Below are 230,686 nucleotides of genomic sequence, written 5' to 3' on the forward strand. Positions count from 1 at the left end.
TCTTTAAGAAAATAAGCGGCCTGTAATCCCCGCTCGTTATTTAACTGCAGATCGGATTTGAGCAGCTTAATCTGGTCCAATTGCGAAGACATTTTATACAGTGCTCCCTGATAGGTGATCATATATAGGTTTGAATTGGCTACTGTAAGTGCTAATGGTTGGCCTAAATCCGGCGACCAGGCTTTTTCCTGAGCCACTTTGCCGCTTCTATCTAGAATCAGAATTCTATCTTTTGCTAATACAACATACTTGTTCCTTTCTAACAGATCCAAGGACTTGATATCCCCCAGATCTTTCATGGCCCATTGGATATCGCCCGTTTTGGGATCTAGAGCAGATAGACCATCAAAGGGGAGTAAAATGATATTGTCGGTAATAAACAATTCAGACTGTACATACACCTCATCGGATGTGGGTTTATATTCCCACTGTATGGCCAGCTCCTGATTCAAACAATACACCCTGCCTTTTTCAGTCAGTATATACAATAGTCCACCGTGGAGCTTTGGTGCGAAAGAAGATCCTTCTTCCAAATTAAACTTTGCCAGTTGTTTTCCTGTTTCTGCAGCTAATTTTACCAACTGATATCCGGTGGTCTGGTACACTGCATCGCCTTCTACCAGGGGTTCAGACATCAATACAGTACCACTTTGGTAATTCCATTTTTCTGTTCTATCTTCTATTGAGATAGACTTAATCTCGCCATGACTATTGGCAAATAGCATATGGTCACCATACACTATAGGACGTTGATAAAAATGGGCAAAACGTACATCATCGAAATGGTAGCCGTAAAAAGCCTGATCTTTGGATACACTATCTCTGAATATCCAGTTTTGCCGACCTGAATTCTTAGCATAGGAAACAATGGTTCCATTTAAGTAGTCTTTGATAAGCTGTTCCTTATAAACTGTCATATAACTGAGCTCATCTATATCGGGATCTGTCTGCAATTGCTGCCAACACAACGAGTCTGTCGATAAATCGAAACAATAAAGGCTTCCACTATTTGTCGTAACAAACATACTGGTCGACGCAGGGGCTTCGGACTTATCCATCTGGCAGGCTCCAAGAGATACGAACAGCGCTAAGGCGATAAGCAGGTTTCTACGAAAACCTTTATTTAAAAAGGTTATAATCATAAGGAATAGTTTGTGAAAAATCGGTTATATACCAGGTGTCGGGATCGGATTGAAACCGAACGAAATCATAAACGATATACAATGGCTCCTGAATATTGCCCAAATTATTGCCTTTGCTATCAAAAGCACAGACCATAGCTGTGATACGCGCTATCTCGGGATTATTATCATCGACTGGTTGCAGCTTGGCCTCAAAAGCGGTACCGATACGGATATGGGCATCATTATTCCTCAATAAAGCGACCATATCCTGCTTATACTGGTGTACGATGGCCTGCTGAGCCTCCAAATCGGTAGGTTTATTATCTGTCTTGTGCAGCGCATCAAAATCCATCCCCTTAACATGAGTATACGCTTCCTTTACCCCATCCGGAATAAACTCGCCTTTGCGAATCTGCTCTCCCCAATATAGGGTATCAAAAGGCTCACGTATAGCCATGGTAGCTGATAGGGTATCTGGACCATATCCTCCGATAGGCTCTTCGACGATTGCTGCTTCTCCTGATTCCGTATGAAATAAACTAGATGTCAGACTCTGAAAATGATGTGGGATATGATGCCATCCCACTACAAAATGGAGAATAGCAACGACAAATACAAGGATAAGACCAACAACTACCAACAAAGGTTTTCTGTTCATATACGGCATCTTTTATGTAGGCCAAAAGTAAGGCATAACTACAACTTTCTTTTAAAATTATTAAAAAAACTTACGTACTGCCTATAAATAATCGAATCCTGCACATGGGGTATCAGGAAGATTGTGTAGATTTATCGCCAAAGTAAGCAGATCAATATGGACCCTTGTAAATTATAGTCCCCTACAGTCTTATAATGAATAATAACGATATACAATCGTATATCGGATTGCTGTCAATTCACCAGTCGTTTACTTTTAGAACAAAACAACTATGTCAACTAAAAACACCAAAATAGCTGTTCCTGCTGCACTTCTATCCATGGCTTGCGTACAGGGAGGCGCCTCTATTGCAAAACAATTATTCCCCGCAATAGGTGCAGTAGGCACCAGTACACTGCGTATTGGCTTATCAGCTGTGCTATTGACGTTGATCAATCGCCCCAAATTTTCTAGATTTACCAAGCAACAATGGCTGTACGCAGCACTATATGGAATCGGTATCGCAGCGATGAACCTTATTTTCTATATGGCAATACAACGTATCCCATTGGGGCTGGCTGTAACCGTGGAATTTGTCGGACCGCTATTCTTGGCACTGGTCCTATCACGAAAACTACTGGATGTAGTATGGGCTTTACTGGCCTGTGCAGGTATATTGCTGATCGTTCCTTGGACCAATAATGATATTGATCTTGTAGGCTTAGGTCTGGCTTTACTAGCAGGCACTTTCTGGGCGATGTACATCGTCATGGGAGGCAAGGTCTCTAAAGTCATGGAAGGTAAGGATGCTGTAACAACGGGAATGTTGTTTGCGACATTGCTTATCATTCCTTTTTCTATTTGGGACGGGGCCATCTTTCAGGTCACACCACTTTTATTACTGAAAGGATTGGGGGTCGCCATCTTCTCCAGCGCACTTCCATTCTCTTTGGACTTTATTGCCTTAAAGCGATTGCCAGCAAAGACTTTCAGTATCCTGACGAGTCTCCAACCTGCCTTTGCTGCATTCTCAGGCTTACTTTTCCTACAGGAAACGCTTACATTTATGCAGTGGATGTCGATATGCTGTGTCGTAGCGGCAAGCATGGGAACAACGATTTTTAGCAATTCGAAATAAAAATACGTATATTGGGTTTGGCCGTTTATTCGCTCCGAATAGGCCAAACCTTAATAGTACTCTTTTCCTCCCCCTTTATCTTTTTTGATTCCCGGCCCCAAAGGGACAACTATTTAATTCACTTAATTTATTAGCATGATATATACAGCACAGCAAACACAAAACATGGTGATTACTGGAGGACCAGGCATGGGTAAAACCTCTATCATCACACACCTGACGTCACAGGGCTATCATTGTATTCCTGAAGTGGGACGTATGATTATTATTGAACAGATGCGTACCCAAGGAAACAAGCTGCCTTGGGTTGATCCATTGGCTTTTGCCATGGAAATGCTAGGACAGGCTACAGCTGACTACCATAAGCTGGGACATGATCAGACCCGTGGCTTTACATTCTTTGACCGGGGGATTCCCGACATCATGGGATATCTATCGATCTGCGGCATAGCTACCCCTCCAGTACTGGAAGAAGCATGCCACAGTCTCCCCTATTTCAATAAAGTATTCATCACACCTCCCTGGAAAGAAATATACGTTAATGATACTGAACGTAAACAGTCTTTCTCGGAAGCCATAGACACTTATGAAGCCATGAAGCAGGTCTACAGCAATCTGGGCTACACGCTGATCGAGATTCCTAAGTTAAGCATAGTTGAACGTGTACAGTTTATAATATCAGCACTCCAATAAGCAAAAACTCCTTTAATCAAACTTGGACCGCTGAATCCGAACCGCATTCAGAATAGCAATTAAAGCGACCCCGACATCGGCAAATACAGCCTCCCACATCGTAGCCAAACCTCCGGCACCTAAAATGAGAACAATTCCCTTAACGACAAAAGCAAGGGTAATATTCTGCCATACTATTCTTTTGGTCTTCTTCCCTATCCGTATCGCAACAGGGATTTTACTGGGCTTGTCATCCTGTATCACAACATCTGCAGTCTCTATCGTCGCATCACTTCCCAATCCCCCCATTGCTATCCCTACATCACTGAGTGCGACCACAGGAGCATCATTGACACCATCGCCTACGAATGCAACGGATTCACCTTTACCTTTAATCTCCTCCACACGTTTCACTTTGTCTTCGGGCAACAGATCTCCAAAAGCATTGTCAATCCCCAGCTCCTTAGCGACGTATTGTACGACTGAACTCTTATCGCCACTCAGCATGGTCGCTTTTACACCGCTATTATGCAACTGTTGGATAGTCTCTAAAGCATCTTCTTTGATACGATCGGCAATAGTGATGTAACCGACAAACTGGCCACCATAAGCGATAGCGATGACGGTAAAGACAATACTGGCCGGATCGATATCATATTGGATAGCAAATTTATCCATCAACCTGAAATTACCGACCAAAAGCTCTTTCCCTCTTACCGTGGCCTTCAATCCATGGCCAGCTATCTCCTCGACATCTTCGAGTACAAGGCTATGGTCCAGGTCTCCTACATATTTATGAATTGCTGTCGCTACTGGATGTGAACTTTTACTTTCCAATATATTGACCATGGCCAACATATCCTGACGGTCAAATTCATTCGCTATAACAACGTCTTGCACTTCAAATACGCCCTCGGTCATGGTACCGGTTTTATCCATCACTACGTTCTGAATATCAGCTAAGATATCGAGGAAGTTAGAACCTTTGATCAGGATACCATTGCGACTGGCGGCCCCTATTCCTCCGAAGTAGCCCAAAGGAATAGATATCACCAACGCACAGGGACAGGAAATAACCAAAAAGATCAATGCTCTGTATAACCAGGTTACAAATTGATAATCTGACACAAATAAAGCGGGCAGCAATGCAATCCCTAGGGCTAAGAAGACAACAATAGGGGTATATATCTTAGCGAATTTAGAGATAAACAACTCGGTCGGCGCTTTTTTACTGCTGGCCTGTTGTACCATTTCGAGAATCTTACTCAGTTTACTATCCGCATAAGCTGTAGTAATCCGAACATCCGCCAATGTATTCAGATTGATCATACCGGCCAGTACGACCTCGCCCGCATATTTCGTATCAGGCTTGCTCTCGCCGGTCAGGGCCGCTGTATTAAACACGGCCTGATCGCTCAGAAGAACACCGTCTAGACCTAGCTTCTCTCCTGGCTTGAGCTGTACGACATCATCAATACGTACATCCTTCGCTTTGATCAATGAAGCTACATTATCTCGGATTACCGTCGCTTCATCGGGGCGTTGATCCAACAACGCCTTGATATTGGACTTGGCTCTAGATACTGCTAGAGTTTGAAAACTCTCTCCTACGGCGTAAAACAGCATCACTGCCACGCCTTCTGGATACTCGCCAATAGCAAAAGCTCCCAGCGTAGCAATCCCCATCAAGAAGAACTCGGAAAAGAAATTGCCCCGGCGGATACTGGATACAGCATCCTTAAGAACGGGCAGCCCTACTGGTAAATACGCAACCACATACCATAGTAAGCGAATCCATCCGTTAAACCAATCCTGTGGAAAATAATTGTCAATACCTAAAGCTACAAGCAACAATACCAAACTGATAATAGCTGGCATAAATAGCTTTAAATAACTACCATCTGTAAAATCGTGACTGTGGTCATGTCCATCATGATCATCGTGGGCTACATCTGCAGCGTCATGTGTGCAACAGCTTCCTGTATCCTTGCCTTTTTTTGAACCGACAAGTTCAGAAGCCCCCGCTTTGTCATATATTTTTTGGGTTTGTGTACAGCAAAGCTGCCTCCCCTTCTCGTCATAACGATGTTTATGTTCCATATCAACAATATACTATTTTTATAATTAATGGGAGTGTCCACCCGTGTTACTTAATTTCGCATTAATAAAAAACGCTCCTTTTACAACAACCTGCGTATCTTTCGCAAATTCTTGTACAGGAATAATCGCGGTATAACCGAGTTCACTCGCTCCTTTCGCAATCTCTATTTTCTCAAAATTGATCTGTCCTTCTTTCATCGCTCCCTCTGCATGAGCATGCCCATGTTCCTCCCCTTCTTTGTGATCATGTCCCTCCTCATCGTGGTGAGCTTCCCCTTCCTTATCAGTGATAACGAAAACGTAATACTTCCCATCCGCTTCGACGATAGCATCATTTGGCACAGCTAAACTCTTACTTTCATTAAGGTCCAATAATCCAATCGTGTTCATACCATCTATCAGCCCTTGCTTGTTACCGAACACATCACAGTGTACCGTTATAGACTTACTGTCGTTTTCAAATGAAGAACCGATCCGAAAGACTTTTGCTTTATAAGTCACACCGGGATTATTGGTAAGCATAAAATCGATAACCTGTCCAATTTTCACTTGAGGTAGATCCTTTTCAAAAACCTGTAAATCCAGATGGAGCGAACTATTATCCACAATCTCTACTACAGGCGAAGATACGTCCACATAGCTGCCAATTTTTGCAAAAACATTACTCACAGTGCCATTTATTGGACTTTTCACCAACAATACGGATTTCAAGCTTTCATCAGTAAGGTTATTTATATCTATTCCCATCAGCTCGATTTGCTGCTGCAGCGATGCACGCCGTGTCCGTAAGGTATTCATTGTGGTACGAGCAGCCTGCAGATTCTTTCCTGCACCAGCATTGGACGCATTCAACTCCTGTTGACGTTGCAACTCCTGTTCAGCCAACACGATCTGGCTCGATACCGTAAGGTATTCTTCCTGTAGCTGAATATATTGCGGATTAGTAATGGACGCTATCGTCTGTCCTTTACGAACATAATCTCCCAATTGAACCAAGAGTGTCTTGATAACTCCTCCATACAGAGACGTTGCATTTGCCTTGTTATTATTGGGCACACTCAGTTGTCCATTGACTTTAACGGTACTGGACAGGCTTTTATACTCCAGACTTCCCCAGGTGATCCCCACTGAAGCAATCTGTTCTTTATTTAAGGTCGCAATAGTCGTCACCTCTTCGACATGACCTTCTTCAGCAGTCTCCGATCCAGCAGTGCCGCCACCGTCACCTTGAGTTCCCTTCCCCTTACAGCCCCAGGACAATATACAAATCAGTAGTACCGGTATTATTGTCTTTATATATAGTTTCATCTTATTCATTATTGCACACTATTTATTATTTAAGTAATTGATCTCTATAGCCGACTTATTGTACAGATTGAGGACATCGAGATGATTCTGTCTAATGGTTATAGCCTGCCCCAAAAACTGGCTCAGCTCAGCAAATCCAATTTCTCCTGTATTATAACTCAGGGTGGCAGCCTTAATGATCTCATCGGCCTGTCGAAGTCCCGATTTCTCATAAAACTGAAGTAACGCATTGTTCTTTTCCATATCAGCCAGTGCTGTCGCCCTATCAGTCTGCAGCAGCTGCTTATTATAAGCCAACAAACCTTCCTGTGTCTTCACCTCCGCCTGTGCTGCCCTTATTTTATTTTTTGCAGCAGCAAGGCCAAACAACGGGAAAGAGGCGCCTATAGAGAATCCGGTAACAGGATCCTTCTTTCCCAAGAAGCGCTGCGAAGAAAAAGAACCAGAGAAATCAGGCATATTACTATTACGCTGTACACTCACATTAGATTCGGCAATGGCTACATTTTGTTGCTGTAAAGCCACTATCGGATGCATCACATTATCCCCCAACAACTCCATTTTTACTTTCTGCATAGGATCTACAACAGGCAACATCCATTCATTACGATTGGTCAACAACATCAGCTGCTGTTGCTGGACGATCATTTCTTTCTTATTCTGTTCAATCTGCGCCCGCAGCTCATTGAGTTTTGCTTCTGCCGCAATACGGTCCAACATAGCCACATCACCTGTACGAACCCGTAGATCCGTCGCCTTGAATAGATTGTCATAGATACTGTCCAATTGATTGAACAAGGTCTGTTTGTCCTGTAAATACCATAATTGAAAATAAGCGAGGCGGATATCCCTTTTTATTGTCGCCGTTAAAAGCTCCTTATTCAACTCCGCATATTTTAATTGTTCCGTAAAGTATTTCTTACGTGCAGAGTAGAGCCCTGGCCAAGCAATATCCTGTGACAAACCTATTTGGGGCCTTCCTGTTGTGTTAGAAGGTTGCATTTCATCGTTCAATACAGATACCCCAAACTTTGCAATATCTACCGCTGTCTTAACCGTATAACCGGCAGCATCCACTTCACTTTGATTAATCTTATACTGCAGATTATTCTTCATGGCACTGTCAATCAGATTATCGACAGACACCCTACTTTGAGCCTGGGCAAAAAATAATCCGGTTCCACATAGGAATACGGTCAACATTGTTTTTATCATAGTATCCTTCTTCCACTTTAGTTTTGAATTAAAAATAATATAGAGCAGTGGCAGCACAAATAAAGTCAGGAAAGTCGCTGTTACCAGACCTCCGATAACCACCGTAGCCAATGGCTTCTGAACCTCTGCTCCAGCACTGCTACTGATAGCCATTGGTAGAAAACCCAAAGAAGCTACTGTAGCTGTCATTAACACGGGTCGTAATCTGATCAAGGTACCTTCCCGTACACGTTGCAGCACATCCTTTATACCTTCTTTTTCGAGTTGATTGAAGGTACCAATCAGCACAATTCCATTCAATACAGCCACACCGAACAAAGCAATAAAACCTATCCCCGCACTGATACTAAAAGGCATGCCACGGAGTAAAAGGGCCAATACTCCACCAATAGCACTCATTGGAATAGCCGTAAAGATCAGAATAGCCTGTTTGAACGAATGGAAAGTAAAATACAGCAACATAAAGATCAGCAACAAAGCGATAGGCACAGCGATCATCAAGCGAGCAGAGGCTTTCTGCAGATTCTCGAATTGTCCCCCATAGGTAAAGTAATAGCCGGAAGGAAGTGCTACATTTTCCAATTTCTGTTGAATCTCCTCCACAACAGATTGAACATCACGATCGGCAACATTAAACCCGATTACAATCCTTCGCTTGCCCGACTCCCTACTGATCTGTGCGGGACCTAGTTTGAAATCAACATCTGCCAGCTGAAACAATGGAACCTGTATCCCATTAGCCGTGGGTATCAATAAATTCCGAACGTCATCAATACTACTTCTATGCGTGCTATCCAGTCTGACGACAAGATCAAAACGTCTTTCATTCTCATATACACTTCCCGTGCGCTTACCTGCAAAGGCGGTACTTACGATATCGTTTACGTCCTGAATGGTCATCCCGTAATTTGCAATACGCGTATGGTCGTATACAATATTGATTTGCGGAAGGCCGCTCACACGCTCTATCTGTGGCGCTGTCACCCCAGGCACTCCTTGGATCACTGCTGCTACCTTATTGGCATAATTTGCCAATGTATCCATGTTCTCCCCAAATATCTTGACCGCTACATCCTGACGTATACCGGTCATCAATTCGTTAAACCGCATCTGTATGGGCTGATTTTTCTCAAAGAAAACTCCAGGGATGACTTCCAGCTTCTCCAGTATGGCGTCCCCCAACTCATCATAACTTCTACCAGAGGTCCATTCCGATTGAGGCTTCAATATCACCATCATATCCGTGGCTTCTGGAGGCATAGGATCCGTCGGAACTTCAGCAGCGCCGGTTTTTCCAACCACCATACGTACCTCATCAAACTCCTTGATGATACGCGAAGCTTTCATGGATGTTTCGATACTCTGACTTAAGGAACTTCCTTGAGGCAAGATACAATGGAAAGCAAAATCACCTTCCTGCAGTTGGGGGATAAACTCTCCCCCCATTCTACTAAATAAGAAGACGGCTATCCCGAATACCAGTATCGTAAGTGATACAATTACATACTTGACCTTAATCATCTTTTCCAATATCGGTCTATACCCTCTTTGTAAACGTGCAATCATTTTATCACTGAACGTCTCTTTTCCACTATTTCTTTTTGGAAGGAACAGCGCACACATCATAGGGATATAGGTCAGGGAAAGAATCAATGCACCTAGAATGGCAAATCCAACCGTTTTGGCCATTGGGGTAAACATTTTCCCCTCTACTCCGACCAATGTAAGAATAGGGATGTATACGATTAAGATAATGATTTCGCCAAATGCTGCACTTGTTCTTATCTTGGAAGCCGACTCAAATACCTCCTCATCCATCTGTGTCTGTGTAAGCCGTTCGGTAGATTTACGTAGCCCTAAATGGTGTAAAGTGGCTTCAACGATGATTACTGCTCCATCTACGATCAGACCAAAATCGATTGCACCCAAACTCATTAAATTGGCACTTACGCCAAATACATTCATCATCCCCAACGCAAATAACAGCGACAACGGAATAGCTGAGGCAACAATAAGTCCAGCTCTTAGATTTCCTAAGAATAATACCAGCACAAAAATTACAATAAGAGCACCTTCAATCAGGTTTTTCTCCACAGTCTGTATCGCTCGCCCTACAAGGTCTGTCCGATCCAGATAAGGTTCAATAACGACATCTTCTGGCAAAGACTTCTGTATCGTAGGTAGTTTATCCTTAATGCGGTTTACAACCTCATTGCTATTTTCGCCTTTCAGCATCATAACGACTCCACCAACAGCATCGACCTCTCCATTGTACGTCAGTGCACCATAGCGTACCGCACTGCCAAAACGCACATCAGCGATGTCTTTGACATAGACTGGTACCGCTCCCGTCATTTTTACGGCAATATTCCCCACATCTTCCAACGAGTTGACCAGCCCTACCCCTCGAATAAAATAGGCGTTAGGCTTCTTGTCTATATACGCTCCACCTGTATTCTGGTTGTTTTTCTCCAAGGCCGTAAACAGCGCGGGTATACTGACATTCATCGCCCGCAATCGGTCCGGATTGACTGCGACTTCATACTGCTTGAGCTGTCCTCCAAAACTATTAATCTCAGCAATACCCGGTGTACCATAGAGTTGTCGGGCGACAATCCAATCCTGCATCTCGCGGAGATCCTTTGCATTGTATTTATCTTCGCTGCCTTTTTTAGGGTGGATGATATACTGATACACCTCTCCTAGTCCTGTACTCACAGGAGCCATTTCAGGACTTCCTATTCCCGCAGGGATATCTTCCACTGCTTCCTTAAGCTTCTCATTAATAAGCTGTCTGGCAAAATAGATATCTACCTCTTCCTTAAAGACAACTGTAATGACCGACAAACCAAAACGAGAAATACTTCTTATTTCCTCGATATCGGGCACATTGGCTATACTTTGCTCAATCGGAAAGGTGACTAACTGTTCGACCTCCTGTCCCGCCAGCGTGGGTACCGAGGTAAATATCTGAACCTGATTATTAGTGATATCAGGAACGGCATCAATGGGTAGTTTCGTGGCACTCCAGCCACCCCAGATGATCAACAAAAGGGTCATTAACCCAATGATGATTTTATTCTTAATGCTAAATCTTATAATACTATCTAACACAACACCTTAAATTAAATTTTACAGTTTGTTCTAACACACGAATATCCGATCCTGCTATAGTTGAGCTCTAAAATAAAGCCATGCTCTAACAACAAATAGTATCAAGAATTGTTGTCGCAAAACAGTATTAAAAATCAATAAATAAATCCCTATATACGGTTGTATACAGTGTACAAGATCAGGATAGAATTAGGCGATAACCCGGGGTGGTTGCCAAATACTTCCTTTGAAGTCTGAAACTAGGGGATACTTTCCAAAGAAGCTGTTAGTCAGCTGATATACCAGAGGCTGTTCAGGGCTTTCATACCAAAAAAAAGCAACTTCGCTGATATGTGCTCCACAACATGCACAGCCACATAAAGGGGTACAGGTGTCATCCTCAGCATGATCATGATTGGATAAATCTTGCTCTAACTGTGTGAAATTATTAGGTATCGGGACAGTAAGCTGATCAGTACAAGGCATTACTGCCAGTACCAGCATATAAAGGGGTAATATGTACTTCCACCATCCCATTGCTAACAATATTACGCTTTTTCGGGAATAAAAACAAAGAACAAAAGCATCATACAGCCTCTTTTTTAAGCACTTTCCCTTCTCAAACCTACAATTTAGCTTCTACAGCGAAGAAAAACAGCAGATGTAACAAAATAATAACCTGAACAATCAGGAGAGATTACTTACTTTTATAAAAAATAAACCTTAGAAATGAGAACACTGTTAGTTGGGCTGATATTAGCCCTAAGTATGCAAGTCACGGTAGCCCAAAACACGCCCGCACCTGCCGAAGAAGTCCTAAATGCAGCAATTGCCAAAGCGGCCAAAGAAAACAAAAGTGTCTTGGCTATCTTTCATGCCTCCTGGTGCGGCTGGTGCCATAAAATGACGGCCAGCTTGAGTGACCCTGCGATCAAATCCTATTTCGACAAAAATTATGTCATTGCTGACTTTACAGTTTATGAAAGCAAGGGGAAGGAGAATCTAGAGAATCCGGGAGCCGCTGATTTATTAAAAAAATATAACAACGCAGACCAAGGCCTTCCAACCTGGTTGGTGTTTGACAGTAAAAAGAATCTGATCGCTGACTCACAGATACGGCCCAAAGGAGCTTCCTTAAACACAAAAGGTGAAAACGCAGGATGTCCGGCAGCAGAACAGGAAGTTGCTCATTTTATAGACTGTCTGCAAAAAAGTTCAACATTAAATACAGCTCAACTCACAGAAATAGCCGCTGTCTTCCGAAAAAACGAAATAAAACGCTAAGCATTCCATAGGAGCAAATAATCCAATACCATAAATATTACAGACCATTTTAAACCAAAGTGGTCTGTTTTTTGTCATAGTATATATATGAAAACATTCGTAAGATTTCTTGTTCCCATTATACTTATAGGCGTCATAGTATGGCTGGTAAAAGATAAATTTTCGCCAAAGATCACAACAGAAACCAAACATCAGATTCTTGTTGAACGGATTGAGTCTATGGGCAAGCTTGAACTGGTAAAATACCGATTCAGTGATGTTATCGAACATAAGGATATCAGCAACTACCTTCCCGACGCCAGCGTACTGCTGATTGTCAAAGCTGATGCCGTAGGCTGTATCGATCTGAGTAAACTCAAACCCGAAGATGTGACCATATCCGGTGATTCGGCCACGATAACACTTCCTAAAGCGGAGCTCTGTTATGTCAAGATAGACCATAAAGCATCAAAGGTTTACGACACCAAGATGGCCTTCTTTAGAGAAGCAACTCTGGTTGATGAAGCTTTTAAACGTGCCGAAGCAGAAATCACCAAACAGGTGCAGAAATCTGATATATTGGCGCAGACACAGTCCAACGCCATCCATGTCTTTCAACCCTTATTGGAAGGTCTGGGCTTCAAGAAGGTAAAACTCACTTTTGAATAACAGGACTGTTATCTACCCATTCAACAGGTCTAGCACCAAGTGTACCATAGCGGGCATGGAGGTCTTAAGTGCCTCTTCGTCCAAGTTGAACTGTGCATTGTGCAGACCATATTGGGTATCCATACGACCATTGTCCGTTCCAATCAATACAAAAAGCGAAGGGTATTGATGGGAATAGTATGCAAAATCTTCGGCCGCCATCCACACGCCTACATCCATCACTCGCTCTTTTCCGAAAAGGTCTTTCCAAAGCTCCTTCGCTCTGTCGGCCAAATCAGGATTGTTGTACAATGTTGGATACCCCCTAAGTATCTCCAGCTGTACAGAGGCACCTAGAGACGCAGGCAAGGTATTCATCACCCCTTCTATCTGCTGCAGGGCTTCTGCTCTCCACTTTTCGTCCAAGGTCCTAAAAGTTCCAGCCAGGGTAACCTCTTCAGGAATCACATTAGCTGCACCTTTTCCCTCGAAATGGCCAAAGGTCAGGACCGACGGAGTATTAGGATCAGCCTTTCTGCTTACAATCTGTTGTAAGGTACTCAGAAGCTGCACCGCAATCATGATGGGATCCACTGCGCGGTGAGGCTCTGCAGCATGCCCACCACTTCCCTTAATCGTCAAATAAAATTCATCACTGGAAGCCATAAAACGTCCAGCACATACCCCCACATGTCCTATAGGTACCCTTGGACTGACATGCAGTCCCAATACCGCTTTTATACGCCCTCCAAATGACTCCAAAATTCCTGATTCCAGGACCTGTATAGCACCTCCTGGTATTTTTTCCTCGGCAGGTTGAAAAAGTAAAAGAATCTTGCCCGAATAAGATGATTGCAGTCCTTGTAGTATGCTGGCGATACCCAGAAGATTGGCAGTGTGATAGTCATGTCCACAAGCATGCATGACACCTTTATGTTCGGACCGATAGTCGATCGAATTTTTCTCATCAATGGGGAGCGCATCAATATCAGCTCGCAACACAACGATATCTTCACTGCTTTCCATCTTTCCTTCCAATATACCTACCACGCCTGTTTTGGCTACGACCTGATAGGGGATATTCATCGCTTCTAACCGTGATCGTATATAGGCACTCGTTTCAAACTCATGGAATGAAAGTTCAGGATGTTGATGGAGATATCTACGGTCATAAACCGCTTGCGAAAACACCTCTTTAACTTTATGGCCTATTTGATCTGTTAATTGGTTCATGGTCAGTTATTGTTATTATGATGGAACAAATTAACTAAAAGCATCGAAACTAAAAAAACAAAATAGACTTTATTTATGACAACAGATACCTGCTTCATGACGATCCGTTGATTTCTACCAGCAATCTTCTTGTCGATCGACCTTATAAAGTAAATCCGCTTGCCAGCATACTCCATCAAAATATCGCAAAAAACAAATTCTCTTTTTGACTTTCATTCAAAATCTCTTAAATTCCATAAAAATTAAAAAATATGCTGGACTACGAAAGATTAGATGAACGACAATTGCTGCAACTGATGCAACAAAAGGACGATCATTTGGCCTTTTCAGAAGTATACAACAGATTTTCGAATTTTCTCTTAGCATACGCTTATAAAATCACACAAGACTCTTCCGATACACAAGATATTGTCCAAAATATTTTTATTTCCCTATGGACAAATCGTACAAAACTGACCATTGAAGGCCCCCTGTTTAACTACCTGATCAAGAGTGTCCGATTTGGCTTTTATAAGTCCATACGCCGCAAAGATACCTTTAGTAAATACGAAGCGGATTTACAACATTACCTCTTGCACGAATACAACGCCATAGAAGAATATCTCGTTGAAAAAGAGCTTATGGATCGACTGGAGAAACTTGCAGAGGGCTTCCCGGAGAATATGGGCAAAGTATTCGTCATGACCTATTTCCAGGGACTAAGTCCTCAGAATATCGCTCAAACACTACGGATTTCCGAGCGTACTGTACACAATCTGATCAGCCAATCGAGCAAACGTGCCCGATTAGGATTAGGATTGAGTATCGCACTAGCTTTGATAGCAAATTATAACACTGACAATCAACCCATTACTTGTTTTTACAAAAATAATTCAATAACTGACGTGAAAATATAGCTTTACAGGGTTCATATTATTGATTGGACATCAATCAAAACTTAAAATTATGAACAACAAGAAAGCAGCAGAACTCATCGATAAGTATCTTGCAGGACAATGTACCGCGGAAGAACAAACCGTTCTTTTTGCCTATTTCAATACTTTCTTGGATAAAAATCATAAGCTATTATCGACTGATGAAACCGATCAACTCCATAGAGACACCTGGGAGCGTATCAGCAATCAAATAGGCAAAGGCAGAGAAAAAACGCCTATTAGATCATTGAACCGAAGCAGGCTTATATCTATCACTGCCGCTGCTGCCATCCTCATAATAGCCGGTTTTTTTATCAAAAAAACAAGGCTATACGACAGCAGCAATACCATTACGGAAGACATACTCCCTGTGGGAGAAGGCGCCCTCCTAACCTTAGAAAACGGTCGTACCATCGAGCTGAGCGCAACCCATACGGGAATCGATTTCACGAAGGAATATATTGCTTACCAAGATGGTTCTGCGCTCTACCCGGAAAATACATCGAGAAATTCCATGTATCGTCTGTCAACACCTAAAGGCTCTACCTATCAACTGACTTTATCCGATGGTACTACAGTCTTCCTAAATGGTGGCTCAGAGATTAAGTACCCAAGAAAATTTGAAGGAGAGAAACGAAAAGTTGAGTTTGAGGGAGAAGCCTACTTTTCCGTCAAGAAACACGCAAAGCAGCCATTCATTGTAGTAACAAAAGGACAAGAGATAAAAGTTCTAGGAACAGTATTCAATATCTCAACCTATACCCCTATGTCTACCAAGACAACATTAGTAGAAGGCAGTGTCTTGATAACCGCGGATATCAAGACTACTTCCCCTTTTCTTTTATCTCCTGGAGAACAGTCGATCGTACGAGCGGATGGCTCTTATGACAAAAAGAAAGTGGATCTAAAAAAAGAACTCGCTTGGCGTTCAGGACTTTTTTACTTTGATCAAACACCATTTTCAGAAATCTTGCAACAAGTATCTCAATGGTATGATGTCGATATAACGTACAGTTCTGGGATTCCTCAGGGCACATTCAGCGGCATTATCAATCGCAACCTAAGCCTACAAACTTTAATAGAATATTTTGAGGACTCCTCTCCACACCAATTCAAAATAGAAAACAGGACTTTACGAGTTAAAGCTCAAAAATAACCAATAACTAATCATTTATAAACTTAAAACGACATCATTATGAGAGCACGATAGATCAAGAAACATACGAAGATAACCAAAAAAGGGAAGTGTCGGAAGCACTCCCCTTGGCGTCTGGATAACCTACGCTAAACCCGAATTCAGAATTTATTATTTGATTATCACTGGACGTACAAATCTAAGAAAAACTTCTTACGATTGTACATCTGGTATGATTTGGAAATTTCTATATGGTAAAACCAACTGTAGTCCACTCGTACCCGTCACCACATGGACTTATAAACCGAATGCTATTGATTATGAAATTCACTATCGCATTATTATTGATCGGGGCAATACATCTCAGTGCTAAGACACACTCACAAACTATTACATTGAAAGTGAATAATGTCACGATGAAAGAGATTTTTGATGAAATACATCAGCAAACTAAATATGGTGTGATCTACAATGATCAATTTGTCGATGCACATAAAAAAGCAACTGTTGGTGTCAATAAGATGCCCTTGGAGCTCTTTCTTCAAAAAGTACTGTCCGCTCATCATATGACTTATAAAATCAAGGAGCAAACTATATTTATACAAAATCATTCCAGCGCTATCGTTTCTGGCAACCAATCCGACAGAAACCTACCGTCTGGTTCATCTCTTTCATCCCAACAGATTAGCATTACTGGCCAAGTTACCAATGAAAACGGAGACCCCTTGAACGGTTGCTCCGTTAACGTTAAAGGTACAGCTATACGCATCAAAACAGAGAGCAATGGAAAATATAGCATCACTGTTCCGAGTCATGAATCCATACTTATCTTCAGTTATGTAGGTTATGGGAGCAGGGAAATAAAAGTCGACAAACGGACAACAATAGATATCAGGCTAGCTCAGTCTAACCAGGATCTGGAACAGGTAATCGTCATGGGGTATGGTACTACATTACGGAAGGATCTCACCGGATCTGTAGCGACTGTCAATATGGAAGACCTACTGGAAGCGCCTGTAGGTTCGTTTGACGAAGCCTTAGCAGGGCGCATTGCAGGAGTACAGGTCAGTGCCAACGAAGGTCAGCCGGGCTCAGCCATGAATATCATCATCCGGGGACAAAACTCCATTACCCAGAGCAACCAACCTCTATTTGTTGTTGACGGCTTTCCCATGGAGGACTTCGAAGCATCCGGTATTTCGTCGGCAGATATCGAATCCTTTACGGTTTTAAAAGATGCTTCGGCAACAGCGATATATGGAGCTCGTGGAGCCAATGGCGTTATTGTCATTGAAACAAAAAAAGGAATGGTATCAAGTCCCAAGATCACCTATGGGGGGCAATTGGGAGTACAGAACATACTCAAAACCATGGACGTCATGAGTCCCTACGAATTTGTCAAGTATCAAATAGAACGTAATCCGGCCCAGGCTGGAATCTCCTATCTGAACAATGGCAAGACATTAGAGTCCTACCGCGATATGCCTGGTTATAATTGGCAAGACCGCTTGTTCAGAAGAGGTTCGACGATGAATCATTCCTTATCCGTAAGAGGCGGAAACAAAGACACCAAATATTCCTTTTCAGGCTCTTTGTACAATCAAGACGGTATTATCATTAGCTCAGCATTTGATCGCATCCAGGGAAGAGTTGTTATTGATCAAAATCTGAGCAAAAAAATGAAGGCCTCCCTCAACCTAAGTTATAGTGACGGCGTTGTAAACGGTCCCTCTCCTGCAGTAAATGCATCCCAATCTTCCAATTACCTCATGTTCAGCGCATGGGGATATCGTCCCATATCAGGTTCCAATATATTCTTAGAAGATGAATTGTTCGACGAGGACGTGTACGCACCCGATGATGACGAGAAGACATTTGACTATAGAATCAATCCGATTCTTTCCACCGAACACGAAGTAGTCAAGAGAAAGACCCGGCTCTTCTCTCCAAACCTGAACCTGGAATACAAGCTTCATAAAAAACTAACCTTTCAAGTCCGAGGGGGAGTAACTCTGCACAATTATGTCGATGAGAATTTCTACGACTCTTTTACGCGAAGAGGGGCTCCTAGAGCGACCAATGTAAATGGTGTAAACGGTTCCGTAATCCATAGAGAACGTTCCAGCTGGGTTAATGAAAACACCTTAACTTACAAAAACACCTTCAAACGCGATCACAAGATGACGTTATTGGGAGGCTTTACGATGCAAGCCTACAATTACAAGCGGTACGGCTATTCTTCCAAACTGATTCCCAATGAAAGTCTAGGTCTGAGTGGCTTAGATGAAGGCAGTCCTAACGCGATGTACGCCGAGGAAAGCAAATCATCATTAGCTTCTGTACTAGGTCGTGCAGAATATGACTACAAGTCAACCTACTTGTTCACAGCGAGCATACGAGCAGATGGATCTTCTAAATTCGCTGCAGGCAACAGGTGGAGTTATTTCCCTTCGGGTGCCTTTGCCTGGAGAATGAGTAAAGAGAAATTCATGAAAAACATCGATTTCATCCATGATGCAAAACTGCGGGTATCATACGGCATTACAGGAAACAATCGAGTCAGTGACTTCAGCTACCGTTCCTCTTTAAATATGCCTATCGCCGCAGCCTATTCCTTTGGCGGCCTTACTCCCACCAGAAGCATGGTCCCCAATCTACTGGGCAATCCGTTGCTGCAATGGGAGAACACCTCTCAGTTCAATGCAGGATATGATCTATCCCTATTCAAAGGAAAAGTTGAGCTCAATTTAGATGCCTACCGAAAGACCACCTATGACCTCTTACTAAACGCCAATATCCCCTATACGACAGGTTTTCCCACGGCGTACAAAAACATTGGAAAAGTCCAGAACCAGGGGCTTGAGTTTACGGTCAATACCACCAATATAAACAATAAAAAGTTTCAATGGACCAGTAGCTTCAATATCAGCTTTAACAACAACAAAGTCCTCGAGCTCGCTGAGTCCGAAGACAATATCCTGACACCAATGGTATGGGATGGCGGCTATAACGGTGTGCCCCTGTACATCACCGAAATCGGACGTCCGATTGCCATGTTTTACGGTTACGTATGGGATGGTGTATACAACCTCGACGACTTCGATCTTATTGGCAGCAGCTACATACTCAAAACCGGAATCCCTTCCAATGGCGCTGCGAGAACAAGTATCAAACCTGGCAATATCAAGTTCAAAGATCTCAATGGCGATGGGGTTATTGACTCCAAAGACGCGACCATCCTGGGCGATGGCGTTCCAAAACATATCGGTGGTTTTGCCAATAACTTCCACTATAAGCGCTTCAAGCTCCATATATTCTTTCAATGGTCTTATGGCAATGATGTCTTCAATGCCAACAGGTTAATGTTGGAAGAAAACGTAGGTAACCGGTCACACTTGAACCAGTTTGCCAGCTATGCCAATCGTTGGAGTTTTGACAACCAGGAAAGTCTTATCCCTATCAATAATGGGCAGTCCCACTATGGTGTATACTCTTCTCGCGTACTCGAAGATGCATCTTACCTTCGCTTGAAGACTTTAAGTCTATCCTATGCGATACCGCCCTCCTACGCCCGAAAGGTAAAGCTATCCACACTCAGCTTATCAGCCAATCTCCAAAATATATGGACCTGGTCCAATTATTCGGGTATGGATCCTGAAGTCGGCATTCGAAGCACGGCATTGACTCCGGGATTTGATTACTCGGCTTATCCGCATGCGAGAACTGTTACATTCAGGCTTACTGCCGGGTTTTAATTGTCAAACGATTATCTAAGGAAATATGAAAACACTACATCATAAAATAGCTATCAGCACGTGTACGGCCATCTTTTGTCTGTTCTTTGTGGGGTGTAAAAACTTTTTAGACACTAAACCTTCAGATTTTTACAGTCCCGAAGAATACTACAATACCGAAGCGCAACTCAATACAGCCTTAGTGGGCGTATACGATCCACTCGGCTCGTCCGAACTATATTCTTACAACATCAGCAGCATGTTTGGTACTGAAGCTGATGAAGGCTACTACAACAGGAGTTCGGCCGAAGGACCACAAATATATGATTTCACCTCCGCTCATACCCGAATTCGAACAACCTGGCAAAAACTCTACCAAGGCATACATCGCGCCAATCTCGTGTTGGCCAATGTCAATAAACCGGAGATGAGTACAAGCGCCCGCAATATCATTATTGGGGAGGCCAAGTTCCTGCGTGCCTTTTACTACTTTTTACTCGTAACTAATTGGGGCGGCGTCCCATTGGTCACGCAACCTACAGAAAGCCCCATCGACAATGGTGTTGCCAGAAATACCGACAAGGAAGTTTACGAATTCATCTTAGCAGAAATGAAAGAAGCCGAAGCTAAGGTTCGCGATATCGAAGCCGTCGGCAACGCGGGTCGGGTCAATAAATCGGCCGTGCGCGGAATACTTGCCCGGGTCTGTCTACATATGGCCGGTTACCCGCTCAACGATCATTCCAAATATGCTGAAGCCAGAGATTGGGTAAAAAAAGTAATGGACTCAGGACATGCCCTTAATCCCGATTACAAACAGATATTCATTAATTACGCCCAAGACAAGTACGACCTCAAGGAGAGTATCTGGGAGGTTGAATTCTGGGGAAATGGATCCGATACCTACTCCGAAGCCGGCTGGATAGGCGTCAGATTGGGGGTAGCAACGAGCGATGTAACCTTGGGCTTTCGGTACGGTATCATCCGGACGACCGAAAAATACTACCATCTTTTTGAGGACAGTGATGTACGCCGAGAGTGGACTATTGCGCCGTATAAATACAGTGGCAAGACACCAGTCAACCACGGCCCTTCTGATATCTATGATCGTGATATCGCCAAATGGCGTCGCGAATATGAACTCGACAAAAGCACGAGCTTGACCGCACAGAACTTTCCCCTGCTCCGCTATTCAGATGTCTTATTGATGTACGCTGAGGCAGAGACCATGGCCAGTAATACAGCACCATCTCCCCAGGCCTTTGAGGCTATCAATCAGGTACGAAGAAGAGCTTTTGCCTTACCCATCCATACCCCCGATCCCATGGTAGACTTATCAGGCCTAGATCACGAACAGTTCATGAAAGTAATAAAAGACGAACGCTCCAGAGAGCTCGGATTCGAGGGTCTTAGAAAACATGACCTGATCCGATGGGGGGATTTTCTCACCGTCATGAAAGACATGGAAGTAGAGTTATCCATCGGCGGGGCCCCTTCTTTTGCCGTCTGGGCATTTACAAATGTACAACCCAAACATGTACTATTCCCCATACCCGTTCGAGAGATGGCATTGAATAAGCAACTGACCCAAAATCCGGGATGGTAATCTCATTACATCATTAAAAAGACAAGACATGAAAGCAATTCATATATACGCAGCTGTAGCCCTCTTCTCCTTGTTGGCCTGTACAAAAGAAAACGAGCAGATCTCACCTGGCAATTTTACGATTGTACCATTTGCGGCCATGCCCAAAACGGCTACCGTCAAAGCCGGTGAATCCTTAAGTTTTCAGTTCGAAGGCAATGCCGACACCATCTATTTCTATTCGGGAGAATTTGGGAAAGATTACAACTTCAGAAATGGAAGAGTCGTCAATATTGAACAGCCCTCTCTCTCCATCCGTACACGATCAAGCTATGGGGAGCAAAAGTCCCTTTCCATCCTACTATCTCAGGATTTCAATGGTGATTACAGCTACAATGGAGTAACTGCTGCTACATGGAAGGATATGACCTCCAAATTCAATATCCCTACTCCTACCGGTACAAATGCGCTGAGTTTTACATCGACACCTACCGATATTTCTGAATTTATTGACCTCGACAAACCCTACTATATAGCAGTCAGAAACGACCTCAAACCTACAACTTCAGGTAACAGACCTACACAATGGGATTTTTACGGCACCAATGGCTTTGCTTTTACAGGTATTGCCAATGGTACATCGATCGACATCTTACCCACATTTGGTGCAGCCAACTGGAAGGTGGTAGCTACAGGTTATGCTGGTGGTGAGCTAGACGGCACACGTGGTCCACGCATGTCGCCCAACAACTCTGCGGCACCGACCAGTATATTTCTTGCGAGAAACACGGATTCCAACATTGCGATGGATGCATGGGCTGTCACCAAGGTGTTTTCACCCACACAAAACATCAGCGGAGATAAAGGCACTCTCATTAAGCGGATTACGGACCTTCCGTTACAAGAGTACACGCACATCTACACCACTCCAGGCGAATACGAAGTTGTCTTCGACACCATCAACCAAGATCGGACATCCAAACTGATAAAGTTCAAAATAACAGTCACAAATGATTAAACGAATAGCTATGAACAGGATTATATATATTGGCATTTTGCTCTTGACACTTCATTCCTGCAGCAAGACCATGGAACTGGGTTCCTTGGATTTCGAAGCTTCTCTACATACCGAAAAGGTCAAAGCCGGACAAGAAATGATCTTCGATCTGACCGGACGAGCCAATATCATCACTTTTTATTCTGGTGAGCTGGGGCAAGACTATCAATATCGAGACGGCAGACCATTGTCCCTTTCCAACCCTATGGTTTCTTTTTCGTCGGATGCTTGGTATGGAACACAACAAGGGCAGATATCCATATTAGTTTCCACCAAATTCAACGGAGACTACACCGCAGAAAATGTCAGCACAAGCTTTGACGCTGGGGAATGGATAGATATCACCAATGAGTTTACCCTTCCCGAAAATACCGGTACACGACAGACAGTTTCCAATGGCCCTTTTAATCTATCCGATATCATGACCGAAGAGAAAAAGGGTATCTATTTTGCCTATCGCAATTTAACCAGTACGGTAGGCAACCCTACCCAATGGACCTTCAGTCGCTTTTTGGTAACCGCCAATACCTTACTGGGCCAGCAAACCATTATGGATCAAAAAACTGCAGATTGGCAACTCGCTGTTTTAGCCACGCCAGGTCAGGCGAGCACCGGAACTACCCCAGGCACCAGCGTATGGTTTCCTCGAAATACAGACAGAAATGCCATTGTCCACAACTGGATCATTACCAAGAAAATCGATTTTTCTGATAAGGACCTTGGTCCCGACATGGGGACGCCGATCAAGAGCTATGCGGATCCACAACTAACCGAATTCAAGCATACCTATCATACACCAGGCACTTATATAGCCACGTTTTTAGCATCAAATGTCAATGCTAAAGACGAGATCAATGTGGTCAAACAAGTAAAAGTCATCGTTGAACCATAACATTATCAACACCTAAAACAGAAGCAAAGCACATGAAAAAGAATCTATTATTATTCGCCATCTTATTTATCGTGTCCTGTGTAAAAAGCGCTGTCAAACCGCACGATACCCTTGTCGAATTAGGAACAGCCAATACATTGGCCGTGGTATATCACTATGTCTCCCCGACAAAACAGGGAGACGGCAGTGGCCGCAACCCTCAAAATGCAGCCGACTTTCTAAGCACTACGATATGGAATACCATAAACCAACAGCTTGCTAACCAACCTGTATGCGTAAAATTTGCCGAAGGCTCTTATACCAGAGCATTTACCGAAAAGCCCCTGATATTAAATGGTATAGGTAATGTACAACATCAGTTGACATTAGAAGGCCTCCCTAATAAGACTGTTTTTGATGCACCAGACAACCTCTCCCTCAAAAAAGGAGTATTGATCGATATCAAAAACTCACAGAACATACACATCAAGAACATCTCGTTTACGGGTAATGGCTCCTTAGGATACGCACTCCGTATCACTTCTGACAAAGACAAAAAAACCACCAATATTCGAGTTGAAAACTGCCAATGGCATGATATGCGGGGTATCATCTACGGAGCAGCTGGGGCACATCAAAAAGGCACCAATCATGTTACCTTTTTGGATTGCATATTCAAGCGAGTAGGTGTAGATAGCCATTCTCACCATATCTACAACGCCTATGGCCCCTCCCACATTTTTGTGATCAATTCTCATTTTGAAGACTGCACAGGTGACTACGTCCGTTTTAGAGACAGTATGGATTATTGCTTGGTCAAGGGGTCTACATTTATTCGTAATGAAGGATTCGATGGAAAAGTGTTCATATCCATGCCCATATTCAACAGTAGACCTCCTGTAGGAGATGAGTACTTTTGCTCCAACTATGCCTTTGTAAACAACAGTTTTGTCAACAACTCCTCCGCCAAGACAGCCAATGCCATTACATTCTACCATAGTGGCTTTACCCCTCCATCTTGGAATTACCTGCTGACGCCCGAAGAGGGCGCAACCTTACAAGGTGGATCGTTGTCAGAAAAAAAGGAACTTTTACGCGCTAATTTTGGGATTGACACTGATAAAGTTCGTATCAGCAACAATACGTACTCGAACAAAATAGTCACTCAAGTAGCTTTGGGTACCTATCCTAATTACGGTGCCGTCACGCGCGGCTTTAAGGGCTGGGCATCCCTTACAGAGGTGATAAATTCCAGCAATACGCCCTTTATCTGGGAAAGTTCAGAATAACGTCATTAACCATTGTACACAACAGCCATGATTAAAACAAAAGCCCTACTATTCTTTCTCTTGATTCATACTATGATCAGTATTGCTACGGCTCAGAAGGAGAGAAAATTCACTTTTGAAGAGCTCGGCAAACCCATCCGTATGAACCTCCCCATCGAATTGGTTACGAAAGCTACAGAGACTGGTCCCATTGCATGGGCCGGATTGACAGATGCGGAGCGAAGTGCACTCATCGGCGTTCATATGGAGAGCGGACAGTTGACACAAGTCGATCTTACCCCTTATGGTAAGGCGAACAGTGTTCTGATCTTCAAACACAATGAACAGACTTTGTATCTTTTTGCCGGAAATAAGGGGCGTTTTCTAAAGTACGATATTCCGAGCGGCACGCTCTCTACCGTAGGCCCTCCCAGTGCAGCGACCTATTGGGTCAGCGGCAGTTACACCGTTGCTCCCGATGGAAAAATATATGTAGGGACTTTCCCACAGGGCGGTTTATCAATTCTAGACCCTGATACAGAGCAGGTTGAGCACAAAACCCATATATCGACCAACGCTGGTATGGAGTACATCATCAAACCAGTCAGCGATGCCGACGGCATAATATACCTGCCACACGGTATGCATCATGGCGAGCTATGGTCCTTTAATCCGACTACCAAAGAACAACAACAACTATTGCCTGAAGACCTACAAACTTATGGAGCACCGGTTCTTTGGAAAGCATCCGATGGAAAAGTATATGGCAAGAAAGGGAATACTACTTTTTCATGTATGGCAACGGGAATTACACCAGGACCAACCCAACCTGCGCAGATCGAAACAGATTGCCTATGGAATGGCAAAACAGCTGTATTGATCAATGAGAATGGACACTTAGAAGTCAAAGACAACAACAGCAAGCAAACCTCAATTATCAAAAGCACATTTGTACCTTCTGCCAAACTGGTGTTCAGCATTAGTGATGTTCACAACGGAAAGCTCTATGGGAGCAGTATGAAGCCAGGTCATATGTTTTCATACGATATGCAAACTGGAGAACTCCGCAATATGGGACGCATCACAAGAGGGTCTACACAGATATACGATTTGCTGTCCTATGGAAAGGGACTTTTTACAAGCAGCTACACAGGTGGTTATATCGAATATTTCGATCCCAGCCTGCCTAAATCTACGGACAATCCTCGTTTATTAGCCTATCTGCACAAAAGCGACAAACAAGAGCGCCCTGTCCAGTTGACACTGGCATCCTATGGTAACATATACAGTCCTACAGCACCTATCAAAGGACACCTTGGAGGTACACTGGTACAAATAGATCCTAAGAACATGAAAACAAAAACGTTTAAAGATCTTATTCCCAATCAGAGCTACACCTCAGTAACCGATATCCCAGAGACCGACGAAATATTTGTCACCTCCTCTATCGGTGGGGGCAGCAGTGCCAAACCAACGGAAAAAGAAGCTTGGGTATTCTTATGGAATACCAAGACCAATAGCATTTCTTATAAAACGCAGCCAATTACTGCAGCTACAAGTTATACCAAAGCTGTACGGGCTACGAACGGAAATATCTACGGATTTACTTCCGATCAATTTTACGTTTTCGATCCGATCAAGAGAGAGATTCAGCATCGAGGCGAGATCAAGGTCAGTAATTCCAAGACCAAGGCAAGAATAGTTCCCAGTGAAAAAACAGGGACAGATGGGCTGCTATACCTGATCGACAGCCAAGGGGGGCACCTCCTATCCATCGACCCGAGCACCAACAGCGTACAGGTGTTAGCTAGCCATCCCTCCCTCCAGGGAGCCCGTTTTGCGAAAATACAAGAGGATGGTTACCTCTATTACCCATCAGGATCATCCCTGATGCGGGTACGTATTACCAATAATCAAAAATCAATTTAAAAAATAAAGATATGCTTTGTCACAAAACACACCGTCTCTTGTTCCTTCTTTTGGTGTTCGCATTTGGCCAACATGTCCAGGCAATGATACCACAACTACAGGACACTATCCCACAGGTCGGAAGAGACGAACTCAAGTCGACTATAGAAAGGATATACATGCAGAAGGGGCCGAAAAAAAACATAACCTCCAGACCAGAGTTACAAATCATCAGCAAGACAAAAGAAGCCGACCACGAACGATGGCATGTCAAATACCTTGTAGACACCGAAGATTATGCTTTTGCCTATCTCCTGGTTCCAAATACGTTAAAAAAAGGACATAAACTACCTTTAATCTTATGTCCACATCCGACAGCAGAGACCGGAAAAGATCGAGTGGTGGGCATATATTCCGCACCGGCAAAAGACGAACAGGAGCAGATTGGTCGAGACAACAGGCAGTATGCCTTGGACTTGGTAAAAAGAGGATTTATTGCATTTGCCCCCGATCGAGCAGCTTATGGACAGCGTAGACGTCCCAATGGTACAGCCAACAACAAAGCTGAAATGGTACTGGAGGAGCAAAAACTTCAATTGAAATATCCAGGCTGGGGGCTTACCGGAAAAAGTATCTATGACCTTCAAAAGGCCTTAGACATGCTCACTGCACTCGACTTTGTGGACAGTACCCAGATCGGGATTGTAGGGCATTCACTCGGTGCTTGGGACGCCATCCTTTTGGCCGCACTCGATGAGCGCATAAAAGCGACCGTAGTCAATGCTGGCGGCATGGTAAATTATCGCCCAGATCTCTGGAAAAACCCGACAGCATTGCGCCGGTACTTAGCGGATACCACGCGTGTAAACAGTCTTAACACCAATGCCAACATCTTCTTAATGCTCGCTGCACCACGGGCCGTCCTCTATCAATACTCACTCTTTGATTCACGGAATAGAGGCAACAGCCAACTATTGGAATGCTTTCGGGATGTAACCAATTATTACACCATACTCAACCAGTCCAAGTCTGCAGACTTCAATTATTTCCTGCATGGATACGGTCATGATTTCCCTTTAGAATCGCGCCAGCTGGCATACGCCTGGTTCGAGAAAAGACTGTTTCAAAACAATAAACAGAAACAGTAGGTACACGAAGATTCACAACAAAAAACAGATTTATAAACCCTTAAATAATTAAAAATGAAAAAAGCACTTATTACAACAGCATTTACATTACTCTTGTCCCTTTCCCTATTTGCACAGACCAAGCCAAAAGGGATTTTTCTTCACCATACCAAAGTCATGGACGCATTGAACATGACCCCAGAACAACGGACCAAGATCATAGAAATCAGAAAAGCAACCGATGTCAAAGTGATCACTGAAGATGCTTCTCTTTCCGAAGCCGAAAAGAAAAAAGCGATGACCGCTATGTACCGTAAGCGCACCAAAGAACAGCATGAAGTACTTACCGAAGAACAGCTGAAAAAACTAAAGCAGATGCAGGCTGATGCCAAGAAAGAGAACTAGTTCCTTGCTTATTGTCACATGCTATTATAACCATAATCCAGACACAAGATGAAATACCTTTTAACCAGCCTATTGATATCCTTCTTTACCTGCAGTATACTTGCCAAGGAATACCACATCCACTCTGCCGAAGAGTTAACGGCCCTTTCCTTGCACGCAGGCGATCGCGTTGTAATGATCGGAAAAAAATGGACTGATCAAAAGATCATATTTAAGGGAGAGGGCACTGAGTCCTCTCCTATTCTACTGACTGCAGCACATCCGGGGCAGTTATCACTTGGCGGCAGCTCCAACTTGATTATTGATGGTAAATGGCTAATTGTCGATGGCCTTTCTTTCCATGGTGGCTATACCTTAAAGGAACATGTCATATCATTTACCGAAAGATCTGAAAACTGCCGTTTGACCAACACTGCTATTGTCGACTACGATAATCCCGACAAGTCCATGCGCAACAGCTGGATTGTACTCTATGGTTTTCAAAACCGAGTAGACCATTGCTTTATAGCTGGAAAAACCCATCTGGGGACCACCATCGGAATCTATGTTTCAGATAAACCAAACTATCACCGGATTGACCACAACTATTTTGCAGGCAGGCCACCCCTCGGCAGAAATGGAGGCGAAATAATCCGGATGGGTACAGACCAATGGTCCATGCACGACTCTTTTACCACTGTAGAAGACAATGTTTTTGTCCACTGTGACGGTGAGATCGAAATTATTTCGAACAAATCCACCAATAATACCATCCGCAACAATCTGTTTTATGAAAGCAAGGGTATGCTCACTCTTCGCCACGGCAACAAAGCAAATGTATATGGCAACTACTTTATCGGAAACCAAAAACCAGGCACTGGTGGCATCCGTATTATAGGCGAAGAGCACAGAATACACAACAATTACTTCCAAGGCCTGACCGGTACCGGGCTCAATGCAACGATTACCTTTATGAATGCTTGGGAAAATCCTCCGCTTCATGGATACTGGCAAGTCAAGAACACCGAAGTCAGACACAATACTATCATAGACTGTACCGAACCCATCGTTGTCGGGTCCGGTAAAAATGAACAGACATTTTTACCCCCTATACACAATATCATAGCAAATAACATGATCATTGCCAAGACTGCTCAAGTGATTACTTGGCTAGAAACCAGAGCAAAAAATCCGGATAATATCAGATTCGAGAAGAATATAGTCTCCCTTCCACCTCACATTGCCGCCGACTCTTATCCTCCTGGTGTCCATGTACAGGATCCTTTATTACGACTCAATAACTGGGGGCTATTACAGCATAGCAAAAAAACACCCAAGGATATTGGAAACACGCCACTGAGCAGTACACAAGAAGCCTTATTCAAGACAGATGGTATCGGCCCTTCTTGGAAGCGCCCTGGTATTAAACTGACTGTTCAATAAGAGTTTTTGACAACACCTTAATTCACCGAGTATAAAAATATAGAAATGAAGACAAACAGCATCATATTTGCCCTATTCTTGATCTGTGCTAACCATACACTTTCTGCAGGTTTTCCTCCTCAAGGGACAACCACAGGTATAGATGAGGTAATCAAGGACAGTGTACAGCACAAAAACAGTCTAAACATACGCTACGGAGACAAACCCGAGGCCCCCTATACATCAGATACCTCAAGCGATCGACTGTTAGATCTCTATCTCCCCACACAGCGCGTCCATAAAAAAAATCCCGTTTTCTTATTTGTCCATGGCGGAGGCTTTTCAGGAGGTGATAAATCGGCCACCACAGGGCTGTTTCAAACATTAGCCCGTAAAGGTTATGCGGTATTGTCTATCAACTATAGGCTTTATCTTAAGCACCACAAAATACCGGGTGCAAGCGCACGTGCCAACATGAGCAAAGGCTTACGTCCCGACGGACAATTTCACCCTGCCATGCAGCAAGCCATCCAAATTGCCACAGAAGATCTGAACCTGGCATTCACTTGGGTCAAACAGCAGCATGCCACCTACAACTTTGATCTCGACAGGGTGTTTGTCGCCGGTGGCTCAGCAGGGGCCATGGCCATTCTAAATCTGGCCTATGCCTCAGGACAGCAAATACTTCCCATCCGGGCTACCGTCAATCTATGGGGAGGCTTACAGGACGCATCCGTTATCCAAAAAAACGCACCTCCCATGCTCACTTTCCATGGAGACAAAGACGACCTCATTCATGTCGATTATGCTTATGCGCTGGATCGTCGAATGAAAGACCTCGGTTTGGTTTCAGAAACACATATTCTAAAAGACCAAGGACATGCGCTTTACAACCTTATCCATAAGGAATACACCGATACCATTGTTCATTTTTTAGAAGCTCAAAAGTAACATCTATTATTTAACATTTATAAATTCAAATCATCATGAAAAGAACGATCATCCTGACAGTACTACTGTTTACCCTAAGCCTAGTAGGCTATGCCCAAGAGAAAAAAAACGTTGTCTTCTTGCACAAAACAGAAACCATGAACGAGCTGGGGCTTGATACCGAGCAGCAAACTAAGATTACAGCGCTGACCAAAGCGTCTTTTGCCGAGATAACAAAAATCAAAAAAAACACGGAATTGACCGAATCCCAAAGAAAAACCCAGATATCATCCGTGTACAGACAAAGGCAAAAAGACTACGAAGCAGCATTGACGCCACAACAGTTAAAAAAATACAATGAGATGAAAGAAGCTGCAAAAAACAATAAATAATTAGAAGTTAAGACATTAAAATATTAATTTCGTTAAGAGCATCAACAACACGTTGCTCTATGCGAATCCGCAGGTTTGCGGATTCGCATTTTATTATCAGCCGTAACACCAATATAAATCTAAATAATATGAGAAAAGCGTATACCCTGATTATCTTGCTATGCTGTATCTGCACCTATTCTAAGTCGCAGACACAGGCAACCCTCGAAGGATCGGTTTTCTATAAAGAAAGCCAACTTTCCAATGCAACTATCACACTTTTGAACACCAACTATCGTACCTATTCCGACGCTAAGGGCAACTTTAAAATCCAAGAGATACGTCCTGGGAAATACTATCTTCATGTACAGGCAGATGGTTTTTCCGACTTTCTCGAAGAGATTCAACTGGCTGTAGGTCTACAAAAGCAAGCTATCCTGCTTTCCAAAACCGAACAGCGGCTTCCAGAAGTTGTCGTCACTGCCGACAAAAAAGAAGCCGGTATGCAGAAGACGCCCCTCAGCCTCACTGTTCTTAATGCCAAGGACATACAAGCCATGAGACTGCGGGACGCCAAAGACCTGACAGCTATCGTTCCTAATCTATACGCGGCCAATCCTGGCGATCTGCGAAATGTCATCAGCATCCGTGGTATCACGACCACCTCTTACGATCCCGCTGTCACAACATATATCGACGAAGTCAATCAATTCAGTTTGGACACCTATATCTCACAACTTCATGATATCGAACGCATCGAGGTACTTCGAGGTCCGCAAAGCAGCCTGTACGGCAGAAACGCCAGCGGTGGAGTCATCAACATCATCACCAAACAACCTGGTAACAATACCTCTGGGTTTGCAGAAATAAGCCTTGGCAACTACCATGCACAACGCTATGCATTGGGTTTTCGTACACCATTAGTCCACGACAAACTGTATTTCGGTGCATCCGCTATGTATACCAAGAGAAACGGTTACTACACGAATAAATCGACACAATCGTCGTATGATGACATGCAGCTGCACCAAGGCAACTACTTCTTAACGTACAACGTGCACAGCAAACTCACTTTTCAGTTAAATGTAAAGCATCAAGGGCATTCCAATGAAGGTCCCTTTCCCTTGGTTATGGGGATAGATCAAGCGTTCGAACATCCCTTTGAGCTTGATCAAAACCGCAACACAACCATGAAAGACCAGACCGTCAACGTTTCTTTAAGCGCCCGATATCAAGGAAAAAACTATCTTCTAAACGCACAATCATCCTATCAACAAAACTACCGCTATTACCAAAATCCGATCGATGGGGATTTCTCGAGTAATGATATCATTGCTATCGTAAACAACTATGGCAGACCTTGGAACACCAATAGTGTATACATGCAAGAAGTCAGACTATCCTCCACCTTACCGTCAGCCTCCAAATTTCGTTGGAATATGGGACTTTATAGCTTCCAACAACACAGTCCTACCAAACAGGGAACCTATTACGGTAACGATGCCGGCATGTATGGACTTCCTTTAACCAACTTCACCGATATTACCATCAATAAACTCGATACCTGGGGAGGCGCCGCTTTTGGACAAGTTGACTACCAGCTTAGCCCAGACCTCTATATAACAGCTGGACTCCGTTACGATTATGAGCACAGAAAGCAACAGATCGAAGGCACTTTTCTACCAGATAACGGAGAAGTCACGGTGACTACACCAGATACCTCGGCCACTGCCCACTACAGTAACTTGAGTCCAAAACTCTCTTTTAATTACCAAATAGCAAAAGACAACCTGTTATATGCCTCTTATAGCCGTGGTTTTAGGGCTGGAGGAATGAGTCAACTGTCTGGAGATCCCACACAACCGCCATTAGCATCCTACAACGCCGAACACAGTAATAATTTAGAAATAGGCAGCAAGAATATGTTTATGAACCAGCGATTAAAACTCAATGCAACACTATTCTATAGCCAGATAAAAAACGGACAGATTCCTGTATTGATCATGCCACAGGCACTCACATTCATCCAAAATGCGGCCATGATGACCAGCAAAGGACTGGAACTCGAACTTGCCGCCATTCCTCTCCAAGGGCTTGAGGCCAGTTATAATTTTGGATATACCCATGCCCGTTACAATGATCTTACCGTCATCACAGAGGGAAGCAATCAGGACCTGAGTCACAATAAGCAAATTTTTACTCCTCGCACGACCTCCTTTTTGTCCCTACAGTACACACGCGATATCCCGGCATTGGGCAATTCCAAATTATTTGGACGCATTGAACATAAAAATATTGGCAAGCAATACTTCGATCTGACCAATACCCTATCGCAGGACTCCTATTCCCTATGGAATGCACGCATCGGGTTGCAGTATAAAAGAATCGAGCTCGCCCTATGGGGAGCTAATCTGAGCGACGAGAAATATATAGCTTATGCTTACGATTTTGGAGCGATAAATTTAGGCAGCCCACGCACTTATGGCCTAACTATCAAAAGTATTTTTTAAATTGCGGTAACGTACACAGTTTCCATAAAAAACCAGAGAATTATGAAGGAGATAGAAATAACAGGAATAGATTCCAATTTTCAACGCGAAGAACTAAAGCATTTTTTTGGCTTCAAAGGTGGCTATCTGACCGAACTATGGCAAAATATAGTGCGAATAGAAAGCCTCAACGGCTTCGAAAGCATAGGTATCGGCACACAAAGTGTCCTTTATGGAGATGCCAACGTCTTTGCTTCTACATCCGAATCCAATGGCAATGCATTGATGTATGTGGTCACCAACAAAGCCCTGCAGCGGATCCAAGGCCTCCAATTCGAAAGTCCTATAGCGCTTTTAGATCACCTTATTCCCGAACTATATCAAGAGGCAAAACAAATAACAGGTATCGAGGAACTCAACATCAATTTTCTTTACAATGCCTTGCTGAGCGTAGACAATGCACTATGGCTGCTCTACGCCGCTGAAAACAATCTCCGTACCTTTCATGATATGATCCCGGCACCCTATAAAAACGCATTATCCGCTCAAAACAAAAAGATAGCAATCATGTTCCAGGTCTCGTACGACATGCCCATAGCCGATATCGTACAGGCAGCCGATGATGGTTATTTTGTATTCAAGATCAAGACCGGTTTTCCAGGTACTCCCGAGGAGATGCTTCACAAAGACATCGTCAGGCTCACCGAAATACACCAGGCTTTAAAAAACAAAAGCTCGAAACAAACACCTACAGGTCAGGTGTACTATACTATGGATGCCAATGGTCGTTATCCCAACAAGCAGTTGCTGCAACGATACCTAGACCATGCACGCAGCATTGGTGCCTTTGATCAGATTCTATTATATGAAGAGCCGTTTATAGAAGAGAACAACGAGAATGTATCTGATATGGGACTCCTCATTGCTGCTGATGAAAGCATCCATAATGAGGGAGATGCCTACGAGAAGCTCGCTTTGGGATATGGTGCATTTGTACTCAAAGGAATTGCCAAAACCCTCAGTATGACACTGAAAATAGCCAAGATTGCTTACGAGCACAGCATCCCTTGTATATGTTCAGATCTCACCGTCAACCCCACACTCATCGACTGGAACAAGAACATCGCTGCAGCAGTAGCTCCGTTTCCAAGTCTAGGTATGGGGCTCATGGAAACAAATGGAGATATGAACTACAAAAACTGGACTGAAATGAAGTCTCGTCACCCCTACCCCAATGCCCCATGGGCCAACCCCATTCAGGGAGCCTTTGAACTCGATTCTCATTTTTACCAAACAGGGGGCGGCATATTTGAAGTACATGACTACTACAAGAACCTTTTTAAACACAAATAACAAATTATGCGAACCAATAAAAAAATATGGAATGCAAGCCTGATCCTCCTTCTACTGTTGGGTGTGCAACTTATTGCTTCATCGGCATTTCAAAAAGAAAGTCCGACCAAGATCGAGCTTCACGTTCTCCCTGGATTACAGTTTAATCTACCAAGATTTCATGTAAAGCCAGGGGCTCCAGTTGAGTTGGTATTTACCAACACCGATGATATGGATCACAATCTCCTTATACTCAACCCAGGACAACGCGAAAAAGTAGTACAGAAGGCGATGGATCTAGGGGTAGATGCCTTACGAAAGAACTACGTCCCCAATGATCCTGACATATTATGGCACACCCCTATTCTCCACGATGGGCAATCCAAGACATTGCATTTCAAAGCGCCGGACAAAGAAGGTGTATATCCCTATGTCTGTACACTCCCTGGTCATGGCTTCGTCATGTATGGTGCCATGTACGTCAGTAAAGAGGATAATATGCCTCCCATAGAAAAAGACAGTAACGTACCGCCCACCCGTATGAAAGCTGATGAGCATCACCTGCACCATAAGGCTTCACATCCTTATAAACTCGAGCCGCCGTACCTCTATCGGCTCTATATAGAAGGTAGCGGACCTGCTGCGATAGCCGTCCATCTCCCAGAGAAACTCTCCTACTGTTGGGATGCTGGAGCCTGTAGGTTACGGTTTGCATGGCAAGGCGATTTTGTCGACAATACCCTTCTTTGGAAAGGTCATAAAGACGCGCGTGCGGCCGTACTCGGTACTATATTTTATACCGAGAACCAAAAAACCGCCCTCAGCATAGGCAACAGTACACTTCCCCAGGAACATAGATTCAAGGGATATCGCATAACCAAAGCAGGGTATCCCGAATTTCGTTACCTCGTACATGGCGTAGAAGTTTTTGAACTCATCCAAGAGCTAAAAGGCGGTGCAGGTATCGTACGTACTTTCCGAATTCCTACATTAAACGAAACCGTGAGCCTGCATCTTACCACAGCCCCCAATGTACAACATACAGTCAACGGAAAGCCGATAACAGGCACAGTTTTACAATTGTCCGCTGCCGAAGGCAAACAATTCAGCATAGAAACCAAAAATATAACACACGCACACTAAACAGCCTACGTGATGCATCACCTATAAACGACAGACAGATGAAAACAAACATCCTTTTACTGGTCCTTATATACACCTTATTCTCTTGCCATCATACAGCGAAAGAAGCCGATCAGTCCTATCTAATAGAGACCATCACTATGCCCGAAGGACTGACTGCCGAAGTCGCTGCCCTAGACTTTTTACCGGATGGCCGACTCGTCGCCGCTTTCATGCGCGGCGAGGTCATGATCTATGATCCCAAGAAGTCTTCCTGGAGCCTATTCGCGACAGGCCTGCACGAGCCGCTCGGAATGTTGGTCGTCGACGATAAGGAAATACTGATCATGCAACTTCCTGAGCTGACACGCATCCGAGATACTGATGGAGATGGCATTGCCGACGATTATGAAACCGTATACGATGATTTCGGCATGACCGCCAATTACCATGAATTTGCTTACGGTCCTGTTAAAGATTCCAAGGGCAACCTTTATATAGCGCTCAATTCTGCATCGTCAGGTGGCGATATATCTCCCGAGGTTAGAGGCACCTACAATGCCGATGGTAAAGGAGAACAGCGAGCCATGTTTGCTGTAGTGCCCTACAGAGGTTGGATTATGAAGATAACACCTGAAGGAAAAGCAATCCCCTTTGCTTCTGGCTTTCGCTCGCCCAACGGCCTCGTCCTCGACGAAAACGACAATCTGTATGTAACCGACAACCAAGGCGATTGGGTCGCTTCGAGCCCGCTCTACCACGTCCGCGAAGGGCAGTTTTACGGCCATCCCGCATCACTGGTATGGGACGACAGATGGAACAAAGGTAATCCCTTTGAATGGTCTACAGACTCTTTGGATCAATTACGAGACAAACCTGCCGTTATATTTCCACACGATGTCATCGCCAATTCGCCCACCCAACCTATCGTCGTAAGAAAAGGTATGAATATGGATCACTTTCTAGGGCAATTGCTCATCGGCGAGATGAATACCGAACGTATCGTACGGGTTATGCTCGAAGACATTGATGGCATGACTCAGGGAGCTACGACCATACTCCTCCAAGGACAAGGATTACGAAAAGGGAACAATCGATTGGCAATTGCACCTGACGGCAGCCTATGGACTGGACAAACCGATCATGGTTGGTTGGGCGATCGAGGTATACAAAAGATCATTGCAACCAACAGAGTACCCTTTGACATCAAGAACATCAGGCTCGAAAAAGACGGGTTCGAACTCGAATTTACCAAACCATTTTCAGACGCTCCTGCAAGCGACATCACTCCGCTGCTAGCCGTCAAAAAATACAACTACCATTATCATGCAAAATATGGTTCACCGCGGATCAATGAGACCGAAGTACGTATCCTTCAAGCCACAGAAGATCATAAAACGAACAAATTAAAGCTCAACCTCGGAAAGATGGAAAAAGGCTTTGTCTACGAAATAAAAATTGACTCTCTATACAGTAAAGACCGAAGAGATACCCTGACCAACAAGATTGTTGCATATACCGTAAAAAAAACGAAATAGGCATTGCCCTCTTCTAGCCCCTATAGACTCTATTCCGCAAACATGGAATAGAGTCTATAATCCGATCACATGTCCACAGATGTATCTCGCAAAAGCTGCCCCCTGAGCATTGTATAGAGCGTATCAATATCTGCGTAACATGTATCAAGTTATGCATACCTCATCCCAGCAAAAGCTCCTATTTTTGGGTGTACTAACCTACAGACCACGAAATATCTATGTGCACATGCTATGCCAGCACGATTTAAAAGACAAATTATATTCCTATGAAACCAATGCAATCCAATCTTAGAAATTCTTTCGTAAATATTCCTCACTCACTGCTATATAATTGGCGATATCCTTTCGAACCATATAAGGAAAAGCTTCTTTGTGCAGTTGCTTAAACAAGGCTATACGTGCCGACTTTTGAGTCATTTCCAATAACAGGAGACGTTCATCGCTCTGCTCATGCCATACGTCCAACAGGCTGTCATAAACACGCACAGCTCTGGGAAATACTTCAATAATATGGTACAGTGCCTCCCGGGATAATATAAGCAACTGACACGGGACCAATGCCCGAAAATAAATCGCTTTGGGCTGCAAAGGAACAAAGATCAGTTGATCAGACTGAATAACACGCACTACCGACGTCAGGTGCACTTTGAGCATGGTTCCCTCCACTAAAAAACAGATATCACCAGGGTTGCATACAAGACGTTGATCCACGGCACAATGTACCGGGGTTAAAGCCGAATACAGCGCATTCCATTCCTCTTGGAGATCATCCTGCGTATGGGACAGCAGCAATCGGCGCAATTGTAAAACAGAAGCATCCATATACGTAATTGTTGGTTATATCGAGTATATATACCAAAAGACAGCATAATGACCAATTATTTTTCTCAATAGCCTATCAGAGCCTATGATCACAATTTATTCAAACCTAAACATTTCTATTTCTACCTCAGGTCTCCCAAACCTTGTCACGACCGCGATCAATCTAATCTCTCCTGATTTACCACAATATCTGGAAATCAGCTATTAACAGAATGACTTATTTACTAAACAGCACATGAAACAAACACAAACAAAAGGATCTCGCTTGAGCCGTGAGACCAACCAGTCCAAAAAAACTGCAGACAACAGCAACAGAGGCATGACACCATCTCCGATCGAAACAGAGCAGACTTCCCGGTTATTTCTCGTTCGACAGTATCCTAATCCACAACGGATAAAAATAGACTTTGACCAGATTGTACGATTGGAAGCCGACGGTATGGATTGCATCATCTGGCTTTCTGGCAACCTCCGTTATACGGCGACCAAGCCCATGTCCACTGTACTGGACCGGCTACCTGCCGAACATTTCAAAAGATGCCACAGATCACACGTCATCAATATCAATTACGTCATCTCCGTGCAGCACAACAGTATACAACTCGAACACACTCCCGTCTCTATTCCTATAGGTGATCGAAAAATTCACACTGCATTCGATCTATGGGACAGAACAAATAGCTTATAAACCAAAAATGAACTAAATTATGGAAGATCACTTAATCCGTCTATATCTCACCGTCAAGCGCATGTTGGACTTATTGGAAAACATAAGTGGAAACACCGATCGACTGGCCGGTAAAAGTCAGTCTAAAGTGTATTTCAAAAATGACGTTATGAACGTGTTAGGCATCAGCGAAAGCACCTATAAGCGTTATGTCAAGCAAGGCAAATTAAAACCCGCACGCATAGGCAGCATGGATATCTATCAAGAAGAGCACCTGCAACCAATTATCGCCGAACTGCGCAGGCGCGGTCGGATGTAGCACATTGTAACATACAATCAGACATCCTGCCCCGATGCACCAAGACGCCAGCCTGGTGCATCGGGATTGCTATATGCATCATCAATTTCCCTACTATACAAACCATCAATCAATTACCTGTCATCGTCCCCCACACTTCCTCCCATTAATTCCACCAAGGCTATAGCATCAAACTACCTTAGCCTATAACTATTCGGGCGGAATTCATCTTTATCCTTCCTTCATACCTTCCGCCCCAAACTTGATACCCCAAGTTTCAGACTTATAAAAGTCTTTGCCAAACTTCCTCCAACCGTCGACCTCCTTGCTCTATACTCCAGCTGATACCATATAGCCAAAAGTCCATTTATCCATTATGAGTATCTCCTTTGGCCTCCAAACAGGTCAATACGGTTCATCTTCAGGTCAATTCAGTTCATCAGTCCAGCTCCTGCCCCAACAGCGACTACGTTTGCCATAGATCAACGGGAAGCGCGCCTCCGAGATCGATATGGTTTAACACAATAAATGATAAGACTATGGTCGTAACACACCGAGCCCTAAATGGCTTTAAAAGCATGAAAGATGACGAATTGGTCATCACCGTACAGACTATCCTACGAGCAATGGATAGCAATACCCACTTTACCACTCCGAGTCCTGCATTGGCAGATGTACAGACCGAGCTGGATGATTTTCTAACGAAGCTGGCGGCAGTACGCAAACGTGGCGCTCCTGAAGATACTGCACTGAAAAATGAGAGTCGCATTATTCTCGTCGACACCATGGCCAAGCTCTCCTATTACGTCAATCTGACCGCCAATGGGATACTGTCCGTACTGCTGAGTTCAGGATTCCCGACCAATCCATCGCCGACCACGACACAGCCACCGGTGAAGATACAAGGCGTCAAATTACTGGATACCAACCAGTCGGGACAAGTCAGGCTACAATTTCAGATGCAAAAGAAAATCAGGATTTATGAGTACCGCTATGCCAAGAGTACTGACCCTGAAAATTGGTCCGACCGCAACAGCACCACCGATTCGCGGATCACTGTCATCGCCCCCCTGGAACCGGGCATACGTTACCTCTTTCAGGTACGCGCCGTCAACCAACATGGTGCCGGCGACTGGAGCGATAGTGCAACAATCATTGTAAGGTAAAAAGTGAGGGAGTTATCCTGTGATCTTGGTAACCAGATAACTCCCTTTGCATAACCCTATAACTTCATAACTACATAACTCGTTCACTTGCGTAGTGAAACGGAGTCCCGACATAGTCGGGAATAACATAACATACAAACTATGATAACAACACATCCTTCATGGCTAGCCCAGGGCTGGCAGGAAGAACTCAGCTTAACAGAAAAAATGACCATAGGCACTATCGTACTATGCAGCATCTGGCTCCTTACCGCTTCGATACTCTCCTTGCTGGATCCTACTGCAGGGCTGCTCGACAGCGGTATACTCACCGTATTGATCTTCGGATTGATCGTCGGTTGGCTTGCTGTATACATCAGTTTTTGGCTGCAGGAACTGCTGTGGCATCCTTTCAAAACATTCAGACAACAATTCAATAACCATTTTAATGAACTCACATCATGGCAACAATGTATTATCTATTTTTCAGTATTCTTTTTACTGCTATATGCAGTGATAATGGTGATGGTAGTGGTGTTTTAAGCGCCTCTATGCCGGCGCATGGCATCTTCATTTTGCTTGATCAAAACGAAGCAAAAAATCAAGGCTTGGCTGCTAAACTTCCCGCTCAAGCCGCGGGTGGCTCATACTTTTTTTCCGCTAAAAAGTATGCAAAAAACTCATCGCTTAAAACTTTTGACACAGAGGAGGTGCATCCCAGGGCAATTGTCAAAAATTTTTTAGGCGATAAAGGAAGCGAATGTAAAGGATTAGCTTATTATACCACTTCATTACAATTGGGATTAATCTCGCCTTTGAAGCAGTTCCCCATTAAGGATGACCTTTTAACATATGGAGTCAAAGGCCGTAAAGCTATAATTTACAAAAACTTACATTTTGCAGCACATAAGGATTTACCTTCGGTGAGCTCGCAAGCTCGGTTCCAGTCTAAGGGGAGGAAAAAAGGAGTGGGGACCTTGGAAACCGCCTTGATAGCTTTACGAAGCCGTGATGAACATAGGTTAAACAGTCTTGATCTTTGCGGCACTTTCTATCAAGGGAAAGTGCCTAGGTGGTCCGCCGATGAAGACAATAAAAGAATAGGAATATTAAACATTGCTACAGCAGAACTGGGCGTAAAAGAATCAACTGGCAACAATGATGGCCTTCGGGTCGACAATTCTTTACGCCTTGCGCAACCTAGGCCGTTTTTTAAAGCTAGTGCTATTCGCTCTATCTGTACAATATCGGAAAATGTCGCCTTCGATATTTTTAAAAATTTGAAGGAGGAGGCACGATCCATTGTTTTAAAAATATCCAGCGACGAGTTTTTGCGTACTTTTTGCGGAAAAAAGTACGAGCCCCGCCACGGCTCGAGTGGCATAAAAGCTAAACATTCCGCCGATGAGGACAAAAGAAACTTAATAATAACTATAGCTTCTGCAGAACTGGGCGTAAAAGAATCAACAGGCAACAACGATGGCCTTCGTATCGAACAATACCTGGCTTACACCGGACTAACCAAAGGCTATGAATGGTGTGCTGCTTTTGTCTCCTGGTGCTATGGGCGGGCGGGGTTAGCTGCCCCTCGTAATCCCTGGAGTCCAGCATTATTTCCCAAGGCACGAACGTACTGGAAAGAAGGAAAAAGCCTAAAAGGGCGAAAAGGCGGGATCGAAGCAGCAGATATCTTCGGCATCTATGGGACGAAAGCGCAGCGAATCGTTCATGTCGGTCTTGTCAAAGAACAACAGAGACAATACCTCATCAGTATCGAAGGCAACAGTAATAACCGCGTCGAATCCAGACGTCGACATCTGCGAACAGTACATGCTGTATCAGATTGGATTGACGAAAAGAGCAGTACTCTCTAACATTCCAAGTCCATAACCTCATAACTCCATAACATGGCCACTATACCCCACACCTTAACTTTACCTATCTTCGTTTGTATCATCCTCAGCAGCTGCAGCCTTCAGCGAGACCGACAGAAGACTATACAGTCTGAATTAACACAAATTCGATCAAGCCAGCATAACCGCGACAGCAGTTACCTTCACCTAACGGACAGCAGCCAACGTTATTGGTCCTTTTGGACAGATGGTTGGTTATATTATCATCCTGATTCTGGGCTGCTCGCACAAGGTGGACAATTGTATCTCAACGAATCCTTACGCGCCGAAAAAATGATGACACATATACAGACACAAGAGAATGACAGTTTGCATATTTACAACAGGCAGCAAAAAACAGAGAATATGATCCACAAAAACAAAACCGGAACTTATTTCTGGCTCTTTCTATTGCTAGCTGCCATACTCATCTACCCCATTTATAGATGGTTTCATAAGGTAAAAAACTGACAGACACGATTGCCGCCAAAAAGCCATTTGGTTTCTCTTCCAAATGGCTTTTTTACTCTTTATCCTGCCTATTGGAGGAATACTTCGCTCTAAAAGCAATCTTCTCCCTCTCTCTTTCCAGCAATAAACAAGCGATAACATATCCTGGGGTATGCTTCCCCTGAGACTCCGCCAGCCGTTCTCTCGCCTTATCCTCATTCACGTCAATACGGTACAATATGGCCACCAGCCTATTGAAATCATGCTGTACAAGCCAGTCCAAGTAGCTTACCAAATCTTCAAATTTTAACTCCTGCGCAGTACGGGATACCTCTTCGTTAATTCCGAGTTTATCTGCCAATAGCGCCAGTACATCTGTAGCTTCCATAATCCTTAAAAATCACAGCATATCCTATAGAACTAACCCAACATACGCTGCTGTTGCTTTTCCAATATTCTATCTGCAATTATATGGCCAACATACGCATCATCTGCTCTTCGTGACAATAAGGCACGTACTTCGTAACTGGGTATCCCCATGTTTTTCAGCAGAGAGAACAAGGTCCTACGGTTATGCCTCGCCAAATCAGCCAGGTATGTCGCAAGTAACGATTTAAGCTCCAGAAAAGACGGAGTTCCCCGTGCCGGCAAAAAGCGCTCAAACCTCAGAAAGCCCAGCAGCAGCTCCACTTCCTCTGCATTGACACAGACGCTAACCATGCGTCACTGTCTTTAAAAGAGATTTAGGCAACAACGCTTGTCTTTTCTTGAAATACGCATCTTTCATCTCATAACACAATGGCAGCCCAGTGGCCATTTCCCGTTTCATGATTTCAGACGAAGAGATATGTTCCAAAAACATAATCAGTGCCCGCAAGCTATTACCATGAGCTACCACCAGTACGTTTTTATCACTGGCCAATTCAGGTTCAATGTAATCTTTAAAATAAGGAATTACCCGGTCATAGGTCTCTTTCAGGCTCTCTCCTCCTGGCGGAACCACATCAAACGAACGCCGCCATTCCTGTACCTGCGCTTCGCCATATTTCAGCACCGTCTCCGCCTTATTAAGCCCTTCGAGCATGCCATAGGAACGTTCGTTCAGACAGGCCGTGATCATTATCGGGATCGTCACCTGATCCATTTCCTCCAGCATGATTGCCAGTGTCCTTCTAGCCCTCAACAGTTTAGAACTAAAGGCCATATCTATTTTTTGATCCAACAACTGCCGGCCTGCATTTCGTGCTTCCTCCTTACCCAGTTCGGTAAGATCTATATCCTGGCCACCCGTAAAACGGCTTTCCAGATTCCATTGGGATTGTCCATGTCGGACTAAAATTAATTTTGACATAACATTACTTTTTTAGTGTGCGAACTAACTTCCACAAGCCATACAATCCTCTGCACTGTCCAGCGAACAGGCGACATCCATTCTTGCCTGCCCAGAGGCATCTACCGGTTCGACCGTAAATTTGATGGCATCTACGGCTGCCTTTGTCCGCAGGTAATACATTCCGGTCTTCAATCCACGCTTCCAGGCATGAAAATGCATCGAGGTCAGTTTGGCCATATTGGGCTGCTCCATAAAAATATTGAGCGACTGCGACTGACAAATAAAGGCACCCCGATCCGCGGCCATATCGATAATGCTTTTTTGTTTTATCTCCCAAGCGGTCTTATACAGCTCCTTTAATGATTCTGGAATCTGCGGAATATCCTGTACAGATCCATTATGGGCAATCAGCCTATTCTTCATCTCAGGAGTCCACAGTCCCAGCTCGATAAGATCCTGCAACAGGTGCTTATTGACCACAGCAAATTCGCCCGACAGCACACGTCTGTTGTACACATTGCTGGTATACGGCTCAAAGCATTCGTTATTGCCCAATATCTGCGAGGTAGATGCCGTGGGCATAGGCGCCAATAACAAGGAGTTTCGCACACCATGTGCCATGACCTGCTGCCGTAGCCCCTCCCAATCCCAACGATCAGAGGGTGCCACCCCCCAAAGGTCAAACTGAAACCGCCCCTCCGACAATGGTGAGCCATTAAAAGTCGAATAGGCTCCTTGCTCTTTTGCCAATTCCATGGATGCCTCCATGGCAGCATAATAAATCGTTTCAAAAATTGCTGTATTCAGCTCTCGGGCTTCCACACTTTCAAAAGGCATCCGCAATACCATAAAAACATCTGCCAGTCCCTGCACCCCTATACCGATCGGCCGGTGGCGGAGGTTAGAACTTTCCGTCTCTGGAATCGGGTAGTAATTACTATCGATAATCTTGTTGAGGTTACGGGTCACAATTTTCGTGACCTCATACAGCCTATCGAAATCAAATTGCCCATTGTTCACGTAGCGTGGCAGCGACAGCGATGCGAGATTACATACGGCGACCTCCTCTTTGCTTGTATACTCCATGATTTCGGTACAGAGATTCGAGCTGCGGATCACACCGATATTCTTTTGGTTGGACTTTTCATTGGCTGCATCCTTATAGCACATATACGGTGTACCCGTCTCGATCTGTGCTTCTAGAATCGCCGTCCATAGCTCCCTTGCACTGACCTGCCGCCGGTACTTATGCTCCTTTTCGTAATGCAAGTATAAAGCTTCGAAAGCTTCGCCATATACACCATAGAGCCCGGCCGCTTCATTGGGATCAAATAGTGACCATTGCGCATTCGCCTCGACACGCTCCATGAAAAGATCAGGAATCCACAGTGCTGGAAATAAATCACGGGCACGCATCTCCTCTTTACCGTGATTCTTACGGATATCGAGAAAATCAAATATATCGGCATGCCAAGGCTCCAGGTACACCGCAATAGCCCCTTTACGCTTGCCTCCTCCCTGGTCGACATAGCGGGCTGTATCATTAAATACACGCAACATCGGAATGATTCCATTCGATATGCCACCAGTCCCCTTGATATAACTTCCGGTAGCCCGCACATTATGGATACTTAGGCCGATTCCTCCTGCCGATTGTGATATCAATGCACAGCGTTTCAGCGTATCAAAAATACCGTCTATACTGTCCTCGGTCATGCTCAGCAAAAAACAGGAAGACAGCTGAGGTCTGGCAGTACCTGCATTAAACAATGTAGGCGTAGCATGGATAAACCATTTGTCACTCATCAGATTATACGTCTCTATAGCTGCAGGAATATCATTACGATGTATACCGATGGCTACACGCATAAAAAGATGCTGCGGCCGTTCTATCACATTTCCATTGGCACGGATTAGATAAGAGCGTTCCAGCGTCTTAAAACCAAAATAATCAAAACTATAGTCCCTATCATAGAGCATGCTGCTATCGATCTGATCGGCATGTGCACAGATGATATCATATATTTCCTTCGCGATCAAAGGAGCAGGCGTCCCCGTGATGGGATCCTGATAGTCGTACATCAGCTTTGCCGTTTGGGAAAATGATTTCAATGTATTTTTATGGAGGTTACTGACCGCAATCCTAGCGGCGAGAATTGCAAAATCAGGATGCATTGTCGTATACGCCGCTACAGTCTCTGCCGCCAGATTATCCAACTCTGTCGTACTGACATTCTCATAGATACCCTGTATCACTTTTTTGGCAATATCGATCACGTCCTTCTCCGTGACCGACAATCCGTAGATCAATTTGTGTAGCCGTGCGGTGATCTTATCAAAATGCACGACTTCTTTCTTACCATTTCTCTTTACAACGAACATACACTTGGCTTATATTATTCTCTTTTTCTAAAACTCTTCGTCCAGTGAAAACAGTCGACCATCCCCATTTCCTTTGGACACTCCCGGCTTTTGATATTCCCCTACGCGGCGTTCAAAAAAATTGGTCTTGCCCTGCAAGGAAATCAGTTCCATAAAATCAAATGGATTGACCGCATTCCATATTTTTTGTTCGCCCAAAGCGACCAAGAGACGATCAGCCACAAATTCGATGTACTGGCACATCAGTTCCGCATTCATCCCGATCAGGCGGACTGGCAGCGCCTCCGTTACAAATTCCTTCTCGATAGCCACGGCATTTTGAATAATGTTCCGTAAGGTTTCTGTCGGGAGCCGATTTTCTACATGGCTATTATAGAGATGACATGCAAAATCACAGTGCAGTCCCTCATCACGGCTGATCAGCTCATTGGAAAAGGTGAGCCCTGGCATCAATCCCCTTTTTTTCAACCAGAAAATAGCGCAGAAGCTTCCCGAGAAAAATATGCCTTCTACTGCCGCGAATGCAACCAGACGTTCGCTGAAGCTCCCACTCTCTATCCAGCGTAAGGCCCAGTCTGCTTTTCTCTGCACACAGGGTATAGTCTCCATAGCTCGTAAAAGGTAATCTTTCTCCTTAGGATCCTTCACATAGGTATCGATCAATAACGAATACATCTCCGAGTGTATATTTTCGATCATAATCTGGAAGCCATAGAAAAAACGAGCCTCTGGATACTGTACCTCATTAATAAAATTGATAGCCAGATTCTCGTTGACAATCCCATCACTAGCGGCAAAGAAGGCCAATACATGCGTGATAAAATACCGTTCATCTTCCGTCAGTTTATGGTGCCAGTCATTGATGTCCGGCGACAGATCGACCTCTTCGGCCGTCCAAAAACTAGCTTCTGCCATCTTGTAAAACTGCCAGATATCGTCGTGCTCTATCGGAAATATCACAAAGCGATCCTTGTTTTCCTGTAATATGGGTTCCATCATCTTCTCTTGATCCTACTTTTCACAAATTCATATAATAGCCTTACCGGCACCGCGGTAGCTCCTTTCTGGCGGTATCCTTTAGCCTCTTTGACAAATGCCGCACCTGCGATATCCAGATGTATCCACGGATAATCCGTAAAATGCTCCAGAAATACAGCAGATGTACTCACCCCTCCTATCGGGCCCCCGAGATTGCTCCTATCGGCGACACTCGACTTCAGCAACTCTCGGAACTCCTTCCATAGCGGCAATTGCAACAGCCGCTCGTACACCTCCTCTCCTATACCTTTCAATGCATCGATCTGTATCTGGTCATTGCCCAATACAGCTATCCCGTATGGTCCCGTGATAGCCGCCGATGCTCCTGTGAGCGTCGCCATATCGATGACCAAATCCGGGTCGAAGCGTTTGGCATAGGTGAGTGCATCAGCCAGTATCAAGCGTCCTTCTGCATCCGTATTCTGTACCTCTACGGTAATTCCATCCATCATGCGTATGACATCGTCTACGACCAAGGCATCGGGAGCAATCTTGTTATCGGTTGCAGGCACCAGCCCTACCACATAGTAAGGCAGCCTGTTGCCAGCTATCGCTGTCATGGTACCCAATACAGCAGCTCCACCGGCCATATCACTTTTCATGGAAATCATATTTCCGCCCACCTTTACCGAATACCCACCCGTATCGAACATCACCCCCTTACCAACGAGTACGATCGGTTTTTCATTGATCGCACCAGCAGGTCTGTACTGCATCACGCTAAACGTAGGCGACACGGTTGATCCTCGATTTACGGCCAGCAGTCCGCCCATTCCCAGCACTTCGATCTCACTTTTCTTCAAAATTTCGGTATCAAATCCAAATCGCTTTCCTGCGGCCTGCACCTCTCGGGCAAATTGTTCGGCATTCATCGCATTTGGAGGTTCGTTGACCAAAGTCTTGGTCAACGAAATAGCCTCTGTCAGTATTTTTAGCTCCTGGAGATCCGCCTGAGAAAACAATCGGGCCGGCAGGTGAGCTATTACGGTATCCTTATCCTTTTCGGTTTTGTACTTGTCAAAAGAATAACTGCTCAATATCATTCCCTCCAGTATCGCGTAGCGTTCCTTCTTTTCCAGTACATGGAGTCCCTTGATACGCAGTGCATGCATACGGTGCTTGCGAATCAAACGATAAGCCGAAGCTCCTGCCAGCCGCAAGGTTTCGAGCTCTTTATCCGGGGCGACCACCATCGCTGTACAGCGATGGCCAGAGACACTAAAGGTCTGTGGACTGTCCCCAAAAAATGCCTTTTCCATACGAGCAAGTAGAGCAGGCGATGCCCCCAAGCGCTGTGCTTGCCCGCGTTCCGTCAAAAATATAAGACTGTCCATTTCGGGGGGCACCGTCTCCTTGCCTGCATGGCCTACCACATCCAGGTGTAGATAATTATCCGCCATATTTCCCTTTCATTTGAGCCGTCAGGGTCGACTGACTGGGCGTCCAGCCACAGGCAGTAAGTTCTTCCGTCTGCAATGCGTCCAATACCCGTATTACCTCGTCCACATTGCGTCCTACGTTCATCGGATACACCGCCACCCATTGGATAATACCTTTCGGATCGATGATAAATGTCGCTCGATAAGCCACCCGTTCCTGTTCATCCAAGATCCCCATCTCCCCGGCCAGGGATTTGGACGTATCTGCCAGCATCGGGATCCGCAGATCCGCAAGCCCAGGATGCTGTTGCCTCCAAGCCAGATGGACATATTCGGTATCCGTAGATGCTCCGATAACGACCGCATTACGGTTTTCAAATTCAGGAGACTTATGGTCAAATTCAATGATTTCGGTCGGGCATACAAACGTGAAGTCTTTAGGCCACCAGAACAATATGGTCCACTTGGCACTGTCCGATCCATAGCACTGGTTTATATCTGTAATCTGGATTCCCTCAGGAGTCGTCAATACCGCCTTTTTAACAAAATCAGGCAATTTATCCCCTATCGACAATATGCCTTTTTGGATCAACTGTCCTTGTTGACCATTTATTAGTTTTTTGACTGAATTACACATTTTATTATTGGTCTGTTGTTATTAAATCATTTTCGAGAAGCTGTTCGTTCACCATTTCGACGAGATGTCGTCGCTTGGCATCGCCCTCGTCCGATTGCTGTACAAAGCTCGCATAGTTGGCTATTGCCGCTCTGAGATCCGATTGGATCTCCACAAAATCAATCTGCTTTCTCCGGATCAGATGAAAGAGATAATGGATGCTGCGCTTCAGCATATTCTCCCCTTCGTCATCCTTGCCCAGCTGTTGGTACATACTTGCCAGATTATTACAAGAAATAAGAAATACCTGTATGAAGGGAATTTTCAGTCGTACACAATCCCCGATATGGTCATTAAGTACCTCAGCTCTGTACAGCGCATCATTATACAGCGACATGGCCTGTTGCCAATCTCCCTTCTCAAAAGCGCCATTGGCCGATAAGGTCAATGTCTGCCAATGTTCTTCCACATGTCTCATACAGCTGTCCCCCATTTTATTTTAAGTTTTCATTTGCAAAATCCCAGTTGACCACCTCCCAAAAATTCTCCACAAATTTGGGACGGGCATTGCGGTAATCGATGTAGTAAGCATGCTCCCATACATCCAGTGTGAGTATCGGCTTTTTCCCTTCGGTGAGCGGCGTATGCGCATCCTTCATCGCCAGTATCTCGAGCACTCCATTTTCATCTTGCGCCAACCAGGCCCAGCCCGCTCCAAACAACTTGACTGCCGTCTGCGAAAACTGGTCCTTGAAAGCCTCAAAACTCCCGAAATCCCTATCGATCAGTGTACCTACTTCTCCGACAGGGGCCGCGCCTCCATCAGGAGACAGACAGTTCCAAAAGAAACTGTGATTCCAATGCTGGGCCGCATTGTTGAACAATGGCGTATTGCCTTCTGAAAAACTCTTTGAAATTATAGCTTCGACCGTAGCTCCTTCCAATGCCGTGTCTTTAATCAACCCATTGAGGTTGTTGACATAGGCCGCATGGTGCTTGCCATAGTGATAGTCGAATGTTTCGGCTGTGATCACCGGATCCAGCGCGCCGCTGTCATAAGGGAGTTCCGGCAGTGTTAATGTAATCTTCATTAGTGTCTATTTTTCTGTTTTAATACTTTAATTGCTCTCTTCAGTTGGTTGATCTGCTGCATACACGAGGTAGCCATTTTTAGATTCCTTTTCATGAGTTCTCCTGTCCTCAATTGCCGCTCGAGATAGTTCTGATTTTCTTCCAACAAGGCTATTACAAAATCCATATCGTCTTTATTTTATAAATTAGCTCAACAAACTTACAAAGTTAGATTCATCTAACAAAATAGTTTAAACAAAAAAATACCCTAAAGAATACAGACGGCATCTTCAGGGTATACCCGAAATTGAGATCATATGTCAAAATAAGCGTCTCAACAGCGCATTTAAGGGTTAGATCTTCTTATGACAACACAAGGCGGTGCCTATTATTTGGCCAAGTGCAGTTGAACAAAGCCGTTATGGACTTCACAACCTGCCAAGTTAAACTTTGAATGGAGGGCTGGATTGCTCACCAGGTGCCCGCCGTCTCCAATAATAAGAGGGCTGATGTTGAAATATATATCCGTTACAAGGTCACGGTCCAGAAAAGCGTTGAATGTCCCGACACCACCGCCGACAGCGATTTGCGTCACACCTTTAGTGGAGAAATAGGCAATCGCTTCTTCAGGTGTACGGACTATAGTATATTCAGTTGAGGCAACCGTTTCTGCGGACAGGACGACCATATCGACAGTCGCAAACAACGCTTTTATATGCTCGGGAAACTGCTGAAAGTTTTCAAAAGTTTTCGCGCCAATAACCATGCTGCCTACTCGTTTTGCCATCTCTACATAAAAACCCATTGCTTCCTGCGGAAGCGAGTGGTGGGGATTGTCCGATACCAATGCTTTTCCATTGGCTGAAATATTTGCGACAAGTATTACCTTCATTATATTCATCTTTTAAAAATTCAACAGCAAAACTATGAGGTATTAACTTTATATTCACTATGGATTACCTTTAGGAAAGTTACTATATATGAGATGTACAGCGGAAAAACCTTCGAAAGAAAACATATTAGCATTGGAAGATGCGATTGAATTACTTCGCGGAAAATGGAAAATCAGCATTCTGCGAAACTTATCGTACGGAGAAATGCGGTTCAAAGATTTACAGGAAGCTGTAACAGGTATTTCGCCCAAAGTTCTTTCCAAAGAATTACAGGATCTGGAACAGCACTTATTGATTACGAGAACGGTTAACAATACGAAGCCTGTCACCGTTTCTTATGCCATTACGGAACATGCCAGCAAAACAGTCCCTCCCATTATCAACGCCTTACTTGAATTTGGATTGAACCACCGGAAAAAAATAAAAGAAGGGTAAAGATGATTTTAAGGTTTGGGTCCATAGAACCCAAACCTTAAAATACTACTCAATAATAATCACCAGATCATTGGCGTCCACCATGGTGCCTGCAGGGAGAACGATTCTTTTCACTTTTCCAGCAGTGACCGCGCATACTGTAGATTCCATCTTCATGGCCTCTATGACAAACAACGGTTCATCTTCTCCCACGACATCACCCTCCTGAACATGAATCTTAGACAACAGTCCACGTAGAGGCGACCCTACCTGATTAGCATCACCGGAATCACATTTGGTATGGACTTTCTTTTCCACATGTACCGATCGGTCGACTACTTCGATGTTGCGGGTCTGCCCATTCAGTTTAAAAAACACGGTGCGGCGGCCCTCGTCATCTGCCGGACTGATAGAGAGCAATCTCACCAGCAGTGTCTTGCCCTTGGCAATATCCACGGTAGTCTCCTGCCCGATCTCCATTCCATATAAAAATATAGGTGTCGATACCAATGAGACATCTCCATATTTACGATAGGCATCCAAGTAATCCAGGAACACCTTTGGATAGAATTTATAGCTCAGGTAGTCTGTCATCGACAGGTCGTCCCCGTAGCTGGCGCAGAATGCCGCATAATCGGTCTCTATATCCAACTCAGGCAGGTGTTTGTTGGGCCGATCCGTACTAGCCGGATGCCCTTTCAAGATGATCTGCTGCATCTCTGACGGGAAGCCTCCCGCCGGCTGGCCGATATCTCCCTTGAAAAAAGAGATCACCGAATCGGGAAAGGAAAGCGTATCGCCCCGCGCGATCACATCCTGAGCCTGCAGGTTGTTGGACACCATAAACTGCGCCATATCGCCTACCACCTTAGAGCTGGGCGTCACCTTGACGATATCGCCAAATAGAATATTGGCATCCGCATAGGCTTTTTTGATCTCCGGTATCCGATCCCCCAGTCCCAATGCATTGGCCTGCTGTCTCAAGTTTGAATACTGACCACCCGGAATCTCATGTTGGTACACCTCCGCCGATCCCGCATTCATTCCCGATTCGAACGGCATATAGTACCTACGCACCGACTCCCAGTAGTCACTGTAGTCCTGCAGTCCCTGCGCATCGTAGGCCAGCTCCCGATCCTGAAAGCGCATCATCTCTACCACGGCATTGAAATTGGGCTGTGAGGTGAGTCCAGATAAAGCTCCCAACGCACAGTCGACCACATCGACCCCAGCTTCGATCGCCTTGAGATAAGTTGCCGCCTGTACGGAGGACGTATCATGGGTATGTAAGTGTATCGGGATAGCAATCGTATCCTTCAGCGCAGTTATCAGTTCTTGTGCCGCATACGGTTTCAACAGCCCCGACATATCCTTTATAGCCAGCATGTGGGCCCCGGCATTTTCGAGGTCCTTGGCGAGCCGCAAGTAATAGTCCAGGTTATATTTGCTTCTTTTGGGATCCAGTATATCGCCAGTATAACATAGCGCACCTTCTGCAATACCTCCAGTATACTTGCGTACCATCTCGATACAGGGTGCTATATTTTCCATCCAATTCAACGAATCAAAGATGCGGAACACATTCACCCCAGTCTCCCAGCTTTTCTCGACAAAGGAAGCTATTAAATTGTCGGGATACGCCGAATAGCCCACGCCATTGCATCCGCGTATCAACATCTGCAACAGAATATTGGGTATTGCCTCACGGAGCTTAGCCAACCGCTGCCAAGGATCCTCCAACTGAAATCGCAGCGCGACATCAAATGTCGCTCCGCCCCATACCTCCATGCTGAATGTCTGCGGATGTGCTTTAGCAAAGCCCTCCGCTACCTTCAACATATCATAAGTACGTACCCGTGTAGCGAGCAGCGACTGGTGGGCATCCCTAAATGTAGTATCGGTGTACTGGATTGCTTTTTCCTCTTTCAACCAGCGGCACAGCCCCTCGGCACCGAGTTCGTCCAATCTGTTTTTCGAACCATACGGAAAGGCCGATACCGGATCATATATCGGTGCGACAGGTTTTTCCAGATCTGCAGGCTTCCCTGTGTGCACATCGGCATTTCCATTGACCGAGACATCTGCCAGAAAAGAAAGCAGCTTGGTACCGCGATCCAACCGCTTAGAGGGTTTGAACAATTGCGGGTTGGACGCCAAAAAGCCCACGTGAACCTGCCCTGCCAAAAAAACAGGATGGGTCACCAGATTCTCCAAAAAAGCAATATTATTTTTTACCCCTCTGATGCGGAACTCGCGCAGTGCCCGATCCATGCGATAGGCTGCTTCCTCCAAGGTCTTGCCATGCGTACTCACTTTGACCAACATCGAATCAAAGAATGGGCTAACCTTCATTCCCGGATAGGCACTTCCTTCGTCCAAACGAACCCCAAATCCAGCTGCATTACGATAAGTAACTATCGTACCGTAGTCAGGGCGGAAATCATCTGCTGGATCTTCTGTCGTGATGCGGCACTGTATAGCATACCCATTGGTTTTTATGTTTTTCTGTTCCGCCAGTGCTAAGGCCGTATCCGAAAGCGCATAGCCTGCAGCGATATAGAGCTGTGTACGGATAAGATCCACCCCCGTTATCATTTCCGTAATCGTGTGTTCGACCTGTATTCGCGGATTGACTTCGATAAAATAGACCTGCTCTTCACTGTCCAGCAAAAACTCGACCGTACCCACATTGTCATAATTGGCCAACCGTGCTATCGCAGTAGCGTACTTGTAGAGCAGCTCTTTTGTCGGTAAAGAAAGGTTGCTTGCCGGTGCTACCTCTACCACCTTCTGGAAACGGCGCTGTACAGAACAGTCTCTCTCGTAGAGATGGACGACATGACCAAAACGATCAGCTACCACCTGAACTTCGATATGTCTCGGATTCTCAATGTACTTTTCCAGGAAGACCGTGCCGTCCCCAAAAGCGTTGAGTGCCTCCTGCTGCGCGCTGACAAAAGCCGTCTCCAGCTCCTCCGAATTGCGGACGATGCGCATACCGCGTCCTCCCCCTCCGGCAGACGCCTTCAGGATGACGGGATAGCCGATACGGGCAGCCTCGGACAGTGTACGGGCACTATCGGACAAGGTGCCCTTGCTGCTCTCGATAATCGGCACCTGAGCCGCTACAGCGACCTCCTTCGAACGTACCTTGTCGCCCAGCATTTCCATCACATGAGGAGATGGCCCCACAAAAAGGATACCTTCGGCCGCACAGCGTCGAGCAAACTCCGGATTTTCGGAGAGAAAGCCATAACCCGGATGGATGGCATCGGCGCCACATTGTTTGGCGGTACGTACGATAGCCTCTATATCCAGATAAGGCTTCAATGGTTGATCATCTCCTCCGATCTGATAAGCTTCATCGGCCTTGTACCGATGTAAGGAATAGCGATCTTCGTAGGTAAAGATAGCAACCGTGGCGATTCCCAGCTCATTGCACGCTCTGCTGATACGGATAGCGATCTCTCCGCGATTAGCAATAAGCACTTTTTTGATGTTCATGATATGTATTAAGTTTAAAAAAGGTGTTTCTCTCATAATCCCCTCCAAATCGAACATTTATCCGGAGCGGTATCTATTGCGGGATCTGGTGGGCCAAACAATAAATATTATTGTAAAATTGCACACTATTGGCAGAATTACCAAAGTAAAATCTAAATTTCAATAAAAAAGAAAAGAATATTGACTTGTCACCGAATAAAAAACAGACATAAAGAGCTATTCCGTATTAAATTCAAAAAAAACAACTATTAACATCACTATCAGCGGATTATAGTGAAATACTTGTTTTTTAGAGATCGTGCAAAAGATGCCCTCGTCAGTGGGCGCTTTTTTGTCTGCCGTTTTGTTCTGATAACAGGGCTCGAACCTGTGTCCATCCGGTCCAGAGCCGGACGCTCTACCACTGAGCTATATCAGAAATCCGAGATAGGTGTAGGGCTCGAACCTACGTCCATTCGGGTAAAGAGCCGAACGTTCTACCACTGAACTAACCTATCTAATTTTTTTCAGGATATAATGGCTTCGCATTTTTACCTGAATAATATTTATGTCTTTTTAGCACTGTTGCCAAAAACGGATTGGCAACCGCAACGCCGTGAACAAGTTCTGGCGTAGGTCTAAACTCTGCCACACCGTGCACTCTTGGGGCTATCCATCCTGACTTTTCCGGATCGATTCCCGCTTGTTCACAATATTGAACTACCAATTCTTTGTTACACTGCGCTTTATTCTGGAATACTTCCCAAGGCAATGGTATTTTATTCCATACTTCCGTATTGGGATCGAGTTTTCCGCCTGTTGAAAAATGCCAAGCAACCACATCCGCTGCCATTAGTCTCAATACCTTACCAAAGCAAATCTCTTCGAGGATATAATCCAAACCTAAGGAATAAATCAAATTCATCCAATTATCTCTGGCTTTATTCCAAGCTCCTGCCGTATTGTTCCAAGTTGTAGAGTCGTTGCCCCTTCTCACAACCATTGTTTCTCTGTTAATATTACTGCCCCTCCAAACCTCGTCCAACAGTTCAGCGATATCCTGCAAAACAGTTGTCCATAGCCCCAGCAAGGTTCCTTTTTGCTCATCGGTCAAGTTGGATAACACCAGCTGACTGGTATAAATATGTGATATCGCCCACCAATTGGCAGTATTGGGTTTTACTGCTTTGTCTTTTCTGAAAACATCCAAAAAATTGCTTTCTTGTCCTGTACATCTTTTCAGAAGCATATCACTTATTTCGTCAAATGGCCTGGCTTGACTCTGATTGGTAAAAACACTTCTAAGATTGCAGCGTGCATTGTAATAAGCAATAAAGCAGGCCGTATTAAGGTCGGACGAAAAATCTTCAAAACCAATCCTATGTGCCAAAGCATGTTTTGCAATTTTCTGAAACTCATTTTTCTTACGCTCCCGGATAAACTTCAACAGTTTTTTCTCTATTCGGGTGAGCAGTCGCCACTTCTTGTTATAGTTACGTTTTGACAGGTCCAGTCCGCTTTCTTTTCGCTGCGATTTATTCAGTCGGTCGTTTATAAAGTCATTTTCCCCTACTGTTTTATGAATGAGCGGTGAAACAAAATTGATAAAATCCGCTATATCTTTTTGATTATTGTAATCCGACTTACCATTGTCGTCCAGTTTGAAGATTTCTATGGCTTTGGTGATCTGCTTACCTGCTCCTTTCGCTTCTGCAAATTCCTGCAACATGGACGTATAGCCAGACACATTTTTTGCCAATGAACCTTTGGCTGCTTTTTCCAAAAGAAGTCTTTCTTTAGTTGTCAGACTGTCTGCTGTCAATGCAAGAATCATTTGCGCAACGTCCTCTGGTCTTCTCCGTTCGCTTAACGTTTGATATAACTGTTCAATTGTCGCCATTTCGATTTGTCACGCTGTTGCAGCCGAAGCTTTTTCTATTAAACGAATTTAGTAAAAAAATCTGCCTTTGCCCCTGCTCAGCAATAAACCTGCCATCCCTGCAGCTGAAAGCTATTACACAACGTATTTCGCAGAATCTGAAAAGAGAAAGGACGTTTTTTCAAATAGAGGATTGTGACAATGAGAAAAATACTGACTCTTCTAGAATCTCTTCCTCCAGAAGCAGTAGACCCCTATCGCTATGGGTGCGACAGCTAACAAGTAAAACCAATTACTCAAAAGATATAGTGTCTGACTAGCGCGTGTACTATTTGTTTCTTCACTGTATGCTGCTCTTGTACTATCATAAGAGGACAACCACTGTCCCGCCATTATTTGAGTCGTATTTCGCTCAAGATACTCCAGCCTGCCCGAATGTCCCCATAACCCTATCCAGGGATGAAAAACAAAGCTACTATCACTTGTAAAACTCCAATAACGCGAAATGCTATCCCTACTTAACAACTCTACCCCCGACGTATTACCCTCTACCTGCGTTTCTGTCTGTCGCTGTCCCCATACAGCTGTACTCGTATTTTTCCTACTCTTACAGCCAACTAGTGTTATAATGAATATAAACCATTTTATATAATTTAAGCCTCTCATAATATCTAAATTCTGTTGTAAATAATTAATAGTAATTTCCGGCCACCCAATCGGCCATTGCATACACTGTCTTTAAATGTCGCCTTCGTGATTCGACTCGATTGTTGCTATTACCTTCTATTGTCACGAGATACTGGCCTTGTTTTTCTTTAACCAGTCCCACATGGTTAATTCGTTTGACGGCCGAACCGTAAATTCCGAATACATCTGCTGATCGACATTGGTCTTTACTAATCTGTCTTGCTTTGGGAAATAATGCGGGAGACCATGGGTTACGCGGAACACTGAACCCGGCCTGGCCATAGCTCCAAGATACGAAGGCAGCGCACCAGTCATAGCCTTTACCGAGATTGGTGTAGCGAAGATATTCCTCGACACGAGGGCCATCGTTGTTATCAGTAGCTTCGCGGGTGCCTAGTTCTTTTGAAGCAATTGATATTATTAAGTTTCTCTTGTCCTCATTGGCGGACCGCCTAGACACTTTCCCTTGATAGAAAGTGCCACAAAGATCAAGACTGTTTAGCCTATGTTCATCACGGCTTCGCAAAGCTACAGGGGCGGTTCCCAAGGTCCCCAGACCTCCTGTTCCCTCCTTCGACTGGGAATCCTGACCTAGTGCAAAATGTACAGAACTGCGATCTGTAGTTTTACGGCCTTTGACTCCACATGCTAAAAGGTCGTCCTTAAAAGCTAAATACTTCAAAGGCGACATTGATCCGAATTGTAAGGAACTGCTAGCACTAACCGAATAAGATGACCTAGGACAATAAAAAAGAGAAGCAAAGCCTCTACATTCGCTCTTGGTATCGCCTAATAAATTTTTGACGATTGTACTGGGATGCACCTCCTTTGTGTCAAAAGTTTTGCTGCGGAGAGCACTTCGTGGTTTCAGCGATGAGTTTAGCTTCGCTGAGCTCCACTCCGTTACGGTTTTGCGTACTTTTTGCGGAAAAAAGTACGAGCCACTCGCGGCTTGAGCGAGAAGATTAATACCTGTAAAGCTTTTAGATCTCTCTATTCCGCTATGCTCCAATCGAGATGACGGGTGGGAATGTCCGGAAAAAACTAAAACACTACTACCATCGCCATTAACACTGCATACAGCAGTAAAAAGAAGACCGAGAAGTAAAGAATAGATTGTTGCCATGATGTTAATTGGTTAAAATGTTGACCAAACTGTTTACGAAAAGATTTAAAGGGATGCCATAGTAGCTCCTGTAGCCATATACTGATATAGATGGCCAGCCAACCTACGAGCATTCCGAAGACCGCAACGGTAAGTGTCCCGAAATCGAGTATGCCTATAGCGGGATCGATCAGCTGCAATACGGTAGAGACCATAATCCAAGCGATGACCAGAAATAAAAAGCCGAAGAATAGCTTTTGCTTAAGTGTTAGTTCCTCTGACCAGCCCTGGGCCAGCCATGAGGGATTGATTGTTGTTTGCATGATATGTTGTTTAGAGGGTTAATAGAGTTGATAAGGTAGGCGGATCCGCAAATCCGCCCAATCCTTAATCCTTGTCACTCGTCACTGTGTCACTTCGTTACTCGTTACTACGTCACTGATCACTAGTCACTCCGTCACTACTTTCCTATCGTGCTATCAAGGATACTGCTTCCGACCAGTCTCCCATGCCTTTACTGTTGCGTGCCCGCACGCGTACGAAGTATTTGATACCTGGCACTCTATCGGTCAGGACATTCCCCCGTGATGAAGTCGTATTGAAGGTTTCAAACCATTCCACCGTATTTGTAGCATCCTCACGGCCCACTTCTACTTCATACTCCCAAACTCTTTTGAGCGGAGTAAAGTCTAAGCGCATCTGACCGGAGATCCGTCCGTCACGCAGCTGTATACGAGAGGTTACCAATGGCAGCTCGGAGCTACTCGGTTTGCTTACCAATACCAGTCCGGTACTCAATAGCAAAGACAACTGTCCATTGGCCACTTCGTTGACATGGTGTGCTAGGTTTTTCAGCGCGAAGAGTAGTGCATCACGACTTTCGTTCTTCAAGCTGATTTCTAGTGCCGAACCTCGCCTGCTAGCGATTTCATGTTTGGTAATATAATCGTTGACGATAGTTTCCAGATCTGTAAGACCGGGATTAGGATTCGGAAAGCTTGCCTGTGTGCTTGTTTCCTGCATAGCCTTTAACACACGTCCTGCCAACGTAGACAGCTCATAATCGGAGAGTGCCTTATAATTGCTAATTACTTTTTCTTTTCTCATAGTTTTTAGTTTTATGCTGTAAGCCGTATGCTATACGCTTTAGGCCAGAAGCTTTTTCTATTATTTATTAACTAGTGTCTAGTGGTCATTAACCATTCACAATTAATCTATTAATCCTTAAAAGGAGGCCCACGCGGCGAAAACATTTTTTTGCTGTTCATGATCCAAATATGGCCTGGAAGCCCGAAAAATGAAATTTTTGACGCAACGTGGAGCAACAAGATGAATAGATGGTCGATTCTGACGCAACTTGACGAAAGCTATTCGCTAAAAAGTTTGTCGTATTCGAATTGAAAATGATCGTTTCGCAAATGAGTTTGCCGCTAATCCATATGCGTTTTCCGTGGAACAGCACAGATTAGTCGCCACAGCAAACAGATCCACCATGTAACCATTGAACAGCGTCATCGATCAAAAGCAGTGTACGAAAGAAAGAAATCCATCATCCATAACCAAAAAGAGAAACACGGCACCCCTCTACGGCAATACCGCTCAATGAAAGAGATAAATAATGGATACGTACCGAAAAATAGTTTCAGGCGCTTCATCCACAGGATCACTATTTAGATAAACCACACAACCAAAAGGATTCGCCGATTAGTCGAAAGCGTTTACAGTTAGACCAAAATAAGTAACCGCGCAATAAAAAGGACTTACCACTATCTTATCACCATTTATCGAGGAACCAAATCCCTAAGTCGCTAATCATAAGTCAGCGACCGCTACAACAGATTCGTATGCCACCAACCTGTTTCAACAGCAGCTCACTTTAAATTGATGAGCCACCTACCCTTAGCCGTGAAGATAGAACCTAAACCGAACTGTGTCCGCCCAAATTGCATAAGCCACTATATAGGAGCGTGGACAGATCCTCTTAAAACGATCCACGACATAGCTAAAGGGGACAACCACATATCCTTTACAATAAGCGGATAATTCAATAAAAAACGCCGCTGATCGGTATTGATCAACGGCGTATCTAAATTAAACTGTGGCTTCGCTATCTGAGACCCAAGCCAACATAAAACGGTTACAGCTTCCCTTTTCTTTTAGAATACCAAATTTTTGCCGCTTCAACTTCCGCCTTCACCAGGCGTACACGTCCATTTTTGTTCTCGAGCTTAGTAAACTCTTCACGGTTACGCATTCTATCGATATGCGAACGTGACACGTTCATCGCGAGACAGGCCTCACCAACCGTGCACAACTCTTCTTCGGTGTAAGCATCTATATCCGGTTTTTCAGGCGGAGGTGCCTTATCAGTTTTAGCAGGAGCATCTATCTTTCCAACGGAATCCGGTAGTCCAGACGCTTGTAGTAATTGCACGATATGATTCAGGCAGGACAGGATATCCCCGGCCAGTCTGACAAGAATGGATAATAATCGAATCATGATCTTAGTGTGTTAAGACCACCGATTGCACAAGTACAGACAAAACCAAAAAATGCCGATACGTCCCTTCCTATTTACAGACAGACTAGTGGGTAGATATACAGAATCCTGGTATGTCGTCAAGAGATGGTAAGTTTATAAAACAAACAAGTATATGGAAAATAAGATTAAGGTCTAGGAGATCTCGTGTGGTGCTTCGGCAAAAACAGCTATATTAAGGGTGATGACCACCTCAAAACACTGTCCTGTCTGCTCCACGGAAACCGTATTCATCGAGTCAATCGCGACTACATAATCACGTAAGAGTTTTAACCCCTTCCCGGTGGCTATCGGATTATGCTTCTTAGTTGCAGGAATCCAGTTCATCGCGCGTATCGTAAGGCTTTCGGGGGTAATACAGTACAAATCGATCAGGACGGGCTTATGCTCGTCTGTAGATATTCCATATTCGCAGGCATTTTCGACTAGTGTCAATAGCAACATATAGGGGATACACAGCTCGTCAGTGACGCCCTGCCCCCTGCGTATCTCCAGCATAATATCCTCATCCTCGCGGCGCAGGCTATAAATTTCAAGCAACAGGTCCACCTGTTCCAGTTCCTGTTTCAGTAACACAAAGCGTGTATCTTGGTGCTTTACGCTATAAACAAAGAGTGCCATCAGTAGATCGATACAACGTATGCTACGGCTTCTATCCCGTCGGGTCAACGCCCGCAGGGCACTCATGGTATTTTTCATGAAATGCGGAAAGAAATGCTGCCGAGCCAGCTGCTGCCGTAATAGCTTCTTACCTCTACGTACCTGCAAAAGCTCAAAATTCTGCTGCTGGAACTCCCCCCAGTTAGAAATCCCATGACGCACCATATAGTAGAGAAAACTAAATGAGTTGGTCGCTATATAAGCAGTCCACACGTGTTGATAGTTGCTGATATCCCAGTTACCATCCCATACAAACCCTCCTAACATCATGCTTATTGCTATCGACAAGCTAAATACCAATAGGTCAATCCCTATAAAGCCGAACATAATCCAAGCAAGAGCATACTTTCTACCTCCGGTAGCCCTCGGTAAAATGAACCAAATGGCCAACAAAAAAAGAAGGAGCAATGTCATCAGCATAAAAAATAAATCTATCCAACCTGAAAAGGCATACGCCGCTATTATGATAACGTAAGCGTATACCAGAAAGACAGCTACCCCCGCCACTATACGTAGCTCCGTATTTCCGACCGAACGATAAGGCATACTTATACCCTATTCCTTTCCAGATATGCTCTGACTTTGCGCCGATAGCCATCGGTCACCAATACCTTCCTATCGTGATAATAAACAATGGCATGAATGCTCATCTTCGTCGCATACGCCACATTGATCAATACTGAGGAATTTGGAGGTATGAAGACATCCAGTTTTTTAAACTGCTCATAAAAGTCCCTAAGCGCCATCCGCAACTGCCCCAGCAAAACGAGCGTCCCCTGAGGACCTGCGCCATAGAGATGGAGGTATTTTTCTTCACGCTCCACTTTGATGACATCCTTCAACAGTATCGGCACCCGCGCTCGTATCCTACGACTCGTTTTTCGGGGCCGTCCAGAGATTTCTACCTCTTCCTGTGGTGGTTGCAAAGCATAGATTCTTCGCTCTGCCTGCTCCAATGATTGGCGCAAGCCTAGACGTGCCATCAACTGCTGGACATCTTCCAGCTGCACCGGTTTGGATAGATAGTCATCAGGCTTCAATAAAGCATTTTCACGCAAGTAATCGTCGAAATGATCGGTAAAGAAAATAAAAAACCTGCAATGCTGGCGCAGTTCTTCTGCCCCCTCTATGCCCGACATCCCCTTACCAAACTGTATATCGCAAAAGATAAAATCCAGGACTTTGTCGTCTGTCCTCAGATATTCCAGCGCCGTCTCCACAGATCCATATGCATCGACTATAGTAAACAGCTCGGAGATATCCAATGCATCTGCAACATCTAGTCGCACGTTCTTCTCATCGTCAATAATTAGGGCGGTGTATAGATTCATTTTTAGCTTAAAATTCACTCCGGTTAATAGGTGAAGTTACAAAATAAACCACTAAATACCCTAAAAAAGCCCTTCGCGACATAAAAGTTACCGATAGATAAGATTTTTAAGACAATAAAAATTTAAATAATATGAACAATAAAACTAAACAAAAACTCATTTTATGCACCTGCCTAGTTATGGCCCTAGCGCTTTACAGTAATCTCCCGAATGCTCTTGATGCCCCCGTGCACCCTGTTGTCGAATCAGATCCAATAGACTACGACCGCCTAGGCACTAAGATTTTCGCACCCAAAAAGCCCACCAAGCTGAGTAATGACGAGGCTTTGAAGCGTTATCTTATACAGCACAACTAACCGAGAGTAAGATGCTACAACGAATCGGATCTATAGGCCTGGTACTACATCTTGGATTGGTATTCCTGCACAATATCTGCAATATCCAGCTACCGTCTACCAAGTTAAAATCGGCCTTAGATCCGATTACCCATGCTATGCAGAAACTCTGTAGCACACCGGGATTTCGTCATTATGGACAACTGGCCGGTATCCATGGATGCTACGGATTTTACAGTCCACAGGTGGGGAGTGTTTATTCAAGCCGGATAGAAGTACACTGTGCACGAACAGCGAGCGTACTACGACTCTCGTACCCGGGCCTACGGTCTACCGCCAGCAAGATCCGGTACTGTACCCTGCTTGAAGCGCTGGAAGGCTGGCGCGCTGAAGGCGATCAGCCCCAGGCTCCAGCACTGGCCCGTGCCACTGCAAAAAGTCTCTACAACCATGTACAACGCCAATATCCTGACCGCGAGATCCGACTTCGGATCTATAGCATACGTATACCAAGCCTAAACGAGCTCCGCTCAAAAAAACAAACCAACAAAATGATCATACCTATTTATGAACATCCGACACAGCAGCCCCCCCCTTATACAGCAGCACGTACTTTTGGTGACGGGCTACAGCTATTGCCACGCGGTATAGGCCTACTGCTATGGATCGAGATGCTGCAACTCTGGCCCGACCTGTCCCTGCTCTACGGCCCACACAGTGTCTACGATACGGAACTGCTCCCCTACTGGCATAGCGGTAGTGGTTGGAACTGGGAGGAGCTATTTCGCCGTGCCCACCCGCTATGGATCCATCTCACAGCGACGCTCTACAGCGTATGCTGTATCTGTTTAGTTTTCGACAGGTGGATCCCCTATTCCAGCCTCCTATTATTAATAATCCATCACGGTCTGTTTATGGCAGACCTGCGTTGGGCCTATGGCGCAGACTATCTGGCCCAAACCGGCTTGTTGTTTAGTCTACTTTTTAGCTATCATCCTCGAACGGACAGCCGGCACAAGTGGCTACGGAAAGGAGTTTACTTCTGGCAGGCACAGCTTGTTCTGGTCTACTTTTTTGGCGGGCTCGGCAAAGCTATGGGGCCGACCTGGTGGAATGGCGAAGCCATCTGGAAGGCCGTGCAGCAGCCATTTCCAGGCAACCTGCTTGATATTCCTCTATACTGGGGGAGCTGGCCTATGTGCTGGACCATTATAGGAATAGCTGTTGTGCTGTTGGAACTTGGCTATGTCCTTGCGTGGAACGGTAAAACTTTCAGAAATTTAATCTACTTGGCGACCATAGCAATGCACGCCGGTATAGCCCTGACTATCGGCCTATATCATTTCTCGGCGCTCATGATCTGGTACAACCTATGCGCCTGGTATTACCCTTATCGCACACAGACTAGTTATCCAATTCATAACGCACCCCTTGGACATGTCGCCCCTGATGCAGCAAGTACCGTCAAGAAGGCATCCATCCAATACAAGGAAAGGAGGTAAAATTCATGTATAAAAATAAACAAAGCACTATGAAAGAGTTAATCCATTTTTTTCAACAGTACCGCAAGCTCAGCCCCGAGGCACTGGACTTTATCCGATCTCAGGGCAAGATAAAAACCTATGTCAAAAATGAATGGTATAAGCAAGAAGCAGAGCTTATTCCCAAATGGTGCTTTGTCCTGGACGGGCTGGTCGCCAAGATAGGTTACAAAAAAGGAAATACCGAATATATCGAACGCCTATGCCCGACACAAGGGTGCTTTACAGGCAGCAAACACGCCTTCTCCAGCAGTAGGGAACCTTTGGCTATTCAGTTTTTACAGCCTACGACACTCTATGAAATCCCCATTACAGCCCTGCAAAGATAAAAGTCTTCCCGAACTTCGTATGAACAATAAGGAGCTAAATAACTGTAAAACACGTTCACTTGCGTAGTGCAACGAAGTCCCGACTTAGTCGGGAATAACACGATAACTCTACAAAATGACAGCAGAAGTCCCATATCATCCATCGGATATAGCACAAGCAGGTAGACACCGGGCCTTGCGGATAGACTCCGTAACCATAGGCGATCCCTCCTGGGGGCAGACCTACCCTATGCTGTATTTAGTTGGTATGATGCGAAGCTATTGCTACCGGCCGCTATTCAAACGGATACGGCGTAGATTTGCAGTATTCCCGTGAGGCGGTATTAAAGAGAATGGTCTGGCAAATAAGGAGTCCCACCGCCAAGAACCAAAAAGCCCTCTTAGCGAGGGCTGGGGCCAATGCAGTATCTGATTTTTTAACCAAGGCAGATACTATATTGTGATCAATTCATAAATCTAAGTTACGTAATTTCAATATTATGGCACTACAATGGTTTCACTATACAGGTTCAAATCCCGCAGATCCTGCCGACTATACCAAGTACGGATCATCGGCACCATCTGATTGTTCTGCACCAAGGCAACAGCTTTGTGCGATTCAGGCAGATGATGACGGCGGCGGTAATGAACCCGTTCTTGATAATGCAATATTACTGGAAATGGTCCAGGCATTACAGAATCAGTCGAATACCACTAACGTGTTTTTAAAACCACGTTAAGCGAGCGGCAATGAAGCCGCAATGTAAATAAAGGGTATGGTGATGAGCCATACCCTTTCTGTTTTATTATTAATCTACCTCTTCTATAACCAGAACTTTAATCTCCCGTTGCTCGACCTGCCCTTTGACACCATAAGCAGCCAACTGCTGATTAAGATCTTCTATGGTGGCATATGTCCCTATCTGTATCCGAGTTTCTACCTTAGCTTCATCTACCACAGGTGGAAATAAAGTTGTATAATCTAAAAATCCGGCTAATACTGCCGTGCCCACATAAGTCATCTTACGCCCTACATCTTTTCCATCATAGTCTACGACAGGACATTTCTTTAAAACCAAACAGGGCATCTTCTTGGTACTTTCATAGGCTCTCACTCCATACAGATTTACAAAGTCATCCATGATAATACGTGCCTGTATAGAGTCCGTACGGATGCGCATATCATACCGCTCATAAGATACAGCATGATCAACTAACCACACGTCACTAGGTTGTTCCGAAAAATTCTCATACTTAGTGGAGTCCTTTACGTTCCAGATCACACGGTCAAATCTTGGAACATAACTCGCTTTAATCTTAGCTTGCGATGCCAAGCTTAAAAGTGCCCCATACATACTGGCATTATAAAGCGAACTCTTGTGTAAACCTGTTAGGCTATCCAACTCAAACCGCCAAGGCTGGTAATCCACTCCGTTTTGATACCCCGAGAAGATAACCCCTGCTTTTATACCGCCATTATCGATGTTTTGATCATTTATTAAACTTGCTTTACCAAAATCATCCTTTAAAGGGAGTGCTATTTTACCCTCTTTGTGTAACTGCTGGATATTTTCACTATTGATAAAACCCGAGGAAGTAATAGCCTGCACCTTACCTTTATATAATAGTATTGCTTGAGGGATGCTTTTGTAAGGAAATAGCTTTCTTAGATAATTGTCTCCATAAATAACAGGCAGGTTGACTTTATGCTCTTTCAAGTATTTGTTTTTCTTAAAAAAGTCAACCATTGTTTGCTTGTCCTGCGGCGTAACGACAAACACTTTAAAAATATCAACGTGCTTCTTTTGCAGTTCCTGCAGGTGCGGCATGATCTGTATACAGGTACCGCAGGTGGTTTCAAACAAATCCAATAGCACCACTTTATCTTCGAGAGCCTTCCAATCGATTTTCTCATCCGTACTACGCATCAATTGCACTTTAGCAGGAGGATTAAATATATCCCCTACATTAAGCCGTTGCGAAAGGTCTACTACTTTTGACTGCTGTGCCGCCAAAGACATACAGCTCATTATATAGATTAGGACAATACCTATTTTAATTTTTTTTATCATCATTTCTTTACTTTCTAAAGTTTGTTTAACGTTCATTTTGTTGGATTCCACTCAGCTCCAATACGGTTTCGGATATCCGGTAAGCATACCTAAGATCATTGGGCGGTAATGCGTACGACTTATCTCCTACTACACGTTTGAGCGTAGTTTGAAAACGAGGTTCCAGATTAAGTCTCTTAAGATCAGACCAACGTCTACCACGAAACACCAATTCTTTACGCCTTTCATCCAGTATAAGCTGTAGCAGCCTGTCACCATCAGATTCTGATATGGACACATACGATGAGTTTTTATCCCATCTGGATTGGAGAAGCATATTGATTGTACCTCGTGCATCGGCCAATTTACCTAACCGAGTGGCTGCTTCGGCCTTGATCAGGTATACTTCACTGGTCGTAATCCCAAAAAATAAGGTATTGCTCTGATCGTAGCTACCTTTGTAATACCGAGAATCCACAGGATTGCTATTTGGCTTGAAGAACGCTCTTTTGCGCAGATCGCCATCCGAATAGGATGCATACAATATAGTATCTATTAGCGCTGTTGTCGCAGCCATAGGTGTAGCACCCGTTGCCAAGGCGGGAAACAGTACCTCAACATTAAAACGCGTCATAGGATTATTACCGTTTACATTCAGCTTGTTAAAATCCAATAGATCAGGCTTTAACTGTATGCAGGAATCGGCATAACTGTAGGCCTGTTCAAAATCCCCCATATACAGATATACCCTTGCCAATGCTGCATAAGCAGAAGCTTTGTGAGGCCTACTTTTTACAGGCTCGATGAGAGGTAAAAACCGTACGGCTGTTTTATAATCGCCAATAATCTGTGCAAAGGTTTGCTCCAACGTAGCGCGATGTGATTTTTCATCAACTCCCGGATCTAAACGTATTGGAATGCCCAGTTCCTTTGTGCCCGTAGTTTTCTGGTAAGCGGGACAGTAAAGCTCAGTAAGCTGATGAAAAGCAAAAGCTCTATAAAAATGAGCTGCGCCCCAAGCCCGCCGATAATCAACTTCCTGATTACCCTGTTGGGGTAGTTTACTTAAAATGGTAATCACCTGATTTGCTATATACACCACTTTATAGGGGCGTTGCCATTGCATGGCATCGATGTAGGGTTCATCCGACCATGTATAGGCCATACGCTGATCATAGTTGCTGATGGCATCCCAACGTTGCTTGGTTAGGTAATAGTCGTCTGTACCGATCTCGCCAAAAGTGGGGTAATTGCTATTAAGTGTTCCGTAATCATTGAGCAGAAGATCGGCATCGTGTAATGTTTTGGGTATAACCAATTTGATATCAGGCTTTTTATCTAAAAAATCTGTACATGCAACTGTCATCAACGATAAGCAGAGGATTACTATTATGTTATTGATTTTCATCACGCAGTAGTTAAAGGTTAAAATTAAGGCCGAAAGACGTCATCATCGGATCGGGATACATTTTTCCATATTCAGGGTCGATTCCTCTTTTATTGGCGTGCCATAAGGTACCGAGATTCTGCAGGTACGCGTAGAGGCGTAGATTTTTAAAACCGTAATACGCTAATCGGGGAAGCTGCACACTTAGCTGTATATCACGAAGCTTGATCTGGCCAGCATTCTCTACCCTTGATGATATACTTCTACCGAAATCACTTGCCGTATTATTATTAGGATATGTAAATGCCTGCACATCGGTCCATAACTCATCGCCAGGCTTCTGCCAACGTGTCTGATAGTCCATATGGCCGAACCTTTGATCCAGAAACTCTGAATTCACAAAAGATGTTCTGATAAACTTGTGTCCCAACTGGTAGGAGATGTTACAGGACAGCTCTAAGGTCTTGTAGCGAAAAGAATTGCGCCAAGAACCAAAATATACCGGTATCTGTGAGCCATTATTTTCCAGAGTTTCTGTCTTCGCTCCCGTTATTGCCGAATAATTTCTGGAAACCTCCCCGTTCAGGTAGCCACGGGGCATGCCATCTTCGGGATCCAACCCAGCCCATTTATAGGTAAGCAGACTGTATAAGTTCATACCTTCTATAGGCGTAGTCTGCACAGACAGGGGCTTTCCGACATTGATACGTGCGATATCCGAGGCTAGAAATGCCTTAGTGACCATTGTCCGCGCGTAAGCAAATACCAGATTAGAATTCCATTCCCAATGCTTCGTGGACAACGGCTTGCCGTTCAAAGAAATCTCCCATCCCCGGGTATCCAGATTGGCGGTATTGACACGCATCGAAAGAAAACCTGAAGTCGGATCGACCTGACCAGCAGCAATCAGATCCTTTGGCTTTTTTTGATAGTATTCGATAGAACCGCTTAGAATATTATTTTTGATTACAAAATCAAGACCGAAATTAAGGTTACCTACCCTTTCCCAACGTAAATTGGGGTTCGGAGGCGTACTCATTTCGGCGTAATTCTCCCCAGTGATTGTCTGCGGTCGCGCAGAAATAGAAATGATCGGAAAGGAGGACACTTCGGAATTTACGTTACCATTATATCCATAGGTAGCACGTAATTTTAATAATGAAAAGATCTCATTCCCCATAAAAGGCTCTCGCGATAATACCCAGGCTCCTCCCACCGACCAGAAAGGCTGGCCTTTATCGTTGGTCTTGACCCCGAATAAATTGGAAGCATCCTTGCGGGCAGAAGCACTGAGGATATACCGGTCGTTATACGTATATGCTCCGTTGGCATAATACGAAATAAACCTATTACTCAACGCCTGATAAAAATTGTTGTCCGGAAGCTTATCTGTACCGAACAAGCCATTTAATACCGGCACGACTTTACCATGGGCCATAGATTGAAATGAACCTGTCTCTGGATCAAAACCATTGTACTGTATGATACGATAGTCCTTATCTAAGCTGCGAATGTCGAAACCTGCAAATAGACTTAGGTCATGATGCTGCCAACTTCGCTGTAACTCCGATGTAATGCGCCCCTGATGCATGGTGCTGTTCCAAAGACGCTCGCCATAATAATCTCCTAGAGGTAGGTTCCAATACACCTGCTTGGCATCCCAGCTGGCAAATTCATTCAATCTGCGACGTTGCACAAAACTACCAACCCCATACCAATCTTCCGTTGGGTTAAAGTTGCGTTGATAAGCATAGAGTCCTGTAATAGTCAGACCCAAAGGGAGTCTATATGATGCAGAAATATTTGCCATCATATCCCGGTTACGTTGTGTCTGTCTAGTCTGATAAATATCTTCTAAGGGGATGTAATCATAGGATAATAAACGACCGCCTGCTACAGTATCGCGAAAATCCTGGCTGAAAGCGACGATGTCCACAACAAGTGGATTGCCATTTTCGTCAGCAAGCTGCATATAAGGCCAATTGGATACCCCCTTTGCCAGGCCATTGTAAGCAGACGACTGCAAGCTCTGCACTCTATCGGATTCGGTATATGTCAACCCCATCTGAAACGATAGGCTTTTGGTCGCTTTAATCTGTGTATTGGATTGGAGATTCCAACGATTGTACCTTTCCGTGACAAGCTCACCTAAATTTTTATCATAACCTAGTGCGACAGAGGTATTCACATTTGCTCCGCCAGCATTTAGGCGTACATTGTATTGCTGATTGACCGGATTACGATAGATATACTTCAAAAAATCATCACGCATATCTGTCCTACGAAGCTTATCCAGTTCAGCATTTAGTTGATCTTCCGTCATTAGACTCTTTCTCTGCTGGTCCATTAATTTGATAATGGGCTCGGGATTACTGGTCCATTCCTTTAGATCTGCATCAAATCTTCCTTTATTGAACAGTTCACGCATGACGTCAATGTAATCCGTGGTGCGCATACTTGGCAAATAATACAAGTCTGGTTTGTCTTTTACACTGAGATTAGTGTTGACACTGATGTTCGCTTTTTCGTTGAACCTGGCTCGCTTTGTCGTAATGACGATTACTCCATTTCCTGCCCGGGCGCCCCAAATGGAAGCTGCGGCGGCATCTTTGAGAATACTTATATTTTCGATATCGTTGGGATTGATATTATTAAATGTCGCGTAGCCATAGTCATTCAGCTTGCTTTCATAGGGCACCCCATCAATCACGATCAAAGGCCATCGTTCTGAAGATAACGTACTGAGACCACGTACATTCGCGCTTAACAGATCACCCCTGCTATTTGGATTGGATTTATTAAACGACAATCCCGGCACCACATCCTCTAGCCTACTCAGGAAATCCGTAGACACCTTCCTGTTAAATAAGGCCGAGTCGATAAACTCAAAGCTCCCCGTAGCTCTTTCCCTAGGTATCTTCTGGTATCCGGTAGATACCACTTCCACTTCTTCGATCTGTTTTTCACCAGTGTGTAGGGTGATATTTAATGTAGTAGACGTATTCTCATAGGCAACCCGTTGCGCTGCGTATCCGATATGTTTTATAGTTAATATCCCTGTAGGCTTATCCACGCTGATGGCAAACCTTCCCTCCTTATCCGTACGCGTATGCCTCTTATCTACTGCGACCGAAGCCCCTTCAATAGGCTTACCATCTTGAAGAGATGAAACCACACCTCTCAGTACGGTCTGAGTTAGGCCTTTGGCCCCCTGCCCGTAGGCAGGAGAAACCAAAGACCAACTAAACAACACACAGAATATTGTTAAAAATGCTTTAGGCCATAGGCTGTCAGCAATATGCTTTTTTACGTAGGCGCAGCTCTGCACTTTAGGCAGTCCTCTCCCACCCCTATTAAAATTTGTCATTTTAAGGTTCATTAGGTGTGACCTAATGAGGGCGGGTCAGAGCTTTTTCTTTTATCAACAACCTACACGTACCCAATCCTCGATCAGGTCACACTGTTTCAAATAAAAAATTAATTGAATATCAGGGATGTGCTTAAGGTTAATTTAAGTCTTTATAATCGGTATATGATGCACATCACAAGAATAGAAAGTCATGCTAAATGACCAAGATTACCTGGACTATTCCGGTGCTCTAATAATGTTTTTTGTTCTTTGTTTTCTCATAACTTGTTTATGTTATGAGTCCCGTTAGAGGATAGAAAAAAGTGGGCTCCTATCAACCGTACTGCTAGCTTCCGACGGCGTAGAAACGGTTAACGATAGGGCCCACACGCTATTGCGCATATCAAAGATATACAAAATCTCGATGTGGGCATTAAAAACCTATCGTCTCGTTCTACTGAAATGTCGGAATTCGCAGTCGAGACTCTTTCGTCTAATGCCTAAATCAAAACAATATTGATTTATAAATCAAAGATAAACAATAAAATAAATCAATACAAATTATTTACTTAGTTTTTCATCACTCACAAAAAAAGGTACTTAGAAGTATGTCAAAGTACCAAATATTTGAAATCGAAAATTATGCTATTAACGCTGTAAAAGAAGATAGGTTGGCGTTGTCCATAACACAAAAAGAACTTGCTAGGACTATCAACGATAATGAGGAAAGTAACTTTGTCGGTGTAGCCGAAAGCAACAAAAACACTACAACTTATAACGTTCGCCACTTACAACAGTTTGCTAGTTTATTTAATCACATTGCTTCCCAGAAAACTGATGAAGAGCTTTTTATGCTTGGAGCTAGAAGAAATTACCACTTTACAGATTATTTACCTGATAAAGCTTTAAATGACATTTTAGTAGAAAAGAATATTGTATTTATTCCTAATAGACTAAAAGCTAGTGGTGCACTTATACTATTATCTGAAGCAAAAGATAAATTTATAGAGAATTGGCATACAGTAAGGGAGTTTTGCGATTACGCTAACAGTTGCTATATGCAAAGTTGGGAGACTAGCCATTTTTCCAGTGCATTGGAATATGCTGTTAAACAAGGTAAATTTGAAAAGCAAGAGACCGCCGTACTATTTAGGAAAGCTACCCTAGAAAGCCTAAATTTGAAGTGATAATCATTTTTTAATGAAACGACAAGGCAAACCATCTCCCGTTACAATAAGTGCTATCGATTTTGCGTTAACTTACGCAATACAAAACTTACGTAAAAATAAAAGATGGTCATGGTTTGAACTTAGTTTCTTTATCGGCAAAGACGACGGTCAATTGGTAAGAAATATTGAAAATCCGCTTAAATCTTCAAAGTACTCACTATCAGATTTGAACTATGTTTTTCTAATTTGGGATATTCCATTCGACGAATTAGCCTTGAAAAACAACATCTCGGCAGACGATTTGTTACTTTCCGTTACTCCAACGAAAATTGGCAGAAAAGTTTCATATCAAATCTATTTAAAGACTAATAATGATACACTAGAACCATTATTAAATTTCGAAGAGGAGCATCAATTTGAATCCCTAGTAGCAGAGTCATCATTAATCAGTACAGATGCCGTAAGAGATTTCTTAAACGAATTATTAGTTATAAATTATTTCAACTCAGCGCGGACAGCTTTAGAAGTATATAATAAATTCCAAGAAAGATTTGGTGCCAGTCAACATCCTGCAAATTTGATTAAAGTTTTAATTGAGTTTTGTGATGGACGAAAAAAGAAAATCCTACATAATGATCGTAAAAATCTTCAAGGCAGATTGGTGTTTTATAAACAGTTAGATTTTAGTTTAGATTTATCAGACAAACCAATATCCCAATGCTTTAAAAATCAGAACATAGATTCATTTAAAAAAGCAGCTGAATGGGTTTCCAATCTAGATTATAGACGTAACGTTGATAAAGATAATGTACTATGCGTTTTCGATGAGCAGTGCGGCACCTGCAGTACCAAGCACGCGTTATTGAAACGTCTAGCGGATGAAAATGGCAATGAAGAACTTCAATTGATGCTTGGTATATTCGCTATGAATGCTAAGAATACACCAGCCATAAAAGACATTCTTAAAAAATATAAGCTCAAGTACATCCCGGAAGCTCATAATTACCTTCGGGCTTATAATTATATTTTAGACTATACGGGTATCGGCATTAATGAGACCAAATTTGAACTTGACATAATTCAAGAGCTCGAAATCCAACCCGATCAGATTACCGACTTTAAGGTCAAGTACCACAAGGATTTTATGGACAATTGGATTGAAGAGAACAAAATCCCCTACTCGCTCGATGAGCTATGGAATATACGGGAGGAATGTATAAAAGCGATTGTACTATCTAGATAGATACTAAATAGGCCGCATGATTGTGGTATTAAAAGCGACAGGGGAAATCTTACGGTGGTGCGGATTGATATATCATCCGGAAGAGGATGAATATGACATCGGTTACCGCTTCTATAAAAGAAATTGGGGAAAAGGCTACGCTACAGAAAGTGCAAAAGCTATTATCGCAGATGGCTTCGCTAGAATAGGCATGAAACAGATCGGAGGCAGGGCTCGCGTAGAGAATACCGCTTCTATCCACGTGTTCGACAAGTTAGGCATGGAATTCGTCAAAGACTACGGATATAGAGCTATCATGCGGTATGCACATGATGGTTACTTATCTCTTATAGGGTTCTGCGAAGCAAAACCAAAGCAGCTAGTAATAAACGGAAGAAGGGGTAAAATATTTAAAACGAGTTCAGTTATAAATAATAAACTGAACCCGTTGACAATAAATTTTTCCTAATTTTATCGGCTGACATATTTAACTTAATGAATAGCTACAAACAACTTTCAGATCAACAACTTGTAATTCTTCTTAAAAAAGAGGACAGACTTGCATTTGCTGAAATTTATGAGCGCTATGCCATAGTACTGTACTATAAAGTAAATCAGATATTACGGGATGAAGATGCCTCCAAGGACGTGATCCAAGATCTGTTTACTTTTATCTGGGAAAGATCGGATAATCTGGATGAGAATCAAAATCTTTCAGGTTATTTATATATTGCTTCTCGAAGTCGTGTCCTCAATCTTATACAAAAAGGTAAAACGAAAAGTGACTATCTATCGGAAATTGGTAAATTCAGTGAGATCGTAGCCAACGAAACCCTCGAAAAACTAGATGAAAAGGAACTTTTAAGACTGGTTACGAATGAGATAGATAAACTTCCAACTAAGATGCGAGAAGTATTTCAACTGAGCAGGATTGAAGATCTGTCCCATCGCGAAATAGCTCAAAAGCTGGGCATCAGTGAGACTACTGTTAAAAAGCAGGTACAAAATGCGCTAAAAATACTTAAGCAACGACTTTCTATGTATAGTTCTTACGGACTATTACTTTTAGTTTTTTTGAGAGGGCATTAACAACCTCAAAAACAATACTATTAAGTTATCGTTAAGAAAAAAACATTTTTTTTTAATTTTCATCTACTCCCAACCTTCTTCTCATTTGTATTATAACTATCTAGGTGAATACTAACCAGTCAAAAGATACAATGAAAAGGAAAATAGGAAAGAAGCTTTTAAAAAAGTATCTCTCGGGAAAATCTTCTGAGAAGGAAAACCGTATCATCGAGGATTGGTATGCCTACCGGACTATCGTTGCATCTGAAGACTATGGAACAGAAGACTATGCACGCATTAAATCGGAAATATGGGAGGCTTTAGAAAGTAAATCACTGCGATCAGGTACTTCTAGATTTAAGTGGTTGCCTTACGCGGCTGCTCTTATCCTTACACTGACTTTTGCTGGAATATACCTATACCGTACATCATCCAAAATTTATTCTGTACAAAACTATAGCGGAACCCCCATAAATCCAGGAAAATCAGGCGCCACACTCACATTGTCAGATGGTTCTAGAATTGATTTAAGTGAAGCGAATATAGGTCAGCTTACAACAGAGTCCGGTGTTATTGTCTCAAAATCGGCAGAGGGGTCTTTAGTCTATCGCTTCGAAAAATCTAGTCGCGAAAGTGCTAATACAATAAATACATTGTCCACGGCAAAAGGCGAGACTTATCAATTGGTACTACCTGACGGATCTAAAATCTGGCTGAATTCTGCATCGTCTATATCATTCTCTTCTACTATAGGGCAAGGTCGTATCCGCAAGGTTTCTCTTGAAGGAGAGGGATACTTTGAGATCGCAAAATCAAAAATCCCATTTGTGGTAGAGACTGCTTCACAAAAAGTAGAAGTACTTGGAACTCATTTTAATATTGAAGCGTATAAAAGTGGAGAAGCTGTGGTCAAAACTACCCTCATTGAAGGTCGTGTAAAAGTACTCTCCAACGGCGAGTCATCCATACTTTCACCAGGTCAACAGGCTGTAAGCAAAACAGGACGTTTAAGTATACACGAGGAAGATTTAGAAGCTGTGCTTGCGTGGAAGAATGGTTTCTTCAAATTTGACGGCAACCTGGTTGATGTAATGGAAACCTTAAGTCGCTGGTATGATGTAAAGGTGGATTATCGAGCTGATGTTCCCAAAGAATTAAGTTTATGGGGATATGTATCGAGATCAAATGATCTTATCTCAATTCTAAGTCAACTGGAACGCACGAACAAAATAAGATTTGAAATTCAAGGACGAAAAGTAACCGTATTGCCTCATTAATAAACAAGAATAATATGAATAATTAAACTTATTTCAAGAATGGTCGGATAGCAAAAAAACCGTAAAGTGTGCTACCACTTTACGGCCAATCGGGGTCAACGTAAGCTAACAGATTATTCACATGTTCGGCTAAACAATCTAAAAAAACACTAATCATTAAACCCAAAAACAAAAGTATGGAAAAAAATGCTTTGATGCACCTATGGCGGTATATGTCACGACCACCAAAAATGTTATTAATTATGAAGTTAATATTCTTATTCTTAACCACACTGTTCGTACACAGTTATGCAAGCTCTTATGGCCAGAACGTCAATATTACCGAAAGGAATGCTACCCTGGAAACTGTTGTTAAAAAACTGCGGCAGCAAACAGGCTACGATTTTCTATTGGATAAAGAAGTGTTACAAGGAGACAAAAAAATAGACCTTAGTTTAAAAAGCGTAAGTCTAGAACAAGCACTTGAACGATTATCCAAAGAACATAATTTACAATATACCATCAAAGAAAAATCGGTAGTCATTACAAAAGGGAAATCCAGTGCAATCGTACCATCTTCCAATAACCCTGTCCAGCAAGGACTGGCGGGGCTGGTAATCGATGAAAAAGGAACTCCTCTTATCGGTGCTACTGTAAAGGTGAAAGGGAGCACTCTAGCATCCGTTACAGATAATAAAGGTTTTTTTCGCTTTGAAAGACTGGAAATCGGTGATATTCTGGAAATAACTTATGTTGGATATAAAATAAATGAAACTGCTGTCACAAGCGGCCAACTGGCGCAGAAGGAGTATTTGATAATACACATGAAGCCACTGACGGAAAACCTGGAGGAAATCACCATTGTAAACACAGGCTATCAGAAAATAAGCAGAGAAAACGTAACAGGATCGGTGACCACTATAGGTAGCAAAGAACTTAGCAAAAGAAACGCCGTAAATATCATGGAAAATCTTGAAGGAGTGGTACCTGGCTTGGTGCAATATCAGGGCAAAGCCAGCATACGGGGTGTAAGCACACTAGATGCAAATGCAAATATATTGATCGTTGTCGATGGACTTCCTATTGAAGGATCTATCAGCGACCTGAATCCTTACGATGTGGAGAGCATAAGCGTACTGAAGGATGCAGCGGCCGCTGCGATCTATGGTGCCCGAGCTTCTAATGGGGTCATTGTAGTCACAACTAAAAATGCTCAGGAAAAAGGGAAAACCGTTGTGGAAGCTGCCGCAAACCTGACTTTAACGCAAAGACCTGATTATAGCTACAATAATTATATGACCCCCAGTCAACAAGTAGAATGGGAAAGCAACTATTATAAGTGGTGGTTTTCGGGAGGTAACGGCTCTGTTGTCAATCCCATAAATCAATTGGAAAGCGATATAAACACAGGTAATCCTATATCGCCTATACGGTATAGTTATTACCAGTTCACCAAAAATGAAATTTCACAAACACAGTTGGACGCTATTTTAGACAGCTACAGACAAAATGATTTTGCTAAAGAATACCGGGAGCATGCTTTATTAACTGGAATTGGGCAACAGTATAACCTGGCTTTGCGTACCAACAGTGGACGAACACAAAATAATTTAGTCATCAACTATACTTCAAATAATCAAGGCATTATCAATGCTTTTGATAAGCGGATCAATCTTCATTATAAAGGTACGTATACACCTGATAAATGGCTTGATATCAATTATGGAGTAAATAGCGTAATTGGTAAAAACAAAACACATAATAACCAATTTGCAACTACTCCATTTAATGTTCCGTCATACTATAGATTATTAAACGATGATGGTAGCCGGGAATATTACACTACAAATAGATTTAACGCATACAACAATATATTTGAGACTATTCCGGGACTGTATTCGGCAGAATTTAATCATCTAGATGAACTGGAACGTGACTTTAAGAACACCTCTTCCCTTCATACTCGTTACTATGTAAACATGGATATCAGACCTATACAAGGACTTATATTGAGTCCTATGTTTCAGTATGAAGATATTCGAACGGATATGTCGGGCTATTCGGAAGCGGAAAGTTATACAATGCGCTGGCTACAGAATGTATACACTAAAACCGACGGAACCTATGGTGCAATGCTGCCTAAAGGAGGTAAACTGAATACCTCATCGCTAAGAAGTCCTAACTACACCGCTCGTATGCAAGCTAATTATGATCGTAGCCTAGAGGATCACCGGATTATAGCTTTAGCAGGTTTTGAGATACGCCAGACTCGTAATTATGGCCAACATGGAATTTTGTTGGGATATGATGACCAGCTTCAGACTCAGTTTACAAACAATGTGAACTTTAATGACCTTTTCAATAGAAACATGGGGACATTCTGGAATATGAACTACCCAACCAGACAATACCATTTCTTTGAAGAACTATCTACTATGGGATTAGAGCGGGACGAAATGCATCGATTTGCCTCAGGTTATGCTAATCTCACCTATAGCTTCAAACAGAAATATAATCTATTTGGATCTCTGCGCAAGGATTATGCAGACCTTTTTGGTGGAGACGAGCGTTATCGAGGAAAACCTCTTTGGTCGATGGGGGCTTCTTGGGTCGTATCCAATGAAGATTTTATAAAGGCACACACTTGGATTAACTATTTAAAGCTTAGAACATCTTACGGTTTAACAGGGAATATTAAAAATGTAACAGCGCGCTTAGCCGCCACTTCGGGAACGAATAATCTGACACAACTTCCGAACGCTACAGTATCAAACCCACCTAATGATCAATTGCGCTGGGAAAAAACGGCAACAACAAATGTAGGTGTTGATTTTTCAACATTTGACAACCGTCTAAAAGGGACACTAGACTGGTACCATCGGAAAGGAACAGATCTATTTGCTGTAAAAAGAATGGATCCCTCAGAAGGTTTCAATTCAATGATTATTAACAATGCAAGCATGGTAAACAAAGGGCTCGAATTCAGTCTTAGTTATGATTGGATGAGATCAGAAAGTTTATTTAGATGGACGTCTCAGCTCACCGGTGCGTGGAATAAAAACAAAGTTACCGAAGTGGATGAATTGACCAGAAATCCAATTACATTGGCTGGAGGAGGTTCTTACAAAGTTGGATATCCGGTAAACTCAATATTTTCTTTCCGCTTTGCAGGATTGGATGATATGGGTATGGCCCAGTGGTTTAATACAGCTGGTATTCCTACAAAAACAACCCTCGGGCCTACAGAGGCTGAAGCTATCGTATACTCGGGTAGTGAAGACCCTAAAGTCAATATCGGCTTTAACAACGATTTTTCATACAAAGGCTTTGATATTGGTATATATGCGATATATTATGGAGGGCATCATTTTAGAGCTAGACCTGTACCACTACCCTACCAAATGCCTAACTACGGTTCGTTGCCATCCTATCTATTGGAAAGTTGGTCGCCTACTAATAAAGATACAGATGTACCAGGAAGTGGCGAATTTTATCAAATCCCTCCTACTAACCAATACTATTATTCGGACAATCTGGTTCGTAAGGCCGATTTTATCAAAATCAGAAATATTGTATTTGGTTATACCGTACCACAACAGATAAGTTCGAAAGTAAGAGCTAATAACTTAAGGATACGTCTCCAACTTAATAATCCAAAATCAATATGGATAAAACAGAACGACGTACATATAGATCCGGAAACAGGTAGCGCACCTATTCCGACTTCGTTTGTATTTGGTCTTAACGCTAATTTTTAAAAAAATGAAAACAAGATTATATATATATATTTTATGTAGCATACTGCTACTAAGCACAGTTATCAGTTGTGCAAAATATACGGACTTTGTACCAAAGGGACAGAACCTATTGGATCGAGTAGAGGATCTTGACCAATTGCTCAACGTGCAGTATTCTGGAAGTACTTTTAATATGAATCGTCTTTCACTGATAGCAAATGATATGTATCTTCTGGCATACAATGTTCCAAATGTTATATCATCGAATGTGGTTACTATGGACAAGGTATTGCTCACCTATGATGAAACTGCTGATCGGGCAGCGCTAACCCCTACCGATGGCCGTTATGATGGTCTTTACAAAAACATCGCCATGGTCGCTAATATTGTATTGACTAATGCAAATAGTGCAAAAGGTGATCAAAAATTATTAGCCCAACTGAAAGCTGAAGCTTATGTGTTAAGGGCATTCATGCACTTCCTTTTGGTCAATATGTATGCTAAGGCCTATGATCCAAGTACTGCAGCCACGGATGGTGGCATCCCTTATGTCAAAGACATAAACTTTGAAGAGGTTAATACTAAAAATACCGTAAAGGAGGTATATGATAATCTTTTGGAAGATGTAGAGACTGCCTTGGCACTAAATACGTTGCCTGATCATCCCAAGAACAGTATGCGAGTAGGTAAAGGATTTGCTTATGCGGTGAAGGCCAAAATACTGCTATCTATGCGCAACTACAGTGAAGCGCTCATAGCCACGAATGAAGCACTAAAGTATAATAGTACTTTAGAAGATCATAGACCCTTATTAGCTGAGCCTGTACTAGAGAAAAGAACTTTAACCCGCTCTGGCTTAAAAGCTCCAGACAACCTATTTTATGCCTTTTCGAATGCCTTTGACCCTTCAATACTTACACCCACCTATGAAATTCTCAGTGACTATTACGAGCCTGGAAATATTATTAAAGATAGAACTAACGTTTACAATTATCAGTTCGGATTTCTATACGTAGGTCTCCAAAATATTCCTGCTTGGATAGCTCAGCTATATGAGTCTAACAGTGCGGGATTGACTGTTTCAGATCTAGTTATGATGAAATCTGAGTGTTTGATAAGGACAAATAAGATAGCTGAGGGTATGGCAGAAATTGAAAAAATCCGCGTACGACGCATTAATCCCGCAGTCTATGTACACCTCTCTGCAAGTGACGAAGTACAAGCTATGGCTCATCTAAAAAAGGTATCCAGGATTGAGTTCCTATTCACCTGGAGAAATTTTGTCAACATAAAAAGATGGAACAGTGAAGGTACATATGCTGAAACTATTCGAAGGACAATTAATGGAAAGACGTATACATTATCTCCCAATTCCCCATTATGGATTTTACCATTCCCGCAGAGCGCGACTCAATTTAATGAAACACTTACCCAGAATTATTAAAACAAAAAAAATGACAAATAAAATAATGCTTTTAATAGTGTCAATCTGCACACTATTTTTAAATACCACTTTTGGCCAAAAAAATGGTAAACTAGGTGTCGGTGATATCGCCCCTGAAATCCGCTTTTCAAAGTGGTTAAAAGGTCCTCAATTTAATACCTTTGATCCCCAGCAGATCTATGTTATGGAGTTCTGGGCAACATGGTGTGGCCCCTGTAAGCAAGCTATGCCCCATTTAACCGAGCTTCAGAAACAGTATAAAGGAAAAGTCACATTTGTAGGAGTAAACGTATGGGAGAAGATTTCTAAGGGAGAAAGCTATGAAACGGTCGTGCCTAACGTAGAGAAATTTGTTAGAGGCAACGACACGAATATGGGCTATACTGTATTCGTCGATAATGGCGAGCAGCATATGGGCAATAATTGGCTAAAAGCAGCTGGACAGAATGGTATACCGGCAAGCTTCATTATAAAAGATAACCGCATAGTTTGGTTAGGACATCCAAATGGATTAGACACAATCCTACCAAAAGTACTTGACGGTAGCTTTGACGAAAAAGCATTTAAAGCGGAAGCTGATAAAAATGCTCAAAAAGAACGAGAATATATGGAAGCAAGGATGGCCTTATTTAATCCAATACAAGAAGCTCTATTGGCAAAAGATCATAAAAAAGCCTTTGCTCTAATGGATAAATTAACTACAGAAAAGCCTGAATATAAAAAGATGATGGATATTACCAAATTCAAAACTCTTCTAACAGAAATTGACGAGAGACAAGCTGTAGATTTTGCTAAAGAAGCTTTAGTTACCGATCCATCAATCTCCTCACTTTTATTGGCTGAAATCTACAAAGTAGACGGACTATCTAATGAAACATACATTTGGTTAGCAGACAACTTTCCTGAAAAAGATAAAATAACCAATCCTCTTGTAGCTGATGCCATTGCTACCTGCTATGCCAAAGGTGGTAATTTTGAAAACGCTATTATCAATCAGAAAAAAGCATTGGAGATCGCTGAAAAAGCACTCAAAGAAGGTACTATGGTAGGCACGGTAATGGATTACACTGTACAAGAGTATAAAGATAAAATTGCTCTTTATAAAAAGGGAGAACTGAAATGATCCGTTATGTAATTGACTTGAAAAACGTAAAATGCGGAAAATAATCGTTTACTTTTTTTAGTCATTCAAATGCGAAGTCTATACTGGACTTCGCATTTCTAGTTTTATATAATTTGTGAAGCACGGAGATACTTTAAAATGAAATTGAGCTATATCAACATTTTAAAAAAGAGGTAAGCAACAGCACTTTTCATTGCATTATATTTAGACCTGTAAATATAATGTATGAGAGAATACCCCGAAGACAAACTAATCAAAGCGCGCGCAGCACTCGAATCGTTACTCCATAAATGTGAAAAATCTTTACAAAAAAAAACGGATGGCACCTCACAATACACCTTGCTCGTGAACAGAATAGAGGCTTTACAAATTGTATTATATCGTATCTCGAAAGAAATGAAAGGGAAATCTACAAAAAAACAGTCGCATAAGTAATAAACGCTTCACATCACGTATAAATTTAAAAATATAACTATCTTGGCTTACCTTTGTAATTCGGGCTGACCAGGATTGCCTATTTAGAAGTGCGATAATTATATTTATGAATTCTTATATCGAATATTCGGACAAGGAGCTTGCTATTCTGTTAAGTCAGGATGACCAAGCTGCTTTTCGACATATCTTCGAAAAATGGCATAAAAAACTTTATCACTTTTGTATCCGTTACCTACACAATGCGGAACAATCTGAAGAAGCCGTCCATGACACGCTAATCAAGCTTTGGACTACGCGTCACAAACTAGACCCCAATCAATCTCTGGAAGGTCTACTTTACACCATTTGTAAGAGACTGTGTCTCAACCGTATTCGAGAAGCTTCTCGATTCAGCGCTGCAGCGGAGGAACTCTGGATAAATTACCTGGACCAAAGTAACAGTACGGAAGAATTTCTAAATCTTGTAGAACTGCAAAAATTTACGGATCAAGCTGTCCAAAAATTGACCAAACAACAGCAACTCGTTTTTAAAATGAGTAGATATGAGGGATTAAGTCAACAAGAAATTGCCGAAAAACTTAACATATCCAAAGAAACCGTAAAAAAACACAGTGCCGAAGCCCTTAAATCGCTCCGACTTCAATTCGACAGTTACTTTCAGCTCGCGGTAATTTTTATGCTATTCAACAAATTTTAGTTTTTTCTTCATACCAACTACTCCCTTGTCTGCTTTCCGGTGTATTATCAATTAGTAGCACCATATTGAAGCCATCTAAGACATGAATGAGGAAAACTATATCATCCAGCAACTACTGGAAAAGTATGCTAACGGAAAAATTAGTAAAGCGGAATATGATAAACTTTTGTCGTATCTGAACGAATATGATACGTTGGACGATGTGGAATTGTTTATGGATAAAGATTGGAAAAGTCTTGATAACTATCCTCTCTCCCACTCCAAGAGCGCGGATATTTTCCAAGGTATCGTTAAGGATCCAGTATATGCCCAATCTATCCCCCGCCGTAGAAATAAGATTTTGTCCATCAAATTATGGAAATGGGGTGCGGCAGCTGCTGCGATAATCCTGGTTATTTGGGGGGTACAGCTGTATAATCACAATGGATCAAGTTTAAAACCGGAACATGAATCGCTCCAAAAACACGAAATAGTAGCAGGTGGAAATAAAGCAACAATAACATTAGCGAATGGCGAGCAAATACTATTGAGCGAAAATCAAAGCGGTATCGTGATCGATGATGAACAGTTGACCTATAATGATGGTACTTCGCTTGGTCTACCTGCGGGATCTTCGACCACCCTGACACAAACTATTGCAACTCCGAAGGGAGGAACCTACCAGATCACCCTATCCGATGGGACTAAGGTCTGGCTAAATGCTGCCACAAGCCTAACCTATTCTACGCATATGGGCGCATCAAAAACACGTCTTGTTAAACTGGACGGAGAAGCCTACTTTGAGGTAGCAAAGGATCCAAGAAAACCTTTTGTCGTGGAGAGTAAAAATCAAACCATAGAGGTACTGGGGACCCACTTTAACGTAAACAGCTATAGTGAGGAAACAGTGAGCCGTACTACGCTACTAGAAGGGGCTGTAAAAGTTAACAATACCCTTTTAAAACCGGACCAACAGGCTATGCTCCAAGGCAACAACATCCACATTCTGAATGTGGATGCAGAAAGAACAATCGCCTGGAAAAATGGCAAGTTTATTTTCAAAAGTGAAAGCCTGGAAAGCATTATGTTAAAACTATCTAGATGGTACGATGTAGAAGTTGTCTATAATGGCGACTTCAGTGACAAGGTTTTTACCGGTTCTATGCGCCGTAAGGATGATATCTCTAAAATTCTAGAAAAAATATCCTTTACGAAGGCCGCCAAATTTAAAATTGAAGGAAGGAGGATTATCGTCATGCCATAATATATTCCATCTAAATGGCTGAAAAAAAACGGGAGTACTTCGACCTACCCCCGCTTAACTGTTTGGCCAATCATTACAATTCATTACGAGAACTAATACTCAACTAACCAAACAATTCAAAATTAATGAAAATTAATGAAACATCTGGAGTGCACGTCCGTGTAGGAATACTCCAAAAAACACTACTGATTATGAAGTTAACCACATTCATAATGTTTTTTTCTCTGGTGCAGGTAAGTGCTGTCACTAATGCCCAGATTACCATAAAGGGGAAGAATATATCACTCCAACAGGTATTGGATAAAATAAGTGCACAAAGTGGCTACGATTTTATTTACCTCGATAAAGATATCAATCACCTTAAACTAATTGATGTCGATTTTAAAAATGCCAGTATCACGAATGTCTTGGAGACCTGCCTTAAGAACCAACCTTTATTCTATGCCATAAATGATAAGACGGTCCTGATACGTAAAAAAGATGAGATTCCTAAAAATGCATCAGCTATTGCCGCTGTGGATATAAGGGGAATCGTAACGGATGAAAAGGGAACTCCTCTAGTAGGGGTAACCATACGTGTCAAAAATTCGAATGTCGCAGCACAGACCAGTACGACAGGAGAATTTGTACTAACTGGCATTGACGAAGGAGTCGTCTTGCAGCTTTCTTTTCTAGGGTATAAAAAGAGAGAAATAACCGTAGGTAAGGCACATACACTGTCTATAAAAATGGAACCTATTACCTCCGAACTGGAAGAAGTGTCCGTGGTCAATACCGGCTATCAAACGATATCCAAAGAAAGAGCCACGGGGTCTTTCAACACCATAAGCCAGGAACAACTGGAAAAACCCTCGACAAGCATTGCGCAACGCCTTATCGGTACTACGGCAGGGATGCAAGCTACACTGGATGCTGATGGCAATCCTAGATTTGAAATCCGGGGACAGACGGCATTGAATATCCGCGATCCTTTTGGGATCCGTAATCAAAATGCAGCACCTCTGGTCGTTGTGGATGGATTTCCGATACAAGGCGATTTTAGCACGATTAACCCCAATGATGTGGAGAGTGTGACCGTCCTAAAGGACGCAGCAGCAGCTTCCATATGGGGTGCTAAATCTGCGAATGGTGTAATCGTCGTGGTCACGAAAAAAGGAAAGAAAGGTATGCCATTAGCTGTGAACTTCTCCGCTTTCACCCGGGTCTCTAAAAAATTAGATCTGGATTATGTGAATCCGTTAGCCTCTTCATCCGAAACGATCGACTATGAGATGAAATCTTTTGGTAACTGGGGAGCACTGATAAACGGTGGTATGTTCCCAAATGACGTATACAAAGCTTGGTCTCCGGGGATGATAGCCATGAGTGAACATAATTTAGGCTATATTACATTGGCGGAGCGCGATGCACTTTTATCCTCCTACAAAACACTGAGCAACAAAAAACAGATTCGTGATGAGTTACTAACAAATCCTACAGTACAACAGTATTCTTTGGATTTATCAGGTTCGACTGAAAAAATGAGTAATCGCATCTCTCTGCTTTTTGAGGACACGAAAACTAACTTTAGACGATCCGACAATAAAAAATATACAGTCAACTATAATACCTCTGCCGATGTTTTTAAATGGCTGCAAATCAATTTTGGAGGATTGGTCAATTATAACAAGGTAAACCGGAGTGGTGTCAATTATAATGTAAATCCTTATGGATCGCCAAACCCTTTAGCAGATATAGCGAACATCGCTCCCTATGAAATGCTTCGGAATGAAGATGGTTCGTTAAATAATATCTCTAGATATTACGACCCTATTCTCGACCGCTTTGTGCCTACGGACTTATTCCCTTACAAGGACTGGTCATACAATCCCATCCAAGAAATCGAAAACAGAGAATATACAAGTGAACAACTGAATACACGTTTACAAACAGGATTGAACTTTAAAATAATCAAAGGACTTTCTTTTGACACGAAGTTTCAATATGAACTTTTTAATACAACAAATAGAAACTTTAATAATGAAAAAACATTTTATGCACGAAATAATGTCAATACCGCTACTAGTTGGGACAGAGCTACAGACCGAATCACACTAAATCTGCCCAAGGGTGGTATTTTGGATCAAAACAAAAGTAGAACTGAATCTTATGTATTCAGAAATCAACTTAATTTTGAGAGACAGCTTAACGGGGACCATGAAATCAGTTTTATTGCCGGAACTGAAATAAACCACCTCGTTTCGGAAACCAATAGTGCACCTACTTCTTATGGGTACAATGAAGAAACCTTGAGTGTTGGTATATTTCCTAATGGGCCTGGTACCCCGACTGCACCTGTACGCGATTGGACCGGCTATAACCAATCTTTTAATTATGTAAATAATTTCTCGTATATAACGGATCGATATTTCTCCTTATTCGCGAATGCAGCATATACTTATAAATCAAAGTATACGCTATCGGGAAGCATGCGTACGGATGCTTCAAATCTGATCACAGACGACCCTTCATATCGTTATGCGCCCTTTTGGTCACTGGGAGGTAGCTGGCGTGTGAATAAAGAGGATTTTATGCAACAGGTGGATTGGATAGATCATCTTGCTTTACGTGCCACATATGGCTATAACGGCAATGTCGATAGATCCACTTCTTTTCGCCCCTTAATCGCCATTGAATCTTCACCAAATCTGTATACCGGAGATTATAGAGCTTCTATTTCAAGTTTTGGAAACCCTACCCTACGCTGGGAGAAAACAGGAACTTGGAATATAGGTATCGATTACAGCTTATTCCAGGGTGCACTATACGGTAAAGTCGATCTTTACAACAAGTCAGGCAAAGATCTTATAGCAACCCTATCCATCCCTGCAGTGAATGGAACTATGCGTCAGAACCTAAACAATGCCGCCATGACAAACAAAGGGATCGAAGTGGAGCTTGGAACAGTACAACGGATCAATGGCAACGATATTGTGTGGAGAGGAAATGCTAACTTTTCATATAATAGAAACAAAATCACCCAATTATTCGTAGCGAATTATAATGCTGCAGCCCTTGCAGGGGGTGGATCTATTGCTTATGTAGAGGGTCAAGATGCAAATACCTTGTGGACATACGAATACACAGGAGTAAAAAATAATCAACCAACCATAGCTGGACCAAATGGTACATTTTACGATTTCTCGGCGTCAACTCCTGGGGATGGAACAACATACTTGTTGAATATGGGGACTAAAGTCGCACCATATACCTTTGGGTTTACCAACTCGCTTAAAGTTTACGATTTTAATCTGTCCTTCATCGTTACCGGAAAGTTTGGACACAAGTTTAAAAGAAAGGGCTTTAATTATCCAGCAGTACTCAACGGACGTGTATTACCAAATAAAAAAATTGGTGAGGTCGTAAACGGTGATCCTATGGATATAATACCACTTCCACTGAATCAAATCGAGCCACGATATTATTTTTGGGATCGATTCCACCCCTACATGAATTATCTTGTTGAAGATGCTTCGCATATCCGTATGCAGGAAATCAACTTAAGTTATAACCTACCCATAAACTTAAGTTCAAAAATTAACATGAGGCGTGTCCAAGTATTCGCACAGGGGAATGATCTATTTACCATTGTGGCTAATAACGCGGGCGAGGACCCTGAATATCCTTTAGGCACATTGAAACCGCAACCTCGTATTTCTTTTGGTATCAAGTGTGAACTCTAAAAAAATAATATCATGAAAAAAAAACATATACATCGCTATAGCATATTGATTTTAGTCGTCGTATCATTTATGCTGCCATCATGTGACCGCTTCTTAGAAGAGCCACCTTCTAAGACTTCCGCACTTGTGGTAAAAACCACCGCGCAGCTGAATGCATTGCTGGATAATCACTCTACTTTTTACCGAGAGGAAAATCGCGCCCAGACCTTTGGTACGGACGACTGGGGACTGACTATCGACCTCTATAATGGTGGCCCCGCAATTCTCTCAAATATTGCTAGCATACAATTTGCAACCTGGGATACCCAATTTCTCCTTAACGATCAACGCGATAACCTGTGGACGGAGGAATATAAAAAAATATTCACCGCAAATATGGTGCTCAACAATCTGGGCAATGTCAGTGGAACCGAACAGGATAAGGCGATTATTAAAGCCGATGCTCATTTCGCCCGTGCCTATAGCTATTGGATATTGGCCAACACCTATTGCCTACCCTACACGGAAGCAAATAAAAATGAATTAGGTCTTCCCATAAAGACCAGTACCAGTTTCGAAGAGCCCATAGAAAGACAATCCTTGGAAAAAGTGTATCAGCTCATCGAATCTGACTTATTGGAAGCGTTGAAGACGCCTGTTTCTTTAACCCAATCCGGGAGAGCTAGACACTGGCGGGCAAGTAAAGAAGGCGTGAATGCTTTCGCCGCTCGGTATTATCTGCACAAAAACGAATATGAAAAAACCATTGCGCATGCGAATGCGGTATTGCAGGACTACAGTACCCTGGTAGACTACAATACAGAAATGCGCTATGGCATAGACGGAACCGTAGGTATTAATGCAGGGACGCCGCAAGCGGAAACAGTAACCCTGAAATACCCTTACACGCACGACAATCAAAGCGACCAAACCGACATAATCGGATGGAAGGAATTTCTATATTTTCGGATGTTGAGTGTCGGTACTTGGTGGTATATACCAAGCCAAGAGCTGTTGGGGCTTTATGACAAAACAAATGACTTACGTTATCAATACCACATGGTGGAGAACTACTCTTATGATCGAGGGATGGTCAAACCCGCTTACAGTTATCCGGGCTATGTGTTTTTCTTTAAAGAATGGATTCCTTCAGGCCCAACTGTAGCCGAGGTGTTACTCATGAAAGCCGAATCCCAGGCGCGTACCGCTGATTATATGGGAGCAATCAATACGTTGAATACCTTGAGAGCCAAACGTATGAAGCCTGGAACTTGGGTCAATCTGACAGCGACCTCTAAAGATGATGCTATAAAAAAGATACTGGAAGAAAGAAGAAGAGAAATGCCTTTTGTACAACGCTGGTTCGACATCCGGAGGTATAATAACAATGAGGATCCTAATGATGATGTTGTTTTAACACGAGATTTCTATCCCTACAGTGGTACAAATGTACTCTTTAACGAATCTGTCAAAACGTATTCCTTACCCAAAAATTCGAGGCGGTATGCGAGTCCAATACCTGTAACAGAGATTATATCGAGTAATGGTGCTATCGTACAGAACACGTATTAACATACATCTAAACTTCAAATGAGTAAAATAAGAAAAATGAGAACACTTTTAAATATTGGATTATGCTTGCTTCTAGCATCTACAAGTAGTAAGTCACAAGCGCAAAAACCTAAGGAATTAAATTATCTAATCAATGGAGAAATAAAAGGGCTGAATAATAGCAAGGTCATCATTATCGTCTACAAAGAGGATAGTGCAAAAATTGACACTATAACAACCACCAGTATGGGAGATAAATTTCAGTTGAAAGGCTTTATAGATAAGTCGTACTTTGTACATCTACATTTAGGCGAAATAAACCCTCGTAAAAATTCTTATTTTTATTTGGAACCTGGACAAATCAAAATCACAGGACATGTAGATCTTCCCGATCAAATCAAAATATCGGGAACAGAAACAAATGAAGCCTACACGAAAAGTCAAGAGTTTTTAGTCCCGTTGTATATGCGGAGATCTGCACTGATGCAACAGATAAGAAATCTGGAAGAAGGCACAGCTGAGTACAACAATATTGATGCACTTATTAAAGCTAAAAGTGACTCAGTCAACAATTTTAAAATTGACTTCATGAAAAATAATCCTAATTCAGACATCACGCTAGGTTATCTTTATGTTCTTCAGAATAATCTTCCAATAGGTCTCACGGACAGCTTATATACAAATCTTTCGGACAAGCTGAAACAATCTCGCCAAGGAAAATATATAGCGGATAAATTAGCTGCAAGTAAAACTGTGGCTGTAGGTCAAATGGCTCCAGATTTTACTTCGTCCGATACGACGGGAGCACCAATAAAGCTGAGCGACTTCAAGGGAAAATATGTCCTGTTAGAGTTCTGGGCGCACTGGTGTGTACCGTGTAGAGCCCAGCACCCACATATGAAAGCGACGTACGAAAAGTTCAAAGACAAAGGATTTACGATATTGCAATATTCGATCGATGTCAAAAAAGACGAGAAAAAATGGAAAGAGGCTATTGTTAAAGATGGTCTTTCGTGGCCACAAGCTTCGGATCTCGCTAACGGCAAAGCTCCAGTAGCTGAACTATATGGCGTACAACCTATACCGGATAGTTTTCTGATCGCGCCGGACGGCACCATTCTCGGAAGGCGTTTAAGTCATAAGGCGTTGGAAGAAATGTTAGAAAAAGCTTTAAATTAATCAAAAAAGAAAGAGGCTGATTGCACAGCCTCTTTTTGAAATTCCCCACTCATGCCAATAGATGCAAAACTCTGATTCGTAGACTCCGTACCCTTACTATTTAGACTCTATGAAGCAAAACCATGGTCGCCAGTAATAAGCGGGAATAAGAGGTAATAAAAACATCTAATTTTATGGGGCAGTCGATTCTTTTAAATTTGCAAACAGGACAACCTAATTTTTAACATTAGCGCTTTTCGAAACCGTAGTCGTAGACATCATCCTAGCCGAAGAAGAGACCAAGGCAGCCAGTAATAAAAGAAAGAAGGGGTAATAGAAACTATGGAATTCGACAAACTAGTTAATAGCATACAAGCTACACACCAGGAACTACAGCTTTCCACTGTAAAAGCAGTAAACCAATCGCTCACTCTGCATAACTGGTTGATCGGGCTATACATTGTCGAATTCGAGCAGAATGGGGAAGACCGGGCTAAGTATGGTGAAAGTCTATTGGCTGAACTCTCCGCATCAATTAAAATAAAAGGCCTTTCCATAACAAATCTAAAGCTCTGCAGACAGTTTTATGTGACATACCCACACCTATTATCTACTGTTAAAAAAATGCTGGCAAACAGTGGGGGCAAAAGGAATCCGAATTGGTCAGTCGCTGACTGACCAATTACAAAACGCTGATAATCTACAAAATACAACTCACCAATCGTCAACTGATGAATTCACAACAGCTTTACCAAACACCAACAAAAAGAATATTTTCACGATAGATCCTTATATTGTTATATCTGATTTTAAACTTTTTTTCATCATTATATCTATCTGTTCATCATCCCCTAGTCTGAAAATATGCCTATCAAATGCTACAAAGCCATTTTTTTGATAAAATCGTATCGCTCTAGGATTTTCTTCCCAAACCCCTAGCCAAACATAGTGTACATTTTCCCGTTGTGCAACCTGCATCACCATATCATAAAGTACCTGCCCCACTTTCTTGCCGTGATATGCTTGCAACACATAAATCCTTTCGATTTCAAGTGCTTTATTGTCCTTCAATTCTGTCTGGGATTGTCCAAAGTTCAGCTTCAGGTAGCCGATAACTTCATCATCGAGTAAAGCAAAATAAAATTCGGAATTTGCATCGCTAAGTTCTTTAATCAATTTTTCTTTAGCAAAACCTTCATCAAGATATTTGATCATATTTTCTTCTGTATTACCTGATGAAAATGTTTCATAAAAAGTCTGTCGTCCAATTTTTTGGAGCAGTTCTATATCGCTTATCCCTACTTTTTCAATTTTTATACTTTTCATTATTTCTCTATATTTTTTATAAAACCTGCTAGTTCATTCTCAACTGTATCATCACTATTTTCAAGATGATCTACTATGCGCTGTTTTTCAATTTCGGTTTTATTCTGGCTCAATTTTTTTTGTCCCTGTAGGTCGGTGACATCCAGCTCAAACGCTACAATACCTCGCATCATCCCTTCCTTAAACTTATCGGAAATGTCCCGCCATTGTTGCATATAACTTTTTTCATAAAACTGTATCATCTGCTCCAATGCGATCAGCTTTGCAGTTTCATCCGTAATAATCTTTGCTGTTCCATAGGCATGTACCGAAATGTAATCCCAGGTAGGTACGCTTTCCTTTTTATCATAATGGGTAGGCGAAATATAGGCATGAGGCTCACTGAATATGATTAAAGAAAGTCTATTTTCTATATATCTGGTCTGCTCATTGGCAACAGCAAAATGAGAAACTAACTTTAGTTTATCCGAACTGTCATCTATAAAAAATGGCAGTTGGGTTGCAATGGGAACGCCTTCTTTCACTGTGATAATGGTGCCAAAGCTATAACGCTTCATAAAGGCAACTTTATCTATTTCATTCTCGAATCTAAAATGACTGGGTATATACATAACAATTATTTATATATTCATTACAAATTTATCCTCAAATTGGCGTATACTTATAGTCCAATTCAAACAAAATGAATAGTCCAATATTAAATAATTTATTTAGCCGTATCCAACTCAATCCGCGAGATGGAAGAGCAATCTACCTTCAGCTGTCTGATGGGGTTCGGACTTTGATTAAAAACGGACAACTCTCGGCGGGTCAGAAATTACCATCAACAAGGGATATTGCTAAACTTATGGAAATTAATAGAATTACTGTGGGTAAGGCATTTGAAGATCTGCAAATGCAGGGATGGTTGGAAAGCTATGTAGGCCGTGGCACTTTTGTCACATTACATATTCCTGACCTTGAACCAAAAAAGCTTCAAAATCAAGTTGTTGATAAAGCACAAAAAGTTGCGGGATTTGCCGTCCATGAAAATCAGTATCGACATAACCCCTATTTTATATCTACTGCGGCGCTTCACCTGGATGACGGTTATCCCGATCCCAAATTAGCCCCACTAAAAGAGTTATACAGAGCATATCGTAACCAGCTTACCAGAAGTGGACTATACCGGAAATTCGGGAGCTACGGCTTTCCTGATGGGCCCGAAATTTACAAAGAAACAATTTCCCGTTATCTGAATGAAACAAGAGGCTTAAGAACTACGCAAAAGAATATATTATCTGTCCGGGGAACATTGATGGGGATTAATCTTGTCTGCACTGCGCTCCTAAAACCGGGGGACATAGTCGTGTCAGGTATTCCGGGCTGGCAGCGTGCTGAACATAACTTTTTACATGCTAAAGCAAAGCATATCGGTATTCCTGTAGATGAGCATGGTTTGGTAGTCGATGAATTAAAGAAGATATGCAAACGGACAAAAGTGCGAATGGTATATGTCACACCTCATCATCACTACCCTACAACGGTTTCGCTCCGTATCGATAGAAGATTGGAATTATTAAGATTGGCTAATGAATATGGATTTATCATTTTTGAAGATGACTACGATTTTGATTTCCATTATAACCACCGCCCTCTACAGCCTCTTGCCAGTGCAGATGAAAATGGAATGGTCATTTATTGTGGCTCTTTCAGCAAAAGTTTTTCACCTGCGGTACGTATGGGATATTTAGTAGCATCAGAAAATGTCATTGAACACCTGACTAATGTACGTGTACTACTTGACAGACAGGGCGATCACATTTTGGATAATGCAATGGCAGATATTATAAATGATGGCACGATACAACGCTATATTAGAAAAACATTGGCTATATATGGACAAAGACGTGATTTCTTTTGTGATTTGTTAGCTAATGAATTGAATGGTGCCGTAGACTTCACTGTACCAGATGGAGGTATGACGGTATGGACTGAATTCGATAAATCTATCAATCTCGAAGAATTAGCAAGGCTAGCGTATGATAAAGGACTCTATATATCCAATGGTAAAATACACCAATACCCATCCTTCAACAAGAATGCCATTAGGTTGGGGTTTGCTTCGTCCAGCATTGAAGATTTGACTAAGAGCATACATATTTTAAAGGACATTATATAACATTATTAAGACGTCAGAATAGGATGAAGAGCTAGTTCTAGACCTAGAACTGCAATAAATATAAAAAAGCAAATACGGAAAGTTTTTACACTAATGCGCTTGCTTAACATGACAAGTATAAATCCCAAGACTACAGGAACTCCTTGCTTGAAAAATATTGTCCGCATACATTACCTTCTTTGTTCATTGTATTATATGATCAAGAACTCCCTAATTGTCCACATCATAAAATAGAAACCAGTTATAAAGAGGGATTTCCGCTAAGAGTTTGGAAGAGCTTTCTAAAAACAATATTTGAATGACAAAACTATATTGTGTAAAATATAATTTCACGATACCTTTGTATTAGATAAAGATATAATCATGAAAGATGAGTTGAAACTGGCAAATCAAGTTTGCTTTCCAATATATGTACTTGCAAAGGAAATGGTAAACCACTACCGTCCATTATTGGAAAAACTTGACCTTACCTATCCGCAATACCTTGTAATGCTGGTGCTGTGGGAAGAACGAAAACAGACGGTAGGAGAACTCGGAGAAAAATTACAATTAGATAATGGAACGCTTACTCCCCTACTCAAAAGACTAGAACAAAAGGGCTATGTATCTCGAATAAGAAGTGATAAAGATGAAAGAATCGTAAACATCACATGTACGGATTTGGGAATATCTATACAGGAGAAGGCTTGTGGTATACGTGAACAGTTGCTTTCTTCTATGGAAATTGCAACGGCAGATATACTTGCATTAAAAGAAATTGTAAACAGAATATTAAATAAAAAATCATGAGAACATTATACACAACAACTGTGACTGCCACAGGAGGAAGAAACGGGCATGTAAGAAGCGAAAATGGTATACTAGACCTTGAAGTACGTATGCCTAAGTCGTTAGGTGGAGCTAACGATAATTACAGTAATCCTGAAATGTTATTTGCAGCTGGCTATTCGGCATGCTTTGATAGCGCACTGAGCCGCGTTATAAAACTTGCTAATGTACAGACCGGGGAAACGACTGTAACGGCCTCCGTAAGCATTGGACAGATAGAAAATGGAGGTTTTGCTCTTGCTGTACAGCTTCATGCTAATATACCTAATGTATCTTTAGAGGTTGCAAAATCATTGGTTGATAAAGCCCATCAGGTATGCCCTTACTCAAATGCTACCCGGGGTAATATAGCAGTCGTACTAACCGTATCGAACAATAACTAAACGAGAACCTATAATGGAAACAATAGTTTTGATATTGACCGGGATTGTCGCGCTGGAGCATATCTACATCATGTGGATAGAGATGTTTGTCTGGGAGACTACAGGTAAAAAGATTTTCGGAGGTTCTCTCGCTGATGATCTTTTTATCCCAACAAAAAAGCTTGCTGCGAACCAAGGGTTATATAATGGCTTTTTGGCAGCAGGATTAATTTGGTCTCTGCTCATCCAAGATCCAATCTGGTCTTTCAACATTGGGGTGTTTTTTCTAAGTTGCGTCATTATAGCTGCACTCTACGGCACGCTGACCTCTTCTAGAAGTATCTTGTTAAAACAAGGTAGCCCAGCAATATTGGCTCTGATTTTTGTCCTGTTATCTAGATATATGTAACATCCCAGGGGCTGGTATTAGGGTATCAATTACGATTAAAAATAATTTTAAAATATAATATAATGGCATTATTAGATGATTTGAGATGGAGGCATGCTGTAAAAGCGTACGATCGCTCAAAAAAAGTAAGTAGGGAAGATATAGAGAAGATTGTAGAGGCGGCCCGGCTTGCACCAACGTCATCCGGATTACAACCCTTTAGTTTAATCTTGGTGGAAAATCAAGACCTTAAAGATAAAATGGCTTCTGGAGCTTTAAATCCGGATTGTATGCGCGATGCCTCGCACATTTTGATACTAGCGGCGTGGGATAAATATACCGCTGAACGTATCGACGAAGTATATGACTATACTACTGACGAGCGCGAACTGCCTCGTGGCCGGTTTGCATCGTATACAGATAAATTGAAATCAATATATCTGGATCAATCTCCCACAGATAACTTTGCGCATACCGCTCGTCAGACATATATCGCACTCGGATTAGCTTTAGCACAGGCAGCTGAATTGAAAATAGACAGTACGCCTGCTGAAGGATTTGACAATAAAGTGGTTGATGAGGTATTAGGTTTATCAGAAAAAGGCCTAAAGAGCGTTTCTTTGATTTATCTAGGTTATGCGGATGAAAACAGGGATTGGATTCGTAACATGAAAAAGGTTAGAAGGCCTAAGGAAGATTTTTTAATAGAGTACAATTAATATCCAACAATATTGTGGGTAACATAACTCATTCTAAATTCTGAGGTATTATGTTTTCATTGTAACTATACCTCTCCGCCAAAACAAAGGAGGCGCAATTAAATCAACTGCGCCTCCTTTATCATAGCTACCTCTTTATTGCTAATTAACTTTTCTTAGCATATTCAATCATTGCAGCCAACTCGCTGACGGCCTTTTCTTCATCGGCCGAAAACCCCGATGTATTGAACCTTATCTGTCCATGGGGATCAATAATTATCTTGGTTGGAATACCTTTTACACCATAGGCTTTTGCTACAGCAGATTCTGTCGTAGCTGGATCACGAAGATCCATCAATACTTCAAAGCTGTAGTTATTGTCGATCACATATTTTTTTGCCCCCACGGTAGGGTCACCTGAACCTTTTTCCCAGGTATGCAAAAACAAGAAACGAACATCTACATCATCTTTGTATTTGTTTACTGCCTTTTGCATGGCAGGAAAAGAAGCCTTGCAAGGACCGCACCATGTAGCCCAGAAGTCCAATACAACGACTTTACCTTTTAAATCTGCCAACTTTACGATATTACCGTCAACATCCCTAAGTTGGAAATCAGGAGCTTTTTGAGAAATAGCTCTTTTCATAAGTTCTTTACTCTCATAAGTCTGCTTCGCATCAGTCAATGAACCGAGATAAGTATCAATCCCTTCTGTAGATCCGTTCTTAGCTATGTACCCTTTTCTCAAATGCTCTTCTATTCCCCTTCCTGATGTTGCTTTAATGTATGCCTCTTCAAGCAAAGGTAATGCATCCCCGTACCTTTCATTGGCTAATAGTGCATTCAGATAAGCACTCTCAAGACTTAGAAAGATACTATTCTCTTTATTCTCCTGTGTTAACATCTCATGCCTCACAGCTGCCACAATCTGTAGAGCCTCTTCTTTTCTTCCTGTAGACAGTAATGCTTCCACATAATTGGCAAGCATTACATAATAAGTCTGCTCGCCTCTAGCCCGGCGTTGCTGGCGGATATCTTCAGTAGCACCTTCTTCAGGCTTAGAAAGCGAAATACGATAATAGTCCAATCCATCAGCAAACAGAGGAACTGCTGCTTCGGGTTTGGAATGCATTAATGAGGGCGCTAACCCCGCCATTATACTTCTTTTATCAATTTTATTCCCATACTGATCTGTAACCTTACTGCCGTAAAAATCTGCATATGCATTCATTTTTGGGAGATTTCCCTCTGCGGCATAAGCCATAGCCATGCTGTAAGCATCAAAACCGACCGGTGCATCTGGATTATCTCTCAGCAAAGATTGAAATTTCGCGTCCTTGTCCGCAAGATCCGTTATCTGTCGAATCATCTCTATCTTCGACTGTAGAGCCAGTTGACCATTGGGAAATACTTTAACGATCTGTTCATTGAGTAGGTTGACTTTCTCTTCATTCCCTATTTTGCTGTAGTAAGCATAGGCTAGCATTTTATCCTCTTCAGTCTTACTTTTCTCCAATTTTTTCAATGAGGATAAAACTGCCTTTTCATCTTTCGTTTCCAAGAGTACAGTGAGGCGCGAACGTCTATCAGTCTCATTTCTTTCTTGTGCTTCCGCTATTAACAGTAGGACTAATAAGCCAATTGTAAGTGTTATTCTTTTCATTGATGTATATCTGATGAATTACTATCTTCTTTTTATTAGGAAGGATTTCTATAACTGATATTCGTTATCTGACCAAAACCATTAAATATTTTTTCCTTCCGTGTATTGTCTGTATTTCCAAAATCATCGAGATACAGATATACGACCCTTCCTTGAGTCCCATTATTTACGGCAACCGCGAGCATATAATCGGCGTCATCTCCATCCCGGAGCATCTGCACATCTACAATATCTCCGGCATCTTTGAGCGTGTAAATATGTTCCACTGCGCCATTTGCACCCGAAATTTTATAAATTTTATTTTTCGAACTGTAATATGCCCGAGCTGAATTGGTTGCACCGGCGAATGCCGTCATTTGCTCAATCTCCTCAGCATTCTTCAAACTATAAAATTCTCCCTGTCCAATATTTGTATAAAACTTGTAGAGATATACATAGTAGGCATTGCCTTCATCTCTCATCAATCCTATAAAATCATGAGCTCCCCATGGACCTCCAATAGTATAATCCGCAGCGACCATAGTCTTTCCAACGGCATCAAGTTTGTACATACCTGCCTGAGAAGTGGGGTACGTCAATTCACGTGTATTATAGGATGCAGATACAAATCGCTTATGCTTATTATCGTAGAAATAAGCAAAGGAAAAATTATCCCTAAATACATAAGGGAATAATTCGTAATCTCCTTCGAAACGATCTGAAAATTTCCCAAAATTGGTATTACCGGCAAAACCAGGACCATTTGCTGCATATAAATTACCATTATGTACAAGATATTGATCCATGTTATAATAATTGGTTCCATAACCAGGTTTGGATAGAAATTGTTTCTGATCGTAAAAGTATTCATTGTTTTCTGAGATCTGCAACATTGTCTCAGGATCAAAAACACGGAGTCCATCTACCGTAAAATAGAGTAGTTGTTTAAAACCGGATCCAAATATATCCAATATCACTCCCGACTTCACATAGGTTAACTTACTGTTATAGGATGTTTGATTAATTTCATCCAGAGGCTGTAAGAATACCCTATCATCCATAGTCCGTATAAACGATAGCTGCCCTTTACTCCCTATGTTATTTCCCACGAGCCAGCCTTCAGGAAATGCCCCGGTAACCCGTAAACTATATAAAGGACTGATTGACTTCACGCCTGTAGCAACATCTTTTACCGAAAAAACAAAACCATAGTTGCTTCCAGATGGAAAATCTATACTGACATGCAGATCCTTTGCTGTGGATAATATGGTTTCCTTTCCGTTGTCGAATAGTTTCCATTCGTATTCATACTGCTTATCCACTTCTAAACCGTTTACATCAGGTGAGATTGTTAGGGTATCTTTTTGTGCAATGGTGAATGAATTATTAGGTAATGCACCGATTCCTATTTCGGGTATAGGTTTATAGGAAATCTTCTCATCCTCTTTACACCCTGTAATGACCATCACCCATAAGAAAAACAATATATTTAAATTCCGTTTCATAATTTTCGATTAAAAAGTCACTCTTTGATTATTTTCGTCATATAGGGGGCCATTTTTAGCTTCATAGTCGACCAGCGCCGTTCGGAGTCGCAATCTTAGATTGAGGCGTTCTGCTGTTGACAGAGCGGCAAAATCAAACTCTGCTCCATAAACAGAAAGCATAAATTGAAATTTCGCTACAGAAAAAGCTCCTACATAGTTTTCCAATGCCGACCAATATCCTGGTTTAGACAGATAATCATTGAAATGTATAGTATAGGTCTCTATGCTATACGTTTTTCCTATTTCCTGCCCCAATGCTCCTCTCTCAAAATAAGAGTTTGGCTTAACCGATAATTTAATAGTTTTGGTAGTCGATTTCAGGCTTTCATTTCTCAATAGCACTACCGGGTAGCGTGCGGTGTCGCTCCCTGCTTTGAAAACAAACTCAGGCAAGACAAAATCTTTTCCGAGAAGAGCAGTCGTCCCCTCTACTGCCTTCATCTCAACGATTCTATCTTCTGCACTCCGTTTTCCTTGAACCCTGATTGTCACCCAAATCGTATCTTTAGTGACCGCAGGCAAATAATAAGCAAATGAAAAACTCGTACTATCGGCTTCATATTGGCCTTTATAAATACTCATTGCATCATTGCTCTGGAAAAACATGATCTCATCTTGCTTGCATCCCAACAGTGAGATCAGACAGACAAATAGTATACAATATCTTCTCATTTTCTTAATAATTAGGGTTAAATTCTAATTCATCCTGTGGCACCGGTAGCACATAAAATTTGGGGTCAAACACGAGGTTGGCAGGAGTAAAAGGAACCGTGTTCCGGTTTAAACGCTTATAGTAAAAGAACAGTTGTCCTTCAGCATACATCTCTTTTTGATATTCCTTTGTTATCTCATTCTGAATAAAATTCCGGTCTAAATTATTAGCATTCGAAGGTAATGCTAATACTGTCCTTGCCAACCTCACTGTATTCAATACATCCAGAGCCTCCTGTGCTGTAGGAGCAGTTTCTGCAATAATATACCTCATCTCACTCATGCGTACCACAGGCACGGTTTGATCTAGACGCAGACTGTCTATAGTTGTTGTGGATGTTTGCCAGAATTTGGACGGAAATTTAAACCCTTGATTATCTTCAAACAGATTTCGATAACGAATATCATCTTGTCCTACAGTATTATATTCATATATATTACGTAAATCGGCATCTGGCCTTGTCAACCGATAATCGATACTTGCCCGGAAAGTAAAATACTGATCTTCGGCCCAGGTTTTTAACTCTCGATTCCGTATAGCAAATATCAGCTCCTGTCTAAACAATCGGTCTTTGGTACCTGCAGCAGCAGCTACGCTGCTCTTGCTTACAAAAGGAAACTTTCCGGAGTCTACGACTTCCTTAGCAGCTTTGTAGGCATCGGATGTATTCCCTGCATAAAGATAAATTCTTGCCTGTATACCTTTTACAGCGTAATAATTCATCTTATACCTTCGATCCAATGTATTGTTTATTATAGGGTCTGATTTGATCAATAAACTTTCGGCCTTATTAAGATCTTCTAAGGCAAAGGTCAATACCTGTTCTACTGTCGAGGGCTTGACAGAATAATGATCAACGGCAGTTTTATAGGGAATAGCAGTTGTATTTGCTCCCTGAGAATAAGAAGGTGCAAACATACGCAATAATTCAAAGTGTAAAAATGCCCTAAGCGCAAAAGCCTCACCTAAAACCTGCTGATAAACCTCTTCTGTCAGTATCCTTTTATTTAAGTCTGCAAACTTGATGATGTTATTTGCAGCCGCAATACCATTATATCCTGCACTCCAGATCTGCTTGGTATAAGCCAAAACCTGTTCTGAGCTATAATCATAATTGCGTGTAGGGACAAAAAGAGGTGTCGTACCCGTCCCCGATGTATTGTAATTCTGTGCTAATGCTGAAACAAACCCCATGGAAAGATTATCTCCATAAAGTGCTCTGCTAGCAATTGTGGAATATACTCCGGTCAATGCCTGCCTAAATCCGGTCTCAGAAGAAAACATTTCTTCTTCAGGGATACTGGACTTTGGAGCTACGTCCAAGTACTTATTACAACCTGACAATGCCAATACCGAAATGGCAACGTATACTATTGATGTAAATTTATATTTCATTACTCTTCCTCCTTTTGTTAAATACCCACTCGGACCGACAGCGCGAAAGTCCGTGCAAATGGATTACTTGTTCCTCTTTCGATCTCAATAGAACTAAATCTTATCAGGTCATTGGTCAATGCCGTAAGCTGGAAACTCCGAAGACCAATTCGCTTTACCCAATCCTGTCGGTAAAAATTATATCCCAATGAGAGTGTGCTTAATGTCAAAGTGTTATTATTTTGGACAAACCGTGAAGTAAGCCGAGTAGGTTCAGTATCAAGTCCTATCCTTGTGAATTGACTGATATTTCCCGGGCCAGTCCATCCTAAGTCGTATGCCCTTCTATCCACGTTGACATTAGGTTTTACAGATTCAACATTATCTATGAGTGTCTGATTGTATAACTGTCCGCCAAATTGATAGTTGAACAAAATTCCTAGTTCAAATCCTTTGTGATTAAGATTTGTTCCGAAGTTGCCGTTCCATTTTGGGATGCTCACTCCGTAGGCAACTTTGTCTGCCGCATTCCATTCATAAGTTTTCTGACCATCTTTTGTAAGGAATATCTCGGATCCAGTCGCAGGATCCACTCCAAGCGAACGTACTACATATATGGCATCCATCGAATTTCCTTCTTGCAAAAGGATATTAGGGACAGTCTGTGCCTGGTTGTTTTCATTCAGACGATCATTGGAAGCTTTGAGGGCATTAGACAATTCTTTGAGTACATTCTTATTCGTAAATCCATTAACATATAGCGTCCATATAGTACCTGTCCCTTTATTTTCTAATGCTTTGTAGCGTACAGAGTATTCAAATCCCTTATTTTCTACCTTTCCTAAATTTTCTGAATATCCCGTAAAACCTGTGGACGGGGCCAATGTGATCTGAGTGATTGCATCGTCCGTGATATCTCTATATGCATCCAAACGTATATCTAATCTTTCATTGAATAGGATCGCATCTATCCCAAAATTCAGCTTATAGACATTTTGCCAACTAAGCAATGGATTTCCTAGGTTCCCTATATTCGCTCCCAATTCATTGTAGTAGCCACTGCTTACGCCAAAATTATATCTCGTTTGAGCCGAATAGGCCGGTATGTTTAAGGATCCTGTAGTTCCATAGCTCCCACGTAGCTTTAGCCGGTTCACAAGACCATTTTGTTTGAAAAAACGCTCGTTATGAATATTCCATCCCAAACCCGTAGACCAAAATGTACCGAAACGCTTGTCTGTTCCATATTGAGATGATCCATCACGCTTAATAGAAAGATCGACTAAAAATCGACTATCGTAACTGTAATTACCACTGTATAACAAGCCTATACGTCTCACGGTACTTTCATCCCCTGTAGGTCTTCCATTTTCCTGGTATTGATTTGCAAACAGAAGATTATCCAGCCTATCGTAAGGGAATCCCTCGGCCAAAATCTGCGTATAGCTATTGGTACTGCTAGATAGATTGAGTGACCCCGTAGAAAACCATTGATGCTTTCCACGCTTAAAATTATAATTTAAGTTAGTTACACTCTCATATGATGATGATTCATCATTTCTGTCTGTGTAGGAACCTTTTCTATTAATATCTGTAGTTTCTTCAAACCGGCTATCATCCGCTGAGTAAAACTGGTCTGTACCTCCACGCTGCCTCGATAAGCCCAGATTCGATTCTATATATAATGAAGGAGTAATATTATAACGGATTTGAAAATTATTGGTAAACCCAATATATTTCGTTTGATTTACAGAATTCAAAATCGCATTATACATTGGATTGGTCGTCTTATAAGGCACCCCCACTATTGAATAGTTTTCTAAATAACGTTGTACATTACCATCTGCTCCATACGGTGCCCAGTAGGGATTCATCTTTAAATAAGCGCTAAAATTACCGTAAGGAGACTCATTTGCTAAGTTCTGGTAAACTCGTATAGAGTTTTTGAATTGCAGCTTACTCACCAAGTAGGTTAAATCAAACTGACCTGAATAGTTTTTACGATCCTGGCCTTTCATCACACCTTGCTGTAAATCGGCTGAGGCCAACATCCCGTATCGGATATGCTGATCGCCCCCCTGCAGATTTACAGAAGTTCGGTTGTTATAGCCAACTTGGGTAGGGATTTTTTTCCAATCAGTATCAATGCCGCGCTGAACATTCTTCCAGCGTTCATTGTACAAATTATCTAATCTATATTTATTTTGATCAAAGTCAGATGAATATACACCAACACGTTGCTCAAAGTCTAGCTTTTCTACTGCATTTAAATAATTGTATACTGACAAATCTGGAGCGGATATTCGAAAATCATTGTTCAATGTCACCTGGATTTTCCCTGGCTTTGGCGCAATCGTATTGACCACCATTACCCCATTGGCACCACGCGAACCATAGATGGCTGTCGCAGAAGCATCTTTCAATATCGTAATGCTCGCAATCATATTCATATCCAGATCTACGATCCTTTGTAGATTAACCTCGAAGCCATCCAGTATAAAAAGTGGTTGATTTGGATTGGAGGACAATTCTCCGGCGAGGTTGGGCAGTGAATTCTGCCCTCTTAACTGTATATCAGGAAGTTGGTTTATATTCCCTCCCATAACATTATTTGGCATAATACGGAAAGACGGTTCTATCGCCGAGATTCCTGCAAAAATATTATTAGTCGATATTTTCTTGAGCTCCTCTCCAGATATAGTTCTTGCTGCACCAGTAAAATTCTCAGCTTTCCGTTCAAAGATCCCTGTCACCACAACCTCATCGATATCTTCAGATTTTCCAGTCAGATGAATAATGTAGTTCACGGCCGAAGATATCGGAAGTATTCTCTTTTGAAAGCCAAGGGAAATCAGTTCAAGCTGCCGGGCATATTCGGGGACTTGTATAGCAAACTTACCTTCTTCATCGGTACGTACACGAATACCCTTTACCGGAAAAGAAACAGTCACTCCAGGCATTGGCTTTCCGGTCTCTCCATGCAAAACTACTCCTGTAATTTTCCTTAGCTGGGCTTTTTGCTCATCCATAAGGATGATGCTATTATTTTTATAGACATAGACGACTCCTGTCTGGAGATTAAAGTATTTGTTCAATACCTGATCAAGGTCGTCATTTTTGAAATTTGCATCGATTTTTCGTGAAAAATCAAATTTAGAGGTCAGGGATACGAAATCGAATCCCGTCTGCTTACGAAGTTCTGTAAGGAGCTCATCCAAAGATATATTCTTTCGCTGGATAGTCACCTTAGACTCTTGTCCAAAGACAACGGTCGTAAGCATCAAGCTACACATTAACAATACGCAGCACTTGAAAATACTGTTCTGAAAAAACTGCTTCATAAATATTTAAGAAAAGACTGGTTAGTGTCCTTATATTGTGGTTTAAAAATTTCTTAGTTTTGTTGACATTTGCATATTAGCTCTGGTATTAATCGCTCAAAACAACCTCCTTTCCTTGGTATTCGTATTTAATATCATAGGTCTGTGCTAGCATTTCCAACACTTGTGCTAAACTCTTTTCCCTAGAGATCTGAGCCAGTAACCTTTTAGATTCAGTTGTTTTCCTATATTGAATTTTCACACCATACCAGCGTTCCAATTCTCTAGCTACTTCTTCTAAGGGTGTATTTTTGAAATAGAACAAATTGTTTCTCCAGGCAGATGCGCCTTCCATATCAGCATTCGTTATAGCATACGTCTGCCCCACAGCAATCTGTTTTAATGGTTGCAGCGGTATCGGGATTCTGTCTAGACCGGACAACTGTATTGCTCCTTCGAATAGTGTAGTAACACTTTGTTTATCCTTTGGAAAAGCTCTGATATTAAACTGTGTGCCCAATACCTGAACCATATGTGCTTTTTTCTCCCGATTTCCTCGCACATGTACATTGAATTTTCTATTCTGCAACTTGGCGACATCAAAATATGCCTCTCCCGTCAAATAAAGATCCATCTGCTGATTCTGCACATTGATTGGATACTTAAGCTCCGTTCCTGAGTTAAGTGAAACCTTTGTACCATCAATCAATGTCACTGAAAAACGCTTACCGTACGGAACCCTGACAGTATGATATATTGCATTTTGAGGACTTATCTGGGCTAAACTGTCCTTAATCGAATATGCTATCTGATTGTCGGAATGCAGGACATTGATGTATTTTTCGGCATTTATATAGTCTGAAACATCTCCTTCTGGCAGATAGACCCTCCTATCTTCAGAAAGTACCAATTGTATCTCTTTGGCAAATTCATCTGAATCTATGATTTTAGGTTCTGTTTTAAAGATTTCTTTCACCTCTTGTACGATGTGCAATTCAGTAACAGCAGGCGGTAAGACATCTCTAAAGAAATATAAAGGGAGCATTAAAAATAAAATGACAGCTGCTACGTATTTCAAGATAGGTAAGATACTCCTGTACACGCTGTTAGTTTTTGTCGGAGACACTACCGTTATCTGCTGCTCAATCTTTGTCCAGACAGTATTAGCCGGCTCCTGTATGATCTGCTCTCGTCGAAAAGCAGCAATTATCTTGAGCCCAATTTCTTCATCCTCCGAATACTTCAATACATGTAATAGTACCTTCCGCTCTTCGGCGGTTGCAGTCTGATTCAGACAACGCTGTATCAATAACTCTATATAGCTATGATTATAGTTCATACGGATTATAAAACACAGGAGTAGATCACAGTGAAGAATCTAATCCCTTCTATTAATATGACTTCGCTTTCTTTGCCTTTGGGGGGGACAAAGATTATTTTTTTTGCAAATAGAACAAAATGAGAACCAATGGTAAATTTTTGAGTACTTCCATCATGGTCGACCTCACCTTTTTCACCGATTCGTCCAAGTTCCACTTGACCGTCTCGGTAGAGACTTCGAGTATTTTGGCGACTTCCTTGCGCGATAGCCCTTCAATCTTAATCAGCTGATAAGTGAGTCGCTGCTTAGGGGACAGACTTTGTATGGCTTGCTGAAAGGTTTCTTCTAATTCTTTGTATTCAACATCACTATAAGATACCGGTTCTACAAAGATATCGTGCAAGATAAGATCTAAGGATTCGGAAGATGGTGCTGTCTTCTTTATTTTTGTGAGGAAGACGTTTTTGGCTACCCGATAAATCCAGGCATCGAAATTATCAACGTCACCCAATTTACTACGATAGTTCCACAGACGTATAAAGGTCTCTTGAAGAACTTCCTCTGCTATAAACTCATCATCACTAAGATTAAAAACGGTAGAGTATATGGATGTCTTATATGATTCGAAAATGATACGATAGGCTTGCTCATCTCCATTAGAAACGCGGAGTAGTATTTCTGCAATCTCGTTTTTGGGAATATGCCTGTCCATTTTACTTCAGATCTTGAGCTTAGGTGTTAATGATAGCAAAACTATTGCTATTTGCCATAGTTGCAAATATATAAATAGATTTTATAAGAATAATACAAAAAGCCGTTTGGTAACCCAAACGATTGAAAAGGACAAAATGTAAGGAAATATCTTTTACTTATTAAAAATTTTAGTCAATTTATTATCCAACTCCTCATCTTTGAGGTATTTAGATTAAAAAGCTTAGATGATCTCTTCCCTAACGGTATCCCTGCGGACGAGCAGATTATTATCCGTTATAAAAAAGTGCCCAAGAAAAAAGCTGATGGCACCGACTCCAAGCTATTCGAAACGGTAGTCGTTGACATCATCCTCGCCGAAGAGGAAACCAAAGCCGCCAGTAACAAACGGAAGAAGGAGTAAAACTTGTGTTGTTTAAACTATTTCACTAATTTTGCGTCTAATACTGTTAATAACAATCAATTATGGCAATTGCGATAAAAAACATTCCTTTACTAAAAGAAGACGTTGCTGTCGCTTTTGACAGCAAAGCAGAGGCTGCTATTGCAAAAAGATCGACCGTCAAGTTCACCAAGCAGTTAGCCGTTTCAGCAAAAATTCTAGAAAAGGCTAAAATTTAGTTTTCTACTATCTTGGCATTTCTCTATGAAAAGTGCACTCTACAGAGCTATAACGAATCAATTCTAAAAGATTGCGTTGCATTTGATTGTGGAAATTCCGATCTAAATGAGTTCTTTTCCAAAGATGTACTTAACTACACAGCACAGCTACTAGGAAAAAGCTATTGTTTTACATATGATGAGGATCCTTCTCAGATTGTAGCTGCGTTTACAATTTCAAATGATAGCATAAAAACCTATACATTACCAAATGCGCGAAAAAAGAAAGTGATAGCCGAGATCCCTAGACCTAAGCAAATGAAAAGCTATCCCGCGGTGCTTATTGGTAGACTAGGCGTCAATAAAAACTTTAGAAACTTAGAGACCGAAGACAAATCCATAGGCGATCAACTCATGGATTTTATAAAATCATGGTTTATCGACAAGGCCAATAAAACAGGTTGTAGATTCATTGTTGTCGATGCCTACAATACGGTAGCTCCTCTAAAGTATTATAGAAGAAATGGCTTCGCTGAATTATTCAGTTCGGAAGACCAAGAAAAAGAATATACCGGAATACCGGAAGACACCCTACTTAATACTAGGTTACTTTATTACGATCTTATTCTGTTAACTGATTAATAACCAGGCTAAGTGCTCTTTATTACGAAAGAAGTGAAATAAGAAAAAAGTAGATGGCACCGACTCCAAGCTTTTCGAAACGGTAGTTGTCGACATCATCCTAGCCGAAGAGGAAACCAAAGCCGCTAGCAATAAACGGAAAAAGGGGGTAACAACAACGTAATATACTACGCCTGCTTATGAAAGAATTTTCCACATGTCGTGCGGAAAATTGACGTGGAGTCACTGATATCTACATATACAATTGTACTTATATCAGAGCTTTTGAGAAAAATATAGGGAGTGAGACTTAAAATAGATCTCACTCAATGTCCTTTATTATCTATCAAGATTACGTAAGTAATCAGTAGCTGTCATCCCCATAATTCGCTTGAATGTCCGATTAAAACTGGAAATACAGCCGAATCCAGAACTATAAGCAATCTCAAATATAGTCTTTGAGTTATCCGAGATCATCATCTCGCATGCTTTGGCAACCCTGACCTTGTGGAGAAAGGTAACGAAAGTGATCCCTGTATGTTGTTTAAAATATCGGCAAAATGCTTCGGGACAAAGATATATTTGATCTGCCACGGTTGAAAGTAAAATAGGCTCATCACAATGATCCACTATATACTGACAAACTTTATGAATCCGCCCTTTCTGATGTTGGTTCCAAAATGGTGCTTCAGCGATAAGAACATTCTCTCTGTCCTCCTTTAATTGCTTTAGCTTTTGCAAAAAGAGATATAACTGTTCCATTATTAGTTAGTTTTTAAATAAGTAAGATTAATCGATAGGCAACGGATAGATCATATCATTCTTGGATTCCGACAGTACAAAAAAACTTTGTATCCTATCAATAGCAGGTACCACGGCCAACCTTTCCCGTAAAAACCGATTATAACTTGCCATATCGGAGGTCGCTATACGCAATAGAAAATCATAAGAACCTGCTATCTGGAAACACTCTATAACTTCTGAAAATTCCATTATGGTATTTTCAAACTCTTGCAACGCTAAAGGACTGTGATTGTCCAGGAATACCTGAGAGAACGAAACTACTCCAAATCCCACCTTACCTCGATCCAAGACTGCACCAATCCGCTTTATATACCCCCTGGTCCTAAGGCTCCTAATACGTTCATGGACCACTGCCAGCGACCTATGCACCCTATCGGCCAATTCCTTCTTAGTAATAGTACCGTCTTCCTGTAGAAGTTGTAGCAGGGTTATATCTATTTGATCTAGTTTTGTCATGGTGTAGCAAAATAAAAGACAATGCGGAGTGTAATACTACACTCCGTCATTATCACTACATATACTGAAATTGATTTGGATCTAAATGGTCGTATACGCTTCAAGATGTATATCGGAGATCGAACGACCGGAAGGCTCGTCCATCATTTCGAAGGACGTATCCCAAACCAATGCCTCGGATGTACTGCAAGCGACCGACTTGGCAGAGGGTACAGTCAATACCGCTGCAGACGATGCATAATAGGATTCAAAAATACTCCGGTAGTAGTATTCCTCTTTGGTACGAGGGGGCTGCACCGGGAAATTCACAGCGGCATAATTAAAATTGACATCGGAAACCTCTTTTTCGACCATGGCTTTAAGACTGTCTATCCAGCTATACCCCACGCCATCCGAAAACTGTTCTTTCTGTCTCCATAAAATAGTGTCAGGGAGGTAGCCTGCAAATGCCTGACGCAATGCCCATTTCTCCATTCGGCCGTCTTTTATCATTTTTTGCTCCGGATCGAACTCCATAGCAGTGTCGACAAATTCTTTATCAAGAAAAGGTACGCGCCCCTCTACTCCCCAGGCACAAAGGGCCTTGTTTGCCCGGAGACAGTCATACTGATACAGCTTGGACAACTTACGTACTGTCTCTTCATGAAAAGCCCGAGCATTGGGAGCTTTATGGAAATAGAGATAACCTCCGAAGAGCTCATCCGATCCCTCTCCAGAAAGCACCATCTTAAATCCGCGCGCACGGATAGCACGTGCCAGCAAAAACATCGGAGTAGCAGCACGTACAGTAGTGACATCATAAGTCTCTAAATGATAGATCACATCCCTCAGCGCATCAAGCCCCTCTTGTATGGTAAAATGTATCTCATGGTGCCTCGTACCGATAAATTCGGCAGCCTTACGCGCCGCTTCTAAATCTGGAGACCCTTTAAGCCCTATGGCAAAAGAATCTAAGACTACGGGACTAGCTGTGGTCCCCTCTTGACGTCTATCCAAGATTCTCTTTACAATGGCAGCAATGACCGAAGAATCCAACCCTCCTGAAAGCAACACGGCATAAGGAACATCCGCTACTAATTGCCGCTCGACAGCTGCTTCAAGTGCCGATCGTATCTCGGTAATGTCTTTTGAAGTCCCTGGTACTGTCGACCAATGTCGGTGGTAGTACCGTTCGGGGTGCAGACTCATCTTACTATACAAATAGTGTCCCGGAGGAAACTGTGCAATCTGCTTGCAGAAACCTTCCAAGCACTTGAGCTCGGAACCTACAAAAACCTGTCCTAGATCATCACTGCCATAATACAATGGAATAATCCCCAAATGATCACGAGCGATCAAAAATGAATCGTCACGACCATCAAAAATGGCTAGTCCAAACATCCCATTAAGTCTATCCAAAAAGCTCACCCCGTACTTCAGATAAAGGGCCATCAAAATCTCCGAATCGGATGTGCTCGTAAAGGGATAATCTTCGACTTCGGCTTTTAATTCTCTAAAATTATAGATCTCGCCATTAACAATCAAAACCACTGCACCATCAGGACTATAAATGGGCTGCTGCCCCTGCTCCAGATCCATAATAGCCAAGCGTTCGTGTACCAAATGTACTCGAGAAGAACTATGGATGCCTGAGCTATCCGGTCCCCTGTGACGGATACGACGCGACATCTCCAATACTTTGACTCTTAATACTGCTGCTGCTTCTTTTGGCATAAAAATGCCTGCTATACCACACATAATTTATATCTTACTGTTACTATTGTTGGCTAATATGTTTGCTCTTCCAATATGGACTCAATTTTATGAACATCATGTCCAGCGTAGGCAATATTTCCGTCAGGTGTAAGCAGCAATAGAAAAGGAATGCTTTTCAATTGATAGCCATCCTGTACTGCTTTCATCAGTTCTTTGGGTATCCAAAGTTGTGTCCACTCCATCTTTTCGTCGTTCATCGCCTTTCGCCAATCATTTTCTTTGGCATCCACTGAAATAGCTATGATATGAAGTCTATCACCTTTGGAGTTATACAAACGACGGACATCCGGAATGGCCGCACGGCAAGGCCCACACCACGAAGCCCAGAAATCTATTAGACTGTATTTTTGTGGATGAAGTTGCTCCTTTAAACTCGAGGTGTCTTTATTCACGGTCAACAGTCCAAAATCTCTATATTTACTATTCCTGGTGTAGCGCTTTGCTGATACAATTTCATTCTTGATCTGTGCAATACGTACTTGGTCACGTCCCTGAGATAAACTGTGGTATAAGGAATCCAACTCATCTCCTGAATAAGTAAATGGCTCCTTAATCCATTCTGAAGCCAAAAGGGCCGAAATAGCATACGTTGGATGAAGCTTGACAAACATACGTTGGCGGGCTTCGACATCTTCATCCGCCTGATTTTTAACCTCCTCAGCTTTACGTTGTGTATCCTGGTTCCTTTTTTCTGCAAGTGGGCTCCAATAGAGATCCCGCCATGCATTATAAGCAGTAAGCTCAGCGGCATACATATAATCACGGTATTCCTGATATTCCTGTTGTACGTCGCCACCCTTGATAATTACATTTTTCTCCTTTGAAACACGCTCCATAAACGAGGGAATACTATCTAAGTGATTAGCAAAAAAGCTCATCTTTACATTATCCAACATCAGTTTAGCATTCCGACTTGATTTGTAGTTGGTACCGTCACTATTCTGAACAGTTTGTTCGATCTGTATCTCGCAGAGCCTTGGTGAAGAGACTCTGCCTTTTAACTTAAATTTCCCTTTTTTAAATACACCACGCGCAAGACTATCTTTTCCTCCATGCTCCACACAAAGCAGATGTACTATCGTGCCATCCTTGACCCCTTCTACCTGTCCATCAATCTGGAAAGATTGGGCATAACTAGCTCCCATAGCCAATAGCACAAGAAGAATACTAACAGTAAGATTATAGACTAAAGTCTTCATAATTATATATTCCTTTTTAGATATGCACTAATTTCATCGGAACTATTGGTCAGTAACACGACCTGTCCAGATGGATTTAAAATCATCAATGCTGGAATGGAATTGATATTAAAACGTGCTCTCAATTCGTTAAAACTCTTATTGGGCAACCATAACTGTGTCCATTCCATTTTTTCATCCTCCATTGCCTTTTTCCAAGCGGCATTTTTCTCATCAAGGGAAACAGCTATAACATTCAGGTTGCCCTCGTATTGGTGATACAAAGAACGGACATGTGGGATAGCGGATCGGCATGGGCCGCACCAAGAAGCCCAAAAATCTATTAATGTATGTTTGCCCTGTCCTATCAATGAGGCAATGTCTAAGTTTTCACCTGTTGGTGTCTCGCCCTGAAGCTTTCCAAACAATGTACCGACCCGGTAGGCTTTGTTACGATCGACAGCTTCTAGAATATCTTGATACCTTCTTGTATCAGGATTATTCTTTAATAATGTCACCATATTCTGCAACTGTTCTGCGCTATATACGAATTCTGTTCGCGCCTGTTGTAAACCTATCCAGGCGGATATGGCATAAGAAGGATTTGTTTTCATAAAAACATTGGCGATACTATCTCGCTTCATCTCTTGCACCTTCTCCTTGAGATGTAGCTTGGACAAAGAGTCTAGTTGTACCCCACCACTCATAAAATAGTCTGTAGCTGCCCTATCAGCTTGCCAGACATGATAATCAGCATCTCTTACAGCTAATAGATAGGTTTCATATTGTTTCTGACAGTCTCCTGCTCCACGTAGGCTAATATGCTTATTGTTAAAAATAACCGGTCCCTTGTCGCTATATGCGGCGGAAACACTATCGATGTGGGATATGTTGATAGTCACACTGCCTTTTTCAAGCATCATCGGAATACTGGCCCACCCCTCGGGCAATCCTTTCGTATTGATACTCCCTTTCCCTATACGCAAAGAAACCAATGTCGGTCCCTCCAACTGGGCACGAAGTTCAAAGTTGCCCTTATGCAAGGTTCCTGCAACAAGCTCCTTCTGATTTTCTTTATCTTCAACATTGACCAACCGAACGGGAGCTCCATCTTGAGCCCCGGCGACCTTACCTTGTAACACCATCCCTGACGTGGACTGGCCATACACATTAAGTTGCGCTAAACATCCAAAGAAGATTAGCATTTTTAAAACATTTTTACTTAGATTCATCTGTTTTATTTTAGATTTTTAACATAGCGTACACTCATAAATAGGTCATTGACATTGGTAGTGTACCGTCCCATCTGATCAGATCCTGCGACTAACTTACGGAAGTAGACATGTTTTCCTGCAGCCGATTCTTCCTTTACTGTGGAAGTCCAGTAATAGCCATAATCCTTGAAATAGGTATAGGTTAAAGAAAATGGTCTACCTTTTTTCAAAACCAACCCACCTAGTTTCAAACCCAACGTAGATCCTGACTCGACATTGAGGAGAAGTTCTTGTATACCCGATCCACGCCATCCTATTCTATTGGATTCAGAATCACTTAACCCTAACCTTTTTTCCAGAGTCTGCCAATCTTCATCTGTCGGTAAATGCCATCCGTCAGGCGCAGAGGTTACCGCATCTTCGAAAGAATAAAGATTACCGTACTCACCATAAAAACGATTCACCTCCGTTGTATCCCTCACGCTTATCAACGTATACCTAAAAGAAGGTGGTTCTTTTAGGCGAAAGAATGGAACACCACCTCTTGCATTGGCCGTTGTCCACTGCTGATCTCCTATCTGAACCCAGTTATAACTATTACCTTCTTTGTCCTTAACCACCCCGGTAGCTATAGGAGTTACATCGGGGCGACCTTCATCCTTTCCACAGGATAGTATGACTAAAGCAATTAAAACGCACCCTAGAATCTTGTGTACCATTATCCTATTCCAATCGTATCTCATAATTTAAAGCCTAAATCTGTAACTATTTCAGTTAATATGTCGTACTTGGCCAATACCAAAGGGTATGCACCATATGTGTTTAAAAAATCAGTCCGTTTTACAGATAGCACTTGTTGTAAAAACGCTTCTAAATCCTGCTTTTCTGAAGGAAGATAGTATCGACTGATATCCTTCAAAAAACCGATTTCTCTTACTTTATGATCATTAAGCTCGATAGGCCAACCTAGGTCGTATTCCTTGTCCAGTGAATAATAAGCATTACTGTAACTGTAGAAAGTGGATAGAACCGTCTCATCTTGCTTGCTCAAGGCGGCCTTCATTATCTCTAACAGCACTTCATCGACATAGATCTTTTGCTGACTCTCATCCTGCTGTAATACAGTACCAAGCGATAACACAATACACCGGAGTCCGGTTTTAATATTGTATTTTTTCCAGGTATCACGATAACTGTCATATATGTCATAGGAATCGCTCAATAGAAATGAATAAGGTCTAAGTGGCTGGCCTAAGTGGGATAGGATATGATTCTTCAAGAAATTTACCGCCTCTTGTTTTTGAACCATTTTCGGAAAAACAGTAACACGCCCCATATCTCCGGTGTTATTAATGGAGTAGTCGATATTAACCCGCTCCACAAACCAGCTGTCATCTCCATAAGCATCCTGACCGAGATACTTCTTTTCCAACGTATCAGTAAAAAGAAGATAGGTGTTCTCTTCTTTAAAAAAGTTCCTTCTCAACACCGACTCTACATCGGTTGCATCGTCTGAAACAGCAAAAAGATTCTGTACGGTTGTATTGGGGCTCAATTGTTTTTCTTTCTGACATCCGATCAGCGAAAAACTTATAATCAGGTATATAGTTAGTTTCAATCTCATAAATGGCAGCTTTAATAATTAATAACACTATTGATGGGTCTATGTGGTCTAAAAGATTCCCCTAAGGACGGTTGAAAATTGATTACGGCCCTAGGTATATCCAGAGTGTATGCAGGGTCGTAAGCGTTTAACTTATAAATCACAGTACGGATCGGATTTCCATAATCAAACTCTGTAAAGCTGTGTTCGATCTCTTTGGACCACTTGTAAGCATTAGAAACAGTATAACGGCGTAGATCAAACCAACGATGACCTTCTAAACAAAACTCACGGGCTCGCTCTTCGCGTATAAAATCGATTAGATCATTGCCACTCTCACTTAAAGCTACTGTAGACTTCATACGGGTAGCTAAAAAACCTGCCAACACAGATTTTGCTCTTGTCTCATCCTGTAAAAACACGGAAGCCTCTGCTAAAGTGAGATAAGCTTCAGAAACACGCAGATGAAAACTGTCTGATATTTCAAAAGGCTTATTCCAAACGTTAGATTTTCCGCCGATCTTCGTAAAAACAGTTTGTCCCCCCGGTAGACGTTGTACATAGGTACCTAAACGGTAATCATCAGTGTGATATAACTCATCCAAATCACGAGATATGATATATCCGGGTTCTCTAGTAGCATGAGAATAAACAAATGTTGCCAGTAGATAACCTCCCATACTAAAAACAGTTTCCTTTGAGTCTTTGGTAAATACATCGGAGCCTGGAGAAACTGTAGCCAAATTCGTCAAATGACTATTCAGATCCAATACTTTTTGGGCATAGATCGCCGCAGAGTTGTACTCTTGCATATAGAGATAAACCCGGCTCTTCAACAAATAAGTAGCTTCGATATTCGCTCTATAAATAGATCCTTTCTTCTTGTTCTGCAAAAGTGATTCCGCTTGATCCAGATCTGCCAATATCTGTGTATACACCTCTTTTAATGAAGGTCTTTCAAAGGCCTTGTCTTCAATAAAATCAGACGTTTTTAAAGGAATACCTTTTATCTCTCCAGCTGTATTGGGATCATAAGGTCTTGCATAAAGATTGGCCAACAAGAAATAATAGGCTCCACGCAGAAAATAAGCTTCGCCCTTGATGCGTTCTTTCGCCAGATGATCATCATCAGTGGCTGCAGGTTGCTTGTCAATCTGTCCAAGAACAATATTTGCGGCATTGATATGCGCATAGAGAAGATCCCAGGGCGCATCTGTCCCTCCAATATAACGGCCGTCTTTATCCAAACCGGTATCTTGCTGCCAGGTGTAATAACCAAAACCACCATACTTACGTAGATAATAGAATGTATCACCATAGTCGTCATCTCTATTCTGCTCCAACTCATCCGTCATAAAGTGCAGGAATACCAGATTAGGATTATTAAAAGAAATAGAGGAGTTTCGATAGGTAATCATACTTGGTTTCATATACCCGTCTCCCAGTAATAGCTCATCTAAGTCTTTCCAGCCTTCGACTTTCGACAAATCCTGTGAATAGTCTTCTAGAAACTTAGAACAGGAACTCACCAAAACTATCAGTAAGATGAGCAACATTTTAATATTTTTTTTGTTCATAAAAATTAGGATTAGAATGAAACATTGATACCGAAAGAAAAGCTCGGCCGATCCGAAAGCTGTATAGTCGTAAATCCACCTTGTGTAGGAGTCTGTCCTCTCAGTTCCTTGGCGGACCAGGTATACAGATTGTTTCCGGTAAGGGATAATGCCAATCGTGACAATGCATATTTTTTGAGCCACAACGTAGGCAACTCATAAGTAAAACTCAGCGAAGAAAGTTTAAGATAATTTGCACTGACCACTCTGAGATCGCTGTAATCATACATATCCCAATAATTAGTAGCTATAGTCTGTACATTGTCCCTCATTTCAGAAAAATGGTCTTTATACTTATAAAAGGTTGCACTAGAAGGGTTGATAATAGCAGGAATATTTGTGTACCGCTCATCGCCAGGCTTTTGCCATCTATCCAAAAAATATCGGCTGACGTTGTTTTCTGGTCTGATTTCATCCGCTGACATAGTCGGACTTGCTGCGTTGGCATAAATTCCAAAAAGACGCGTATGAGCCCCTAGGCTATAAGCCATAATCGCACTGACTCGAAACTGCTTATAGCGCAGTGAGGTATTCAGTCCTCCTGCCATGAGAGGCTCTCTATTGCCTGAAGCATCTAGCACAGTTGTGTAGGTATCGTACTTACTAAGACCGACAAGTTGATCTGCACGATCCTCATAATCATCGAAAAGTGGGCCTCCGTCTGTAGCACTCAACCCTAGAAACCGATAGGAGTAAAATGTTCCGACCGCTTTATCCTTAATCAAGGCCGTACCATTCAAAAAGTTAGTTAACTCATACTGCTCCGCATCCGGCCTGCTCTTTAGTGTATTGATTGTTCTTGAAAAAGATGTCGTAAAGGTCCAACGCCAATCCTCCTTTTTAACAGGCGACAAAGTCAATGCGACACTATACCCATTATTACTGACATCTCCACTATTAATAACATAAGAGTTGCGTCCATTAATCGTAGATATAGTTTTCTGCATAAAAGCTTCCTTGGTACGTTTAAAATATAAGGAACCTTCGATCTGAACCTTATTATTAAAGAGTGAAAGCTCTGTTCCAAAATTGGTGGAATTGGTCTTTTCCCATTTGAGATTTGGATTTGGATTATTATTAGCGGTCGCTGTATATTCACCATAGTAGCTGTCCAACGGATTTTTCTTTATGATGAGAATAGGTGATTCGCTATCCAACATATTACCCTGATAACCATAAGAGGCCTTAAATGTCAGAAAGTCCAACCAGTCGACTCTATCGAAAAGACCTAACTCTGAGGCATTAAAGGACCCTGACACCGACCAGATAGGTAAAAATTTACGATTACTGGAACTACCAAATCTGTTAGATCCATCAACCCTACCATTAGCGTTGACATAAAACAGGCGTTTATAACCGTAAGTCGCAGTCCCATAAAATGACATCAGGTTGTTTAAATCATCTTTTAACTGTGGCACATTATTGGATAGCCAGTTTCCGTAAGCAGCATAATCCACAATATTAACATTGGACACAAAAGATTTACCACGATCCTTATAATATCCCCTACTAATTGAACTATTGCCCACATAGCGAGTGGATGCCATTTCGTATCCCAGACCTCCACTGACATTATGCTTATTCTCCTCTCCAAAGTATTTGTTGGCGTCTAACTGCAGACGTACAGTATAGCTATTGTTCCTGTAATTTTCTTGTCCCCATTCGCCCCCCTGCGGCATGAGGCTGTTACTAGGAGCCTTAGTTCCAAAATTCGAACTACGTAGGGAAGCCGCATAAAAAGTCTTCTCTCCCCAATAGTTTTCTATACCTGTCGAGGTTGTCGTATAGGCCGCAATAGCATTCCCAGTCAACCAATCCGAAATTTTAAATCTTAAATTGGTATTTACCGTTAGCGCTGAGACATTCTGTTCATATGAGCTATTCTCAAGTTCATTCAATATATTAAAATCATAACCGTATAAAGCAGCGACATTACGTTCGTAAAAGGCATACTCTCCATCGCTGGCATATGCTGGTATTGCACGACTGGTATTGTAGGCATAATCCATTGGAGCAATACGCTGTTGATAATAATCACGACTATTGACATTACCATTGAGTCCAAATGAAGCAGAAAGCCATTTATTGAATTCGGTATCTAAATTTAAAATAGCAGAGTATCTATCATTTTTATTTGACTTGACCACATCATTATTCATCGAGTATCCAATAGATGCATAGTACCTACTCTGATCGGAGCCTCCACTCATACTCAATGTGTGTTGATGGGAAAAGCTATCTTCTGTCAAAAGGCTAAACCAATCTGTATTCATAGTCTCGAGCGACTGTACCTCTCGGTCGAATGTTGCATCATCAATCTCGCGGTTGTACAATCGGCGCAAAAGCCCCTCATATCCAACCCAAGAAATCACAGAGGGATAACGGTACTGTACAGATAGCAGGTCTTTGGAAAACTGAATCCGTTCCTTAGAGTTCATTAGATTGACAGAACGATCCGTATACCGTGGCCGTATTTTGTAAGTCATGGCATTACCGTACTGTACCACAGGTCTGCCTTTACGTCCTCTCTTCGTGGTAATAACAATGACCCCATTGGCTGCTTTAGTACCGTACAAAGCTGTTGCGGAAGCATCTTTCAATACATCCAAGCGCTCAATATCCTGTGGATTCAATCCCGCAATGGCATTACCTATACGGTTTATGTAATCTGGGTCATTCAATTCTTCAGGACTGATCTTGACAGGATCCTGCACAACGATACCATCCACTACCCAAAGCGGCTCACGATTACCTATCAGAGATGAAGTGCCACGAATGCGCAGTCTAGGTACAACCCCTACCTCTCCAGAATTGGACATAAACATCATATCCGGCACCTGTCCTTCCAACATCTGGTCTATGGAACTAACATCCGGTCTCCAGATATCTTCAACCTTAACTGTGTTAATCGCACTCGTCAATTCCCTTTTATTGATGCGTTGAAAACCTGTGACCACGACTTCGCTGATCTCAGACTCACCATCTTTGAGCTGTACAACCCAGTTTTTGTCCCCATAGAAAAAACGTTCTATAGCTGGCTTGCCAATAATAGAAAAAACAAATGCAGGCGCATAATTATCATCTTTGGGGATGGTCAGTTTAAAATTACCGCCATAATCGGAAGAAGTCGCGATCTTTGTACCCTTCAAGGTGACGGTGACTCCCGGTGTCGCCTGCCCGCTACCATCAACGACTTTACCAATGACTATTTCGGTTTCTTTTCTTGGTTGAGCACTTTCCTGAATCTTTTCAGGTAGGATAGGTTTGATGATAACATACTTCTTGGTGATTTCAAAACGTAGTTTTTCACCCTTGAGCAGGAAGGTGTACAGATCTTCTAAATCATAATTACGCTTTGCGAATTGCTTACGTTTCTTCGCATCAAGTTCATCATTACTGTACATTGTAATCAGGCCTGTTTGCTTCTCAACAACACTAAAAACGCTCTCTAAACTCATTTCTTTGGCACTTATCTTAACTTCTTGCCCATAAGAACGGTTAGCAGAAAGAATCATTAAGAATAGTAGCAACTGAAAGAAAACAGGCATAAGTTTCCTTGCCTTGACAATTGTCATCGCTTCATGTTTAATATTCATAAATGTATTTATAGGTTAGTTTGAACCTGTGTAAGGCTCACAAATTTAGGATTACTTTTTCTGTACTTTTATCACTCCTCCTTGTTCAGTGAACCTGACATTGGTCATCGATTCAATGACGGTCAACAAGTCGCCCAGCCTGGCTGTCCGGTCAAATGCGCCTGTAAACCGCAAAGACTTGGTCGAGGGATCCTGAAATGCGAAATCTACATCATACCAACGTTGTATCTTAAGAACCATATCCTCGAGTTTCATCCCTTGAAAACGCACTGTACCTCGAGTCCAGCTAGTGTACAATTCAGTATCTACATCCTGAACTCTCGACTTCGAGCCCTCTGTTAAAAATTGCTCTCCAGGGGACAAAATATATGCTTTATCCGACTTGGCTACCTCAACCTTACCTTCTACCAAGGTGATATGCTGAACTCTATCCTCTGGGTAACTGCTTACATTGAATGTTGTGCCTAGGACACGCGTCCGCATCCCGTTACTGTTTACTGAAAATGGTGCATTTGGATTTTTGGCTACTTCAAAAAGAGCTTCTCCTGACAGGTCTACATCTCTATGAGTTGAAGCAAAGCGCAACGGATAATGGAGCTTACTCTCTGCATTAAGAAATACTTTGGTACCATCATTAAGCACTAACTGATAGCTACTTCCTTTCGGAACAATGATATCGACCCACTGTGTTCCATCGGTGGCCCTATCATCAACATCCATATGTAAGACTCCTTCGCTGTTATTTCCTAATGTCAGACCATTTTCTAAATGTAAAGTCCCCTGCTCGGTATTTAGATCCATCTTAGTCCCATCAGCAAGCTGAATATAAGCTGTGGTATGTTGATCCATTTTCCGCTCCAAAACCGAGGTTAGTTCATTAGTACTAGAATGATCCAGGTTTCTTAAAACTGCCAGTAAAGCAAAAATACCAACGAATATTGCACAGGCGGCTGCCACTACATATCGGCGAATCGCTATGATTTTAGGTTTAACCACTAATCGGCGTTCTACATTAGCCCATGCGTGATCGATATCGATGGACTCAAAACGATCAACAAGTATATAATCATCAAGTGAACGGTTGATTTTTTCATAGTTTTCCTCATTTTCGACAGCAGCATCACGCCATGCGCGCAATCTATCGGCTTCGCTATCGCTAAGCTTTCCAGATCGCTCATTAAGAATCAAGTCGTAAATAATATCCTGCATAGTTTATCTCTATTTATACGCTATCCTCAGCAAAGAGGAAGATGGTATTGGCTTCGTTCTGATAGTATGACAGGATTTAGATGCAAATGGGTGACAACAAAAAAATATTTTTTTTTGAAGCACCATTCTTTGCTATTTTAAAATTCGGGTACAGATGCAGAAAAGCATAAATAAGGCCATATCATCGTCTTTGAATATAGTACGCAATCGGGCGAAGGCACGCGAAAGACTGGTTTTTATGGTATTTGTAGATATTTCCATCTCTTGTGCTACGTCTTTATATTTACGCTTATCGATAACTATAGCTCTGAAAATCATCTGAGTCCGTTCAGGAAGCTTGTCGATTTCATCATGTACTTTTTGAATATATGTGGCCCAGGCGCCTTCATCAAAAGGCTGTTCCTCAGCGATGTCGGTTAACTCATCCAAGGCATATTGCTTAACAGCCTTCAGACTTTCCAGTCTATTCAGGCATGCATTCCTTACAGAGGTGTATAGATAGGAGTACAATTTGGAATCTACATTTTGCAGCGACTCTCTCTCCCATAACCTGACAAATACTTCTTGAACTAGATCTTCTGCTTCATCCAGCCTATCTAAATATTGACCAGCATACATTACCAGTGGTCTATAAAATTGTCTAAAAAGAGACTCTAAGCCTTTTTTATCTTTCATTTTTATGGACTCTAAGATTGACTTTTCAGTATGTTGCATGGTGATTTAATTCCAGATGTATCGTCTCGGAAAATTGATTATCGGACAATTTTAAAGAAAACTTTGAACAGTTCAAAAAGTAAAGTTTAGGAAACAATCATTTTGAATAGATTTTTGTCTAACTTGGATACAGAACCTAAAATGGAAGCTTATGTATACTTTATCACAGAATTTTGCAGACTATATCCAAAAGGTAGAGCTTGCAGGGCAAACATCCTACCCCATGCAAGAGGTCTTGAATACGTTGTCAAAGAAAGGTACTTTGCTGACAGATATCGAAGCTATCTTAGTAAAACATGGTATTATGGATATCAGCTACATGAAAATAGAAGCTATTGATTTCTTAATCAGTTATGCTCACTATATCTTGGAAGATGATGTTATCAGTAATGCTGAAAATTATGACTTTACGGCTTTAAAAAGAATTTTTAGAATAAAGGAAGGCGATTTCTATATCAATCGCAATGAAGAAATAAAAGAGATTCTACAAAAGGAATTTCTTCGAATATTCTCGGATAAATACGTAGATAGAAGAGAAGAACTCGAGGAGGTAGACCTCCAAGGTTTGTTCAATCTAAGTTACGATCAGTTTGAGGACATCAAGAGCGAAGAGGTCATCTCGGCACTTTTGAGTGGGGCCAATCCCAAAGACCTGAATATAGCAAAGCTACCAAAGGGTTTTAAAATAAAATAACGTTGCGTATATATTACTGATGCCACTTACCTAACTGGCTCCCTACTGACGAGCAGACCACACTATCTTTAAGACATTGCATCCATCTCCCTCAGAAATCTAGAATAAAAGCCCAAAAGACTTACCAGCCCGCCAGCTATCCCCATGGCTATAAATAACCATCTAATCCCAATAAGCTCACCCAAAGGCGAAGCTATGCCCAATCCGATTGGTGCAGCAAGTGCCATAATAGTATTTAGCAAGGAAAGCACTCTTCCTTGAAATTGATTCGGAATTGTACTTTGTAACAATGCTGTCAGAGGTGCATTGATAAAAATAAAAGTAGTACCATTTATGAGCCACCACATGGCTGCCATCCAAAACCATGTCGGTGGTGTTAGAGCAACAAATGAAAGTGTTAAGCAACCAACAGTAGAGCCGAATAATATCCACCTTACCTTTCTCCTTGGAACGATAATAGCTACAATCGCACCACCTAAAAGCATTCCTACTCCTGCCAACCCTTCAATCAAACCGACCTGAGGAGCCCCACCATTAAAATACACTTTCACTAATAGCGGAATAAAGGTAAAAGAGGGCATAATAATTAAGACCACAATACCCAATAATCCATACAGCCTTTTCCAACCTGGGTTATTCCAGACCAATAATACACCTTCTAAAAATTCAGCTTTAATTTTAGCCATGGAATTGGAAGCTTGGCTTTTACCAAATTGTGGTATAGTAAAGAAAAACAAAGGAACTATTGCCAAAATAGCTGTAATTACGTCTATACTCAAAGCCCATCCCAAAGGCATAACACTAATTGCAAAAGCACCTAAAGGAGCACTGGCAACGATAGAAATTCCCTGCAACATTTGATTCAAACCAGCTGCTCTTGTAATAAAAGATTTTGGGACAAGCATAGCGGTACTGGCTGAACTCGCTGGGCTTTGAAAAGCCTGCATCCCACCTCTAATTGACATCATTACAAAGGCATGCCACAAAGCTATGCTATCCGTTAGAAACAGAATAATTAATACAACCATACAGAGTGCACTAACGGCATCAGATACAATCATTATAACACGACGATTGTATCGGTCTGCTAATACACCTCCTAAAGGACCTAAGAGTGCCTGTGGTAATAGTGCAGCCATACCTGCTATAGCAAGATAAGTTATACTACCTGTCGTATCGGTGATCCACCACATCAATACAAACTGAGTAAGTGACGAACCTAAGAGAGACATAGATTGTCCTATAAATATTGTCCAATATCTAGGTTTCCAGTTGTCGCTTACTTCGTGATCTTGAAGCTCTAATAGGTCTTTTTTTTACGTTTTTATGATTCTTAATGGTATTATGCTTATTTCAATTCCTGCACAGTGAGAAAACTTAAACGTTTAGCCAGCACTGAAAAGAATTTAGACAGCTTGTACAAAAGCGACCTCGTCTACAAAAACTTGATCAATATATCCGGTAATTTGAGGGCGTAACTGTATATTGTCTATGCACTATAAATTGGCTGAAAAAGTTTAACTAGGATCTACTTCAACCTTTCCTAAGGCAATTATCTCGGCTTCAATCTTGCCGGATTCTTCATATACCTAATCATTTGATTGATCACAAATTTATATCATGCACAGCGAAGGCGCCAACAACAAAAGTATACCACTTATGAGACTGTTTATTATAAAAATGACCGAAGTGTAGAAAATGGATGCTGAATTAAGAGACTTAGCTTTTATATAAAACATATTATTTGTGACTAACGCACATAGCAAATCGACTCACAAAAATGAAGATTAGCTTTATTTTTCTTTTATACGAAAAAGTATCCTGACAAGAATTTCCAATAGAAATCTCAAATGTATCCATAAAGATATCGCGATTATCAAAGGATTCGATTTTGTTTTTATGAGACTTTAATATGAAATCCGTCAACGGAATAACTTAACAAGGTTTTTTTATATTTAATTATCCAATGACAAAGTTTGAGTGATACTCCCACACATTCAGGAAATCAGAAAATAAAGAGGGCGCAATTGATTTAATTGCGCCCTTTCTGCATTTAATAGTGCTATTTATTGATTCTAGCTTTTCTTAGCATACTCGATCATCGCCGAAAGTTCAGCGACTGCTGCAATCTGTCCAAGCAAATAACAATTTGCTTTATATGCTATCCATTATAATAGATTTAACATATTGATCAGATCCAATAAAAGATCGCTTATCAATAAAAATAGTTATCCTTTATTTGCTTTTTTTGCCGACTCGATTAATTCGTGCATCTCTAATTTAATATAGTCCACATTTGGAGACGAACCTGTCAAGAAATAGCGAATAATTCCTTCTTTATCAATGATAAATTTGGCAGGGATACCGTTTACACCGAATCTTGCAGCGAGATTCTTTCCAGTCTCCGCATCTTTCTGATCATCGTATAATACTTCAAACGGATATTTATTCTTTTGGATGAAAGCTTTCACCTTTTCTTTGTAATCAGCATCTCTTTCCCAAGTATTTATAAAAATGAACTCAACTTCTGGATCATCCGCATAGGATTGCTGAGCAGCTTGCATACCAGGAAAGGAACGAATACAGGGTTGACACCAAGTAGCCCAAAAGTCCAAAACAACCACTTTACCTTTTAAACTAGCTAGCGAAACTTTCTCGCCTTTCAGATTCAGCAATTCGAATTCAGGAGCAGCTTTCAAAACTGTACTTTTGGCGATATGCGCACGAATCGCTTTAACAACCTGCTGATCTAATCGTGTAAAATAGTTCGTCAACCCGTCGTCGGAACCATTTAAAGCAATATATAATTCAGTCATTTTGCCTTTGTACGTAAACGTACCTTGCGTATATAATATTTCTAGTTGCTGTAATGCTTCCAGTTTACGTCCGGCGGCTTCTAATCCTTGAAAATAGCTAGTACTGAATCGATCTGCTTGATCTGGAACCAAAGAAATAGCTCTCTCAATAATCTGTAACGCCTCTAACTGTCGCCCCTGATCATTGTAAATATTGACCAATTGCGAGATATACCCTGGATAGCCGATAGCTGCAAAACCCGCCTTATTGTCCTTCTGATTTTCCGGAAGGCTAATGTAATACTCAGCATCATCTATCGCCGTTTGGAGAAGTGGTAAAGCGGCAGCAGTATCTCCTTTTTGAAGCAGTTTGGTTGCAACTGGCACATAGCCTTGTGCTCTCCAAAAACGTTCATTCATTTTTCCGATATAAAACAGGGCCTTCTGCTTATCCCCTTCATCTGCAAATGAACGTGCTAAATCTGCTATTACGTAATCATAAGCCATCTTATCCACATCTGGTTTTATTGGCCAGGTCTTCGTTAAATAATTATAGCTCTTCTCTTTGGCTTTTACATTTTCTTGTTTGTAATACACCTCTTTGATATAGGCTCCTCGAGCTACTTCTCCCTTTGGAAATTTTTTAGCAATAACCGTACGTAGTGAGTCTGAACTCGTCTCATAGCCTAAACGAAAGAGGTAGTTGCTGGCTAGCTCGATTTCCTTTTCATTCTTAGAGGTTTTTGCTATTGAAAACAGCTCTTTTGCAAGGTCTTCTTTCTGCTCCTTGGTACCTGATTGCGCGATCTCATAATACGTATTGGATCTATCCTGAAAATTGCTTTGGGCGATACTGCTTCCTAAAAACAGCATAGTTGTTATAAATACAAATATAAATTTCATGATGTGTATGTCTCTTTATTATAAAATGTTATGAATCAGCCTAATTTTCATAGCCTGGGTTCTGTCCAAGTTCTTTATTTTGTAATCGCTGGCTTTCTGGAATTGGAAATAATGCGTCTGTCTCTTTCCAATCTGTTTTAATCGCAGACAGGACTGTAGTAGCACGACCTGTACGTTTAAGATCAAGCCACCTATGTCCATACTCGCCAAATAGTTCATGTAACCGTTCAGTTTCTATCGCTTCAAGCATTTGCTCTTTTGTCAATATACTGCTCACTCCTCCTAATCCAGCACGCGTACGAACCGCATCAATATCCGCTTTTGCTCCTGAAAGATTATCCCTGTGCGCTCGGGCTTCTGCACGGATAAGATATTGCTCGGACAGTCTTAGTAAAATATGATATTCATTGCCAGTTCCTGTAAATGCTTTATACTTGGAGATCGTATAATAAGTCGTATTGGAAACTACTTTTGGTACTATCCAGTTACTACGTCTTAAGTCTATTGCAGGTGTAGTCTCAAAGCTATTGTAAACAGCTTCCAGTAAAGTGTAATTAGGAATTGAGGTCGCCCCCGCTGTTACATAATTAAAACCAAAGGTAGTTACTGCAGTTAAATTTGCGATCTGTAATATGGTCTCGGCACTGCTGTTAATGAAATTAGCGGTAGGTGCCGTAAGGCTGTAAAGCTGTGTAGCACCGATAACCTTGCCTGCGTACAGTTCTGCATTGGGATAATCTTTACTATAAAGATATACCCTAGAGAGCAACGCGCTGGCTGCATGTTTATTGACTCGACCGCGTGGGGTTGCCTTGTAGTCTATTTCCAGCTTGTCCTCAGCATCTCGTAAATCATTAACAATTTGTCCATAGACCTCATCCGCCGATGCTCTGGGCAATTTAGCACTTTCAAAAGCTCCATTATCTGGCAGAAGGTTTAACGGAACACCCCCATACAAATTCACTAAATAGAAATAGACATACGCCCTCATGAATTTAGCTTCTCCAATTAGCTGATTCTTAAGAGAAGCTGTTAGGGATGTCGAAGACTCTAATCCCGTAATTGCATTATTTGCATTTTTAATCAACTGATAGGACATAGACCATAAATTAGCAACGCTTGAATTTAAATTAAGCAAATTATTGGTTGCAAATTCCGTCGTAGTCACGTCAGTGCCATTATATTGCAATTCATCTGCTGCTATCCCAGTAAACATGGAAGTCATCTGCGATAGATTCTGGTTATTAAAATTCCCAGCAAAAGCAACATATAATCCGCGGACCACGGTCGAAGCAGAGGCGTCCGTAGTAAAAGCATCTTTATATTCGACCTGGGTGGGCGGTGCACCTAAGTCAACAAAGCTTTCGCAAGAAGCTAACATCATCGCTCCTGTCCAAACAGATAGTGACATTATATTTTTTAAAATCTCTTTCATTTTAGTAAACGTTAAAATTGGCAATTAATCCCGAAAACAACTGTCCGTAATGGCGGCAACACCTGTTGCAGCGTACCTGTCCCTAATCCTGGAGGGCCTCCACCTATCGTTGTTTCGGTATCTAGCACATAGGGGTTCTTTGCCCATGTAAATAAGTTCTGAGCTTGTACAAATACCGAACAATTAGACATTTTAGCTCTAGATGCCCAGCTAGTCGGTAAGGTATAAGAAAGATTTACGGAACGTAATTTCAAGTAAGATGCATCGCCATATACAGCATCAGATTGGGTAAACTGGTTGTAAGACGCGCTGTTTGGGGCAGGTATGGACGTCTGTTTATTGTCTACAGTCCAATAATCTGCCCAGTATTCATTTTGATTTGTAAATGCACCTGGACGTGAATTTAAGATTTTGGTGACACCAAAGCGATGGTTAAACTGGAAGAAAACCCCTAACTCTAACCCTTTGTAGCTAAAGGTATTGTTGAAACCTCCATAAAATGGCGTGCCAAGGTCTGCGATATAACGGTCATCAGAGTTAATGGTTCCATTTCCATCCCGATCCTCATAAATTGCCTGTCCATTATCAGGATTGACACCAAGATAATGATATAAACGTATCAGGTTGATTGGTTCGCCAACGACATAACTGCTTGCATAATACGACTGTTCTAAACCCGGAAAATCCACAAGTTTATTTTTGTAAAAGGTAAAATTAGCGGAGGTTCTCCATTGGAAGTTTTCCTGTTGGATATTGCTGGTATTTAGCTCCAGTTCTAATCCCGTATTTTGTATTAGAGCTGGCAGATTCGTTTTAAAACTATTAACCCCCGATTGTGTAGCTAGGGAGGCGTCCGTTAACTGATTGCTAGAGCGATTTCTAAAGTAATTTGCCGTAAAAAGAATTCGGTCCTTCAAAAACCCCAGATCCATAGCAAATTCTAATTTCTTTGTCGTTTCCCATTGGATATTAGCATTAGGGAGAGTCACCACATTCATTGCGGGGCTTTGCAAATATGCTGTCGTAGGCGTATAAAGGGATAGGTGGATGTAGTTTGGTATCTGGTCATTTCCTGTCGTACCGAAACTTCCCCGGATTTTACCAAAACTAAGCACTCCATTATCTTTGAAAAAATCTTCGTTGGTAAAAATCCAGCCCAAACCGACCGCTCCAAAAGTTCCGAAACGGTTATTAGGTCCAAATCGGGAGGAACCATCGCGACGGAAGGTGGCGTTTATCAAATATTTATCTTTCCAGTCGTAATTTATTTTCCCGAATGCTGCAGCATATTTATAATAGACGATATTGTTGCTCGCAGTAAAATTTCCTGCAGCACTGAGCGACCCCAAAAGTGCATCAATCTCATAGTTTGTACCGTTTGTAGTCTGTGTGTGTGAGGAGTTTTGTTGAAAACTTCCCCCTAGCAGTGCTGTCAGACGTCCACTGCCCAAATCAGTTCCATAGTCCAAGGTAGGTTCTATAATCCAATTCTGAGCCTTCGTATTGGAAAATGATGAAGATCCCTTGGGATTATTGCTTGGATTTTGGGAAGCAATAGGTGTTTGGTTATTCTGTCGCAGCTGTGTGATGGTATAACCAAAATTCGCTTTTGCCGTCAATCCAGGCAAAATCTTGTAGGACAAGTTTGCATTAGAAATAAGATTATTTGTATTGCTCAATGCGCGTCGTTTTAAGAGCGCCAAAGGATTATTTACCGTGCTATTATTAACGACGACCCAATACAATTCATTATTTTGATTATACAACGGGTAATTAGGTGGAAGAGTATACGAAGAAGTAACGTCTGAAGCTGGCATATTAGAATCGTCATTGGCGTAGCTAACTGAAAGTGCTGCGTTGAACTTGTTATCGGACGATCGGTGATCTAGATTCAAACGAGAAGTAATACGGTTGTATTTATTGTCGTCGGGATAGACGGTACTTTCACTACGATAACCTGTATTAAAAAAGAACCTTGTGTAATCGTTTCCTCCTGCTAAATTTGCCTGAACATCAGAAACATGCCCGCGATCTCCAATAAGGAATTTTTGCCAATCTGTAGATTTTTTCTGGTCCCACTCCACCAAATCCGGTGCATTTGCTATTGTCGGAGTCGTACCATCATTCGTAAAAGCTTGTTTGCGAAGAGTAAGGTACTGGTCTAGGTCAAGCATAGGGATGAAACGATTGACTTCGGTATAACCTGTATTAAAGTTAACACCTATTCGCGTACGGCCAGATGTTCCCTTTTTTGTAGTAATCAACACCACGCCATTCGCACCTCTACTACCATAAATCGCTGTCGCATCAGCATCCTTCAGTACGTCAATGCGCTCAATATCTGCCGGGTTAATCATATTGAAAGGACTCAGCCCACCGGCTGATCCTGAAGATGAAAAAGCGTTCAAATTGTCATTAGCAGGCTGCGAGCCATTAAAATTTGTAAAAGGAACACCATCAATAACATAAAGTGGTATCGATCCAGAAGAGGTTGCGCTTAGTGAAGCCTGGTTTCGGACTTGTATCTGCACCGCACTACCGGGCACACCATTATTCTGCGCTATAAGTACGCCCGACATTCTCCCAGACAGGGCTGCTAGAGGATTGCTCACAGGTTGCGAAGTGATGTCTTTTGCCGTTAGCGAGGCCACAGATCCTGTGTTTTTACGGCGTGTGGTGGTACCGTATCCAATCACCACTACCTCATCTAGATTATCTTGAGACATCTCCAAAAAAACAACACCGTTCCTTTGAATTTCTTTTACAGACTTTACTACAGTCTTGTAGCCCAAATATTGAAATTTAATATTTACATCTTCGCTAGGCACTACCAATCCCCAATGCCCCTGCCGATCTGAAGCCGTACTACTATTGGTAAGATCCGTTTGCCTGTCCCAATTTTCAACTAATATAGTTACTCCTGATAAGGGATTGCCTGCCAAATCTTGTACTATTCCAGATATTCGTATGCCTTGTTCATCATCAGCGTCTTTAACAGAAAGAACTATATTCCCTTTATTAACACGGTATTGAAGTATTGTGCCGGAAAGGAGGACATCTAGTGTCTCTGTGATAGTACGTGTTTGCTTATCCAGTTTTACGACAGGATATTGGTTTACAACTTCAGAGGGATAAAAAACGGTTAGACCCGATACTTCCTGTAGATTTTTTAAGGCGTCTCGAAGTGTTAAGCCATTAGCCGATAAAACTATTTTTTTGGTATTAACGCCTTGTCCGACACCGGTATTGGCACCGAAAAGGCTCATAGCGAGCACCAAAAGTGGTAGACAGACTAAATTTACTCTCATAAAAAAATGAATATTTTGTCGCAAATACAGTGGGAAGCGGTCATAGATTTCCCTATTTGCAAAAACCAAGATTTTTTGCATTATTTGTTATGGATTTAAAATGGTTATAAATTTTTGATCTACTAACTCCCTCTTTGCTTCCTACGGCGGGGGAGTTTCTTGTATCTGTACTTCTTATGTCCTATCTATAGCTTTAGTTTCATGATTCATTTTTTTTTAGTTTTTATAATGATTAGTTACTTCTTTGTCTTACCTAATTACACCCTTTGCCATCAATAACGAAACTTCCATCAGCTAACTTATTAAAGCGCGCATTACGCACCGCACATAGCGTGCTTAATACGTCATCTATCTTTTCTGTCCCTTTAAACATGCCTGTCACAGGACATCCTGATAAAGCATCATTTTTAAACGTTATTGCTACACCATAACGACGTGACAATCGTCCAGCCAATTCGCCAAAAGGCATCTCCTCAAAATCCAAATCTGAGGCTGTCCATACCAACTCTTCATCTGCATGCACAGCTTGCTGGGTGGTCGTTGCGGCATCGATATCTATTCCCAACTGTTGATCAGCGATCAGCTCGGATAGAATTTTCTTTTCTTGCTCTACCCGCACTTTACCACGTTGTACAGTGACTTGGACCTGCTTACCATCATTGCGGGATTTAATCGTAAATGCTGTCCCCAAAACAATTGTTTTTATATTTCCCGCATAGACTATAAATGGCTTGCTCTCATCTCTCTTAATATCAAAATACCCCTCTCCGACTAAACGGACTTCACGTGTATTTCCTCCAAAGTCAGAAATCATCTCCAAGCTCGCACCGTAGCGCAATATAACCACGCTGCTGTCTGGCAGATTTATATATCGGTTTTCAGTCGTATCTGCTGAAGCTTGATGGGATACATACAACGACTGTCCCTGATCTACCGATTCGTTCTTCTTCAAACCTATCCAAAGAGATATTGATACGAATATGGCGACAGCAGCAGCTATCCAAGCATTTCTTTTGATACTGCTATCTTTAGTCGAGCGGAGACTTGTCGCCCTATTTGCAACAGCAGCCTGCATCTTGGCTTTCATACGATTTTTTACCTCTTGACGCTCATTTGAACTATCGGAGAACCATACAGTATCCTCCTGCAAATTGAGACGGTACCATTCAAGCAACCTCTTACGTTCGCTCTCTGTAGCAACGCCATCGATATACTTATCTACCAATTGTTCTATTTCTTGATTCGTCATTGTAGTGGTTAGTTATATATAGGTCACATGTGGATGCACTATACCCTAGTATTTTTTTAAAAAAAAATAAAACCGCTGATTAAAACAAAATAATCTTAAGGTATTTTAGGCCTTTTCGAATCGCTTTGAGTGCATTGGTAATATGCCATTCCACCGCCTTTTTGGATATAGACAGTTCTTCCGAGATTTCCCTATTGGTCATCTGTTCATCCCTACTGAGACGGAAGACCAGTTTACATTTGGTGGGTAGCTCTTCTACTAGACCATCGACATACTCTTTTAAAAACTTGGCTTCGATTTTATCGTCTGCTTTTACAAATTCATTGATATAGACCGCCTCTTCTATTTCTTTGCGACGTTTGGCGCTCTGTAAAAAACGAAAAGTAGAGAACTTAACGGCCGTGGCTAGATAATTGGGAAGATTATCTATTTGAAGCTGATCTTTACGTCTCCAAAGAGATATAAAGACTTCTTGTACGACCTCTTCAGCATGATCTTTATCTTTTAAAAACTTATACGATATAGCTAACAGATGCTCCCAATATTTATCGTACAAAGCATCCAACGCCTCTGCTTCACCACGCTTCAGCGCCTGTACCAATTGGGTATCTATATGGAGAGTATGTTTGGCCATTGTCGTAAACAAACTTAGAAAAAAAATACACAAATTGATGACTTTGTTATCTTTTCATACTCTATAACAAAACAAGGCTTGACACATTCTAGATCATAATACAGCTGATAAAAAGTCACTAGACAATTTTTAACGCTCATTATCGATACTATAAAGTAATAAAAAGCTCCTCCGAACATAAGTTCGAGAGGAGCCTACAACCAAACAATTAAAACTATAGAACTGATATCTATTTGGTGTTACTTATTAAAAATCTCACTGAGCTTATGATCCAATTCTTCACCTCTCAGGTATTTGGCAATGATCTTGCCACTCGGATCGACAAGAAAATTCATAGGGATAGCTTTTACATCGTACAATACGCCTGCTTCGTTGTCCCAACCTTTAAGATCACCGACTTGCTTCCAGGTAAGACCATCATCCTTTATGGCTTTTAGCCATTTCTCTTTATCAGTAGCCTTGTCCATCGACACCCCCAATATCTCGAATCCCTTGTCTTTAAACTGCGCATATGATTTTACCAAGTTTGGATTTTCACGACGACAGGGTGCACACCAAGATGCCCAAAAATCAATCAGTACATACTTGCCCCGGTAGTCCGAAAGTCGGACTGGATTGCCCTCCGTGTCGGGCTGTGCAAAATCTGGTGCCTCAACCCCTTCTTGGGTCTTCTTGACCTGTGCAATGCGATCTGCAACTTTACGTCCCAATTCTGTATTTTGAGACGAGGCATCGAGCCCCAGAAAAACTTTCTCCAATCCTATGGCATCAAATCCATCCTCTAAAATAGAACTCAAGGCCATCAAAGACATGTAGCTCTTCGGATTTTTGCTGATATACTCCAATTTAGCTTCTTCTGTTTGCTTTTTTATTGCCTCAGCGCGATCATCTAACGATTGCAAATATTTCATATCCTGCTGATCGGCCGGAGATTTGGACGCATATTCTTTATTCAAAGCTTCATACTGTGCGTATATAGGAGCCAACATATCGTTAACGCGCTTGTTTTCGTCATTCAATGGTGATCCCGTTACAATAGCATTCTGAATAGAATCTGGAGCAGAAATCTTTATATGCTGCCCCTCCAGAAAGAACGGGAACAGGTCCCATTTCACCGGCTTTGTGGGATCTACAGGTTTATCGTCATGAGCCACACGTATAGCAGCCTCTAATGGAGATGGAACAGATCCTTTGAAAGCAAATTTTCCTTTGTCTAAATACACGGAATCAATCACCTCCCGACCTTCTGTTTTATACCTCAAGTAGGCCTTTGCAGGTTTATCTAACTTGCCGAGTTGCCCCTCAATGGTATAATCCTGCTGAGCAAATACGGCGAATGGCAATACACTAGCCAATAACAATGTCCATTTCATATTCTTTGTCTTTTATATTATATCTATTTTTTTGCTTTCTCTCCAACAATATCGCTATGCAATAAAGAATTATACATCTTGATGTCTCTCAATACCTCTAGCGCACTGATAAAACTTTGGTTGGCTTCGTTGCGTACTCTCGCCATATAATCTCCTCCCGTATACAACAGCGAGGCAATCTGTGCCTTCAGTTCGACATCGATTGCGCGGTGTGCATCCACATGGGTATCATTGGGTACTACAACCGATTTTGTAGCCGCATAGGCCACCACCTGCTGGTGTACTGCTATGGGGATTTTAAATTTTTTATTAAAGCTTTCGAAATCGGGATAGGCTTTCAGAAGTGCAGCACGATTCTGCTGTACAAATTCAAAACCACCCTTCGCTACAATACCAGTATTCATCAATGTCCCCATCCAGCCACTGTAGACGTTGGTATCGATAGGTACAAATCGATCCGGCATAATGCCACCACCTCCGTAAACGATACGCTTTGTCTCTAAAGTGGTATATTTTAAAGAATCAGCAAACTCTACATGCCCCTCTTCCAACAATTCTTTAGACTCCATCCTGCGGCTAAAATCCTGAAAGTAATCTTCTTTACCTTTGGTATATGGCTTTTGTATGGAGCGGCCTGAAGGGGTATAGTACCGCGCTCCGGTCAATTGCATTTCTGATCCATCCGACAAGGGTACGGGGCGTTGCATTAATCCTTTTCCGAAACTTCGACGCCCTATGACTACAGCTCTATCCCAATCCTGTAAGGCTCCAGTAACGATCTCACTGGATGATGCTGTAGATTCATCGATCAATACGACCAGTTCTCCTTTATAAAAACGGCCAAAACCGCCTGTGTAATAATAATCCTTCCCTCCTTCATTAGGTACAGAATAGAAAACCATCTTTTCTTTCGGCAGGAATTCATCTACAACGCCAATTGCCGATTGTACATAACCTCCACCATTACTCTGCAAATCCAAAATTAATTTCTTCATTCCCTGCTCCTGCAACTTCTGGAGAGCAGCATCGATCTCTTGACGCGTGGTCAGGTTGAAAATGGAAAGACCTATATAACCGATTTCCTTATCGACCATGTACGCTTCTCTTACCGAGCGTTCGAGAATATTGCCTCGTACGATACGGATATCTTTTTGCTCAGTGGTGCCAGGAGAAAGTAAACCAAGAACTACAGGTACGTCTTTTTCACCACGCAGCTTAAGCATAATCTCTTTATTCCCCCAAGCCTCTCCATTGATGGACTCACCGTCGATGGCCAGAATCTCATCCCCTACCCGTACACCTGCTTTCATAGCGGGTCCATCGGGATTAACTACCGTAACGAATGTCTGCGTTCCGCTTTTCAAAAATTGGATGCCAATTCCTGCAAAGCTACCGCTCATCCCTTCACGCATAGCCTCTGCTTCTTCTCTACTGGTATAGCGCGAATGCGGATCCAAGTCTGCAATCATGGCACGTATAGCTGCATCTACCAAATGCTCATCATTGACGCGATCGACGTAATTGTCCTGAATCAATTTCAATGCTTCTTCAAACTTATACTTTGGATTCATCTGTGCCTGTAGCGAAAAAGCTACTCCGACCATACCCAGAAGTATTCCTGTTCTTTTCATCTATCTGTTATAATTTATAATCTCAACAATTCTTATTAGTACCATTTTCAAAATGGCTGTAAACTATTCACTCTTCAGCTTTTCGATAACCAGCGAAAGCTCATCCATTAGCTTGCTCGGACTACCGGAATATCCTCCCGAAGAATAACGGATAACGCCATTTTTAACTACGATCTTACGTGGAATAGACGAGTCCTTGAATATTGGTGTAACCAAAGATTTGAATAGCTTATCTTGCTGCCCATTTACTTCATTTTCTGCATCGTGCAATAACGTAAATCGGTATCCCTCGCCTCGCACAAAATTAACGGACTTGGTACGGTAATCGCCTGTTTGCATCGTACCTACCATATAGATCGCCACCTGAGAATCGTTGGCGTATTTGTCTACGAGCAATTGCATCCCTGGGAATGCCATGATACACGGACGACACCAGGTAGCCCAAAAATCCATGACCACAATCTTATCTTTGATGTTATCCTGATCCACAAAGCTTCCATCGGCATTCTCCATAGAAAAATCTGGAATGGGATAGTTAACATTAAGATGCTCATTAACATATGCTTCTAACTCAGCTCGCTGTTCAACAGACTGTAACCCGGCCAGATATAAATCATAGCCTTCTAAACTTCCGGAATGGCTTTTCTGATACAGCGACTTGACCACATCAAACATACGCGGTGTCACGGCATTAGCTTTGATGCTCATCTCCAGTAAAGGTAGAATCTCATTCTGCGCACCAAGTTTTTCGAGTACATGCAAGTTGATATCGTTCAATTCGGCATTGCCATACTTCCCTTTGTCCGACAACTCGAAGAAATATTTGCGCGCTTCTTCATAACGTCCCAAATCATTCAATAGGGAAATATGCGTAAACAAGCGATCATCCAATTGATTGTTCCTATTAGAATCGGCTGCTGACTCGCTCATAAAATCACTTCTATAGGATCCGTCTCCCTTTTTGGAGATAAGCCCCTGAATAAGAGGCTCCGAAATATAGTAAAGCGAGTCCTTTCCTACCGTATTGAACATATAAGCCCGCATGACATTCCAGCGCAACAACTCATTGGAAGTGCGGAAATCGATGTCCTTGAACAGCGCCTGAAATTTGTCGAACTGTTTGTTATCGAAGTAGGCTGACCCGAGACCTCTGTACACAGCGTAATAGATAAAACCTTTGCTATCTGGATTTTCATACCATTCGGAGATAGGATACTTTTTTAAAAACTCTTCATAAGAAGGAATGACGTCCTGTAATGGACCTGCTGTACGAATACTGCTATAAGCAACAAAACGTGCAGTAGAACTCTTTGGGAACTGTTTGGTAATACGCTTGCCTACCTGCTCTGCTAACCTATCCTGCTTAATCTGATGTTGTAAAAACAGCTGCATATCGCCCAGATCGTCAGCAGATATGGACCTGTTGGACAACAATTGATCCACGACCTTCTCTGCTACAGGTGTCAATTCCTGATCGGTCAAAAGCAGACGCTGAGCGCCCAAGTACAATTTATATTTTGATGAAATAGTCTTTCCTGACAGCTTTTCTTCTTCCTTAACGATACTTGACAAATAAGATTTATCTAAAGTGAGCTTTTCATCGTAGTAGTTGATGATCGCACCTTTGGCTAACGTAGGCACAATAAACGAAGCCTCTGCAAGATAGCTTCCCTTCTGCGCTTTTCTTTTGTGATCGCTGATCCGTAGACCGTAACCATTATTCTTGTTATTATCTACAATGTCCGGACTGTAAAGATCCCCTTGAAAGAACTTGACTCCGACAAAAAGTGTGGAGTCCGAAACGGGATACAGGTATTCCCACTGTTTATTACCCACGGATTTCATGGAAAACTGTTCTACTTTCCATATATCCTGATGAAACCGATAAACAGCGACGGACACTTCGTCGCTAAACTCCAAATCTCCTCCTTTGGCATCATAAAGTATACGTATGGGGTCCCCAACCTTCGCAGGCTGAACCGGAAAAACATTGCTATTGTAAGGCTGTTCTTGCGCTTGCAAGGCAGTCCCAAAAAGTAAGAATACGGCTAAAACTATTTTCTTCATTGTATGATATATTTAGGCTTTATTATCTTGGGCTCTGCCCTATTTCGGGATTCAATCCGAGATAATAACTGGCAACAGGATAAATAAACCTATTGCTATTTATCTCTAGCGTGAATGTCTCCCCTTTGAATGTTCTTGTGTAAGCTCTTGCCAATTTAGGGTCTAAATTCAACCTCCTTTGATCAAACCAGCGTTTGCCTGTGGCAAATAGTTCTCTACGGCGCTCTTCAATAACTTTTATAAGCGCTTCGTCAGCATCTCCTGCGATAAGCGGTTCAAAGTCTCCTGCATGGAACCTGGACTTCCTTAACAGATTGACCATCTCCATAGATTGATCAAATTGTCCATTTCTAGCTAACACCTCCGCTTTTATCAACATAATCTCTGGAAGAGAAGATCCCACCTCGACCGTATTGGGTCTTTCGCCAGTGATCTCATTCTTTCGAGAAAGCAGAGCTCCAGCAGGCATCAAGCTATTTTGAGATACTTTAGTATATGTCGACAAACGAAGGTCATTGGTATTGAAAAGGCCCAACAGTTCAGGATTGAGCTGTTCATTGTATTGTTGGACAGTCCGTTTAGACAGAAATATTTCTTTGCTTTCTATCCTTTTAGGGTATACTTGATTTTCTTTACCTACATAATCAGATAAGTCAAAAAGTATACGATTCCCTTTCATTGCTTCATCGGCATGGACACCGGCCTGATCAAAGCTACGCATATACAAATGTACGGTTGCCAATACGGCATGAACGGCTGCCTTATCCGGATGTCTATTATTTTCTGCCCGTTCGGGCAGGTCAGCGATTGATTCATTGAGATCGGTCAAAATCTGATTGTAGATTACCTCCAAGGTTGCTCTCTGCAAACTGGAAAACAACTCCGGTTTCAACAAAAATGGTACTCCAATGGTAGACGATGCTGTTTCAGGATTATAGATCCCGCCATACTGATTGACCAGAAGAAAATAGCTATAAGCTCGCTGTACTTTTGCTTCTGCCAAAATTTGTCTCTTTTGGCGGTCTCCTCCTTTCTGGCTTTGCATGACCGTTGCTATAATTTCATTGGCTGTGTTAATCTGCTCATACAATTTATTCCAGTTCGCATCTTGCAGATCATCCGGAAAGTATTCCTGAGCCCAAGTATAGGGCCAATAAACAGACTCTGTAATATTGTTTTGATAGGCTCCTTCGGAAATAACCAAATCGTCACTCGATAATACTGGCAGACTATAAGCCGGTCCGAAAATGCTTTCATTATTGAGTAGATATTGAAAATCATCCGTATATTTTAACTCACGTCTATTGTACTGGTCTACCTCTACATAATCTCTACATGAACTGAAACTACCAAGAAGCAAAAGAGGGAAAACCACTGTTATATAATTTATTTTCATTTTCTTTCGTATTATATGTGAAGAACTAAAAAGAGGCATTCAGACTAAAGAAATAATTCTTTGTCGGCGGAAGACTATTATAAGTACGTGTGCGATAATACATTGGATCTATACCTTGGTCATTAGCTCGCCAAATAATACCCAGGTTGCGCACTGTAGCATTAACACTCAGACTCTTTATGGGGAGATTTTTCAACAGCTCGTTTGGGAAAATGTATTTCAGCGAAATCTGTTGTAAACGGATATGACTTCCATTGATAACCATGCGATCGCTCTCCCGAAATCTATTGAAACTATTCTGATTAATATTCGCGATACCTGGGACAATCGTAGTCGCTTCATCGCCACTGGCTTGCCATCTATCCAATAAATCGGTGTGCGTGTCCAAGAATCCGCTGTAACCTTGCCAAGTTGGGTAATTGACAATAGTTTCTTTTTTGACCACATGTCCCATGTTATAGCTCAACCTTACATCAAACTGGAAAGATTTATACCTCAGAGTATTCATCAAACCACCGAAATAAGGGGCAGACATGCGCCCTGCATACACTAGATCTTCTATCTTAAATGGCAAGCGGCCTAAGTTTTCTCCTGTTTCAGCATTCGTGTTGGTACTGCTCACTATTACTCCATCGTTCCTGCCAATCAATGTCTGTCCCTTCTCATCCAACCCCTCGGAACGATAGGTGTATAGATAATCTAAAGGCATACCTGTCCTGGGACTACGCCCTATAACTCGGTTAATGTCGGTATAGTCAAACCTGGAATCAGTAACCTTGTTTGTATTATAGGCGAAATTAAATGTACTCTGCCAAGAAAAATCTTTCTTGCGAACCAACTGTCCGGATATCCCCAAGTCTATACCACTTCCCTCCATCTCGCCTCCGTTGAAGGTCAAATTTGACCAACCGATCGTAGGATTCACAGGGAAGCTATATAAGATGTCTTTGGTATGTTTTCTGTAGTAATCAAAAGTAACGTTCAACCGGCTACTCAGGACACTAAAATCAAGCCCGTAGTTCTGTGTATATACTTTCTCCCATCCTACTCTAGGATTACCAGGAGACGCAATTTTGGCAGTAATCTCTCCTGTCTCACTGTCACGGGGCTGAATATCCATTATTGTTACATTGGATGAACCCGTAGGAATCGTACCACCAACACCATATGTAAAGCGAAGGCTTAAGGCATTTAACCAGTTTTGATGCTGCATAAAGTGCTCTGATTTTATATTCCATTTGACTCCAGAAGACCAAAGTGGCTTAGCACGCACCGAGCGATCGATACCGACTAATGTGTGGTCATCAAAACGGGCACTTCCGGAGATAACATAACGCCCCTTGAATAGTGTCAAAGCACCATTGGTATAATAAGAAAGTTTACGTACGTTAGGTCGGTCAACAGAACCATCTGAATAGCCTAAAGTCATTGTGTAATCGTAAATCGTATTATAGGGCGTGGTGGGGTTGAATGCGGAAGAGGAATAGGTATCTATATTGAACCCATAGCGCGTCTGTCCATAGCCAAACCCAGTCTGTGAACCTATCTCTCCACCAATAATCATATTAAGGTCGATCCACTCATTCAATGACTTATCAATATTACCCTGTAGACGAAGATTGTAGGAACTTGTACGATGGTCTCTAGTAACCAATCTACCTCCTTGCGGAAGTGAGCGTGTAAATATCCCTGTATTAAAATCTACAGCCGTGGCAGTATTCAAAAAACTGCGCATAGTATAACTTTCTAATTCATCTAAGTTGTTGCTGGCTTCAAAAGACCGCTGTAGCATTCCTGACAAATTCAGTTTGAACCAAGAGGTCAGCTTAGCATCCAAAGCAGCGTTGAAGCGAAGTCTATTGTCCTCGTTGGTATAATTAGAATATTGTAATTCTTCTATCGGATTATACCGCCAATCATACAGCCCGAGCGCCAACAATTCATCTGCGGTCTTGTCTGTAAAAAGAACAGAACGTTTGATCAGTTCGCCTTGATCATCCAATAATCTTTCATAAGGGCGATAACCAAATTCTCCTGATCCGATTGTATTGGCGGCAGCTTGATTGCTTTTGCTTTTAGAATACACGTAGTTAATACCGGTAGTAAGATTTAGACGCTGATCAAAAAAATTGGTCGTAAAATTGGAATTGATAAAATACCCCTGTCCTTTATTACTTTTGAACACTGGCGTGTCATCCGAATAATTCATCGATATCAAATAGGTGGATCTACTGTTTCCTCCCGATAGGGACAAATTATATTGCTGACTTACCGCATGCTGAAACAGGTTATCCTGTATCTGATTTATATTATTTATGGTTCCCAATCGGTTGAGCTGCTGTTCTAACATAGCGTTATCAATCACACCGTTTTTTTGTTTGAACAACCATTGCATGGCCTCACTGACGGGCTTGTTTTGATTGAATTTGCTCCACTCACTAGGTTGCCAAGCACTCGGATCAGGCACACCGCCTAAATCGAAAAGCTCGCGTTCCAGATCAACGTAATCTTTACTGGACATACGGCTCAGTTTGCTCAGGTCAGCTGGCGCAGATGTGCTCAGACTTGAGCTGAATGATATGCTTGGTGGTTGATTTTTACCTTTTTTTGTCTCGATTACAATGACTCCGTTGGCTGCTTGGCTACCCCAAATAGAAGCTGCCGCCGCATCTTTCAAGACAGTTATACTTTCAATATCTTCAGGGTTGAACCTGTTCAGAATTGAATTGTTGGCATAAGTTGTATTAGTCTCGACCAAATCTTGATCCATGGCCGGAAATCCATCTATCACGATCAGGGGCTTTTTAGAATTCCCTAACGGATCCGAATCGGTGCCAAAACTATTGGCTCCTCGAATCTGAATAGTATTATTCCGTAAATCGATCTGCATGCCGGGTACCATACCTTCGATACGTTCCATAATATTTATCGACGGGACTTCTTTTAATTCTTTGGCGGTAATCTGACTAAATGAGCCTGTCGCTCTTTCTTTTGATATCTTCTGATAACCTGTAGAGACCACTTCAACTTCTTCGAGTTGATTTACCGCGTCTCCCATAGAAACATTAATATGCTTATTATCTCCAATGAGGCGACGCTGTGGCTCCATCCCTATATAGGTGAATACCAAAGCATCTACCGGCTTACGCAATCTTAAGGTATAACGGCCGTCGCTACTGGTGGTGACTCCGGTACGGATGGCGTACCCTTCAGGAAGAACGGTAGCTCCTACCAAAGGCTGGCCCTTGCTGTCTTTGACCTCACCTGTTATTGTTCGCCAATAGTCATCTTGTTGAACTTGAGAATTAGATTTATTATCCTTAACTATCGTGTAATAATTATCCTGAACGTATAAGAACAAAAGACCGCTGGGGTATAGAAGGGATTTCAATACAGACTCTATAGGCGCCTTTTTGTCCTTAGGCACGGTCGATTTCGGCACCTGTACACCTCTCAGCAACCCCTCTTCATAGGCAAACTGGGTTCCGTAAAGGCGGGTGACTTCATTCAATGCCTGTACGATACTTGCTTTTTGCTGAGTATATCCCCCTACATGATAGAGTAAGAAGACTAAAAGCGTAAATAATCTTGGTTTCATAAAGTTAATTTGTTAGTTATTTAGAGTTAATCGTTATTTTCTTGCCTTCGACCTTCATGTCCAACTGCATGGCGTGTCGGATTACAAAAAGAATATCATCAGCTTGTGTAAGTGGAGCTACTCCCTGAAGTCTTTTATTTAATATGCTGGAATCTTTCAGTTCAACACTGTAGCCGTAATTATCCTCAAGCACTTCGATAATATCAGATAGGTTCTGATGCTCAACAACCATCTCACCACGTGTCCAAGAAAGCGCCTCTTGTATATTCCTGTTGTTCAACACCTGCTCAGTATCGGCTACTTTATCATAAATAAAAGTTTCCCCTGGTTTCAATATGTGCTTTAATCCTATTTTATCCATAACCTGAAGGCTACCTTCAAATAGGGAGACTTCAATATGTCCGCGACGGTCCTTAACATTAAATTTTGTACCTAAAACAGTTAATGAAATATCTCCTACATGGACGATAAAATAGTCCTCCTGCTGCAATCGATTCTTGATCGCCGTATGCTTTACTTCGAACAAAGCTTCTCCATCCAACCACACCTCTCTAGGCTTATCTGTTTTCCAATCTCTAACATATTTCAAACGCGAATTACTATTGAGCTGTACCACAGAAGCGTCAGGTAAAAGCAATTCTCGCTGCTCTCCATATCCTGTATTGTTCATTTTTGTGCCCAGCTGCCCAACCTCATATATAGTGAAGCCTAATAGTAAAACTGCAGCAACTTGGGCTATCCATCTCCGGATCTTACGAATCCGATATAACCGGTCTTGTGCCTGTACATACAACGGAAGCGATTCTTGTATACGGCTCCAACGTGTTTCATTGTCTATCTTACTTTGATGCAGAGGCTGATCTCGCAGCAGCTCAATCCACTGTATCGCCTTCTCAATCTCTTGTTCTAAATAGGGATAAGTGTTGACCAAAGATTTCCAAAATGACAGATCATCCCCCATTCCTGAAAGATAATAGGACGTGAAGGCTTCATCTTCGAAAAAGTCTACTGCTTTAAAGTCTTTGTATAACAAGAAATCGTGTTTCATAATCTATTTATATCTATATACAGTGAGAATTGGAATTTTACCCCAGTGTTGTTAAATTATTTTTATCTTTTTGTAAAAAAACACGGAATATAAGCAGACAGGTTCAAGAAAATTCTTCTTCAGAAGTAGAATTTGCACCGAGGGCAAAAAATAAAAAACTAAAATCGGATCCGATTAAGAAGATTTTGCTTCGGCCAAAAGTGTAAAAATTGCCAATAGATTGAATGCCCCGACATGTTTTCTCAAACTATCCATTGCACGATAAAACAGTTTGTATAAGTCTTTAACAGATAACCCCATGATATCCGCGATCTCCTCGTAAGATAATTCTTCAAAAAACCGTAAGTGGATTACTTCACGTTGACGTGCTGTCATTTTCAGTAAAGCTTCTTCCAACTGGGCCTTGATCTCCTCCAACCGCTCTTTGCGCATAACTTGTGTATCATGAGGCAATTCAATATCAAATGGTAAACTTTCTACTGGAATATTTCTTTTTCTATTGGACTGCTCAATGTGCGCTGTAAGTGTGCGCCTAAAGGCTTTGTAAAGATAGTTTTTGACGGAAGGTGTATCGTTGATGCTATCCCGGTTGTACCAAATTTTCATAAAAAACTCTTGGATGCTATCTTCAATGATGCTCTCTTCTTGTGTAAATTTATACCCATAATTGAACAATAGCGGACTGTAGCGCTCAAACAAAAGTTTGAAAGCAGCCTCGTCACCCAATCGAAATAGGTGCCACCAGTCTGACTCATTTTTCATTTTTCAGTACAATTATTCTTGAGCAATCATACTCCAATTGGAGATATAGTGCTACGGTTAGCTAAAACATGTGCTCCAAATGTAACAAATTCCAAACAAAAGGGTAAAAATGTGCTTTAAAGATTTTTTCTGGTGAATTGTAAATCGCCAAACCAACAGGGAAAATATATTTTCCATCGCATAACGATACAAGCATATTATCATCCGTTATAAAAAGGTGCCCAAGAAGAAAACAGAAAAAAGAATAAGAACGACACCGTGCAAAAAATTGACTTGCAAACATAATAGATCTATGTAAGCAGCGGATTGTTGTTTATTTTTACGAAAAAGATATTGATAATGAAAACACCTAAAGAGAATTATCTACTTGCCAGTTTCATCGTAGGATTTATGGTATGGCTGTCTGCTACTGTGATATTCAGAGTTGCTGGGCAGCATTTTTTCATAGCAGAAAATACATGGGTCATGATCGGTCTATACCTCCTGCTCCTACCGGCATTGGGTCTCCTCGCTACCACCGTGTTTAATAAATTCAAGCTGGACAATCTCGAGAGTGTTAAATCTGCAGCTATCATGGTTCTGCCAGGAATGCTGTTGGATACGGTATGTATACAGTTTTTTGAAAAAGTATTTCCTAACATGCCCGAAAGCTACAGTAAAACATTTGGGGCTTGGCTAATGTTTGCCTACGCCATCGTCCTGATAGCTGGGCTATTGAGAAAAGACAAGTAGGCAAAATATTCTGGTCTGAAAATCCAACCTTCTCTACGTAATGCTCCTACCGAAGTTTGTTGAATCTTGCTTAAGAAAAACAGTAGGCGACATATCCGTCACCCGCTTGAATGTCCTATTAAAATTGGAAATGCTCGTAAAACCACATGCATAAGCTATATTGGCAATAGGCTGTTCGCGTTATTCGTCTTAAGCATCATACAGCTTTGTACAATCCTGATCCGATTAAGATATTCGACCAACGTACCTCCATGTGTTTCTTAAAGTACACCTGTTTACGCTAATAAACAAGAGAAAGATTGTAGCCAGCTTATTACTTAAACCAGCTACAATCCTAAACAGAAGAATTTCTTTAGTTATTACTTAAGCAATTGCTCTACTTTTTTAAACAAAGTCTCTCCACGAAGGTTACTTGCTACGATTTTTCCTGACGCATCGATTAAAAAATTCTGTGGAATAGCTCGGATACCATACAACTGAGCTGCGGGTTCTTTCCAACCTTTTAGACTAGATACATGGTACCATGGCATATTATCTTGTTTAATTGCCTCTTCCCAACGTCCTTTATCATCATCCAGAGAGACACTCAAAACAGTAAAGCCCTTGTCGTTAAAAGCTTCATATGTCTTGACAACATGCGGATTTTCTTTTCGACAGGGGCCACACCAACTGGCCCAAAAATCTATCAAGGTGTATTTATTCGATTTCAGCACCTCTTTCAGGCTCAATTCATCGCCCTTTGGAGTCGTCGATACAAAATCAACATATTCCTTCCCTGTTAGGTTTCCTTTGACCGCAAGTAACCGATCGCCAAGCTCTAAACCCAGTGCTGTAGCTTTTAGATCGGACGACAATTTTTCATAAAAGGGAAATGTTGTCTCATAATTTGCCAAGCCTGCTGACGCTGTTTTTTCTAGGTGATAGAGTGCCACATAGGAGTTGGGATTGTCAATCACAAATTGATGTGCTGCTTCTCTTTTGAAACGTGTATATTCATCCAAGCCACCTAATATCTCTGTTATGTAAGCTTTCTTTGCATCACCTTCAGGCATAGCTTTGAAGATATTAAGTGCATCGATAAAACTTCTATCCACAGGTCTTACCTTAGCCGCAAATAATTCATGGTTCTCGGCCAGTTTGGTTCCGCTTATCTTTGCATAATACAAGGAGTCTGTAGCTATTACCTGTACAGTCCCTTGGGATAAAAATAAATCAATACGATCGCCGATATCTTCTCCTTCCAAGCTCAATTTACCTAGAGTCGGTGCTGGGAGGTTACCCTTAAATTGAAAACGACCTTTTTTTATAGATACACTATCAATGATCTTCAGCGTATCTTTTTCATAATATAATTTAATAAACTTACCATCATTTGATTCATCAATTTTGCCTTTTACGGTAAAGCTTTTTTCTTGCCCCAGTACTGTATTCGCACCCAAAAGGAGCAAAAAAATAATAGCCAATATGTTCGTTTTTATAATAATGTTCATTACAGTTCTAGTTTTTTAATTTAAATTTCTACTAATTTACAGCTCGCCAGTTTACATCTTTTACTTTCAACAGTCCTGTCCAAGAGCTATTACTTTCTGGTAGCAGTTCGACAATATTTGGATCTGTACCTACGAGAAAGCGGCTCAATGTCCCTTTGCTCGTAACATTGTAAGTCGCGATGTATAGACTATTGAGCTGTGGGTCTATCTGCGTATCAAATTTGAGCATCGTGACGGGATCTGTGATTTCTGGAAAAGTATAAATTTTCTCAAATCCAGGATTATAATCATAAGCGTATAGTTTACCTCCTACGGCGTAAAAAACGACACTACGATGGGAAGAAAAGGCATAAAAGTCAGCTTTTGCAAAATCCGTCGCCAAAGGCTTTACTACATATGCGCCACGCTTAGCAGGGTTGGCTCCATTTGCGTAGAATTTATAAATGAAGCATGTGTTGCTAGCATCACGCATGATCGAAAACGAATTACCATTTACTGATCCACCATCGGTATTGCGGGTATTCTCCGCATAAATTAATTGACGCCCTGCAGGTTGATTCCACGGAAAGATATCGTCAATATTATCCGTCAAAACAGTAGATGAGGTTGAAAGACCTATTCCCGTAAAGTTGAGAAAGCGCTGTCCCTCTTGATCGTACCATATCAAACTTCCCATATTATTAATCGGGTACAACAAATAGGGTGCTGCTGGTATCCTCTGCTCTGGTGCAGATGCCAAACAATTTACCGGATTGTTATAGTAATCTCCTCCCATAAACAATGGAATCGCTCCAAACAGATCTCCACCCGCTGTAATCACCGCACGGTAAAGCGAACTCCCTGTTGTACCAGTACGGGCTTTGATCTGAGGTGCTGTCACCACGGGATAAAGATCTTCGAGTTCAGCATCACCAGAAGTGAAGACGAAGCGACTGAAAACATTATTGGACGTGGCGGTCATCGTAGCACGATCTAGAAAATAAGATCCCTCTCGTGTCATCGCCCACACTCTTGCATCGTCCCCTGTCCCCCCAGTATGTACCAAACTAACGGGTTCGCGTAATCTGGAAAGTTGCGTTCTGGATAAAATCTGTGGGATATGAATGGTATCCGAGAGCATCGACAGCATTTCCGCTTCTGCATACCCATCTTCATCCTCACCTATCAAAAGTAATCCCCTGGAAAAAGCTGTACTCACCTTTACTTTAGCATTGGCTGTCCAACTGACCCCTGTCTTTTTATCCAGCACCCGATAGAAGAGGTCGTGATCCAAAACCCCTAAAGCCACCGGATAAACCAAATCTTTAGCTCTTCCAATAGTATCGTATACGACTTGTCCATACTTGATAATCCAGAAGTAGTCATAACGACTTTCATCGGCTTCATCCATTGTCGCTTTGATAGTTGGCGTGATCTGCAGGGTATCTATCGCCGTACGTACGAGATATTCTTTAGCGACCCCTTCAATTTGCAGTTCATTGATTTGCTGATAGTCATAGTTTCCTAAATCTTTACTGCATGCGGCTATCAGCAATAGGCCTAATAGCGCTATATAATAATACATTTTCATGATCTATATCTTTATAAAAATATGTTTTAAGGAACGGGGACCCAAGGCACACCTACATAAGAAGTCCAGGGCACAGAGCCCATCCACATCAATCGTCCATCGTCCTCAAGTACCGGATTCTTCTCCTCATATCGTTTTATCAGCGCCGCTGTAGCGTCATTAGCAACGAGCATCTGTCTAGCCATAGGCATAGTCTCTAAACTGGAGAAGTTCTCATATTTTAAGCCCAATGCTTCTGTGAGAAATTCCATTTTCTTCCGCGAGAATATCCCAAAAAGTCCAGACTCTTTATTACCGGGTTGCAATGATCCAGACCATACAGCCGGCTGGATCATAATATCATTGATCCGCAACGTGTGTTGACTGGCATCAAACGTGGGTACTACCTGCCCCGCGTTGTATTCAGGAATAGCATCCCATTCCGGAAATGACAAGTCAAAATCCTTCGTAGGCAGCAGACGTAATCCTAATGTAACAGGCTTTTCTTCTAAATCTGGAGTACGTTTAAGGCGGATCTTAATCTGCGTACCTACCGAACCTGCGCCAATAGTCCACTCTTCCTGAACAGACTCATAGTGTTGGCCGGCTATTGCTGTAGTAGAGTCGGGATTAATGGTTAGCTGAAAAGTACGATCATAATTTTTCACAGGCCCCGTTATCATCACTTTCACAGCAAATTCAACGTCATCCTGACCTATACGTACAAAATCCACATCACTATAGGGCTGATAGGGCCATATGCTTTCCAGATGCGTAGCTGTGCCGTTGTGACGTACCGAAAAATAAACTCCTTCCTTCCCTTCATAAGGCATCATTTCCTTCTCGCACCCTCCTAACAGTATTGCAAAACAGAAAAAAAGCACATATATTAATATCTTTTTCATATCGTTATCCTTTTAATTATTGTCTTTGTGCTATTTCACTATCAGGCAGTGGTACAACATAGTTATTCAACACCATAGTTTTTTCTGGAAGCATACTCAGCGTCGTATGGTTGGGCAGCGATTGGTAACTATTTCTCTTGTAGAAAAAGAACATCTGTCCCTCACCTAGCATTTCGCGTCTGAACTCTTTGCCGATCTCCGTTTTTAGGGCAGCAGGATCAATCGGTTGTAAGGAAATACAATTTCTTGCCGTCCTCAATTTGTTAAAATAAGCAATAGCCTGCTTCGGATCGGAATGACACTCTGCTGCAATAAGCAACATCTCCGAGAGCCTGATCAATGGAACCATATATCGCCCAGGGCCATCTACAATATCCACATACTTCATATTTGTTGTAGCTGTGATTGTTCCTGTAGACGCACTCTGCCAACTACGTCTTCTAAAATCATTGCCGTCATCATACGTCGCATTTATCCTCTCCACGCTGATATTATCCTCACTAAAAGATAGCTTACTATCCCCTTTCAAGCTCACATCAAATAATCTTTTGTACATCTCATGACGATTTATATCGTAGAGAGCGAACATAACTTCGGTCGAGAACAGACGATCAGGTTTATCCACATTTGTCGCATCTGCAAATGTCACATAAGGGAAGATACTTTTGTCCGTTGTTTCCACTTCTGACAAGATCTCCTCTGCACACTCCAACGCTTTTGAGCGCTCGCCTTCCCACAGATAGGCTCGTGCCAACAAGGCCTTGGCCGCGTAATAATTTAAACGGTACTGTCTGTAATACAAATCATTTGACCCTCCAGCATTGTTATTATGACGTACGCCTTCTGTCCGTATCGGATCCTTCTCCAGCAAAGAAACTGCCGTGTTTAGATCATTCGTCACGTGTTCCATAACTTGTTGTGACCCCAGTAAAGGGAAGACTTCAAATCCAGATTTATCAACATAGGGAATAGCTTCCTTCAGTTTGTTCTCCTGGCTATAAATAGGGCCAAACAACCGAAGCATATCCAGATGCAGCATCGCTCTTAGAGCGAGTGCTTCGCCTTTGATGATCCCATAATATGGCTCTGGCAATATTTTACTCGGCCCGTCACCACATTTGTCCAGAATGATGTTACAATTGGCTATCAGCTCATAAGCTTTAGTCCATATATTATCCATAGTCGCTTTTACATTGGCATCTGTATATATGAAAGTTGTATATTTTTCGAATACATGTGTAGAGCTCTTGATGTAATAATACTGCGCCAGTACATCTAATGTCCCAGCACTCATATTCTGTCCATATAGGTTTTGATGAGCCATCTCGACATAAACACCATTCAGTGCCTTCATAAACCCAGCGCTATTTACGAAAAGTTGGTCTTCTCCCAACCTATCCGTAGGTTTGACGTCAACCCACTTTCCACAGGAGAATAGCAACCCCATCGACAAAAAATAAATAGTAATTTGATATAGTTTTTTCATTGCTTCTTATCTTAGTTTCTTAAAAACGAATTCCGGCTGAAAAGGAAACAGAGCGTGCAAATGGATAATCTATCCCTCTTTCATTCTTAATCGTAGAAATATGGAATATATCGTTCATATATACACGAAATGTTACGGATGAGGCTCTAATTGACTTTAACCAAGCCGCATTTATACTCTCATACCCCAGCGAAAAAGACTCTCCTATCAACATATCATTGTCTCGGACAAATCGGGACGACATTGGCGTATTTTCTGTTCGCGAGATTGATTTGAATTTTGCTTCGTCTCCAGGTTGTTTCCATCGATCATACAATGCTCTTTTATCTTGATTGAGCACCACGTTACGAGAAGATATATTTTCTACTTTTTCGTAAAGTGTCTGCATAAAAGCCTGTCCACCCAAACGGTAACGTAAGTTGACAGACGCCGAAAAACCTTTAAAAAATAAACTTGTCCCAAACACACCTTCTAAATCTGGATCGCTATTCCCGACAATAACCTCATTCTTAAAATCATGCACGAAAGTCTGCTCACCATTCTTATTCAAAAAAATCTCACGTCCTGTTGCCGGATCTATCCCCACAGAACGGACAGCCCATAGGTCCGAGGGACTTCCGCCATCGTAATAACGAATAAGATTCCGGCTTTTATTGGCTTCATTGAAATTATTCAGCAAATTGCCCATTTTGCGATATTCCGCTTTCAGCTGTCGCATATTCAGATTGATACGCCAGGTCAACTGCTCTTTACGGATGATACTGTAGTCACTGCTTACCGTAAATCCATTGGTCACTTGTGCTCCTATATTCTGTGCTACACGAGATACACCGGTAGAAGTTGGTAAGGATACAAATACAAGTAAAGGATCCGTACTCTTTACAAAATAATCCACATTTAGGCGTAGACGATTATGGAATGTTGTGAGATCCAGCCCTACATTACGATCCAGTGTAGTCTGCCACTTCAACCCTCTATTACCCATATTACTGATAATGGTACTCGCCCCAAAGGGATTTCGGTTTTCATTGTTATATCTATAGATACGCATCGAGATATAATCATCAAAATTCTGATTGCCAGGATTACCGATAGAACCACGTATCCGTAATTGATCAATCCATTTCGATGATTTAACCCATGTCTCATTATGTGCATTCCAAGCTAGTCCAACAGACCAGATATTAGAGAACTGTCTTTCTGTACCAAATACAGAAGCACCATCGGAGCGCAATGTGGCATCCATGAGGTAGCGCTGATCGTATGCGTATCCCATATTAACAAAGAAACTTGCACCTCTGCGTTTCGATTCACTGTAGTCGGGTCGCTTTCCTTCTGGGTAGCTTAATGCAAAATTAGGATTTGAAAACTCATCGTCTATAAATCCACGAACGGCATAAGTGCTCTGTAGTCGAGAGGCTTGCTCCATACGTGCTCCACCTACTGCATTCAACATGTGTTTCTCCGCAAAGACTTTCCCGTATGTCAAACTCAAATCGCCATCGTAGTTCGCATTTCTACCATTTGTCTCTCTATAACTCCCCCTCTCCAGCGCATTTGTATTTAAAAACTCGGTATTAAATGGTGAGCGAAAGATCTCGTCTCTTGTGGAGAAGCTGCGCAATCCCAGCCGTCCACGAATCCGAAGCGGCTCTGCTACATGCCATTCCATTTCAAAATTATTGGTAAAGCCCAAGGATAACTGTTCATTAATATTGAGGTTACTTACATCGTAAAGCGGACTGTAAACAGGGGCCTCTCCTGAGCGTGTCGCACTAAAATCTTCCAACAGCATTTTTATGCTTCCGTCATCGTTGTATTTACGATGGTAGGGATTCGCTCTTGTAAAATCCGAAAAAGGTGAAGTCTCCTTATTCGATTTTACATTATCAATACTTAAGGAGTTATTTACAGAAAAGTCCCCTCTTCTATACAGTAAACGTATATTTCCATTTGTTGCCTGTCTGTCAGATCCCTTCATCACCCCTTTTGTAACACCGTGATTGAAAGACACACTATAACGCAAATTTGAATCGCCACCTTCAGCAAATAATGTATGACGCTGTGTCAGTGCCGTACGAAGCGGCTCGTTTGGCCAGTAGGTATTCACGCCTCGTCTCACCTCTTTAAGGCGGTCTAGATAATTAGCTTCACTATTTAGATTAGAACCCAATATGATTTTTCCTTGTTCGTCAAGCCTCCCATAAAACTGGGACAGAAGTTCAAACTGTAGTTTTTCTTCTGCGTTCATCAGGTTGTAATCGGTAAGATCAGCAAAACTAACGTTACCATTCATCGTATAGTTTACTCGCAGCTGCCCTGGAACCGGACTTTTGGTCTCTACAACCACTACGCCGTTTGCGGCTTTTGATCCATATATCGCTGCTGCTGCTGCATCTTTTAATAAGGTGATGCGCTCTACGCGGTCCATGCTCAGGTCACTGATGATGGCCAGGGTACTCTCAAAACCATCTAAGATGAAAAGGGGTTGATTGGGATTCGAACTATACTCATCAGTAAGTCCGATCACACTACTTTTACCCCTAATCTCAATATCCGGAAGTCTATTCGGATCGGATCCAAAAAGATTGTTATCAACAATAGCAAAAGAAGGATCTAATGTCTTCAAACTCTGAAGAATATTCTGGTTGCCTACCATCTGCAACTCTTTGACCGTATAGGTAGCTGACGATCCGGTGAAGCTTTCCTTACTCCGCTGATAGATCCCTGTTACCACCACGTCTTTTATCGCATCAGCATTGGGTACCAACTGTACATTCAATACTTTCTGATTACTGTAAATTTCTTCTTGAGGTTTCATTCCTATATAACTGAATACGATGACAGCCTTTACAGTGATAACAGAGAGCGGAATTTGAAATTGCCCTTTTGAATTGGTACTCACCATATAGTCAGTATCCTTGACGCGGACGGTCACCCCCTCTATCACTTCTCCATTCTCGGCATTAGTCACCTTTCCTGTCAGAAACTGTTGCTGGAGCACTGCTTCCTCTTTAACAGGTATAGGGCGCAGCTCTTTTTTGAAGAAAGAGATTGTTCTGTCTTCCAATTGATAACCGATAGGTTGATTCACGATGATCATTCGGAGAAATTCATCCAATTCCACCCCTGTAGCGTCCAATGTTAGAGGATGGACTGAGTTTAGGACATTTTTAGTGCTGAATATCGTATAGCCACTCTGTTTTCTAATCGCTTCCAGAACAGTAGCAAATGCTACATTCCTGCCCTTGAAAGTAATCTTTTGAGAGTAGCTGTTCGCACTGACGGAGAGCATCCCCGCCACTAGTAAGAATAAGGTTATTCTCATCACTCGTAATAAGTAATATTTATTCATTAATTTTACTCGGATTTGGTTAGTACAAAATCTACTGTTATAAAAAATTTTAGACTAGCCTATCTATTTGAAGGAAAGGATGGCACTCCTTTCCTTCTATGTTCTCATAAGGCAGTCTATTGTCTGGTCACGATCTATTCTATTTTTTCTTTCATATACATCCTTCTTTAGGTTAGTTATTTTAAATTTTTAATAAATAATTAGTTTACGATCAGCGATATCCAACTTATAGTTTACTGCTGCTGCATCCAGAAGACGCAATACCAGTTTTATATTGGAATGTCGATAAGCATCCCCTATCAATTCGACATCTGGTACGGCACCGCTATAGACAATAGAAAGATTATACCATCGGCCTATTTCTGTTAACGTTTCGGCAAAAGATTTTCCATCAAAACTAAATTTGCCATCCTTCCATGCTATGGCGTGCTGTGGATCGACTTTCTTAACCACAATCTCTCTTCCATCTTTATTTTCAGCCTGTTGTCCAGGGAGCAGTGCTACCTTTTTATTTTCAACCTGTACGTTGACCTTTCCTTCCAATAAGGTTGTTTTTATCGAAGACTGTGAAGCATATCCATTGACATTAAATTCTGTCCCCAGTACTTCGATAGACTGGTTCTTACTTTTTACAATAAAAGGTATCCGTTTGCTATTCTCATCTGTAACGGACTGTACGATAAAAAATGCTTCGCCATCTAATTCCACAACTCGCTGATTGCCTGAAAAACTAGATGGGTATTTTAGTCGTGTATCCGAATTGAGCCATACCTGTGTGCCGTCAGCCAGTTTCACCTGATATACGCCACCTTTAGGAACATAGAGCTGAAGCTCCCTCCCTTCCTTTAGATCCAATGACTTATCAAGTACATGTCCATTGCTATAATGTATTGTATCATCCATCACAATGCCTTGCTGTTTAGTATCCAATACAACTTGATTTCCATCAGCAAGAACAAGTATTGCTTTGTTGCCGCCAGGAACAATGTCTTCGATAACACTCGCCACGGGCGGTACCGTAGCAGTCTGCGTATTGTAAACCTGATAACCTATAAACGCGAAAACGACTACTGCGGCTGCGGCAGCCATCCAACGCCACATACCCCATGATCTTGATTCTGCTTCCACAGATTCTTCTATCTGTGATCTGATCTCTAAAAAAATACGGTCTGTATCTCCTTGGAGATAATCGAGATCAGCAGGTGCTTCGGCCTTCAGAAAAGTGTCCGCAAGCTGCCCCAACCGCTCATCATCGGTCGTCCTCAACAGGCGAAACAGTTCCTTTCTATCGGATTCACTGATACTGTCCTCTAGGTACTTTTTATATAGTTCTTCTATTTGTAACATAGTTAAATTGGTAGAGCTATTGCCCTGTTTAGAGATAAGACGCTTGGAAAAAGAAAACTGACTACTCGTCGTGAAGATTTTGTTCAGTCCTTAAGAAAATGGCTGGGATAGAGCGATCAATAATGCGAGAACAGTAATATCCCGACCTGATTTAAGCAGGTGCTGTCTCACGGCATAAACGGCTTTGACCAAATGATTATGGACTGTGTTGGGGCTGATATTCATAATCTCGGCGGCCTCCTGATGGCTTTTGCCCTCGAACTTGCACAAGATGAAGGTTCTTCGCCTTTGCTCAGGAAGATTCGCTACAGCTTCGTCCAATAGCTGTTGGGTTTCCTTGGCAAATAGTTGCGCCTCGGTATCTTCGTCTATAGTAATGCCTGTTCTTAAAACCTCCTCTTGCATACGATTCTGACGCTCGAGCTTACGGAAATAATCGATAGCCATATGCTGTGCTACACGGTATAGATAACCTTCAAAAGTTTGCTGAACAACGATTTGCTCGCGCTTTTCCCATACTTTTACAAAAAGATTCTGTAGCAATTCGTCGGCCTCCTCAGGGTCTTTGACCATTTGCTGTAATTTCCAATACAGTTTTTTGGAATGTTGATTATAGAGGTCCTCAAATGCAGCATGATCTCCAGCTTTTAGACGCTGAAGGAGTTCGAAATCGACAGAATTGGAATCAGAGTGCATTTATCGAATGGCTAGTTTTCGGCCACTAAGCTAGAGATTATTTTTTAGGTCAGCAATATTGGAGATGGAAAAACAGTTTTACACTATTTTCTTGACTGCGGAGCCAAACAATAGCTACCAGTAATAAACGGAAGAAGGAATCTATAGAATAGAAGAGAAATAACACAAACCTTAATTACTAATATTTTTAGTTTAAATAATTTATATTTAACTTAGCACAAGCAAGTTGCTAATAAAATAACCAATCCATTATGGAACCTGTAATCACAGATGCAATCAATATTATAGAAGAGATGGAATTCACTAAACTAGTCAACAGTATACAAAATACGCACAAGGAGCTCCAGCTATCGGCTGTAAAAGCAGTAAACCAATCGCTTACCCTACGTAACTGGTTGATCGGGCTATACATTGTCGAATTCGAGCAGAACGGTGAAGACCGGGCTAAGTATGGAGAGCGATTACTTGAAAATATAGCAAAAAGTATTCAAATCAAAGGTTTACCAGCACCTGAGCTCTCCCGATGTAGACAGTTATACAAAACCTACCCTCAGATTCTTGGGTTGGTAACCCAAGAATTCAAACACCTTCTTCCTACAGGTCTTCCAAAACATTATTCACTTGAAAATGTACGACACCCAATTCTTGGGTCGCAAACCCAAGAATCACAGAAAGTAGCAATAACAACAATCTAAAACACATTTTCAATATTTTTCAATCCATCTCATACACGCATTTTACCGAACTCATTAAAATAGAAGACGCTACGAAAAGACACTTTTATGAGACACTTATTCTGAAAATGCAACCGACGGTTAAAGAACTAAAAAGACAGTATTGCTAGTAACCAATCAAAACAAAGCCTTGGTCGAATATGCTATAGCAGACAGTGACCAACAACTGTTCGTGAGTAAATACCTAATTAAACTGCCATCAGAAGAAGAGCTTATTGCCGAAATCGAACGGGAGAACAATGTACTTCGCGAGCAGGGAGTCGTTTATGGTCGAGAGGAATGAAAAAAACAGACTTCACCTACCTCTGCAGATATTGACCAATACGACCTGCATGCCCCATTTTAGTTGATAGGAAATAAAAACTGTCTTATCTTTAAGCTACAGAACAATAAGATAAACGATTCTATTGACCTATGTGGGCTTGTCTTCACAGGATGGAGATCGGATCACAGACAGGATGAACAGCATGAAAAAAATAATCGTTGGAATGATAGCGCTATCGCTATTGGCAGCCTGCCAGTATAAAACGGATAAAAAGGCTACTTCAGAAATGGAAGTTTCCAAATTACAGGAGCTTTACAAAAATGAAACGAACCAACTCTCTATTTACAAAAACAATACGATCCGTAAAAACGATACGATTTATAACAACGACACCTTTGAACTGATTGAAAAAGAGAAAAACGATTCAAAGGTGGTGAAAGGGAATGTGAACTATGAACGCGGTTTTGAAGATGACGAGGATGCTACGGTGTATGTTCTAAACTTTGACAAACCTTCGGAAGAACGCTATTTTGTACGATTCTCGGACAATGACAGTATTATGTTTCTCTTGGATAAAAATAAGAAAAGCGCAACACTCTACAGAGCGCAATAAATCATTTTGCGCAGGGGGAGTTATTGATCGCCGAGACCACGCTAAACACACTAATCTTTATATTAAGATGACAACCGATAAAAGTATCGGCATAGCTTTTGTATATGTATTAGTATTCATAATTTAGGTTAATAATTGGTTAGTTAAAAATACCTGAAGCTCCCCGCTTCAGGTATTTTTCTTTATCATTTAAGGATTCAATTTTGTGCTACCACTTGTGACGAGGATTGGAATGAAGTAATGGCTAGATTTGGCCAATGCTGAAAGATTTACTAATAAAATAATAATCAGATCTAGAATACATCTCATAATTAGAACAAAAGTTCTAATTATTGAATTAAAACATTTATTTTTACGGTATCGATCTGTAAAGATGTCAACAAATACGGGCATGTCGGCAATGGGCACACCTATTTGAGGTATTCTTGATCTCACCCTAAAATCAACTGCTATGGTAGATATATATCATTTAAATTGTGTCAAAATTGTCTCCCCATACAGCGATAATGTAAGCGGACATTGTATGTTGTTAAAAGAGAACGACAGCATGGCGCTGGTCGACACCGGAATCGGCTTATTGGACACCTGCTATCCGGATGAAAGAATAGGTCAGGAACTGGTCGAGATGGTAGGATATCGCTTTGACAAGAAGCTTACTGCTATTCAACAAATCAAGAGTTTGGGGTTTAACCCTGAAAATGTTCAGGACTGTATCATATCCCATCTGGATAATGACCACATCGGAGGCTTGCCAGACTTTCCCAAAGCTACGGTACATGTGGGATATGAAGAATATGAAAATTACCTATCGGGAAATCCACGCTATCTAAAAACACCACTACTGCACGAACCTGTAATCAAGTCCTATGCTAAATCAAATGACCAATGGTTTGGTTTTGAAGCGAGGAAAGTATACACTTCTCTGCATACAGAAATACTCTTGATACCGCTATTTGGTCATACCTTGGGACATTGTGGAGTAGCCATAAAACACAGCGATTCCTGGATATTTTATGCAGCAGATGCCTATTATCTGCGTGATGAACTAGATAATTCCGACCACCCCATCAATCAATTGGCCGAAGCGAGAGCCGACGACAATGAGATGCGGATAGCGACGCTAGACCGCATTCGTAAACTGATTTCATCACATCCCGAAATTAGATTTTTTGGATATCATGATATTGATGAATTTAAGTTGTTTGCAAAAAACAATTGATAATATGATACAGATAAAAAACAGCACAAAGCAGGATATTAAGGAAATATTCAGACTTTATGAGATTGCCACGGGCTTTCAGAAAACAAGATACACAGTGCATTGGCCAATATTTGACCGGGGTCTGGTGGAAAACGAAATCGATGAAAACCGACAATGGAAAATAGAGATGGATGGTAAAACAGCCTGCATCTTCGCAACGACATTTGACGATCCGAAAATCTGGGAAGAACGAAATGAAGATGCCGCTATCTATATCCACAGGATAGCGACCAATCCCGACTTCAGGGGACAGAACCTTGTAGCAGAAATCGTGAAGTGGGCGAAAGTGTATGCAGCTGAACATAAAAAGGAATACATAAGAATGGATACCGTAGGGGAAAACACGAAACTGATCGCGTACTACGGCAAATGCGGGTTTGACTACCTAGGGCCACTTACGCTAAAAGATACAGAGGGGCTTCCAGCACATTACAATAATGCAACAGTGAGTCTCTTCGAAATTAGCTTAAAAAGTAATCGATAAGGTGGACTATTGTGTAACACTCCAAGAACTCTTTACTGCGGCAGACCTCTTCTGGGATGAGGTCTACCGCAGTGTTATTCAGAATCATTGATCTGCTATCCGGAAATAGTTAAGCATCATTTTCTGATTGGTCTTATGGGGAGTCGCTCTCATCAGGGCATTCCTGAGGAATATCCCTGGTTGCTTGCTCCAATGTGCTATCTTACCAACCTGCCAGCTCTTATTAACAATGGAATGAGCTTTTTTCAAACGAACTTTAGGATACAATTGAATACTTGTTTTCAGATCATTTTCTGAAAGCAATCGGTATAATGCATGAGCATCTTCGATGGCCTGGCAGGCTCCCTGCCCAAGGTTGGGCGTGGTTGCGTGAGCTGCATCACCTATCAGACACACATTGGATTGCGACCAGTCGGAATAAGGCTTTAAATCATAGATTTCGGTAGCGATTATTTTCTCTTCAGGAGTCTTCCTCATGACCGCTTCTGCCATAGGGATAAAATCTCCAGCAAACTCTAATGGAGATGAAGACAGTGCCCCTATTGTCTTGTCAATGAGTAAATACCAGTAAACTCTATTGTCCCGTAATGGTACAAAGCCAAATCTCTTGCTCTTGCCCCAGGCTTCTACCAATTCGTGCCTGTAATCTTTGGGAATTTCAAATTCTGTGACTCCTCGCCAGCACAACTGTCCCGAATCACGGTATTCCTGATAGTTGAAGAGTATGCTACGTACTTTTGATTTAATTCCATCTGCACCGATCAGGTATTCGTATGTTTCCTCAGCTCCGTCTTCAAATTTCATCAGAAATTGATGCTTCTCATTAGCAACATTCTTCAATCTCTTATTCAGCTTTATATTTTTTTCGCCAACGGCTTCAATCAATATCTTATGTAGTTCTGCCCGATGAATGGTGTGGTTTTGAACACCAAACTGTTGCTCAAAAGGTTTCAAATCAACCCGGGTAAGTGGCGAAAAATCGGGTTCGGACAACGTCGTGAAGTAAAGTGGATTTCCTACCCGTTCTATTTCGGTATGTATTCCCAAGTTGCGAAATACCTGCATAGCGTTGTTGGCTAAGATAATACCCGCACCCACGGGTTTAAGTTCAGCGGCTGCTTCAAAGATTGTAAACGGAATATTGTGCTTTTTTAACGCTAACGCAGTGGTTAATCCACCAATACCTGCTCCTATAATGGCTACCTTCATGTTGTTCTTTCTTTATTTCGGAGCAAAATTAGGCGCAATAAAGAGCAAAAAGATTCACTTAAGTTAATAAAACTACTTCATAATTCGCCTTCTGATTCTGCTCAGTGACTGTGGTGTGATCCCTAGAAAGGTAGAGATATATTTCTGAGGGATTTTCTGTAGTACTTCTCGTGACTTTCTAAGGAGATTTAAATAACGTTCTTCGGGAGTGAAAAGCAGCAGATCTTCTATCCGTCGCTTTGCTTCCAAAAAAGCATAATCTGACATTCTTATTTTAAAATCCATCCAAAAAACATCCTGTTGTGCAAGGTCATTGATAGTGTCCTTTGATATGACAAACAGTTCTGTTTCGATCATGGCTTTGATATAGAGACTAGCTTTTTTTCCGGAAATGTAGCTCTCATAATCACCAATAAAATCCTTATTCACCTGTAATAAGAGGTTTATTTCCTCTCCTTTGTCATTCATCAAATAAGAACGCATTGCTCCCTGTATAATAAAAGCTAACTTGTCTGCACGTTCCCCTTCCGAAAGCCAATTTTGATTTTTTTTCAGCACTACTATTGTCCCCTCTCGGGATAATACCAAAGCCTTATCATAGGGAATAGACATATTCTCTTGAATTCTGCGAATATAATTCTGATTCATACTTTGCATTTTACGCCATAATTATAAGATGATTCTATAGACAATGCAACATCGTATTTTTTTTGCAATTAACTGCTGCACCTATATTATGCACCTAATAATATTGCAATATTTTGATTTCGACGGTCGCTGATCATTAAAATCATCATCAGGAAGGATTACACAATCCCACCGATACAGACGTACTTGATATCTACATAACTGTCCAAACCGTATTTAGAACCTTCACGGCCTTGACCGGATTCTTTGACTCCTCCAAAAGGAACAACTTCGGAGGAGATCAATCCTTCATTGATCCCGACAATACCGTATTCCAGCTGCTCACGAACGCGCCAGCTTCGGTTTAGATCGTTCGTAAAAAAGTAACTCGCCAATCCGTAAACCGTATCATTGGCCATTCGTACGGCATCCTGCTCGGTTTTGAATCTGAATATCGGCGCAATAGGACCAAAAATTTCATTGTGCGCAAACTCCATGGACTCGTTGGCATCAACAATGATGGTGGGTTCAAAAAACTGAGGTGCTACCGCCTTTCCTCCTGTTAAAACTTTTCCCCCTTTGACGACCGCATCTTGTGTCATCTCTTCCATCCGTCGGATAGCTCGCTGATTGATAAGTGGACCGATGTTTACATCGGTGTCCAATCCGCTTCCGAGTTTCATCTTCTTAACGACAGCCGTAAATTTTTCGACAAATAGATCGTGAATCCCTTCCTGTACCAAAATCCGATTAACACAAACACAGGTCTGTCCGCCGAACCGGAATTTTCCGGCCAAAGCTCCTTTTATTGCCAAGTCTATATCTGCATCGTCAAAAACGATAAGCGGAGCATTACCTCCGAGTTCCAAGCTCAATTTTTTGAGTGTATCTGCACTTTGCGACATCAGGATCTTACCTACTTTTGTAGAACCTGTAAAGGATATTTTGGCTACCTTTTTATTCTCACAAAGCTCTTTTCCCATCTCGGATGGGTCTGTTCCGACTACGGTATTGTATACTCCTCTAGGAAAACCTGCCAGATTCGCCAGATAGTTTATGGCAAGTGCCGTAAATGGAGTCTCCTCGCTCGGACGGACCACGACTGTACAGCCTACCGCTAGAGCCGGTGCAATTTTACGGGCGATCATGGCCAATGGAAAATTCCAGGGTGTAATGGCGCCCACGACACCGATGGGTTCTTTGAGTGTGATAATCCGTTTGTCCGCTGTAAATCCGGGGATGACATCGCCATAATTGCGCTTGGCTTCTTCGGCGAACCATTGGATATAAGCTGCGCCATAATCTATTTCGCCTTTGCTTTCAACTATGGGCTTGCCACTTTCTAGGGTCATAATCTGAGCCAATTCGTCTTTGTGCTGATGAATTAGGTCAAACCATTTCAGCAGAATGGCGCTCCGCTCTTTGGCTGATTTCGATTTCCAGGAACCAAAAGCGGCATGCGCCACATCAATGGCTTTGGCAACAAAGGTTCTGTCTTCGTCATGAACTTGACCGATAACGGATAAATCAAACGGATTTTTAACATCAAATTTTTCCGTTCCTTGATTTGTCCACTCTCCATTAACGAATGATCTATCAAATAACAATTCTTTGTAAGTACTCATTGGGGGTTGAATTTAATCAAAAATAATGACTTGCCGGATCGCTTCTCCACTGGCCAGTCTTTCAAAACCTTCGTTGATATCTTCTAGTTTTAAACGGTGCGTGATCAGTTTATCAACGGGCAGATTGCCATTTTTGTAGAGTTCCAAAAAATTCGGAATATCGATGGAGGGCACACAGCTGCCGAGATAGCACCCTTTCAAGGATTTTTCCTGGCCAACCAGCGTCAGAGGATTCAGACTCAAACGGGCATCTGGATGGGGTAATGCCCCCGTCACAGTAACTCCTCCTTTTTTGGTTGCATTGAAGGCAAAGTCCAAAGCAGACATGGCTCCAGCAAATTCGACCGATTTATCGACACCGCTTGTAGTTATCTCCTGCTTGAGTTCTTCCAGTGCTCTTTCCTCCCCGGAGTTGAGTGTATGGGTAGCGCCAAACGCTTTGGCCATATTGAGTTTTGAAGGACTGACATCTGCTGCAATGATCTTGGAAGCTCCTGCTGCCTTTGCTCCTAGGATAGCTGATAATCCGACCCCTCCCAGCCCAACGACCAAAACAGACTCGCCCACATGAACTTGTGCTGTATGCACGACTGCTCCGACTCCCGTCATCACCGCGCAACCGAAAAGGGCAGCTATTTCAAAAGGATAAGATCTATCAATTTTCACCAGCGAATAAATGGATGCGACAGCATATCCCGCAAATCCGGACACACCGAGATGGTGATGATAAGTTTCACCGTTTTGGTTCTTTATTTTAATATCACCATTGAGCAGGACACCTTCGTTATTGGCCTTTGCTCCCGGATTGCAAAGGGCGGCTCTGCCTGACATACAGTATTCGCAATGGCCACACGAGGGCAAGAAGGCAAAAACGACGTGATCGCCTACTTCGAAACCTTTTACATCTTCTCCCAACTCGACAATAATCCCAGCAGCCTCGTGCCCCAAAACCATAGGCATGGGGCGAGGACGGTTTCCATCGATCACGGATAGATCGGAATGGCACAATCCTGCTGCTTTGATCTGCACGACGACTTCTTCTTTACCTGGTTTTCCGATTTCTATTTCCTCTATTTTTAGAGGTTTTGATTCGGAATATGGTCTCTTATGCCCTCCGACCTGATGAAGGACTGCTGCTTTTGTTTTCATCATAATCGGATTTTAACGGTAAAACTCTTGAGGTCCTTTTTTGAATTCGCTCCATTTCACCGGATCATGTCCAGTGACCACAAGTGCATCATACTTGTCGGCGTACTCGTGCAGTTTCTTTACGGAACGTACCGAATCAACGGTTGATGCCAAAAATCCGGGCAACGCTTTTTCATCCCAATGATCGGTCGTATAAGCGGCATCTACTGCCAGGATGATGGAACCGGAATCGGGAAGTGTGATCATAAAACTGCAATGGCCTGGTGAATGCCCTGGCGTTGGGATAATACGGATCACCCCATCTCCGTATACATCGTAAGAGTCGTTATAGTCAAGTTCCAAAAATTGCCATTTCAGCCCCGGTCTGTCAAAATCCTTACGGATATAACCGCCAGCAGCAAACCAATCTGGCGTAAAAGCATACTCGTATTCTCTGCGCTGAACGATATGGGTTGCATTGGGAAAGTTTCCGACAGCGCCGGTGTGATCAAGGTGCAAATGAGACTGGATGACATATTTAATACTTGAAGAATCGATTCCTAGCGCTTTAATCGTATTCAAGCATCCTTCGGATTCTTTCATAACAGGCCAATACACCTGTGTGATATCTCCCCAATGTCCTACGGGATCGGTAGCACATTGTACGGCATTGCCTCCATCAATAATGACATTTCCTTTTGGATGGGTGATCAAATACCAGGGAACCGGAATTTCATAAGGATCGAGCGATGCATTCATTTTGATATTGTTCTCTTTACATTTCAGAACACCAGTCTGAAACATGTACAATCTGATTTCATTTGCCATAATTATATTTTAAAGCTGCGTTAAACAAATCTAACAGGACACCTGTTTCTATTATTATAACGTTTGAAAAGTCAAATTGTGTTTAAGGAATGTGGATTAATCTGATTTGACGATCCCTCGATCCGATGAAAGAACCGGACCTGCCAATTTTTTGTCATTATGGCTTGTTTGTTGTCAGGAGTATCCCATATAGGATAGACTCGAAACCCACGCTTTCCCTCACTATTCTCCTTCGATAAAATCTCTCTTTCGACTAGGACACTTTTTGAAAAGATAAAACAACCACTCTGATCACCATACTGGGTCTCAACAATATAAAAATCGAATGGATCATCAATGTGATAGGGTTCTGTTTTTCCTGCGGCATTTCTTTTCCACAAAGCGACAAACTGACCTATTTTCTTTGGGGTAACTTTTGCCTTTCTATATTTGAACTGTAGATCACCGATCTTAAAATGACAGCCAGAATAATCCTTCGCCTCATTTTCTACCTGAATATCTGAAATACCTATTCCAAATACTTCGACCAACCTATCGTTTAAAAAATACAACTGTGCTTCCATACCCTAGCTTAACTAACTTTGTGGGAGTAAAAATAATGAAAACTGTTGGCCTTAAAGTATAGTCGTTGTACGCATAGGTATAACTAGCAGAAGGAGATGTAGAAATCTCTTTATCAAAAACAATAAACGATATCTTTTGGTAGAATGGTCTAAAACGTTTCTACCGTAAGTTCATGATTCAGCATGGCACCTGCCATATTACCCGCTGCAACAGCAAAGGCAACAGATCGCATCGGACTGGAATTGTCACCACAAGCATAGACTCCGGAAACAGTAGTTTTCTGAAACGTATCTATTTTGACAAGTCCCGATTCTGTTATCTCGCACCCCAGTACAACTGGGATATCTGACTGTTGTGTAAATGGTATTGCAGCATATACGGCATCAAAACTCTCTTCTCGTCCGTCGTTAAATACTACTGCATGTACAGCCCCATCTCGGTGCTTGATTTCGATTACTTCTTTTGGTATAACGTTTATATTATGTTTTTTCAACGTATCCAATTGTCCTCGATCAAATTCTGATCCATCGGACAGATTAATAGACAGACTATCCGTCAGATTATTTACCAAAGACGCAATATGCATAGCTTTCTCTCCTGTAGCAATGATAGCAGTCTTTTTGCCCCTAAATTCATATCCATGACAGTATGGGCAATGAATGACGGACTTACCCCAGCACTCCGCAAATCCTTTGATCTCGGGAAAGATATCCTTGATGCCTGTAGCAAACAATATTTTTTTGGAAGAAAACTGTTCCCCACTTGCTACATACACGTCAAAACCAACTTCGTTTCTGACTGCGGCAACAACCTCTCCACTATGGAATCTGACAGTGTCGTATGCCGCAACCTGTTTTTGAGCCTTATGAGAAATCGCAGCAGGTTGTTCTCCATCTTGAGTAATGAAATTATGTGAATGTGGCGTATAGCGATTACAAGGAGTACCACTGTCAATTACAAGGACTTGTCTAAGTGAACGTCCTAATGCCATGGCGGCCGAAAGTCCGGAATAACTTCCGCCGATGATGATTACATCAAATTGATTATTATCTTTCATGGAACTTTTTTCTAATAAATGCAACAATATTGCAAATATAAAAAAAAGAATAGTTATCACTGCAAAAAAGATTGGCTACATCAATCTCTCCTCCAATATCAAGCCGATAGTCACACTGACCGATGATCAAATCTGCCCAAGATAGTCGCCAAGAGACTGTTGGGTATTGATACCCAACAGTCTCTTGGCGATATCGGTGTATCTCTACACCGTTTTATGTCAAATACGCTGTACTATCTAGACAGCTTAACTACGCTTTCTGTATATCGATCAAGATCTTGACTTCTGTAGGATCATTGACAAGGGCTTCAAATCCCTCATTAACAATATTATCCAGACTTATCTTGCGTGTTACAAGTTTTTCGACAGGCATGCGTCCGCTATCAATAAGGGCTATTACTTGGGGGAAAATATTGCGATATGCAATAATTCCTTTTATCGTAATCTCTCGGAGCACCTGATCCAAGACATTGGTGTTAACGGGTTTACCAAACAGTGCAACCAAGACTGCTGTTCCGCCATTTCTTACACTATCGATACCATTGGTATAGGAGGACTGTACACCAGCACAGTCTAAGAAAACATCCACGCCAAGTCCAGTAATCGATTTTACTTTCTGCGACAGCCCTTCTTCTTTGGCATTGATGATATGTGTCGCTCCGAGAGCTTTTGCTTTATCTAAGCGCTTGTCTGCGATATCGGTCACAATAACGGTCGTCGCTCCGGCAGCAAGGGCAGCCTGTAGACACAGGAGACCGATCGGGCCTGCTCCTGAAATCAATACCGTCTGACCAATTTTAAGCCCACTCTGCAATACGGCGTATACCGCTACAGCTGCAGGTTCCACCAGTGCCCCCTTTTCAAAAGACATCGTATCAGGTATCTTATGTACCATGTAGTCTTCAACAACGACATATGAGGCAAAGCCACCGTTGCCAGAAAGTCCTATAAAACCAAGTGGCTCTGAGAGATTGTACTCGCCATTGGGAATGAAAGGACTGTCAAAGTTTTTGAAAAGAGGCTCCACAACGACACGGTCTCCCACCTTTAGGTGATCAACTCCCTCTCCAACGGCATCTATCACCCCAGAGAACTCATGTCCCAACGTAGTGATTCCCTGATGTCCATTTAACGGATAAGGTTGATCAACGGGAATCAACTGTGGCCCATGCACGTATTCATGTAGATCCGATCCGCAGATTCCTGCAAATTGAACAGCTATTTTAACCTGACCTGCGTGTGGCTCGGGAATCGCTGTAGCTTCAACCCTGATATCTTTTGCAGCATACCATCTTGCTGCTTTCATTGTATTTGCCATATCCTTTTACTTTTTTAATTATAGACCTAAAGGTATTGATAAATACATCCGTAGGCCATGATCTTTATCCATCAAAAAAGTGATACTTCTCATTTATTCGAAAAACTTCGACTTTGCACAAATAAAATGATTATAACCGTCATCCAGATAATGTCACCATCTAGCAATCTGATTCAAATCCATCTGCAGTGCTACAGGTACAGCTGAAAAAGTAATCGGGTTTTATATAAAAATGTGTTTTTGATTTATATAGTTTTTTTGTAGCTTGCCGAAGCACATGAGAAGACAAGCGCAACATATTATTTCCTCTTTATCCAACGTCATTATAGTCGCTGTCTGTGTCGTCATTTTAATCAAAATGGGAGGAACAATTACTATCTAATATTTTTAAAACAAATCGATATAGTGAGCCTCCCATAAAATGGGAGGCTTTTTTTTTTATAACAAAAACTAAGATGACCAGTAAACTATTTAACATCAGTTGTAAGTCAAGCCATGACACCCTATCAAAACTGCTACAACACATTTCGACAACAGGTTATAGACTATGTGCCGTATCACAATCGGCTACAGATGTTCATGAAGTCAGTTTAATAACAATCGAACTCGAGATTGAAGCCCGCTCAATAGATCTCTTTATTGAAGAAGTAATGCGGATTGACGGCATATTGGATGTCATTGTATCTTTTGGATCGCCCCTTAAAATCGCCACGTACCAAATGAGGTATGATAACGATACCTTGGATCTTCTAGATATTTTAAGATCTCACAATACCCAAGTAATTCATATAGAAGCTAAAAGATTATTGATCGTTCATATAGCAACGGAAAAAGATATTCGTCTATTGTACAACAAACTTGACAATGCCTCACTATTAGGATTTTGCCAAATGCCTATTGCTATGGCAGATCCTCTCTGCTGGGACAAGGTAAACTCAAAATAGCCAATGCTGCAGTGTCCCCAAAAATATGGACACTGCAACATTTTGAATATAGCATATGTAACCTATTCAAATTCGATTATCAGCCCATGCGAACTATTTGATAATTGGCACCCAATAAACAGTGCCCCTATCTGCCTGCGCTACAATAGGAACACGACAACCTATATTGGTAATCTTTGAGTCGGTGCATTTACAAAGGATTATTTGAAATGGAAACCTCTTCTGATTCCTTTCAGTCATCTTGCTGCAGCAACTAACATATAACAAAGACTTACTAACGATTTATGATATAAACACAATGTTTTATGGTTTTTTTTTGTAAAATTGTAAAGAAGTCTCTTTACACGTTGTAAAAAACTTAGACCACATTATAAATTTAATAAACCTTCAACTTATGCATGTCAATAATACTGCCGAAGAAAAAGAGGCTGTAACTCAACAAAAGTCCAAATTAGGTGTACGCCTATTTTTCATTTATTTAATCTGTTATGCAGGTTTTGTAATTTTGGGTGTATTTAAATATGAGCTGTTAGCCACTACAGTCTTCTGGGGGCTCAATCTAGCATTAACATATGGTATTGGATTAATTGTTTTCGCTGTCATCCTTGGAGTCATTTACAATTTTTTCTGTACAAAATACGAAGACCAAGCCGACGAAACAGAAAATAAAATGGAAGGAGGCATCAAATGATATACGATATTTCCTTCACCGCTCTGGCATTTTTCTTCGTGTTTGTAGGATTGGTATTAGGCTTATCCTTTTATTTCGGCCGAAAAAAAAGCTCATCCTCATCATACTATGCTGCTGGAGGTCAAATCCATTGGGCTGTCAACGGAATAGCATTCGCAGGTGACTACCTATCTGCGGCTTCTTTTCTAGGAATTTGTGGGATGATAGCCGTAGCTGGTTTTGATGGCTTTCTATATGCTATTGGATTTTTGGCTGGGTGGATCGTTGCTCTATTCCTAATTGCCGAACCTTTCAAACGATTGGGAAAATACACCTTTACCGATGCACTCAATGCTAAATTCAATTCTAGAGCAATCACACTGACAGCATCGATAAGCACTTTAATTATTTCTGTTTTCTACCTTATTCCACAGATGGTAGGTGCCGGAGATCTCGTAATGCCATTATTAGGACTGCCCCATTGGGCGGGTGTCATCCTAGTTGGTGCTATTGTTATCGCTATTGTCGCAAGTGCCGGGATGGCATCGACAACATATGTTCAATTTCTGAAAGGTGGATTACTGATCGTTCTCTCATTGGTACTGACCGTATATATTCTAAAAAACGGACTATCTACTCCACCAGATTTTAATGGAAGCCCCTACCATTCTTTTCTAAAACTCAGCCCTGAGATAAAAGATGGCAAAATTGTCTCGGTTCAGGACTGGAATATTGTTTCGCAACAAGAGGTTGGAAAAAAAACCTTTGTTAAACTAGAACAAAACGGTATAGAAAGATGGTTTGACTGGCAACAGGAAAACGACAAGAACATACTAAATGAAACCTTGACCATTACACAAAAAGGTGACGGAACATCTCTTTACAATGGTGAAACGAAAGAAAACAGAAAATTTTATCAGGTTGGTCATCTAAGCAAAATTATCGTAAACGGCCAAGAGTTAGCTAAAACAGGGCCATTAGGACCTTTCGAATTTCTCTCAACCATCAAAGAGAGTGAGATCATTCGATTCATGCAGGTCAAATTGATCGATGGCCATGATCAAGTCGCTCTCTACTATCCCGAAGCAACCCCTGGAGCCAAATTCATGTTACCAGGATTAAAATACAAAATCGGCAGTGATGCCAATCTTTGGAGTAAGATGGATTTTGTATCGCTGATGCTCGCTTTATTTTTAGGAACGGCTGCACTCCCCCATATCCTAATCCGGTATTACACCGTAAAAACTCCGCGAGACGCAAGAAAATCAACAATATTGGCCATAGCTGCAATAGGAGGATTCTATATCCTGACACTATTTATTGGGGTCGGTGCAGGTGTAAATGGGGTGATGGATGTGGAATCCAGCAATATGGCAGCACCTCTGTTGGCTAGAGCATTTGGCGCGGCACTGTTCTCTATCATATCTGCAGTGGCATTTGCCACCGTTTTAGGGACAGTAGCAGGACTTATCGTAGCTTCATCGGGTGCGATAGCACACGATTTTATTGATGTCTATCTCAAGAAAAATTTAAATGATGATAAGAAAGTTAAAGTCGGAAAAATAGCTGCTGTAGTAGTAGGTATATTTGCAATATTGTTAGGAATGGCTTTTCAGGGGATCAACGTTTCATTTTTGGTCGGTTGGGCATTTGCAATCGCCGCATCAGCAAATCTTCCCGCGATATTATTCTTGCTATTTTGGAAAAAAACTTCTTCAACAGGAATCTCTGCATCAATAGTAGTAGGGATAATATCATCACTAGCCATTATCTTAACATCGCCAACAATGTGGGATAAATATGGGTTGGGAGCAGAAAAGGCACTACACCAATTGGAAAATCCTGCTTTAATTTCATTTCCATTAGCGGTGCTGACTGTTTATATCTTCACAAAACTATATCCGAAAAAAGAAAAAAATTTACAGACAATCTCTAGCGAATAAGCACTGCTAAAGGCAGATCGAAAGCGACCGGGATATTCTCGTACAACAAAGAGTTGAAAAAAGCTGTTAAGACAAAAATCTTAACAGCTTTTTTTGATCATCAGCGACATACGAGCAAATATCTCTACCAATTCAGTAGATTAATTCTTAAATTAGAAAAGACTTAATAATATAGCCCATGTCAGAACTAGAAACAAACAGTATACATATTGGAAAAGATTATAACAAAACAAACGCTGTAGTCTCCCCTATCTTCCAAAGCTCAACCTATTTAGCAAGCGACAATCTCGATGAATATATCATTGCTGCAAGCGAAACTAAATACCCTGAGTTTTATCAACGTCATGGCAACCCTACCAATAGTCAGGTAGCGGCCATTTTAGCTTCTCTAGAAAAAACAGAAGATGCCTTGGTATTAGCAACAGGTATGGCCGCCATAAGCACAGCTATTCTTGCTGTTGTCAGAGCGGGAGATCATATAATTGCCCAGCGATCACATTATTCTGGTACCGCTCTTTTTTTTAAAGAGTTTTTAACTGATTACGACGTACAGGTCTCTTACGTGGACCAAACTGATAATGAAGCTTTTCTAGAAGCTCTAAAACCTAATACGAAGCTCTTCTATATAGAGACGCCTTCCAATCCGAATCTAGATATTACCGATTTAGCTTTTATTGGAAGAATAGGCAAAGAACGAGGCATTATAACGATGGTCGACAATACGTTTAGTTCGCCTATAAACCAAACCCCCGCGGAATTTGGGATAGACGTCATAATCCATAGCGCAACCAAATACCTGGGAGGACATTCCGACCTTACTGCTGGAGCGATATGCGGATCAAAAGAATTTGTTCAAAAAGCCTGGAGAAGATCTTTGGTACTGGGAGCAAGTCTAAGCCCTTTCGATTCATGGCTACTACTTCGCGGTCTGAAGACGCTTTCCCTACGTGTGAAGCAAATCAACGAGAATGCTCAACAACTCGCCGAATGGTTACAAAAAAGCAATCACATTAAATCTGTTTGTTATGTAGGATTAACTACCCATCCACAACATGAGTTAGCTAAAAAACAAATGAAAGGATTTACAGGGATGTTATGTGTAGAAGTAGCAGGAAAAACAGAAGACCAGCAATATAACAATGCGCAGATTATTTTGAAAAACTTAAAAATATTCGCTAATGCGGCTAGCCTAGGTGGCGTGGAATCTTTAATTGTCCATCCGGCCAGCATGTGGGGAGGTCACCATTCTTCGCAACAGAAAAAAGAAGCCGGTATAAATCGAGGCCTGCTGCGTATCTCCGTCGGTATAGAACACATAAATGATCTCATTCAAGATTTTACTCAAGCATTAAAAAAAATATAGATTGTACATGGCGAGACCTACAAATAAAGAATCTCTGATCACACTGAGTCAAAGTAGTTTTAACAAACTATTGTCCCTAATTGATAGTCTTCCCGACCCTAAAGCTGAATTTCCTTCAGGAACGATGAATAGGAATGTACGCGATGTCTTAGGTCACCTACATCATTGGCACCTATTGATGCTCGAATGGTACAAAACTGGTAGCAAAGGAGAAAAACCAGCCATGCCTGCAACAGGCTATTCTTGGAAAGAGACACCCGAACTAAACAAAAAGATTTGGGAAGAGTGTCAACATTCAACTCTAAGCGATACAAGACAACGATTAATAAACTCATATAATCAGATTCAAGAAATAATCAAAAGCCATACAAACGAAGAGTTGTTTGAGAAGAAAAAATACAAATGGACAGGCACCACTTCTCTCGGAGCTTATCTCGTGTCAGCGACATCAAGTCACTACGAATGGGCATTCAAACTGATTAAAAAAGCTTCTAAATAAAAAGCAGCCTCCTTCTTGATCATCTCCGGACGAGCTAGAAGGAGGCGACTAGATTATTTATTAATCGTTCTTAGTGCTTTCTTAACTATGTACGCAGTCTCCTTACCCTTACTTTCACCCTCCCATCGTTTGCATAATTCCTTAACAAACTGTGGTTGGCTTTTACTGGCATCGTTCAGCCAATTCCCAACACTATCTTGGACATACCTTGCGCTATCCGCTTTCAATCGTTCTAATATCGGCAGTGCCAGCTCCGGTTTTTCCTTCAGTTCGTTAATATGTGTACACCATACCCCGCGAGGTCTAATAGCCTCGGTAGCAAATCGCCTTACATTATCATCAGAACTCTTAGCCCATTCCGAAAGTATATCAATACTCTCAGTCAGGTTTTGAGCTATTTTATTTCTTAATGCCATCCAACAAATCTCTCGTACCCCAAAATGAAGATCTGCTGCAAAAGGTTGTATTCGACTTAGTGAGTCCGCTATAGAGAGTTTTTCATCCTGACCAATCGTATAGGTAGCCCAACAACGTATCAAATCGGCCTTATGGTTCGCTAATACATCAAGGAACTCATAATCATTATGAGCTACAACTTGTTTGAAAATCGTTACTCCTATTACTTCATTAATCGTATTGACCGTCTTCTTCTCTAAATCATTGATTTTCGACAAAATAGGCTCAAGATATACCGTCCGATTGTTGCTAATCAACAAATTCTCTAATAGGAGCCTTTGGTCTACGGCCAACCACTCCACAAGGTTGGCCGTTTCAATCTCACCGCGATTAAGCTGTTCTAATATTTCTACAGGAATATCTTTGGTACTTCTTGCTCCTTTTCGTTTACTTTCACTCATAGGTTTCCAATCAATTCTTCAATATCAACTCTTTGCATATAATTTTCTTCTACAAATTTATATAAAATAGTACCGTCTGTATCTAGCAAAAAAACCGCAGGCATAGGTAGTTCATTATTTGAATTACCATTGTATAACGACAGATCTATTCCTAACCCCTGGTAAGTTGGAATAACATATTCTTGAAGACCAAAACTAATTCCTATATCCTTGGCCAATATGTTATCCTTATCCGTCAACAACTCATACTCCAACTGACAGTCCGTTTTCATACTCACATTATGAGCAATAGTTTGTGGTGAAATCGCAACAAGCGTAGCTTTCCTATCGGTGATCGCCTTTAGGTTCTCCTGTAAAGCCTTCAACTCCAAGTTACAATAAGGGCACCAACTGCCACGAAAGAAAGCAATAATCACTTTACCACTTTTTAAAATGTCTTTTAACGCAATATCTTCATTGTTGGTATTGGGTAAGCGAAACTCAGGAAATGTCTGACCTACTAGAATGCTGTTCTCTTTATATTTCTGAGCTTGCAAGTCTGCAATTGATCTACCAAATATCTCCAAAATTTCTACTGGAAGTTGCTCTGCTAAACCTTCATTCAGGGTATTAATCTGTTCGGCTAATTTTTTCATTTTTTCTTTATTATTTTTACAAAGTTTTAAAAGTAAATTGGAAACCACAATACCGCATATTATTGCCCCTATGGGATAAAAAAGTCAATTTTGTGAAACCGACCACGATAACATCGCGGGAGCTCTCATCATCCAATAAAAAAATAAAACAACTGATGAAAACAAAGGAAAGAGCAATAGAAGAAAAAATTTGTCCGTTAGAATTTGCAGTCAATGCCATTAGTGGAAAATGGAAAGTTCCCATCGTATGGCGCATAAATGAGGGCGAGAAAAGGCCAAGCGAAATATTAAGAGGAATTACAAAAGTAGACAGGCGTGTGCTCAACCAACAGCTAAAAGAACTTGAGCAAGCTGGTATTCTACAAAAAGAAAGCTTCAACGAACTTCCACCTCGTGTTGAGTATTCACTCACACCTCTTGGAGACAAATTGGTAGAAGTACTATGGAAATTAAACGCCTGGGGTGAGACATTATTAGAGACGTCAATCAAAAAAGATAAATAAAACAGCAATACAAATGAATTACTATCTCAAACTCTTTCTCCTTGCCACTGGTGTTGGATTAGTCAATTTGCTTATTTATTTCTTTTTTCTACGGTTTCAAATTATTCACAACAGTTCCTACGTACCGCAAGAATTGTTGGTCATAGCACTGATACTGCTCGCTATTCCTATTCAATTTCTCGTCCTTCTCCTGATGGGTTGGGTTTTTAATAAAGAAGCCCTGGCCTTCAATATTACCGCAATATGCTTTATGATAACATGTGCTATCACACTGTGGGCTACTTCTAGAGAAGAACGCGCAAGGTACAGTAATGAGCGCGTCTACCAACAAACAGAAAAATACGATTATCAGCAAGGAATAGCAACGCCTGAGGGCTACCCTATACAACTACTTTCTGAAAGTCGATTTGTCATGAGTGTAAAGGGGGATCGTAATCCGGTTACTCTTTTGGAAACGCAAAAGGTATATTCAAATCAATGGGGCAATGGAGAAACAACCTTCAAATCTTCTGACGAAGGTCCAATCGTAATACCGGATAGTTTAAAGCTGTACTGGTATTCTTTTCTAGAGAACAAGTACTACAGCTTAAATACAAAATTAAATAAGTCAAAAATATCCGAGTACTTCAAACAAGGGCTAAAGCATGACGTGAGTGGTAAATTGGATCAAATTATACAGTCCAATTACAACGAGCTCATTGCCGGTATTGCACCAGGAGGAGATGTTGTGTTGTGGATTTCAAGTTTTAATGATACCCGAGAGATTGAAGTATTCAAAGCAAAAGAACTAAGTATCGATCAGCTAAAAGACTATGACATCGTAACCGATGAGATACGGCAGCAGGTACTCCATGATACCTGCCTTTGTGAGGACAATGTACAATTTAGAAAAATAGTACATAACAACCGACCTATTCCTTTCGGGACTTGGACAGGCAAATACCGTAAAAAAAACAACTGGAGAATTACTATAAGCGATTTTGGACAAACAAAGGCAAAACTAATGTTCCGTTTATTTAATGGTGAACGATACCAATTCTTTAATGAAGAAATCACACAACAGCAGTATCAGCCACTAGCTATACCTGATTATATAAACTTCACCTTCTTTAAGGATGGAAAAAAACATAATGCCTACCTCGAGTTCGATGAAGATGAGGTTTTCAGACTGTTTGAAAGTATAATAAAAGACGATGTTGGTAAACAAGTAGAACTCCTATTAAATATTAGCTCTGATCTAAAGCAGAGCTCTATTAATCTGAGATCAAATACTGCTGAAGTATCTTTTGAGAATATGCGAACTGTACAAATATATACGAAATAATAGCAGCACGAGTATAGCAACCTATCGGACCGATTTATTTTCTCAAACCAGTCAAAACGATAAGTTTATAGAGCACTCGCTTTTTCAGGAACTGTGTCTACAGGCACAGATGTAGAAAACACAAAGCATCCAATGGAGAATGAAGTCAAGTATACGAAATTAAATTTTGAGGAGTTGAGGTTACCCTGTCGATTATCGAATATGGTATCCAAACCAAAACCAATCCCTTATATCGATGACACAGCCGTCTTTAGGAATAAATTCCACATATGAATTATCACCATCTAAACTAGAAATAACATCACATTTCATGGCAATACCAATACCATAACTACTCGTGGCTATAGCATCGAGTATATCTTCAATCAGATGTTGTTGGGCAGTAATTCGCATATAAAACTTTTTAAATCAAAATTAGCAGAATCAAAAATTTTAAACGTACGGGAAACCATAATATAAAGATTTAATTAAAAATCTAATCCTGTTGAGCCAGCTCTACTATCTTTGTGCTATATTTGAAAACCGGCTAAGAAAGCCATTCGAAGAACGCTACACAAAATCTAATATTTAACACAGTTTTGTTCAATGTATCCACCACAATGATTAAAAAGACACTACTTTTTTTAATGACCATTTTCTTTGCCACCATATCTTATGGCCAAACAAAAACGAATCTCCTGACCATAGGAAAATCGGAACAACTTCACTCCAGGATATTAAAAGAAGATAGAACGATAAATGTATATATCCCAGCAGACTACCAGCTACAGGACACGATTAGCTATCCCGTCATTTATGTGCTGGACGGAGGAATAGAAGAAGATTGGCTACACATAGCTGGTACTGTGCATTTCAATACACAACCTTGGATTGCCCGTTTTCCTCGCTCAATAGTCGTGGGTATTGAAGGTAATACGAGACGCAAAGATTTTACCTTCCCAGTGGATAATATAGACTTTATAGAAAAAGAAGGGTTTCAAAAATCAAGTTTCCCTCAATATGGCGGTTCTGAGAAATATATAAACTTTATCGAGCAAGAGTTACAGCCGTATATAAACCAAAAGTATAGAACTACCACCAAAAAAACTATTATTGGAGAGTCTTTGGCTGGACTTCTGACTACAGAAATTCTGCTGAATCGTCCCTACCTATTTAATGATTATATTATTGTTAGCCCTAGCCTTTGGTGGGGAGAACAAATACTTCTTAAAAATGCAGAACAGCTTTTAGAACAAAACCTCAAGAAGAAGGTCAATGTATATGTCGGTGCTCCAAATAAAGAGGAGGATATAAAAATGTTTCAAGAAGCCGAAAGCCTGTATCATGTTCTCAAAAGCAATAAAGACATTCATAGCGTATTTGATTACATGCCAGAAGAGACACATGCTACAGTAATCCACCAAGCAGTTTATAATGCATTCAAAAAGCTATATCCTAAAACAACGTATTCTCCATAACAGGTAAACATTCTCGACAGCAATGCTGTGAAGAAGCTTCTGAAGCATTGGTCTAAGATATCTACTATTTCTCCTACTCACAGATTTTTGCGACATCTAAATAAAAACAACTAATATCTATCTTGTTGTTATCTATTGATTTTATTTCGACCATTGAAGCTTAATAAGTGGAAATGAAAGGCGCAATCTTCCTTTTAAAAACAAAATATAAAACCAAGACCTAATTATCCTTAGTTCTTGGTTTTATATTTGGTATTGCTACCCGCCCTAATCTACCACATAACAAACCTCATGGGCTTCCGTCAGTTGGGGTACCTCCAGATTATGTAACATCTTATCCAATACCATATCGGGCAAAGGATGGGCTCGATTCTTATTCTGCATCCTCCAAATGTGATAAGGCTTCTCAATATAAAACAATTTCACATAAGCCTGGTAATCGACAAATAAATCAATAAGTTGCTTTCTCATCAATGCGGTGATATTGGTTGCATTCCATATAAATCCCTGACCTGCTCGAAGATATTTTTTTGCCATTTCCTTTGCTTCCTGTACTACCCAACCGTTCCGTCTCTTATCCGTTGGGTCAATGCGGTATTGTCTACGTATATCATCCAGACTGATAACAGGCAGATCCTTATCCAACTTCGAAATGTAATAATCTTTCCCCATTCCAGGTAGCCCTGATAATACGATGACCTCCGATTTAAAACGATCAAAGGGGACATAATCCACATAACTATCTAAGGCATTAAAGTAGGTGAAACGCGCATTAGGAGTCTTAAAACTAGGTGCAGATTGCCAACAGCCGATTTCTTTAGTATACAGTTCAAACATCTCCAACGCATACATTAATGCATCCATATCCTGACAGATTCGGCCTTTAGCATCAGCTTTGGCTAAGATTTTCAAGTGGCTCAAATCCAATTGTAGAGAGGCTTCCAAAGCACTTTTCATAGGGTCAGGTTTATCCATCAACCATAAAGGAAGTCCGTGATAACGCACTAGAGATACGATTTTTTCGCGTACATGGAATGGAGTATCGACATCCCGAAACAAAATTTTACGTATAGTCTGAGCGCCTTTGCGCGCATGACTAGGCGAACTCACCCGCCCCGCCGCATCAATTAATGTCGTAGACCGCTTTTCCACATCATGGAGTAAAGCTGAAGCCCAGAGTATTTCCTGTTCTTGTTCTCCCAACGCACCAAACTCGGCAAGTTCTAAAAGTTCGGCTATCACCATTTGGGTGTGTATAGCCACATTGCCTTCCGCATGATGAAAAGGATCTTGTGGAACGCTTTTCATATCATCCACCCAAGAGAACTTCTTTTCTAAAATCTCCCACTCCTTGCTTTCTGTCAATTTCCAAATCATTACAACTCCCCCCTTTCCCAAATCAGCGGCGTTCTTCTCCATGATCTCGTCCAATGTTCATCCGTCTGCACGTGCCCCTTTCTCACATATTTAAAAACATGATGCGGAAACTCAGCCACAGAATAAGCATTCACATTTCTACATACCAACCCCTCAGAAGTACATACTTCTCCTGTCTTTGGGTCGATAGAGCCGAGCGCCGAAACCTGAGCGGCCAATTTCTCCACATCTGACCAAAGCTGATGCGCACTTAACTCCTTTACGCTCGTCTTTTTCAATACAGGGACCATAGGCAAGTCGAACAACGCTGCATAGAAGCATACCTCCTCCCAGGAGAGCCACATGTCTTTGATACGTGCGGCAAATACATAATAATAATGCTCTAGCTTAGTATACTCAATCGAGTGTACAGCATATAGATTCTCACCAAAAAACTCCAAATCCCCTAAGTCGTTTTTAAGACTAGCCCAGTGCTCGCGTAGTTGTGCTGTCCAAGGTGAAATTGTTGGAGCCGCATGGGATCTTGCAAACACTCCTCGTTTGGAGAGGCAATTATTTTCTCCATCCAACTTTTCAGTATACAACAACTCTGAAAAGCACTGTATATCTTCCCAATAATTATGATTAAAACGATCGTCACTGCTTGTCCCCGGCGAAAAAGGGAAATGGTAGGTACGACCATATTTTGTTGATTCCATTTTATAAAATTCAAAGTATAACATACATCTATCAAACCATAAGAATAGCAGCTGTCGAAATCTCTTCCAAACAACTAACTCTCTTTCTGAATATTGACAACGTATTACATGACTTTTATTTTTAATCTTTTCAACTTTAATGATCGATGAGGCAAAAGTAAAAAATTAGGAGACAATCACAAAACCGTTTTTACCATTTAAAAATAACTAGAGCCGAAAACATCATACGGATTATCAAATTATTATGCTTTTGTAAAGCCCTTCAAAATTGATTTTCTATTCCCTAACTTCATCCAAGAGTTGCTTGGGAACACAAAGTTGACATCCTAAAAAACAAGCATATGGCTCATAAAATAAACAATTCTAAGAAAAAAGCGTTCTTATAAGTAAAGGACTCCTTAACAACGTGTTTTAGTGCATCGCGTTAAGAAGTCAATAATAGTTCAAATGCCCGAAATTAATTTTCAATGCACAGTTAATATTTAAAATTATGCTACAAATCAAGCCTTTTGTAATACTGCTATTTACCTATTTCGCAATTTACTTCCTTGTTATGCTTTTCATATCCAGCTATATCCTTCCTGTAGGAAAGGTTGAGTTTGTAATACATGCTCTGTTAGCGACCTGCCTTACAGGAGTATTCTCCTTTCGAAGGTTCATCACAAACGAATAGCCAAAGAAATTAGCATCATCACCCAATCCGCTATCTGGAACAGCTTCTCTAGAGATTATTATCAACGTATGCTGAATATACCCCTGTAGCACTTTCATACATTATATTCTCTAAAAATCGCTCGAAATATCCCAATGACTCGGAGTCAGATCTTAAAATCTGCTCTTTTAGAATGAGCCATTCTGATAAAAAGTAAGGCGTCTGGTGATAAAAATCATGGTTCTTAATCACCTCATCAACCTTATCATAAACCATTACTAAATCCAATTGATTATCATTCTGAGCTACTTTAGTCTGTATTTCTTTAAGAAAAGGATAAAGTTCTTTTTTTTCCATTGGCTCTATTATATCGTATTTTTACTCCAGCTACTTTTGGTGATTTCATAAACGTAGTTAATCTTCGGAACATCACCATAATATCCGACTTCTACCTCATCCACTTTTTCTGCACCAAGACGTACCACAGCAATTTGTGACCTTAGGTTTCCCGAACCGACGTGCAGGATAACTTTAGAAACAAATTGAAAAAGGTAATCCAACATTAAAACCTTTACGCCCCTATTGATACCGCTTCCCCAATAGGATACCCCATAAAACGTATAACCGACAAAGATACTATTATTTGATTCATCATAATCGTATACCCTTGTACTCCCTATCACCTCCCCAGTTTTTCGATCTGTAACTTTAAAAGCCCCACCACTCTGCATCGCTCCTTCGAAAAACACTTGAAAGACATCTCTTTTCCAACGATCTTTGCTAGGGTGCTGTTCCCATATTTTTGGATCTGAAGCCACCGCATAAAGCTCCTCAAAATCGTCCTCTTGTAAAGGAGACAAGATCACCTGATCATTATACAAACTGGGCTGCATATCGAATCTCATACGCTGTTTTATTTAATAGAACTAAATTAACAAAGAAATGTCTATAAATTAGAATTCAAACACCCAATTTCAGTAAAAAACATCTATATCAATAGACAATAAGCCCAATCAAAGCTGCACCTAATAGGATTAGAATGGGATGAACTTTAAATCTAACCGAACACACTATAGCTGTAATAAATAGAATAGGACTCATATAGTCAATAAAATTATCTTCATTGGTGAGCGAGAGAGCTGCTAAAGCAATTAACGCAAGACTGATAGGTCGGATACCATCCATCGCTGACGAAAAATACCTATTAGATCTAAATTTCAAGAAGAAATAAGATATCACTGTTATCATGGCAAAAGAAGGTAAACATAAAGCAATGGTCGTCATCGCAGCTCCCAACATAGCTATCGGATGGCTATATCCCGCATGTGTCAAAGCACTGTACCCAGCATAGGTTGCTGTATTAATACCAATAGGTCCTGGAGTAAGCTGCGAAATCGCGACGAGGTCGGTAAATTCCTGCTTAGTCATCCAACTATTTCGATCGACAACTTCTTCCTGAATCAGGGATAGCATAGCATAACCTCCACCGAATCCAAAAAAGCCTATCTTTGTAAATACCCAAAAGAGCTTATAAAATATCATTTAACTAATCCTTTGACAAGTTTTTCCGAGCGGTTTTAAATTTGTGATAGCCAATTCCACCGAAGCATCCCAGAACTATAATCCAAATAGGCGAAAGGTGAAAGAAAAACATAAGTACCAAAGCTATTATTGGAATTAGCAAAGTTTTAAAAGTCATCTTACTGGCTTTAAAAGCTGTATAACAGGGAGCTGCAATAAGTCCGACAACCACCGGCCGTAGAGCCTTAAAAATTTTGACAACATAAGGGTTATCCTGTATTTTACCAAAAAACACAGCTAGCAGAATAATAATAAAAAATGGTGCTAATATGGTTCCTAATGCGGCTAAAAGGCCACCCCGTACACCACAAATTTTATAACCGACCAAAGCAGCAATATTGGTTGCAAAAACACCAGGAAGAGATTCTGTGATAGCGAGTAATTCGTAAAATTCTGTTCGATCAAGCCATCCCTGACTAACGATTTCTTTTTCTATTAATGGGATAACTGCATAGCCACCTCCAATAGTGAATAGACCAATCTTTGTAAATTGATAGAAGAGTTTAAAATGCATGAAATATAAGGGCTTTTAAAGACAATCTCGCCACTCTTATAGCGTTGTAAACATATGAATTACACACCTATAAATATACGAAAAAATCCTCAAAAACCCCTCTCTGTACCTCTCAATATTTCCCTATTACACTACTCTCCTTCCTTTGTTGCCTTAATGTCTACATGGAATGATCTTAAGGGTACTCCTCGATACTTTTCAGGCATATCCTTTATAGCTCCATCTCGTACGGCATGATATTTAGGAGATACCATTTCTATACCCGCCTCATGAAAAACATCCATCACGTGCTTATGTAACTCTGAATAAATAAAAGCCTGTCGATGGGGATGACGGGTATAAGCATTGATTTGATAAGTGACATAGTAATCGTCTAGGCTACTCTGAAATATAAACGGTTCTGGTGTTGTCTCCAAAAGTTCGGTACGTGCTACGGCCGCTTTAGCAAGCTCATGAAACGTCTGCCAAGGCACTTCATAGGCCATCGCCACCTTTGTATTGATAATCAACCCCTGTTGGTCGGCTTCAGCACTGTAGTTTATCGTATGGTTACCCATTATCTGCGAATTGGGAATAGACACCACTTCATTATTAGGTGTACGAATACGTGTAACCAAAAGAGATTTCTCAACGATATCTCCCGTTACGTCTCCAAACTTAACCCGGTCTCCAACAACAAATGATCGCATATAAGTCAACATCAATCCAGCAACAATATTCCCTAGAGCTCCTGCAGAACTAAAGGTAAACAATACCCCTATAAATACGGAGACCCCCTTAAAAATATCGGACTGTGCTCCAGGTAAATATGGGAAAATAACAACCAGAAAAAAGGCCATAAGAAGCACACGTAAAATATGATAGGTAGGTAAAGCCCAATCCGAATAAAAACCGTTAATCACCAATGAACCTTTAGCAAGTTCTTCAGCAAAATATTTAAGTATTTTTAATGCATAGTGAAATATAAAGTAAACAACGATCACTGTAACCAGATCCGGAAAATAGTCAATTACCGCTAAGCCAACCTTCTTTAGAGGCGACATAAAATAACCTATTAGAATTGGTGCATATCCTTTTGTTGACGGAAATAAATTAAATAAAATCGGAAGTGCAAGATAAATGACGGTTAGGATCAACAGCCAACGCAATAACCCGGTAACAAACCAAATATATTTAAGTTCCTGCGTAGGAGATATCAATTGATAACCTTTAAAAGTTATTCCTTTAAAACGTTTTCTTTTCGACTTCAATATTCTAGCGTTCAGTAAATTGACAGATTTGCTCAAACCAAAAATGATCAATCCTACACTAAGCACAACCACAATGGCAATACCTGTAGAAGTTAATAATCTGGTCAAACTATGTTCTTCGCGATATTGATCTATAGCCTGTACAATAATCTGACGATAAGACTCCGTCAGCTCACCGGCACCTTTGTTTGCCCAAAGTGCGTCATGTTCATTAACACTCAGTATAGTCTGATCTCGCCACAACAAGAGCCAATTGTCTTCTGTTTGTTGAACAATTAACGAGTCTGTCTTAAACTCATAGTTGCTTTCCAGCTGTTGGATTCTTTCTGATGTACCTTTAGCACGTTCTTTTGCGGAATAGCTGCCAATAGCATTGAAAACAGTGAAAAGTGTATCATTAAAAGGTGCTACCGGAGCTCCTTTATTGACTGTTCTCAACGAATCAACCTTCAGCCGCCGCTTAGCCATCAATAAAGAATCTCTACTTTTGAGTAAAGTAAGCTCTTCCACGAGCTTTCGTTGTTCATAAACATCTGTTCGTCTGGAAGACAGCAGTTGACTTTCCAAATAGCTTCTGCGTATAGAATCTTCAATCTGTTGTTTACGCATCTCCTGTAAGGTACTTTCACCTTTGGAGATGATTTCCTTCTTGATAGAGTCAGAAGTTGATGCCTCTGTCTCCTTTTCTGTCTGAGCCCATACACAAGAGCTACTCAATGCCAACCCTAAGAGTAAACTATATAACCGCAATTTCATGCCTATTTCATTTTAGATCACTACCAAAGTAGCGACTTTATTCTTAAGGTGGAAAGATATTTGTTTTTTATTTTAACATCCCCCTCCCTAATAAAACACTGTACGTAATCTCACTCGTCTCCGTACCATCTATCCACCTATTTTCAGGGCTTACTTTATTATAGCACCTGTTCTTTTATCAAAAAGAACAGTTTTTTCTGTTCCGATATAAAACAAAGTTAATGTCAGTGTCGTATCCGTTTCGCTTTCAAAATGTATATCCCTAGCATTCCGATTTTTTACATCCGATCGATCATCGAGCAACAGCCTATCTTTGCATTGAAACACTCTTCTTTCCAATATCCATTTCTTTTCCATAATCTCCAACCAAGGCGGGACCATCACACTATAGGACACGATTTGGGCTCTATAAGTTGAATTTAAATCTTTACTAATCCGTAAAAACCAAAAGGTGTTGTCGACAATACTAATGTATAAAACGGCAACCCCATAGGAAGCATACTCAGCAAAACTGAGGATAGTATTGCTATCAACAACAACTTAGCCGACAGTCGTCTCCAAAAAGCGACAATCACCAAAAAACTCCCTAGAAGCCATAACCAAAAAACAACAATATCGGCGTAATATCCCCGTAGACTGATTCCTGCTACAATATAGCCTACCAAGTCCGATACAAGTAATACACATAGTCCAATATAAACTTTTAGAATAATTCCAATTTTCATCTGTCCATCTCCATCAGTAATCAAATCAAGCAGCTCATACAAACTCCAGTTCAAGAGTCAAATAAAATATATTTATATCAATAATCGATTTACAATTCGCTGTTTCAAACCAATAAGTGAGAGACCTCCAAATAATACTAGTTTTGCTTATAGATTATAGTATACCCAAAAGAAAGAGCTCTGTTTACGACAAACAGAGCTCTTTAAAAAAATTTAATGGAGTATCTACAGACTACAAATTATTTAACCAATTTTCAACTTCGTCTTTAGTTTTTCCGGTTTTTTGCTGCAATTTTCCCAACAACTCCTCTTCTTTCCCTTCAGCATACAGCAAGTCATCATCGGTCAAATCTGCATACTGTTGCTTTACTTTTCCTTTTAGTTCGTTCCAACGTCCTTTCCAAGTCAATTTGCTCATAGTTATTCTCCTTTTTTATTTATATGATTTTTAATATGTTGTTTCGATAATAGAACAGTCCTATCGCATAAACGTTTATTTTTTTTTATTTTTTGTAGCTAATTGCTCTTTAATTATCATCTCGACAATAAAGACACCCAAACAAATCACTCAAAATCAACCATATAACAAAACAAATGCTAGATCTAAAAATTTGAACCAATTTATTTATAGAATGTTTTTTTTACATAAAAATTTCAATAGATAGCTGACTATACTACACATTCTGTGTATTTTTAGGGGTTATAAGTTAGTCCTTGCATGGTGATGAAAAAGAGTTTTGGTATAAAAGATATTGCAAAAATGTTGGGTATCTCTGTTTCCACGGTATCCCGCGCACTGCGAGATGCCTATGATGTCAATCCCGAAACGAAAAAACGTGTCTTAGAACTTACCGAAAAACTGAACTTCAAACTCAATAAAAATGCTTCGGCTCTAGCCTCAGGTAATACAAAAAACATAGGAGTCGTCATCCCATTCATTACCAACTATTATTTTTCGACTGTCATATCCGGCATACAGGAAGAAGCCTATAATCAGGGATACAACATCATCCTGTACGTCACGAACGACGATATAGAACGAGAAAAAAAACTCATTGAAAATATAGCTACGAGTAGCTTAGACGGGCTATTGATCTCTATATCTTCTAATTCACATATTGTTGAGCACTTTGAGACGATGATGCGTTCAGGCTTGCCTATTGTGTTTTTTGATCGGGTTCCCCAACAGATACAGGCCTCCAAAGTAGTACAAAGTGACTTTGACGGCGCATATCAAGCGACGACTTATTTGATCGAAAAAGGCTATGATAGAATAGCCCACATTGCCGGCCCCTCAGAACTTTCATTTACTCAAGAGCGGCTCCGCGGATATCTACAGGCCCATACTGACGCCAAGGTTGCTCATCATAAAGAGTATGTTATCTTTTCGGGTTTTGGACAGTCTCATGGGTTTGATGATACAAAGGTTCTTCTAAGCCTCCCTCAACCACCAAACGCAATCTTTGCCGTCAATGACCGTAAAGCAGTAGGCGCTATACAAGCCCTCAACCAAGCCTGCATTCGTGTCGGACAGGACTTTGGCGTTATTGGCTTTACCAACGATCCTATTTCTACCGTTATTGAGCCCAATCTCACCACCATCGAGGAACCTGCATTCGAGATCGGACGACAGAGCTGTCAATTATTGATCCGACATATTAAAAACAAAGATTTTGAACCTCGAGAAATACTGATTCCAGGAAGACTGATCGAGAGACAATCCGTACGATCAGATTAAGCTTCGTAGACTATATTTCCATTCACTATCGTTGTCTTAACCTCTATACGCTCGTTAAACAATATCAGGTCGGCCAATTTGCCTTTCTCAATGCTTCCTGTCTGATCATCTATTCTCATAATTCGAGAGGGATTGAGACTAAGCATTTGCACCGCATCTATCAATGAGATTTCAGCAACATTGATCATTGTCCGAATCAAACGATCCGCAGTAGCGACACTCCCCGCAAATGAAGTCAAATCTGGAAGTTTTGCAACACCATCTTCTATTATCACAGGTGTTCCGTTCTGTTTACTCCCTAGTATGCTCTCTCTATCCGACGTACCTGCTCCTCGCATCGCATCCGTAATAAGGACAATCTGATCTTTCCTCTTATTCTTACAGATCAGCTTTAGGAAAGGTTCTGGTAAATGGACACCGTCGGCAATAATTTCTACGTCAATATCTTCTAATAATAAACAGGACTCGATCGCCCCTGCATATCGAAATGCATTTTTACGGGTCATCCCCGACATCCCCGAATACAAGTGTGTAGCGAGACGATAACCATGTTCAATTCCACGCACAATATCTTCGTATACCGCATCGGTATGTCCCAATGCCAATACGATTCCAGCTTCACTTACATAATCACCAAATTCCAAAGCACCAGGTAATTCTGGAGCGGCACTCCAACGAGCAATCAGATGTCTATATTTATCCAAAATAGACTGATATTCTAGAGGATCTGGATTCCGAATAAAACGGGGATCTTGTGCTCCCCGTTGATTCATGGCAAAATAAGGTCCCTCTAGATGTAAACCATAAAACTTAGCCCCGGACTGATTCACAGAAAGAGACTGTTCGTACACGCTAAAGGTTTCCCATAATAATTCGGGCTCACTCGTCAACGTAGTAGGAAACATAGCTGTTGTCCCAAACTTAGCATGCGTTTCAGCAATGGTAAGATAAGCCTCCAACTCATTATCCATAAAATCAGCACCACCTCCTCCGTGTACATGTATGTCAACAAAACCCGGGGATAGATACAAGCCTTGCGCATCTATAATTTCACCTTGCAGTCCCTCTTTAGGCAGTGTTTTATAATCGCCAATAGTTACAATACGGCCGTCTTTTATAGAGACCCAGCCCCTATCAATAATACTATTGGGGCTGATTACTTGCGCATTTATAATAGTTAGCATAAATAGAAAATATTAAACTTTTTTCCAAGAAGTAACTTTATGCCCATAAAAAGCATAGAACGCAATATACAAGAAACAAGGCACAAGCACCCAATAAGCTAACTGTTCGTTTACCTTATCCGCTACAGCTCCGTAGATCATCGGAAGGATGGCGTTACCACACAGCCCCATAATCAATAGTGCCGATCCCTGTTTAGCATATTTCCCCAAACCATCGAGTGCCAAAGGCCATATACCAGCCCAAATAAGTGCATTAGGAAGACCTATAAATACCAAAAACCAAATGGAAACATTGACATCATACCCCATCCAGCCTACGTTTTGATTCATCACGCAGACCATCACCGCGAAAAACAGCCCGAGCAAACTACAAATCTGCAACATACGCTTTTGACTCAGAACCCTAGGTATCAAAAGAATTCCAAGAAAGTAGCCCACAATGGTAGCAGAAAGCGTGTAAGAAGGAAAGGACTTTGCTTCCAACAAAGTCACCCCCATAGAGTCTGCATAACTAATGATGGTATCGATAGCGATTACCTGTGTCCCCACATGCAGAAAAATAGCAATAGCACCTAGTACAAGATGCGGAAATTGGAATAAACTATCCCGACCAGCTGACGCTTCTGCACCTTCAGGATTTTCAATCTCGGGAAGCGGAGAAAATCGAACGAACAAGCCAATTAAAAATAGAACAGCTGCCATAACGGAATAGGGCACCACCACGCGCATGATCAAATCATCAAGTACTGATGCTCTTAAGATATCATCCATCAATGGAATAGCCTTAAAAAGCTCATTATCACTAGGTCTTAAAATAGCCCAGGAGAATACTAAAGGAGCCAATATACCGGCTCCTTTATTACATATCCCCATAATACTGATACGCTGGGCAGCTCGCTCCTTGTCACCAATCAGCGTGATGTACAGATTAGCAACAGTCTGTAAAACCGCCAAACCAGCCCCCAACGTAAATAATCCTAACAGGAAAATAAGGTATGTACGACCAAATGCGGCAGGAACAAAAAGCAATGCCCCTAAAGCCATAATCCAAAAGCCGACAACGATTCCCTTTTTATATCCGACACGTTTCAATAGATAAGAAGAAGGCATAGACATCACCAAATAAGAAATGTAAAATGCAAACGCTACCAAGTAAGACTGAAAATTGGTCAATTCACAGGCTATCTTAAAGTAAGGGATCAGGATCGCATTCACCCAAGAAACAAAGCCAAAAATAAAAAACATCATTCCGATAATTCCAATCGAAATATAGGTACTCTTCTTATCTAATGTCTGTGTGGTCATAAATATGGATCTTATAATTTAGAAGACGAACCCTGATCTAAAAACACCACACAATCTTCATGTTGTTGTAGTATACTGGATGGATTCAAGTTAGAGATTGGTAATGTCAGGCAGTTTTTAACTGCTTCCGCCTTTCGTTCATCAGGCACAGCACATACAATCTTTTTTGACTTCATTATCTGTTTGATAGACATCGATATCGCCTGTAAAGGCACCTCTTCAAGACTTCCAAACCAGCCCTCACCCATCTGTTGTTGTCTACATTGCTGATCCAGATTCACAATAAGATAAGCATCTTCGACATCAAAGTCTGCAGGTGGATCATTAAACGCCAAGTGACCATTCTCCCCGATTCCAACGAAAGCAACATCGATCGGATGGGCACTTATTTTTTTCTCCAATCGCTCACACTCTTCCTCTGGATTGTTTTCGCCATTGATAAGGATTACCTCCAATAGAGGATCTACTTTTGCTACAAAGCGCTCAGTAAGATATTTACGAAAACTTGCTTTATGTGTAATAGGCATCCCAATATATTCGTCCAAATGGAACATACGGACCTTAGACCAATCAATTCCCGCAGTTGCAATCAGTGTTTCGATTGTTTCAAACTGACTCTGCCCGGTAGCCAAGATTATATTTGCTTCCCCTCTTTCCGCAATAGCTTGTTTAATCCATTCTGCGCCCAATTTACCCGCATGTTTTCCTAAATCCTGACGTGTTTCAAATCTTTCAATCTTCATTAGCAATAAAATTATTTATGAGTATACAATATAGTAGGCACAGCCTTATTGGGCATCATGCCTATTTTTAATCCATTCGATATATGAACACAATACTACAAGGTAATTACCTTGGTATTGCCCCCGGTTTTTAGGTTGATATCGTGAACAATGTTTTCTTTCCATCTTCCCATGGTAAAGTCAGGAATTGCTATAGGCTTGGAGCCATTTGCCACCGACCATTCACTCAATGGACCGATAACACTCCAGGACGCTGCATCATACACATCCATATCCACAGGCAATCCGTTTCTTAAACAATCGATGAGCCTCCAGTCCATCATGAAGTCCATACCACCATGTCCACCGATGTCCTTAGCGAGCTCGCCAATATGTTTTATAATCTGAGGCTCATGATCCATTCGGAGTTCGTTTAGTTTATCCTCTGTTAGAAAGTCATCATGCCCTATAGCTATTTTTCCAGGAAGTGGATACTTTTGTGCAAATGCTTTCGTACCACTCACCATATGGATCCTAGAGTAAGGACGAGGAGTGCTCACATCATGTTGCAGTGCGATCGTAGCACCACTATGTGTCATAATATTTGACAGGTTCATGTTGCCCCGGAATGGCTTATCCAGATAGCTTTCAAATCGCTTATCTTTTGCAGCCATTTCCTTCGCCTTATTTCGCAAACTAAAATCAGCAGAGGACATCGATGATAGATACTCCAACCGATTACCTCTATTGATATTAAGCACTTGACATACCGGCCCTATCCCATGAGTCGGATAGAGATTACCATTGCGGTGCGCATTCTCCTTCAATCGCCAAAAATCATAACGCTTCTCTTCATCAAAAAAGCTATTCAAGATGTCATGTATATAGGCCCCTTCACAATGTACAATATCACCGAAGAATCCCTGTCTTGCTAAGTTCAATGTTAATAATTCAAAGAAATCATAGCAACAGTTTTCCAAAATAACACAGTGCTTCTTGGTACGCTCAGAAGTCATCACCAATCGCCAGCAATCCTCTACTGTTGTTGCAGCAGGTATTTCCAAAGCCACATGTTTTCCATGCTCCATGGCATAAATAGCCATCTCTGCATGTGTCTGCCAATGTGTAGCAATATAGACTAGATCGATATCTTCCCTTGCACACATATCTTTCCATGCGGTATCACCAGCAGTATACAACTGTGCTTCGTGTTCCCCCGACTGAATACGTTTTTTAGCTGCATTCGCTTTTTCTGCCCGTACATCACATATGCCCTGTATACGTACCCCTTCTATCCGACTCATTCGCTCGACCGCAGCAGACCCTCTGTTTCCAACACCTATAAAGGCCAATCTAACCGTATCCAAGGCAGGCGCAGCATAGCCAGACATATTAAAAATTGGCTTATATTTCTTCTCTGCCTCTTTTACAATATTCTTGAGCTTGCCCTTATCTTGCACTGCAGCACTTGACTCCAATACAGGAGCCATCAATCCCAATCCTGCTAATCCAGAGAGTTTTAAAAATGATCTTCTATTTGTTCCCATAGTTCATTAATTAAAGTGAATTACACTTTCGTTATTTAACAATTCCTTTAGACGCTTTACCTTATACTCAAAATCAAGCTGTTCACTTTTTAAGACTTTTCGGCCAGAAGTACCGATCAATCCATCAACATAGAACGCACCTTTTCCAAGAGCCAACAACAACTGCACATCCCCCCAAGAGATAATACCTGGTAAATGGATCGCCATATTAGTTCCCTCTTTTGTTCGATCCGCTGCAGCAACATAATCAGGCACATAACTGTAGGGCAGATCAGAAAGGAGATATTGCATAGCTGAAGGATACATCGCTCCATACATCAAGGCACAGACTGCAGTCTCCCGGTCGCACACTACTTCGATTTCGGCATTCGGAAACTCCTTTTTAATGTATCCGATAACTACATCCATCTCGGATAGCCAGATAGACATCATGGACTCTCCCAACCATAACAACGATCGGGACAATGTGTGAAAACGAGGCAACTGCCCATCGATCTGATCGGCACTCGTCGAGCTACGTTCGCCCAAGCCAAAAAGATCAACCAACACCACCGTTTCACCAGCTTTTACCCAACCTGAAGTCTTTTCTGGTGCGACCTCCCTATTCCCTTTCGAACCAAATACTATTTTCAACTTATTTGACACCTCTGCCGAACTTTCTATCACAAGAGGTATTAACTTGCCCTGCGCCGTACTAATAACCAAGCGATGATACTTTCCCTGATCAGGTATAGATTCTGCAAGCTGAACACGATCTCGCTCTACATGAAGCATTTTAGCCAACTCCCCTACTTTCCCCCTTGCATCTAAATGACTAGCCGACAGCAACTCTTTCGACAGGTATTCGGCACGTTTTCTTACATAAGATGAAGTTGTAGGCACCTTGTTTTTCAGCTTATTATCATTTAAAACACGCAACTCTGAATCCCTTATCTGATAAAACAGGGTATCCACCTTATTTCTCTTCACGCCAAAACAGGAATCAAACCAGTCTAACATACTCAACCGCATAGGTAGTGTATAATCATGCTTCTCATCAAACAATTCATAAGCGAGATTCTCCCTGGCATGCATATCACTATAAAAAGGTTGGGCTTTATTAAATGTGCGCAACATTTCACCAACATTGAATGCGGCATTACCATCACGTAATGCGGATAATATCTTAATAGGTTTGGGCGCCACCGCTGCCAGCATATCACTTGTTTCCAAATGCATCAATCCATGTGGTAAGAGCTCACAAACACAGTTACTGTTCAGGATATAGGATTCAAATGTACCAACGCTCACCACAGGCACTGCCGCTTTTATCCGTTCATCCAAAGTAGAAATCCAAAACGTCTGATTACCACCACCACTAGCCCCAGTCGCAGCAATGCGCTCACTATCCACATATTCTAATGATTGTAACAGATCGATTGCCCTTTTATTTTCTAGGACCTGCATCCCCATCAAGGGAACACCCAAATCAAGTAAGGACGAACCTAAACTCGCACCATGATACTCATGGACATGGTTCGCTCCCCTCTCTCCTGAGCCCCAGGCGTCCATCGTCAAACAGACATAACCATTCCGGGCCAATAACTGGGCCGTACGCTGCACAATCTCCCCCGCCTTTCCATTAGGCCAATGCCCATGACTATTCAACACTGCGGGGAAAGGCCCCTCTCCTTTGGGGACATACAAATGAGCCGGGACGTAGACCCCTTCCATCGTTTGGAATACAATATAACGGAGTACAAAATCTCCTAGATCCATCTCCTTTACCACCTGTACATCCAAGCTTCCCATCTCCGCCTTATCTAAGCCGAGATGAGAAGTCACATATCCGTAGATCGATTCTTTAGCACCATTATGGTGTATACATACCTCTTTCAATCTATGCTGTACATAGTTAGCTGTCCGATCCAAATGTTTTGGTATCCCCAGTACCTCGGGTATCGCATCCTGTCCAATCGCCATAGAAGTAGAAGCCATCATAAAAAGAAAATAGATATAGAATCGCATACATTATTAATCAACATCCCACCATACACGTGTCGCTGCATTATCCTTCCCTCCCAACAAAGCTCTTCCTTTAGTGAGCTCTTCCAAATTATTCGTTTCCTCCGTCAGAGGATATGGCATTCTTTTGATAAAAGTGCCTACAGGAAGATCTGCGTTCTCCGAATTCAACAGATTATACATCTTTGGAAATCCCGATCTCCGAAACTCCGCCCAAGCTTCCATACCATCAGGATAGATAGCAAGCCACTTTTGTGTTCCAATCTGTGCGCGTTGCACCGCCAGATCAGCATCCCATTTCACCGGAGTAGTAGCTACCGCAGGAGAATTGTGATAATCACCAGGCGCAACTGGCTGTACAGAAGAACTCAAGTATCCCTGTATTTGACCGACATCGTCTATCCCCCATTGTTGCATACTCAACTTGACCCCTTCTTCATACATGGCTTGAGCGGTACCATCCATATTCCAGCCATTCAGTGCACCCTCTGCACGTAGAAAATAAGACTCCGCAGCAGACATGATATGAAAACGTGCAACCAAATTTGGTGTAAGCACGGCTTTTTCTCCTACATATTCAACCCAATATTTACCCACATTAGAATTAGAACCAGCTTGATTCCGTGCTATCCCCAGATCGTCTGCAGACATCCCATTACGTAAGCTATTAAACGTACCTCCAATCACACTTGGTTGAAAATACTTCTCGATACGCGGATCCACATACCCCTTCAAGTAAGATGCAATAGTAGAACTCATCGCAAACTCATTCCAGGCAGCCACTTGAGACAAGCCATTCGTATCATTCCCTTTCAATGATTTGGAAAGTAAGGCATTCTGACCGTTATTCAACATCACACCAGAGGCTACAGCGGCCTCAGCCTCAGATTTTGCTCGACTAGCATCCACTTTCGAAATACGTAACGCTAGACGAAGACGTAACGAATTTGCAAAAGCGATCCACTTATTGATATCACCACCATACATCAACTCATACCCTTGATAAACTTTCGTGCCGGTAGGAAGCGCCTTCAAATTGTCTACCGCAGTTGTTAACCTTTTGAAAAAATCATCGTAGATTTTATCCATCGGATCATAAGAAATCACATCCTTAGATTCCGCCGCATCAAAATAAGGTATAGGCCCAAATTGATCGGTCAATCTATGAAATGCATACACCCATTGAATATTGGCCAATGCAGCTTCGCCCGAATTAGGTTCCACATTATCTAAAATAGATTTCAGTTGTGGTGCAGTATCTACATATACCACTGTCCAGAACCGACGTTGCCAATCGGGTGTCAATGCATAACGGTCTGTCCGGAATGAGGTCGTAGTCAGTGCAAAGTACTGCGCATACAAATCTGGACCTAAATTCTGTACTGTTTGATAGAACGAACGATTCATCGCTGCCGATGATTGCGCTTTGGCAAACATAAATGGCCGTTCCCGTGACCCCACCTCTGTTAATTTATCGGGGTCTGTATTTATTTTTTCGAAGTCCTTGGTACAGGATAATAATCCCATACTGATTACCAAACTATATATTATTGATCTGTTCATGGTTTCTTTAATTAAAATGTCAGTTTAAGATTTAGACCGTAGGTACGCACCCCTGGCGCAAGACCAACTTCCACGCCTTGGTAGTTACCAGATCCCAGCGCACCTTCAGGGTCAATAGGATTTTTGATCTTACCGATTCCTGGGATATCCAATTTAGACTTACCACGATAGAAGAAAAACAGATTTCTTGCCGTTAGAGAGACTTGGGCGGCCTGCAATCCCTTAATCTTGCTTACATCAAATTTGTAAGCCAATGCAAGTTCACGCATACGAACATTCGTCATGTCATACACAAAAAAATCACCCCAGGCATCACGACCATTCTGTCCCACTTTCTGCCATAATTGCTGTGCCGTAATAGCCGCTGTATTAGCGCTACCGTCAGCCTGCACGGCATCTAGAACCAAACCACCTTCTCTATACTTCTCTGTAAATTCTGCTACACCATAAGAAGCTAGATAAGCAGAGGTACCCGACACAATCTCACCTCCTATACGTGCATCGATAAGGGTATTCAATGTAAATCGTTTATAATTGAAGCTATTCGTCCAACCAATCAATGCATCAGGATTGAAGTTCCCCAATTTCTGATTACTTTCTACAACAGGCAGCCCCGTTGCATCCACGATATACTTTCCAGTACCTGGATCCTGTTTCCACTTGTGTCCATACAGGTCCCCATATTTTCCACCTTCATTGACTACAACAGTAGCATATTTTGTATTCTCTGTGATGTTAATACGTTTCGCTTTTGAATGGAGCTTGAGCACTTTACTCCTATTGACAGCAAAATTGATCCCCGTATTCCATCTAAAGTTTTCTTTTTGAACAGGCACAGCAGTCAACTGCAGCTCAAAACCACTATTCTGAATGTCACCTGCATTGATGTACTCTCTGGTAAAACCACTAGCCATAGGCATAGGGATATACATAAGCTGATTGACCGTATTGCTCTTATAATACGTAGCATCAAATCCTAACCGATCCTTAAAAAATTTCATATCCAATCCGACTTCAAAGGACGTCGTTTCCTCAGGTTTCAAGTCGGGAATAGATTTGGTTGCGCTTCTGAAGACAAATCCTTTTTCAGCACCTAAGTCAAATTGGTACAACTGCTGTAGCTGCAAGGGGTCAGGATCATTTCCAACTTTTGTATAGGAGCTTCTAGCTTTTCCAAAGGTAACCCAATCTGGGAGATCCAACCATTCGTGAAAAACAACGGAAAGGCCTGCAGACGGATAGAAGAAACTGTATGGTGCTGACAATGTGGAAGACCAATCATTACGAGCAGTAAGGTCTAAGAAAATATTATTATAAAAACTCAACTGTGTACTCGCATAAATCGAATTTAATCTTCGCTCATAATTCTTGACATCCTTAAATTCCGGAGTTGTAGCCACTAAAAAGGAAAAATGGTTTGGAATACTCAGCCCATTCGCCATATTTTGGAAACTATTATAGTTCCGCTTCAAAAAACTAGTCCCTACCGTATAATTCAACTGAATATCTTCGTTAAGTTCATGTTTCCCGTTCAACAGAAAATCAAAATTCTGTTCCGAATATTGTGTATGCGTTTGATAATATTTCCCACCATCACGTACATCACCTAAGGAAACCGTGCTGTGAAAAAATGAGCCATCGATGACATCTCTGTACTTATCAAAAGAATATCGCCCTAGAATATTCAACCAATCGGTCAACTGATACGAAACCGAACCCAATGCTGTAATCCGATCCCGAGCTTCATTGACAGATGTGCGGTTTATACTCCAATAAGGATTATCATAGATAGAAGAACCCGACCAATACTTGCGTAGTGGTTTACCATCAGAGGGATCAATTGTCTCAAAATCTTTCAATTCTGCGTCATCCATATCCCTAGGCATGATATAGGCCTCTATCGGCATTCCGGTATCACCCAATCGCGGTCGATTAGCAATCTGCTGATTGACATAATTAAGTTTTACATCCGTCTTAAGACCTGGAATCAATTCCGTATTCAGTCGCAGATTCAGACTATTCCGTTTCAAGTCATTCCCTTGAAATATCCCACCGATCTTATTATTGCTGTACGACATATAGCCCTGCACTTTTTCAGTCCCTCCGTAGGTGCTGATACTGTTATTAAACGTAGCAGCATTTCTATAGAAATCCCTTACGTTATTTTTATAAGTAGCACCTTGTTCGCCCCAACTTTCGCCAATATTCACCCCCTTCTTTCCTCCATTTCCACGACCATACGTATTTTGGAAATCAGCTAGCATATTGACCTGGTCTAGTGATGCGCTACCATTATAGTCAATACTATAACGTCCTGCTTGCCCTTGCTTTGTGGTAATGACAATTGCCCCATTGGCCCCTCTTACCCCATACAGGGCCGCCGCCGACGGTCCTTTTAGAATATTGATGGATTCAATATCGTCGGGATTGATATTCGCAGCTCCGTCACTGGTGCCATAATTAGGTGTTGTTCCAGTGGCCTGAGGGCCAGCCGTATTATCATAAGGCACACCATCCACCACGACCAAAGCATTATTATTTCCAGCAATAGACTTATTACCCCGTAACACGACCCGTGCAGCACCTCCTGGACCTGTAGAGGCTGTAGTTACTGTAGCACCGGCCACTTTACCAGTCAGATTGGTCATAATATTACCACTATTATCCCGGACGTTGTTTACCGCATCGCTAGCCAATTGTTGCGTAGAATAAGTGAGTCCCCGAGTCTCCCTTTTTATACCCAATGCTGTGACTACCACTTCCGATATGGCCTCTTGCTGAGATTCCAGTTCAACACGGACTTCCTGAGCGGATGTAGCGATATGCACCAATGTCTTATAACCGACCATCTGGATCTGAATCTGATCCCCGGAGGCAGCTTGTAGATTAGCCTCTCCCGTAGCATTGGTAGCTGTAGATTGTTTGGTACGTTTGTTAATTAATGATACACCGACAAGCCCGGTCTGACTGGACTTGTCCATAACGGTGAATTTCCTGGATACATTGTCCTGCGCAATTGCCAGACTAATCTGTAGTATCCCAAAAAGTGCGAGTAATCCAAGTGAGAAGACTCGCGTTAAAAGTTCTTTTCTCATCATAATAAATAGGGTTATAGTAATACCGTCTTCATGCAGACGATAGGTTCAAAGAAATAAGATTCTCCTCAGGTTTGCAATCAAATGGCCAAATATAGTTCCGATAACGCTACCGATTAATTTACTTCTTTAACTGTTAAAAAAAGGATAGAATTGCAACAATTACTTTAATATCCAGCGGTAATCAAGTTCATTAAGCCATGCTTTTAAACAGAGAAAATCTTCCCAAAATCACCAATCAAGTAGATCAGGAGCACCTTTCCTCTCCTAAACGACCTACTCGTGTCTTACTATTTGGCACAGGCGTACTGCTACGTGCCCTACCTGCATTTTGTATCGAAGAAGCCAATCGGTCAGGCACATTCAATGGTGGAATTGTAATGGTCAAATCGACTCAAACAGGAAGTATAGAACCATTTTTAAAACAAGATGGACTCTACACTCTATGTACTGCTGGTATCCAAAACAATAAAGAAACAACAACGCAACAAATAATTACCTGCGTAAATGACATACTCGATGCCAACTCTTCATGGAATACTATTCTCGAGCATGCCCAAAACAAACAAATAAATATCATCATATCTAACACGACCGAGAAAGGAATTGTGGATGTAGAAGATGACCTCTTTGCTTTTCCACCGAAAAGCTTTCCTGGCAAATTGACAAGCTATCTCTATGCACGTTTTCAGCACTTGGGAGCTACAGACGAATCAAAAGCTATCGTACTGCCCACAGAGCTAATAGATGACAATGCGGTCAAACTAGCACAAATCGTAAGAAAACTAGCTACAGGTCACAGCTTACCAACCGCATTTATCCAATGGTTAGATACCCATGTTTATTTCTGCAATACATTAGTTGACCGTATTGTACCTGGAGCAATTACACTGGAAGAGTCTTCCTACACCGATAAATTAGCTATCGCAGCAGAACCATATTTCCTTTGGGCCATAGAAAGTAAAGATAATTATGTACAACAAGAGCTTTCTTTTATAGGCTCCTCCCCATATACCTTCATCTTACCATCCATAGCATCAGTGCGAGAGATCAAACTAAGGATACTTAATGGCGCACATACTTTGACTGCGGCCGCAGCACTCCTAGCACAACATCGCTTTGTGAAAGACAGCCTTATGGACTCAAACTACGAACGATTCATTAACCGACTTATACATCAAGAAATCAGACCTTCTCTTGAAGCAAAAGGCATACAACATAACGATATAAAGCTTTTTTCGGAAAGTATTATCGATCGGCTAAAAAACCCCTTCATAGAACATCAATGGAACAGTATTGCACAAAACTACCATGCTAAAATAAAAAGCCGGGTACTGCCCCTATTATCCTACTGGTATGCATTTCAAGAGCAAGCTCCTCAATATATAAGCTTCGGATTTACAGCCTACCTTTTTCTGATGAAAACACACATACATCTGTTAGAAGACAAAAGCCTAGCTGATGAGTTTAAAAATCTAAATTTTGACAAAATAGAAGAATTGTTATCCAATAAAACCATCTGGGGGACAGACCTTATGATTTGGCCGTCTTGGGCTCCCGCGATAAAACAGCATCTCCAACAATTGGAAACAGTATCAATACATCAAATCATGCAACGTTTATGAAAGCACTACAACTACATCCAAAAGACAATGTGATTATTGCATTACAAGAATTAGAAGCAGGAACATCTATCGCTATAAATGACAAAACATATACCGTAACCGAGAAAATTCCAGCAAAACACAAGTTCCTAGCAGAAGACTTACAAACAGGGGGACTTATATATATGTACGGAGAGGTCGTCGGATCGGTCTCCCAAAGCATGCATTGCGGTCAACTTATCAATACATCTAATACTGTTCATGCCAGTAGTCCGTACAGCTATCAAGGATATCGCCATCAATGGGAAGCACCTGATTTATCCCGTTTCAAAAACAGGACTTTCAAAGGTTATCACCGCACCGATGGCCGAGTTGGAACAGCAAACTATTGGTTGTTTATTCCCACAGTATTCTGTGAAAACAGAAACCTAGATATTCTCAAAGAAGCCATGCTCGAAAATCTAGGCTATAGTATCAGTAATCCTTACAAGGATTACGTAGCGCATCTTGTAGACGCCTACAATAATGGTCAGACATTAAGTGAATTTACCCTAGATAACCCTATTAGACCTACAGAGAGACGGCTTTTTAAGAATATCGATGGAATCAAATTTCTGAGACACGAAGGTGGCTGTGGAGGAACCCGCGAAGACGCCCAAATGCTCGGCAAGCTATTAGCAGCATACATCGATCATCCAAACGTAGCAGGAGCTACCATATTAGGGTTAGGCTGTGAAAACCTACAGCTGCAGCTATTGTTAGACGAACTAAAACAAAGGAATCCTACGCTAGACAAACCCATATTACATTTTGAGCAACAGGCAGTAGGAACAGAAACGATGCTCTTAGAAAAAGCGATGACTGGTACGTTCAATGCGCTCATTGAGGCGAATAAAATAGAGCGTCAGGAGGCACCACTCAGCAAACTCGTCTTAGGCGTCAAGTGTGGTGGATCTGATGGTTTTAGTGGAATATCCGCAAACCCTTCTATCGGGTACACCTCTGATTTATTGGTCGGCTTAGGAGGCTCCGTCCTACTGGCCGAATTTCCCGAACTCTGTGGTGTCGAACAACAGCTGTTAGATAGAATGCGTAATCCAGAACATGCAGATAAGTTTGTCAAACTTATGGAAAGCTATGGACAGGCCGCAGAGAAAATTGGTTCTGGATTCCATATGAATCCTTCCCCTGGAAATATAAAAGATGGCTTGATTACGGATGCGATGAAAAGTAATGGGGCTGCAAAGAAAGGAGGTAACTCCCCGATCGTAGATGTGCTAGATTACACCGAACCCATAACTCATACTGGACTGAACCTCGTGTGTACTCCTGGTAATGATGTCGAAGCGACAACAGGAAAAGCGGCATCTGGAGCCACATTAATACTGTTTACCACAGGACTAGGAACCCCTACAGGAAACCCTATATGTCCAACGTTGAAAATTGCAACCAATGACCAAGTGGCTACCCGTATGAAAGATATCATAGACTTTAGTACAGGCGGTGTTATCTCAGGTCAAAAATCAATACAGGAAATGGGGGAAGACATCCTTGAACTATGTATCAAGACCGCTAGCGGAGAGATAGTGCCCAAAGCCGTACAACTACAACAGGATGACTTTATACCTTGGAAGAGAGGCATCAGTCTATAATACTTTAATTCTGTTGCTTTCATACGGAAGCAACAGAATTAAAACAAACAATTTAACCAAAGTTACCATTGATATAATTCAATGTCATCTCGTTCTTAGGGGCATTAAATATCTGACTGGTCTCCCCCTCTTCTTTTACTTCCCCTAGATACATAAAGACGGTCTTATCAGCAATCCGTTGAGCCTGTTGCATATTATGCGTTACGATCACGATAGTATATTTTTCCTTCAGATGAGAAATCAGCTCTTCAATCTTCAATGTACTCACAGGATCCAGCGCAGAGCAGGGTTCGTCCATTAAGATAACCTCCGGACGCAAAGCTACAGCCCTAGCAATACACAAGCGTTGTTGCTGTCCTCCTGAAAGACGTGTAGCAGGCATCTTCAGATCATTCTTCACCTCATCCCATAAAAAGGCTTCCCTCAGTGCTTTTTCAATCACATCCTTACCATGAGGCAAGTTATTAATCTTCAATCCATAAGCGATATTTTCATATATACTCTTGGGAAACGGGTTCGCTTTCTGGAAAACCATACCTATCCGCTTTCTTATCTCTGTAACAGGAATAGCGCGATCATAGAGGTCTAAATTTTCCAATTTAAGTGATCCCGTAATTTTGGCATCAGGAGAAAGATCGTGCATACGGTTAAAACTACGCAATAAAGTACTCTTACCGCAGCCGGATGGACCTATCAATGCTGTGATTTCATGCTCGTTAAAAGAAACGTTAATCTTTTTCAACACCTCTTTTGTTCCGAAACTTATCTCTAGATTTTCTGCAGATAATTTAGTTTTCATTTTTCCTGTATTTGTAACGTATATAGAAAGCTGTCAGATTCAGCAAGAAGACAACAATAATTAATACTAGAGCCGTACCGTAAGCGATAGGACGTACCTCTTCAATGGACTGATGTTGCGTAGAAAGCATATAAAGGTGATAAGGCAAAGCCATGAACTCATTATCAATAGCACCTCCTACTCCGTTGATATAGAACGCCGCTCCCGTAAATAGAATAGGTGCTGTTTCTCCCGCCGCCCTGGACAATGTAAGAACAACACCGGTCAAAATACCGGACATAGCCGATGGCAATACCACATCTTTTATAGTTTCAAACTTAGTAGCTCCTACAGCAAGGGCTGCTTCGCGCGTACTAGCCGGAATACGCATCAAAGCCTCCTCCGTAGTCGTAATAATATAAGGTAAGGAAAGTAGCCCTAAGGTCAAGCCTGCCGATAGCATAGAAGTACCAAACTGTAATGCCTGTACAAATAAAGCTAATCCAAACAAACCGTATATAATAGAAGGAACTCCCGACAAATTACGTATGGCAGCACGTATAATACGCGTCAACCAATTATCCTCTGCATATTCATTCAGGTAGATAGCGCAGCACACACCAAAAGGAATAGAAAACAAAGCGGTAAGCAACGTCAACAATACCGTACCAATTATAGGGGTTAAGATACCACCTTTAGTCATTCCTTCACGCGGCACCTCCGCTATAAACTCCCAAGATAAGGACCCCGCACCTTTAGATACAATCTCCCAAAGAATAATAACCAAAAAGAAACATACTAATCCCGTACTGAGCAACAGCGTACCCCACTCGATGATTGATGTAAAATTAAACTTCCTACGCTGCATGATACTTTCTAAAACGGTTAATAAAAAATTCGCCCACCAAATTCGCTATCAGTGTCATAAAGAACAATACGGTAGCAATGGCGTAAAGTGCAAAATAATGGGTGGTCTGGTAAGGTACTTCCCCCATCTCAATAGCGATCGTAGCTGTCATCGTCTTTACCGAATCAAACATTCCCTCAGGTAGTAACGAAGCATTTCCCGTAGCCATCAACACCGTCATTGTCTCGCCTATAGCACGCCCTACTCCTAGCATTACTGCAGCGATAATACCCGGTGCTGCCGCAGGAATAACAACTCGGCATAAGGTCTGCCATTTAGTAGCTCCGACACCATAACTAGCCTCCTTATACGTCTTAGGGACAGCATGAATAGCATCTTCCGCAACCGTAATAATAGTTGGCAAAGCCATTACTGCAAGCAAGATAGCTCCATTGAGTGCGTTCAAGCCATTCGGCAAATTCGCAACATTTGCCAGCCCGGGACCGACCAATACAATTCCTAGGAAACCAATTACTACAGAGGGAACCGCAGCCAACATTTCAATCACTGGTTTCAGGATATTCTTCAATTTAGGACTAGCATATTCTGCTATAAATGCTGCAGTACCGATCCCCAATGGTATAGCGATTACCATCGCCCCAAAGGTGACCAATGTAGTACTGAGAATAAGCGGTAACATACCATACTTTGGAGTCTTTCCTGTCGGGTTCCATTCCAACCCTGTAATAAAATCCAGTGGCTTCACATCCAAAAAGAAAGAGAATGAATTGTACACCAACATGGCTAATATTCCTCCCAATGCCGCCAACACAAGGAGTCCTGTGATTTTAAAAATATATTTGAATGCTACATCCAAAGACAATCGCGTTTTAAACTTCATCTGTGTATGAATTATTTCTTTATGGAGATATCTCTACTAATCCTTAATATAATAACCATGGTCCTTTATGATCTCTTTACCTTTATCACTTTGCTCAAATTCGATAAAAGGCCGAACCTTTTCCCAGGAGCTAGCGACAACAAACTGGTATAACGGACGTTGAAAAAAGTACAGACTGTTATTGATTGCTTCGATATCGTTGGGAGAATAAGCAACAGCTGTAGGAGTTTCCTTTATCTTAATTAATCGAATACCTTGCTTCGTTTCTGGCTCATCCCCTACATATCCTGCTCCAATGTAACCAACACCAGATTTATCTACCTTTACCCCTTCAATAATCTGTGCATTACCAGTCATTTCCTTTGCAGCCGCCGAAAACTCAATCTTCAGTTTCTTCTTCACAAAAGAATAAGTCCCCGAACTGCTTTGACGTCCATAGATATTAATAGGAAGATTCACAGGTGTCAATTCATTCCAATTCTTAATGGTACCATCTAGAATTTTAGCAAGAGTTTCTAGATCCAATTCTTCCAAAGGTAAATCCTTGTGGACGATAAAGGCCGTAGCATCTTCAGCGAAAACGACGGTTTTCAGTGCAATATCCTTCTTTTTAAACTGTTCTATTTCCTCTTCAGAAAGAGGCCGTGAGGAATTGGCAATATCAGCCTGCCCGTTCAATAACGATGTAATCCCTAAACCGGATCCACCGCCTGATATGGCAATACTAAAACTAGGATCAATCGCGGTGAATTTCTCGGCTAGATTAACAGCTAGGTTAACCTCGGTATCCGAGCCTTTCATCTTTATGGAATGATCTTTGGACGTACAACTGTGAACAACAGTCAGTACCACGAGTCCAAAATAGGTTAAACCAATAGGTCTGATTCTCTTCATTGCCACAAAAGTGACACTTTAATATAAAGAGAAGTTTAACCCAATATTAAGTACATGTTAAGAGGGGGCTTTTTTGTTAAAACTGTGTAAAAAACCCATTAAATACACATAAGTTAACATAGCCCTCTACATTCTATTAAAAAGTTAGAGGGCTATGTAACATTACTTCGTTTTTTCTTCCTGTCGGTCAGCGGCAGACTTGTCTTCTGCCACACCGGCTTTCCAATAGGAGAATGCGTAATAATCGCGATTACTCCATCCCAGGTCTTCTTTAAAATAAGAACGCAATGAACGTACAGAGCTGTATTCGCAAGCGACATAAGCAAATCTAGAACCTTCAGTAGGCAAAACTACCGCTTTCGCCCGTTCTGCAATTGCACTACCTTGCTCAGGATGAGCATTAATCAGCCACTCCACCTTAAACCCTTTATGCTTTACTTCTGGATGGATATCTGCTTCACTAGGAACCTCCACTATACAATACCCTTTAGCATCGGCAGGGAGGCTTTCCAAAATACAACAGATAACGGGGATTGCCGTTGCATCTCCAATTAGGAAATACCAATCCGCTTCCGTATAATGCTTGGTCTCTCTCACTTTCATTGCTATTCCCAACTGATCAGATTTTACGGCATTTCTCGCCCAAGCCGAAGCTGGCCCATTGTCTCCATGATTGACAAAATCAATGGTCACCTCGTTAGTGTCCGTATCAAATGCACGATGTGTATATGTACGTACCAGTGGTGTTAGATTTTCATCGGGCATTACCCATTCTCCCCGTTCACTATCGAATGTAGCAAATTGAACTTCCTTCGTTCCAGTTGGTGGAATAAAAATCTTATTATTCGCTCCTAAGGTACATTTCCCAAAATCAGTATCCTCATCCGCTTTTAACCGCACGCGGATATAATGTGGCGTAATGTACTCTTTAGCTGTTACCTTAAATATATGTCTTGCGATAACTGTCTTTTCCATACTATTATTGAATTAATTGAACAATATCATCTACCATCAAATTGATAGAGGTTAAGCCTCCACCTGAAATAAACCAAACATTAGGGTCTAGATAGAACATCTTCTTATTCTTATAGGCATTAGTCATTTTAATCAGCTTATTTTCTACCTCTTCCCGACTAGCTGTCTTCCCCAGTACAGCGGCATTTCGGTCTACAATAAATAGATAGTCCGGATTAGCCTCAGCAATAAGCTCATTAGAAACTCGCTGACCATGTACCGATTCATCTTCTAGATCCAAGACAGGCTTTATCCCCAATACATCGTGGATAAAACCAAATCGAGAACCTTTACCGAATGCGCTGAATTTACCGTTGTTATAAATCAAGAACAACGCTTTATTCGGATCATCCTTAAATTTTGCCTGAGCGGTCCCGATCCTATGTTTCAAGGAGTCAAGCTTAATAGTTGCTAACGCCGCTTCTGAAAAAATAGAAGCAATCATCTGAACATTCGCCTCAAAAGAGGATAGGTAATTTTTATTATCTGTTCCGACAAAGACCGTCGGGGCTATTTCGCTCAGTTCATCATAAAAACGTTCCTGTCTTGTCGATATAAAAATCAAATTTGGTTTCAATGCGGAGATGGCCTCAAAATTCGGTTCAATAACGGACCCCACATCAGTGATAGATGGATTATCACGATAATCTGAAAGGTAATCCGGCAAAAATTTCTTCGGGACTCCTGTTGGAACCAAGCCCAACTCCTTCATCGTTTCCAATGCACCGATATCCAATACCACGACCCGTTCTGGCTTCACAGCTACTGCGATATCGCCATATTTATGATGTACTGTGATTAAGCTATCTGCCCCCCCCTCCGATTTCTCGTTGCTTGAATTGGATTGACAGGCAACCGCACTTAAAAACAACAAACCACACATTGTTATCTTACCTAGGTTTCCTAACATCATACGTATACTCATCTTCATAGATTAAAATAATTACAAATCTTTTTATCATTTCTCTCGATAACATCAAACTCTATATCAAATATACCTTTGAGGACTACTGGATCGATAACTTTGGCCGTTTCATCATCATAACAGATATTCCCATCTTTCAGCGCCACAATCCGATCCGAATACTGAGCCGCAAAGTTGATCTCATGAATCACAATGACCACCGTCTTCCCCAGTTCATCCACCAAACGACGCAATGTCTTCATAACATGTACTGCGTGTTTCATATCTAGATTATTAAGAGGCTCATCCAACAATATAAAATCGGTATCTTGAGCAATAATCATCGAAATGAAAGCACGTTGTCGCTGTCCTCCGCTCAATTCATCGATATACGTATCCTGCAAATTCATTAAATCAGAAAACGCAATGGCTTCATCGATTTTTTGCTCATCAAAAGCACTTAATTTCCCCTTACTATAAGGGAATCGACCAAAAGAGACCAGATCTCGCACGGTCAATTTCAAGTCCAGATGATTGGACTGCTTTAGTATAGAAAGTTTCTTCGCAAGGTCTGTTCCTTTATAAGTGGACAATTCCTTGCCCAGAAAACTAACCGTCCCACCATCCTGCTTTATCAATCGACTGATAATAGACAACAATGTACTTTTACCCGCTCCGTTGGGTCCAATTAACGATGTAATTTTCCTATTGGCAATACTCCCCGAGACATCTTTCAACACCTCTTTTTTGCCATAATATTTAGCTATTGTTTCAAACTCTAACTTATTCTTTTCCGTGTTATCCATAATAAATACATAAAATATACCCCACCCATAAAATTTATAATAATACTGACCGTCGTAGAAAACTGTAGAACATGCTCTACTAGAAATTGACCAAGAATCAGTGTAAGACAAGCCACCAAACTAGATATCACCAACATGCAACGATGTTTACGTGTCCTGAATAACTCATAAGTCAAATTGGTAACCAAAATCCCTAAAAACGTAATCGGACCAACCAAAGCTGTAGAAACAGATACCAAAAGAGAAATGACAAATAGAAAACGCCTAACCATCTTATCGTAGTCCACCCCCAAACTTATTGCCTGATCCCGTCCCAATGCCATTACATCAAGGTATCTTGCATTCCATCCGGTATAGATCAAAGCTACAAGCATCGTTATCCCTGCTACACTTAAGAGTTTGGTATTCATCTTAGCAAATGACACAAACATAAAGTTCTGTACAATAGAAAATTCGTTTGGGTCGATCAGCACATGCAAAAACTGGCTTAAGGTCATAAACAACGTTCCCAGAACCATTCCCGTAAGCAGTAGATAATACATGCTTCTCCGGTTCTTACCAAACAGCAGAAAATACAGCAACAGGGAAAAACCTAACATAAAAAGAATAGCATAAAAAAAGTTTTCCTGCTGGCTGATTACTTTGAACGCCTTGTCACCGTACAAAAAAACGATCAATGTCTGAAAAAGAATAAAAACGGCTTCATACCCCATAATTGAAGGCGTTAAAATTCTATTTGCGGTAATAGTCTGAAAAATAATCGACGAACAAGCCACACTAATGCCAACCACAAGCATGCTCAACAAACGAATAGAGCGTTTTTCAATCGAATAACTATTCGTCAGCTCTACACCATAAAGTATAAAAGATCCTCCGACCAGGAGCAACAACGCCACTATTATCAAAAACTTAAACTTTGCTCCCACTATTTCCGCTTTAAAATCAAAACCAAGAACACAACACTGCCGATAACACCAACAATCATCCCTATAGGTACCTCATAAGGATAAACGATAAGCCTGCCCATTAAATCACAAATCAATAAAAAAACAGCACCCACATACGCAATTAAGGGAAGTGTCCTCCGAAAATTATCCCCAACAATCATACTCACCACATTCGGAACAATGAGCCCCAAAAAAGGAATTGCCCCAACTGTAACGACCGACGAACTAACCACCATGGATACGACAAATAAGCCCAGATAAACGATCGCCTCATACGATAGGCCTAGACTCTTGGCAAAACTCTCGCCCATCCCCGCAATAGTTATCTTATCTGCATACAAATAGATAATCGCTACCGCCGGTAAGACTAAAAATACCGCTTCATACTGCCCCTGCATAACCGATGAAAAATCACCTAAAAGCCATTCCTGTGTATTCTGGACAATTCCGTGTTTGTACGCAAAAAAGGTTGATACAGCGCTCAAAATACTACCAAACATCAACCCTATCAATGGAATAAAAACAGTGCTTCTCAATTTAACTTTATGTACAAAAAATATAAAGAGAAAAGAGGTCAAAAAGGTGAATCCCAACGCAAATAACATCCGTACAAACAACGAAGAGTTAGGTATAAAAATCAAAGCCGTCAATATCCCCATCTTCGCGGCCTCCAAAGCTCCCGAAGTCGTGGGAGAAACAAATCTATTCTGGGATAATTGCTGTAGGACAAATCCCGCAATACTGACGCCTGAGCCTACAAGAATCAGCGCCAGAGTCCGTGGGATACGGCTAACCACAAAAAAAACCAATTTATCCCCGTCTCCAAACAAATCCCAAAAACGTACATCCTTGACGCCTGTAAAAAGAGAAAACCACATCAATACAAGTAATATGATGAACGTACAGGCCCAGACAAAAAAACTATTCTTTAAAAAACTCAAATCTTTCAATTATACGTCTATAGTACACTACATTCTACAGCTCATACCACAAAAAACAGACAAGCCGCAGGGAACTTTGACACCTATCGAAGCTCCCTGCGGCATTATAGCAGACCTATTATTAATTTAATCTTGTAATAGTATCTCCATTGGTATCAACCACTGCAGGCTGACCTTCTACGGGTTTACCCCCCTTGGCTTTATTGATCACGAAAGCCGCCCCCGATACAGGATCCACTTTCACATGATTAGGGTGAGAACCTGTTTCAAAATCACCTAATACAGCTAATGTTTTCGCATCAATGACTGTCGTAGTTCCCGTTTGACGGTTTGCAGAATAGATACGTTGTTTAACCCCATCATAAGCAATACCGATGGCACCTGCTCCTGTTGGAATACTTTGCAGGAGAGTTCCCTGTCCATCTAAAACAGTTACAGTACCCGATTTCTGATTCGCAACAAATAGTCTTTCGCCATCTGTTGTAATGTTTACTGGACCTTCTCCGCCTGAAGCAAACTTAGCTTCGACTTGTTTGCTCTTTGTATCCACTACATAAACAGCATTCTCTCCAATGACAGTTAAGAAAATTTTATCTGTACCGTTTAAGAAACTCATACCCGTAGCTGTCTTTCCAAGATTCTCTATAGAGTGAAGGTATTTATTTGTCTTACCATCTATAACCCATATACTACTCGGATCGCCCACATCAGACACATAGACGATATTATTAACCTCATCCACCAACACCTCTCGGGTATGTGATTTATCTGCTCCATTGACTATCGTTGCCAATACTTTCCCAGTCTTCAAATCGACCGCACTGACCGAATTTGTTCGCGTATTAGTAGTATAGGCTGTCTGGGTTTTATTATTAATGCCAATTCCAAATGGAGGATTATCTTTGAGACTGATACTATCTACGATAGCAAGACTGCTCGGATTTATTTTATAGATAGCTCCGCCTGGTGCGGTTCTAGAACCAGCCCCTGTAACGTAGATATGTCCATCTTTTTTGCTGATTACAGCTTCATAGACACCTGTACCGGCACGTGAAGATTTCTCCACCTCCTGAGCCGAAGAAGTCATACTACCCAGCAATAAACCAGAGACCAACAACAAAGTCTTCGACGGATAGCCATTCAATTGTTTTAGTTTACTTACATTCATATTGTATGTTTTTATGCTTGAAAGAATTTATTTTATTTTCCCAATGGGTATAGAATCTCCGAAACGCACTTTGCCAATATATTGCGCCATGTTTTCCCTCAGAATTTATAGCCAGACTTAATTTCCCCTTATAATGTTGTTCCAACCAGAGGTGATAACGCCCTAGATCCTCGCCCATATTAACCTCATTCGCTCCTACGCGTCGCTTTATTTCTCTACCACCCACGTAGAAGTACAGTTCTTGCCCACTATACTTATCCTCTCCACTAAACAACTCCTTACTGGCATAAGCATAAAGATTCTCCTCATCCATCCATATAGATGGCGAAAAAGCACCGATGACGCCAAAGATTTCCGGGTACTTCAGACCAGCATAGATAGAAACAAGCCCTCCCAAGGAACTCCCTACCAAAGCCGTATTTAAAGGGTTCACAAGTGTTCTATACTGCCGATCCACATAAGGCTTGAGGCGATGGACGAGGTCATCAAGATACCACCATCCCTTAGCGGTCGATAGCTCCTCTCCCGCATGCACCATATACTCCTCCTTCCTCACTTTATAATCTTCATCGTGAGCTACTGCTACAACAATAGAAGGCGTAATAGCACCGTCTATTGTTTCGTCTACCATCCACTCTATAGGTCCAGCCCTTCCTGTTGATGTCGCCTCATCAAACAGATGCTGTCCGTCGTGCATATAAATCACTGGATAGTGCCTATCATCCTTTAAATAGTTTTGAGGAAGATATATCCAGACTTTCTTATAAACGTTCAATTTCGGAAAGTAAAAATCTTCAGCCAATACATGTACCTGTTTACTCGCCGTAGACGTTGGAAAGAGATCCCGCCAACTTTCAATCGTCAAAAACACCTCCGACTCAGCGTCAACAGTTGTCATATGAGCTCCTTCTAATCTTCCATCTCCCGAAGTAGAAAGACTTTCCCAACTGCCCCGACTCATTTTCAACTCCAAGTCTCCTTCTTGTACTTCAGGGAGTACGACAGTTATAGATTTACCCTTCTCAGGGATCTCACCGACATAAAGATGATTAGGAGACCAATTATTAAAGGTTCCGGCCAGATACAATGCCTCACCGATAAAGCTGGAGCAATTATTATCAATATGGACATATATTTTATGCATCTTCTTAGACATAGTGCTGCTAATTTAGATAAGTTCTAAATAAAATGCAAGATATATTTAAAATGATTCTAAATAACTAGGTTTTTTATCAAAACAACAGACATAATAGAAAGATAGTTCTCCTTTAAAAAACAAAAAATAGTTTTGCCTGTTCTCCGTACACAATCTTTTAGTTCAATTAAGTATAAAACACGTAAAAAATGGCAAGTACAAAATCAAACAACAAAGAAGTAGCTAATTTCCTAGCAGAACTAGTTGCATTCCGCAATTCGCTAAAATTAATCCATTGGTCGATTACCGGCAAAGGGAGCTATGAAACACATATATCCCTAGACCAGGCTATTGATTCTCTTATAGATATTACAGATAGATTGGTGGAAACCACATTTGCTTTAAAGGGAACACTGGATATAATCATACCAGAAACCAAGCGTCCAACAGATCATATTAAGCACATCGAGCAATATTATGCACGTATTGAGAGCACGAGAGAATCTCTGTTTCCAGAAACCTTCTCCCAATCCATAATAGATGATGCTCAAGAAACCATTCAGCAGTTGTTATTCCGTCTAAAACGGTTGGAATAAAAAAAGGGAGCTTCACAAAACCACCGAAGCTCCCTTTTTTTCTATTTTAGTTTACATCTCCCACATCATACGATATTTTGTCTATTACGCGGTGCACAGGCAGTGAAAACCAGAATTCAGCACCTTTGCCGTAGGTACTTCTAAGGCCAATTTGTCCACCATGCTGTTTGACGATTTCTGCAGATATATATAAGCCAATCCCAAAACCCTGAATCCGTTCCCCTCTTTTTTGATTCACTCGATAAAACTTATCAAATATATAAGGTTGGTCCTTAATAGGTATACCTAACCCCTGATCCGTTACAGTAATACCACACTGTGCTCCTTCAATAAATGTGGTCACATACACCGAACTCTCCACAGGAGTATACTTGATCGCATTATTGATAAAATTAAGAATTACTCCCTCCACTTTGTGCATATCGGCATTCACCAGAAAACAGCTGGAGGTATTAAAATAAAGCTTATTATTAGGTTGAATAACCTCATACATCGCCTTAATCTTTTCCATTAGATCACAAAAATTAAATACAGATTTATCCAGTTCCAATTGTCCGTTCTGAAGTTTGGAGACATTCAAAAAGCCCTCAATAAGATTTTTCATACGCCCTCCCTGATCCAACGCCTGGCCCAGCATCTCAATTTTCTTTGATTCCTCAAATTGATGGTATCGTTTCGACAAGAGCTGTAAAAATGTTAAAATAGTTGTCAACGGAGTTTTAAGTTCATGACTAGCAATACTAATAAAGTCCAGCTTACGTTGCATCTCTTCTTTCGCCTGTGTCAAATCAATCAGAATCCCCTGTATATAGGTCTGTTTTGCATCAAGATACTGTATAGCCACAAGCCGTATCCATATACCAGCCTTAGTTTCCACATTTTCAATCTCACACAGCATATCCATAGGTACATTATTCGAAACCAGTTGAAAAAATGCTTCATGCAACGGTTTACGGTATTTATCCGAAAAGCAGGACAGAAATTGTTTAAAACCTAAAGAAGATCCCAATTCAAATCCAAATTGCTTTTGGGCATGTTCATTGAACCAAATCTCATCCATGTTTTTAGAAATGCTGAATGTACCTATTCCCGCCGCATCAATCACCATACGAAGTTCTTTTTCCTTCTGAGCGATTATATGATGATAGGTTGTAATTTGCTCCTGTTGGAGCATACTATCCGTCACATCCCGAGATACACCTATCAGCCACAAAGGAATTCCATTTTGATCAAAGAACACTTTCCCCTTACTGTTGATCCACCGCATAGGGCTAGCTTTCACCTTATTCACACGAAATAAAATCTCATATTCCCCTCCGTTGCCCGGACGTTTTGCATTTTCAATAATATCTGCAATAGACTTTCGATCATTTGGGACTACAGCCTCCATAGCGACAGACACATCCAAACTTTCTACACCTTCAAAGCCAAGAAGCGATTGTGTAATCTCATCCCAATGCAACCTATTGCTATCAAAATATAAAGTCCAAGTGCCAAAATTAGCCGCCTTTAACGCCATATCCAGCTGCTCTTCACGCACGATTATTCTCGACAAAATGGATTTAGCCATTTCTTTCAGTTGAACTTCATCCTCATAGTTAGCAAACAAAGACCTAATAGTCTCAATATTAGCTTGAGTCAGTCGAGCTACATCTGTCGTGGTATCGAAAAGATCTTCTAAAACCCGCTTCTCGATCTCGCCATTGTCCTTCCCTTCCCTTTTCACCGCGGCACTTATCGTACCACAGTGCAACAATGCATAAGTATTACCTGCTGCATCCAAGAATGGCCTTAATTCCATATCAAAATAGCAGGTTTCCACTTTCCCACCTAGATAAAGCTCCATAGGCATATCATTGCCAATAAAAGGCAATCCTGTTCTCCAGACCTCCTTGGCCTTCCGAACAAACGACGCACTGATAACAACCTCGTTTTCAACGTCTAAAACCCATCCTACAGAAGACTCCTTCCTTCCCCAATAAGACAACATCTTTTTATTAACAAATCGAACTCGTAGATCATCATTGTCGTAGACAGCAACAGCTTCAGAAGAGGAATAGCTCAAAATATCAAGAAGTACGGCATCGGATAATATCATTCCCATAAAAAGATTGGTTTAAAAGCACACACACATCTATCCTTATGCGACACAATGTCTGCACAACAATATACACGAAATTTTTTATTTTTGCAGTAACAACTTTTTCGCAAACCTTATAAAAAGTAAATTCATTTTATTTTTATATACCTTTAAGTATGCTTACCTCGTTATTAATGACGAGTAACTATCAAAAAAATAATCATGCAATATCCCGCTTTATCAAAAATAGCTTACATACTGTCATGTATGTTATTTTTAGCTTGTAACAATCCTAATCAAAACACTTCAGACCGAAAATCAGAACAAAAAAATGAGTCCTATTCAAATACGGATAGCCTCCCTGTCGATGATTCCCCCATATGGAGCTATGATTACAATGCTGATACTTTAATTCGACTTGACTCCAATCGCAGTAATACCCTTACCGCAACAGAAGCTATAAACATAATCAATAAAACATACCAAGGAAAAGTCACCTTAACTCTTGTAAGACAAGGAGCAGATACAATAAAAGTGAAAATAGAACACCCCGAAGTACTGACCCAGCAAATGGGATCCACAGGAGCTCAGGCCTATATCGCCTTAGCTACATTCACCCTGACGGAACAAACAGGAGTAAACTACGTAACTTTTGATTTTTAGGAGGGAGATCATGCCAGTCCCGGGACATACAGCAGGCATTCTTTTAGCAATCATCGCTAGATACCTTTCACAAGGTATAGAATAAAACAATTCTCAATTTAGAGTGAATCATAGTACTGCTTGAGTTCTATAATCAGTTCGTCGTAGAGTTTATCATCCGCTTTAAGCATCCCTTCATCCCTATAATAATAACTCCAATTGTCATTTGCTCTACCTGTTGATTGCAAAACTTCCCTATTAATCTGTAACCTGATTTTACTATTCTTTTCGTCGTTGACTTGAACAAAAAAATTGACGGTATAGCGCCGGTCCAGCTTTGTCCAAGCTTTCGGTTTCAAAATAAATCGTATCTGTACAAACCTTTGTCGACTATCTATAGATTGAATAAAATAATCCTTTTCCAATAAAAAAGATTGTAGATGCTCAAACGTTTTGTCGACATCCATATCAGATACCACCAAATAAGGAAGCTTAGGGCGCGCAACGGCACCACTCACAAACAAAGTCAGTAAAACACCCAGTAAAATTTTTGAAAACAAAAAGCCAATCCGCATAATTAACAGTTTTTAAAAAAAACAATTCCTCCTTACTCACCCTATTAGATCCCAACAGTAATACACTTTTACATCTATTATTTCCTAAAATACCTAAACCATCAAAGACATACAAATTTTCTCCCCCACCTCTTAGAATAGAAATATTCTAAATAACAACCCCTTTATTTACATTTAATCTAAATAAAGATTTATATTTGCACTGTTTTCAATTTATTACTAGAAAAGATATGCGCTATAGTTATAGCTTTGCTTTTTTGCTGTTTTCATACTGCTTAACAAATTTACTCTTCGCCCAATCAAATGATAGGATACAAGGTCGTGTTATACAACAGGACGGTCGTCCTATTGCGGAGGCGACTATAAAAATAGCTGATCAGACTATCCTATCACGTTCGGATGGTTCCTTCAACAGCACAAAAGCAATAAAAGGAAGACAGATTATTCGAATATCTGCAATCGGATATGTCCCTCATATGGATACCCTAGATATGGATAACGCTAAGAAAGTCTTCCTAGAAATAATACTCTACCCTAAGGAAAATACAATAGACCAAGTTGAGGTACAGGGAAAAACACAAATACAAAAACTTAGAGAAGAACCTATACGGAGTATTGTAATAGATACAAAAGCTGCTGCCGAACAACCGACTTCACTGGCAGAAATCATGAACAGGGCACCGGGCATACGAATTAGACAAAGTGGCGGAGTCGGCAATCAAGTGGATGTATCTATAAACGGCTTCCAAGGAAATGCAGTGCAATATTTCCGTGATGGAATCCCATTAGAATACCTCGGTGGTGGCTATGGCATCAACAATGTTCCTATCAATCAATTGGAACATGTCGAAATCTATAAAGGAGTGGTCCCCGTAAATCTAGGTGGCGATGCTCTGGGAGGAGCTGTCAATCTAGTGACCAACCAAAATCATAAAAAAACATTTCAGGCTTCTTATGAGGTAGGCTCATTTAACACCCACCTAATCAATCTGTCGGGACAGCAACAGTTTCGGAACAATTGGTTTGCTGGCATAGATGCTTTTGTTAATTATTCTGACAACGACTACCAGGTTGATATCGAGACTGTAGACGAGAATGCAAATCTAAAACCAGCACGGGTAAAACTCTTCCATAATGCTTACAAACACTATTTTACAGAAGCTTATGCGGGTATTAAAAACAAAAAATGGGCTGATGAATTACGCTTGTCCATAGCTCTTTACCAAATAGACAGACAATCCCAGCATCCCGCATTAATGACGAATCCCTATGGCGCAATCAAACTCAACAACAAAGGGATCGTCCCTTCTATCCGTTATAAAAAATCCTTTTGGGATGACCGCATCGACTTAGACCAATTTGTTTCCTACAGTAGCACCAATCGCCACAGAACCGACACCGTAAAAGGCACTTTTGACTGGTATGGAAAATTTACGCCAGGAACCTCCGTTGGAGAAAGTCCAAACCCTTCTTTAGCGAGCATAGATTATAAAAATATAATTAGTAGAACGGCACTATCTTTCCATATCACCCCGCAACATCAGATTCATACCAACTTTATACTCAATCGTAATACACGTCAGGGAAGTGATCCCCTAGGGTTCCGCTTCACGGGAACTGATATAGATGTATTGAGCAAAGAGGCGACCTATCAAAAATCAATACTAGGTTTATCTTGGGAATCCAATTGGTTTAACAAAAGACTAACAAACCAACTGTTTATTAAACATTTTTCTTTTACATCAAAGGGAATCAATGCATTTCTAAGCAACGACACTGACTTAAATAAGTATAAGTCAGTATCTGATCAGAGTTGGGGATTTGGAAATGCAGTCAAATATCAGATCAATAATAGGAGCTTCCTAAGAGCTTCTGTCGAGCTTACCAATCGCCTCCCCCTCCAAGAGGAATTGTTTGGGGATAATGATACCAGAGCTCCTAATTTTGACCTCAAACCAGAGCGGAGTTTTAATGCCAACTTAGGTTATCGCTACGCTACAGAAAACTTTGCGACAGAAGTAGGAACCTTCTACCGCCGCACCAAAGGGATGATACTCTTGACACCTATACAGACGCCATTCTCACAGTACAAGAATCTAGACAGCATACAAGGCTATGGTTTTGATATAGACCTGTCCTATAGGTTGTTTAAACATTTTGAAATTACGGGAAATGCAACCTGGCAGGATCTCCGTATGGTTGACATCGGTGTACCATTGTATAAATGGATCGAGGGTACTCGTGTTACCAATACCCCTTATTTTTTTAGCAATATTGGCTTGAAGGCTAATTTCCAAAATGTATTTGCAAAAAATGATGCAATCAAACCTTATATCCATTATAACTTCATCCGTGAGTTTTATCTAGTCCATATTCCGAAAGACAAAGAAGCGGATGGTTTTTTGGGGCTCACAGGTAGCTCCAAAGTCGACACAAAAGACTTAGTTCCTGATCAGAGTTTAATGAATGTCGGCTTCAATTACGTCTTCCCTTCATCAAAATGGTCACTGAGTGCCGAAGTCAAAAATCTTATGGATGCTAAATTATACGATTACTATAAAATACAGCGACCTGGACGAAGTGTGCATGTCAAAATAAATTATTACATAAAATCATTTAAAAGTTAATATCATGAATAAGATCGGTTTTAATTTTGTATTAGGACTATTGTCAACGACTCTATTTTTTGGAGCCTGTAAAAGCGACAAAACTTCTGATCCCGACCCTGAAGAACAATCGCAATCTAAATACGTCGTAATGACGGTCAGTGATCGCAACCAACCCAATGGTGGCGGCTACATATCGGCATTTGATCAATACCCGAGCGGGACAATCTCCAATGTTACAGGAGAAAAGACTCTACAAGGCGTCAAAGGTATGGCAGGCTAGAGACCCTATGGCAACTGGATCTTTAAAATGGTGCGTAGCAGTGATGCCGCTCAAGGTATCGAAAAAATTGAAATTGCTCCTAACGGAAAAGTTACTGTAGGGAAATTCATTTCTTCCAAAAACCAAACCGAAGCCGCTAAATATAATGGAACCGGAAATTTTGTAATACAAAATGAAACATCCGGTTTTTATTGGGACGCCGCAGAACCTCTGAATATCCAAAAATTCAGCCCTGCTGAGATGAGAAACACAGGTTCCATAGACCTTGTTCAAGTGGTGAATGCAAACATTAAAGAAGGTGATGCCGCAGCTATCAAATTCAAATCCATAGGCCAAAAGTTTCTTGCCATAAAAGGAGGCAAGTTATTTGCGAACATCACCTATGGCAAACTGAATACGACTCAAGCTGGATTTTTTGACGACTATTTTCCTGACGTCTACATAGCGGTCATAGATATAGCTACGGGCAAACACGAAAAAACCATAAAAATAGAAAATACAGGAGGTATTGCCTATATTAACGATAATCCGATGTACGATTTTGACACCAATGGGGACCTTTATATCGTAACGCAGGGAACGCATGCACAGGGACTTGGAGGAAAATCCAAAATAGTCCGTATAAAAGCCAACGAAACCGATATTGACAAGGACTGGACACTTCACTTTTCTGATTTCAGACCTGAGGACAATGGTAAGTTTGTAGGCGTATATGCTAAAAACGGTCAATTGATCGTCGTTTTAAATACTGAAAAGTTAGAAGGCGGCCCCACCGGAAACATCAACAGCAAAGACATCTGGAAATTCCACGTCGTAGATGTCACTAAAAAATCCTTTAAAGAGATTGAAGGTATACCTACTGGAATCAATCCTGGTGCGGCCCTAGCTGTGGTAGAGGTTGATAATAAAGTATTATTAAGAGGTGCTGTTTCTTCAGGAGCAAATGCGTACTACGAGTATAACTACGCTACCAATACCGCTACGAAATCGTTCGAAGTAAAAGAAGGAGGAACGCTGACAGGCTTTGTCAAAATACAGGTCAAATAATTTTACATCCATATCTTTTTTTCAGGAATAAGGGCTGCAACAAGTTGCAGCCCTTATTTCGTAACGTATATCGACCACACTAATCTTCTCGAGAACCATCGTCTGCCATACGAACAATCTTAGGTAAAAAAGTAGCTACCTCATCCACCAATCCAGTTTGAGCGGCCATTACCGTATGGATATCTTTGTATGCCATTGGTGCTTCATCCATTCCCGCTCCCAACAAGCGTACCCCATTATCAGCAAGCATCATCTTCAATTCCACTGCAGACAACGTCTTAATAGCCTGTGTACGGCTCATCAATCGTCCGGCACCATGAGAAGCTGAGTTAACAGCAGTCACCTCCCCCTTACCACGCACTAAAAAACCTGGAGTAGCCATAGATCCTGGAATAATTCCCATTACCCCTTTACCTGCTGGCGTTGCCCCTTTACGATGTACAATTACTTCTGCCCCGTTATACTGTTCTTTCCAAGCAAAATTATGGTGGTTCTCAATCTTCGTCAAAAGAGCGGCTCCCAACGCACGTCTAATTTTATCATGGATTACCTCATGACAGGCAGAAGCATAATCTCCTGCCAGGTTCATCGCCAACCAGTATTCTTGTCCCTCCGCCGAATTCAAATCAAGATAAGCCAGATTCTCTGCCTGATAAGGAAGCTTACACAATTGCTTTGCTAGCTTTGTATAATGCCCTGCAATAGTCGCACCTAATCCACGCGATCCCGAATGTGTCAACAGCGCTAGATATTTCCCTTTTTCTACCCCTAAAGCTGGATCTGAATCTGCAAACTCCATTACCCCAAATTCAACGAAGTGATTCCCCCCGCCCGAAGAACCTAATTGCGTCCAAGCCTTATCTTTCAAGGCCCGAACAAAAGCATTGGACTCAAAAACAGAACTATCTAAGACACTATGATCTACACGCTCGTGCTTCAGATATCCGTTACCAGCTCCAAAACGCGTGTGCTTCATAATCAATTCCTCCAATCTATCTTTATATTCCTCAATATAAGTCGCCGGGATATCAAATACAGATAAAGCCATACGGCAACCGATATCTACCCCTACTCAATATGGTATCACTGCATTATCAGTAGCCAACACACCCCCGATAGGTAGGCCATACCCCTGATGAGCATCCGGCATAAGCGCTCCCGTAACAGTAACAGGCAATCGCATGGCTATATCCATCTGTTTTCTTGCTCCTGCCTCAATATGTTCTTCTCCAAACACCCTATAGGCTAAGGATTCATCACGTAAGGGAATACATTCGTCCATGATACTATCCTGTAGTAATAACACTTCAGCCAATGGCTTGAATACTTCGTCCGTCAAAAATTCGTTTGGATCCGTTAATACCGCTTTAAAATTGGCTAACATCTGTTCACGCGTAAAACCTAATCGCCTCTTATTAATCTTCAGTGCGACCCCCATCGCATGATTCTCTTTATAACCTATCGCTAGTAAATCATTACCATTGATTCTCTTATTTTCCATTTCCTGTTAAAATTATACAAGTGTTACTTTAAAATTTACTTCTATTTTTTCCTACAGCGCCCCTACTTAACGAACAACTGTTTTAATTGATCGACAATCTGCCCATTTCCAGATACCGAGATACTGTTGATCTTCTCCGCGATCTTCTCCACATACTCCATCTCCTTCAACTTGAACAACATCGTATTCTCCTCCATTAACTTGGCTGTATTCAACAAGCTTCTTGTAGAAGCTGTTTCCTCTCGACGCATAATAATATTAGCCTGTGCCCGCTTCTCTGCAATCAATACCTGGTTCATGATCTCTCGCACATCACCTGGCAAGATAATATCCTTAAGCCCCCCCGTCAATAACCGTACCCCCAGACCATCAGCTTCATCTGCTGTAGCTTCAATCACATATTTGGAAATTTCTACTTTATTTTCCATTAATTCATCCAACGTCATCTGTCCAATATAGCGACGTAATACCAACTGCATCGACGAATACAATTGTTTTTCAAAATCCTTATTTTCCACCAAAGCCCGCTCGATCGAATTAACCCAGTATTGTACCGAGAAATTAATTCTTAGCTGTGCTTTATCCTTCGTCAGAATTTCTTGTCCCGTAATCTCTAGGGTAGTCACACGTACATCTACCTTACTCACAGCAATACTTCTCGCATTCTTCCACCAATAGTAAGTACCAGCTTCCAGAAGCTTTACAAAAACTCCATCGACAAACAATACACCTTTTTCGCACGCTTCGACCTTATATTGACGCACATAGTAAGCCAATGTTTGCTTTTCCAAAAGTTGACGTGATACCGTATCCGAAATAGCAATATCTGAAATATTTTCAATCTGTATACGGTAGGATTGCAATCCCTTCCAGAACACATGCCGCCCCGCCGCAAGTACTTTATTAAAATTATTATTCACAAAAACCAGCGCCAATTCGTCGTCAGCGATATCGACTACTTCGACCACAGCCGCGAAACCGTCGATCTGTAGCAACACATCGATGTCATGAACGGTATGAAATGGCTTAGACAGATCATAGCATTCCAATTTTTCGCCAAAACCTAACCAATACTTTCCTTGTGTCAGCACACGCACTGCCAAGTTATGCTTAACAACTATACCTACCTGATTTACATTTACTGTTACTCTTTTCATGATATTTCTTTTTAATGCTGTTTTTAAATTACTTAACAAGCTTTTCGTGTTCTGTCCATCGTTCCCAAACGGAATCCAAAAGGAGCATTTTATTTCCATTCCCATAGGTTATAAAAATATTCCTATGATCACGGTGCAAAAATGCCTGTTCTGAATTGCAGAGTATGGTTGCGATTGTCCTATCCATCTTTTATTCCAGCAAGAATCAGTAATACCGACTCAGACTTTCTAAAAAACAAATACGACCGAACAAAAGACGAAAAGCTCTAATGAAGACTTTTTGAAAGAAAGTCTAAACTTAATCAAAGCAGAATTCCTAAATTCTGTGCATTCGGCCACTATGCTATTCTACTTGCGTAGAAGTGGGATTCGAACCCACGTTTGATGAGTTGTTGTTCTACCAGACTGAACTATCCCGACGAGTCGGAAGCAGGATTCGAACCTGCGACATACAACGCTGTAGTTGCGCACCGCGCAACTCATTTCCTCTAAACCGTATACTTTGCCAGCATATTGTATTCTATTGAACCAACACTATCCTGCTATGCAGAAACAGGAGACCAGGGCAGCCTACACGATATTAAAGGCTTCTTTGTGCATTATGCACCTATCTTAAAGCTTGACGCTATTTTTAATCAAAGAACAATTGTCGTTACCGACATTACAAAGGTGCGCCCATCACTACGCAACGGTTATGCGTATTAAAAAAAAGAATACAAAAAAAAAACTAAAACCCTGTTTATCACCTAGAATAAAAACAACAAAAGAATAAAAAAATGATATTACGCAAATAGAATGCGTAGTAAAATAAATACCCTATATTTACACTGTACATATTTTTCTTACCTCACACATGGCAACGAATAAACTCGCGCTCATCCGATACAAAATCATTGACAGCTGTCTTCGGCAGACCCACCGCAAATGGACACTAGAAGACTTAATAGAACGGGTTTCTGACGGACTTTATGAATTTGAAGGTATCCATAGTGGAGTAAGCAAAAGAACGTACAGGGAGACATACAATTAATGCGAAGTAATAAACTGGGCTATAATGCGCCCATTGTCGTTCTCAACCGTAAGTTCTACACCTACGACGCCCCCCACTATTCCATCAGCAATTCGCCTCTCTCTGACCGTGATATATCTAAGATGAAAGATGCTGTTGACATTCTAAAGCACCTTAATGGTTTCTCCTATTTTGAAGAAATGAGTGATATGATTGTGCGTTTAGAAAACAGCCTGTCCAAGCAGACCGACAAATCCGCTTCGCATATACAACTGGAGAGCAACAATCGATTAAAAGGATTGAATTGGATTACGCCCATACATAAGGCGATACGAGAGCAGATCCCTCTACTCATAAGTTATAAATCGTTTAAGTCAAAAACCGAACAAGAAACCGTATATTATCCCTATCTACTCAAAGAATACCGAAACAGGTGGTTTGTCATCTGTCAACCCAAAAAAGGAAAAACACTGATTACACTAGCGCTAGATCGTATAGAAGATCTGAATGAAATGGAAAAATCGGGATACGTCCCCTACAGTGGTATAGATTTCGAACGCTATTATGCAGACACTATCGGTGTCACAAAATCAGAAAAAGACAGAGGGCATCGTGTCATATTACAGGTCGATTCCAAAAATGCGCCCTATGTCACAACCAAACCCATACACCCATCTCAACAACTCCTGAAGACCGAAGCCGATGGTACCGTATTAATTCGCCTCGATGTGGTATTGAATTTCGAACTGGAACGCGAAATATTAGGTTTTGGAGAATCGGTGAAAGTGTTAGCACCAAAAACCTTAGTAGATCGCATCAAACGCAGAACACGTAAGATGTTACAACAGTATATAGAAAAGCAAAATACCTAAAGCTAGAAACATGAAATCATTAACATTAGGCCAACATTTCGGAGAGAGCAAAAGAAAGATTAAATTCAACAATCTCATTATAAGCGAAGCGGTAATTGCCCCTAATTCCCACGTACCTTGGCATTATCATGAGAATGCTTACTTCCTTTACAGCGTCAAGGGCAATTTTATGGAGGTCAATAAAAAAGAGAAAATACAATGTTCACGTAATACATTACTCTATCACAATTGGCAAGAACCCCATTACAATGAAAGCATCTCCGAAGGTGTCAATTATTTTCATATCGAGATTGAAAAGAAATGGTTTTCTCAAAAAGAATTAAACCCCGATATCATAGAGGGTAGCATAAACATACATCATCCCGAGATTAAATCTCTATTCCAAAATATATACAAAGAGCTCAACGTACAAGATGCCGTCACCCCCATAGCGATTGAAGGCATGTTGCTACAGGCTTTTGCACTATTACAACGCGATACACAAAAAATCACATTAGGACATACTCCCAAATGGGTCAATAGACTCCAAGAAATAATAGCTGATTCTTACGACGTTAACCAGTTAGATTTACAGCAATTGGCGGAGCAGATTGGAATCTCAGCGGTCCATCTTTCACGGACTTTCCCCCGTTATTTTGGCGAAGATCTTAGTCGATTCATCCGCAGGCGAAAGATTGAGCTCAGCAGAGAACTACTCGATCAGGGAGAACTATCCAACGCAAGTATCGCTTACCAATGTGGGTTTGCAGATGAAAGCCACTTTATTAAAACATTCAAAAATTACTATGGAATGACTCCTGGAGACTACAAAAAACAAACAGCTAAGGAATATAAAAACCGTCTTTAGTTCGTTGAGGAAAAAGAAAAACTACAAGCCCAAGAAGAGGCAATAGACTAATTATATTCTGTATATAATCTATACCCTTCACGTCTGCCAAACTTCCCATAATTGCAGCCCCTATCCCACTCATCCCCATAGCTACTCCATAAAACAATCCGGACACCATGCCAATTTTGCTGGGCATCAGTTGCTGGGCGTATACCAATATTGGAGAAAACGACAAAGAAATCAAAAATCCCACTACAGTAATCAACACCACAGCGGTGGTAATATCCCCATAAGGAACCATAACAGCGAACGGAATACTGCCCAATACAGATTTATCTCATGAGATTTTGGCAGGTATGTCGATTGACTGATCACTTGTGTTTTTAATTTTCGATTAATACAATTTACCATGTAATTCAGCCCGTCCCTTATTATACATTAATTTTGCCCAGATATGACTTTCCAGATCAATATCAAGTGCTGCTGCGAGATCGAATAACCGAATGACAGCATCGGCAATCTCATCTTCTAATGTATCCTTTACCATATCCAGAAACAGTTGAGATAACACTTTATAATGGCGATCCATTGCGAATTCGTACAACTGGTACCCTGCTTTTTCTACCGTTTCCTCAAAATCAGCAAACCTAACGCGTCTACCTTTTCGATCCGCCTCCAAAGCCTCTCCGAGCTCGCCTGTAATTAACATCAGGCATTCTCCTATATTGATCTCTCTATTCCAAAATCCTTTCTCCTTATTCTGTTGAAATATCGCTCTACATAACTCGTTCAGGTGGGGTATTTCAATTTTCTTGTTTTCCATGGCAAACTTAAATTGGGTTAATATATATCAATATTGCTTTATCCGTGTAAACTCACGCATAGTCTCTACCAAAAACTCGACAGCTTTTAAATCCACTGCATTATACAGTGACGTTCTAAATCCACCGACATGCCGGTGTCCAGCTATTCCTACGATGCCTCTCTGCGATGCGAAAGTCGAAAATTCATATTCCAGATCTTTAGCGTTCATGACAAAAGTGACATTCATACGCGAGCGGTCTTCTTTCCTTGCTGTTCCGGAAAAAAGAGGATTATCATCAATTTCCTGATACAAAAGCGCTGCTTTACGTATATTTTCCTGTTCGATAACGGATACTCCTCCCTTAGCAGCTAACCAACGTAAATTAAGCATCGTTACATATATGGCATATACCGCTGGTGTATTATATAGTGACCTGTGAGCCACATGTACTCCGTAGTCAAAAATCGTCGGTATATCCCGTCCTGTTCTTCCCAGGATACCTTTTTTGACAATGACTAAAGTCATTCCAGCAGGCCCGATATTCTTTTGCGCTCCAGCATAGATGAGACTATAGGCAGACACATCAATATCCCGACTAAAAATATCGGAGGACATATCACATACTAAAGGTATATCTACTTGGGGAGTCTCAAAGGTCCCTGTCCCATATATGGTATTATTGGAAGTAAAATGGTAATATGCAGCATCTTTCGGAACGGTAAATCCCTTAGGATAAAAGCTATAATCCGCATTGACAGAACTTGCTATAACAGATACCTTCCCGAATTTTTTAGCTTCAGCAATTGCTTTACTAGACCACATCCCTGTGTCTAAATAGATAGCGGTTCCATCATCGGGTAACAGGTTCATGGGCACCATCGCAAAATGAGAACTCGCTCCACCTTGCAAAAAAATAATATCATGTGTATCAGGCACAGCCAATAGTTGACGTGCCAACTGCTCTGTTTCATTAAGCACCTCTATAAAATCTTCACTCCTATGCGATATCTCCAAAATAGAAAGTCCCGTGTTGTTAAAGTTCTGAACGGCTTCTGCTGCTTCTGCCAAGACCTCTTTCGCCAACTTACCAGGACCAGCTCCAAAATTGTATTTCATAACCATAATAAATATTTATAAACCATCAGCACCAACTGAATCATGGGCATAAAGCTAGGAGTAAATTGGAGGAGTAAAGTAGTGCAGTTTGTTTTATTCATCTAGACCAGATTGTACGAATGGGCTCATGTAAAATTCGTGGACTGCCTCCATATGCAACTTCTGGTTCATTCATAAACTATAAAAACTTACTTACTTTTGAAATAGAAGCTGAAGTAGATAGAAGATCAGGGCATCATTGCTTTTTTTTTAAACGATTTCCCCAATTAGGTACGAGTCGCTCGACTCGTACTTCTTTTTTAAACACCTAATAATGAAAACATTTAGATCACCTCACTCCTAATCAAATAATTAATCTGGTCCCTCAATAATAAAGAATCTGTACCATCCGTGCATATCTATTTAGATTTACTTTTGTCGCAAAGTTCAAGAGGGCCTATAGATATAAAAAGAATAGTTTATCTGATATCCTAGATCCTTTTTCAATATTTCTTTAACAACATTAAACCAGTGTCATCAATGAAAACTAAAGAAGAAGACAAACTAAAAGCCAGTGATCTACCAAGTATCATCATCGCAGGTTTCGTTTCTGTGATCGTAAATTATGGAGGTACCTTTATTTTAATTTTTCAGGCAGCAAAAGTCGCAGGATTAAGTCCCGAATTGACCTCG

Annotated in this window: 200 protein-coding genes and 2 tRNA genes (2 of these 202 only partly in view); 81 read left to right on the forward strand and 121 right to left on the reverse strand. The window is 41.5% G+C overall.

Annotation, left to right across the window (positions count from 1 at the left end; genetic code table 11):
- Both M472_RS34150 and M472_RS34155 read right to left on the reverse strand, forming a co-directional pair.
- Positions 1–1,142: the 5' portion of an outer membrane protein assembly factor BamB family protein gene (locus M472_RS34150; protein WP_021070417.1), read on the reverse strand. It extends 4 nt beyond the left edge of the window; 1,142 of the gene's 1,146 nt are visible here — the first part of the coding sequence; its start codon is at positions 1,140–1,142; the stop codon falls past the left edge of the window.
- Complete coding sequence (locus tag M472_RS34155; protein WP_021070418.1) at positions 1,120–1,782, reverse strand: hypothetical protein; 663 nt, start codon at positions 1,780–1,782, stop codon at positions 1,120–1,122. Before M472_RS34155 ends, M472_RS34150 begins: the two co-directional genes overlap by 23 nt.
- Before the next feature lie 271 nt (positions 1,783–2,053).
- On the opposite strand from M472_RS34155, the gene M472_RS34160 reads away from it, so the two are divergent.
- Positions 2,054–2,899: an EamA family transporter gene (locus M472_RS34160; protein WP_021070419.1), complete on the forward strand. Its 846-nt coding sequence runs from the start codon at positions 2,054–2,056 to the stop codon at positions 2,897–2,899.
- A 135-nt stretch (positions 2,900–3,034) separates the two neighbouring features.
- Positions 3,035–3,592: an AAA family ATPase gene (locus M472_RS34165; RefSeq protein ID WP_021070420.1), complete on the forward strand. Its 558-nt coding sequence runs from the start codon at positions 3,035–3,037 to the stop codon at positions 3,590–3,592.
- Between the two features lie 12 nt (positions 3,593–3,604).
- On the opposite strand, the gene M472_RS34170 is transcribed toward M472_RS34165, so the two are convergent.
- From M472_RS34170 to M472_RS34185, 4 genes are all read right to left on the reverse strand, one after another.
- Positions 3,605–5,671, reverse strand: coding sequence for a heavy metal translocating P-type ATPase (locus M472_RS34170; protein ID WP_021070421.1), 2,067 nt, complete (start codon positions 5,669–5,671; stop codon positions 3,605–3,607).
- A gap of 24 nt (positions 5,672–5,695) precedes the next feature.
- A complete protein-coding gene (locus M472_RS34175; RefSeq protein WP_021070422.1) occupies positions 5,696–6,988 on the reverse strand; it encodes an efflux RND transporter periplasmic adaptor subunit in 1,293 nt (430 codons plus the stop codon).
- A gap of 9 nt (positions 6,989–6,997) precedes the next feature.
- Positions 6,998–11,308 (reverse strand): CusA/CzcA family heavy metal efflux RND transporter, encoded by a 4,311-nt coding sequence (locus M472_RS34180; RefSeq protein WP_031301697.1) that lies wholly within the window; start codon positions 11,306–11,308, stop codon positions 6,998–7,000.
- A gap of 189 nt (positions 11,309–11,497) precedes the next feature.
- Entirely contained in the window at positions 11,498–11,824 is a 327-nt protein-coding gene (locus tag M472_RS34185; RefSeq protein WP_021070424.1) for a DUF6660 family protein, read from the reverse strand.
- A gap of 192 nt (positions 11,825–12,016) precedes the next feature.
- Here M472_RS34185 and M472_RS34190 point away from each other — a divergent pair, with 192 nt between their 5' ends.
- Positions 12,017–12,571: a thioredoxin family protein gene (locus M472_RS34190; RefSeq protein WP_021070425.1), complete on the forward strand. Its 555-nt coding sequence runs from the start codon at positions 12,017–12,019 to the stop codon at positions 12,569–12,571.
- 87 nt (positions 12,572–12,658) lie between these two features.
- Complete coding sequence (locus M472_RS34195; protein WP_021070426.1) at positions 12,659–13,219, forward strand: DUF4230 domain-containing protein; 561 nt, start codon at positions 12,659–12,661, stop codon at positions 13,217–13,219.
- A 12-nt stretch (positions 13,220–13,231) separates the two neighbouring features.
- Here the strand turns inward: M472_RS34195 and M472_RS34200 are convergent, their stop codons facing one another.
- On the reverse strand, positions 13,232–14,431 hold the full coding sequence (locus M472_RS34200) for a M20 metallopeptidase family protein (RefSeq protein WP_021070427.1): 1,200 nt from the start codon (positions 14,429–14,431) through the stop codon (positions 13,232–13,234).
- 251 nt (positions 14,432–14,682) lie between these two features.
- Between M472_RS34200 and M472_RS34205 the strand changes: the two genes are divergently transcribed.
- From M472_RS34205 to M472_RS34280, 17 genes are all read left to right on the forward strand, one after another.
- On the forward strand, positions 14,683–15,327 hold the full coding sequence (locus M472_RS34205) for an RNA polymerase sigma factor (protein WP_021070429.1): 645 nt from the start codon (positions 14,683–14,685) through the stop codon (positions 15,325–15,327).
- Positions 15,328–15,376: 49 nt separating this feature from the next.
- Positions 15,377–16,501, forward strand: coding sequence for a FecR family protein (locus M472_RS34210; RefSeq protein ID WP_021070430.1), 1,125 nt, complete (start codon positions 15,377–15,379; stop codon positions 16,499–16,501).
- 299 nt (positions 16,502–16,800) lie between these two features.
- Positions 16,801–20,235 (forward strand): TonB-dependent receptor, encoded by a 3,435-nt coding sequence (locus M472_RS34215; protein WP_021070431.1) that lies wholly within the window; start codon positions 16,801–16,803, stop codon positions 20,233–20,235.
- 25 nt (positions 20,236–20,260) lie between these two features.
- Positions 20,261–21,820, forward strand: a complete 1,560-nt coding sequence (locus M472_RS34220; protein WP_021070432.1) for a RagB/SusD family nutrient uptake outer membrane protein — start codon at positions 20,261–20,263, stop codon at positions 21,818–21,820.
- A gap of 28 nt (positions 21,821–21,848) precedes the next feature.
- Positions 21,849–22,817 (forward strand): DUF5017 domain-containing protein, encoded by a 969-nt coding sequence (locus M472_RS34225; RefSeq protein WP_021070433.1) that lies wholly within the window; start codon positions 21,849–21,851, stop codon positions 22,815–22,817.
- 10 nt (positions 22,818–22,827) lie between these two features.
- Positions 22,828–23,748: a DUF5017 domain-containing protein gene (locus M472_RS34230; RefSeq protein ID WP_158499911.1), complete on the forward strand. Its 921-nt coding sequence runs from the start codon at positions 22,828–22,830 to the stop codon at positions 23,746–23,748.
- A gap of 32 nt (positions 23,749–23,780) precedes the next feature.
- Positions 23,781–25,016 carry a hypothetical protein gene (locus tag M472_RS34235; RefSeq protein ID WP_021070435.1) on the forward strand — a complete coding sequence of 412 codons (1,236 nt, stop codon included), beginning with the start codon at positions 23,781–23,783 and terminating at the stop codon, positions 25,014–25,016.
- Positions 25,017–25,043: 27 nt separating this feature from the next.
- Entirely contained in the window at positions 25,044–26,924 is a 1,881-nt protein-coding gene (locus M472_RS34240; RefSeq protein WP_021070436.1) for a hypothetical protein, read from the forward strand.
- 11 nt (positions 26,925–26,935) lie between these two features.
- Positions 26,936–28,051: a dienelactone hydrolase family protein gene (locus M472_RS34245; RefSeq protein ID WP_081643163.1), complete on the forward strand. Its 1,116-nt coding sequence runs from the start codon at positions 26,936–26,938 to the stop codon at positions 28,049–28,051.
- Between the two features lie 54 nt (positions 28,052–28,105).
- Positions 28,106–28,435, forward strand: a complete 330-nt coding sequence (locus tag M472_RS34250) for a hypothetical protein (protein ID WP_021070438.1) — start codon at positions 28,106–28,108, stop codon at positions 28,433–28,435.
- A 48-nt stretch (positions 28,436–28,483) separates the two neighbouring features.
- Entirely contained in the window at positions 28,484–29,857 is a 1,374-nt protein-coding gene (locus tag M472_RS0122740) for a polysaccharide lyase 6 family protein (protein WP_021070439.1), read from the forward strand.
- 45 nt (positions 29,858–29,902) lie between these two features.
- Positions 29,903–30,787: an alpha/beta hydrolase gene (locus tag M472_RS34255; RefSeq protein WP_021070440.1), complete on the forward strand. Its 885-nt coding sequence runs from the start codon at positions 29,903–29,905 to the stop codon at positions 30,785–30,787.
- 35 nt (positions 30,788–30,822) lie between these two features.
- Entirely contained in the window at positions 30,823–31,158 is a 336-nt protein-coding gene (locus M472_RS34260) for a hypothetical protein (RefSeq protein ID WP_021070441.1), read from the forward strand.
- A 128-nt stretch (positions 31,159–31,286) separates the two neighbouring features.
- Complete coding sequence (locus M472_RS34265; protein ID WP_021070442.1) at positions 31,287–33,647, forward strand: TonB-dependent receptor; 2,361 nt, start codon at positions 31,287–31,289, stop codon at positions 33,645–33,647.
- 42 nt (positions 33,648–33,689) lie between these two features.
- The gene (locus tag M472_RS34270) at positions 33,690–34,979 is read left to right on the forward strand and encodes an enolase C-terminal domain-like protein (RefSeq protein WP_021070443.1); all 1,290 of its coding nucleotides are present in this window, start codon (positions 33,690–33,692) and stop codon (positions 34,977–34,979) included.
- Positions 34,980–34,985: 6 nt separating this feature from the next.
- The gene (locus M472_RS34275) at positions 34,986–36,101 is read left to right on the forward strand and encodes a plastocyanin/azurin family copper-binding protein (RefSeq protein ID WP_021070444.1); all 1,116 of its coding nucleotides are present in this window, start codon (positions 34,986–34,988) and stop codon (positions 36,099–36,101) included.
- Positions 36,102–36,139: 38 nt separating this feature from the next.
- A complete protein-coding gene (locus tag M472_RS34280) occupies positions 36,140–37,618 on the forward strand; it encodes a PQQ-dependent sugar dehydrogenase (protein ID WP_022829346.1) in 1,479 nt (492 codons plus the stop codon).
- A 288-nt stretch (positions 37,619–37,906) separates the two neighbouring features.
- Here M472_RS34280 and M472_RS34285 read toward each other — a convergent pair whose 3' ends face one another.
- A complete protein-coding gene (locus tag M472_RS34285; RefSeq protein WP_021070446.1) occupies positions 37,907–38,440 on the reverse strand; it encodes a cyclic nucleotide-binding domain-containing protein in 534 nt (177 codons plus the stop codon).
- Positions 38,441–38,675: 235 nt separating this feature from the next.
- On the opposite strand from M472_RS34285, the gene M472_RS34290 reads away from it, so the two are divergent.
- The 6 genes from M472_RS34290 to M472_RS45215 all read left to right on the forward strand — a co-directional run bounded on the left by M472_RS34290 (position 38,676) and on the right by M472_RS45215 (position 42,913).
- Positions 38,676–39,128 (forward strand): LytR/AlgR family response regulator transcription factor, encoded by a 453-nt coding sequence (locus M472_RS34290; protein ID WP_021070447.1) that lies wholly within the window; start codon positions 38,676–38,678, stop codon positions 39,126–39,128.
- 19 nt (positions 39,129–39,147) lie between these two features.
- Complete coding sequence (locus tag M472_RS34295; protein ID WP_021070448.1) at positions 39,148–39,426, forward strand: MerR family transcriptional regulator; 279 nt, start codon at positions 39,148–39,150, stop codon at positions 39,424–39,426.
- A 518-nt stretch (positions 39,427–39,944) separates the two neighbouring features.
- A complete protein-coding gene (locus M472_RS34300; RefSeq protein WP_081643165.1) occupies positions 39,945–40,571 on the forward strand; it encodes a fibronectin type III domain-containing protein in 627 nt (208 codons plus the stop codon).
- A gap of 141 nt (positions 40,572–40,712) precedes the next feature.
- The gene (locus M472_RS45210) at positions 40,713–41,093 is read left to right on the forward strand and encodes a hypothetical protein (protein WP_144062711.1); all 381 of its coding nucleotides are present in this window, start codon (positions 40,713–40,715) and stop codon (positions 41,091–41,093) included.
- Entirely contained in the window at positions 41,012–42,424 is a 1,413-nt protein-coding gene (locus M472_RS45750; RefSeq protein ID WP_235049502.1) for a C40 family peptidase, read from the forward strand. Before M472_RS45210 ends, M472_RS45750 begins: the two co-directional genes overlap by 82 nt.
- A 33-nt stretch (positions 42,425–42,457) precedes the next feature.
- On the forward strand, positions 42,458–42,913 hold the full coding sequence (locus M472_RS45215; RefSeq protein WP_144062712.1) for a hypothetical protein: 456 nt from the start codon (positions 42,458–42,460) through the stop codon (positions 42,911–42,913).
- Between the two features lie 52 nt (positions 42,914–42,965).
- On the opposite strand, the gene M472_RS34310 is transcribed toward M472_RS45215, so the two are convergent.
- The 11 genes from M472_RS34310 to M472_RS34355 form a co-directional block, all read right to left on the reverse strand.
- Positions 42,966–43,280, reverse strand: a complete 315-nt coding sequence (locus M472_RS34310) for a hypothetical protein (protein WP_021070453.1) — start codon at positions 43,278–43,280, stop codon at positions 42,966–42,968.
- 32 nt (positions 43,281–43,312) lie between these two features.
- Positions 43,313–43,612 carry a hypothetical protein gene (locus M472_RS34315; RefSeq protein ID WP_021070454.1) on the reverse strand — a complete coding sequence of 100 codons (300 nt, stop codon included), beginning with the start codon at positions 43,610–43,612 and terminating at the stop codon, positions 43,313–43,315.
- On the reverse strand, positions 43,605–44,243 hold the full coding sequence (locus M472_RS34320; RefSeq protein WP_021070455.1) for a 2,3-bisphosphoglycerate-dependent phosphoglycerate mutase: 639 nt from the start codon (positions 44,241–44,243) through the stop codon (positions 43,605–43,607). Before M472_RS34320 ends, M472_RS34315 begins: the two co-directional genes overlap by 8 nt.
- 24 nt (positions 44,244–44,267) lie before the next feature.
- Positions 44,268–46,607: a ribonucleoside-diphosphate reductase subunit alpha gene (locus tag M472_RS34325; protein WP_021070456.1), complete on the reverse strand. Its 2,340-nt coding sequence runs from the start codon at positions 46,605–46,607 to the stop codon at positions 44,268–44,270.
- A gap of 27 nt (positions 46,608–46,634) precedes the next feature.
- Positions 46,635–47,606 carry a ribonucleotide-diphosphate reductase subunit beta gene (locus tag M472_RS34330; protein ID WP_021070457.1) on the reverse strand — a complete coding sequence of 324 codons (972 nt, stop codon included), beginning with the start codon at positions 47,604–47,606 and terminating at the stop codon, positions 46,635–46,637.
- Positions 47,603–49,045, reverse strand: coding sequence for a leucyl aminopeptidase family protein (locus tag M472_RS34335; RefSeq protein ID WP_021070458.1), 1,443 nt, complete (start codon positions 49,043–49,045; stop codon positions 47,603–47,605). Before M472_RS34335 ends, M472_RS34330 begins: the two co-directional genes overlap by 4 nt.
- A complete protein-coding gene (locus tag M472_RS34340; RefSeq protein WP_021070459.1) occupies positions 49,035–49,661 on the reverse strand; it encodes a peroxiredoxin in 627 nt (208 codons plus the stop codon). The genes M472_RS34335 and M472_RS34340 overlap by 11 nt, the downstream gene beginning before the upstream one ends.
- Before the next feature lie 4 nt (positions 49,662–49,665).
- Positions 49,666–50,118, reverse strand: a complete 453-nt coding sequence (locus M472_RS34345) for a tetratricopeptide repeat protein (protein WP_200859617.1) — start codon at positions 50,116–50,118, stop codon at positions 49,666–49,668.
- Between the two features lie 16 nt (positions 50,119–50,134).
- Complete coding sequence (locus M472_RS34350) at positions 50,135–50,731, reverse strand: superoxide dismutase (RefSeq protein WP_021070461.1); 597 nt, start codon at positions 50,729–50,731, stop codon at positions 50,135–50,137.
- Positions 50,731–50,898, reverse strand: a complete 168-nt coding sequence (locus tag M472_RS45470) for a hypothetical protein (RefSeq protein ID WP_021070462.1) — start codon at positions 50,896–50,898, stop codon at positions 50,731–50,733. The genes M472_RS34350 and M472_RS45470 overlap by 1 nt, the downstream gene beginning before the upstream one ends.
- Before the next feature lie 201 nt (positions 50,899–51,099).
- Complete coding sequence (locus tag M472_RS34355; RefSeq protein WP_021070463.1) at positions 51,100–51,603, reverse strand: dihydrofolate reductase family protein; 504 nt, start codon at positions 51,601–51,603, stop codon at positions 51,100–51,102.
- 88 nt (positions 51,604–51,691) lie between these two features.
- Between M472_RS34355 and M472_RS34360 the strand changes: the two genes are divergently transcribed.
- The gene (locus M472_RS34360) at positions 51,692–52,039 is read left to right on the forward strand and encodes a winged helix-turn-helix transcriptional regulator (RefSeq protein ID WP_021070464.1); all 348 of its coding nucleotides are present in this window, start codon (positions 51,692–51,694) and stop codon (positions 52,037–52,039) included.
- Positions 52,040–52,084: 45 nt separating this feature from the next.
- Here the strand turns inward: M472_RS34360 and M472_RS34365 are convergent, their stop codons facing one another.
- The 11 genes from M472_RS34365 to M472_RS34405 all read right to left on the reverse strand — a co-directional run bounded on the left by M472_RS34365 (position 52,085) and on the right by M472_RS34405 (position 63,702).
- Entirely contained in the window at positions 52,085–55,522 is a 3,438-nt protein-coding gene (locus M472_RS34365; protein WP_021070465.1) for a pyruvate carboxylase, read from the reverse strand.
- A 346-nt stretch (positions 55,523–55,868) separates the two neighbouring features.
- Positions 55,869–55,940, reverse strand: a tRNA-Gln gene (locus tag M472_RS34370).
- A gap of 6 nt (positions 55,941–55,946) precedes the next feature.
- Positions 55,947–56,019, reverse strand: a tRNA-Lys gene (locus M472_RS34375).
- Positions 56,019–57,401 carry a hypothetical protein gene (locus tag M472_RS0122750; RefSeq protein WP_031301705.1) on the reverse strand — a complete coding sequence of 461 codons (1,383 nt, stop codon included), beginning with the start codon at positions 57,399–57,401 and terminating at the stop codon, positions 56,019–56,021. Before M472_RS0122750 ends, M472_RS34375 begins: the two co-directional genes overlap by 1 nt.
- A gap of 201 nt (positions 57,402–57,602) precedes the next feature.
- Positions 57,603–58,046 (reverse strand): hypothetical protein, encoded by a 444-nt coding sequence (locus M472_RS34380; protein WP_022829347.1) that lies wholly within the window; start codon positions 58,044–58,046, stop codon positions 57,603–57,605.
- Between the two features lie 25 nt (positions 58,047–58,071).
- Positions 58,072–59,193 (reverse strand): NlpC/P60 family protein, encoded by a 1,122-nt coding sequence (locus tag M472_RS45755; RefSeq protein ID WP_235049503.1) that lies wholly within the window; start codon positions 59,191–59,193, stop codon positions 58,072–58,074.
- Positions 59,112–59,495, reverse strand: a complete 384-nt coding sequence (locus M472_RS34385; RefSeq protein ID WP_021070469.1) for a hypothetical protein — start codon at positions 59,493–59,495, stop codon at positions 59,112–59,114. The genes M472_RS45755 and M472_RS34385 overlap by 82 nt, the downstream gene beginning before the upstream one ends.
- 145 nt (positions 59,496–59,640) lie before the next feature.
- The gene (locus M472_RS34390) at positions 59,641–60,279 is read right to left on the reverse strand and encodes a fibronectin type III domain-containing protein (RefSeq protein ID WP_021070470.1); all 639 of its coding nucleotides are present in this window, start codon (positions 60,277–60,279) and stop codon (positions 59,641–59,643) included.
- A gap of 1,030 nt (positions 60,280–61,309) precedes the next feature.
- Complete coding sequence (locus M472_RS34395; RefSeq protein WP_144062713.1) at positions 61,310–61,606, reverse strand: helix-turn-helix domain-containing protein; 297 nt, start codon at positions 61,604–61,606, stop codon at positions 61,310–61,312.
- Between the two features lie 240 nt (positions 61,607–61,846).
- Complete coding sequence (locus M472_RS34400) at positions 61,847–62,917, reverse strand: histidine kinase (protein ID WP_021070472.1); 1,071 nt, start codon at positions 62,915–62,917, stop codon at positions 61,847–61,849.
- A 2-nt stretch (positions 62,918–62,919) separates the two neighbouring features.
- Complete coding sequence (locus M472_RS34405) at positions 62,920–63,702, reverse strand: LytR/AlgR family response regulator transcription factor (RefSeq protein ID WP_021070473.1); 783 nt, start codon at positions 63,700–63,702, stop codon at positions 62,920–62,922.
- A gap of 131 nt (positions 63,703–63,833) precedes the next feature.
- On the opposite strand from M472_RS34405, the gene M472_RS34410 reads away from it, so the two are divergent.
- The 5 genes from M472_RS34410 to M472_RS34420 all read left to right on the forward strand — a co-directional run bounded on the left by M472_RS34410 (position 63,834) and on the right by M472_RS34420 (position 66,626).
- Positions 63,834–64,058, forward strand: a complete 225-nt coding sequence (locus tag M472_RS34410; protein ID WP_021070474.1) for a hypothetical protein — start codon at positions 63,834–63,836, stop codon at positions 64,056–64,058.
- A gap of 1,073 nt (positions 64,059–65,131) precedes the next feature.
- Positions 65,132–65,539 (forward strand): hypothetical protein, encoded by a 408-nt coding sequence (locus M472_RS45220; protein WP_144062714.1) that lies wholly within the window; start codon positions 65,132–65,134, stop codon positions 65,537–65,539.
- A gap of 29 nt (positions 65,540–65,568) precedes the next feature.
- Positions 65,569–65,907, forward strand: coding sequence for a cyclic nucleotide-binding domain-containing protein (locus M472_RS34415; RefSeq protein ID WP_021070476.1), 339 nt, complete (start codon positions 65,569–65,571; stop codon positions 65,905–65,907).
- A 115-nt stretch (positions 65,908–66,022) separates the two neighbouring features.
- Entirely contained in the window at positions 66,023–66,223 is a 201-nt protein-coding gene (locus M472_RS45225; protein ID WP_144062715.1) for a hypothetical protein, read from the forward strand.
- 163 nt (positions 66,224–66,386) lie between these two features.
- Positions 66,387–66,626 (forward strand): hypothetical protein, encoded by a 240-nt coding sequence (locus M472_RS34420; RefSeq protein WP_021070478.1) that lies wholly within the window; start codon positions 66,387–66,389, stop codon positions 66,624–66,626.
- A 69-nt stretch (positions 66,627–66,695) separates the two neighbouring features.
- Here the strand turns inward: M472_RS34420 and M472_RS34425 are convergent, their stop codons facing one another.
- Genes M472_RS34425 through M472_RS34435 form a run of 3 tightly spaced genes read right to left on the reverse strand, consistent with a single transcriptional unit; the run spans position 66,696 to position 72,691 of the window.
- Entirely contained in the window at positions 66,696–67,961 is a 1,266-nt protein-coding gene (locus M472_RS34425; protein WP_158499912.1) for a TlpA family protein disulfide reductase, read from the reverse strand.
- Positions 67,962–67,983: 22 nt separating this feature from the next.
- Positions 67,984–69,345: a RagB/SusD family nutrient uptake outer membrane protein gene (locus M472_RS34430; RefSeq protein WP_081643166.1), complete on the reverse strand. Its 1,362-nt coding sequence runs from the start codon at positions 69,343–69,345 to the stop codon at positions 67,984–67,986.
- 10 nt (positions 69,346–69,355) lie between these two features.
- Positions 69,356–72,691: a SusC/RagA family TonB-linked outer membrane protein gene (locus M472_RS34435; RefSeq protein WP_021070481.1), complete on the reverse strand. Its 3,336-nt coding sequence runs from the start codon at positions 72,689–72,691 to the stop codon at positions 69,356–69,358.
- A gap of 590 nt (positions 72,692–73,281) precedes the next feature.
- Between M472_RS34435 and M472_RS34440 the strand changes: the two genes are divergently transcribed.
- From M472_RS34440 to M472_RS34495, 14 genes are all read left to right on the forward strand, one after another.
- Positions 73,282–73,860, forward strand: a complete 579-nt coding sequence (locus tag M472_RS34440) for a hypothetical protein (protein WP_021070482.1) — start codon at positions 73,282–73,284, stop codon at positions 73,858–73,860.
- A 13-nt stretch (positions 73,861–73,873) separates the two neighbouring features.
- The gene (locus tag M472_RS44535; protein ID WP_021070483.1) at positions 73,874–75,085 is read left to right on the forward strand and encodes a hypothetical protein; all 1,212 of its coding nucleotides are present in this window, start codon (positions 73,874–73,876) and stop codon (positions 75,083–75,085) included.
- A gap of 16 nt (positions 75,086–75,101) precedes the next feature.
- Entirely contained in the window at positions 75,102–75,533 is a 432-nt protein-coding gene (locus M472_RS0122770) for a GNAT family N-acetyltransferase (RefSeq protein WP_021070484.1), read from the forward strand.
- Positions 75,534–75,559: 26 nt separating this feature from the next.
- Entirely contained in the window at positions 75,560–76,153 is a 594-nt protein-coding gene (locus tag M472_RS34445) for an RNA polymerase sigma factor (protein WP_021070485.1), read from the forward strand.
- A gap of 131 nt (positions 76,154–76,284) precedes the next feature.
- Positions 76,285–77,409 (forward strand): FecR family protein, encoded by a 1,125-nt coding sequence (locus M472_RS34450; protein ID WP_031301712.1) that lies wholly within the window; start codon positions 76,285–76,287, stop codon positions 77,407–77,409.
- A gap of 242 nt (positions 77,410–77,651) precedes the next feature.
- On the forward strand, positions 77,652–81,146 hold the full coding sequence (locus tag M472_RS34455; protein ID WP_158499913.1) for a SusC/RagA family TonB-linked outer membrane protein: 3,495 nt from the start codon (positions 77,652–77,654) through the stop codon (positions 81,144–81,146).
- Between the two features lie 4 nt (positions 81,147–81,150).
- Positions 81,151–82,569, forward strand: a complete 1,419-nt coding sequence (locus M472_RS34460) for a RagB/SusD family nutrient uptake outer membrane protein (protein WP_021070488.1) — start codon at positions 81,151–81,153, stop codon at positions 82,567–82,569.
- Positions 82,570–82,579: 10 nt separating this feature from the next.
- On the forward strand, positions 82,580–83,692 hold the full coding sequence (locus tag M472_RS44540) for a thioredoxin domain-containing protein (RefSeq protein WP_158499914.1): 1,113 nt from the start codon (positions 82,580–82,582) through the stop codon (positions 83,690–83,692).
- 541 nt (positions 83,693–84,233) lie between these two features.
- Positions 84,234–84,824: an RNA polymerase sigma factor gene (locus M472_RS34470; protein WP_021070491.1), complete on the forward strand. Its 591-nt coding sequence runs from the start codon at positions 84,234–84,236 to the stop codon at positions 84,822–84,824.
- 82 nt (positions 84,825–84,906) lie between these two features.
- Positions 84,907–86,067: a FecR family protein gene (locus tag M472_RS34475; RefSeq protein WP_021070492.1), complete on the forward strand. Its 1,161-nt coding sequence runs from the start codon at positions 84,907–84,909 to the stop codon at positions 86,065–86,067.
- A 125-nt stretch (positions 86,068–86,192) separates the two neighbouring features.
- Positions 86,193–89,789 (forward strand): SusC/RagA family TonB-linked outer membrane protein, encoded by a 3,597-nt coding sequence (locus M472_RS34480; RefSeq protein ID WP_022829350.1) that lies wholly within the window; start codon positions 86,193–86,195, stop codon positions 89,787–89,789.
- A gap of 12 nt (positions 89,790–89,801) precedes the next feature.
- Entirely contained in the window at positions 89,802–91,340 is a 1,539-nt protein-coding gene (locus tag M472_RS34485; RefSeq protein WP_021070494.1) for a RagB/SusD family nutrient uptake outer membrane protein, read from the forward strand.
- Positions 91,341–91,376: 36 nt separating this feature from the next.
- A complete protein-coding gene (locus tag M472_RS34490) occupies positions 91,377–92,498 on the forward strand; it encodes an AhpC/TSA family protein (protein WP_021070495.1) in 1,122 nt (373 codons plus the stop codon).
- 321 nt (positions 92,499–92,819) lie between these two features.
- Positions 92,820–93,155, forward strand: coding sequence for a DUF1016 N-terminal domain-containing protein (locus M472_RS34495; RefSeq protein ID WP_021070496.1), 336 nt, complete (start codon positions 92,820–92,822; stop codon positions 93,153–93,155).
- Positions 93,156–93,266: 111 nt separating this feature from the next.
- Here the strand turns inward: M472_RS34495 and M472_RS34500 are convergent, their stop codons facing one another.
- A complete protein-coding gene (locus tag M472_RS34500; RefSeq protein ID WP_021070497.1) occupies positions 93,267–93,803 on the reverse strand; it encodes a GNAT family N-acetyltransferase in 537 nt (178 codons plus the stop codon).
- Positions 93,803–94,414, reverse strand: coding sequence for an FMN-binding negative transcriptional regulator (locus M472_RS34505; protein WP_021070498.1), 612 nt, complete (start codon positions 94,412–94,414; stop codon positions 93,803–93,805). Before M472_RS34505 ends, M472_RS34500 begins: the two co-directional genes overlap by 1 nt.
- A gap of 71 nt (positions 94,415–94,485) precedes the next feature.
- Between M472_RS34505 and M472_RS34510 the strand changes: the two genes are divergently transcribed.
- The 5 genes from M472_RS34510 (at position 94,486) to M472_RS34530 (ending at position 98,261) form a co-directional block, all read left to right on the forward strand.
- On the forward strand, positions 94,486–95,964 hold the full coding sequence (locus tag M472_RS34510; protein ID WP_021070499.1) for an aminotransferase-like domain-containing protein: 1,479 nt from the start codon (positions 94,486–94,488) through the stop codon (positions 95,962–95,964).
- A 363-nt stretch (positions 95,965–96,327) separates the two neighbouring features.
- A complete protein-coding gene (locus M472_RS34515) occupies positions 96,328–96,753 on the forward strand; it encodes a MarR family winged helix-turn-helix transcriptional regulator (protein ID WP_021070500.1) in 426 nt (141 codons plus the stop codon).
- Complete coding sequence (locus M472_RS34520; RefSeq protein ID WP_021070501.1) at positions 96,750–97,175, forward strand: organic hydroperoxide resistance protein; 426 nt, start codon at positions 96,750–96,752, stop codon at positions 97,173–97,175. The genes M472_RS34515 and M472_RS34520 overlap by 4 nt, the downstream gene beginning before the upstream one ends.
- Before the next feature lie 13 nt (positions 97,176–97,188).
- Positions 97,189–97,563 (forward strand): DUF1304 domain-containing protein, encoded by a 375-nt coding sequence (locus tag M472_RS34525; RefSeq protein ID WP_021070502.1) that lies wholly within the window; start codon positions 97,189–97,191, stop codon positions 97,561–97,563.
- A 62-nt stretch (positions 97,564–97,625) separates the two neighbouring features.
- Positions 97,626–98,261 carry a nitroreductase family protein gene (locus M472_RS34530; RefSeq protein WP_021070503.1) on the forward strand — a complete coding sequence of 212 codons (636 nt, stop codon included), beginning with the start codon at positions 97,626–97,628 and terminating at the stop codon, positions 98,259–98,261.
- Positions 98,262–98,406: 145 nt separating this feature from the next.
- Here the strand turns inward: M472_RS34530 and M472_RS44545 are convergent, their stop codons facing one another.
- The 7 genes from M472_RS44545 to M472_RS34565 form a co-directional block, all read right to left on the reverse strand.
- Positions 98,407–99,903: a TlpA family protein disulfide reductase gene (locus M472_RS44545; RefSeq protein ID WP_021070504.1), complete on the reverse strand. Its 1,497-nt coding sequence runs from the start codon at positions 99,901–99,903 to the stop codon at positions 98,407–98,409.
- A 35-nt stretch (positions 99,904–99,938) separates the two neighbouring features.
- The gene (locus M472_RS34540; RefSeq protein ID WP_021070505.1) at positions 99,939–101,387 is read right to left on the reverse strand and encodes a PKD-like family lipoprotein; all 1,449 of its coding nucleotides are present in this window, start codon (positions 101,385–101,387) and stop codon (positions 99,939–99,941) included.
- A 9-nt stretch (positions 101,388–101,396) separates the two neighbouring features.
- Positions 101,397–102,101 (reverse strand): DUF4843 domain-containing protein, encoded by a 705-nt coding sequence (locus tag M472_RS34545; protein WP_081643171.1) that lies wholly within the window; start codon positions 102,099–102,101, stop codon positions 101,397–101,399.
- 4 nt (positions 102,102–102,105) lie between these two features.
- Positions 102,106–103,536, reverse strand: a complete 1,431-nt coding sequence (locus M472_RS34550; protein WP_021070507.1) for a RagB/SusD family nutrient uptake outer membrane protein — start codon at positions 103,534–103,536, stop codon at positions 102,106–102,108.
- A gap of 17 nt (positions 103,537–103,553) precedes the next feature.
- Positions 103,554–106,856 carry a SusC/RagA family TonB-linked outer membrane protein gene (locus tag M472_RS34555; RefSeq protein WP_081643172.1) on the reverse strand — a complete coding sequence of 1,101 codons (3,303 nt, stop codon included), beginning with the start codon at positions 106,854–106,856 and terminating at the stop codon, positions 103,554–103,556.
- Between the two features lie 88 nt (positions 106,857–106,944).
- Positions 106,945–108,174: a FecR family protein gene (locus M472_RS34560; protein WP_021070509.1), complete on the reverse strand. Its 1,230-nt coding sequence runs from the start codon at positions 108,172–108,174 to the stop codon at positions 106,945–106,947.
- A gap of 94 nt (positions 108,175–108,268) precedes the next feature.
- On the reverse strand, positions 108,269–108,868 hold the full coding sequence (locus M472_RS34565; RefSeq protein WP_021070510.1) for an RNA polymerase sigma factor: 600 nt from the start codon (positions 108,866–108,868) through the stop codon (positions 108,269–108,271).
- 464 nt (positions 108,869–109,332) lie between these two features.
- Between M472_RS34565 and M472_RS45625 the strand changes: the two genes are divergently transcribed.
- Entirely contained in the window at positions 109,333–109,488 is a 156-nt protein-coding gene (locus M472_RS45625) for a hypothetical protein (RefSeq protein ID WP_021070512.1), read from the forward strand.
- 297 nt (positions 109,489–109,785) lie between these two features.
- Positions 109,786–110,109, forward strand: a complete 324-nt coding sequence (locus tag M472_RS45630) for a GNAT family N-acetyltransferase (RefSeq protein WP_200859618.1) — start codon at positions 109,786–109,788, stop codon at positions 110,107–110,109.
- 318 nt (positions 110,110–110,427) lie between these two features.
- Here the strand turns inward: M472_RS45630 and M472_RS34575 are convergent, their stop codons facing one another.
- From M472_RS34575 to M472_RS34620, 11 genes are all read right to left on the reverse strand, one after another.
- Entirely contained in the window at positions 110,428–110,850 is a 423-nt protein-coding gene (locus M472_RS34575) for a helix-turn-helix domain-containing protein (RefSeq protein ID WP_021070514.1), read from the reverse strand.
- Between the two features lie 27 nt (positions 110,851–110,877).
- On the reverse strand, positions 110,878–111,348 hold the full coding sequence (locus M472_RS34580) for an Lrp/AsnC family transcriptional regulator (protein WP_021070515.1): 471 nt from the start codon (positions 111,346–111,348) through the stop codon (positions 110,878–110,880).
- A gap of 81 nt (positions 111,349–111,429) precedes the next feature.
- The gene (gene asnB, locus M472_RS34585; RefSeq protein WP_021070516.1) at positions 111,430–113,085 is read right to left on the reverse strand and encodes an asparagine synthase B; all 1,656 of its coding nucleotides are present in this window, start codon (positions 113,083–113,085) and stop codon (positions 111,430–111,432) included.
- A 29-nt stretch (positions 113,086–113,114) separates the two neighbouring features.
- Positions 113,115–114,302, reverse strand: coding sequence for a TlpA family protein disulfide reductase (locus M472_RS34590; protein ID WP_021070517.1), 1,188 nt, complete (start codon positions 114,300–114,302; stop codon positions 113,115–113,117).
- A gap of 2 nt (positions 114,303–114,304) precedes the next feature.
- On the reverse strand, positions 114,305–115,486 hold the full coding sequence (locus M472_RS34595) for a TlpA disulfide reductase family protein (RefSeq protein WP_158499915.1): 1,182 nt from the start codon (positions 115,484–115,486) through the stop codon (positions 114,305–114,307).
- Between the two features lie 32 nt (positions 115,487–115,518).
- The gene (locus M472_RS44550; RefSeq protein ID WP_081643174.1) at positions 115,519–116,238 is read right to left on the reverse strand and encodes an FISUMP domain-containing protein; all 720 of its coding nucleotides are present in this window, start codon (positions 116,236–116,238) and stop codon (positions 115,519–115,521) included.
- Positions 116,235–117,119: a hypothetical protein gene (locus M472_RS34600; protein WP_021070520.1), complete on the reverse strand. Its 885-nt coding sequence runs from the start codon at positions 117,117–117,119 to the stop codon at positions 116,235–116,237. The genes M472_RS44550 and M472_RS34600 overlap by 4 nt, the downstream gene beginning before the upstream one ends.
- Before the next feature lie 11 nt (positions 117,120–117,130).
- Entirely contained in the window at positions 117,131–118,675 is a 1,545-nt protein-coding gene (locus M472_RS34605; protein ID WP_021070521.1) for a RagB/SusD family nutrient uptake outer membrane protein, read from the reverse strand.
- Positions 118,676–118,686: 11 nt separating this feature from the next.
- Positions 118,687–122,310: a SusC/RagA family TonB-linked outer membrane protein gene (locus M472_RS34610; protein ID WP_021070522.1), complete on the reverse strand. Its 3,624-nt coding sequence runs from the start codon at positions 122,308–122,310 to the stop codon at positions 118,687–118,689.
- A gap of 51 nt (positions 122,311–122,361) precedes the next feature.
- Positions 122,362–123,519 (reverse strand): FecR family protein, encoded by a 1,158-nt coding sequence (locus tag M472_RS34615; RefSeq protein ID WP_021070523.1) that lies wholly within the window; start codon positions 123,517–123,519, stop codon positions 122,362–122,364.
- A gap of 132 nt (positions 123,520–123,651) precedes the next feature.
- Positions 123,652–124,233, reverse strand: coding sequence for an RNA polymerase sigma factor (locus tag M472_RS34620; RefSeq protein WP_021070524.1), 582 nt, complete (start codon positions 124,231–124,233; stop codon positions 123,652–123,654).
- 151 nt (positions 124,234–124,384) lie between these two features.
- Between M472_RS34620 and M472_RS34625 the strand changes: the two genes are divergently transcribed.
- Positions 124,385–124,927 carry a hypothetical protein gene (locus M472_RS34625; RefSeq protein WP_021070525.1) on the forward strand — a complete coding sequence of 181 codons (543 nt, stop codon included), beginning with the start codon at positions 124,385–124,387 and terminating at the stop codon, positions 124,925–124,927.
- A gap of 68 nt (positions 124,928–124,995) precedes the next feature.
- Here the strand turns inward: M472_RS34625 and M472_RS34630 are convergent, their stop codons facing one another.
- The 13 genes from M472_RS34630 to M472_RS34685 form a co-directional block, all read right to left on the reverse strand.
- Entirely contained in the window at positions 124,996–126,177 is a 1,182-nt protein-coding gene (locus tag M472_RS34630; RefSeq protein ID WP_051146130.1) for an MFS transporter, read from the reverse strand.
- A 978-nt stretch (positions 126,178–127,155) separates the two neighbouring features.
- A complete protein-coding gene (locus tag M472_RS34635; RefSeq protein WP_021070527.1) occupies positions 127,156–128,625 on the reverse strand; it encodes a TlpA family protein disulfide reductase in 1,470 nt (489 codons plus the stop codon).
- Positions 128,626–128,665: 40 nt separating this feature from the next.
- Entirely contained in the window at positions 128,666–130,060 is a 1,395-nt protein-coding gene (locus M472_RS0122790; protein ID WP_021070528.1) for a RagB/SusD family nutrient uptake outer membrane protein, read from the reverse strand.
- Between the two features lie 11 nt (positions 130,061–130,071).
- Complete coding sequence (locus tag M472_RS34640) at positions 130,072–133,368, reverse strand: SusC/RagA family TonB-linked outer membrane protein (protein ID WP_158499917.1); 3,297 nt, start codon at positions 133,366–133,368, stop codon at positions 130,072–130,074.
- A 253-nt stretch (positions 133,369–133,621) separates the two neighbouring features.
- Complete coding sequence (locus M472_RS34645; RefSeq protein ID WP_021070530.1) at positions 133,622–134,617, reverse strand: FecR family protein; 996 nt, start codon at positions 134,615–134,617, stop codon at positions 133,622–133,624.
- Between the two features lie 79 nt (positions 134,618–134,696).
- The gene (locus M472_RS34650; protein WP_021070531.1) at positions 134,697–135,251 is read right to left on the reverse strand and encodes an RNA polymerase sigma-70 factor; all 555 of its coding nucleotides are present in this window, start codon (positions 135,249–135,251) and stop codon (positions 134,697–134,699) included.
- A gap of 239 nt (positions 135,252–135,490) precedes the next feature.
- The gene (locus tag M472_RS34655; RefSeq protein WP_021070532.1) at positions 135,491–136,624 is read right to left on the reverse strand and encodes a TlpA disulfide reductase family protein; all 1,134 of its coding nucleotides are present in this window, start codon (positions 136,622–136,624) and stop codon (positions 135,491–135,493) included.
- 23 nt (positions 136,625–136,647) lie between these two features.
- Positions 136,648–138,255 (reverse strand): S41 family peptidase, encoded by a 1,608-nt coding sequence (locus M472_RS34660; RefSeq protein WP_021070533.1) that lies wholly within the window; start codon positions 138,253–138,255, stop codon positions 136,648–136,650.
- Positions 138,256–138,318: 63 nt separating this feature from the next.
- Entirely contained in the window at positions 138,319–140,322 is a 2,004-nt protein-coding gene (locus M472_RS34665; RefSeq protein ID WP_021070534.1) for a TlpA family protein disulfide reductase, read from the reverse strand.
- A gap of 22 nt (positions 140,323–140,344) precedes the next feature.
- Positions 140,345–141,718, reverse strand: coding sequence for a RagB/SusD family nutrient uptake outer membrane protein (locus M472_RS34670; RefSeq protein ID WP_021070535.1), 1,374 nt, complete (start codon positions 141,716–141,718; stop codon positions 140,345–140,347).
- A gap of 25 nt (positions 141,719–141,743) precedes the next feature.
- The gene (locus tag M472_RS34675) at positions 141,744–145,316 is read right to left on the reverse strand and encodes a SusC/RagA family TonB-linked outer membrane protein (RefSeq protein ID WP_021070536.1); all 3,573 of its coding nucleotides are present in this window, start codon (positions 145,314–145,316) and stop codon (positions 141,744–141,746) included.
- A gap of 16 nt (positions 145,317–145,332) precedes the next feature.
- Positions 145,333–146,364, reverse strand: coding sequence for a FecR family protein (locus M472_RS44555; protein ID WP_021070537.1), 1,032 nt, complete (start codon positions 146,362–146,364; stop codon positions 145,333–145,335).
- A 174-nt stretch (positions 146,365–146,538) separates the two neighbouring features.
- Entirely contained in the window at positions 146,539–147,126 is a 588-nt protein-coding gene (locus M472_RS34685; protein WP_021070538.1) for an RNA polymerase sigma factor, read from the reverse strand.
- A 339-nt stretch (positions 147,127–147,465) separates the two neighbouring features.
- On the opposite strand from M472_RS34685, the gene M472_RS34690 reads away from it, so the two are divergent.
- Positions 147,466–147,858 (forward strand): DUF5367 family protein, encoded by a 393-nt coding sequence (locus M472_RS34690; RefSeq protein WP_021070540.1) that lies wholly within the window; start codon positions 147,466–147,468, stop codon positions 147,856–147,858.
- Between the two features lie 33 nt (positions 147,859–147,891).
- Here M472_RS34690 and M472_RS45980 read toward each other — a convergent pair whose 3' ends face one another.
- The 8 genes from M472_RS45980 to M472_RS34720 all read right to left on the reverse strand — a co-directional run bounded on the left by M472_RS45980 (position 147,892) and on the right by M472_RS34720 (position 158,686).
- Positions 147,892–148,026 (reverse strand): helix-turn-helix domain-containing protein, encoded by a 135-nt coding sequence (locus M472_RS45980; protein ID WP_081643189.1) that lies wholly within the window; start codon positions 148,024–148,026, stop codon positions 147,892–147,894.
- Positions 148,027–148,217: 191 nt separating this feature from the next.
- Entirely contained in the window at positions 148,218–149,348 is a 1,131-nt protein-coding gene (locus tag M472_RS44560) for a TlpA disulfide reductase family protein (RefSeq protein WP_021070541.1), read from the reverse strand.
- 31 nt (positions 149,349–149,379) lie between these two features.
- On the reverse strand, positions 149,380–150,918 hold the full coding sequence (locus M472_RS34695) for a PKD-like family lipoprotein (RefSeq protein WP_021070542.1): 1,539 nt from the start codon (positions 150,916–150,918) through the stop codon (positions 149,380–149,382).
- Positions 150,919–150,944: 26 nt separating this feature from the next.
- Positions 150,945–151,802 (reverse strand): DUF4843 domain-containing protein, encoded by an 858-nt coding sequence (locus M472_RS34700; RefSeq protein WP_081643176.1) that lies wholly within the window; start codon positions 151,800–151,802, stop codon positions 150,945–150,947.
- 16 nt (positions 151,803–151,818) lie between these two features.
- The gene (locus M472_RS34705) at positions 151,819–153,288 is read right to left on the reverse strand and encodes a RagB/SusD family nutrient uptake outer membrane protein (protein ID WP_021070544.1); all 1,470 of its coding nucleotides are present in this window, start codon (positions 153,286–153,288) and stop codon (positions 151,819–151,821) included.
- A 19-nt stretch (positions 153,289–153,307) separates the two neighbouring features.
- Positions 153,308–156,616 (reverse strand): SusC/RagA family TonB-linked outer membrane protein, encoded by a 3,309-nt coding sequence (locus M472_RS34710; RefSeq protein WP_081643190.1) that lies wholly within the window; start codon positions 156,614–156,616, stop codon positions 153,308–153,310.
- Between the two features lie 216 nt (positions 156,617–156,832).
- A complete protein-coding gene (locus M472_RS34715) occupies positions 156,833–157,990 on the reverse strand; it encodes a FecR family protein (RefSeq protein ID WP_021070546.1) in 1,158 nt (385 codons plus the stop codon).
- Positions 157,991–158,080: 90 nt separating this feature from the next.
- Positions 158,081–158,686: an RNA polymerase sigma factor gene (locus M472_RS34720; RefSeq protein WP_021070547.1), complete on the reverse strand. Its 606-nt coding sequence runs from the start codon at positions 158,684–158,686 to the stop codon at positions 158,081–158,083.
- Between the two features lie 251 nt (positions 158,687–158,937).
- Between M472_RS34720 and M472_RS34725 the strand changes: the two genes are divergently transcribed.
- The 5 genes from M472_RS34725 (at position 158,938) to M472_RS34740 (ending at position 162,043) form a co-directional block, all read left to right on the forward strand.
- Positions 158,938–159,381, forward strand: a complete 444-nt coding sequence (locus M472_RS34725; RefSeq protein ID WP_021070548.1) for a DUF1016 N-terminal domain-containing protein — start codon at positions 158,938–158,940, stop codon at positions 159,379–159,381.
- A 142-nt stretch (positions 159,382–159,523) separates the two neighbouring features.
- The gene (locus M472_RS45230; protein ID WP_022829354.1) at positions 159,524–159,703 is read left to right on the forward strand and encodes a DUF1016 family protein; all 180 of its coding nucleotides are present in this window, start codon (positions 159,524–159,526) and stop codon (positions 159,701–159,703) included.
- 184 nt (positions 159,704–159,887) lie between these two features.
- The gene (locus tag M472_RS44565) at positions 159,888–160,298 is read left to right on the forward strand and encodes a hypothetical protein (RefSeq protein ID WP_144062717.1); all 411 of its coding nucleotides are present in this window, start codon (positions 159,888–159,890) and stop codon (positions 160,296–160,298) included.
- Between the two features lie 451 nt (positions 160,299–160,749).
- Positions 160,750–161,517, forward strand: coding sequence for an MBL fold metallo-hydrolase (locus M472_RS34735; protein ID WP_031301732.1), 768 nt, complete (start codon positions 160,750–160,752; stop codon positions 161,515–161,517).
- Positions 161,518–161,521: 4 nt separating this feature from the next.
- Positions 161,522–162,043, forward strand: coding sequence for a GNAT family N-acetyltransferase (locus M472_RS34740; RefSeq protein WP_200859619.1), 522 nt, complete (start codon positions 161,522–161,524; stop codon positions 162,041–162,043).
- Between the two features lie 84 nt (positions 162,044–162,127).
- Here the strand turns inward: M472_RS34740 and M472_RS34745 are convergent, their stop codons facing one another.
- The 8 genes from M472_RS34745 to M472_RS34780 form a co-directional block, all read right to left on the reverse strand.
- Complete coding sequence (locus M472_RS34745) at positions 162,128–163,252, reverse strand: FAD-dependent monooxygenase (RefSeq protein WP_021070553.1); 1,125 nt, start codon at positions 163,250–163,252, stop codon at positions 162,128–162,130.
- Between the two features lie 72 nt (positions 163,253–163,324).
- Positions 163,325–163,900 carry a Crp/Fnr family transcriptional regulator gene (locus M472_RS34750; protein ID WP_031301735.1) on the reverse strand — a complete coding sequence of 192 codons (576 nt, stop codon included), beginning with the start codon at positions 163,898–163,900 and terminating at the stop codon, positions 163,325–163,327.
- 158 nt (positions 163,901–164,058) lie between these two features.
- Complete coding sequence (locus tag M472_RS34755) at positions 164,059–165,504, reverse strand: NAD-dependent succinate-semialdehyde dehydrogenase (protein WP_021070555.1); 1,446 nt, start codon at positions 165,502–165,504, stop codon at positions 164,059–164,061.
- A gap of 12 nt (positions 165,505–165,516) precedes the next feature.
- On the reverse strand, positions 165,517–166,656 hold the full coding sequence (locus tag M472_RS34760) for a zinc-dependent alcohol dehydrogenase family protein (protein WP_200859620.1): 1,140 nt from the start codon (positions 166,654–166,656) through the stop codon (positions 165,517–165,519).
- A gap of 9 nt (positions 166,657–166,665) precedes the next feature.
- Positions 166,666–167,460 carry an AttM family quorum-quenching N-acyl homoserine lactonase gene (gene attM, locus M472_RS34765; RefSeq protein ID WP_021070557.1) on the reverse strand — a complete coding sequence of 265 codons (795 nt, stop codon included), beginning with the start codon at positions 167,458–167,460 and terminating at the stop codon, positions 166,666–166,668.
- Between the two features lie 71 nt (positions 167,461–167,531).
- The gene (locus tag M472_RS34770; protein WP_021070558.1) at positions 167,532–168,023 is read right to left on the reverse strand and encodes a MepB family protein; all 492 of its coding nucleotides are present in this window, start codon (positions 168,021–168,023) and stop codon (positions 167,532–167,534) included.
- A gap of 149 nt (positions 168,024–168,172) precedes the next feature.
- Positions 168,173–169,081 (reverse strand): NAD(P)/FAD-dependent oxidoreductase, encoded by a 909-nt coding sequence (locus M472_RS34775; protein ID WP_021070559.1) that lies wholly within the window; start codon positions 169,079–169,081, stop codon positions 168,173–168,175.
- 250 nt (positions 169,082–169,331) lie between these two features.
- Positions 169,332–170,399, reverse strand: coding sequence for a 2,3-butanediol dehydrogenase (locus M472_RS34780; protein ID WP_021070560.1), 1,068 nt, complete (start codon positions 170,397–170,399; stop codon positions 169,332–169,334).
- Positions 170,400–170,854: 455 nt separating this feature from the next.
- Between M472_RS34780 and M472_RS34785 the strand changes: the two genes are divergently transcribed.
- From M472_RS34785 to M472_RS34805, 5 genes are all read left to right on the forward strand, one after another.
- Complete coding sequence (locus tag M472_RS34785; RefSeq protein ID WP_021070561.1) at positions 170,855–171,343, forward strand: hypothetical protein; 489 nt, start codon at positions 170,855–170,857, stop codon at positions 171,341–171,343.
- A 394-nt stretch (positions 171,344–171,737) separates the two neighbouring features.
- Positions 171,738–172,034, forward strand: coding sequence for a DUF485 domain-containing protein (locus tag M472_RS34790; RefSeq protein ID WP_021070562.1), 297 nt, complete (start codon positions 171,738–171,740; stop codon positions 172,032–172,034).
- Positions 172,031–173,956: a solute symporter family protein gene (locus tag M472_RS34795; protein ID WP_021070563.1), complete on the forward strand. Its 1,926-nt coding sequence runs from the start codon at positions 172,031–172,033 to the stop codon at positions 173,954–173,956. Before M472_RS34790 ends, M472_RS34795 begins: the two co-directional genes overlap by 4 nt.
- Positions 173,957–174,134: 178 nt before the next feature.
- Positions 174,135–175,319, forward strand: coding sequence for a trans-sulfuration enzyme family protein (locus tag M472_RS34800; protein WP_021070564.1), 1,185 nt, complete (start codon positions 174,135–174,137; stop codon positions 175,317–175,319).
- A gap of 7 nt (positions 175,320–175,326) precedes the next feature.
- Positions 175,327–175,818, forward strand: a complete 492-nt coding sequence (locus M472_RS34805) for a ClbS/DfsB family four-helix bundle protein (RefSeq protein WP_021070565.1) — start codon at positions 175,327–175,329, stop codon at positions 175,816–175,818.
- A gap of 53 nt (positions 175,819–175,871) precedes the next feature.
- Here the strand turns inward: M472_RS34805 and M472_RS34810 are convergent, their stop codons facing one another.
- Positions 175,872–176,675 carry a DNA alkylation repair protein gene (locus M472_RS34810; RefSeq protein WP_021070566.1) on the reverse strand — a complete coding sequence of 268 codons (804 nt, stop codon included), beginning with the start codon at positions 176,673–176,675 and terminating at the stop codon, positions 175,872–175,874.
- A complete protein-coding gene (locus M472_RS34815; protein WP_021070567.1) occupies positions 176,672–177,310 on the reverse strand; it encodes a peroxiredoxin-like family protein in 639 nt (212 codons plus the stop codon). The genes M472_RS34810 and M472_RS34815 overlap by 4 nt, the downstream gene beginning before the upstream one ends.
- A 155-nt stretch (positions 177,311–177,465) precedes the next feature.
- Here M472_RS34815 and M472_RS0122810 point away from each other — a divergent pair, with 155 nt between their 5' ends.
- Complete coding sequence (locus M472_RS0122810; RefSeq protein WP_031301739.1) at positions 177,466–177,813, forward strand: winged helix-turn-helix transcriptional regulator; 348 nt, start codon at positions 177,466–177,468, stop codon at positions 177,811–177,813.
- A 13-nt stretch (positions 177,814–177,826) separates the two neighbouring features.
- Positions 177,827–179,137 carry a DUF2931 family protein gene (locus tag M472_RS34820; protein WP_021070569.1) on the forward strand — a complete coding sequence of 437 codons (1,311 nt, stop codon included), beginning with the start codon at positions 177,827–177,829 and terminating at the stop codon, positions 179,135–179,137.
- Positions 179,138–179,329: 192 nt separating this feature from the next.
- Here M472_RS34820 and M472_RS34825 read toward each other — a convergent pair whose 3' ends face one another.
- A complete protein-coding gene (locus M472_RS34825; RefSeq protein ID WP_021070570.1) occupies positions 179,330–179,530 on the reverse strand; it encodes a hypothetical protein in 201 nt (66 codons plus the stop codon).
- 233 nt (positions 179,531–179,763) lie between these two features.
- On the opposite strand from M472_RS34825, the gene M472_RS34830 reads away from it, so the two are divergent.
- Positions 179,764–180,594, forward strand: coding sequence for an alpha/beta hydrolase (locus M472_RS34830; protein WP_200859621.1), 831 nt, complete (start codon positions 179,764–179,766; stop codon positions 180,592–180,594).
- A 267-nt stretch (positions 180,595–180,861) separates the two neighbouring features.
- Here M472_RS34830 and M472_RS34835 read toward each other — a convergent pair whose 3' ends face one another.
- The 10 genes from M472_RS34835 to M472_RS34875 all read right to left on the reverse strand — a co-directional run bounded on the left by M472_RS34835 (position 180,862) and on the right by M472_RS34875 (position 188,565).
- Entirely contained in the window at positions 180,862–182,013 is a 1,152-nt protein-coding gene (locus M472_RS34835) for an AAA family ATPase (RefSeq protein ID WP_235049505.1), read from the reverse strand.
- Positions 181,971–182,669 carry an RNA ligase family protein gene (locus tag M472_RS34840; protein ID WP_031301741.1) on the reverse strand — a complete coding sequence of 233 codons (699 nt, stop codon included), beginning with the start codon at positions 182,667–182,669 and terminating at the stop codon, positions 181,971–181,973. The genes M472_RS34835 and M472_RS34840 overlap by 43 nt, the downstream gene beginning before the upstream one ends.
- Positions 182,670–183,390: 721 nt before the next feature.
- On the reverse strand, positions 183,391–183,678 hold the full coding sequence (locus M472_RS34845) for a hypothetical protein (protein ID WP_021070574.1): 288 nt from the start codon (positions 183,676–183,678) through the stop codon (positions 183,391–183,393).
- A gap of 8 nt (positions 183,679–183,686) precedes the next feature.
- Positions 183,687–184,226, reverse strand: a complete 540-nt coding sequence (locus M472_RS34850; RefSeq protein WP_021070575.1) for a GNAT family N-acetyltransferase — start codon at positions 184,224–184,226, stop codon at positions 183,687–183,689.
- 88 nt (positions 184,227–184,314) lie between these two features.
- A complete protein-coding gene (locus tag M472_RS34855) occupies positions 184,315–184,863 on the reverse strand; it encodes a chromate transporter (protein WP_021070576.1) in 549 nt (182 codons plus the stop codon).
- Between the two features lie 4 nt (positions 184,864–184,867).
- Positions 184,868–185,416, reverse strand: a complete 549-nt coding sequence (locus tag M472_RS34860; RefSeq protein ID WP_021070577.1) for a chromate transporter — start codon at positions 185,414–185,416, stop codon at positions 184,868–184,870.
- A gap of 131 nt (positions 185,417–185,547) precedes the next feature.
- Positions 185,548–187,422 (reverse strand): mechanosensitive ion channel family protein, encoded by a 1,875-nt coding sequence (locus M472_RS34865; RefSeq protein WP_021070578.1) that lies wholly within the window; start codon positions 187,420–187,422, stop codon positions 185,548–185,550.
- Positions 187,423–187,572: 150 nt separating this feature from the next.
- A complete protein-coding gene (locus M472_RS45760; protein WP_235049506.1) occupies positions 187,573–187,779 on the reverse strand; it encodes a hypothetical protein in 207 nt (68 codons plus the stop codon).
- 62 nt (positions 187,780–187,841) lie between these two features.
- Positions 187,842–188,201: a hypothetical protein gene (locus tag M472_RS45765; protein ID WP_235049507.1), complete on the reverse strand. Its 360-nt coding sequence runs from the start codon at positions 188,199–188,201 to the stop codon at positions 187,842–187,844.
- 178 nt (positions 188,202–188,379) lie between these two features.
- Positions 188,380–188,565 (reverse strand): CsbD family protein, encoded by a 186-nt coding sequence (locus M472_RS34875; protein ID WP_021070581.1) that lies wholly within the window; start codon positions 188,563–188,565, stop codon positions 188,380–188,382.
- Positions 188,566–188,871: 306 nt separating this feature from the next.
- On the opposite strand from M472_RS34875, the gene M472_RS34880 reads away from it, so the two are divergent.
- On the forward strand, positions 188,872–189,885 hold the full coding sequence (locus M472_RS34880) for a LacI family DNA-binding transcriptional regulator (RefSeq protein WP_031301742.1): 1,014 nt from the start codon (positions 188,872–188,874) through the stop codon (positions 189,883–189,885).
- Here M472_RS34880 and nagA read toward each other — a convergent pair.
- The 7 genes from nagA to M472_RS34915 all read right to left on the reverse strand — a co-directional run bounded on the left by nagA (position 189,882) and on the right by M472_RS34915 (position 201,308).
- Positions 189,882–191,069, reverse strand: coding sequence for an N-acetylglucosamine-6-phosphate deacetylase (gene nagA / locus M472_RS34885; protein WP_021070583.1), 1,188 nt, complete (start codon positions 191,067–191,069; stop codon positions 189,882–189,884). The genes M472_RS34880 and nagA overlap by 4 nt on opposite strands.
- Before the next feature lie 12 nt (positions 191,070–191,081).
- Positions 191,082–192,374 carry a sugar MFS transporter gene (locus tag M472_RS34890; RefSeq protein ID WP_021070584.1) on the reverse strand — a complete coding sequence of 431 codons (1,293 nt, stop codon included), beginning with the start codon at positions 192,372–192,374 and terminating at the stop codon, positions 191,082–191,084.
- An 11-nt stretch (positions 192,375–192,385) separates the two neighbouring features.
- Positions 192,386–193,117, reverse strand: a complete 732-nt coding sequence (locus M472_RS34895) for a glucosamine-6-phosphate deaminase (RefSeq protein WP_021070585.1) — start codon at positions 193,115–193,117, stop codon at positions 192,386–192,388.
- A gap of 95 nt (positions 193,118–193,212) precedes the next feature.
- A complete protein-coding gene (locus tag M472_RS34900; RefSeq protein ID WP_021070586.1) occupies positions 193,213–194,643 on the reverse strand; it encodes a Gfo/Idh/MocA family protein in 1,431 nt (476 codons plus the stop codon).
- Between the two features lie 6 nt (positions 194,644–194,649).
- The gene (locus tag M472_RS34905; protein ID WP_022829357.1) at positions 194,650–196,650 is read right to left on the reverse strand and encodes an alpha/beta hydrolase family protein; all 2,001 of its coding nucleotides are present in this window, start codon (positions 196,648–196,650) and stop codon (positions 194,650–194,652) included.
- A gap of 6 nt (positions 196,651–196,656) precedes the next feature.
- Positions 196,657–198,210: a SusD/RagB family nutrient-binding outer membrane lipoprotein gene (locus tag M472_RS34910; RefSeq protein ID WP_022829358.1), complete on the reverse strand. Its 1,554-nt coding sequence runs from the start codon at positions 198,208–198,210 to the stop codon at positions 196,657–196,659.
- An 11-nt stretch (positions 198,211–198,221) separates the two neighbouring features.
- Complete coding sequence (locus tag M472_RS34915; protein WP_031301743.1) at positions 198,222–201,308, reverse strand: SusC/RagA family TonB-linked outer membrane protein; 3,087 nt, start codon at positions 201,306–201,308, stop codon at positions 198,222–198,224.
- Positions 201,309–201,505: 197 nt separating this feature from the next.
- On the opposite strand from M472_RS34915, the gene M472_RS34920 reads away from it, so the two are divergent.
- Both M472_RS34920 and M472_RS34925 read left to right on the forward strand, forming a co-directional pair.
- A complete protein-coding gene (locus tag M472_RS34920; RefSeq protein WP_021070590.1) occupies positions 201,506–202,930 on the forward strand; it encodes a tagaturonate reductase in 1,425 nt (474 codons plus the stop codon).
- The gene (locus M472_RS34925; RefSeq protein WP_021070591.1) at positions 202,927–204,561 is read left to right on the forward strand and encodes a UxaA family hydrolase; all 1,635 of its coding nucleotides are present in this window, start codon (positions 202,927–202,929) and stop codon (positions 204,559–204,561) included. Before M472_RS34920 ends, M472_RS34925 begins: the two co-directional genes overlap by 4 nt.
- Positions 204,562–204,613: 52 nt before the next feature.
- Here M472_RS34925 and pstB read toward each other — a convergent pair whose 3' ends face one another.
- The 11 genes from pstB to M472_RS0122820 all read right to left on the reverse strand — a co-directional run bounded on the left by pstB (position 204,614) and on the right by M472_RS0122820 (position 214,917).
- Positions 204,614–205,360, reverse strand: coding sequence for a phosphate ABC transporter ATP-binding protein PstB (gene pstB, locus M472_RS34930; RefSeq protein ID WP_021070592.1), 747 nt, complete (start codon positions 205,358–205,360; stop codon positions 204,614–204,616).
- Positions 205,350–206,207: a phosphate ABC transporter permease PstA gene (pstA, locus tag M472_RS34935; RefSeq protein ID WP_021070593.1), complete on the reverse strand. Its 858-nt coding sequence runs from the start codon at positions 206,205–206,207 to the stop codon at positions 205,350–205,352. Before pstA ends, pstB begins: the two co-directional genes overlap by 11 nt.
- The gene (gene pstC, locus M472_RS34940; RefSeq protein ID WP_021070594.1) at positions 206,197–207,087 is read right to left on the reverse strand and encodes a phosphate ABC transporter permease subunit PstC; all 891 of its coding nucleotides are present in this window, start codon (positions 207,085–207,087) and stop codon (positions 206,197–206,199) included. The genes pstA and pstC overlap by 11 nt, the downstream gene beginning before the upstream one ends.
- Positions 207,088–207,123: 36 nt before the next feature.
- Positions 207,124–207,981, reverse strand: a complete 858-nt coding sequence (locus M472_RS34945) for a substrate-binding domain-containing protein (RefSeq protein WP_021070595.1) — start codon at positions 207,979–207,981, stop codon at positions 207,124–207,126.
- 162 nt (positions 207,982–208,143) lie between these two features.
- Positions 208,144–208,956, reverse strand: coding sequence for a siderophore-interacting protein (locus M472_RS34950; protein WP_021070596.1), 813 nt, complete (start codon positions 208,954–208,956; stop codon positions 208,144–208,146).
- Positions 208,957–208,960: 4 nt separating this feature from the next.
- Positions 208,961–209,926, reverse strand: coding sequence for a siderophore ABC transporter substrate-binding protein (locus M472_RS34955; RefSeq protein WP_021070597.1), 966 nt, complete (start codon positions 209,924–209,926; stop codon positions 208,961–208,963).
- Positions 209,923–210,705, reverse strand: coding sequence for an iron ABC transporter ATP-binding protein (locus tag M472_RS34960; RefSeq protein WP_021070598.1), 783 nt, complete (start codon positions 210,703–210,705; stop codon positions 209,923–209,925). The genes M472_RS34955 and M472_RS34960 overlap by 4 nt, the downstream gene beginning before the upstream one ends.
- Complete coding sequence (locus tag M472_RS34965) at positions 210,678–211,631, reverse strand: iron chelate uptake ABC transporter family permease subunit (protein WP_021070599.1); 954 nt, start codon at positions 211,629–211,631, stop codon at positions 210,678–210,680. Before M472_RS34965 ends, M472_RS34960 begins: the two co-directional genes overlap by 28 nt.
- Entirely contained in the window at positions 211,631–212,593 is a 963-nt protein-coding gene (locus M472_RS34970; protein ID WP_022829359.1) for an ABC transporter permease, read from the reverse strand. Before M472_RS34970 ends, M472_RS34965 begins: the two co-directional genes overlap by 1 nt.
- Before the next feature lie 121 nt (positions 212,594–212,714).
- Positions 212,715–213,761 (reverse strand): YncE family protein, encoded by a 1,047-nt coding sequence (locus M472_RS34975; protein WP_021070601.1) that lies wholly within the window; start codon positions 213,759–213,761, stop codon positions 212,715–212,717.
- Positions 213,748–214,917 carry an alpha/beta hydrolase gene (locus M472_RS0122820; protein ID WP_021070602.1) on the reverse strand — a complete coding sequence of 390 codons (1,170 nt, stop codon included), beginning with the start codon at positions 214,915–214,917 and terminating at the stop codon, positions 213,748–213,750. The genes M472_RS34975 and M472_RS0122820 overlap by 14 nt, the downstream gene beginning before the upstream one ends.
- A gap of 188 nt (positions 214,918–215,105) precedes the next feature.
- On the opposite strand from M472_RS0122820, the gene M472_RS34980 reads away from it, so the two are divergent.
- A complete protein-coding gene (locus M472_RS34980) occupies positions 215,106–215,492 on the forward strand; it encodes a DUF5856 family protein (RefSeq protein WP_021070603.1) in 387 nt (128 codons plus the stop codon).
- 46 nt (positions 215,493–215,538) lie between these two features.
- Here M472_RS34980 and M472_RS34985 read toward each other — a convergent pair whose 3' ends face one another.
- The gene (locus M472_RS34985; RefSeq protein ID WP_081643177.1) at positions 215,539–217,596 is read right to left on the reverse strand and encodes a sensor histidine kinase; all 2,058 of its coding nucleotides are present in this window, start codon (positions 217,594–217,596) and stop codon (positions 215,539–215,541) included.
- 243 nt (positions 217,597–217,839) lie between these two features.
- Here M472_RS34985 and M472_RS34990 point away from each other — a divergent pair, with 243 nt between their 5' ends.
- Entirely contained in the window at positions 217,840–218,235 is a 396-nt protein-coding gene (locus tag M472_RS34990; RefSeq protein ID WP_021070605.1) for a hypothetical protein, read from the forward strand.
- 98 nt (positions 218,236–218,333) lie between these two features.
- Here the strand turns inward: M472_RS34990 and M472_RS34995 are convergent, their stop codons facing one another.
- Positions 218,334–218,789, reverse strand: a complete 456-nt coding sequence (locus M472_RS34995; RefSeq protein WP_021070606.1) for a hypothetical protein — start codon at positions 218,787–218,789, stop codon at positions 218,334–218,336.
- 230 nt (positions 218,790–219,019) lie between these two features.
- Here M472_RS34995 and M472_RS35000 point away from each other — a divergent pair, with 230 nt between their 5' ends.
- Genes M472_RS35000 through M472_RS35005 form a run of 3 tightly spaced genes read left to right on the forward strand, consistent with a single transcriptional unit; the run spans position 219,020 to position 222,725 of the window.
- Positions 219,020–221,416 carry a TonB-dependent receptor gene (locus M472_RS35000; protein ID WP_021070607.1) on the forward strand — a complete coding sequence of 799 codons (2,397 nt, stop codon included), beginning with the start codon at positions 219,020–219,022 and terminating at the stop codon, positions 221,414–221,416.
- A 4-nt stretch (positions 221,417–221,420) separates the two neighbouring features.
- Positions 221,421–221,678, forward strand: a complete 258-nt coding sequence (locus tag M472_RS45770) for a hypothetical protein (RefSeq protein WP_021070608.1) — start codon at positions 221,421–221,423, stop codon at positions 221,676–221,678.
- Between the two features lie 27 nt (positions 221,679–221,705).
- Positions 221,706–222,725: a hypothetical protein gene (locus M472_RS35005; protein WP_021070609.1), complete on the forward strand. Its 1,020-nt coding sequence runs from the start codon at positions 221,706–221,708 to the stop codon at positions 222,723–222,725.
- Between the two features lie 79 nt (positions 222,726–222,804).
- Here M472_RS35005 and M472_RS35010 read toward each other — a convergent pair whose 3' ends face one another.
- The 3 genes from M472_RS35010 to M472_RS35015 all read right to left on the reverse strand — a co-directional run bounded on the left by M472_RS35010 (position 222,805) and on the right by M472_RS35015 (position 225,383).
- Positions 222,805–223,773: an RtcB family protein gene (locus M472_RS35010; RefSeq protein ID WP_021070610.1), complete on the reverse strand. Its 969-nt coding sequence runs from the start codon at positions 223,771–223,773 to the stop codon at positions 222,805–222,807.
- Positions 223,774–223,797: 24 nt separating this feature from the next.
- Complete coding sequence (locus tag M472_RS45985; RefSeq protein WP_021070611.1) at positions 223,798–224,226, reverse strand: RtcB family protein; 429 nt, start codon at positions 224,224–224,226, stop codon at positions 223,798–223,800.
- Positions 224,227–224,288: 62 nt separating this feature from the next.
- Positions 224,289–225,383, reverse strand: a complete 1,095-nt coding sequence (locus M472_RS35015) for a slipin family protein (protein ID WP_031301752.1) — start codon at positions 225,381–225,383, stop codon at positions 224,289–224,291.
- A gap of 853 nt (positions 225,384–226,236) precedes the next feature.
- Between M472_RS35015 and M472_RS45780 the strand changes: the two genes are divergently transcribed.
- From M472_RS45780 to M472_RS35025, 3 genes are read left to right on the forward strand one after another with little or no spacing between them, the layout of a single operon-like run.
- Positions 226,237–226,413: a hypothetical protein gene (locus tag M472_RS45780; RefSeq protein ID WP_235049508.1), complete on the forward strand. Its 177-nt coding sequence runs from the start codon at positions 226,237–226,239 to the stop codon at positions 226,411–226,413.
- Complete coding sequence (locus M472_RS35020) at positions 226,413–227,264, forward strand: helix-turn-helix transcriptional regulator (protein WP_235049509.1); 852 nt, start codon at positions 226,413–226,415, stop codon at positions 227,262–227,264. Before M472_RS45780 ends, M472_RS35020 begins: the two co-directional genes overlap by 1 nt.
- 10 nt (positions 227,265–227,274) lie before the next feature.
- The gene (locus M472_RS35025; protein WP_021070614.1) at positions 227,275–228,111 is read left to right on the forward strand and encodes a helix-turn-helix domain-containing protein; all 837 of its coding nucleotides are present in this window, start codon (positions 227,275–227,277) and stop codon (positions 228,109–228,111) included.
- On the opposite strand, the gene M472_RS35030 is transcribed toward M472_RS35025, so the two are convergent.
- The 3 genes from M472_RS35030 to serC form a co-directional block, all read right to left on the reverse strand.
- A complete protein-coding gene (locus M472_RS35030; protein ID WP_144062719.1) occupies positions 228,086–228,418 on the reverse strand; it encodes an MFS transporter in 333 nt (110 codons plus the stop codon). The two genes, M472_RS35025 and M472_RS35030, sit on opposite strands and share 26 nt — an antisense overlap.
- 69 nt (positions 228,419–228,487) lie before the next feature.
- Complete coding sequence (locus M472_RS0122845; RefSeq protein WP_021070616.1) at positions 228,488–228,916, reverse strand: nucleoside triphosphate pyrophosphohydrolase family protein; 429 nt, start codon at positions 228,914–228,916, stop codon at positions 228,488–228,490.
- Positions 228,917–228,943: 27 nt separating this feature from the next.
- A complete protein-coding gene (gene serC, locus M472_RS35035) occupies positions 228,944–230,014 on the reverse strand; it encodes a 3-phosphoserine/phosphohydroxythreonine transaminase (RefSeq protein WP_021070617.1) in 1,071 nt (356 codons plus the stop codon).
- 519 nt (positions 230,015–230,533) lie between these two features.
- Here serC and M472_RS35040 point away from each other — a divergent pair.
- A protein-coding gene (locus M472_RS35040) for a benzoate/H(+) symporter BenE family transporter (RefSeq protein ID WP_021070618.1) crosses the window boundary here: on the forward strand, positions 230,534–230,686 show its 5' portion. 1,092 nt of this gene lie beyond the right edge of the window; the window shows 153 of its 1,245 coding nt (coding positions 1–153); its start codon is at positions 230,534–230,536; its stop codon lies off the right edge, out of view.

Origin of the sequence: Sphingobacterium paucimobilis HER1398, from assembly GCF_000416985.1 — a bacterium.
Classification (GTDB): domain Bacteria; phylum Bacteroidota; class Bacteroidia; order Sphingobacteriales; family Sphingobacteriaceae; genus Sphingobacterium; species Sphingobacterium paucimobilis.

Coding starts and splice junctions, on each gene's coding strand:
- M472_RS34825 (WP_021070570.1), bottom strand. CDS start 179,530: ATGCGAATTACTGCCCAACAACATCTGATTGAAGATATACTCGATGCT.
- M472_RS34195 (WP_021070426.1), top strand. CDS start 12,659: ATGAAAACATTCGTAAGATTTCTTGTTCCCATTATACTTATAGGCGTC.
- M472_RS34855 (WP_021070576.1), bottom strand. CDS start 184,863: ATGATATTTTATAAGCTCTTTTGGGTATTTACAAAGATAGGCTTTTTT.
- M472_RS34325 (WP_021070456.1), bottom strand. CDS start 46,607: ATGTTCGTTGTAAAGAGAAATGGTAAGAAAGAAGTCGTGCATTTTGAT.
- M472_RS34665 (WP_021070534.1), bottom strand. CDS start 140,322: ATGAAGAAAATAGTTTTAGCCGTATTCTTACTTTTTGGGACTGCCTTG.
- M472_RS34270 (WP_021070443.1), top strand. CDS start 33,690: ATGAAGGAGATAGAAATAACAGGAATAGATTCCAATTTTCAACGCGAA.
- M472_RS34220 (WP_021070432.1), top strand. CDS start 20,261: ATGAAAACACTACATCATAAAATAGCTATCAGCACGTGTACGGCCATC.
- M472_RS34760 (WP_200859620.1), bottom strand. CDS start 166,656: ATGATGAAAACAAAAGCAGCAGTCCTTCATCAGGTCGGAGGGCATAAG.
- M472_RS44565 (WP_144062717.1), top strand. CDS start 159,888: ATGAAAAAAATAATCGTTGGAATGATAGCGCTATCGCTATTGGCAGCC.
- M472_RS34590 (WP_021070517.1), bottom strand. CDS start 114,302: ATGAAGACTTTAGTCTATAATCTTACTGTTAGTATTCTTCTTGTGCTA.
- M472_RS34475 (WP_021070492.1), top strand. CDS start 84,907: ATGAATGAGGAAAACTATATCATCCAGCAACTACTGGAAAAGTATGCT.
- M472_RS45625 (WP_021070512.1), top strand. CDS start 109,333: ATGGCAATTGCGATAAAAAACATTCCTTTACTAAAAGAAGACGTTGCT.
- M472_RS34420 (WP_021070478.1), top strand. CDS start 66,387: ATGGCACTACAATGGTTTCACTATACAGGTTCAAATCCCGCAGATCCT.
- M472_RS34275 (WP_021070444.1), top strand. CDS start 34,986: ATGCGAACCAATAAAAAAATATGGAATGCAAGCCTGATCCTCCTTCTA.
- M472_RS34505 (WP_021070498.1), bottom strand. CDS start 94,414: ATGTATATACCCAGTCATTTTAGATTCGAGAATGAAATAGATAAAGTT.
- M472_RS34745 (WP_021070553.1), bottom strand. CDS start 163,252: ATGAAGGTAGCCATTATAGGAGCAGGTATTGGTGGATTAACCACTGCG.
- M472_RS45750 (WP_235049502.1), top strand. CDS start 41,012: ATGGCAACAATGTATTATCTATTTTTCAGTATTCTTTTTACTGCTATA.
- M472_RS34875 (WP_021070581.1), bottom strand. CDS start 188,565: ATGAGCAAATTGACTTGGAAAGGACGTTGGAACGAACTAAAAGGAAAA.
- M472_RS34955 (WP_021070597.1), bottom strand. CDS start 209,926: ATGAAGATGAGTATACGTATGATGTTAGGAAACCTAGGTAAGATAACA.
- M472_RS34735 (WP_031301732.1), top strand. CDS start 160,750: ATGGTAGATATATATCATTTAAATTGTGTCAAAATTGTCTCCCCATAC.
- M472_RS34295 (WP_021070448.1), top strand. CDS start 39,148: ATGGAAGATCACTTAATCCGTCTATATCTCACCGTCAAGCGCATGTTG.
- M472_RS34230 (WP_158499911.1), top strand. CDS start 22,828: ATGAACAGGATTATATATATTGGCATTTTGCTCTTGACACTTCATTCC.
- M472_RS34290 (WP_021070447.1), top strand. CDS start 38,676: ATGAAACAAACACAAACAAAAGGATCTCGCTTGAGCCGTGAGACCAAC.
- M472_RS34780 (WP_021070560.1), bottom strand. CDS start 170,399: ATGGCAAATACAATGAAAGCAGCAAGATGGTATGCTGCAAAAGATATC.
- M472_RS34980 (WP_021070603.1), top strand. CDS start 215,106: ATGGCAAGTACAAAATCAAACAACAAAGAAGTAGCTAATTTCCTAGCA.
- M472_RS34460 (WP_021070488.1), top strand. CDS start 81,151: ATGAAAACAAGATTATATATATATATTTTATGTAGCATACTGCTACTA.
- M472_RS34335 (WP_021070458.1), bottom strand. CDS start 49,045: ATGGCGGATAATTATCTACACCTGGATGTGGTAGGCCATGCAGGCAAG.
- M472_RS34835 (WP_235049505.1), bottom strand. CDS start 182,013: ATGGAGAAGAACGCCGCTGATTTGGGAAAGGGGGGAGTTGTAATGATT.
- M472_RS34330 (WP_021070457.1), bottom strand. CDS start 47,606: ATGATGGAACCCATATTACAGGAAAACAAGGATCGCTTTGTGATATTT.
- M472_RS34600 (WP_021070520.1), bottom strand. CDS start 117,119: ATGAGATTGAAACTAACTATATACCTGATTATAAGTTTTTCGCTGATC.
- M472_RS0122790 (WP_021070528.1), bottom strand. CDS start 130,060: ATGAAAGAGATTTTAAAAAATATAATGTCACTATCTGTTTGGACAGGA.
- M472_RS35020 (WP_235049509.1), top strand. CDS start 226,413: ATGCGAAGTAATAAACTGGGCTATAATGCGCCCATTGTCGTTCTCAAC.
- M472_RS34415 (WP_021070476.1), top strand. CDS start 65,569: ATGAAAGAGTTAATCCATTTTTTTCAACAGTACCGCAAGCTCAGCCCC.
- M472_RS34170 (WP_021070421.1), bottom strand. CDS start 5,671: ATGGAACATAAACATCGTTATGACGAGAAGGGGAGGCAGCTTTGCTGT.
- M472_RS34155 (WP_021070418.1), bottom strand. CDS start 1,782: ATGAACAGAAAACCTTTGTTGGTAGTTGTTGGTCTTATCCTTGTATTT.
- M472_RS34450 (WP_031301712.1), top strand. CDS start 76,285: ATGAAAAGGAAAATAGGAAAGAAGCTTTTAAAAAAGTATCTCTCGGGA.
- M472_RS34775 (WP_021070559.1), bottom strand. CDS start 169,081: ATGAAAGATAATAATCAATTTGATGTAATCATCATCGGCGGAAGTTAT.
- M472_RS34650 (WP_021070531.1), bottom strand. CDS start 135,251: ATGGCCAAACATACTCTCCATATAGATACCCAATTGGTACAGGCGCTG.
- M472_RS35015 (WP_031301752.1), bottom strand. CDS start 225,383: ATGAAAAGAGTAACAGTAAATGTAAATCAGGTAGGTATAGTTGTTAAG.
- M472_RS34720 (WP_021070547.1), bottom strand. CDS start 158,686: ATGCACTCTGATTCCAATTCTGTCGATTTCGAACTCCTTCAGCGTCTA.
- M472_RS34700 (WP_081643176.1), bottom strand. CDS start 151,802: ATGAAAAAGATATTAATATATGTGCTTTTTTTCTGTTTTGCAATACTG.
- M472_RS34495 (WP_021070496.1), top strand. CDS start 92,820: ATGGAATTCGACAAACTAGTTAATAGCATACAAGCTACACACCAGGAA.
- M472_RS34925 (WP_021070591.1), top strand. CDS start 202,927: ATGAAAGCACTACAACTACATCCAAAAGACAATGTGATTATTGCATTA.
- M472_RS34235 (WP_021070435.1), top strand. CDS start 23,781: ATGAAAAAGAATCTATTATTATTCGCCATCTTATTTATCGTGTCCTGT.
- M472_RS34445 (WP_021070485.1), top strand. CDS start 75,560: ATGAATAGCTACAAACAACTTTCAGATCAACAACTTGTAATTCTTCTT.
- M472_RS34750 (WP_031301735.1), bottom strand. CDS start 163,900: ATGAATCAGAATTATATTCGCAGAATTCAAGAGAATATGTCTATTCCC.
- M472_RS34185 (WP_021070424.1), bottom strand. CDS start 11,824: ATGGGATGGTGGAAGTACATATTACCCCTTTATATGCTGGTACTGGCA.
- M472_RS34640 (WP_158499917.1), bottom strand. CDS start 133,368: ATGAGAGTAAATTTAGTCTGTCTACCACTTTTGGTGCTCGCTATGAGC.
- M472_RS34740 (WP_200859619.1), top strand. CDS start 161,522: ATGATACAGATAAAAAACAGCACAAAGCAGGATATTAAGGAAATATTC.
- M472_RS34345 (WP_200859617.1), bottom strand. CDS start 50,118: ATGAGACATGTGGAAGAACATTGGCAGACATTGACCTTATCGGCCAAT.
- M472_RS45780 (WP_235049508.1), top strand. CDS start 226,237: ATGGCAACGAATAAACTCGCGCTCATCCGATACAAAATCATTGACAGC.
- M472_RS34240 (WP_021070436.1), top strand. CDS start 25,044: ATGATTAAAACAAAAGCCCTACTATTCTTTCTCTTGATTCATACTATG.
- M472_RS34805 (WP_021070565.1), top strand. CDS start 175,327: ATGGCGAGACCTACAAATAAAGAATCTCTGATCACACTGAGTCAAAGT.
- M472_RS34340 (WP_021070459.1), bottom strand. CDS start 49,661: ATGTGTAATTCAGTCAAAAAACTAATAAATGGTCAACAAGGACAGTTG.
- M472_RS0122820 (WP_021070602.1), bottom strand. CDS start 214,917: ATGTCTAAGAAGATGCATAAAATATATGTCCATATTGATAATAATTGC.
- M472_RS34300 (WP_081643165.1), top strand. CDS start 39,945: ATGGTCGTAACACACCGAGCCCTAAATGGCTTTAAAAGCATGAAAGAT.
- M472_RS34315 (WP_021070454.1), bottom strand. CDS start 43,612: ATGGTTAGCGTCTGTGTCAATGCAGAGGAAGTGGAGCTGCTGCTGGGC.
- M472_RS44555 (WP_021070537.1), bottom strand. CDS start 146,364: ATGAAACACGATTTCTTGTTATACAAAGACTTTAAAGCAGTAGACTTT.
- M472_RS34945 (WP_021070595.1), bottom strand. CDS start 207,981: ATGAAGAGAATCAGACCTATTGGTTTAACCTATTTTGGACTCGTGGTA.
- M472_RS34510 (WP_021070499.1), top strand. CDS start 94,486: ATGAATAGTCCAATATTAAATAATTTATTTAGCCGTATCCAACTCAAT.
- M472_RS34540 (WP_021070505.1), bottom strand. CDS start 101,387: ATGAAACGGAATTTAAATATATTGTTTTTCTTATGGGTGATGGTCATT.
- M472_RS34380 (WP_022829347.1), bottom strand. CDS start 58,046: ATGAGAGGCTTAAATTATATAAAATGGTTTATATTCATTATAACACTA.
- M472_RS34920 (WP_021070590.1), top strand. CDS start 201,506: ATGCTTTTAAACAGAGAAAATCTTCCCAAAATCACCAATCAAGTAGAT.
- M472_RS34410 (WP_021070474.1), top strand. CDS start 63,834: ATGAACAATAAAACTAAACAAAAACTCATTTTATGCACCTGCCTAGTT.
- M472_RS44560 (WP_021070541.1), bottom strand. CDS start 149,348: ATGAACATTATTATAAAAACGAACATATTGGCTATTATTTTTTTGCTC.
- M472_RS34545 (WP_081643171.1), bottom strand. CDS start 102,101: ATGAGAAGATATTGTATACTATTTGTCTGTCTGATCTCACTGTTGGGA.
- M472_RS34605 (WP_021070521.1), bottom strand. CDS start 118,675: ATGAACAAAAAAAATATTAAAATGTTGCTCATCTTACTGATAGTTTTG.
- pstB (WP_021070592.1), bottom strand. CDS start 205,360: ATGAAAACTAAATTATCTGCAGAAAATCTAGAGATAAGTTTCGGAACA.
- M472_RS34470 (WP_021070491.1), top strand. CDS start 84,234: ATGAATTCTTATATCGAATATTCGGACAAGGAGCTTGCTATTCTGTTA.
- M472_RS34255 (WP_021070440.1), top strand. CDS start 29,903: ATGAAGACAAACAGCATCATATTTGCCCTATTCTTGATCTGTGCTAAC.
- M472_RS34310 (WP_021070453.1), bottom strand. CDS start 43,280: ATGGAAGCTACAGATGTACTGGCGCTATTGGCAGATAAACTCGGAATT.
- M472_RS34440 (WP_021070482.1), top strand. CDS start 73,282: ATGTCAAAGTACCAAATATTTGAAATCGAAAATTATGCTATTAACGCT.
- M472_RS34360 (WP_021070464.1), top strand. CDS start 51,692: ATGAGATGTACAGCGGAAAAACCTTCGAAAGAAAACATATTAGCATTG.
- M472_RS34900 (WP_021070586.1), bottom strand. CDS start 194,643: ATGGGAACAAATAGAAGATCATTTTTAAAACTCTCTGGATTAGCAGGA.
- M472_RS34815 (WP_021070567.1), bottom strand. CDS start 177,310: ATGAAAAAATTAGCCGAACAGATTAATACCCTGAATGAAGGTTTAGCA.
- M472_RS34160 (WP_021070419.1), top strand. CDS start 2,054: ATGTCAACTAAAAACACCAAAATAGCTGTTCCTGCTGCACTTCTATCC.
- M472_RS34550 (WP_021070507.1), bottom strand. CDS start 103,536: ATGAAATATAAATTTACATCAATAGTATACGTTGCCATTTCGGTATTG.
- M472_RS45225 (WP_144062715.1), top strand. CDS start 66,023: ATGACAGCAGAAGTCCCATATCATCCATCGGATATAGCACAAGCAGGT.
- M472_RS34690 (WP_021070540.1), top strand. CDS start 147,466: ATGAAAACACCTAAAGAGAATTATCTACTTGCCAGTTTCATCGTAGGA.
- M472_RS34250 (WP_021070438.1), top strand. CDS start 28,106: ATGAAAAAAGCACTTATTACAACAGCATTTACATTACTCTTGTCCCTT.
- M472_RS34645 (WP_021070530.1), bottom strand. CDS start 134,617: ATGACGAATCAAGAAATAGAACAATTGGTAGATAAGTATATCGATGGC.
- M472_RS34620 (WP_021070524.1), bottom strand. CDS start 124,233: ATGCAACATACTGAAAAGTCAATCTTAGAGTCCATAAAAATGAAAGAT.
- M472_RS35000 (WP_021070607.1), top strand. CDS start 219,020: ATGCGCTATAGTTATAGCTTTGCTTTTTTGCTGTTTTCATACTGCTTA.
- M472_RS34400 (WP_021070472.1), bottom strand. CDS start 62,917: ATGCCTTATCGTTCGGTCGGAAATACGGAGCTACGTATAGTGGCGGGG.
- M472_RS34525 (WP_021070502.1), top strand. CDS start 97,189: ATGGAAACAATAGTTTTGATATTGACCGGGATTGTCGCGCTGGAGCAT.
- M472_RS45215 (WP_144062712.1), top strand. CDS start 42,458: ATGGCCACTATACCCCACACCTTAACTTTACCTATCTTCGTTTGTATC.
- M472_RS34820 (WP_021070569.1), top strand. CDS start 177,827: ATGAATTACTATCTCAAACTCTTTCTCCTTGCCACTGGTGTTGGATTA.
- M472_RS34975 (WP_021070601.1), bottom strand. CDS start 213,761: ATGAATGTAAGTAAACTAAAACAATTGAATGGCTATCCGTCGAAGACT.
- M472_RS34350 (WP_021070461.1), bottom strand. CDS start 50,731: ATGAAGATTACATTAACACTGCCGGAACTCCCTTATGACAGCGGCGCG.
- M472_RS34860 (WP_021070577.1), bottom strand. CDS start 185,416: ATGCATTTTAAACTCTTCTATCAATTTACAAAGATTGGTCTATTCACT.
- M472_RS34260 (WP_021070441.1), top strand. CDS start 30,823: ATGAAAAGAACGATCATCCTGACAGTACTACTGTTTACCCTAAGCCTA.
- M472_RS34485 (WP_021070494.1), top strand. CDS start 89,802: ATGAAAAAAAAACATATACATCGCTATAGCATATTGATTTTAGTCGTC.
- M472_RS34245 (WP_081643163.1), top strand. CDS start 26,936: ATGCTTTGTCACAAAACACACCGTCTCTTGTTCCTTCTTTTGGTGTTC.
- M472_RS34995 (WP_021070606.1), bottom strand. CDS start 218,789: ATGCGGATTGGCTTTTTGTTTTCAAAAATTTTACTGGGTGTTTTACTG.
- M472_RS45630 (WP_200859618.1), top strand. CDS start 109,786: ATGAAAAGCTATCCCGCGGTGCTTATTGGTAGACTAGGCGTCAATAAA.
- M472_RS0122740 (WP_021070439.1), top strand. CDS start 28,484: ATGAAATACCTTTTAACCAGCCTATTGATATCCTTCTTTACCTGCAGT.
- M472_RS34845 (WP_021070574.1), bottom strand. CDS start 183,678: ATGGAAAAAAAAGAACTTTATCCTTTTCTTAAAGAAATACAGACTAAA.
- M472_RS34950 (WP_021070596.1), bottom strand. CDS start 208,956: ATGGAAAAGACAGTTATCGCAAGACATATATTTAAGGTAACAGCTAAA.
- M472_RS34800 (WP_021070564.1), top strand. CDS start 174,135: ATGTCAGAACTAGAAACAAACAGTATACATATTGGAAAAGATTATAAC.
- M472_RS34225 (WP_021070433.1), top strand. CDS start 21,849: ATGAAAGCAATTCATATATACGCAGCTGTAGCCCTCTTCTCCTTGTTG.
- M472_RS34200 (WP_021070427.1), bottom strand. CDS start 14,431: ATGAACCAATTAACAGATCAAATAGGCCATAAAGTTAAAGAGGTGTTT.
- M472_RS35010 (WP_021070610.1), bottom strand. CDS start 223,773: ATGGCTTTATCTGTATTTGATATCCCGGCGACTTATATTGAGGAATAT.
- M472_RS34795 (WP_021070563.1), top strand. CDS start 172,031: ATGATATACGATATTTCCTTCACCGCTCTGGCATTTTTCTTCGTGTTT.
- M472_RS45755 (WP_235049503.1), bottom strand. CDS start 59,193: ATGGCAACAATCTATTCTTTACTTCTCGGTCTTCTTTTTACTGCTGTA.
- M472_RS34435 (WP_021070481.1), bottom strand. CDS start 72,691: ATGACAAATTTTAATAGGGGTGGGAGAGGACTGCCTAAAGTGCAGAGC.
- M472_RS34560 (WP_021070509.1), bottom strand. CDS start 108,174: ATGAACTATAATCATAGCTATATAGAGTTATTGATACAGCGTTGTCTG.
- M472_RS34365 (WP_021070465.1), bottom strand. CDS start 55,522: ATGAACATCAAAAAAGTGCTTATTGCTAATCGCGGAGAGATCGCTATC.
- M472_RS34755 (WP_021070555.1), bottom strand. CDS start 165,504: ATGAGTACTTACAAAGAATTGTTATTTGATAGATCATTCGTTAATGGA.
- M472_RS34580 (WP_021070515.1), bottom strand. CDS start 111,348: ATGACAAAACTAGATCAAATAGATATAACCCTGCTACAACTTCTACAG.
- M472_RS34960 (WP_021070598.1), bottom strand. CDS start 210,705: ATGGATAACACGGAAAAGAATAAGTTAGAGTTTGAAACAATAGCTAAA.
- M472_RS34790 (WP_021070562.1), top strand. CDS start 171,738: ATGCATGTCAATAATACTGCCGAAGAAAAAGAGGCTGTAACTCAACAA.
- M472_RS35025 (WP_021070614.1), top strand. CDS start 227,275: ATGAAATCATTAACATTAGGCCAACATTTCGGAGAGAGCAAAAGAAAG.
- M472_RS34165 (WP_021070420.1), top strand. CDS start 3,035: ATGATATATACAGCACAGCAAACACAAAACATGGTGATTACTGGAGGA.
- M472_RS34565 (WP_021070510.1), bottom strand. CDS start 108,868: ATGGACAGGCATATTCCCAAAAACGAGATTGCAGAAATACTACTCCGC.
- M472_RS34355 (WP_021070463.1), bottom strand. CDS start 51,603: ATGAAGGTAATACTTGTCGCAAATATTTCAGCCAATGGAAAAGCATTG.
- M472_RS34895 (WP_021070585.1), bottom strand. CDS start 193,117: ATGAAGATTGAAAGATTTGAAACACGTCAGGATTTAGGAAAACATGCG.
- M472_RS34530 (WP_021070503.1), top strand. CDS start 97,626: ATGGCATTATTAGATGATTTGAGATGGAGGCATGCTGTAAAAGCGTAC.
- M472_RS34190 (WP_021070425.1), top strand. CDS start 12,017: ATGAGAACACTGTTAGTTGGGCTGATATTAGCCCTAAGTATGCAAGTC.
- M472_RS34515 (WP_021070500.1), top strand. CDS start 96,328: ATGAAAGATGAGTTGAAACTGGCAAATCAAGTTTGCTTTCCAATATAT.
- M472_RS34520 (WP_021070501.1), top strand. CDS start 96,750: ATGAGAACATTATACACAACAACTGTGACTGCCACAGGAGGAAGAAAC.
- M472_RS34910 (WP_022829358.1), bottom strand. CDS start 198,210: ATGAACAGATCAATAATATATAGTTTGGTAATCAGTATGGGATTATTA.
- M472_RS34405 (WP_021070473.1), bottom strand. CDS start 63,702: ATGAATCTATACACCGCCCTAATTATTGACGATGAGAAGAACGTGCGA.
- M472_RS34865 (WP_021070578.1), bottom strand. CDS start 187,422: ATGAAATTGCGGTTATATAGTTTACTCTTAGGGTTGGCATTGAGTAGC.
- M472_RS35005 (WP_021070609.1), top strand. CDS start 221,706: ATGGTGCGTAGCAGTGATGCCGCTCAAGGTATCGAAAAAATTGAAATT.
- M472_RS34555 (WP_081643172.1), bottom strand. CDS start 106,856: ATGAAGCAGTTTTTTCAGAACAGTATTTTCAAGTGCTGCGTATTGTTA.
- M472_RS34490 (WP_021070495.1), top strand. CDS start 91,377: ATGAGAACACTTTTAAATATTGGATTATGCTTGCTTCTAGCATCTACA.
- M472_RS34785 (WP_021070561.1), top strand. CDS start 170,855: ATGACCAGTAAACTATTTAACATCAGTTGTAAGTCAAGCCATGACACC.
- M472_RS34675 (WP_021070536.1), bottom strand. CDS start 145,316: ATGAAACCAAGATTATTTACGCTTTTAGTCTTCTTACTCTATCATGTA.
- M472_RS0122770 (WP_021070484.1), top strand. CDS start 75,102: ATGATTGTGGTATTAAAAGCGACAGGGGAAATCTTACGGTGGTGCGGA.
- pstC (WP_021070594.1), bottom strand. CDS start 207,087: ATGAAGTTTAAAACGCGATTGTCTTTGGATGTAGCATTCAAATATATT.
- M472_RS34595 (WP_158499915.1), bottom strand. CDS start 115,486: ATGCTAATCTTCTTTGGATGTTTAGCGCAACTTAATGTGTATGGCCAG.
- M472_RS34905 (WP_022829357.1), bottom strand. CDS start 196,650: ATGCGATTCTATATCTATTTTCTTTTTATGATGGCTTCTACTTCTATG.
- M472_RS34915 (WP_031301743.1), bottom strand. CDS start 201,308: ATGATGAGAAAAGAACTTTTAACGCGAGTCTTCTCACTTGGATTACTC.
- M472_RS34265 (WP_021070442.1), top strand. CDS start 31,287: ATGAGAAAAGCGTATACCCTGATTATCTTGCTATGCTGTATCTGCACC.
- M472_RS34840 (WP_031301741.1), bottom strand. CDS start 182,669: ATGGAATCAACAAAATATGGTCGTACCTACCATTTCCCTTTTTCGCCG.
- M472_RS34685 (WP_021070538.1), bottom strand. CDS start 147,126: ATGAAAAATGAGTCAGACTGGTGGCACCTATTTCGATTGGGTGACGAG.
- M472_RS0122810 (WP_031301739.1), top strand. CDS start 177,466: ATGAAAACAAAGGAAAGAGCAATAGAAGAAAAAATTTGTCCGTTAGAA.
- M472_RS34695 (WP_021070542.1), bottom strand. CDS start 150,918: ATGAAAATGTATTATTATATAGCGCTATTAGGCCTATTGCTGATAGCC.
- M472_RS0122845 (WP_021070616.1), bottom strand. CDS start 228,916: ATGGAAAACAAGAAAATTGAAATACCCCACCTGAACGAGTTATGTAGA.
- M472_RS34430 (WP_081643166.1), bottom strand. CDS start 69,345: ATGAAAATCAATAACATAATAGTAATCCTCTGCTTATCGTTGATGACA.
- serC (WP_021070617.1), bottom strand. CDS start 230,014: ATGAAATACAATTTTGGAGCTGGTCCTGGTAAGTTGGCGAAAGAGGTC.
- M472_RS34285 (WP_021070446.1), bottom strand. CDS start 38,440: ATGGATGCTTCTGTTTTACAATTGCGCCGATTGCTGCTGTCCCATACG.
- M472_RS34500 (WP_021070497.1), bottom strand. CDS start 93,803: ATGAAAAGTATAAAAATTGAAAAAGTAGGGATAAGCGATATAGAACTG.
- M472_RS45210 (WP_144062711.1), top strand. CDS start 40,713: ATGATAACAACACATCCTTCATGGCTAGCCCAGGGCTGGCAGGAAGAA.
- M472_RS0122750 (WP_031301705.1), bottom strand. CDS start 57,401: ATGGCGACAATTGAACAGTTATATCAAACGTTAAGCGAACGGAGAAGA.
- M472_RS34635 (WP_021070527.1), bottom strand. CDS start 128,625: ATGAAATTTATATTTGTATTTATAACAACTATGCTGTTTTTAGGAAGC.
- M472_RS34280 (WP_022829346.1), top strand. CDS start 36,140: ATGAAAACAAACATCCTTTTACTGGTCCTTATATACACCTTATTCTCT.
- M472_RS34480 (WP_022829350.1), top strand. CDS start 86,193: ATGAAAATTAATGAAACATCTGGAGTGCACGTCCGTGTAGGAATACTC.
- M472_RS34990 (WP_021070605.1), top strand. CDS start 217,840: ATGTTATTTTTAGCTTGTAACAATCCTAATCAAAACACTTCAGACCGA.
- M472_RS34575 (WP_021070514.1), bottom strand. CDS start 110,850: ATGGAACAGTTATATCTCTTTTTGCAAAAGCTAAAGCAATTAAAGGAG.
- M472_RS34670 (WP_021070535.1), bottom strand. CDS start 141,718: ATGAAAATAAATTATATAACAGTGGTTTTCCCTCTTTTGCTTCTTGGT.
- M472_RS34625 (WP_021070525.1), top strand. CDS start 124,385: ATGTATACTTTATCACAGAATTTTGCAGACTATATCCAAAAGGTAGAG.
- M472_RS44540 (WP_158499914.1), top strand. CDS start 82,580: ATGACAAATAAAATAATGCTTTTAATAGTGTCAATCTGCACACTATTT.
- M472_RS45760 (WP_235049506.1), bottom strand. CDS start 187,779: ATGGAAAAGAAATGGATATTGGAAAGAAGAGTGTTTCAATGCAAAGAT.
- M472_RS45220 (WP_144062714.1), top strand. CDS start 65,132: ATGGGGCCGACCTGGTGGAATGGCGAAGCCATCTGGAAGGCCGTGCAG.
- M472_RS44545 (WP_021070504.1), bottom strand. CDS start 99,903: ATGAAAAGAATAACACTTACAATTGGCTTATTAGTCCTACTGTTAATA.
- M472_RS34390 (WP_021070470.1), bottom strand. CDS start 60,279: ATGAGAAAAGAAAAAGTAATTAGCAATTATAAGGCACTCTCCGATTAT.
- M472_RS34830 (WP_200859621.1), top strand. CDS start 179,764: ATGACCATTTTCTTTGCCACCATATCTTATGGCCAAACAAAAACGAAT.
- M472_RS34210 (WP_021070430.1), top strand. CDS start 15,377: ATGAACAACAAGAAAGCAGCAGAACTCATCGATAAGTATCTTGCAGGA.
- M472_RS34810 (WP_021070566.1), bottom strand. CDS start 176,675: ATGAGTGAAAGTAAACGAAAAGGAGCAAGAAGTACCAAAGATATTCCT.
- M472_RS34320 (WP_021070455.1), bottom strand. CDS start 44,243: ATGTCAAAATTAATTTTAGTCCGACATGGACAATCCCAATGGAATCTG.
- M472_RS34175 (WP_021070422.1), bottom strand. CDS start 6,988: ATGAATAAGATGAAACTATATATAAAGACAATAATACCGGTACTACTG.
- M472_RS34985 (WP_081643177.1), bottom strand. CDS start 217,596: ATGGGAATGATATTATCCGATGCCGTACTTCTTGATATTTTGAGCTAT.
- M472_RS34615 (WP_021070523.1), bottom strand. CDS start 123,519: ATGCAGGATATTATTTACGACTTGATTCTTAATGAGCGATCTGGAAAG.
- M472_RS34880 (WP_031301742.1), top strand. CDS start 188,872: ATGAAAAAGAGTTTTGGTATAAAAGATATTGCAAAAATGTTGGGTATC.
- M472_RS45770 (WP_021070608.1), top strand. CDS start 221,421: ATGAATAAGATCGGTTTTAATTTTGTATTAGGACTATTGTCAACGACT.
- M472_RS44535 (WP_021070483.1), top strand. CDS start 73,874: ATGAAACGACAAGGCAAACCATCTCCCGTTACAATAAGTGCTATCGAT.
- M472_RS34425 (WP_158499912.1), bottom strand. CDS start 67,961: ATGATGATAAAAAAAATTAAAATAGGTATTGTCCTAATCTATATAATG.
- asnB (WP_021070516.1), bottom strand. CDS start 113,085: ATGTGTGGTATAGCAGGCATTTTTATGCCAAAAGAAGCAGCAGCAGTA.
- M472_RS34660 (WP_021070533.1), bottom strand. CDS start 138,255: ATGAAAAGAACAGGAATACTTCTGGGTATGGTCGGAGTAGCTTTTTCG.
- M472_RS34655 (WP_021070532.1), bottom strand. CDS start 136,624: ATGAAATGGACATTGTTATTGGCTAGTGTATTGCCATTCGCCGTATTT.
- M472_RS45985 (WP_021070611.1), bottom strand. CDS start 224,226: ATGGAAAATAAGAGAATCAATGGTAATGATTTACTAGCGATAGGTTAT.
- M472_RS34850 (WP_021070575.1), bottom strand. CDS start 184,226: ATGAGATTCGATATGCAGCCCAGTTTGTATAATGATCAGGTGATCTTG.
- M472_RS34725 (WP_021070548.1), top strand. CDS start 158,938: ATGGAACCTGTAATCACAGATGCAATCAATATTATAGAAGAGATGGAA.
- M472_RS34770 (WP_021070558.1), bottom strand. CDS start 168,023: ATGGAAGCACAGTTGTATTTTTTAAACGATAGGTTGGTCGAAGTATTT.
- M472_RS34215 (WP_021070431.1), top strand. CDS start 16,801: ATGAAATTCACTATCGCATTATTATTGATCGGGGCAATACATCTCAGT.
- M472_RS45470 (WP_021070462.1), bottom strand. CDS start 50,898: ATGGATTTTGTAATAGCCTTGTTGGAAGAAAATCAGAACTATCTCGAG.
- M472_RS34455 (WP_158499913.1), top strand. CDS start 77,652: ATGAAGTTAATATTCTTATTCTTAACCACACTGTTCGTACACAGTTAT.
- M472_RS34715 (WP_021070546.1), bottom strand. CDS start 157,990: ATGTTACAAATAGAAGAACTATATAAAAAGTACCTAGAGGACAGTATC.
- M472_RS34205 (WP_021070429.1), top strand. CDS start 14,683: ATGCTGGACTACGAAAGATTAGATGAACGACAATTGCTGCAACTGATG.
- M472_RS34705 (WP_021070544.1), bottom strand. CDS start 153,288: ATGAAAAAACTATATCAAATTACTATTTATTTTTTGTCGATGGGGTTG.
- pstA (WP_021070593.1), bottom strand. CDS start 206,207: ATGCAGCGTAGGAAGTTTAATTTTACATCAATCATCGAGTGGGGTACG.
- M472_RS34610 (WP_021070522.1), bottom strand. CDS start 122,310: ATGAATATTAAACATGAAGCGATGACAATTGTCAAGGCAAGGAAACTT.
- M472_RS44550 (WP_081643174.1), bottom strand. CDS start 116,238: ATGAGATACGATTGGAATAGGATAATGGTACACAAGATTCTAGGGTGC.
- M472_RS34385 (WP_021070469.1), bottom strand. CDS start 59,495: ATGCAAACAACAATCAATCCCTCATGGCTGGCCCAGGGCTGGTCAGAG.
- attM (WP_021070557.1), bottom strand. CDS start 167,460: ATGGCAAATGAAATCAGATTGTACATGTTTCAGACTGGTGTTCTGAAA.
- nagA (WP_021070583.1), bottom strand. CDS start 191,069: ATGCTAACTATTATAAATGCGCAAGTAATCAGCCCCAATAGTATTATT.
- M472_RS34710 (WP_081643190.1), bottom strand. CDS start 156,616: ATGAGAATAACCTTATTCTTACTAGTGGCGGGGATGCTCTCCGTCAGT.
- M472_RS34890 (WP_021070584.1), bottom strand. CDS start 192,374: ATGACCACACAGACATTAGATAAGAAGAGTACCTATATTTCGATTGGA.